This is a genomic window from Pseudomonas sp. UBA5706, from assembly GCF_002419965.1.
Lineage (GTDB): Bacteria > Pseudomonadota > Gammaproteobacteria > Pseudomonadales > Pseudomonadaceae > Aquipseudomonas.
The window spans coordinates 524-198763 of record NZ_DIHC01000046.1 but is presented as its reverse complement, the minus strand read 5'-3'; the positions used below and the strand labels follow the sequence as shown (position 1 = coordinate 198763).

Sequence of the window (198240 nt, the reverse complement as noted above, 5' to 3'; positions counted from 1 at the left end):
ACAAAAGCCACCAGGAAGGCCGGCAAAACCAGAAATATTCCTTTCATTACTCACTCCTTGATCAATCGCGCATTCACGCGCCGCCTGATTGCCAACGCAAACTTCCTATGAACCATAGCCTGCCGGTATACGGCGGGCAGAGGTATTTCTATGTCCCAAGGATTGAATACGTTCCGCGAATCAGCCATTGAGGCGATCTCTGAGATGGCGCAGCACTTGCCGCTCGGTTGCGAACTACTGACCGTGGCGTGTCGACCCGGTAAAAACGACTTTGATCTGGTGCTGCCGTCGCCTGAGTCGAACCTGAACAATGCACTTGATGCACTCCGCCGCCACGGCCTGAGTATCGATGGCGACAACGCCTACAAGCGCGATCTGTGCGACAGCATCACTGGCGCCATAGCGCTCGGGTACCAGAACACGAATCCACCGCCCGAGGGGCATTGGGCAAAGCAGTTTTGGGACATCGGCCGGGCCGAGGGTGAAGCGCGCGAAGAGCTGACCGCGGCGCTGAAGCTGACCCGCGAGAACCTCCGCGCATGCCAGGCCACCATCCATTACGCCGGCGGCTTCGATCCGGCTTACGTGAACGATGCACAGGCCGCGATGAAAATTGCCGACGAAGCTCTTACGAAATACCCACCCCTCAACCCCGCATAGACCCACCGTTGCCACGAATACGGCCAGGAGAATTTCATGAGCATCGAATTTCTGAGCCATGAGGACGTATGCCAACTGACAGGCGCGCGTTCAAAGGCGGCACAAATAATGAACCTAAAGCGCAACGGGATTCGACACACCGTCAAGGTCAATGGCTGGCCAAGCGTCACTACCATGGCTGTTACAGCTTCTGGACCGGCGAGTGAGCCGACAGCTTGGCAACCTAAGAAGGCGGGATAGAATGGGTAGACACCCAAGCAAGCCGGGGTCGATCGCCCGTCTTCGGGAGAGGAAGAAGGCGAGCGGCACAACTTACTACTATTACGATGCAGGGGGCCATCCTCGAAAAGAAATCCCCCTGGGCAGTGATTACGGCTTGGCAATTATGAAATACGCTGAGTTCGAACGGGACCGCGCCTCTTCAGCACTGGTCACCGCAACAATCACCTTCAGGTACGTCGCTGAAAAATACTTCGTAGATGTCGTCCCTACGAAAGCCCCACGCACCAGACTGGACAACAAAACCGAGTTGAAGAACCTGTTGGCCTTTTTTGACGACCCTCCCGCGCCCTTGGATTCAATACTGCCCCAGCATGTTCGGCAATATCTTAACTGGCGAAAGTCCGCGCCCATCAGAGCGAACCGGGAAAAGGCATTGCTGAGCGCGATCTGGAATTACGCAAGGGACACGGGCTATACGTCACTTGCAAACCCGTGCTCGGGAATCAAAGGAAACAAGGAAACGGGCCGTAGCGTCTACATTGAGGATTCGATGTACCGCATGGTGTACGAGCACGCCGAGATCGGTTTGAAGGATGCCATGGACCTTGCCTACCTCACTGGCCAGCGTGTCAGCGACACCTTGCGCATGGATGAAAGTGATGTTCGGGATGAGCAGATTTGGGTGGTCCAAGGCAAAACCAGCGCCAAAAGACGGATTGAGGTCATCGGCGAGTTGAAATCACTTGTCACTCGGATTATGGCTCGCAAGGCTGGCTACAAAGTGAGCGCCACCAAACTGATCATTTCGCAGGATGGCCATCCGATGACTTACAGCATGTTGCGGAAGAGATTCGATGACGCTCGCGAACGGGCTGGAGTAAACAAAGCTGCCTTCCAGTTTCGCGATCTGCGCGCCAAAGCGGGCACAGACAAAGCAGAATCCAGTGGAGATATCGTTCAGGCGAGGGATCAGCTTGGGCATACCACCGTCGTTATGACGGAGAAATATGTGCGTGACAGGAAGGGGAAAAAAGTTACACCGACAAGGTGATTGCGGACCGTTAGCTTTTTTGCGGACCGCTCTCGTAAAGAAAGAACAAGGATCACAAGGCTGTAACCCTTGGTTTTGAATGGTGCCCCGAGCCGGAGTCGAACCGGCACATCCTTTCGGACGACGGATTTTAAGTCCGGTGTGTCTACCAATTTCACCATCAGGGCGATGATATCCGTGAGTTGCCAGTACCGAGACAAGAGCTGGGGAATATATACATCCCTACCCGGTGAAGCAAGTGCGATGCGCTCCGAACCAGCCCCAAAATGTAACTTTAGCCTGAATAAAAAAGCTCTATGGATCAACGATCTACAGAGTTCATTTATAGTGGAGGCCGAAGTTGGAATCTAACCGGCATAGGCGAATTTTCATTCCGCCCATCAAAACTAGCAATTTCAATAGCTTACAGATATTTTCCTTCCGCAACCAGTGATTTCCATGCTGGCCCGAAAACCGCGTGCTCCCTGGATCGATTTTTCGATTGCTGAATTGATTTTTCGCGCCCTTCCCTTCGGCCTCTGGTTCAGCAGTTACCGCTTCGCTAGCGGCAAAATGCGACATGTAGGCAGAGACTAGGGGGATACGCTCTCGAGTGTTCGGGCTACCCAGTCCACCCCCCTAAACGAGGATCATAAAAATGGCTGACAATCTCTCCCAGCCGCGCGAGCCGACCACTGGGACATTCGAAAGAGAAAGCCACCAAGGATATCTATCGACGTGTGGGAGAGTTTGTAAGGCCCCCAAAATGACACGCTGACGCGATTGAGAGCTTTTGAGCGCTCCCCCTACAAGATCAAAGAAGCCCGCGCTTGCGGGCATCCAGGTTCTACTGTCTAAGCGAAAGCATCATTGTCATCGGAGAAAGGTCGGGGCACGGGATAAACCCCGCGTGCTTAGCATAATAAGCCGCAAGCCTTTCGTTCAGGGGGTGCACGATAACGGCCGCAGATCCGATGATTTCTGATGCGATGATGCAGCGCTCGATTGCGTCAGCTAGCAAGCCAAGCGACAAGCCCCGCCCGCTGGCCTTAGCGGTGACCCCCATTCGCCCTAGAACGGTCACTGGCAACGGGTCGGGGGCATTGCGCCTGAGCTCTGCGGTCGCGCCGTGCCGTCGATCTACTGCACTGTTGGATAACGTGTAGTAGCCCGCGATGATGTTCGTGTCCTTGAAGCAAACTACATACACCATCGCGTGCTTCGCCTGCTGTGCCTTCAAAGCCTTATTGCGTATGTAGTCGTCGATTGAATCTTCACCGGACTCAAACTGATCTGCTACATGGCTCTCTTCCAGCTTTTCCGGGGGACTCAGCTCCAGGGTTTCGGCCTTGCAAGCAATTTCTTGACGCATTCGTTGTTCCCTAATGAATTGTCGTTGAGCGCCTGCTCAAATCGGTCAAATGCTTCATCACTCAGCAAGAACAGCCTGCGATCCAGAAGCACTTCTTCAGCACGTTTACACGCGGCCTCAAGAATGAAGCTGGTCCGGTCTGTGCCAAGTATTTCGACTGCGGCGTCAATCAGGCTGCGCTTTTTGGTATCGACCCGCATGTTGATAGGGACGGGTTTATCGCGCTCTAAGAGTTGGTTCATGTCACGGTACCTAGATGATAAGTGCTGAGCCTTGCCCGTCAGGTGGGTCGATGGCCCGAAAATATTGCGTAGCTGTCACGAAAATAGTGCCTCCAGTCCGTTGTTTTCGTAGGCAGTGGGCGGACCCAGTCCACGTGAAAAAGCTTATCAGTCCGTATAGCTAACGTATAGTCGTATATCTAAAAGACTTACAGAAATTAGATACACATGCTCGCAGCCCGCGTCGTCCTGACGTAAGTGGAACGCTAATAAATGAGTAAGGATTGCCAGCGTTCCAAGCGCGGCTCGTGTACCACACGGGCCCAGGTTGCGGAAACGATCTTGAAAGTTGCGGAAGGCTTTGACATTTCTAAAGGCACAAAAAAACCCGTAAGACGTTGATCTTACGGGTTTTATATGTGGAGGCCGAGGTCGGAATCGAACCGGCGTAAGCGGATTTGCAATCCGCGGCATAACCATTTTGCTACTCGGCCCCAAACGTATAATGCCTATGCAACCAGCACTAAACGCGTACAAACTCAAGCGAAAAACGAAACGCTTATCTAATCTCTAACCGTTTGATTATCAAAGGTTTTTCCGCTTTCCTGTCTCAGGAATGGACGCAATTCTGGACTTGTTAGGCAGGGCTGTCAACAGCCGGATGAAAAAATATGCCTGGCTGGCTGGCCGACGATTAGCCAGTCAACGTGACACACGTCTGCTGTCGAGAGCGATATTCGACGTTCGGCTGGGAGCGTGGAACACGCTTGAACCCGGGCGCACGCTTAGATATGGCAATACTCCTCACCGCGAGTGGCGTGACCGGTTATCGCTTGGCCAGTGCCTGCAGCAACGCCTCCAACATTCGCGGCCTGTCGGTGTGGGCTAATGTCACCAGGACGATTTCGCGATCGTAGCCCTCCCCGACCGGCGTGATATGAAAATCCTGCGCCAGTCGCTCCAGGCCCGACCACAGCGGAACCAGGCTCGCTCCAACACCGTCGGCGACCAGCATCGCAATGGCCTCAAGACCGTCCAGGCTGAACAGCGGCGTCAGTGTCAGACCGTTATCGCTCAAGTAGCGCTCGGCGTGCCGCCCACCCCACGAGCTGGGTTCATAGCAAATGTAAGGATGGGAGCGCAGGACCTCGCCGATGCCCTTTGTCGGCGGCGCTTTAGAGGCAAGCACCAACTTTTCCATGTGCAGCGGCGCCATCCGGAACATCTTGGGTAACTCGAACGGCGGCGCCACGATTACCGCGGCATCGAGTTCACCATTCTGCAGCGCTTGGTATAAGGAACGAGAGGTGCCAGGCAGGATAGAGGTTTTTATGCCGGGTGCCATGCGACTCAGCTCCAGCAAGGCGCTGGGCAACAGGCCGGTCAGCATGGTGGAAATCGCACCGATGCGCAGCGAGCCGGTCAATCCGCTCAAGTCGGCATCCCCGGCCAGCAATGAGGCCTCCCTGACGATGTGCCGTGCCCGCGGAAGCAGAGCCAGACAGGCTTCCGTGGCCTTGGCCGAGTGACCCACACGCGACAGCAGCGCAAACCCCAACAAGCGTTCCAGCACCTGAATGCGCTGACTGACAGCCGCCGCCGTTATACCTTCGACGCGGGCGGCATCAGCAATGGAGCCACAATCGATCACCGCCAACAGGCTCTTGAGGTAGCGAATATCCATAAGGATTGCTTTCGATTGAAAAAAGAAAAACATGCTATCTCTATCGATAGGAAAGCGACAGTCTTAAGCAACAGCCACGTTTCGACGATCCGTACCCGATAGAGCCCCCTTTCGATGACACTCACGCTGGTCAGCCATTCACCCTGCTCTCCAGCGCTTTACGGGGCCCTGGCTGCATGCGTCGCGCAGGCCGAGGACGCACTACTGATGCACTTGGCTGCCGCGTTTCATCCTGCCCGAGGCGCGGACCAGGTGCAGATGGTTGCCGCCCAAGGTGCGTTGGTCGCCAGCGGTTTGGTCTGGTACGAGAGGGCCACCGGGCGCACCATCCTTCCGGCGAGCAACGTCAAGACAATCATTGACACAGCCAGACAGCGTGCAGTCGTTTTGCCGTGGGACGCGACACTTCAATCCGATGTGCTACGTCAGACGCTGCTCGCGCACGCCGACGCTGCAGGGTTATCGGTGCGCCACCTGATGGTACTCAGTCAGAATGGCGCCTGGCATGTGGAAGACCACGACGGCATACCGACCGCCCATGGCCGCTGGCGCCAGGATGCGTTCGGACGCTGGGTCAATCATGAACCCGACGCACCGCACGACGCCTATGCAAGAACCCTGTGCATCGCCCTGTTGGGGAGCGAGGCCGATCAGCGGGACGTGTACCCCGCCACGCTGGCCGCCCTTGGCGATGCCGCCGACGTTGCGCAGGTGGATCTGGACATCCGTTTCATCGCGCCTGCGCAGCTTGATGTGTCGCAGCTCGATTGGGTTGACGGCATCGTTCTGCCAGGGGGTTCCGACATGACTAACGTGCCGGGCCAGATACGCGCGGCGCGGCATGCGCTGGCCTCAGGTATTCCCGTCATGGGCCTGTGCCTGGGCATGCAATCGATGACCACCGCCCTGGCGCAGACCCTTGCCGGGCTTGAACAGGCAAATATGGCGGAAGCGGCGCCGGACGCAGCAATCAAAAGCTTTGTACCGATGGCTGGCATCCCCGGATTGGAGGTACACCGCCTAGGCGAGCGACGTTTGCAATTCAGGGACGCGGCACTGGAATACCGGTTTCAACATCATCTGACAATACGCTGCAACCATCGCTTCATGCTTAATCCCGATCTTATACAGCCGCTGTTGACGGCAGGCTTGGTGATCACCGCCACCGACGTCAGTGGCCAGATTGCCGATATGATCGATTGGCCGGCTCACCCCTTTTACCAAGGCATGCAGGGGCACCCGGAACTCGGCTCCAGGGCTGGGGCTCCGCATCCTCTGATCATGGACTTCTTGCTCGCTGCACAGGCATCCGCAAACGCTGGCGCCACATTGCCGAGGTGAACACTGACGCATTGCATGTAGCACATAATTAAAAAGATGGAACGCATATTGCTCCATAACTTAGGAACCCACTTGGGCTTCACCCCTCCTGCTTAATACGCCGAAAGTCAAAACCGCTGCACCATCTCAGAGCGGCACGCCCTCGAAAGGCTCATTACAACTTTTGGTTTATTTGCACTAATTGATACAAGTAGTGCAATGAATTTTCAGTCTTGGAGATTGACATGACGACATCACTGCGCCCGAGCTTGCGCTCCCTCACGCTGGTATCCACGCTATTGGCAGCACCCTGGGTCAATGCGGCGACCGACGCCGCGCTGCCATTGGTTACACCCGGCCAACTCACTTACGGCACTGCGGCGACCTTCGCGCCCTTCGAATTCCAGGCCGATGGCAAGCTGACCGGCTTCGACATCGACATGATCGAGGCCATTGGCAAAAAGCTCGCCCTCAAGCCCGCGGCCATGAACATGGAGTTTCAGGGGCTGATCCCGGGCCTGCAGGGCAAACGCCTGGACCTGATCAATTCGGCTATGTACATGAATGAAGCGCGGGCCGCGCAGGTCGATTTCGTGCCCTACCTGCGGATCGGCAATCAGGTCGTTGTCACGCAGGACAACCCGGCACAGGTCACGGGCCGGGACAACTCATTGTGCGGCAAAACCCTCGCGGTGACGTTGGGCGGCATTGAAGAAACCTACGCGCGTCAGGACGACCAGCGCTGTCGCAGCACCGGCCTGAAGGCGGTGAGCGTGCAAACCCTGCCGACCGCTCAGGCAACCGCGTTGAGCCTGCGCCAGGGCCGTGCCGACGCCATTTTCGAATCGACGCCAGGCGTTGTGCAGTTATTGCGCGAAGTGCCTGACGTCTACAAAACCGTAGGTCCGGAGTTCGAATCGGACACACGCATCGGCATGGCCGTGACCAAGGGCGACACCGCCATGAGCGCCGCCTTGCAAGGCGCGCTCAAAGCGATGGTCGCGGACGGCACCTACAAACAGATCATCGAAAAATGGAAGTTTCCCGAGACCGTATCGCTGTTCGACTGACGCCAATCACCCCAAGCCCAGGCGCCGAACGTACTCGGCGCAAGGCTGAGTTCATTGAGGAGGCATCATGTCATTTGAACTGGTCCTGCAATACCTGATATCCCCGGCGTTCTTTCATGGGGCCCTGACCACCTTGCTGATCACGCTCTACTCGCTGGTGTTCGGCGTCGCTGTAGGCGTGATCGTTGCCTTGCTTCAGGACAGCAACACCCGGATGGGCCGCACCCTGGCGTGGGCTTATTTGTGGCTGTTCAGAGGCACACCGGTGCTGTTTCAGATCATCTTCATCTACAACGTCCTGCCCACCTTTGGCATTCGTCTGTCAGCAATGGTCAGTGCGGTATTGGCGCTGTCGCTGAACGAGGGTGCCTACATGGCTGAGATCATTCGTTCGGGCCTTCAGGCCGTGAAAAAAGGCCAGCGTACCGCGGCCCTGGCGCTGGGCATGAAGCCCTTCGCCGTGATGCGCCACGTGGTCATCCCGCAGGCGGCCCGAATGATCCTGCCACCCATCGGCAACCAGATGGTCGGCATGCTCAAGCTCAGCGCGCTGGTCTCGGTGGTGGCCGTTGAGGAGTTGATGCTGGTGGCCAACCAGACCGCCAGCTCGAACTTCCGTTATTTCGAAGCGCTCACCGCAGCGGGCATCTATTACCTGGCCCTGACCACGCTGTTCATGGGCGTACAGGCGCTGATCGAACGCAGGCTTGATCCCAAACAGCGCCGCAAAGGGCCACGCACCAGCCTGACCGAACGCATGCTGGGCACATCGCGCGGCGCAACCGTCCGCTAGGAGAAACCGATCATGCAAAAATCTCTCTGGGCTTCAGCCAAGGACAAGCCACTGCTGGAGCTCATCGGCATCGACAAAAGCTACGGCCCTTTCAAGGTCCTCAAGAACTGTTCGTTGAACGTCAACAGCGGTGAGACCGTGGTGATCATCGGCCCTTCGGGATCGGGCAAGTCCACCCTGCTGCGCTGCGTCAATCAATTGGAACCGGCCGACGGCGGCGACCTGTTTTTCGAGGGTCGGCGTATCGATTACGACCGACGCAATGTGCATCTGCTGCGGCGCGATATCGGCATGGTGTTTCAGAATTTCGAGCTCTTCTCCCATCTGTCCGTGGTGGAAAACATCATGCTCGCGCCGATGAACGTGCTCGGCATGAGCCGCGCCGATGCGCATGACATTGCCATCGGGTTATTGGGCAAGGTGCGCATTCCGGAAAAGGCCGACGCCTATCCGGACGAGATTTCCGGCGGCCAACAGCAACGCGTGGCCATCGCTCGTTCGCTGGCCATGAAACCCAAGGTCATGCTCTACGACGAGCCGACCTCGGCCCTGGACCCGGAGATGATCCGTGAGGTCGTCGATGTCATGGCCGAACTGTCCAGCGACGGCATGACCAGCCTGGTCGTGACCCATGAGATGGGGTTCGCCCGCAGAGCGGCAGATCGCATCGTCTTCATGGAAAGCGGCGAGATCATCGAAAACACCAGCAAAGACGATTTTTTCGGCGGCGCGGTCAACCCGCGTACCCGTCATTTCCTCGATCAGATCCTGCACTGAGATCCCAGCAAATGAATCAGCAACCCGACTTCCCCCGCATGAAACTCGACCTCGCCGCGCTGGTGGCGATCAATACCGAAAACCCGCCGGGTCACGAACTCGAAGCCGCCCGCCATTTGCAGGTGCTGCTGGCGGCGGAAGGTTTTGACCTGTCGTTGTCAGAATACAAACCGGGCCGCGTCAACGTCATCGCGACTTACGCCAATGGCCCTGGCCCAACCTTCGCCTTTAATACCCACATCGACACGGTACCGGCCGGTGAAGGCTGGCGAACTGACCCGTTTGTGCTGCACGAGGCCGATGGCAAGTTGTATGGTCGCGGCAGTTGTGATGCCAAAGGGCCGATGGTCGCCATGATCGAAGCCGCGCGCATGCTGATCGCCTGCCGCGAGCAGTGGTCCGGCACGCTGATGGCCGTGTTCACCGCCGATGAGGAAATCGCCAGCGAAGGCGCCAAGCATTATGTCGCCCATCAACCGCCGCACATCGACTTCGCCGTGATTGGCGAGCCCACCTCCAACGCCGCGTTCACCGCACACAAGGGCAGCCTGCGCCCGCTGGTCCGCGTTCACGGCGTCACCGCACATTCCGGCACGCCCCATTTGGGAGAGAACGCCATTTACCGAGCCGGCCAGTTATTGGGGCTGATCGAGCAACATCACGAACACTCGGTGAAATGCCACTCTCATGCTCTGGTGGGCCAAGCCAGCCTGACCGTTACTCGCATCAATGGTGGGCACGCCGATAACGTGCTGCCCGGCGCTTGCGATCTGCTGCTGGACCGGCGCATGGTGCCCGGTGAAAGCGAAGAGGAAGTCAAAGCGGAAATCGATCAGTTGCTGGCGTTGGCCAAGGAGCGTTTCGGCGTCCGTGCCGAGGTCCTGAAATATATCCCCACCACCGGTGGCGCCACAGAAACAGCATTGGCCGAGCCCATTGTTCAGGCCAGCCTGGCGGCCTGTCGCGAGCACAACAAAGGCAACGCCGGCCCGTTCGGTTTCCAGGGGGGGTGTGACCTGGTGCATTTCCGCAGCCTGGGAACCACCGGGACTGTCATTGGCCCAGGAACCCTGGCCGTGGCGCACAAGCCTGATGAATTCGTACCGATCGACGAATTCATCGCGGCCGCCTTGATCTATCGGGACATCGCCCTGCGGATGCTGCCGCTGGAATCGGCATGACACTCAAGGCCTCCCTGCGTCGGGCCGATTTGCACTACGGCAATGGCGTGCATTTGCACACTGCGGCGTCCGGCAGTGTCGGCGAACTGCAAGCGTTGTATTTGTGCCTGGACGACGGCCAGCATCAGGCCGTCGGAGAAGTGCGGATCAACATCGCCTATCTCAACGGGTACGCTGCTGAGCAGGTGGTCGCTCAGGCGTTACAAGCGCTCGCCATGCTGCCATGGAGCAGTAACCCCTCTGATTTGCTGAGGCAGATGCCGGAGTGGGCAGCCAGCCTGAGCATGCCGGTGCGCAACCTGATCGATTGCGCGCTTCATGACTTGCTCGCCCGCCGCGCCGGCCTGCCGCTGGCGCAGTGGCTGGGCGCCCCTGTCTCGGACATTCGTTACGCCAGCAACCAGACGCTTTTCTGGTCGCCGTTCGATGTTTTCCTCGCGCAGGCGGATGCCTATGTAAAACGAGGCTTTCGCGACCTGAAGGTGCGCATTGCCGTCGGGACCCTCGAGGAGGACCTCGTGCGCCTGCAGGCCCTGCGAGACCGTTTTGGCGACAAAGTGAAAATAGCCGTCGATGTCAACGGTCAGTGGCCAGAGCAGCACGCGCTGAAACACCTCCAAGCGCTGGCCCGGTTCAACCTGGCCTACGTCGAACAACCGATTGCCGCAGGGAGCTGGGATGCACTGGAGCAGCTTGCGCAGCATAGCCCGCTGCCGCTGATGGTCGATGAAAGCCTGGCGAGCGGCGAGGACGTGGACCGCCTCTGCGAGTTGGGCGGCAAGCTGTGGGCACACCTCAAGCTGGTGAAAATCGGCGGTATCGCCCCTTGCCTTTCGGCCGCCCGACAACTGGCCAATGCCTCGGTCCCGTACATGATCGGACAAATGAATGAAGGCGCCGCAGCCACCGCGGCGGCACTGCACGTGGCCTGCGCAAGCACCCCGCGTTTCGCCGAACTGTATGGCGCCGATGGCCTGTGCGACGACCCGGCAGCCCCCCTGCTCTATCGCGACGGTGACGCCCGATTGCCCACGGCACCCGGATTGGGCATCACCCTCAACCTCGAAAAAACTGAACTGATTCGGAGTTTCTGATGAACCAAGCGCGCCCCATCAACGTACGTCAAGGCAGCGAATCGGCTTTCGCTGCCAGCGAATATGCCGAGCGCGTTCGCCGCGCCAAAGCCAATCTGGTGCAGGCGGACATCGACGTGATGATCGTGACCGGACCGGAGAATATTTTCTATCTCACCGGCCAGCAGACACCGGGCTACTACACCTTTCAGGCACTCGTGCTGCCGGTCGACGGCGAGCCGATGTTCGTGATTCGCCAGCTCGAATATTTCAATTTCATCGCCAACACCTTTATCAGTGACGCCTCTGTGTACCTGGACGGCGATGACCCTGTGAGCTTTCTGGTCGCGGCCATCGAACAAAAAGGCTGGAGCAATCGCCGTATTGCCATCGACAAGCGAGGATGGTTCCTGCCTATCGCGGTCTATGAGGCTCTGCAAGGCAAGCTGGGCACTGTGCATGACGCCGCCGGGGTGATTGAAAAACTGCGCGCGGTGAAATCCTCCGCCGAAGTGGAAAAACTCGAATTTGCCGCCCGTTATGTCGATGCCGGCATGCGCGCAGGCATGGATGCGGTGAAAGCCGGTGCCAGTGAAAACGACCTGGTGGCTGCGATGCTGCAGGCCTCGATTGCCGCTGGTTCCGAATACATGGGCATGGAACCGTTGGTGTCGAGCGGCCCGCGCACCGGCATCCCGCATGGCACCTGGCGTCGACGCGTTCTGCAAGCGGGAGAGCCGGCCTTTCTCGAAATGGCGGCCAGCCATGACCGCTATCATGCCGCGTTGATGCGCTGCGCCTGGCTCGGCAAGCCGCCCGCCATCGCCATTGAAATGGAAAAAGTCTGCCAGCAAGCGCTGCAAGCGGCGCTGGACACCCTGCGCCCCGGCGAGCCTTGCGAGGCTTCACACATCGCTTGCCAGGCGGTCATCGATCGTGCCGGATTCACCGATGCCTTCAAGAAGCGTACGGGTTATTCGGTGGGTATTTCGTTTGCGCCCGACTGGGGCGAAGGGTCGATTCTGAGCCTGTACAGCGGCGTGAAGACCGAGCTTGAGCCCGGCATGAGCTTTCACATTCCGCCCGCCCTGCGCATCTACGGCGAATTTACCGTGGGCGTGAGCGAGACGGTGGTCATTACCGAAACCGGCTATCGCGTGCTGGGCAGCCTTGAGCGGCCATTGCGGCAAATCTGATCGTCCCCTATCGACAGTCCGGTGGCTGGATAACCACCGGAATGTCAAATGTTCACTTCAACTGCGCACAGGCTTGCTCAAGCCGCTGACAGGCGTCACCTAGCACTTGGTCATCCACCGCATAAGCAATGCGCAAATAACCCGGCGCACCGAATGCCGAGCCATGCACGGTCCCGACGTTCGCCGCGTCCAGCAAATAACTGGCGAAGTCGAAGTCATCGGCAATGAGTTTGCCGCCGGGCGTCTTTTTGCCGTACATGCCCTGACAATTCACGAACAGATAGAACGCCCCTTCCGGCATGGCACATTCCAGGCCTGCAATCCGCGCGAGACTGTCCAGCACTCGGTCACGCCGTTCGGCAAGTCGATCGATCCAGCCCTCGATGAACGTTGTACCACCGTCAAGCGCGGCTATCGCAGCCGCCTGAGAGATCGAACTGGGGTTGGAAGTGCTTTGCGACTGCAGGACCTGCAGCGCATCGATCAGCCATTTCGGGCCACCGGCGTAGCCAATGCGCCAACCCGTCATCGAAAACGCTTTGGAAAGCCCGTTGACCGTCAGCGTGCGTGGTCGCAGCAGCGGCTCGACCTGCGCGGGGGTGAAAAATGGCCGACCGAAACGGGTGTGTTCGTAGATGTCGTCGGCCAGGACCAGGACATGCTCGTGCCGTAGCAACACATCGGTCAGTGCCTTGATTTCATCCTGGCTGTATACCGCGCCGGTTGGATTATTGGGCGAGTTAAGCAACACCCATCGGGTCCGCGGCGTGATAGCGGCCTCAAGGGCCTCGGGCTGTAACTTCCAGCCATCGGATTCGTGGCACTGCACGATCCGGGTCTCGCCCTCGGCCAATGAAACCATGTCGGGGTAGGAAACCCAGTAAGGCGCCGGGACAATGACCTCGTCGCCGGCATTCAGGGTAGCCATCAGGGCGTTAAAGATCAGTTGCTTGGCGCCTGCTCCGGCAATCACTTCGCCAGCGTTATAGACCAGCCCGTTCTCGCGACTGAATTTGTCGATAATCGACTGCTTCAGGCGCGCGCTGCCGGGGACCGCCGTGTATTTGGTTTCCCCGGCATTGATCGCATCGATTCCTGCCTGAGCGATGTGCGCGGGTGTGGGAAAATCCAGTTCCCCCTCGCCCAGATTGATCACCGAATGGCCCGCCGCCGTTAAAGCGCGCACCTTGTCGGAGATTTCTGCTGTCGGAGAAGGACGTACGCGGCGCATTCGCTGCGCCAGAACCGCTTGGAACATTTCAGTCACCTTTGGTTTTTGCACATGTTGATACATTTAAAACAACAGGTGGCATGGAAAAAGCTCGACTGCCCAGTCAGCGGAGGATGAGTCAGGATCCAGTGGGTTTAAATGCTGCGAATCAGGCCGCCATCGACCCGCAAAGAAGTACCGGTGATGTAGCTCGCTCGGGCGCTGGCCAGGAAGATAACCGCGTCGGCAAACTCGGACGGCTCGCCATAGCGGCCGACCGCGATGGTGCTGCGCGAGGCCGTGGCGATGGCCTCGGTGGTGGAGCCGGCGCGCTTGGCAGCCGCCTGGTCCAGCTCGCCGACGCGGGCGGTGGCAATGCGTCCGGGAATCACCGAGTTGACGGTGACGCCCTCGGCGGCCACTTCATTGGCCAGGGTTTTAGACCAGCCCATGATGCTGGCGCGCAAGGTGTTGGAGATCCCCAGATTGGGAATCGGTTGCACCACCCCGGAAGACACGACATTGATGATGCGCCCCCAGCCCCGTTCGCGCATGCCAGGCAAAATGCTGGCAGTGACTTCAAACAGCGCGCAGACCATGCTGTCGAACGCAGCCTGCCACTGGCGGGTTTCAACAGCGCACACGGCACCCGGTGCAGGACCGCCACCGTTATTGATCAGAATGTCGTAACCGCGCCCGTCGGCTAACAGTCGATCCAACGCGCCACGACGCTGTTCGGGATCGGCCAGGTCCAGCACCAGATAGTCCGCATGGGCACCTGAATCGCTCAGTTTGCGCGCCTCTTCGGCCAGCACGTCATGACCACGACCACACAACGTAACGGCAACCCCCTCAGCGGTAAGACCCTGCGCAATCGCCAAACCCAGACCACGGCTTGAGCCCAGCACCAGCGCACGTTTACCTCGCAAACCTAATTCCATGAAGCCCTCTCTCAACGTAAGGACCAGCGCCTGGCAGGCGCTAGCCGGAAATGGGAACATCCGCCACCTGACGGGGTGGGCGGAGGTCGGCCGAGGCTTTGCGCGTCGGCTTTTTGCCGGGTTGCGCCGCAGTGTCAGCGTGGGTCAGGTGTTTGCGCATCAGCTCGCTGGCATCGGCGTAGCGACCGCTGGCGACTGCATCGATAATTGCCAGATGCTCGGCGCACCAGTCGCGCACTCGGCGCCGGTTGGCATAGCCTGCAAACTCGAGCAACTTGCGCAGCCGGTTCTGTTGCTGAATGGCCTGAATCACAAAGGTATTGCCGCCGAACTCGGCGAACATTTCGTGAAACCGCGCGTCGGTTTCGAACAACTGGGCATTGCTGACCGTCGCCGAGTCCGAATGACTGGCCAGATACAGATGCTGCAATCGTGAACGCTCAAGCGCCGCGGCATCAGCCCTGAACTGCGGTTGCAGGAAGTTCGCCGGCTCCACCATCAGGCGGAACTGGTAGCCGCTGCGTAATGCCGCTTCATCCAGTGTCGGCAAGAAGCTCCAGCCGTGTCCTTTGTTGCGAATCAGCAACCCGTCTTCCGCCATGCGCGTCAGGGTTTTCATTAGCGTGACCCGGTCGACGTCGTAGCGTGTGGCGATTTCCGTCTGCGTTACCGAATGAGCGATCGCGCCGCTAAGCCGATCATTGACCAGACGTTCATACAGCGATTCCTCGACGCTGGAGGACACGCTCAACTCCACTCGCTGCAGCGCATCGAACGCCTTGAGCAGGAAAAACCCCTGATGCCGGCGAGTTTCGACGATGCCCTCCTCGACCAGAAGCTTCAAGGCGTTACGGGTAGGCGTGCGGGAAACGCCGAGCAAATCGGCAATCTGTTGCTCGCGCAAATGATGGCCAGGCTCGAAGCGCGCCTTACGCACGAAATCAAGAATCTGGTTAGCCAGACGACGGCTGTTCTGGCCCGGTAACGACGCCATGGAAGGTGAACCTCGACAATAAAGAGTGCGCACATCCTACCAAGGACGCCCACAGGTCTGCTTAGAAGCAAATGAACGACCGAGCGTCATCGTCGGCAGAAATTCATTGTACATATGAGCACAGATAATACAATATCTGCTCACCCCGATGTCCAGCCTCCAAAGGATCCACGCATGCAAACCATTCAAGAATGTCGCGAACGCCTTCACGGGATCTTTAACATCACCGTCACCCCCTTCACTGCAAATGGCGATTTCGATTACGCGGCGATGGCCGAAAATATCGAGCGCGTCATCGAGCTGGGTTATGACGGCTTGCTGATCGGCGGAACGTACGGCGAGTTTCCGGTCATGACCTGTGAAGAACGCGCCGATCTGTTCCGCAAGGTGATGGCGATCGTGGGCGACCGCGTGCCGGTAATGCTCTGCACCGCGGGTTCAGACAGTCGTGTCGTGCGCGAATTGACACAGCTGGCGGGCGAGCTTGGCGGTTTGCCGATGGTCACTCCTCCCTTTGTATCGGAGATTACCGATGACCAGATCGTTAGCTTCTTCAAAGACATGGCACCGCTGTCCAGGACCGGCATCCTGATCTACAACGCGCCAGGGATCGGTATCACCCTTTCGGTTTCGGTCATTGAGCAACTGGCCAGAATCGAAGGCGTGGTGGGCTTGAAACAAGGGGATCTGACGCCTACGGTAATCGACTGCATTGCCAATAAACTGAGCGGCAAGGTTCGCCTGTTCTGTGCCTCGGACCTGGTCTTCAGCGGCCCCATGATGGCCGGCTTCGACGGCATCAGCTCGACCAACAGTGGTGCCTTGCCGGAACTGATCCTGGCGACGTTCCGTGCGTTGCAGACAGGCGATGCTACAAAAGCCATCGAATTGCATCGTCTCTGGTTCCCGTTACGCGAGCTGGCACGCAAACACGGTCAGCCGCAAACCACCAAGGCGATCATGAACCTGCGCGGATTCAAGGGTGGGTCGGTTCGTCACCCGTTGAGGGACCTGCAAGGCGCGGCGCTCGAAGAAGTAGCGCTGGCCCTGCGTGCCCTGGCCAGCGATCCGCGTTCGGCAATCGTATTACCTAAATAAGGTCTCTCTGGCAGCTGCCGAAGGAGTCGGTTCATCATCGGCAGCTGATTCAGCTTACCTTCATCCCTCTCCCATGGCGTTCCGTACGGCGTGTTGTGCACTGGTGCGATCCATGAAGCGAGGCACATGGAAATTGCCGAACAGACCGACAGCAGTGAAATCCGACCTTCTCACGATGAGCAAAGATAAACCCCTGCGGCGATCCCAAATCCTGTCTTGTCCTCGGGACGGGGGCAGCCATCAGGCTGACCCAGCGAGATAGCCTTGCACTTGCTTGACTACTTATCGAGCGGTACGGGCCACAATCAATGTAGCGCAGGCGAGCCCCGTCCAATCCCCGTAACCCACCAGCCACAGATTGTGGTACATCAACGCTGCGCTTGGGGCAGCAGGTCGAGGACTGCTTCCGAAGGACGACACAAGCGTGTCCCCAACGCGGTCTCGACGACGGGCGATTGATCAAGATGGGGTGAGCGATCATCGCATCGATGAGTTGCTCATCGGTCAGTGATGTATCGCCCAACCCCAACTCCTGGTACGGAGTGCCTTTGACGCGAAGCAAGGCTCGCACCTCGATACCCATCTCCCCGACCAGCCTGACAAGCGTAACGCGGTCAGGCGGCGTCTTTAGGTGCTCGATAACAGTCGGCTGTACTGCGCTGTTGCGGATCAGCGCCAAAGTGTTTCGAGAGGAGCCACATTGCGGGTTGTGATAGACCGTGACCTGGCTCGTGCAGTTTCCTCGCGGTGGCGTTAAATGGCGCGCTGATTGACGCGCCTGGACAGTTCTTTGGCGGATTCTTTACGCTCGCGGTATCGATCAACCAGGTAGTCCAGGCGATCGCGCAATAGCAGGGTGAACTTCATGAGCTCTTGCATCACATCCACCAGGCGTCGTCGTGTGAAGACGGTTTCATCCGCCCTGGCTCGTCGAACTCTATAAACGCCTTGGCCACCGAAGATTGGTTTGGGATGGTGAACATCCGCATCCACCGGCTAGACTCCTACAGGGGCGCCAGGCAGGCACAGGCTCGATGGTTTTTCAAAGCGAGCCCAAGCTCAGGCGCGCCGCCAGGGCGGACAAGGTGGCGACGAGGATGGGCAGGGTCAGCAGGATGCCGGTCCTGAAGTAGTAGCCCCAACTGATCTTGATGTCCTTGCTGGCGAGTACATGCAGCCATAACAGCGTGGCCAGGCTCCCAATGGGCGTGATCTTCGGACCCAGGTCACAGCCGATGAGGTTGGCGTACACCATCGCTTGCTGAACGACGCCATCCACTTCGGCGGCATGAATGGACAACGCACCCACCAGGACGGTGGGCATGTTGTTCATGATCGAAGACAGCAACGCTGTCAGTAACCCCGTACCCAGGGATGCGCCCCATACGCCGTAACCTGCGAACACGTTTAGGATCTGCGCAATGAGGTCAGTCAAGCCAGCGTTCTTCAGGCCGTAGACAACCAGATACATTCCCAGGGAAAAAATCACCACTTGCCATGGCGCCCCTTTGAGCACCTTGCCGGTGTCGATCGCATCGCCACGAGCAGCGATGACATAGAGGACAAACGCACAAGACGCCGCGATAGCGCTGATCGGCACACCCAATGGCTCGATGACGAAGAAGCCGATCAAGAGCAGCGCTAATACCCACCACCGGGCTACGAAGGTGGCACGGTCGTGAATGGCCTCGGCCGGACTGTCCAGATGATCGAGGTCATAGGTGCTGGGCAGGTCTTTGCGAAAAAACCATAGCAGCATGCTTAATGTCACTACCACGCTGACGATGTTTACGGGGACCATGATCCAGGCATATTCGTTGAAGCCAATGTGGAAGTAGTCGGCAGAAACGATATTGACCAGGTTGGAGACCACTAACGGCAAGCTCGCCGTATCGGCGATAAAACTGGCTGCCATGACAAAAGCCAGCGTTGCCGCGGGAGAAAAACGCAATGCCAGCAACATCGCGATCACGATAGGCGTGAGAATCAGCGCCGCTCCGTCATTGGCGAACAGCGCCGACACCACCGCACCCAGCAATACGAAAAATGCGAAGAGCTTACGTGTGCTTCCCGCCCCCCACCGAGCGACATGCAACGCAGCCCACTTGAAGAATCCGGCTTCATCAAGCAGTAGACTGATGATGATCACCGCGATGAAAGTCCCGGTGGCATTCCAGACGATGCGCCAGACCTGTGGTATATCTGCAAGCGTAACGACGCCTGCCAACAACGCCACGATCGCACCCAGCATTGCACTCCACCCTACCCCGAGCCCCCTGGGTTGCCAGATGACCAGCGCGATGGTGGCGATAAAGATCAGTACGGCAGTCAGCATTTCAATAACCCGGTTTGGACGTGATTCGGTTGCAGTCGTGCCTTTATACAGAGCTCGATGCAATGGCGAATGAGCCATCAACATATGGGACATCGAATATACGCAGTTTTGAATATATGGAAAATCGAATATTAACCCCGTTCCGCAGCGTGGCTCGGGAACACATAGGCATACGGGCGTTTAGAGTTGAAGCAGCCAGCGAGAGACGGCGACCCACGTGAGAAAGGGACAGTCAACGCCTGGCCAATCGGTAGCCCATCGCTGAGGGGTGAAAGCACAGGAGCGAGCGCACTTATCGCTCCCTCGCATGATCACCACGCAGCGTCATCACGGCGCTTTCAATGCTGGCCACCAATTTGCCGCCCTCGCGCTGGATATCGCACCGATAATGGTTGATTGTCTGTCCGCGGCGCGCCGTCCAGGCATGCGCGCGCAACCGGTATTGCCAGACCGGACGCAGAAATGTCGCCTTCAAGTCGATACTGGTGAAGCTCTCGTCTTGTTGTATCAGCGTGGAATGCGCTGTGCCGATGGCGGCATCTGCCAATTCGCAAAGCAGCCCGCCGTGAACGGTGCCCTGCTGGTTGCCATGGCGCACAGCGTCTGCGTCCAGTTCAAGAACAGCCATGGCTTAAGCGATAGCAACAATGCGCAACCCCAGCAATTGCGAAATCGCCATTGGATAGCGCTATGCACAGCTCAAATCCCAAGGGCTGGTCGTCGGTGAAGCCGGGCACAGTACCTTCGTGCGCGAACGACCACAGCAGCGCGAGTGTGACTGCGGCGACGAAGCTCGTTTGAGCGCTGGCGCTGTGGACTTGTCTTTTGACCACCCAACCTGGCCAGCGCAGGCCGATATGCTGCGCGACCTGGCGGGGGCCGGCGATCTGCCCGCACTCATGCACCAACCGCCTCCTGGAGGACGCCGTCATGAGCGGCAGATCGTTGCGGATTTCCTGGCAAAGGAACGGGGCATCCAGGCGCAAGCACAGCGCATCTTCCTGGTCGGCGGAGCCCAGCAAGGTTGGGAATTGCCACACGTACGCTGCTACGGCCGCATGACATAGTCGCCACTGATGCCCTGACTTATCCAGGCTTCAAGATGCTTGCACACGTCCAGGCGTTGACCCTGAAAGCCATTCCTGTTTTATCCAATGGCCCCGATCTGGATGCGCTTGATGCGTTGTGCCGTGGCCACCGGATTCGTGCGATCTATACCATGCCGACGCTGCATAACCCCTTGGGTTGGGTGCTGACGGCCACCCAGAGAGAGCAACTGGTAGATATCGCAAGATGCCACGATTATCTGCTCATCGAAGACGCCGCGTACGCGTTCCTGGCTGGCGAGACGCCGCCAGCACTGGTGGCCCTGGCCCCCCCGAGCGCACGGTTTACGTCGCTAGCGTGTCCAAGAGTCTGGCCAGCGGCCTGCGTTTCGGCTAAGTGGTGGCCCCGGAAGCCTTTGCAGTTCGCATCAAGGCCCAGATCCGAGCGAGCTTCTGGAGCCCCCGACGTTACGAGCTGAAACATGTCAGGGATTGCCATATTTGAAAGCCCACGTTGGCTACGAGATCTGCTCCGCTTCTTGCCGCTGAAGAGCCAATTCGTCCTGTCAGGTAACATCCGCGACCTGCAGGCCAGTGAAGCGGGGCCCGGTACGGTGACTGCGCAGAGCATCAACAAAACCTCTGTAATGCCCTGCTCGATGCTGGCTACACCCAAGCCATCGCCTGGGATCCCGTGTCCGGTTTCCGCGCAATCGACAAACCCGGCTCCTCCCCTGAAGCCGGTCAGACGTTGCTTCTGGAACCGGGCCTGATTCCGGTAAATGGCGCAGCACCCGCAGGTATCGATCTGCTGGGCGCCACCCTGCCACGGCTGGCGGGTCGTGCTGACGATCCTATCGCGCTGATCATCGATTTCGCCTCACGCCTGGTGGTTCGCAACGGATCCCTAAGCGCTGATGCTCATCTCGTTGCGCAAACTGCTCCAGCAACAAACCGATCCAGTCCGCTTGAGGGTTCTGGACTCAATCCTTGACTTGAACGCACCGAATAATGCTGGATTTCAGTGGTTCCCGTGAGAACGAAAAAAGGACCCGAAGGTCCTGATTTCATTCGCTTATAGAATTCATTAGAACTCTACAGCGCAATATTTGGAGCGGGAAACGAGACTCGAACTCGCGACCCCGACCTTGGCAAGGTCGTGCTCTACCAACTGAGCTATTCCCGCTTGGTGTGGGCGCCATTCTATAGATTCAAATGATGCCGTCAAGCCCTTGATTTAAAAAACTTATTTTTCTTCGGTGGTGGTACGCAAGTGCGGCCAGGCCGCTCTGAGGTATTGCACCATGGACCACAGCGTCAGCCCCGCCGCCACCATCAGCAGAACATAGCCCAGCACAACCCAGAAAGTGAACGCTGGCGGGTTGCCAAGCAAAATCACAAGCGCGAGCATCTGCGCTGCCGTTTTCCATTTGCCCAGGTTCGACACCGCCACCTGAGCGCGTGCGCCCAGTTCGGCCATCCATTCACGCAATGCCGAAATCACGATCTCACGACCGATGATGACCGCAGCTGGCAAGGTGAGCCAGAAATTGGCGTGGGCCTGCACCAGCAGCACCAGAGCGACGGCGACCATCAATTTATCGGCAACCGGATCGAGAAACGCACCAAACGGCGTGCTTTGCTCAAGGCGGCGGGCTAGATAACCGTCCAACCAGTCGGTAGCAGCCGCGAGGGCAAATACCGAACTGGCAGCCATGTAGCTCCAGTAATACGGCAAATAAAACAACAGGATGAAGATCGGAATCAGCAGGACACGTAATACGGTGATCAAATTAGGGATATTCATCGGCACAACTGGCTACGAGGTGAACAGGCATTCTACTCGCTGTGCAGGCTCGCATAAATCGACTCTGCGAGCTTTTTACTGATTCCGGGTGCCTTGGCTATTTCTTCGATGCTCGCGCGGGACAATTCCTGCAGTCCACCGAAGTGTTTGAGCAGGTCCCGGCGCCGTGTCGGCCCAACGCCAGCCACGCCTTCCAGGGTCGATGTGCGCCGTGTTTTGCCTCGGCGTGCACGGTGGCCGGTAATGGCGAAACGGTGAGCTTCGTCGCGAATCTGCTGGATCAGATGCAGCGCGGGCGAGTCGCCGCGCAGCGTGAACTCATGAGCGGCGTCATTAAGGTACAACGTCTCGAAACCGGCCTTGCGCGTGGTGCCTTTGGCAACGCCCAGCAGGATCAGGTCCGGCACGGCCAGCTCATTCATGACATCCCGAGCCATGTTCAACTGCCCCTTGCCACCATCGACCAGCAGGATGTCCGGCAGCTTGCCCTCGCCGTCCTTGATTTTACTGAAGCGTCGGGTCAACGCCTGGTGCATCGCGGCGTAGTCGTCTCCCGCCGTCACCCCCTCAATGTTGTAGCGCCGGTAATCGGATTTGATCGGGCCTTCAGGGCCGAATACCACGCAGGACGCCACCGTCGCTTCGCCGCTGGAATGGCTGATGTCGTAACATTCCAGCCGCTGCGGTGGCTCATCCAGTTTCAGTACCTCGGCCAGCGCCTCGAATCGCGCGGCAACGTGCTGTCGGTTAGCCAGGCGCGCGGCCAACGCCTGCTCGGCGTTGGTCACTGCCAGTTGCTGCCAACGGGCCCGGGTTCCGCGTACCCGATGGCTGATGGTCATTTCCTTGCCCCGGGAGGCATCGATGGCCTCGATCAGCGCAGGGAAGTCTTCATTGACCACGTTGACGATCACTTCGCTGGGTAACTCGCGCTCGCCACCGCCCAGAAAATACTGCGCCAGAAACGCCGACATGACTTCGCCAACCTCTTCCTCGATACCCACTTGAGGAAAGAAATTTTTGCTGCCCAGCACCCGCCCGCCCCGCACGCTGATCAAATGCACGCACGCACCGCCCGGGTTGACGAAGGCTGCGACGACATCGACGTCGCCACTGCCGCTTTCCATGCTTTGCTGATCCTGAACCCGACGCAATAAGCCAATCTGGTCACGCAACTCGGCAGCCTGTTCGAAATTGAGGGTCATGGCTGCCTTCTCCATGAGCATGTTCAACTCATCGGTGAGGGCATTGCTGCGCCCCTCCAGAAACATCACCGAGTGACGCACATCTTCGGCATAGACCTGTGGTTCGACAAAACCGACACAGGGCGCCTTGCAGCGCTTGATCTGATATTGCAGGCACGGCCGCGTCCGGTTCTTATAGAAACTGTCTTCACACTGACGCACGTGGAAGGTTTTTTGCAGAATGCTCAAACTTTCACGTATCGCCCCCGCGCTCGGGTATGGTCCGAAGTAACGGCCCTTGGCCTTCTTGGCGCCGCGGTGGATGCTCAGCCGTGGAAATTCGCCATCGGACAAGTGCACATAGGGATAGGATTTGTCGTCGCGCAGCAGGATGTTGTAAGGCGGGCGTGATTCCTTGATCAACGTCTGTTCCAGCAACAACGCTTCGGTTTCGTTGGCGGTAATGGTGGTTTCAATCTGAGAGATACGCGCCACCAGTGCGCCCGTTTTCGGCGCATGACCGGTTTTGCGGAAATAGCTGGCGAGGCGCTTTTTCAGGTTCTTGGCCTTGCCCACGTATAGAAGCCGGCCCTCGGTATCGAACATGCGATAGACACCGGGGCGGCCGCTGCAGGTGGCAAGAAAGGCGCTAGGATCGAACGGTTGGGTCATTTCAGGCGCTGGCATCGACCATGCCGTGACGTACGGCCAGCAAAGCAAGCTCCACGTCACTGCCGATCGAAAGCTTCTCGAAGATACGGTAGCGGTAGGTATTCACGGTTTTCGGGGAAAGGCAGAGCTTGTCAGAGATGGTTTGCACCTTTTGGCAACCCACGATCATCAGCGCGATCTGGATTTCCCGCTCCGACAAAAGATCGAATGGGGAATTGCTGGTTTGCGGCTGGAAGGACTTGAGTGCGAGCTGCTGGGCGATTTGCGGGCTGATGTAACGCTGGCCGGCGAACACCAAGCGAATGGCCTGAACCATTTCGGTCAGGCCCGCGCCCTTGGTCAGGTAGCCTGCGGCGCCGGCCTGCAGTAGCCGGGTAGGAAACGGATCCTCTTCACACACCGTAACCGCAACCACCTTCATATCCGGATGGCTGCGTATCAGTTTACGCGTGGCCTCAAGGCCGCCGATGCCAGGCATCTTGACGTCCATGAGCACCACATCGGGCTTGAGCTCGCGGGCCTTCTTCAATGCCTCCTCGCCCGACTCGGCCTGTCCGACTACCTGCAGACCATCGATGTCGGCAAGCATGCGTGTGATACCTGTCCGAACCAGATCATGGTCATCGACAACCAGCACCCTAATCAAGCAGACACCTCACGGAGCAATTCATGACGACTGCTCGTCACCATAACAAAAGAAAATACACGACCTAGCACGAAGCAATGTTCGATTGGCCATGACAAAAGACCTGTAACGATACCGACAAACTATCATCATCGACCATGAGACTTGCAAAAAATCTTCACTCGTATGAGCTGCAGCCGCCAGTGAAAAATCACTCTGCCCCCGAGCCAAACTTCTTCTCCACCGCACACGAAGCCTTATATTCCGCCAGCGTGGTTGTCAGCCGAAGAATGGCGTCCTGGTCTTCCTTTACCAGTGTCCTATAGCTTCCAAGTACCCATTCTTCTACCTCACTGAGGTTCTCGAGAGGCGCCGGAGTATGCGAACCGGTCAAGACGTACAACACATCCACACCCTTGTCTGCAACAGCCGCAAGATAGTCGGCTTTGGGGGTGCGATCACCGCTTTCGTACTTGCCTTGCGCATTGGGCTCAACACCACCGATTTCTCCAAACGCGCGCTGCGACAAACCCAAGCGCTCACGTTCTTGCCTTAGTCGGGCACCAATTCCACTCATTTGAATGCGTAACCTTATTGACTCCATCCTTACGAATGGTAGAATCCTGATTAATTGAACAAACTTGAACGGTTTTGAACTATGCCCGGAATACGCACCGCAGCACAAGCCAAGGCCTGGCTGGAACAGCAGGGCAAATCTGTTCAAGAGTTTGCTCGGGAGAACAGCGTAGACGCGGCCACGACGTATCAGATTCTTTCCGGTCGAAAAAAAGGGCGCCGCGGCGAATCACATAAAGTGGCGGTGCTGCTGGGCATGAAAATAGGCGTGATACCGACACCCTCGGCGCCGGAACCCGATGACTTGACCGATTCGCGCGAGTGAGCAGGCAAGTTAATAGGCGAACATCGACACGTTGACTAGCCAGGCATCTACTGGCATACCGGCTTTTGCGGTAAACGACAATGACTCGGCCGTTACTGTCACTGGTCTACGGCACGCTCCATCCAGAACAACGCAGGTTCTTCCCGCACCTTAAGATAGCCAAGCCTGAGATACAGCTGAGCGGCCGGGTTGCTCTTGAATACCTTCAGCCGCACGCTTGCACAACCCCTGTTGCTGGCCATCTCTGCAACGCAGGTCATGATCCATCGCCCCACGCCTGCGCCCCGGTACGCTTCAATCAGTTGCACATCCCGTACATACAAATAACTGCCTTCGATGGTCAACCCGAGAAAGCCGATTACCGTGCCTGCCCGCTCCACCCGATAACTTTCACGCTTGGGCCACTCGGCGTCGAAGGCTTCGGGTTGCCACACAAAACCGTAACGAAGGTAATAGTCGCGCATGTTGACGCGGGTCAACTCCCGGGCAAAGGCCAAGTCCTCATTGGTCGCCGGCAGCAGTCGGAGGATGTTGTCTTGCATGTCGCCTGGCGATGCCATTCAGATTTCGACCTCAAGAGTGGTTGCCTTCCAGCCATCGCCGGCACGTTGCGCGAAGAGCAATCCTTCCTCGGCGCCGGGAATTTCGGCAACCCGCTCGCCGTTTTCGTTCCAAAGCGCACTGCGCCCGCCAGATGTCCAGCCTCCGGTGATACCTGCGTGGTTGGCCATCAGCACGGCCATACGGTGCGCTCGCGCATGACCGCTGAGCAGAGCGGCGTCATGCACATAGCCGCCGCACGAGATCAGCACGCTTGCGGCGTAAATCGTCGCGCCCGCCTCGGCGGCGTTTCGTGCATGGGCGGCTTGAGTGAAATCGGCACAGATCGCCAGCCCTAGGCGTTCGCTCGAGAGATCGATCGGCGCGCCCCCGTCTCCCGCGCTAAACACTGTGTTTTCACCGTTGTGCAAGTGCTGCTTGTAATACAGCGCGAGTTCGCCCCCGGCCTGGAACACGAGCGAGGCAATCAAGACCTCGCCCGCTATTGCCGAACGGACTGGCGCGCCCACCAACGTGACCAACTTCAGCTCGCGCGCCAGATCCCGCATGGGCTGCAGCCGAGGGTCATCCGTCCGAAGCGCCAGTTCACGTGCCAGGGCGGGCTCATAGCCGGTCAATGACAGTTCTGGAAACATCAGCAAGTCTGCCCCCTGGGACGACGCCAGTTCCATGAAGCGCAGATGACGCTGTATGTTAGTTTCAATGTCCCCTGCCACCGAGCCGGATTGGGCAACGGCAAACACCGCCGCATCCGGTTTTTCGCTAACGTGCATTGCAGATCCTCCTGATCACCCGTGCCCTCGCGCATTTATTCATACCAAACTTAGCGCAATATCTACCGCTGTGCCGAAGGTTACCAGCCTGCCAGCGGGGCCGTCTGCGGATGTCTACGAAAGGGCTACCGGTCACAGTGATTGAAATTTCCAATTGAATAACCGGCCAGCGCTGAAGTATGCTCACCGACATTCAACGGAGCCCATCATGCTGCCTTCCCGCCCTCAACAGCTTCAGCGCACCGCCGACGCCTCGCTTCAGGTGACGGGCATGGCTGCGCGAGATACAGCATGCATTTCGTCTCCGGCATCTTATTTTTATGGGTATTGGTTTAGCCACTGGCGCGCCTGATACCCCACCGGCGCCCATCAATCACGGGACGCCAACCAGAGATAACTCTACCCCCGGTCGGCTCCCCGACCGGGGGTTTTGTTTTTTGGGCTGCTTAAAACCGACTAACGCTTCGAATCGAGGAAACACGACATGAACTACTGCACTGGCTACCGCAACGACATCGACTTTGCATGGCGATTTAGCAACCTCCGCTCGGGACAGCCTGCCGCCTCCGATCGGTCACTGACAGGTGGCAAACCCACGCGCAAAGCCCTTGCGACACATTGTCGAACACCCCAGTAGGTCCGAGCGGGAATCGCCCGCCGACCAGGAAGCCCTGATCATGAATTCGTCCGTCGTTGCAAAAAACCTGTCCGACCTGCCGTCCACCCGTGTAACCCTGCTGGAAAGCCACCCTGCCCCGCAACGCTTGCCGAGCACACTGACGCTGAAAAACCAGATGCCGCTCGACGCCGCGCTCATCGCGCAAGTGGCAGCCCATCGCCAATCGGTGCGCGCCATTCTTAACGGTGAAGACTCCCGCCTGCTGGTCATCGTCGGTCCCTGCTCCATCCATGATCCGCAATCTGCGCTTGAATACGCCGCGCGCCTGGCCCGTCTCGCCAATGAAGTCAGCGACCAGATGCTGCTGGTAATGCGCGCTTACGTGGAAAAACCTCGCACCACGGTGGGCTGGAAAGGCCTGGCGTACGATCCCCAGTTGAACGGCAGCGACGACATGGCTGCGGGCTTGAGCCTTTCGCGGCACCTGATGCGCGAAATGATTACCCTCGGGCTGCCGATTGCAACCGAGTTGTTGCAGCCAATGGCGGCCGGTTATTTCGACGACCTGTTGAGCTGGGTCGCCATTGGCGCGCGGACCACCGAGTCGCAAATCCACCGGGAAATGGCCAGTGGTTTGCAGATGCCAGTCGGCTTCAAGAACGGCACCGACGGCGGCATATCGGTGGCTTGCGATGCGATTCGATCGGCCGCCCACCCTCATCGGCACTTCGGACTTGATAGACATGGTCATCCTTCTATCATGCAAACCCAAGGCAACCCGGACACCCATATCGTGCTACGCGGCGGACAAAGCGGACCCAACCACGACCGAAACAGCGTGGCCAAAGTCAACGCCAGCCTGGACAAAAACCGCATTGCCGCGCGCATCATGGTTGACTGCAGTCACGCCAACAGTGGCAAAGACCCGTTGCGCCAGCCCCACGTGTTCAATGATGTGCTGCAGCAGCGTCTGGCCGGCGACAAGACCTTGATCGGCATGATGCTGGAAAGCCATCTATTCGAAGGCTGTCAGCCCTTGAGCGATTCCCTGCGCTACGGGGTTTCAGTCACCGATGGCTGCCTGAGCTGGGACGCAACCGAGCGCCTGCTGCGTGAGGCGGTTGACAACCTGCGCTACAGATAAGCACGCGATGGGAAGCGGCTCGTGCTCGTGCAGCCCGCTTCCCAAGCCCTTGTCGCTGATGACAGCGCGCCCTTCTTGACTTGCAGATTAAAGCCGTAGGACATCAAGCAACTGCCCCTCAGATCCGTCGCCAACTTTGTCCTGCTCAACGGCCAGCCCCTGAAAACCGAGCACTGGCTCGATATCGACGCTTTGTAACAGATGCCCTGCCGCCCCATTAACCGCGCCCTCCCTTCCCGGAATGACCTCATCACATTGGGTAATCTCGCCCGCTCAGATCAAGCGAGGGATTGCTATGAAAGAAGACGCGCATGTCACCACCAAATATCCGATCCTGCTGGTGCACGGCCTTTTGGGTTTTGATCGTATCGGCACGTTCGCCATGTTTCACGGGATCGTCCAAGCGCTGGAGAAAGCCGGGTGCCGCGTCCACGTGCCGCTGCTATCGGGGGTGCACGACAACGAGACTCGCGGCGAGCAACTGCTGGAGCAGATCAAGCGCTTTCTAAAGCGCCCTGGCTACCTCAAGGTTAACCTCATCGGGCACAGCCAAGGGGCGCTGAGCTCACGATACGCTGCGGCTGTTCGCCCGGACCGGGTTGCTTCCGTGACGTCGGTCAGCGGTCCGAACCATGGGTCCGAGGTGGCCGATCGGGTCAGAGAAGCTTTCACGCCGGGTGCAATGCCCGAAAGATACGCAGCAAGAATCGTTAGCGGCTTTGCACGGTTCATGGCCCTGCTCGGCGGCCACCCTGAATTACCACGAGACCCGCTGCGCGCACTGGACGCGCTGACGACCGCAGGCGTCGCTCGATTCAATCGCAGCTATCCTCAAGCCCTGCCCGAAAAGTGGGGCGGCGAAGGGCCGGAGCGGGTGGACGGTGTGCACTATTACTCCTGGAGCGGCTGCATCCAGGGTTCGCTGTGCAGCGAAAGGCAGAATGCGCTGGACTCTCTACACTTGGCTCTGCGCGGGTACGCGCGGCTTTTCACGCGGGAAGCCGCTCAGAATGATGGTCTTGTCGGACGTTACAGCTCACACCTGGGTAAAGTCATTCGCTCCGATTACCCTCTGGATCACGTCGATGCGGTGAATCAAACGGCTGGCGTGGTACGCAACGACATAGATCCGGTAAAGCTTTACGTCGAGCATGCAGGCCTGTTGTCCAGAAAAGGCCTGTAGTGACCGACGGACCAGACCAATTAGCCCGCGCGCCGGAACTTTTCCCGACAAAAGCGTCCCTTATTCCGTTAGGCTCTTTCTTTTTTTTCACAGGAGTACTCCAAAATGGCTAAAGCCACCGCGCGCCACATCCTTGTCAGCAGCGAAGAGAAATGCAACGAACTCAAAGCTCAGATTGAAGGCGGCGCTGATTTTGCCGAAGTCGCAAAGTCCAATTCCAGTTGCCCTTCCAGCCGCCAGGGCGGCGATCTTGGCTCGTTTGGCCCAGGACAGATGGTCAAGGAATTCGATACCGTGGTGTTCAGCGCCCCGGTAAATGTCGTTCAAGGCCCGGTGAAAACCCAGTTCGGTTATCACCTGCTGGAAGTGACCAGCCGTCAGGACTGATCCCGCCCAATACTTGGCTCAAACGGCCCGCCCTTAAAAAGCGGGCCGTTTGCATGTGCAGTGCAGCACATCGCCGTGCAATCGATTGCGGCAGAGAAATTGCTTGGTCCCGTCAGGCTCCAGGGGCTAGCCGGTACTTGAACACCTGCCCTCATCAGGATCAATGCAAGAAGCCATTTACCACAGGCGCGGTGTGGTTACAAAGTCACGGCGTTACGGTACCTTGCCACCGGAGGTAACGAATAATAAACAGACAGGACCGGCCGCCATTGCCCGTTCATGACCTTCAACCCTGATGTTGCGCTACAACGTCAGTCAGGATTCGTGTAATGCGTTTTGTTTTTTCATCGCTGATCATTGCAACACTGGTCCTTGTCTCAGGTTTTCAATCCCTGTCCGCTGCCCCTCAATACGCCTTGACCGTCTATGGCGAAGCGCCCCGCTATCCGGAAAATTTCAAGCACTTCGATTACGTCAATCCAGACGCCCCAAAGGGCGGCAGCATGCGTCGTTCCGCACAGGAAATCGGTCAGTACGACCACATCATGCCGTACCTGGACAAGGGCACCGGTGTGTCCCAAGTCAACGGCCTGCTTTACTCGCCGCTGGCAGTCAAGTCACTGGATGAGCCCTACACCGTATACGGCCTGATTGCCGAAAAGATGGAACGCAGCGCCGACGGTCTGTCACTGCGCTTCTTTCTCGATCCCAAGGCGCGGTTCTCCGACGATACCCCGATCACTGCCCAGGACGTGCGTTTCACCTATAACCTGTTGATGACCCAGGGCAGCCTGTCGTATCGCACGGCGTTCGCGGACGTACAAAGCGTTGAAGTCGAGTCACCGACGCAAATCCGTTTCGATTTCAAAAGCAGCGAAAGCCGCACATTGCCGCTGGACCTGGCCTCTTTACCGGTGTTTCCCGAGCACTATTGGAAAGACAAGGACTTCGCCAACGGCGGCGGGTTCGAGATTCCCGTGGGCAGCGGCCCTTATCGCATCAGCAAGGTCGATCCGGGGCGCAGCATCACGTTCGAGCGTGACCCGCACTGGTGGGCCAGGGACTTGCCAGTGAACCGGGGTTTTTACAACTTCGATCACTTCAGCGTGGAATACTTTGGCGATATCGACGTCGCCCGCCAGGTGCTGCGCGGCGGCGGTTATGACTACAACCGCGAATACTCGGCCACCGGTTATTCCATTGGCTATGACAGCCCGGCGCTGAACGAAGGCCGCTTGCAGCGCGCGCACCTGGCCAAGGGCGCCGTGCAAAGCTCCCAAGGTTTCATCTTTAACCTCGACCGGCCCAAATTCCAGGATCGCCGCGTGCGCCAGGCGCTGGCCATGCTCTGGGATTTCGAGTGGACCAACAAACAGATGATGCGCAACGTCTACGTTCGCCAGAACAGCTACTTCTCCAACAGCGAGCTGGCCGCTACGCAACTGCCAACCGCCTCCGAGCTCAAGGTGCTGGAGCCGTTGCGTGGCCAGGTTCCGCCTGAAGTGTTCACCACGGTGTTCCAGACACCGAGGACCGACGCTAGCGGCTTCATTCGCGATAAACAGTTGCAAGCCCTGGCGCTGCTCGAAGAGGCCGGGTGGATGCCCAAGGAGGACAGACTGGTCAATGCCGCCGGCGAACCACTGAGTTTTACCTTCCTCAACGGTCAGAGCGGGTTCGAGAAGATCCTGCTGCCATACAAACGCAATCTGGCGCAAATCGGCATCGACTTCGAAATCCGTCGCATCGACTCGGCTCAGTATTTGAACCGGGTCATGGCCCGTGACTACGACATGATCGTCACCGGCTACGGCGTCTCGACCTCGCCGGGGCTGGAGCTGTACAACAACTTCGGTTCAAAAGTGGCCGCCGACTCGGGTTCGAGCAACTACATGGTGCTGCGTGACCCTGCGGTCGATAGCCTGATCGACGGCTTGGCCAAGGCCGACAGCAAACCCGCCATGATCGACTACGCCCACGCCCTGGACCGCGTGCTGCAATGGGGCTTCTACTGGATTCCCAACTATTACCCGCCTGGCTCCTCGACGGTCTGGTGGAATCGCTTCGGCATCCCCAAGGTACAGGCCAGTAACAGTGAAGCGATCGATACCTGGTGGGAGATCAGCCCACAGGCATTGACCACTGAACAATTCGCCCAGCAAAGAGGCGCCTCAGCCATTGCTGCGGAGGTGCACTAATGCTCGGTTACCTGTCCAGGCGTCTGCTGCTGATCATCCCCACGCTGCTGTGCATTCTGTTGGTGAACTTCTTCATCGTGCAGGCAGCGCCTGGGGGCCCGGTCGAACAGGCCATCGCCAAACTGCAAGGGGTCGCCGGCGGCACAATCGGCGCCGGTCACACTGAAACCATGAATACTGGCCAGTCCCGCGCCAGTCGCGGACTGGACCCCAAACTAATCAAGGAAATCGAGCATCAGTACGGATTCGACAAGCCACTGCACGAACGCCTGTGGCTGATGCTCAAGAATTACGCCAGCCTGGATTTCGGCAACAGCTTCTTCCGCGGCGCCAAGGTCACCGACCTGATTATGCAGAAGATGCCGGTGTCCATCTCCCTTGGCCTGTGGGCAACGCTGATCACCTATCTGGTATCGATCCCGTTGGGTATTCGCAAGGCGGTCAAACATGGCAGCCATTTCGATATCTGGAGCAGCACGGCAATCATCATTGGCTATGCCATGCCGGCCTTCCTGTTTGCCATGCTGTTGGTGGTGCTGTTCGCCGGAGGCACTTCGCTAAGTTGGTTCCCCGTGCGCGGGCTGGTCTCGGAAAACTTCGACCAGATGACCACACTGGGCAAGATCGCCGACTATTTCTGGCACCTGGTCCTGCCAGTCGCGTCCTTGGTGATCGGAGGCTTTGCGACGCTCACCATCCTCACCAAGAACTCCTTTCTCAACGAGGTTACCCGCCAGTACGTAGTCACGGCCCGCGCTAAAGGCCTGAGCGAGCGCCGCGTGCTTTACGGTCACGTTTTCCGCAACGCAATGCTGCTGGTGGTGGCCGGCATTCCCCAGGCATTCATCAGCGTGTTCTTCGCCGGCTCGCTGATGATCGAAGTCATCTTCTCCCTCGATGGCCTGGGGCGCATGAGTTATGAAGCGGCGGTATCACGTGATTATCCGGTGGTGTTTGGTTCGCTGTTCATCTTCACCCTGTTCGGGCTGCTGATAAAACTGGTCGGGGACATCTGCTACACCCTCGTCGATCCCCGAATCGACTTCAGCGCGAGGAATGCCTGATGCGCAGACTGTCTCCGGTGGCGCGCCGCCGTTTCGAGCGCTTTCGCAACAACCGCCGCGGCTGGTGGTCGCTTTGGCTGTTCTGCGCGCTGTTCGCCATCAGCCTGTGCGGTGAACTGATCGCCAACGACAAGCCGCTGGTGCTCAGCTATCAGCACCAGTTGTACTTTCCCGCCTTCATACGGCACACCGAGCAGGAATTTGGCGGCCAGTTGCCGTTCCAGCCCGATTACCGCAGCGATTATGTGCGCCAACTGATCAGCAAAGGTGACGGCTGGATGCTGTTCCCGCCGATCCCCTTCAGCGACGACACCCCCAACTACGATTTAAACAAGCCTGCACCAAGCCCGCCCTCGGCGACCAACTGGCTGGGCACCGACGATCAGGCCCGCGACGTGCTGGCGCGGGTAATCTTCGGCGCGCGGGTATCGATCCTGTTCGCCCTGGCCTTGACGCTGCTCAGCGCCCTGATCGGCATCGCTGCCGGTGCCTTGCAGGGCTATTACGGCGGCTGGGTCGACCTGATCGGGCAACGCCTGCTGGAGGTTTGGTCAGGGCTGCCGGTGCTGTACCTGTTGATCATTCTCTCGGGGTTCGTCGAGCCCAACTTCTGGTGGCTGCTGGGCATCATGGCGCTGTTCTCATGGCTGGCCCTGGTGGATGTGGTGCGGGCCGAGTTTCTGCGCGGACGCAATCTGGAGTACGTCAAGGCCGCGCGGGCATTGGGCCTGGATGATCGCAAGGTGATCCTGCGCCATATCCTGCCCAACGCGATGAATGCAACCTTGAGCTACCTGCCATTCATCCTCACCGGTGCCATCTCCACTCTCACCGCGCTGGATTTCCTGGGCTTCGGCATGCCCGCTGGCAGCGCGTCGCTGGGCGAACTGATTGGCCAGGGCAAGCAGAATCTGCAAGCGCCCTGGCTGGGTTTCACGGCGTTCTTCACCCTGGCGCTGATTCTCTCGCTACTGGTGTTCATTGGCGAGGCGTTGCGTGACGCCTTCGACCCGAGGTCCTGACATGTCCGAAAATCTGATTGAAATCCGTGACCTGTCGGTGGCGTTCAGCGGCCAAACCGTGGTCAGGCACGTCAGCCTGGATATTCCGGCCGGTGAATGCCTGGCGCTGGTGGGTGAGTCAGGGTCCGGCAAATCGGTGACGGCGCACTCGATCCTGCAACTGCTGCCGCAGGCCGATACGCTGAGTACCGGCAGCATTCGCTATCGCGGACAGGAACTGTTGGGAGCCGCCGGCAAGCGGATGCAGCGCATTCGTGGCAACCAGATTGGGATGATCTTTCAAGAGCCGATGACCTCGCTTAACCCGCTGCATACCGTATCCCGGCAGATCGGTGAAACCTTGTTGCTGCACAAGGGATTGGGTGGCAAGGCTGCACAGGCACGCATTGTCGAACTGCTGGAACTGGTCGGTATCCAGCACCCGGCAAAGCGCTTGAAGGCTTACCCCCATGAACTCTCCGGCGGCCAGCGTCAGCGAGTGATGATCGCCATGGCGCTGGCCTGCGAGCCGGAGCTGCTGATCGCCGACGAACCGACCACCGCGCTCGACGTCACGGTGCAGCGCAAGATCCTGTTTCTGCTCAAGGAACTGCAGCAGCGTTTGAACATGTCACTGTTGCTAATCAGCCATGACCTTAACCTGGTGCACAGCATTGCGCAGAAGGTCTGTGTGATGCGCGCCGGGGAGATCGTCGAGCAGTCCGATTGCCAGACCCTGTTCAGACAACCGCAACACCCTTACAGCCGCCTGCTGCTGGATGCTGAACCGGCTGGCGAGCCCTTGCCCCGAGACACCCGTGAGAAGGTTCTTGAGGTTGAGGATTTGCGCGTATGGTTCTCGCTGGGCGGCGGCATTTTCAATCGCCATCAGGAGTACCTCAAGGCCGTCGATGACATCAGCCTAAGCATCGAGCGCGGCAAGACACTGGGCATCGTCGGCGAGTCCGGCTCGGGAAAATCGACACTGGGTCAGGCCATCCTGCGTTTGCTGGACTCGCGTGGCAGTATCCGCTTCAAGGGCCAGGCCATCGACAGCCTGAATCAGAAGCAGATGCGGCCCTGGCGCAAGCAGATGCAGGTGGTGTTTCAGGACCCCTACGGCAGCCTCAGCCCGCGCATGTCGGTGGCACAGATCATCAGCGAGGGGCTGGAAGTGCACAGCGACCTGGACAAGGTGCGCTGCGAAATCGAAGTGATTCGCGTACTGGAGGAAGTGGGCATCGATCCGTCGAGCCGGCATCGCTATCCCCATGAGTTTTCCGGCGGGCAACGGCAGCGCATCGCCATCGCTCGCGCCCTGGTGCTCAAACCGGCCTTGATGCTGCTCGACGAACCCACCTCCGCACTGGACCGAACCGTACAAAAACAGGTAGTGGCGCTGTTGCGTCAGTTGCAGGAGAAGCACGGGCTGACGTATCTGTTCATCAGTCATGACCTGGCAGTGGTCAGGGCTCTCGCCCATGACCTGATCGTGGTCAAGGACGGCAAGGTCGTCGAGCGCGGGGCGAGCCACGATGTGTTCGACTCGCCCCAGCATCCCTACACGCGGGAATTGCTGGCGGCGGCGCACCCGGATTTCAACCAGAAACAGCGCTAGGCGTGCGCTCCAACCGCCCATCCAGCGGGTTTACCGAAGGTGACCCACGCACAGACGCACAGTTAATCAAGCGCCCGGCTCGTCCCGTTCATCCACCAGCCCCCAGTCCTTGACATCCACCTGTGCGGCCGGCTGTGGCGCGGCAGGTGGCGTGCTGATTGCGGCAAGGCCGCCCTCATCATGCAGCTTCAGGCGCAGGCGCACGTTGTTCGCCGAGTCGGCATTCTTCAGCGCCTCTTCCTCGGTGATCGCCCCCTCCACCGCCAGGTCGTAAAGCGCGTTGTCGAAGGTCTGCATGCCCAGGTTGGTGGACTTCTCCATAATCCCCTTGAGTTCGGTCAGCTCATTGCGGTGGATCAAATCACGAATGGTTGGCGTACCCAGCATCACTTCCACCGCCGCCCGGCGCTTGCCGTCGGTGGTTTTCACCAGGCGCTGGGACACGAACGCCTTGAGGTTGTTGCCAAGATCATGCAGCAGCTGTGCACGACGCTCCTCGGGGAAGAAATTGATGATGCGATCCAGTGCCTGGTTGGCGTTGTTGGCGTGCAGGGTCGAGATGGCCAGGTGCCCGGTATCGGCGAAGGCCAAGGCATGTTCCATGGTTTCGCGATCGCGGATTTCTCCGATCAGGATCACGTCCGGGGCCTGGCGCAGGGTGTTTTTCAACGCCGCGTGAAAGCTGCGGGTATCGACCCCGACCTCACGCTGGTTAATGATCGATTTTTTGTGTTTGTGGATGAACTCTACCGGGTCTTCAATGGTGATGATGTGCCCGCTGGCGTGGCGGTTGCGGTGGTCGATCAAGGCCGCCAGCGAGGTGGACTTGCCTGAACCGGTGGCGCCGACGAACAGCACCAGACCGTGTTTTTCCATGATTACGTCAAGCAGCACCGGCGGCAGGTGCAGGTCCTCGAACCTTGGGATATCGAGCTTGATGTTACGTGCCACGATGGACACTTCGTTGCGCTGCTTGAAGATGTTGATTCGGAACCGGCCAATGCCCGACAGGGAAAGCGCCAGGTTCATTTCCAGCTCGCGCTCGAAGTCCTGACGCTGCTCGGCGTCCATGATGCCCTGGGCGATCAGCGCGACATCGCCGGGCTTGAACGCTTCGGTACCGAGCGGCTTGAGCACACCGTTGAACTTGGCGCAAGGCGGCGCACCGGTGGAAAGGTAGAGGTCCGATCCGTCCTGGGTGGCCAGAACCTTCAACAACGCCGGGAAATCCATAATTCACACCGCACATAAAGGTTTAAGAAGACTGCAGGTCACCACTGTGTGCGACCTTCACGCATTAGCAACGTTCGGCGCAAGGCTAGGCAGCAGCGCTACGCTCGTCCGACCAAGGTGAAGGAAATTACCTGAAATCGCCGGGCAAGGGCATAATGCGCGGCTTTTTTATCGAGGCGATTTTCATCATGAAAGCTCAAGCCCGCCATATTCTGGTCAAGACCCTTGATGAGGCCGAACAGCTCAAGCAGCGCATCGCCAAGGGTGAAGCCTTCGATGTGCTGGCCAGGAAGTACTCCACCTGCCCGTCCGGCAAGCGCGGCGGCGATCTGGGCGAAGTCCGTCCGGGACAGATGGTCGGCGCGATTGACCAGATCATTTTCAAAAAGCCCCTGCGCACGGTGCATGGGCCGGTGAAGAGCAAGTTCGGCTATCACCTGGTGCAGGTGTTCTATCGGGATTGATGCCATCGCGCCCATCATTCTCGCAAAGAGCAAATAACGGGCCTGTACCTCAAGCCGGCATCACACTGCGCGGGATCAACGCGCCTGGATGCTGAATCACCAGGCTCGCCAGTCGGTGCCCGGACGCCGCCGCATCTTCGGGGCTGCCGCCACGCAAGCGCCACGCCAGATACGCCGCGCTGAACGAGTCCCCCGCCGCCGTGGTATCGATGACGTTTTGAACGGGCTGCGCGGCCACTTCATAACGTTGATTGCCCGCACAAACCAGGCAACTTTGCGCACCGCGCTTGATCACCACTTCGGCAATGCCAAGGTCCCGATAGGCCGTGATGATCTGCTCAGCGTCGGCGTAGCCGAACAAGGCCTGCTCATCGTCTTCAGTGAGCAGTACCACATCCACTTCATGCATCACCGCTCGATAAGCCTGTCGGGCCTGCTCGACGCTGCGCCAGAGTCGTGGCCGATAGTTATTGTCGAACACTACTCGCGCGCCACGATCGCGTGCATCCCCAAGGCTTGATAACAGCCGCGCGCGCCCCACTTCGCCAAGCACCGCCAAGGTAATGCCGCTGAAATACAACACGTCATAGTCCGGCAGAGCCGCCAGAATTGGCTCGGCGGACGGCGTGGTGAAACACTCACGCACCGCCGCTTCATTGCGCCAATACAGGAAGCGCCGCTCGCCGTTGGCGTCGGTCTGAATGCAATACAAGCCTGGCAAACGCCCCGGCAGGCGCTGCACACGACTCAGGCCAATCCCCTCGCTGGCCCAGATCGCGCACATCGCGTCACTGAAACTGTCGTCGCCCAACGCCGTGACGTAATCCACCTGGGACGCCGAGCCGAGCAGGCGCGACAGGTACACCGCTGTGTTCAGCGTGTCGCCGCCGAAACTTTGCTTGAGCGCGCCGTTGGCGTGCTGCTGCAACTCGATCATGCATTCGCCGATCAAGGCAACCCGGGGATGACTGTGACTGACCAGCTCACTCATCACAGACTCCAGTCAGAAGAATGTCGCAAAGGATTCAATAACACTCAGATCATCACCGACCAGACAGCCCGTGCGCCATTTGTCGAAGGTCAGGCAAGGGTGCGACGTGCCAAAGGAGATGATGTCGCCGACTTTCAATTCGCAGCCCGGCGCCACGCTCATGAACGCATGCTGGTCCATCACCGCCGTGACCTTGCAGGCACTGACATCGTCGCCTTGAGCCGGTACCACCCCGGCCTTGTAGCGCTTGATCGGGTTCGGCATGCCGGCATCGAACGCCACGTCGCGCTTGCCCAGGGCGATGACCGCAAAACCCGGTTCCGGCATTGATTGCACATGGGCCCAGACTTCCATGGCCGGTTGCAGGCCGTCGCTGAGGTCATGGCGGCGATCCAGCACGCAGCATTGCGCGTCCTTGTAGATCCCGTGATCGTGCACCACGTAGCTGCCAGGGCGCAGCACGCTCAGAAACCGCTCACGGACCTGTTGCTTGTCGAACTCTTCGGCAATCAGGTCATACCAGGCAGAACCGGATGCCGTCACGATCGGGCGCTTCAGTGCGAATGCGCCCTTATCTTGCAGCGTCACCGCCAGACGCACCAGAGAGGCCGCGAACTGACGAATGCCACTGACCGCCTGATCGCCATGGATCACGCCTTCATAGCCTTCGATACCGGTCAGCTTCAGCGCTGGCTGCGCAGCGATGGCGTCAGCCAGGGCCATGACTTCAGCCTCGGTGCGGCAACCGCAGCGGCCGCCGACCACGCCGTATTCGATCATCACGTTCAGGTGCAGGCCACGGACAGCGAAAAACTCGCCCAACGCCTGGACGTTGTCCGGGTGATCGACCATGCAGTGGAAGTCGAACATTGAGTCGCCGAGCATGTCAGCGATGATCGCCATGTTCGGCGCGCCGACCAGTTGGTTGGCCATCAGTACCCGGCGCACGCCATGAGCGTAAGCGGCGCGGGTCTGGGTGGCGGTTGCCAGGGTCATGCCCCAGGCGCCCTGCTGCAGCTGACGCTGAAACAATGCCGGAACCATGCTCGTTTTGCCGTGGGGCGCCAGTTCCGCGCCGCTGTCGCTGACGAACGTCTGCATCCAGCGCAGATTGTGTCTTAGCGCCTTGTCATGAATCACCAGCGCCGGCAGGCTGACATCCCTTACCAATTGATCGCCGGGGTTGGCGGCGCCCTTTTCAACTGTGACCGTGGTCATGTCCGTTCTCCAGAATGCTTGTTGTCTTGTGTTTGATACGTGTTCGGCGGCGGATGACAAACCGCTTAATCGTTGACCCGCCGCGCAAGGCCATTGGCACTGTCGATCAACACGCGCCGGTAGTCGTCGTAGTGCGCGGTGGCGTCGGCCCGGGGCGCAACGATGCACAAGGTGGCAATGCACACGCCTTGCCTGTCCTTCACAGGCGCTGCGAAGCAATGGGTGAAGGTATCGGCGATGCTGTTGAAAGAGAAGAAGCCTTCTTCGTGGGCCTTGCGGATTTCGCTTAGGAAGGTCTCAAGCGGCAGGTGTGTGCCATCCGGGAGAATGAAGTCTTCAGGGTCGATCAGGTCGATGATCTGCTGATCGCTGAGATGCCCCAGCAGCAGGCGACCGGACGCCGTCCACGGGATGGGCGCGTCCTCGCCGATGTCCGAAGAGATGCGGAAATGCCGAGCCCCTTCCTTCATCAACGCGACCGTGTATTTACGGCCGTTGAGCAGGCACATCTGCGCGGTCTCGCGAGTTTGCTCGACGATCTGGACCAAGCTCACTTCGGCTTCACGGGTGAAGTCGAAGTGACGCAGATGGGCCTGCCCGAGGAAGTACAGCTGACGCCCCAGATAGACATGACCGTCCTTGCCGACGGCTTCAAGAATGCGCCGCTCCAACAACGAACTTACCAATTCATACACCGTCGATTTCGGACTGCCGATGCCACTGGCGATTTCGTTCGGGCGCAACGGCGTACCCTTTTCCTTGAGGAAATCGAGAATATCGAACGCCCGGTCCAGACCTCGGGCACGGCGTTTGATGGTGTCTTCGGTCATAGGATCTGTTCCGAGATAAGCGGCGCGGGTGCATAACGCACCCCTGGCCTTGAAAGAAGCGCCAGTTTCCAGCTGCAAGTACCGAGCTGCAAGCGCCGTATCAACACGCTCAGCCCGCAGCTTGAAAGTGTGTCGCGGCTTACTTCTGCTTGTAGGCGATGCAATCGATCTCGACCTTGCAATCGACCATCATGCTTGCCTGCACACAGGCCCGCGCCGGGGCATGCTCGGGCTTGAAGTACTCGCCGAACACCTTGTTGAAGCTCCAGAAGTCACGCGGATCTTCCAGCCAGACACCCACCCGGATGACATCCTCCAGGCCGTAACCGGCCTCGGTCAGAATGGCGACCAGGTTTTGCAGGGTCTTGTGGGTCTGCTCGACGATACCGCCATTGATAATTTCACCGTTTTCCGCCGGTACCTGGCCGGACACATGCAGCCAGCCATCGGCCTCTACAGCGCGGGCGAAAGGACGTGGCTGACCGCCACCTGCGGTGCTACCTGCGCCGTAACGAGTAATGCTCATAAAAATCTCCTTGGATTGAGCGGTTAGAAACGAATGTTCTTCAGGAATTCTGCCAGCCGAGCCGACTTCGGTTGCTCGAACAGCATCTTGGGTGGGCCTTGCTCTTCGATGCGCCCCTGGTCCATGAATACGATCTGATCGGACACTTCATAAGCAAAGCGCATTTCGTGCGTGACCAGCAGCATGGTCATGCCCTCTTCGGCCAGCCCCTTGATCACGCTGAGCACTTCGCCCACCAGTTCCGGGTCCAGTGCCGAGGTGACTTCGTCGAACAGCATCAGGCTCGGGGTCATGGCAATGGCGCGGGCGATCGCCACCCGCTGTTGCTGACCACCGGAAAGCTGGCCAGGGTAATGATTACGGCGTTCCAGCAGACCGACCCGCTCCAGCCACTTCTCGGCCAGGGCGACCGCTTGATCCTTGGGCAGCTTTTTGACCTTGAGCAGGCCCAGCGTGACGTTCTGCAGTGCCGTCAGATGGGGAAACAGGTTAAATTGCTGGAACGCCATGCCGGTCATGGCCCGGTGCTGAGCGATGACTTTCTCTGGATGGCGTACCCGCTTGCCATTGATCTCGCTGTAGCCGATGCCCTGACCTTCCAGCCGAATGCGCCCGCCCTGAAACTCTTCCAGCAGATTCACACAGCGTAGCAATGTGGTCTTGCCCGAGCCGCTGGACCCGATCAACGTCACTACGTTGCCCTTGTTCATTGCAAGGTCCACGCCCTTGAGCACTTCTACAGGGCCGTAGGATTTATGCAGCCCTTCGATGCTCAGCAGGGCCGGAGCGGCGGTCGCGGTTTGAGTCTGTGTCATGGCAAGGCCACCCGTTTTTCGATTTGCCGTCCAAGAAGCTCAATGGCGTAGTTGATGACGAAGAAAAGAAACCCGGCGAACAGGTAAAACTGCAGGGTCATGAAATTGCGCGCGATCACCTGCTGGGTGCTAAGCAGCAACTCGGCCACGCCGATGACCGAGAGCAAGGTCGAGGCCTTGACGATTTCGGTGGACGAATTGACCCAGGTTGGCAGGATCTGGCGCAACGCCTGGGGCAGCAGCACGTAGCTCAGTGTCTGGTTGAACGTCAGGCCGATGGCTTTGCCCGCCTCAAGCTGACCTCGCGCAATCGCCTGCAAGGCGCCCCTGACGATTTCCGCGACGTGGGACCCGCAGAACAGTGTCAGCCCCAACGCGCCGGCATTGAATGCGCTGATCTGCCAGCCCAGGGCCGGGGCCATATAAAAGCAGGCCAGCACCAGCACGAAGACCGGCGTGCCGCGGATCAGGTCGACATAACAGCGAAACGGCAGGCGCGTCCACAGCTTGCCGTAGGTCAGGATCAACCCGGCAAACACGCCAATCACAGTGCCGAAGAGGATTGCCAGCCCTGCGCACTGCACGCTGGTCAGAAAGCCGTTCCAGAGCGCTTCGCGGGCGATCCACACTTCGTGCAGCCAAGTAGGTTGTTCATACATATCCGGGTCTCCTAGCGGCGAATCGCCAAGCGCTGTTCGAGATAGCGCAAGAGCATGGCGATGAGGTAACAGGCCGCGACATACAACGCTGTGGTCACCAGCCAGGTTTCGATCACCCGATAGCTTTCGACGTTGATTTTGCGCGCGTAGTACGTCAGTTCCGGCACGGCGATGACGGCGGCCAACGAGGTGTCCTTGAACAACGAGATGAAGTTGTTCGACAGCGCCGGCAGCACATTGCGCAGCATCACCGGCACGATGATGTAGGCCCGCACCTGCCACTCGCCCAGCCCGATGGCCAGCCCCGCTTCACGCTGGCCCTTGTGAATGCCCAGCAAACCGGCGCGGAACACTTCGGTCAGGTACGCCCCTGCATACAGCGACAGGGTAACGATGAAGGAAGCGATCTTGTCCAGGCGAATGCCCAAGCCTGGCAAGGCGAAGTAGATCAGCAGGATCAACACCAGAATCGGCGTATTGCGGATCACCGTGACATAAATCGAAGACACCACACGCAATCCGCGGTAGCGGGACAGCATGGCAAACGCCGCCATCAGACCGATCACGCAGCCGATGGCGATGGAGATCAGGGCCAGTTCGAGGCCCAATCCCAGCCCCGCCAGCAAACTGGGAAAGTCCCGCCAGACCGCTGCAAAGTTCAACTGATAATTCATGGTCAGTAACACCTGGGACAGCAAGCCAACACGCACTTCCCTGCCCTTTCAATGGCCGGACGTATCACTTGTATTCCATGGGGAAACCGATTTGCGGCGTGGGTAGATCGACGCCGAACCACTTCTTGAACGACTCGGCATAGGCCGGGAATTCAACGCCGGTCATGGCCTCATGCAGCGCGGTATTGACGAAGTTCAGCCAGTCTTGATCGCCCCGCTTCACCGCACAGGCGTAGGTCTGCGGGCTCCAGGCGAAGGCCGGGGAACGGTAACGGCCAGGATTCTGCACCAGCAGGTATTTGACCGATGACTGATCGGTGGCCGCGGTGTCGGCGCGGCCAGAGTTGATCGCCTGGTACATCAGGTCGACGCTGTCGTATTGATCGACCTTGGCCTTGGGCAGCGCCTGATGCACCAGTTCCTCGGCGTAGACGTTCTGCAGCACGGCCACGGTAATGCCATCGCCCGCCGCTTTCAGGTCATCGATTTCCTTGTACTTGCTGTTGGCAGGCAGCAGCAGCGCCACGCCTTCGCGGTAGTACGGCAGCGTGAAAGCGACCTGTTGCGCGCGACTGGCGGTCACGGTGATGAACTGACAGCTCATATCGACTTTGTCGGTCAGCAGATTGGGAATCCGCGCATCGGAGGACTGAACCACGAACTCGACCTTGTTCGGGTCATTGAACAGACCCTTGGCGACAATGCGCGCAATGTCGATATCGAAGCCCTGCAATTTGCCATCTGCTCCCTGAAAGTGCCACGGGGCATTGGTGCTGCCGGTGCCGACGACCAGGTGGCCCCGCTGCAATACGCTGTCGAGCTTGCTGTCAGCTGCCTGCGCAGTCGTAATCAGAGCCAGCGTCGTTGTTGCCGCCAGAACGAACGCACAGGTTTTCAGAAATGAAGGTCCACGATGCATGTGATGAACTCCGCCGATAAAGTTTATTCCGCTATAACGGAATCTAGTTTGTAACAACGGAATAAACAGCAGAAAGTGTGCCACAGGCCGGAAGAAAAAACACAACATCTGAAAAACGCGGAATATCTAGGGCTCCCGTCATCGGTCCCGCCGCATATTCGCAATATGAAGGTGCAAGGCCCGCTACCTACAACTGCATGGCCGTGTAGCAACGCCCCACTGTTGTGCGCAATGCGCCACAAACGGGCGGACGGCAGGTTTCTTCGATGAGTCCCGTGCCAAGCGCATGCAGTGCAACGCGTCCATTCAATAAACCGATACGTTATTGCAGCGCTCATCCCCTCGGCATTGACTACGCTGCAATGCATTAAGGAAGAGCCAGCACCTGCCGACATCAAGGTAGGGGAACATTGGCACCGTTAGTGCTTCAAAGCCTTATATGAAGCTTTTGTGACATCCGCGTGACGAAGCGTGAGCGCTGCGCATCTCACACGTTGTACGGTGGAGGAACACCCGATGAAAGAACGCGCCACAGTCATTTGCCGGCGGGACAACCAGATCCTGTATGTGCGCAAACCCAACGCCCGTTGGACGCTGCCCGGCGGCAAGGTCGAACCCAACGAATCCCCTGCCCAGGCCGCGACTCGCGAACTGCGCGAAGAAACCGGACTGATTCTTGAAGAACTGGCCTACGTCACCCGTTTCGAGGGCAACAGCGTACTGCACCACGTATTCGAAGTATCAGTGACGTTCATGGCCACGCCGCAGCCGAAAAACGAAATTGCGGACTGCAGGTGGTTCACCGCCAAGCAGCTCAATGAGCTCAAGGTCAACCCTTCGGTGAAGTCCATCGTCAAGGCATTCTTGAACGACGCGATCGTCTAACCCTCGCAATCTGCTGCATAGGGATCAGGCAAAGTGATTGCCGGTCCCGCCTGCGCTTCCGGGCGATCAGTGCAAGCCGACTCCCCAACCCTTTCGATTCTTCGCCCCCTGAAGGTTAACCACACTGCATAGCGCGCAATGACCTGCTCGCCCCCTGCGGTTGTCAGCCGACTTTTTACGGGGCGAGCATTAAACAGGCGTGTTCCAGCGACGATGTGCCGGACGCGGCAAGCCAAGATGCTCACGCAGGGTAGTCCCGCTGTACTGGTGACGAAACACGCCGCGCTGACGCAGGATCGGCAGCACCCCGCTGATGAACAGCTCAAGGCCCTCCGGAAAATGCGAGGGCATGAGGTTGAAACCGTCGGCGGCCTCGCCCTCGAACCAGGCGATCATCTGCTCGGCGACCTGCGCCGGGGTACCGACGATGATCTTGTGCCCCCGCGCGCCGGCGACCAGATGGCAAATCTGGCGCAAGGTCAGCCCATCACGCTGGCTCATGTCGAGCAGCAATCTGGCGCGGCTTTTCATGTTTTCCGGCAGCGGCATGTCAGGCAGCGGTTGATCCAGATCCAGGCCCCTTACGTCCTGGCCCAGTCGCTCGCCTACCAGGTTCAATGCGTTGTCGATATTCGTCCACTGCTGCAGACGCTCGAAGTTGGCTTGAGCCTGCGCGGCAGTGGCCCCCAGGATCGGCATGATCCCGGGCATGACCAGGCAATGTTGCGGATTTCGTCCGTGGGCCACGACCTGACGCTTGAGGTCGCGGTAAAACCGTTGGGCGGTCTCGATGTCCTGCTGGGCCGTGAAGACCACCTCGGCGATCCGCGCGGCGAGCGCCATGCCCGGTCCGCTGGAGCCCGCCTGAATCAGTACCGGATGCCCTTGCGGACTGCGGGTCAGGTTCAACGGGCCATCAATGCTGAAATGCTTCCCGCGATGGTTCAGCCGATGCATCTTGTCGGCGTTCAGATAGACACCTGACTCGGCATCACGCACATAGGCATCGTCATCGAAGCTGTCCCACAAGCCCCTCACCACATCGACGAATTCCTCGGCCACTTCGTAGCGCAGATCGTGATTGGGGTGAGTCGCGCGGGAGAAATTCGCGGCACTGTCGTAACCGGTGGTCACCACGTTCCACGCGGCACGGCCGCAGGAGATATGGTCCAGGGTGCCGAACTGGCGAGCGACGCTGTAAGGCTCGCCGTAGGTGGTGGATGCCGTCGCCGCCAGCCCGATCTTCTCGGTGATCGAGGCCAGCGAACCGAGTAAGGTCAACGGTTCAAAACGCACGATCATCGATGGATGTTCCTGCGCGCTGGTCACCAGTTTGTCGCCAAGGAACACCATGTCCAAGCACGCTTGCTCGGCGGCCAGCGTCAGCTTTTTGATCAGCGCGAAATTCTCGCTGCCGCTCTGGGCACCAGGATAACGCCAGCCACTGGCGTGATGCCCGGCAGCTTGAATGAACAGCCCCAGGCGCATGTGTTGGAGAGTTTGGCTCATGCAGGTCTCGAATCGCTGAGAGGTCGGTGCGTCGCCAGTCCATATCCCGCATGGGTCAGGACCAAGGGACGCGGCAATATAACGTTAGATCATATGGTTATAAAGAATTATGCCTTGACAGAAAATTATAATAAGTAATTTTCAGCTCGAACGTCCAGTGAACGCCAGGCGCAACTTGGGCACCCTGAGCCGCGCCCCTAGACAGCGCTCCACGCTTGGGGTGTCGTCAGCCCAGTCGCAAGCCCAACGCTAACGACCGCGACGAAGAGCACCCTGACTTGACTGACGACCCCGCCACTTCTTGCGTTGCCGTCGCGGCATCCGCCGCGTCAGCAGACAAACGTGTGCAAACCCTCTGGGAAGTGCCAAACTGGATATTCGACCCACTTTCCTCCGAATGCCCCGCCGAGAATTTTCCATGCACGATGACGCTTGCCGTGATCACTGATAAGCCAGGGTCCAGGCCGTCGATTGACCTACGTCTGCCCGGTGCAATGTATTCGCCTGCAGCGCGAATCGCGCTTGAGCGGCGGGTACTCGGCCAGATCGCTGCTGGCCTGCCGCTGGTCGATGCGCTCGGCGAACTGCTCCTGACAGTTGAAGCACACAGCCCGCCGATGATTGGCTCTTTCCTGCTGCTCGGCGAAGACGGCAAGTCCATGCTGCATAGCATCGCACCCAGCCTGCCAACTGCCTACACCGAAGCGATCCAGGGCATCGCCATCGACGAACGCGTCGGTACCTGCCCGGCGTGTGCAACGCTTGGTACGCCTGTTTACGTCAATGATATTGCCCTCTGCCCTCGCTGGGAGGGGTATGCCGCGCTTGCCGATTCTCATGGCTTGCGCGCGTGCTGGTCTACACCTATCAAGGCAGCGGACGACCGAGTACTGGGCACCTTTGCGGTTTATTACAGCGAGCCCCGCTCGCCGACGCCGAGCGATATCGAGGGGCTTGCGGTCATCGCCCAGACCGCCGCGCTGGCGATAGAGCGACACCGGGGCGATCAGAAGTTGCGCCTGTGCCAGGACGAGTTGCGTGAGCTGAATGCCAAGCTGGAAAGCAAAGTCAACGAGCGCGCCACGGAGCGCAGTCGGACATGGTTGCTCAGCCCGGATCTGCTCTCGGTGATCAACGCCCAAGGCATGATCGAAGCGGCAAACCCTGCATGGACCATCGCGCTCGGATGGTCGCCGGGAGAGCTGCATACCACTTTCCTTTCGTTCGTCCACCCCGATGATGTGGCGGCAAGCCGGGCCGTGTTCACCAAGGCAGTAGAAGGCCGACCCGTATCGCGGTTTCAGAACCGTTACCGGCACCGCGACGGAAGCTACCGATGGCTGGCTTGGGTCGCGGTCCTGGAAGATGGAAAAATCTATTGCAGCGGCCGTGACATTACCGGGGAAAAGGAACAGGCGGCGAGCCTTGAGATGCGTACTCGCGAACGTGATCGTGCCTGGGGGCTGTCGCAGGAGTTGCTGGTCATTGCATCACCGAACGGCACGCTGGACGCGGTCAATGCACGCTGGACCGAACAGCTGGGATGGACCGAACGCGAACTGATCGGCACGACGTTCTCGGACTACACCCACCCCGACGATCTGCGCTCGTCGCTCGCGGCGTTCTCGGGAATTTTCGAGACGCCACTGATCGAGCCTTACGAATACCGGTTGCGGCATAAGGACGGTTCGTACAAATGGTTCAGTTGGACGGGGGCCTTCCAGGACGGGCGCGTCTACGCTGCCGGTCGCCATGTGACGACCGAAAAAGAACAGGCCGAAGCCTTGCGCCAGTCACAGAAAATGGAAGCGGTGGGCCAACTCACCGGTGGCGTGGCCCACGACTTCAATAACCTGCTGACGGTCATCCGCTCCTCGACCGATCTGCTCATGCGGCCGGGACTTTCCGAAGAGCGGCGACTGCGCTACGTCACCGCTATTTCCGAAACCGTCAATCGCGCCGCCACGCTGACCGGGCAATTATTAGCGTTTGCTCGCAGGCAAGCGCTGCAGCCGGAGGTGTTCAGCGTCTGCGATAACATCCGCGCAATCAGCGGCATGACCGCGACCTTGACCGGCTCGCGCATCGAGATCGAAGCCGAACTGTCCAGCGCCCCCTGCTTCGTGAACGCCGATCCGAGCCAGTTCGACACCGCGCTGGTGAACATCGTGGCGAACGCCAGAGACGCGATGATGGGCGAAGGCCGGCTCACCATCACGGCGCGGCCCGTCGAATCGATGCCGATGATCCGTCTGCATCAGGCGGTCAAGGCACCGTTCGTTGCCATCTCCATCACCGACACCGGTGCGGGCATTGCCGACGCTCATCTGGAGCAGATCTTCGAGCCGTTCTACACCACCAAAAACGTGGGAGAAGGCACTGGACTGGGGCTCAGCCAGGTATTCGGCTTCGCCAAGCAATCGGGCGGAGAAATCGCGGTCGAAAGTGAAATCGATAAAGGCACCACGTTCACGCTCTATTTACCGCGAGTGGTCGCAGCAAGCCGCATCGCGCAACCCGATCATCTGCCGCCGCCCCTTGAGGACGGGCATGGGACACGCGTGCTGATCGTTGAAGACAATGTGGATGTAGGTGAATTCGCCACGCAGGCGCTGGCCGAGCTGGGATACCTGACCGTTTTGGCGCCATCGGCCGGGGATGCCCTGGGGGAACTTCAGGAACATGCCGATCAATTCGATGTGGTGTTTTCAGACGTTGTCATGCCCGGCATGAGCGGAATCGAACTCGCCAACGAAATCCGCCAACGCTACCCTACACTGCCGGTGATCCTGACCTCCGGCTACAGTGATGTCCTGGCGCAAAGCGGCACGAACGGCTTCGATTTGCTGCACAAGCCCTACTCCATCGATCAACTGTCGCGGATGCTCGGCAGGGTGGCGGCTCGCCGTTGAACGAGGGCGATCCTTCGCCCTGCACGATCGACCTTCGCTGCCGTCGTAACCTCCAGCGTGTGTGACGGGGTTGTGCCGAGCCGGGTAAACCGGTACCAAAGGCGGGAATCAAAAGCGCCAGACGTCCCATGGCCTGTTGCACGAAAGGCCAAGCGGCTTCTAAGCGGCTTCTAATAGTTGAAACAGCTGATTCTGCGCACCCTGCCCTTATATTTATTCGATTATGGTATTTTGCCGACTCGCCGATGGATCGCGCTCATGCGCTGCATACGCACTCGCTGCAGCCCCCTTTTCCAGTCAAGGTACCTGATGCACGTCGCTTCTTTTACACCATGGACGGCAACACTGGCGATCGCCACCTGCGTGGTTCTCGCAGGCTGCCAACCGCCTGACTCAGCAGCACCGCCTGCCCTGCCGATGGTGGAAGTCGCCATTGCCATGCCCTCGACCCAAGCCCGGACCTTACACCTGACCGGACGCCTGACCGCCTATCGCAGTGCTCAGGTGCGCGCGCGGGTGCAGGGCATCGTGAATAAGCGCGCCTACACCGAGGGGCAGGATGTGAAGGCCGGGCAGTTGCTGTTTCGTATCGATCCTGCGCAGTTGGACGTCGAGCTGGCCTCGGCCGAAGCCGAACATGCCCAGGCCGCGGCGGCGGCCGAGGCGGCAACGGACATCGCTCATCGATCCAAGCAACTGGTGGAAGACCATTCCGTCAGCATGCAGCAGTACCGCAAGGATTTCTTTGCCGAGAAACAGGCACGGGCGATGGAACAGCTGACGCTGGCGAAAGTACGCTCCGCACGGTTGCAACTGGAGTACGCCACCGTCACCGCCCCTATTGCCGGGCGAGCGCGCAAGGCACTGGTCAGCGAAGGAGCAATGGTCGGACAGGATGAAGGCACGGTGTTGACCACCGTCGAGCAGATCGACCCGATCTACGTGGAATTCGCCCAGCCGGGTTCGGATTACCTGGCCCTGCGCAAAGCGCACATGGCCCACCCCGACGACGCCAACGTGCAGACCGTAAGCCTTGAGTTGAGCGATGGCTCGCGCTATGGCCTGGCGGGGACGCTCGACTTTTCCGACTCGGCGCTGGACCCGCAAACCGATACCGTGGCCTTGCGTGCGGTGTTCGCCAACCCCGATCACCTTCTACTGCCGGGCATGTACGTGCAGGTCGAACTCGAGCGCGCGAACCCGGGCAAGGCGGTGCTGATACCGCAGCAGGCATTGGCCCGTGCCGATAACGGTGCGTATGTGATGGTTGAGCGAGACGGCATCGCGCATCAAGTCTACGTCCAGGCCGATCGCCTTGAGGCCAGGCAGTGGCGCGTGGAGTCAGGTCTTTCAGGCGGCGAGCGGGTCATTCTTGGGGGCAGCGCATTACGCGACGGGCAGCCTGTTCGATTAAAGGAAGCAGCGCAACCTGCGGCTATCAGCCAACGATAAGGACACCATGTCAGCTTTTTTCATCGATCGCCCGGTCATGGCCTGGGTATTGGCCATTCTGTTGTTTCTCGGCGGTGTGTTCGCGATTACGGAGCTGGCGGTCGAACGCTACCCCAATGTGTCGCCGCCACGTATCGGCATCGAAGCCTTTTACCCCGGTGCCTCGCCACAGGTTGTCGAGCGTACCGTCACCTCCGTCATCGAGCGTGAGCTTAGTGGCATTCCCGGCTTGCTGTCGTTCAACTCCAGCAGCATCGAGGGGCATGTCGAAATCGATGTGCTGCTGATACCGGGCACCAACAGCAAGCTGGCGGCCGTCGAGGTGCAGAACCGTATCAAGCGCGTGGAAGAACGCCTGCCGGAAAGCGTACGTCGCCAGGGCATACAGGTCGAACAGAGCAGCCAGAGCCCGTTGCTCTACGTCACGTTAAGCGCCGATAACCCCGATGTGAGCCACATTCAGCTCGGCGAGCTTGCCAGCAGCCTGGTGCGCCCGGCGCTGCTACGGGTCACAGGTGTCGGCTCGGTCAACCTGTGGAGCCCCGAATACGCCATGCGGATCTGGCCCGACGTGCACAAGCTGACTGCTCTGGGCATCACATCCACCGAACTGGTCGCCGCCATCAGCCAGCGCAACGAGCGCATTCCGCTGGGTTCGTTCGGTGCCGCGCCGAGCTCGCCGGATACCACCCTCACCGCGCCGCTGTCCGTGGAAGAGAACCTCGACACCGCCCAGGCCTTCGGTGACATCGCCCTGCGCGTCAACGGCGACGGTTCGGCACTGCGGGTGGCGGATGTGGCGCGGGTCGAACTGGGGGCGAGCGACTACTCTTACCCGGCCTTTCTAGAAGGCAAACCGACAGCGGCGATGTCGGTCAGGCTGGCGCCCGGGGCCAACGCGCTGGCCACCACCGACGGCCTGAAGGCCACGCTCAAAACGCTGTCGGCCCAACTGCCTGCGGGCATGCATCTGCAGACCTCGTTCGATAACTCTGCGTTCGTCAAACTGTCGATTCGCAAGGTCGGCTACACCTTGGTCGAGGCCATGGTGCTGGTCTTTCTGGTGATGTGGGCGTTTCTGCGCAGCCTGCGGGCGACATTGATCCCGACCCTGGTGGTGCCCATCGCGCTCAGTGGTACGTGCGCGGTGATGTGGGCGCTGGGATTTTCGATCAACGTACTGACCCTGTTCGGCATGGTGCTGGCGATTGGCATTCTGGTGGATGACGCCATCGTGGTGGTGGAAAACGTCGAACGCATCATGCAGCAAGAGCAACTGCCGCCGCGGCAAGCCACGCTTAAGGCGATGAGCCAGATCAGCGGCGCGATCGTGGCCATCACCGTGGTGCTGACAGCGGTGTTTTTGCCGATGGCGTTCCTCAATGGCGCGGTCGGGGCGATCTATCGGCAGTTCACCGTGGCCCTGGCGGTGCCGATGGCGCTATCGGCCTGGCTGGCGCTGACGCTCACCCCCGCCTTGTGCGCCAGCCTGCTCAAACCGCACCAGAAACCCGTCGCACAGGCTAAGGCTGATAGCGTGAGTCAGCGCTGTTATGCGGGCTATGGACGCGCCTTGCAGCGCATCCTCAATCGCCCCCTGCGCTACATGGGCCTGTACGGCGCGCTCCTCGCCGGGGTGGCGTTGCTGTTCATGCAGTTGCCCGGCGGCTTCCTGCCCAACGAGGACGAGGGCCGTTTTTCCGCGGTGATCCTGCTGCCGACCGGCTCGACTCAAGGCGCGACCCGAGCGGTCGTTGAAGAGGTTGAGCAGTATATGCGCCATGACGCCACTATCAGCAGTCTCTTCGCGGTGCAGGGATTCAGCTATTTTGGCGACGGCGAAAATTCGGCGATGGTGTGGCCAACGCTGATTCCCTGGTCCCAGCGTACCCGGCCCGACCAGCAGATGGAGGCGATCCTGGAACGCTTCAACGCCCATTTCAAGCACGGCACTTCCAGCGAGCCCGAGGCGTTGATCAAGGGACTGCGACCGCCGCCGATCAACAGCCTGGGCATGTCCGCCGGTGTCGAGATGCAGTTGCAGGACCGCGCGGGCCTGGGCCATGCGGCGCTGATGGCCGCCAAAAACCGCTTGCTGGAATGGGCCAGCAAAGATCCGGCGCTGGCCAGTGTCGAGTTCTCGGGGCAGGATGACGCGCCGCAACTGCGTGTCAGCATTGACCGGCTCAAGGCGCAGAGCATGGGTGTCGAGGTCACGCAGATCAACCAGACCCTGGAAACCCTCTACGGCTCTCAATACCTGGGCGATTTCATTCTCGACAACCAGGTGCGGCGGATTCTGGTTCAGGCGCGCAGCGATGACCGCCAGCTACCGGACAGCCTGCTGGAGGCGCGGGTGCGTAACCAGCGCGGCGACATGGTGCCGTTAAGCTCATTCGTCAGCATGAAATGGACCCGGGGCGCATTGAGCGTCGATCACTACGACGGATTCCCTTCGCTGGCGATCAGTGGCACTCCTGCTCCCGGTTACAGCACGACCCAGGCCATGGACAGGCTTGCGCAGCTGGCCGCGCAGCTGCCTACGGGCATTGGCTACGAATGGTCCGGGCAGTCCTGGCAAGAGCACACGTCCGGGCAGCAAGTGCCTCTGCTGTTCGGTCTGTCGATCCTGATCGTATTTCTCTGTCTGGCGGCGCTCTATGAAAGTTGGTCGGTGCCGCTGACGGTGGTACTGGCCATACCCTTGGGCGTGCTCGGTACGTTGCTGGCCAGCACGTTGCGCGGGTTACCCAATGACCTGTATTTCAAGGTCGGGGTGATCACCACGATCGGCCTGTGCGCCAAGAACGCGATCCTCATCGTCGAGGTGGCGCAGACACTGATGAGCGAGGGTCGCACCACGCGTCAAGCGATCCTGGATGCCGCAAGGATGCGGCTACGGCCTATCGTCATGACCTCGCTGGCATTCATGTTCGGCGTACTGCCGCTGGTGCTGGCAAGCGGGCCGGGATCGGCCAGCCAGCGAGCCATCGGCACCGCGGTGTTCGGCGGCACGCTCAGCGCCACGCTGCTGATCCTGTTCTTTGTCCCGCTGTTGCACAGCCTGATCGCGCCCTGGCGAAAGACAACCGCCAGGCCCGTCACCCAGCCAGGTGAGCATGCGCCCGGTGCAGCCCCTTCAAAGACAGAACCAGGCCTTTGACGGACGAACGTCCGGCGCTGGTGGGTGGAGGCGCCATCGACAGCCAACGCATTCAGAGGGCACCGGCGCTCGCAGCGTTATTCAGCGCGGGGATGGAACCGCCAGTTTCTCGGCATTTTTAAGGAAACGATTCCCAGCGCGACAGTCACCAACCCGCTGACCAGCATGGCTTCAAGGTTCATGAGGTCCGCCAGGATGCCCCCGGCAATACCGCCAGCGAGCATTCCGCACCACGGTATCAACTGGACTCGCCAACCGCTACGCCGCTCGCCTGTCAGCCAGCGGCCAAGCCCTCTTCCAAACCGCGACAACGCCCCTGTCACGTAAGTGAGTCCAATCGGTAGGCCGTTTACCTCCTCGACCACGGCATTGATCATGCCCATCGCAATAACCGCCAGCAGCACCATCGCGGGGTTTGCCCCCCAATACCCGCAAGCCATGAGCAGACTGCCAATGCTCAACAGCAGCGGCCAGGGCCTGCGGTCGAAGCATTTTGCCGCGAGCACGCCAATGACGTTGCCGAGGATGAACACCAGCACCAACAGCGCGATGTGCGCCGAGCGCGTAAGGCTGTCCTGATACAAAGCCACGGCAAGTCGCGTGGTATTGCCACTCATGAATGACACAAAATCGCCCGTGGCCATAAACCCGATGGCGTCTGTCATGCCAGCGATGAAAGAAAGAGCGGCAACGAAGCCAAGACCGATGAGGCCCTGAAATCTCGCCTGGCGTTGCGCTTGGGCATCGGGATCAGCGATTTGCGGAAGCACCTTTACCTCGTCCGGTTCAGTTGCAAGGGATGCCGCGAATGAGGACCGGGTAGCGGGTGCGGCCGTCTGATTGCGCTGTCACCCCACAGCCAGCGACCCTGTTCAGCCAGGGGTACGAGCCGATCGTGCGTGCCGGCCGTTATCAATCTGCCTGCAAGTATGCCTCAAAGCCGGCATCATAACTGATGAGTGAATCGCTCTACGGCCCCGACGACCTGCCGCGCACCGTCCTGAATTTCCAGAATCACGCTGCCGGCCTGGTTCGCCAGCGACAGTCCGTGTTCGGCCTGCGCCCGACTATTGCTCATGTCTCGAACCGCATCGTCCACAAGCTTCTGGTTCTGTTGCACCACTGCCACGATTTCCTCGGTCGCAGAGCTGGTTCTGCCTGCCAGCTGACGAACTTCATCGGCCACCACCGCGAATCCACGACCTTGCTCGCCTGCTCGCGCGGCCTCGATGGCAGCGTTCAAGGCCAGCAGATTGGTTTGCTGCGCAATGGCGCCGATGGTTTGGACAATCGTGCTGATCAGCAGCGATTGCTTGCCCAAGGCCTCCATACCGTCCGATGCCGACAGCATCTGATCGGCAATCTGGGTCATCGTCTGTACGGTGTCCTTGATCACCACCGCGCCACGCTGCGCAGAAATGTCCGTGTGTTGGGAAATCTCGTAGGCAGTGCCCGCAGCAACGTTGATTTCTGCCTCACGGTGTACCTGGTCGGTCACCACGGTCGCGAACTTCACGACCTTATACAAATCCCCTTGAGTGTCGTGAACCGGGTTATAGCTGGCCTCCAGCCAGACTTCGCGACCTTTGCTGTCCACACGCTTGAACCGATCAGCGACATACTCCCCGGCGTTCAGCGTCTTCCAGAATGATGAATATTCAGGGGACGCAGCATACCCGGGCTCACAAAACAGACTATGGTGCTTGCCTTTGATCTGATCGAGTGTGTAGCCCATTACTTGCAAGAACGCGTCGTTGGCATTGATGATCTTGCCATCCAGCCCCAGTTCTATGACGGCGGTGGAGCGCAGAAGCGCGTTGATAAGGGCTTCGTTCTCCCGGGCCTTGTTGATGGACGTGGTCACGTCTGTGGCCAGGCATTTCATATACTGCACGTTCCCCGCATCATCCTTGATGGGCGACCAGGTGGCATGTAACCAGATCAATGATCCGTTTTTATGGATGTACCGGTAGTCGTCCGTCACCGCCGTGCCCGCAGACACGGCCGACTTCAAATTTCTGAAACAAGGGAGTGTGGAAACGTAACCGGGCAGAAATTCAGCCATGGGCTTGCCCAACAGCTCAGCGCGATCGTAGCCAATCGCCCTGCAAAACTTGCCGTTCACATCGGCGAGCCGGAATTCGGAGTCGAAAGTAAGGGAAAGCATCTCTGACGCAAATGCCTCCTGCAGACGACGTAGCGAAACGAGCTCTGCTTCCATAGCGCTCAGACGGGCTTTTTGTTTTCTACCGAACATGTTTCACACCTCCCTGTAATAGGAACCGCTAATTTTGTGTCGGCGTGCGGTGCAGGAAGTTTAGGCGTTCTCCGGTGTCTTAGCGTAATACACGCAGCAGGCTGACAATATGCCCTAAGCAATGTCAAAGCGATATCATGCCTTCCTGGATGGATCCATGCCTGATGATTCGCCACTATTGGAAGGGTTTCGTATGGTCGCTGCGGCATTTCAAGGTTCGACTGAGCAGAAAATTCTGACCCGTTTTCTCGCAGCTGCATTCAATACCACCGGTTGTTCCGGAGGCGTCTTGCTGTTTCCGGGCTCCGGGCAGTGGGGCGTAGTTGCAACGGCGGGCAAGACCACGCCGGCTTTGCTGGACAAGGCGACACAAGAGTGGGTGGAGGGCTTGCTCGGCATGGGCGACGTCGTTGACATTCCGCAAACTATGCGACAGCACATGCCTGCTTCGTTCAACCTGGGTATTTCGGCGAACGATTCCCTGGTATTGGTCATCATCAGAAACGGCGCCAACACCCTGCTGGCCTGTGTATTGCTGACGGTCCCCGCCCCTCACCTGCGGTTGAGTGCCGCGCAGATCTGCTGCCTGCAGGCCTATGCCGCCGATGCCCGCAGTACCCTGCTCGATCACGAGCTGACAGCGTCCAGCGGCCTCGCTGCGATCGAGCGCCTGAGGCTGCTAGAGTCGGTCGTCGTCAACGCGAAGGATTCGATCCTGATTACCGAGGCCCAACCCATTGCCTATCCCGGACCCCGGATCGTGTATTGCAATCCGGCCTTCCTCAAATCCACCGGGTTCAGCCTTGACGAAGTCCTGGGGGCCACGCCGCGGATCCTGCAGTGCGAAGAAACCAGCCGGGAGGCACTCGATCAAATCCGCACGGCGCTCTCGCGCTGCAAGCCGATCGAGATCGAGTTGATCAACGCTCGGCGCGACGGTTCACGGTTCTGGGTGCAGATGAGCATCGTTCCTGTGGCCAATGAAAAGGGCTGGCTGACCCATTGGGTGTCCGTGCAGCGGGATGTGACGGGGCGCAAAGAGGCCGAGCAAGCGTTCAGACAACTGCAAATTGACCGTGAAGAAAAAGTCGCGCTCGAATCGCGCTTGTTCGAACGCGAGCGCATTGAGGCAGAACTGACCCACGCCGCCTTTCACGATGAGCTCACGCAGCTAAAGAACCGCGCGTATTTCATGGCGCGTTTGCAAGCGGCGTTCGCTGTGCAGGATAGCGGCGCGACACGAACGGCCAGCGTGCTGTACCTGGATCTGGACAGATTCAAATACATTAATGACGGGATGGGCCATGCCGCGGGCGACACCTTGCTCAAGGTGGTGGCGGCACGGCTTAAGTCATGCCTGAGCCGGAATGCACTCTTGGCCCGGATAGGGGGCGATGAGTTCGCGATTCAACTGTCCGGCAAGGACCATCAACACCGAGCCGTTGAAACCGCTGCGCGTATCGTGCAAACCCTTGGCAATGAAATCGAGATCGATGGGCAGTCGATCTTTACCTCCTGCAGCATCGGCATCGCGGTACTGAGCGCCGAGCACAGGCACGCGGAAGACCTGATCCGAGATGCGGATGTGGCCATGTACGCCGCCAAGAAGCAAGGGCGTGGACGCTGGGTGGTCTTTGACCTGTCCATGCGTGAAGCCTCTATCCATACGCTACTGATGCAAAACGCCTTGAAGCAGGCCATCGCCAATAAAGAGTTTCACCTGGTCTATCAACCGATATTTTCGGTGACCACGGGAGAAATAGAAGGCGTCGAAGCGCTGATTCGCTGGGACAGTCCGCTGCTGGGGAACATCTCGCCCGATGTCTTCATCTCCGTTGCTGAAGACGTCGGCATCATCTATCCGCTCGGGCAGTGGGTGATGCTGGATGCCTGCAGCCAGGTGCAAAGCTGGTCCGAAGCCGTTCCGTCGATGAGAATAAAGTTGAATGTCAACGTCTCGGGTGCCGAGTTGAACCGCAAGAACTTTGCTACGCAGATCTCCAGCATTCTCAAGACTACAGGCTTCAATGCCCACGATTTGCAGATCGAGATTACCGAGTCCGTATTTCTGCGCGACCCCGAGACAGTCGCCAAGACGCTGTTGGAGCTTCGAAGGCTGGGCATCCGAATCGCGCTGGACGATTTCGGTACAGGTTATAGCTCGCTGGGCTATATCGACAGGTACCCCATCGACGCGATAAAAATCGATCGCTCGTTCGTGTCGCGGATGATGATCCATCAGCGAAGCGTGGCCATCGTGAAAAGTATTCTGTCGCTGGGCCGTGCGCTGGATCTTGCGATAGTCGCCGAAGGCGTTGAGACCGAAAGCCAGCTGGACCAGCTGACGACGCTCGGATGCCCCTATGTCCAGGGATTTCTCCTAAGCCCTCCCCTGCTTGCCGAGGAAGCCAAGGCCCTCTTCCAGCGTCGAAGCTCGGCTGACCCCGGCTAATCCATTGAAGTTTTGCAACAACCGGCTGCCCGGTTCAACGCCGGCCGCGCAGCTGCGGTCGGTCATCAAAAGCGTTTCATGGCGCCGGGCTTATGCAAGCGCCTCGGCCTCGGCCTCGGCCTGCGGCAGAGCCTGTGTCAGGTTTGCATAGAAGACGCAGCCTACCAGCCGGGCGAATAAACCGAGCGCCTCACGCAGGTCTTCATCTTCGAACGTTACCGGGTCAGAATCGAGCACGCAAAGTGCTCCGTAAAGACGACCATCAGGGAGAAATACCGGTATTCCAGCATAGCTCTCAAGATCGAAGCGCTTTACCACGGGCCGAACGGAGTAGCGATCGCTTTGGCTGATCTGCGAGATGAAAAGCGCTTCCGGGTTGGTGCAGAACTCGCTGCAAATGGTGGTTTCCAGATCGAATGCGATACCCGCCTCGATGCCGAGGTTGCAGGGGTCATACACCGAGCAGGTAATCCACTGCGTTTCGGTGAACTTTGCAATCGCGGCAAAGCGCATTCCGGTGAGTCGGGTAACGAGCTTCAATACATTGGTGGTCGCCTCAATCTCCGCAATTGCACAGCGCTCCTCCACCGTGAGCAATCGATGCGCAGAATTCAGTTCAGCAAGCATGCACGTTCTCCAGTCAGTGTGGCGCCTAGCGTAATCGAGCAACGATGCCCTGTGGAAGCGAAAGCCGACAGGACAAGATCGTTTGAGACTATAGCGGCCAGCGATGTGCATTCTTGACCGCCCGCCAGGCGCTCATTCCCTTATCGACTCATGATGCCTCAACCCGAAAAATCGCGACGCGCTGGGTGAGTCGGTCAGCCAGTGCGGTGAGTTCCTGACTCGCCGATGCGATTTGAAGAGAGCCTGTCGCGGAGTGAACGGTCGAGTCGTGGATGCGATTGACGTTTTGCGCGACATCTTCGGCCACGGTTTTTTGCTGCACGGCGGCACTGGCAATCTGCGCGTTCATCTGGTTGATCTCGGACACCACATGGCTGATTTTCGACAATGAAGACTGTGCGCTGCGCGTCTGTTCGACGGCGGCGCTCGCCAGACCGCAGCTGCCTCGCATCGTCTGCGCGGCCGCCTCGGTACCAGCCTGCAACGTGGTGATCATTTCACGGATCTCCTCGGTCGATTGCTGAGTGCGGGTTGCCAACGAGCGCACTTCATCGGCCACGACGGCGAAGCCTCGACCATATTCCCCGGCACGTGCGGCTTCAATCGCCGCATTGAGCGCCAGCAGGTTGGTCTGGGCGGCGATGCCATTGATGACCCCGACCACCTTATCGATCTGTTCGCTGTGCCTGGCCACCTGCTCCACCGTAGACGTAGTGTCTGCCAGCGTCTCGGCCAACGCCTCGATGGCCTGGGCAGTCTGCGCAACCAGGAGATTGCCGCTGCTGACCTCCTCATGGGCTTGACGCGTGGCTTGAGCCGCCTCTGACGCATAGCCCGAGACTTCTGCCACCGTGGCTGCCATCTGCGTTATGGCCGTGGAGATCTGTTCGGCCTCGTATGACTGCGCGTTGATGCGCTCGTTGTTTGCACCCGAAATCCTCGATAACTCACCCGAGGAAAGATTGACTTCCTGCGCTGCGAAACGCACTTGAGTGACGGTTTGGCTCAATTGATCGAGTGCGGTTTTCAGCACGCCCATGACGCTTGCCGGGTAGCGAGTGACGATAGACTGGTGCAAATTGCCTGCCGCCAGCTGCTCGATCGACCTTGCGACCTCGGCCGGCTCGGCACCGAGCGTGGATTTGACAAAGCGGATGGTGAACACCGACAACGCCACGCTCAGCAATAACGCGATAGCAGTGGCGGCAAGCATCAGCCCGCTGAAATGGCTGGCGGTCTTCTGCACGTAGCCAAGCTGGGTTCTGATGGAGCCTTCCTCGTAGTCAATCAGCGCATTGATGCGCTTGAGCCACTCGCTGTATCGCTCCGAGGTCTGGTTAAGCAACAGTGCTTGAGCCTGGGCAATGGCGCCGCTGCGGCGCAGTTCGATCACCTGTTGCGTAGAAGCCAGCGTTTCCCGCTCTATATCCTTGATGGCCTGAAGCATTTGCTGCTCATCAGCAGTCGTATTCGCCCCTTGCATGATCTGGTCCATGGGCGCGGCGGAGTCGATATACAGCTGCTCCAGGTGTTTGATCTCGGCCAAATGTCGATCCAGGTCGGCATCACTGGCGACAAGCACCGCGTCACGAATGGAAATCGCACGGTTGTGCACACTGCCGCGAAAATTGATCGCGTAGCGCTGTATCTTCGCCGCATTGTCGCTAACGCTTGTAAGGGTCGAGTCGATCAGGCCAACCCGCTGGATGCCCACAGCGGTAATGAGCATCAACAGCGACACCACCAGGGCGTAGCCGAGACCGATACGCGCGGCAAGGGATATTGGTTTTTTCATGACAAAATCTCACAAGGTTCGGACGGATTATATCACTAGGCCATCATTTGGGCGCGAAGATACGCGTCGTGACGGGTCGAGCCCAATCGATATTTGCGCCCCTGGCGATAGAAACGACCAATGGAATGAGCTGAGGGCTGCCAGGTCTGGGCGTTATCCTGCTCTGAGCACGGGCGCGGTGGTGGTGCACGAGCATAGCTTCATTCACGGGCTGGAAAGCAGCAAGCGTGCTCATCGCCTTCCGTCGGCAGCCCTCGGAATAACCCGAACGCAATGCATCCGCGCCGGGTCGAGTATGTAGCTGGCGGCATGTGCGGCCAGCGTTGACCTCCTTCACGCGTCACAGAGCGAGATAATCACTATGGCCAGAACAACCGTAAAAGACCTGTTTATCCACGAACTCTCCGACGTATACAGCGCAGAAAAACAGATCACCAAAGCGCTACCCAAGCTGGCACGCAGTTCAACTAACCCCAAACTTGCCGAGGCGTTCGAATCGCATTTGGAAGAAACCCGGGGCCAGATCGAGCGTATTGATGAAATCGTTGAATTGACCGGTTTTAAGCTCAAGCGAATGAAATGTGCCGCGATGGAAGGTCTTGTCGAGGAGAGCAAAGAGCTGCTGGAGGAAATCGAAAAAGGTGAAGTGCTCGACGCAGCCCTTATTGGCGCCTGCCAGAAAGTCGAGCATTACGAGATTGCTTCCTACGGCACCTTGATTGCGATGGCCAAGCACCTGGGCCTGAACGACGCCGCCGAGCTCCTCGCGGCTACCCTCGCCGAAGAAAAAGCAGCTGATGAAAAACTCTCCGCCATCGCCGAGCAAGGCGGCAATCAAGCTGCAACACTTCCAAAAAAGAAGGCCTGACGGGATCAACGCGGCCCATTAATCACGGGTGCTGCTTCTCTCGATAGCCCGTGCACTGCGCGGGCTGTTTTTTTGAGCGAGACGCCGCGCGGAGCGGCTATCAGGGAGCGACACATGATCTCATCGGAGCATCAGCCAGGCACTGCGTTAAAGCGGGCGGTAAGCGGCCCCATGCTGTTGCTGTTCATCCTGGGAGACGTATTGGGCGCCGGAGTGTACGCACTGGCGGGCACCATCGCCGGCCAGGTGGGAGGCGCGGTCTGGGTTCCGCTGCTGATTGCGTTGTGTTTTGCCCTTTTGACCGCTGGTTCCTATGCAGAACTGGTGACCAAATATCCACATGCCGGCGCGTCCGCCGTATTCGCTGCCAAGGCCTTCAACTCTCCGCTTATCTCGTTTCTGATCGGCTTCTGCATGCTTGCGGCAGGCGTAACCAGTGCGGCAGGACTCTCGTTGGCGTTCGCCGGCGATTACCTGGCGCCGTTCATCGAAGTTTCGCCCAACATCGCGGCATTGGTCTTTCTGCTGGTCATCGCGCTGCTCAATGCGCGAGGCATCAAGGAATCGCTGACGGCAAATCTTGTCATGACCGTTATAGAGGTCTCGGGCCTGTTGCTTGTCGTGCTCGCCGGCGCATGGTTCTTTCACGCAGGGCATGCCGATATCGGTCGGGCGCTGGCGTTCAAGGCAGGCGTCAACCCTGCCCTGGCGGTACTGGGCGCTGCGCTACTGGCCTTCTACTCTTACGTGGGATTCGAGACGTCGGCCAACCTGGCTGAAGAGATCCGGGACGTACGCCGCACTTACCCCCGTGCCCTATTCGGGGCATTGCTTATCGCTGGCGCGATCTACATGGCCGTGGGCATCGCCGCCGCGTCGGTGATGCCAGTGGAACAATTGGCGACCTCCTCGGCGCCGCTGCTGGAGGTCGTGAAAGCCTCGGGCCTTGGGATCCCGCCGCTGTTGTTCGCTTTCATTGCGTTGGTCGCCGTGGCCAACGGCGCCTTGCTGACGATGATCATGTCCAGCAGACTGGCCTACGGCATGGCGCGACAGGGGCTGCTGCCAAAAGCCTTGTCGAGGGTTCTGCCGCAACGCCGCACGCCTTGGGTCGCCATTCTGGTAACCAGTGCCGTGGCGGTGGTGCTCACACTGACAGGCTCGTTGGCGACGCTGGCCCAAACGGTTGTGCTGCTCCTGCTGTTCGTGTTCATCAGTACCAACCTGGCGGTGCTGGTGTTGCGCCGCGATGTCGTCCAAGCCAGGCACTTTCGGGTGCCTACCTGGGTCCCGGTTCTTGCAATCGCCTCATGCCTTCTGCTGCTGACCCAACAGAGCCTGGATACCTGGCTGCGTGCAGGGGCCATGCTGGTTGTCGGAGTGCTCATGTACACACTGACCCGCGCTGCAGGCCTGCGTGCAATTGAGGTCGAAGACTTTCAGGCACCGGGTGAAACGGAAGGATAAGCACGCATCGCGTGAGTAGCCAAAGACCCAGGGGCGCCGCCCAGCGCTCCCATGTTGATCAACCCGCAGGCGTATCGCGCCGATGAGCGCTCCCCTACTCGAAAGGAAAACATCATGAAAATTGCGTGTCTTGGGTGGGGATCACTGATTTGGAAGCCCGGGGTGCTTGCGGTCGCATCCGACTGGTTCAATGACGGCCCGGAACTGCCGATCGAATTTTCCCGGGTGGGGGATGGGGGCGAGCTGGCCACGACCCTCTGCCTTAACGCGCCCCCGTGCCGAGTGCTCTGGGCGGTGCTCGCTACCGAGTCACTGGACGAGGCCGTGCGAGCGTTGCGTGTTCGCGAGCAAATCCCGGCCGAACGGTCGGACGGCATCGGCATCTTCACGATCAACATTTCGACCGTCGGTGTGCTCGGACAATGGGCCGCGGACCGGCAGCTCGATGCTGTGATCTGGACAGCGCTGCCTCCGCGGTTTAAAGACGTCGAGGGGTTTATTCCGTCACTGGATGATGTATTGGGCTATCTCATTTCGCTCGATGGTGACACGCTGGCGCACGCCAAGTCGTACATAGAGCAGGTGCCGGATCAGATCGACACACCCTACCGGCGTGAAATCAAAAAGCTTGGATGGGATTGATGAACGAAGGTCAGGCTTGTGAATGATGGTTAACGCATTGGTGTTTTTCGTAACATTTCTGGGCATGGAAGGCTTTGCCTGGTTTGCCCATAAATATGTGATGCACGGGTGGGGCTGGGGCTGGCATCGGTCCCACCACGAGCCGGGTACCGGCTGGTTCGAGAAAAATGACTTGTACGCTGTGGTGTTTGCCCTGTTTGCGATCCTGCTGATCGCGCTCGGTACTCAGGGCATGCATCCACTGGAATGGATTGGCGCGGGCATGACGGCCTATGGTTTGGTGTACTTCCTGGTTCACGACGGGCTGGTGCACAGGCGCTGGCCGCTCGGGTTCGTGCCCAGACACGGCTACCTCAAGCGGCTCTATCAAGCCCATCGGATGCATCATGCCGTTGCCGGCAAGCATCGCTGCGTGTCTTTCGGCTTTCTCTACGCCCCGTCTATCGCTCGGCTTCGGGGGCAACTGCGCGCACTGCACGGCGGGCCGCTGAAAAAGCATGACGCAGATATCGCCATCGCTGAGCGCAGTGACCAGACGCTCGACACTCGCGCGTCGTAACGGCAGGCGCCCTGGCGCTTAGCCGACCTGTCTTTGTGCAACGTCCAGCGGTCTCGATCCCCTTTTTCCGCTCGTCCTGTGCCTAGCGTGATGAGTCGGAACGTCCATCGAACACAACAGTCACAACGCAAGCCGGGTCACTACGTGCTGCCCATATATCCTTTTGACTCACCACTCATCCCCGTTTGCGAGCACAGCGCCCCCATGAATACTCTTTCGGCCGATTTTGCGCGTCCCTGTGATGTCGCCAGTGACCTCAAGGACGTTGGCCGGTTGGACGCGTTTTCGGCAATCCTCGATGTGGTCTGCACGACGACTGGCCTGGGTTTCGCCACGATCGCCCGTGCGATGGATGAACGATGGATCGCCTGCTCGATTCGCGACGTCATCGGTCTAGGCATTCAACCGAGCGATGAATTAAAGCTCGATTCGATCATCAAGCATCGAACCCGACATTCCCGCTCTGCAGTCGTCATCGACGATGCCGATGCGCGGCAGACGTGCAGGGATGGCCTGCCGGCTGTTCCCTATGGTTTGCGAAGCGGTATTTGCATGCCGATCGTGCTCGCCAACGGCACGTTCTGGGGCGCGCTGTACGCCGGCGGTTTGCAGCCCGCTGAGCTGAATACACCGCAAATTCAGGGCATGGCCAAGGGTTTCACCGACCTGATTGCATGGCAGCTGGACGCAACGAATCGAACGCCGGCGAGCGTCGCGGCACATCAGCAACAGAATTTCCAGATGAGTCTTGAGCGGTTGCTACAGGGAGAGTCGGACCCGGTGGCAATCATCGAGATCGCCACCGCAGCGCTGGGTCGGCAGCTAGGCGCAGACCAGGTCGGTTTTGCAGAAATCGATGAATCGCAGACCTGGCTTACGGTCGAGCGGGAATGGAATGCCGGGCGGACAGGCTCTGTCGTCGGAACCTGGCGTCTGGATGACTTTAGCTCCGCCTTCAGCGCCAGGATGAAAGCGGGAATGACCACCGCGCTCAGCGATGTGCAACAGGACCCCATGACCTCGCAGCCGCCAGTGGTTGCAGCCTACAGCGCAATCTCAACCCGTGCGATTCTCGATGTCCCGCTCATCCGCGCCGGCCGGATGGTTGCGATGCTGTTCATACATTGTGCTGAACCTCGCTCATGGAGCGATGAGCATATCGCATTGGTCGAGCGCACCTGCATGCGCCTGTGGACAGCCGTCGAAAACGCCCGCGCTGAATCGAAACTGCGCAAGAGCGAAGAAAGGTTGCGGGCCATTTTTGCCAATGCGTCAGTCGGTTTGTCGGAGGTGACCCTTCAAGGGCGCTTCCTGCGAGTGAACACCGAACTGTGCCGCATGCTGGGCCGTAGCGAAGACGAGCTGCTGTCGCTCGGCACGGTCGAGGTCACGCACCCTGATGACCTGCACGCCAGCCTTGCAGTCATTGCACAGGCACTCAAAACAGGCATCAGCGTCTCCATCGACAAGCGTTACACGCGCCCGGATGGCACCCTGATCTGGGCTAACAGCAATGTTCAGCGACTCGACGATAACGGGCAACAGGCCAGCAGCCTGCTGGTCGCCACCGTTGACCTGACCCGACGCAAGGACGCTGAAGAGGCACTGCGTGCCAGTGAAGAATTCAATCGGCGAATCCTGGCCAGCTCGGCCGACTGCATCAAGGTGCTGGACCTCGATGCCCGGCTTGAATTCATGAGCGAGGGCGGCATGTGCGTCATGGAGGTCGACGACTTCAGTGCGATTCAGGGCGCTTGCTGGCCCGATCTCTGGCGCGGCGACGAGCATGCCAAGGCCAAGCACGCGGTCGAAGAAGCAAAACAGGGGCGGTTCGGGCGGTTTCAAGGCTTTGCGACGACCATGAAAGGCAACGCTCGGTGGTGGGACGTGATCGTCACGCCCATCACCGGACCGCACGGGCTGCCGGAGAAGTTGCTGTCCATCTCACGGGATGTCACCTCGAGCAAACAGGCCGAGGTACGGCTTCAAGAGCTTAACGAGACGCTGGAAGAACGCGTGCTGGAGCGCACCGCCGACCTTCTCCAGGCCCAGGAGGCTCTGCGCCAGGCCCAGAAAATGGAGGCCGTCGGACAGCTGACCGGCGGCTTGGCGCATGACTTCAATAACCTGCTGGCCGGCATATCGGGCAGTCTGGAGATGATGCAGGCGCGCTTGAATCAAGGGCGGCTCAACGACGTGAACCGCTACCTGGGCACCGCGCAAGGCGCTGCAACGCGAGCCGCGGCGCTGACGCATCGACTGTTGGCGTTCTCCCGTCGGCAGACGCTGGATCCCAAGCCAACCAACGTCAATCGCCTGATCGCCGGCATGGAAGAGATGATCCGCCGTACCGTCGGACCGTCGATACACATCGATGTCGTGGGCGCCCGTGATCTGTGGTCCGCTCTAGTTGACCCGCCCCAGCTTGAAAATGCGCTCTTGAACCTGTGCATCAATGCCCGTGATGCGATGCCCGATGGCGGCAGAATCACGATAACGACCACCAATCAATACCTAGACGGCGACGCGGCGCGCAGGCACGACACCCCGCAGGGGCACTACCTGTCCCTATCGGTCACGGACACAGGGGTCGGTATGCCGCCGCAGGTCATGGCGCGGGTATTCGAGCCTTTTTTCACCACCAAACCCCTCGGCGCAGGCACGGGACTAGGCCTGTCGATGATTTATGGTTTTGCCCATCAATCGGGAGGCCGGGTCCAGGTGGAGTCTGAGGTGGGCAACGGTGCAACCGTCAGCATCTACCTGCCCCGCCACCACGCAAGCGGCGATGACTCCCCAGGGCCCATCAAGCCGGAAAAAGTCATGCCTTCCGAACAGGGCGAGACGGTGCTGGTCGTCGATGATGAGCCCAGTGTGCGAATGCTGGTGACCGACATCCTCGCCGACCTCGGTTACACCGCCATCGAAGCCGCAGACAGTATCGAGGGCCTTGCGATATTGCGGTCCGATGTGCGAATTGATCTATTGGTGACTGACGTCGGCTTGCCTGGCGGCATGAACGGGCGACAAATGGCCGAAGCGGGCAGGCAGACGCGAGCAGGTTTGAAGGTGTTGTTCATCACCGGTTATGCGGAAAACTCGGTACTGGGGAGCGGTCGTCTGGCCAATGGAATGTCAGTGCTTACCAAGCCCTTTGCGGTCGACGCGATGGCGGTGAAGATCCGCAAGATCCTAGCGTCCTGACTTCCTTGAAACCCTGATCGCCATGGCCGCCCCATCCGGGTTGAGCACGCATCCCCTCCATGGGTTGGGCCTGGCGCGTTCAAACCCTGCCACCCGAGTGTAGACCGCCTACCCAGCGCCTTCGATGAAACGCTGCCGCGTGCGTTGCGACAAATCTTTCTAGCAACCTTGGCGCCTGCCATGACGGACGCGGTCAGGCCGCAAGCCTGCGGCGCGAACCTGACCACTTCGCCGATCAGTCACATCATGGCATCACGCTTGGCGCCACTGGACATCGGTGACGCCGTGCTTCTCAGCCTGAGGCCTGCTGAGCTTGGGCGTCGGGTCACTGCGGTACTTGGGCAGCTGGCCCATGCCCGCATCGACGGTAGCCCAATGCCAAGCCTCGGCGTTATCCATCCTTGAAGCCCGGATATAGAACGTTTTGTACGCGCCGTTAAGTAAATAATCGATTCTGTAGTGGTGTTCCTGTGGCATTGCGAACTCCTTGGCGACGTGGATACCCAAACCAAAGATCACGCCTGCCTGAAAAAATTCCTTATTTAAAACAGTCGATTACGACATCCATTCAGGTGAGTTGTGTCCCGCCCGTCAACTCTTCGAATTGGCAACATCTTTGCAGTGTCGGCCCATCTCAGTGCTTAGCCTCTCAATGGCCGGCACATCCGTGCCCAGGGAACTAAACTGACGTCACCTGGGACTGCCAGCGGCGTCCAGACAATCCCGCGATGAACAAAAAATGGAGACGCCATGACCAAGGCTTGCGAGCGACACATTATCGGAATCGCCGCCATGCTGCGCTCACTGCGTAAAGCGGTGGATGAGCTTGAGCAACTGGAACTCAAGCAGGTGGAACCGTTGCGGGGAGAGCAGACGGTGGACTCAACACAGTCACTGTCACAATGCTTTTCCAGCCTCCAGACCTCTATCCTGGAGATGGAAGATCTGCTGGCAACCATTGCCGAGGCGACGGGTGAGATCGACAAGCTGTAGCGACAGCGCCCTTGTCCGGCAGGGGCGACGGGCGTGAAACCCGGTGCGCTTGATCGCTATCGCCGCGGCGCTACTGAACCTGTTCGCAATGTTTAGGAGAAAACCTCGCCGGCGGTGGCCGGAATGCGTTTCCTGACTCAGTTGCTAATAAGCGAATCTCGCCGCTACGTTCATTCAAGGCACACATAATCTGCCTAAACCTCCCGATCGCCGGACCCCGCCTTTCGACCTGCGTGATCTCGTCCTTTTATTCCTCTGCTCACGCGAGCGACGCCTTTAATAGACGCCATTCGACGACGATGGTCGGGCGCCGTCGACCAGCCTTTTCAATACGTGACGACCTGCGCTCGGGCAGCGAAAAGCCGAGGTCCGGCGCAGGCCCTGTGACGAAGCCCTTTAACGCGATGATGACTGCGACAGCATCGCCCGAAAGCGCCCGTTGATTGACCAAGCCAATGGTCAACAGCGCTGTTGCCAGAGCAGGCTTGACCCCATTGCGCGGCGATCCGGCCCTTCTTCGAATCCAGACTCTTGACCCAGTTAGCCGCCCCCCCCCAGGAAGAAGCGCGGCCGTCCAGCGAACTCACTGAACCGCCGAGCTTCGCCTCCTGTCCACCGATGTAGACAAAAGGAGATGCCAATGGACATGGAAACAAAGACACAGCCTCGCGATGTAATCGTTATCGGCGGTTCCCAAGGTGCTTTCGATGTATTACGACAGATGCTGGTTGAACTACCGTCTGATTTCCCTGCGGCGGTCCTGATCGTCATCCACTCCGTGCCGTCCACCCCCGGTCATTTGGCGTCGATTCTCGATCGGTATTCGGTGTTGCCCGTCGGTTATGGTCAGGACGGTGAAGCGGTTCGTCCCGGGCGCGTTTACCTGGCGCCTCCAGACAGGCATTTGGAAATCGCGCCTACCGGTCTCATCCACTTGAGCGATGGCCCCAAGGTGCGATATGCCCGTCCTGCCGCCGACCGCTTGTTCGAGACGGCGGCGCAGGTATTCGGCAGCCGGGTGATCAGCGTGATCCTTTCCGGCGGGGACTGCGACGGCACCTACGGCGCCAATGTGGTAAGCGTGGCCGGTGGCCTGAGCCTGGTGCAAGAGCCGCGGGATGCTTTAGTGCCCAGCATGCCCTTGCACGCGATTCAAAATGATCACCCTGCGGCGGTGGTGAACTCGACAGCGATTGCAAAGGTACTGATGCAGGCTGTCGCGGGGCTGCCTGTCTGATTCCAGCAGCAACAGCGCAGTCCGCGCCCTGATGCGTTTGACAGCCACAGGGCGCGCCGATTTTTTGTGAGCTGCGTAATGACCCATACAGCGCTTCATTCACCCATGACCACTCGTTGTGAGCGACGGCGTCATTGTTGTGCGCAACGGCCTGGCCGGTTGGCAAATCCTTGAGTGTGAACTTCAATGGTCAGCCCTGAATTCAAGAAGCTGAGTATGCTGATTTATCACACGTGGGCTGCCGCCCTGGGCATGGTGCTGGTCGTCACGGCGCCTGCGGCACGTGCTGCTGGGTTTGAGCGATGCGGTGCTGAGCCACGCGATCGCTCATCCATTCGATACCCACCCGCCCACTGCTTTGCGTCTGCAACAACTGGGCGTGGTCCTGGACGACCCATTGCTGTCCCGGGCAACGCGTGCACCCACTGACTACGATCGCCAGTGGTTCAGCCAACTCACCAGCGTTGCGCGGTCCACTGCACAGACTTGCAAAAACGGCATTTCGGGATGAACCGTCCTGACCACCCGCCTGGCAGTCTGCCGCAGTCGCGAACGCAAGCACTCGTTAGCCACGGTGCCGAAGTTACCGAGCTTGCCTACACCCGTAAGGAGAATGATCAATGACCACTGCGCAGTCACCGGATCCGTTATCGGACCTTGCCAGTTCCCTGAGCCTTGACTACACCCAATCGCGCGTGGCCCAGCTTGAACGAGCGATGGCAGAACTCGAGCAGCTTATCCAGCGAGTGCCCGAGCAGCGCGAATTCACCAACTCGCGCCGCTACAAGGTGCGCGGCCCTATCTTCACGCTGATTTGCCTGGGCTTTCTTGGAGGAGCGATACATCAGGCTGCGACCGGCTGGGCAGCGTGCTTGGCGGGTATGATACTGCTTTTCGCGTTGATCACCTGGCAGCACCGCGACGCCGGTCAACACCCCTTCATGTGCCTGACTCGCACGCAGCTATTTGCTGACACCCTGAGCGCGCCGATCAATCTGGTCGACATCACTGACATGTCTGTCAGTGAGGAAGGAATGCTGACGGTGCAGAAATTTACCTTGCGACCCAATGTCCCTCTCCCTGCTCACCGCGCAGTGCGAACGCTGTTCGGCAACCAGGCTTTGGCCCTGACGAAGCCCCAGCCACACATCCGCATCCTTTCCGCAGGGCTGATGAGTAATGGCCGCAACCTAAGTTGCGACCACGTCGCTGCCATGCTCTACGCACATTGGCAGGCTGCGCAGGCGCAGCAGCAGCTCGACGCCTTGCGGCAAGATGCATAAGACAGGCAAGACAACCTGATCGTCGCGGTGCTCGGCGTGACCCTCTCTTGGTCTCTGCATGCCGCCTGGCTTTCGCTCTGTGCACAGCGCAGCATGCCCGTCAGGCTGTTCCACGTCGAAACGCTTTTGGACTCCGATGCGCACGGTAGAGAATTTTTATGTGGTTCATGAAGAAAAAACTCACTGAACAACAGGCAGCCGAAGTCAATGAATTGGGCTGGACGGCTTTACGCGAGCAGGACCTGGATACCGCGCTCAGACACTTTAAGACCCTAGGCAAGGCGCTACCCGATGATGCGCGGTGGATCAATGGCATCGGCGCAGTGTGCCTTGCTCGCGACGAAGAGGACGAGGCCCGCCTGCATTTTCAAATGGCGGCCGACCGTGATCTGCCCGCAGGCCATTACAATCTGGCCCTGATGGCTTACCGGGCAGACGATCATCCGACCGCTGTGGAACACCTGCAGCGAGCAATCCGGCACGATTTCCCACTGGCGCTAGGCCTGTTGGGCGAAATTCATCTGCAAGCCGAACGCTACGAAGAGGCCGAGCAGGCTTACCGTCACGCGGCCCGATTGGGCCACATCGACTCCTATAACAATCTCGGGCTGATGTTCCTGGAGAGAGAGGACTACGCTCAGGCCAAGCAGGCGTTGTTGCAGGGCCTGCAGTCGGAGCATGTCTACGCCGAGCACAATCTGGCGGTCGCCTGCCACCGTCTCGGCGAGCTGGAAGCGGCCGAGCGCTGGTACCACATCTCATTCGCCAATTATGGCAATCTGCAATCGCTGGAAAATCTTGGATATGTTTATTGCCAAAGCGGCCGACAAGCGGAAGGCGAGGCGCTGGTTGAGGCAAGCGACAAGCTCTATGAAGACACACCGCTGAATGACTACGAGCAGTCGTTGGTCGACCGCCTGCTGGCCTGATCGCGGATGACTCTACGCAACGCCTGCGCCGGCTTGGGCGCTGCTTATCTCGCGGTCGAGCGCCTGCCCCACACACCGGGTTGAACGCACCGTGGATCACGCTGCAGGGTAGCGCCGAATCTCCTTGGGCTGGTTTGCATATCGATGTCCCGCAGTGCACCTGCTCATTGGCGCCAATGGCCGCATGAAACTCATGGTCGATGACGCCCGCTGTTTTGGGCGACCTCCGAAAGCCACTACTACGGCGCCTGGGTGCTGCGAAATCGTAGCCCTGAGGCGTCTGGATCAGCGCACTGCCCTGCTTTCGGCTCAGCCTATGTGCAGCGTTTCGAAAAACTGGGGTTCGCTGACCGACTTACGGGATGGTGTCGTTTCTTTGCATTGTCTGACCAGCGAAGGGAATGCAAACCGAGCGTCTTCGGGCTATCTATTCTTCGTGATCAGCTTGTTGCAAGGGAACCTGTCGATGAGATCGACCCATGCGGCTTTCATGATGCGTGCCTCCAAATCGATCGATTATGAGACAGCGGATTGAGGGGTGAAAAATACTGAGAATGTATCTTCGGAGAAGTCGAGTGGTTTGCAGGCCCTATAACCCAGCTGAATAATCATCGGGCTGATAAACATTCTGCGAAACGGGTGCTCGACCCTTAAGAAATTTGGCTCCACGACCTGGACTCGAACCAGGGACCCAGTGATTAACAGTCACTTGCTCTACCAACTGAGCTATCGCGGAATGCGGGCTATCTTACTGATTGAAAAAGAGAAGTCAAGCAACCGAACAAAAATTCTTCTGCTGACTGAGCGGCTCGATGGACGCTCAAAGTTCACGATGCATGGTCGCCTTGCCGCGAAGTGAACCAACCTCGCTTGCGCCCGGTCCATCCTCCACACCCAATGTTCAGGACACCGCCATGCTCAGCGACTGGGAAATGTGTATCCGCCTCTTGCTCGCCGCCCTGCTTGGCAGCTTGATCGGGCTTGAGCGCGAACGGCTGCTGTGGGCCGCCGGGCTGCGAACTCATATGCTGGTGTGCGTGGGCTCGTGTCTGCTGATGATCGTTTCCGCATTCGGCTTCCACGATGCGCTGCAAATGCCACACACCGAACTCGACCCTTCGCGGGTGGCGGCACAGGTCGTCTCAGGTATCGGTTTTCTGGGTGCAGGTTCGATTCTGCTGCGCGGCGAGGTGATCCGCGGCCTCACCACCGCAGCGAGCCTGTGGACCGTGGCAGCGATCGGTCTGGCTGTAGGCGGCGGTCTGTATGCAGTTGGCACCGCCGCGACGTTCATCATTCTGGTGATCCTGATTGCAATCAAACCCCTTGAACGGGCGTACCGCAACCGGATCAAGGTGCATGTGCTCAAACTGGTGGCGCCGTCGCACCTGCTGACCATGGGCAAGCTCAACGAAGTGATGGGTAACCGCTCGAGCAAGGTCAAGCAGTTCATCGTTGAGAAAGGCAGCGGCGAAGGCACCGACAACATCACCATCGAACTGGTGCGCACCTCAGGCGCGCAGGCGAGCGAGATTCTGGCGCAGTTGCTGACTATCGAAGGCGTGCACGAGGATCAGGCGGGGCAGTGATCATTCGTCGTACGGCTCGGGTTGCGCGTCGAGCGAGCCGTCGAGCAGCGCGACGATCCATTCAACCTGGCGCAAGAGTCCCTGCACCTTCTCTTCGGGCACAGCGTGGCGGGCGCGGGCGAACTGGCTCAAAGCGCGTCTCTTGAGCCCCAGCAGGCGCTGCCATTTGAGCAGGAACGCCGGGCTGCGGGTCTGCATCTGCAGCGGACCGAAATACAGTTGCACTTCACTGTAGTGCGCCGGCCCCGTTCGCTCAGCGACGATGATCTCGTAATCGAAGCGGTTTTCCCGCAGCACTTCCTCGCAGAGGATGCGGTAACCATTGACCATCAACCATTGGCGTAGCGGCTGTTCGCCCCCGTTGGGCTGCAGGATCAAACGTTCCTGGCCGCTCAGGCGCGCCTTGCGGCGGTCAAGAATGTCGCGAATCGTCTCCCCGCCCATGCCGCAGAGGCTGATTGCGGTGATCCGGTCGTGCGGCTCGATCGCTGCCAGGCCGTCGGCGAGCCGCACGGCAATATGTTGCCCGAGGCCATTGTCACGCACCGTACGCACGGCTGCCTGGTAGGGCGTGGCTGCCACCTCCCCGGCCACCGCTGCGGTGATGACGCCCCGCAGTAGCAGCGCAACCGGGAGATAGGCGTGATCGGACCCGATATCGGCCAGTCGCGCATCCGTTGGCACGTGGCTCGCCACGCGCTCTAGACGCATCGACAATATCTTTTCATTCAACTGCTGCGCCGCTCCACTTCACACTGGCGACAGAGTGCCGCCAGACCGGGACGCGATTCTGTGGGGTAACGGGATGCATTTCAAATGGCGGCGCATCGCGGGCCGTGACGCGCGACGTCAAGCGGATTGATCGACGACCCTGATTTGCGTCAGGCCGTCGCGCTGGGCCTGCTCCAGGATTTCTGCTGGCGACGCTTGGCCATTGGGCATCATCAGGCTGTTTTCGGCGTCGCCGAAATGCAGCTGCAGCAAATGCATGGCTGCCTCGTGCACAGGCAATTGCGCCTGCTTGAGGTCCAGTGAATGGGTTCTCGGTTGGTCGTTGAACAGGTACTCAAGGGTGTAGGTGCGCATGATGATTCCTGGGTCTGGTAGTGGTTTGGACAGGCGAGCAAGCTCAACATTATAGCTCGCTCGCCTCCCAACACTCAGGCCTTCAGCGCCTCATCAATGGCCGCTGTCAAGCGCGGGTCGTCTGCAGCCACGTCCGGTGCAAAACGGCCGATGACCTTGCCATCGCGGCCGACCAAAAACTTTTCGAAATTCCACAGCACTTCCTGCGGGTTGCCGCTCTCGATGCCGTATCCCTTCAGGCGCTCGCGGAACGGGCCATCACCGGTGGCGGAAGGCTGGGCGGCGGTCAGCTCGCTGTACAGTGGATGCTTGTCAGCACCAGCAACCGAGATTTTCGAGAACAACGGGAAGTGCACATCGTAGGTGGTGGAGCAGAACGACTGGATTTCGCTGTCGCTGCCAGGTTCCTGTTCCTTGAAATTGTTCGCTGGAAAGCCCAGCACTTCCAGGCCCTCGCCGTGCTTGCTCTGGTACAGCTTTTCCAGCCCTTCGTATTGCGGGGTCAGACCGCATTTGGAGGCCACATTGACCAGCAACAGGACCTTGCCTTTGTACTGACCCAGATTACTGGACGTGCCGTCGATTTGTTTCAGCGGGATGTCATACAGGGAAGTGCTCATCTTTGTCTCCTTGAATGGTTCGTGCCTTGACCGGTGGTCATGCCAGGACACACCTTAAAGCGTCCGACCGATAATTTCTTTCATAATTTCCGAGGTGCCGCCGTAAATCCGCGCGACCCGGGCATCAACCCAGGCCCGGCTGATTTTGTACTCGCTCATGAAGCCGTACCCGCCGTGCAGCTGCAAAAACTCGTCGAGCAATTTGCCTTGCATCTCCGAACCCAGCAGTTTTGCCATGGCGGCGATGTCCGGCGTCAATTCACCACGCATGACCTTGTCAAGGCAATCGTCGACGAACACCCGCAGCATGGTTGCCTGAGCCTTGGCCTCGGCCAGCTTGAAGCGGGTGTTCTGGAAATCCAGCACCGGTTTGCCAAACACCTTGCGCTCACGGGTGTACTCGATGGTTTCCTCCAGCAGGGTGTCGATCGACTGTGCGGCACGAATGGCGATGATCAGGCGTTCCCACGCCAACTGATGGGTGAGGTATTTGAAACCCATGCCCTCCTCGCCCAGGCGATTGCCGACCGGCACCCGCACCTGATCGAAAAACAACTCCGAAGTGTCCTGGCCTTTCAGACCGATCTTCTCCAGCAAGCGGCCCTTGGAGAACCCCGGACGGTCTTCTTCGACGCACACCAGCGTCAGTTCTTTGGCGATAGGGTCGAGCTTGGTCGCGGTGACCACCAAGCCAGCGTTGCCACCGTTAGTGATGAAGGTTTTCTGGCCGTTGACGATGTATTCGTCGTCCTCGCGACGCAAGGAGGTGCGCATCGAGCGCAGGTCGCTGCCGATGCCCGGTTCGCTCATGGCAATCACGCCGATCAACTCACCGCTGACCATGCGCGGCAGCCATTTCTGTTTCTGCTCCTCGCTGCCATAGGCAACGATGTACGGCGTGACGATCTCCGAGTGAGTGGTGAAGCCCACGGCCGTGGCATTGGCCCGGGCCAGTTCCTCGATCATTACCGCCGAATGCCCGAAGTCGCCGCCCGATCCGCCATATTCCTCAGGGACGGTCGAGCAGAGCAAGCCCGTTTCGCCTGCCTTGAGCCACAACTCCTTGGGCACGATGCCGTTTTTTTCCCACTCATGCAGATGCGGTACGATTTCCCGCTCGACGAAACGGCGGGCCTGATCACGGAACATGTTGTGATCTTCACGAAAGACGCGGCGCATGACGGTTCTCCCCTTACCTTCTTATTGTTGTGCAGTTACTTGTCCTGATAGCTGGGCGCGCGCTTCTCGACGAAAGCGGCCACGGCTTCTTCATGGTCGGCGGTGTGATGCGCGATGGACTGATAGGCGGCCGACAGTTCAAGCAGCGAATCCAGGCGCATGTGCTGACCTTCACGCAGCAGCCGTTTGCACAGGCGCAGGGCATGCCCCGGGTTGCTGGCGATGCGTCTGGCCAGCGCCTGGGCTTCGGACTGCAGGGTTTCATGGGTGCAGACCTGTTCCACCAGGCCCCAATCCAGCGCCTTGGCGGCATCGATGGGGTCGCCGGTAAAGGCCATCAGACTCGCCTTCGGAATGCCGATGATGCGCGGCAACAGCCAGGCGCCGCCGTCACCGGGGACGATGCCCAGACGCACGAAACTCTCGGCGAACAGTGCGCTAGGCGATGCCAGGCGGATGTCGCACATGCAGGCCAGGTCCAGTCCGGCACCGATGGCCGGCCCATTAACGGCGGCAATGATCGGAATGTCCAGCTCGTACAACGCCAGCGGGATGCGCTGGATGCCGTCACGGTAGGTATCGCGCAACTCATAAGGCTGACCGGCGAAAATGCCGCTGCGCTCGCGCATATCCTTGACGTTGCCGCCAGCGCAGAACGCACTGCCATTGCCAGTCAGCACCATCACCCGCGCCGTACGGTCACGGCGCAGGTTCGCGCACAGTTGCACGAACTCTTCTATTTGCTCCGGAGAAGTCAGTGCGTTGCGAGTGTCCGGATGATTCATGCGCACGGTCACGACAGGGCCGTCACGCTCGATGTGCAGAAACGCGGTCATGCCGATGCTCCACAGCTTGAGTTGTCAGTCATCAATAGCCAGAAACCCTCGGCGCCCACCGCGCATACCTGTTTGCCTATCATCTGGCTCCAGTGCGTGACCGAGCCGAACTCGCCGCGCCAGGCCCACAATCTGCGGGTGTACAGCTGCAAGGCATATTCCTGGGTGAAGCCAATGGCGCCGTGGACGGCGTGGGCGATATTGGCGCCCTGGGTCGCCGCCTCTGCCGTGGTGACCTTGGCCACGGCGACCGAAAACCCGTTCAATGCCCGATCAGATTCAGCAAACGCCGTTTCTGCAGCGCTGTTGGCGGCGGCGGCCTGTTCGGCAAACAGCGCCAGTTGCTGCTGGATCGCCTGAAATGCACCGATGGGTTTGCCAAACTGATTGCGTTGACCGGCGTACTCCCCGGTCATGTCCAGTAACGTGCTCAAGGCGCCCGCGATCTGTGCGCTGCGCATCAGTGCCCCGCCCGTCTGCAGCACCTGGCTGTTCAGACCGCTGGGCAACGGCGCGCGATCCAGCACCGTGGCTTCGCTGAAAAACAGTGCATCGCGTGGCTCGCCGGCAATGTTCAGGCTTTGTTCAATGCTCTGCGCGTGCGCGCGTGCCAGCACCACCAGCGTGGGGCCGTCAACATCGCTGTCGGCAATGGCGACGATCGAATCAACATGCCGTCCCCACGGGACATCAGGCAACACCCCGCTCGCCCGCTCGTCATTGAGCACCAGTCGAGGCTTGGCGCAGATGCTCAGGCTCCCCGTTCGTGGCTCAAGCCCGCAGCAACCGAGCAACCAGTTGGCCAACAGCGCCTCGGTCAACGGCACCGGAGCGACAAACCGACCCGCCGCACGCGCAATGACGTAAAGGTCGGCCCAGCCAGCGTCGGCCCCACCCAGGGATTCAGGCGCGGCGGCCAGGGTAAAGCCTGAGTCTTCGATGGCGTCCCATAACGCCGCTGGCCATACGCCGCCTTCGCTGGCGTTGACCGTTTCGCTGTCCGAGCCATCGGCCAGCAAGCGCTTGATGGTGGATTCAAATAGTTCGCGCATGATTATCGCAACCCCAGGCCACGGGCGATGATCCCGCGAAGAATCTCGCGAGTGCCGCCACGCAATGAGAAAGAAGGCGCCATCTGCGTCAGATAGGCCAGAACCTGTGCGTGATCGCTTCCGCCGCGCTGCCGGGGCTCGATGTCCAGCAAGCGCTGCGCAAGCTCGGGAATGTCCTGCTCGAAGGTATTGCCCAGATCCTTGACGCAGGACGCGGCCCACGCCGGGTGTTCGCCCTTGGCCAGTTGCGCCGTGACCGCCAGCGACATATTGCGCAGTGTTGCAAGCCTTGCCGTGAGGCGACCGACTTCAGACGCCTGCAGCGCGTCGGGCTGGCTGCCGATGGCATCGATCATGGTTTTGATCAGCGCCATGGAACTGAGAAAACGCTCCGGGCCACTGCGTTCGAACGCCAGCTCGGCCGTGACCTGCTCCCAACCCTTGCCTTCATTGCCGATCAACGCATCGTCGGCCAGCAGGACGTTATCGAAAAATACCTCGTTGAAATGCTCGCCGCCCGCCAGATCGCGGATCGGCCGCACGGTGATGCCGGGCAATCGCAGGTCGACGATGAATTGCGACATGCCTTCATGCCGCCCGTTCTGCTTATCGCCGGTGCGCAGCAAGGCAATCATGTAGTGGGAGTGGTGAGCGTTGGTGGTCCAGACTTTCTGACCGTTGACTCGCCAGCCCTCGCCGTCGTGGACTGCGGTGGAGCGGATGGAGGCCAGATCCGAGCCGGAGCCGGGTTCACTCATGCCGATGCAGAAATAGCTCTCGCCGCGACAGATCGCCGGCAAATAGCGGTCTCGCTGCGCATGGGTGCCGAATTTGTTGATCAGCGGCCCGCTCTGCCGGTCGGCGATCCAGTGCGCCGACACCGGGGCGCCTGCAGCGAGCAGTTCTTCACTGACGACGTAGCGCGCAAAAAAACCGGCCTGACTGCCTCCGTATTCCTTGGGCAGCGCCATGCCGAGCCAGCCTTTGGCGCCCAGCGCCTTGCTGAAGCTGGCGTCGAAGCCCATCCAGGATTGTGCTCGCAGTGCAGGCGGATAGTCGGCCAGGGTGTCAGCGAGAAAGCGCCGCACCTCGGCGCGCAACGCTTCGGCCTCAGCCGGAATCCGACTGTAGGAAAATTGATTGATGGCCATGAATGCTCTCGAAAACTGGGCATGCAAAAGGCGGAAAAGACATCCGCAGGACGCGCTTGACCGTGTCGTTGATCCCCGACCTGTGCGTGGCAGGTCGGGAACGAACGCCGCGGTACTTACAGCGCGGTTTGCGCGTCGGCTTTTTCGAACATCGCGTTGATGTCGCCGGAGGTCACCGGTTTGCCGTCTTCACGACCATGGTCGGCACCGCCCAGGCCCAGGGCCGGTTCGACCTTAACGTGGGTGGCCTGCGCGCGCAGGGCGCCAACGGTGCAGTTTTCACGCCCCAGGATGGAGAACGGGTCGTACGAGAACTCGCGCATCGCGTTGAGGTGGGTCAGCTTGTCGATGGTCTGGTCGGGCAGATGCTTAAGGCCCTCCCACGCAGTTTCCGGCGACTCCGGCCAGGTGCAGTCGGAGTGCGGGTAATCGCTCTCCCAGGTGACCATGTCCTCGTTCATGAAGCTCAGGTTCTGCAAGCCGAACTTGTCTTCAATGAAGCAGGTGATGATGTGCTTGTGGAAGATATCGCTGGGCATTTGCCCGCCGAAGTTGGAATTGGTCCAGGCCTTGTGATGGCGATGGGTGAAGTCGGCACGTTCGAGCAGGTATGGCACCCAGCCGATGCTGCCTTCGGAGAGCGCCATGCGCAGGTCTGGGAATTTCTTCCACATGGGCGCCCAGATCCAGTCCGCCGCGGAGTTGGCGATGGAAATCGGCATGGAGGTGATCCACGCGTCGATGGGCGACAGGTCCGAAGCGTGGTTGGCCTTGACGCCGGTGCCGATATGGCAGCAGATCACCACCTTGTTGTCGGAACAGGCTTTCCACAGCGGATCCCAGTAGTCGCTGTGAATCGACGGGTAGCCGTGGATGGCCGGGTTATCGGACAACGACAGTGCGTGCACGCCCTGCTTGGCCATGCGGTTTACTTCGGCGGCGGCGGCCTGCATGTCCCACCACGGCACCAGCATCAGCGGGATGAAACGGCCCGGCGCGGCATTGCACCAGTCGTGCAGGTGCCAATCGTTGTAGGCCTGGATCGCTGCGAACGACACATCCCGGTCGTTGTGCACCTGGAAGCGTTGCCCGGCAAAGCCAGGGAAGGTCGGGAAGCACAGCGAACCCAACACACCGTTGGCGCTCATGTCATCCACGCGATCCTTGATGTTCCAGGTGCCACGACGCATCTGGTCGTAACCCAGGGGCTCCATGCCATATTCTTCTTTCGGACGGCCGACCACCGAGTTCAGGCCCATGTATCCGGTCGCCTGTTCCTCGAAGACCCAGACATCCCGGTCACCGGTTTTCACCACATGCGGCTCGCGCCCCTTGAAGCGTGCAGGCATGTGGCGGGCGAAGGCGTCTGGCGGTTCGATGGCGTGGTCGTCGACGCTGACGAGAATCAGATCATCAATTTTCATTGTTCTTCCCTTCTCAACGGGTGGTTTGTTGTTGTGCCTGAATCATAGATCACCACCGGGTTAAATTAAACACTTTATTTGATTGTGTTCATATAAATTCGGATGAAACGCAGTGTTTTGACCGCGCGCGCACAAAAAACCCGCGCCTGGGAGGGCGCGGGTTTGGCGGATCGACAGCGGTTGGGCCGTGGCTCAATCCCAGATCACATGAACCTCATGAGGGCCACGCAGCTGCGCGCCGACGATCTGCGGCGCGGGTTTGTCAGGGTCCAGGCGGATATTCGGCATCAGGTCGAGAATCGCGTTGATGGCGCAGTTGATCTCGGTCTTGGCGACGAACTGGCCAATGCACATGTGTGGGCCAAAGCCGAACCCGAATGAAGGTCTTGGCTTGCGATCGATATCGAAGCGGTCCGCGTTTTCGAACGCATCCTCGTCACGGTTTGCCGACGACACGATGCATTGCACCATCGCCCCTTTAGGGATCTTCACACCACGGATTTCAGTGTCCTGCGCGGTCTGACGCACTTTGAAGGTCGCCACGGGCTCGAACCGCACCGCCTCGTCGATGGCCTTGTTTACCAGGCTGCGGTCGTTACGTACCCGCTCCAGCGTTTGCGGGTTCTGCAGCAGCAAGGTGATCAAGGTGCCGAAGGTGCGCGTCGTGGTTTCGCTGGCCGCTGGCAGCAATGACCGGACGAAGGTGGCGATTTCATGGTCGTCCAGTGAACGGCCCTGGTACTCGGCGCTGATCAAGCGGCTGATCAGGTCGTCGCCGTCTGCACCGCGTGCGCGGCGCTCGGCCACCACCACCTTGACCACGTCATACAGCGCCTGGGCGGCATGCATGGCGGCGCCGCGCGCAGCGGCGGCCTTTTCAGGGTCGACCTGCGGGCCCGCGAGAATCGCCAGTGCCCAAGCGGCGTACTGCTCGATTTCTTCGGGCTTGTCTTCAGGGAAACCGATGAGGGCATAAATCACCCGGATCGGGAAATACAGGCCGAAATCCATCAGGTCGGCAGACTTGGCCGCCACCATCGGCTTGATGTATTCGTCGCGAATCACCCGGTCGATCTTGGTTTCCTTCCAGCGGTTGACGGTCTCTGGCATGAACACCGGCTGCAGCAGATTGCGGATGTTCTTGTGCGCATCGCCGTCCATCGCCGTGAGAATCAGCCCGTCGAAGAATGCCCCCAACCCTTCGGCGATAAACCCGCTGGTGAAGTTCTTCGCGTCGCGCATCACCGCCATCACGTCGTCATATTTGAACAGCGTAAAGGTCGGACGATTCGGGTCCAGGCCGGCAATCGATGGCACGCCAAGGCTGGCCATGAAGTTGCCTTCAAGGATCGGTTGGGTCTTGCGCATCTCGGCGTAGACCGCTTGCAAGTCAACATCGCTGCCACGGTAATTGCTGGCGACGTTGGCGAACTCCCTGTTCAGATTGCTTTGCGCCTGAACGGACATGATCATCTCCTCTCTTGTTGTTTATTATGGGTCGATACGCCCGGTAGCAAGACCAGGTTCAGCCAATACTAGGCGAAATGCTGAACGCAATGGCCGAATCTGACTCGATAATCCGCTATTGGGGCCGAATCAGCCGGCCAGGCATTCAATCCAGTCACTCAATCCAGTCGCTCGATGATGGTCGCGGTGCCCATGCCGCCAGCGCAGCAAATGGCCTGCAGGCCATAGCGGGCGCCTCGTCGCTCCAACTCATGAAGCAAAGTGGTCATCAACCGTGCACCGCTGGCACCCAACGGATGGCCCAGCGCGATGGCACCACCATTGACGTTGAGGCGGTCATGCGCCACGCCGGTTTCCTGCATCCATGCCAGCGGCACCGGGGCGAATGCCTCGTTGACCTCGAACAGATCAATGTCATTGATGTGCAGTCCGGCTTTCTTCAGCACTTTGGCCGTGGCGGCGATGGGCCCGGTGAGCATCAGGGTCGGGTCAGCCCCGACCGTGGTAAATGCAACGATCCGCGCCCGTGGCCTCAGGCCCTGACGTCGAGCCGCGTCGGCATCCATCAGCAACAGGGCCGCTGCGCCGTCGGATATCTGCGACGAGTTGCCCGCAGTGACTTTACCGTTGTCCGGGCGGAAGCTGGTTTTGAGGGTGGACAGTTTCTCGCGTGAGGTGTCGCGGCGTATGGTTTCGTCCGACAACAGGTCCGCCACCTCCTGCGTCACGTTTTTTTCGCGCAGCGCGTGGACAGGCACCGGCAGCAGTTGGCTGTCGAAATAGCCAGCGTCACTGGCCTGCGCAGCGCGCTGATGGCTGGTGATGGCGTAGTCGTCAAGATCGTCGCGGCTCAGGTTCCAACGCTCAGCGATGCGCTCGGCCGCCTCACCCTGGCTGGTCAGCTCATAACGCTCGCTGGCCATCCAGCCGAACGCCTCGCCGTGCAGGTCGCGATTGCTGCCCATGGGCACGCGGCTCATGTTTTCCGCCCCCCCGGCCACGATGATGTCGGCCATCCCGGCAGCGATGAAGCCTGCGCCGACATGCACTGCCGCCTCGCCCGATCCGCATTTGCGGTCCAGGGTCAGGCCCGGCACGCTTTCCGGCCAGCCGGCACCGAGCAACGCCGTGCGCGCGATGTTGGCCGACTGCTCACCGATCTGGGTCACGCAACCGAAGATCACGTCATCCACCGTCCCCGGCGAAAGGTCATTACGCTCGACCAGCGCATTGATCAACAATGACCCCAGGTGATCGGCGCGCACACCGGCGAGGCTGCCGCGGAACCGGCCCACGGGCGTGCGCAAGGCGTCGATGATCACGACCTCTTTCATAACACGCTCCCTTTCAGGCCGCTGCCAGGCACTGCCTTGTTGTCTTCGTAGCGATAGACCCCATGCCCGGTCTTGCGACCCAGACGCCCCGCCGCCACCATCTTGATGATCAACGGGCATGGCCTGAACTTCTCACCCAGGGTTTGATGCAGATAACGCAGCACTGACAAACGGGTGTCCCAACCGGTCAGGTCGCCCAACTCCAGCGGCCCCATGGGATGGTTGAAACCCATGCGCAGCGCAGTGTCGATGTCCTCGGCCGTGGCGATGCCTTCCTGCAGCATGTACATCGCTTCGTTGCCGAGCATCGCCGACATTCGGCTGGTGGTCAGCCCCGGCGACTCGTTGACGATGATCGATGTCTTGCCCATGGCATCGCACAAATCCCGCGTGCGGGCCACGGTTTCGTCGCTGGTGGCCAGACCACGCACCAACTCGACCAGCTTCATCTTGTGCACCGGGTTGAAGAAGTGCATGCCGATGACGCGGTCGGCACTGTCTATCGACGCCGCGATCTCGGTAACGCTCAACGCCGAAGTGTTGGTCGCGATGATCGCATCGGCCGCCAGCAACGGCGCCGCTTGGGCGACGATGGCCTTTTTGATCGCCAGTTGCTCGGAAACCGTCTCCACCAGCCAGTTCGCACCGCTGGCCGCCTCGCTCAGGTCGCTTGCTGTGCTTAGCCTGGCCAGCGCAGCCTCGGCCTGCACGGTGCTGATTTTGCCCAAAGACACGCCACTGTTCAGAATCGCTTCGATGGCACCGCGCGCCTTGGTCAATGACTGGGCATTGGTATCGACCAGTACCGTTTGCAGCCCCGCGCTGACGAAGCCGTGAGCGATCCCGGTGCCCATCAGTCCCGCTCCAACGACGACCACTTTGTTGTTTTTATCGATACTCATGCCGAGACCTTTGATTGGACCAATGACTTTTCGCCCACGACATTGCGCAAGGTGCCGATCCCCTCAACGCTGGCTTCAACCACGTCCCCCGGGTTGAGGAAGATGCCGGTACCCATGCCAACCCCGGCCGGAGAGCCGGTGAAGAGCACGTCGCCACAGGCGAAACTCGAGCGCTGCTGGACGAAGGCAATCAGCTCACCCACATCCCAGGTCATGTCGGCAGTGTTGCCGTCCTGACGGATCTGCCCGTTAACCTTCAACAGCAAGCGCAACTTGGGCGAACCGGCGGGAAGTTCGTCCTTGGTTAGAATCCACGGTCCCAGGCCGGTGGTTTTGTCCTGGCTTTTGGCCGCGAACAGGTCCATGCCGATACCCTTGGGACCACTGCGCTGAAGGTCGCGGGCGCTGACGTCGTTGCCGACGGTGTAGCCCAAGACGCAGGCCAGCGGATCGTCGAGGTCGACCTGATCGGTACCGATCACCGCCACCAGCTCCACCTCATGGTCGAGTTCGGCGGTCAGCGGCGGAAAACGGATCGGGTCGTGGGCGCCGATCAGCGCCCCGTAAGCCTTGAGAAACGCCACCGGTTGTGATGGCGCACTCAGGCCGAACTCGACCAGGTGCTTGGCGTAATTGGCGCCCGCCACTACCACGCGATTGACAGGCTCCACCGGCGGCAACAGCGTGACCCGGGACAGCGGCAACGGCGGACCGGAAAAACGCAACGCGCTGATACCGGCGCCCTGCGCAACTTTCGGTGCCCACTCGCGAAAATCACCCGCAATCGGCGTCACCATGTCCTGCTGCGCATCGACTACCGCCCAGAACACGCCGCTCTCGAAATAGGAACAGCGGGCCAGTTTCATCAGACTGCTTCCTTGGCAGGCGTAACCCGGCCTACGCGAGCCGGATCCAGATGCAGCAACTTGCACGCATTCTGCCAGCGGATTTTCTGCAGGTCGGCGTCGCTGAGCTTCAGGCCTTCGGTCAGGTCGTGGCGCACGGCATCGCTGCCACCGAAGTTGCTGCCGTAGACCATCTGGTCGGCACCGATCACTTCAATCAGCGCCTGGCGCATCGGCAGCTCATGCAGCTCGACATCGAAGTAGAAATTCTTCATGTAATCGAGCACAGGGCGTTTGTTGTGCACCACGTCCAGGTTCTTGTTGGTCTGCGCCAGGCGGCCCAACTGGTACGGGACATAGCCGCCACCGTGGGTGATGTACACCTTCAGGTCCGGGAAGCGATCGAGCACGCCACCGCAGATCAGGTTCCAGAAGCAGCGGGTTTCGTCGTACTGCATGCCGACGATCGCCGTGGTTTCGTAACGGTCTTCGTTGGCGCGATCACCCCAGGTCACCGACTGGTTATAGCCGTGGATGAACATCGGCAGGTCGAGATCGCAGAGGGTCTTCCAGACCACATCCAGTTCCGGCGAGTCGAATTCCAGCCCGCCGAAATTCGCACCGCCGGCAGAAAGCCCCTTGGCGCCCAGTTCGGTGCAGGCACGGCGCAGTTCAACAGCGGCGGCTTCTGGCGCGTTGAGCGGCGCGTGCGCCCAGAACATCAAGCGATCCGCGGCGGCCGAGCAGTATTCGGCGAAGGTGTCATTGACCGTGCGCGCATACGGGACGGCGTATTCGGCCTCGGTCCAGTACATGTAGCAGTGCGACGGAACCGACACCACTTGCAGGTTCTGACCAGCGGCGTCCATGCCCGCCAGGCGGACTTTCGGATCGGCCCACTTGGCCATGTATTCCTCGAGTTTGAGCCCCTTGCCGGCACGCACGGCGGCCTTGCGCTCCGGCGAGCCCAGGGTCAATTGCCATTTGCCGACGCGCAGGCGGATATCGCCGTCATCGCATTGTTCGAAAAACGGACCCCAATGTGGGTGCTGGTTGTAATAGCCAGGGAGCGGCGCGTGGGCGTGAAGATCGATAAGCATAATCCGGGACCTCTACGTGGAAACCTTCTGGTTTTTGTGATTGTTCTGGGTATTGCGCATCCCAAAGCACGGCACCTGGAACCCTGGACGGGCAGCCCGGCAAGTCAGCTCAATCGGCTTCGGTCTGCTCGAAGCATAAATTTAATTTGGTCATAAATCAAAATAGTGTTCAGATTAATTTCATAAATCGACGTTGAAGGCCGTGCCAGAGCGTTCAGCACCCTCCTCTCCCGTCGAGCTTTGTACGGATTGGCCCGACAACACGGCACCTATCGCAAATCGAAGACGAAAAAAAACCGACTCCGGTGGTCCCAGGGGTCGGTTTGCTGTTCTATAAAAGTGTCTAAATAAGCGCGTCAGCGTCGGGTACGAGAAGTCGACCCCATGGTCATGGCGGCGGCCAGTTTCTTCACTCGCACCGGCAACAGCCGACGGCTGGCGCTTTCCGGGACCAGAATCTCGCTCAACACATAGCGGATGATCATCTCGCATAACAGCTCTCGGTCCAGACGCACGCCGAGTTTCTCGTCCCAATCGTCGAAAACGATGTTCAGCACGTCCTGAAAACGCACGATCGAGTCATGAAAAATACGCCTGAAGAAGCCCAGTGCGTAATCCGGCGCGACTACCAGCAAGCGGCGTGCGCGGCTCTGTTCGAGGTAATTGTCCAGGTACACGAACAAGGCATTGAGCCGCGCCTCGGGGTCTTCTATCTGCCCGAGCGCCGCGGTCAGCGAGACGTGGAAGCTGTCGCGCTTGTGCCGCGAAAACGTATCGAGCAGGTCTTCCTGGGAAGAGAAATAGCGATAGAACGTGCCACGCGACACGCCTGCAACCTTGCATACATCAAGAATCGAGATGCGGTCAGCGCCCGATTGCAGCACCACTTCTTCGGTGGCAACCAGGATATTGGCAATGGTTTCTTCCGACCGGCGATTGGGTTTGACCTTGCCCGGCACTGCGGCACCTTTGCTGCCAGCACTTTTCGAAGCAGGCACCTTGGCGGCTGTACGCGCGATCTTTGCGGGAGCGGGTGGGGTCTTCTTCGCGACACTGACGGCCTTTGGCCCGACGGGTTTGGCCTGTTGTTTTGGAGGTCTTGGCATGGATAAGCAGACTCGTGGACATTTCGATGGGCCACGGTAGCATACGAATTAAGCATTTCGCGCGGAATTTGTTCAACTTCCGGCTAGAGACTTTTCCAAAATCTTTCCATAGAATCCAGTTCTCTCATCAAAACAAGATTCGGGCGCCTCTTCATTGGGCGCCTCACAAAAGGAGAATATTCATGAGTGGCACCGGGAACCCCGAAGCCTGGACAGTAGGTGAACGAGACACGGTCATTTCTGCGCTGGAGCGAGCGGTAGCAAGGGCTCCAGATAAGGTTTTACTGGATTTCAGCGGAACCTTGTACACATACCGGGAAGTTGACCAGCTTTCCAACAGGATGGCCCATGCATTGGCCGATCTGGGGGTCACCGCCGGTGCCACGGTACTGACCATGCTCGACAACAACATCGACGCGGTCATCACCTGGCTGGCCATCAACAAGCTGTGCGCCGTCAGCGTACCGATCAACACAGCGCTTAAGGGTGAATTCCTGCGTCATCAGATTGCCGACACCGGCACGCACCTGGTGATCTGTGAAGCCGACTACCTGCCACGCGTGGTAGCCATCGCCGATCAACTCTGTGATGTGAAGCGCGTACTGTTCCGCACCGCGCCTGGCCAGCAGAGCGGTGATTTACCGACCTGTGCGTTCCCCATCGAAGCTCTGGACGCCCATCGTGGCGAGGATGATTCGGCATTCGAGCGCAAGCCCCAGCCATCGGACCTCGCCTGCCTGATCTACACCTCGGGCACCACCGGCCCATCGAAGGGCTGCATGATCAGCTACAACTTCATGTGCAACCTGGCGCGACTGCAATTGCGCGCCGGACCTGCGAGCGAGGATGACGTCACGATCACACCGCTGCCGCTGTTTCATATGAACGCCCTCTGCGTGAGCATCATCGCCAGCATCCTGGTCGGTGCCCGCGCCGCAATCCTGCCGCGTTTCTCCGTGTCCAATTTCTGGCCGGAAGTCGAGCGTTCGGGCGCAACCATCGCCTCGATCCTCGGCGGCATGGGTGGCCTGCTCGCTCAAGCTCCCGACAACGACGCCATGCTGCGCTGCCGCGGGCAGATTCATACCGCACGCGGCAACCCCTACACCGAAGAGACCAAGAAAATCTGGCGCGAGCGCTTCGGCACCAAGCTGGTGGGCGGCAACGGCTATGGGCTGACCGAGGCCTGCGTGGTGACCTCGCTGGCGGCGGGCGAATATGCGGCGCCGGGGTCGTCAGGCAAGCGCATTGCCGATTTCGACGTGCGGATCATCGACGAACAGGACAACGAAGTACCCGCCGGCACACCGGGCGAGATCGTGGTCAGGCCGCAGCGCCCGGACATCATGTTCCAGGGTTACTGGCGTCGCCCGGAGGACACTCACAAGCTGATGCGCAACATGTGGTTCCACACTGGCGATGTCGGCAAGTTCGATGATGAAGGCTTCTTCTACTTCGTCGACCGCAAGAAGGATTACCTGCGACGCCGTGGCGAGAACATCTCCAGTTTCGAGATGGAAGCAGCGTTCGCTACCCACCCGGCGCTGTCCGAAGTAGCCGTGCATGCAGTGCCTTCGGACAAAGGCGAGGACGACGTCAAGGTAACTGCAGTGTTGCATGACAATACCCAGCTCGCACCCGAAGCACTGTTCCACTGGGCGGCGGATACCGTGCCGTACTATGCGCTGCCCCGCTACATCGAGTTTCGCACCAGCCTGCCGAAGAACCCGCAGGGCCGGGTGCTCAAGTACCTGCTGCGTGATGAAGGCAAGACCGCAACGACCTGGGACCTTGACGACACTGACATCAAGGTGGCTAAACGCTGAAAAGCGATGCGGCGTGCCCGGCACGCCGCATGCCTGCGGTCGATCAGTACTCGCGCGCGGGGATGTGCGCGGGGCGCGAGTTGTAGCCTGGCAGGTGCAAACCGCCGTCCACGTGCAGGGTCTCCCCGGTGACGAAGCGAGACATCTCTGAGGCCAGAAATACCACCACCGGGCCGATGTCGTCTTCTGGCTCGCCACAACGCCCCAGAGGGCGCAGGCCGGCGGACCTTTCGGCGAACCCCGGATTCTCTTCCGCCAGCTTGTGAAACGTCGCACCCATCGCGGTCGGCGCAATCGCATTGACCCGAATATTGAAGCGTCCCCATTCCGAAGCGGCACTGCGCGTCAGCCCCACCACCGCTGATTTGGCCGTGTTGTAGTCGCCGTGCAGCCACGCACCGACTTCGGTATCGATTGAGTAAAAGTTGATGATCTTGCCGCCACCGCGCGCCTGCATGGGCGCAAACGCGGCTTTCATCGACCACCAGGCCGCCCACACCGTGGAGTTCAGCGTGCGCTCGAGCATATCGTCGGTCTTTTCTTCGAGAAGCACGTTGGGGGTCGGCGCAAAGGCGTTGTTGACCAGGATGTCCAGGCCGCCGAAGTGCTCGACCGCTGCATCCACCGCTGCCTGAATGTCCGCCTTGCAACTGACGTCGGTCTTGATGAACAAGGCTTGCGCGCCTAACGCCTTGAGCTCCTGCGCCACCGCCGCGCCACTGATCTCATCGAGTTCCGCCACTACCACGGCGGCACCCTGCCTGGCGAAGCTCAACGCCACGCCCCGCCCGATCCCCCCACCGGCGCCGGTGATCAGCGCCACTTGTTGCTGCAGCAGGCCCATAGCCGCTCCTTTTTGTTGTTGTTGGAAAGGCATTTCATCACTGTATATGTGAACATTATCCGATATAGTGTCCAAATAAAACCGATAAAAATACACGCTCAGCCAGATAAGAAGGATAAGCCGGATGAGTACGTTTCGCCGCCGCGTCGAGATCGTTTCCAGTGGCCATGCAGACGGTGGCGAAGTTCGCGCCGCCCTTGAAGACGATTTTCATCACTTCCGCGTCAGTCTGCTTCACTGGCACGGTGTGCTGACGCACATCACCGGTCAAGCCGTGAGATATCCCTACACCGCCTGTCCCGAAGCCATCGAGCCCTTACACACGCTGGTGGGCATGGCGCTGTCGCCCATCGCCCATTCGGTGACGCGCCAGACCGACGCCCGGCATCAATGCACCCACTTGCTGGATCTGGCCGGCCTGGCGCTGGCGGCGACGCTGCGGCCCGCGCAATCCAGGCGCTACGATATCCAGGTACCGCTGCGCCTGGAGGGCCGAACACGACCCATGCTGCAGTTGAATGGCGAGCCGCTGCTGGAATGGCAGGTTCAGGGCGCAATCATCGAGGGCCCGGCGCCGTTCACTGCGGTAAACATTCGCGAAGGCATGGCGCGCTGGGCACTCAATACCCTGGACCCTGAGCTTGCAGAAGCGGCGCTGCTGTTGCGGCGCTGCACTATGATCTCCGTTGGCAAGACCCACCCTCTGGATGAGCAGATTCACGCTTCCAGCACTGATCGATGCTACAGCCAGCAATCGCTGCGCGCGCCGCAGGCCTTGCGCATGAAAGGATCGACTTGGGATATCGCCAGCAACGAGGCGCTGTGCGCCACTGATCAGGTCTGGTTGAAGGAGCGCAGTCCTGCATCCTCGCAACTCTCGTGACTTGTAACTGCGGGCCTTGCTTGAACACACGCGTAAAAAAGCCCGCTGACCAAAGTCTGCGGGCTAAAGGTGCGACACAATGAACGTTTTCAGCAACCTGGACGTTTAGAGGAACACCGCCAGGTTGGGGGTGCCCAATACCGCTTGGTCAAGAATGACCTCGCGTCGGGCCAGTTTGAAACTGTCACCTTCTGCGCGCAGCAGGTCGCGACGTTCGCCACTGATGATGTCGACGTGATGGTCCTTGAAGCGGCTGCGGGTCAGCAGCAGGTAACTGGTGACGATGAACTCAGCGGCCTTGGCGGTTTTCTCGACAAATACGTTGGTCACCAGCCGCCGAGTACGCGACGGCGGATCTTCAGCCCAAGCGCTCTTGCCAGAGAGCCGCAAGATGCGACCCATGATAGAGCGGTAGTCATCGTGGTAATGCTGAACGCTGCGCACGATGGTCGTGGACAGCTCTGCGGCGGTGCGGGTGTGGCGCAACGGCACGGTGTAGATGAGGTCGGTCGCCAGGCGCGAGGCCCACTCCTGCAAGCGGATCTGATCCAGCAACGTAGCCTCTTCGTAAAGGAAGGTGACCACTTGGTTGTAGACCGGCGAGCCGACCGGCACACGCTCGATGCCCAGCGGTGAACCGGGCTGCACGTGCTCGGTGCCGCGCTGCTGTACGTCGACCGACGGTCGCTGCGCCAATTGAGTGTCAGACATGGATGTATCCCCGAATCTTATTGTTGTTGAGTGCCGGTGCGTTTACTGCGGCTCATCCACGGGCGCGGTCATCAGCTCGTGCCAGTACAGCCACCAATGCCACTGGGTGTCGTCCTTGGTGAAGCCCTCGTTGACAATGCCCGGCCCAGGCCAGCCTTGCGGCGCGCCGGTTTCGAACACGGCCTGGTACTTGAGCGTACTCTTGCGACCCATCGCGCCTTTGGCGGCAAGTGTCATGTGTGGCCAGGTGTCGGAGTCGTCCTGCTCGACCATGCCGGAGGTACCGAACAACTGAATCGTCTGCCTGAGCATTTTTTCTCGCAGTTCGGGCGGCGCGTCTTTTTCGGCGAAGATCCAGTTCACGAACTCCAGCTTGTCGGGTCCCTGTGGCACATAGGCGTGCAGGGTCATCGAACCGACCACGGTGCCGTCTGGCTGCGGGATATAAACAAAGCCAAAGAGAATGTTGGGGAACATGCCGCCGACCTGCGGAGGCATGCTGGTCAGGACCTTGAGCTGGTCCTCACTGAGATTACGCGCCAGCTGTTCGACCATTCCTGCGGTCATCCCGGCGGGCGGCAGCGCCTGAAGCTTCTGCTCGACCGTCAGCGATTCCGGGTCCAGCCCGGTCAGACGCTTGATCTTGCGCGCCAGGTCAATGCAACGCAGCGCGTGCCCATGAGGCGAGCTGATCTCGACCCCGTACATTTCAGGGCTCAGATCAGCGCTCTGGCCGTTCTCGTCCTTCTTCGCGTAGTTGCCGACCTCGCCCAGCCAGCGGTGCAGCGTCAGGGTATGGAAGCCATCGGCAGCGGATTGCTCACCGGCAGTCTTCCAGTTGGCGTTGACGATGAAGCGTTGCGGCGGACCGAGCACTTCCATGCCTTTGTCGGAACGCAGGAACAGCATGTCGTAATACCACTTGGCGTCGCCGAGAAACTCGTCGAAAGAAGGCCCGTCAACGTTCCAGGTGGCAAACACCAGCCCGCCGTACAGCGTGACCCTGGCTTTTTTCAGACCCAGCTGCTCCTTGGGCAGCATCTTGCCGTGCATGCACTCACGATCCACCGGCGAGCCGATGAAGTCACCATTGGGACGGAACGCCCAGCCGTGATAGATGCATTTATGGATCTGCGTGTTCCCGCAATCGGCAGTGCTGATGCGCATGCCGCGGTGAGGGCAGACATTGAGGGTCACATGCACCTCGCCTTCCTTGTCGCGGGCGATGATGACCGAGTCAGAGCCCAAATCACGGACCATGAAATCGCCGGAATTCGGAATCTCGGATTCATGCCCCAGCAGGACCCAGATCTTGCCGAAGATCTTTTCCATCTCGATTTCGTAGATTTCACGGTCCGACAGCACGCGCATCTGCACTTCGCGTGTAGAGGGATAGATCAGGTCAGCGACCTTGGTTCCATCAGACAGTACGGGGCTTGTTCTTGTTAGCATATTGGCCTCCAGTTCAGGGTGTCACGGCTACTACCAGCCGGTTGAATATAAGACAGAATCAAAAAGAATGTATAGGAAGTCGTTTGTCTTGCCGGCAAATGGTTCAGCGCCCGACAAAATGCTCAATGCGGGCTGCCCACTTGAGTGCGCAACACTCCGATACCCTCGACTTCCAGCTCCACCCGATCGCCGGGTTTCAAGTAACGCAACTGCTCCAGGCCACAGCCGTTACCGACGGTGCCCGAGCCCAGAAACTCGCCTGGGTACAGGGTTTCGGAGCGGGAGACATGGGCGATGACATCTTCGAACCGCCAGCGCATGTCTCCGGTGTTGCCCCGGCCCCACTCTTCGCCGTTGACCCTGGCGACCATGTTCAGGTCATAGGGATCGCCCAGCTCGTCAGCGGTGACCAGGCACGGCCCCATGATGTTGGCGGTGTCGAAGTCCTTGCTTTTGGCAGGGCCGAGCATGCCGGGCATCTCGGCGGCCTGGGCATCGCGGGCGCTCATGTCGTTGAAAATCGTGAAACCGACGATGTGCTCGCGGGCAGCGTCCCTGGAGATATCCTTGCCTTTCTTGCCGATGTAGCAGCCGAATTCCAGCTCGAAATCCAGAGCTTTGCTGAAGGAAGGCCAGAGAAATTCATCGTCGGCACCAATCACCGCAAAACGGTTGCACTTGTAATAGATGGGCTGGCGATTGAAGGTATCGATCACGCGGTCATCGGCGCGGGTGTTCATGGCCTTCAAGGCCGCTTCCGGATCATCGGTGCGCAGCGCCCGAGCGCGGCGTGCCGCCGCGAACGCCTGGCGCAGGTGCAGCTCGAAACACGAAAAGTCGCGCATCTGCGGTGGCGGCTGAATCGGCGCACGGAGCTTGACCTCATTGCGCGGAATGACACTGGCGCCTGGCGATCTGCCAAGCAGGGTGCGCGCCAGCTCCAGAGCCTGCTCGCCGCCTTCCACCAGCTTCAACACGCTGCTTAGCGCTGCGCTTTCACCGCCCTGAACGTGGCGGTGGGCCGCCTGCAGGTCGAGGACCAGGTGATCGTTATCGAACAAGGCGCCGGCGCGCTCGACGCCATCGGCGTGAGTAAAGGTGACCAGTCTCATACGCGACCACTCACGGGTAGACAGGCGCCGGTCACCGCGCTGGCCTCCTCGGACAGCAGAAAAGCGATGACCGACGCCAGCTGCGCAGGGCTCACCCAGCGGCTGAAGTCGGCGTCAGGCATGTCGCTACGATTGGTTGGCGTGTCGATGATGCTCGGCAAGACCGCATTGACCGTGATGTTGCGGTCCTTGACCTCCTCGGCCAGCGCTTCGGTCAAGCGCGCAACGCCAGCCTTGGAAGCGGCGTATGCGCCCATGCCCTGCCCTGCCTTGAGGCTCGCCTGGGCACTGACGTTGACGATGCGTCCGCTCTGCGCCGCAGATAGATGCGCAAGGACTGCCTGCGAGGCCACGACGGCGGTGCGCAGGTTCATCTGATAGAGACGGTCCCAGGTCGACAGACTACCGGCTTCGAGGGTTTCCCAGGCAAAGCCACCGGCGACATTGACCAAGCCATCGATACGCGAGAAATGCTCGGCCACCTGCGCGAAGGCCGCAGTGGCCGACTCGACCGAGGTCAGGTCGACGCCCCCCAATGACAGCACATGCCCGCTGTCGTCGACGGTGGCCTGGGTCGCTTCCGCCCGGTCCAGCAGCGCAACCCTGGCGCCACGGGAACGCAGGTGCTGACCGAGTGCCCGGCCAAGGACACCGAAGCCGCCGGTAACGACTATCACTTTTGCGTGCAACGGGGCGTCTTCAAGCACTGCGGCCTGATCAGAACTGGACATCGCTGATTCCTCTTATTGTTGTTGGCGCTGCCCTCTGCGGGGAAGCGAGGCGTGGCGATAATATAAGACACTTTTTTAAAATGTGTACAGATGATACTGTGCTCTCGTTGACTGGAATCAATAAAAACCATCCGGATCTCGACGCCAATGCCCAGAAAACTGCCTGCCCTGACTGCCGACAACCGTGCCTTCTGGCAAGGTGGCGAGCACGGTCAGTTGCTCATTCATCATTGCGACGCCTGCGCGCGCTTCTTTCATCCGCCCTCGCCCATCTGCCCGCGCTGCGCCAGTTTCGACGTCAAGCCCAAGGCCGTGTCCGGCAAAGGCTCGGTGGCCAGCTTCACGGTGAACTACCAGCAGTGGACGCCCGACCTGGACACCCCGTTCGTCGTGGCCATCATCGAGCTGCCTGAACAGGCCGACCTGCGCTTTCTCAGTAACATCATTGGCTGCGACCCGACGGCGGTCAGTATCGGCATGCCAGTGCAGGTCGCATTCGAAAACATCGAGGATGTCTGGCTTCCCCTGTTCGAGAAGGATCAATGATGTTCGATCATCGCTATGAGAAAGACGTCGCCATTACCGGCATCGGGCAGTCCGAGGTGGGCCGACCCTCCAGCAAATCGGCCATGCGCCTGACGCTGGACGCGTGCCTTGAAGCCATCGCCGACGCGGGGCTGACCCGCGAAGACATCGACGGAGTGGCCTGCTGGCCGGGGGACAACAACAATGGCGACCCGTTTTCTCCGGTCGGTCCAAGCGCGTTGAAGAGTGTGCTGGGCCTGAACGTCAACTGGTTCGGCGCCGGCTACGAAGGCCCCGGACCGCTGGCTGGGGTGATTAACGGTGCGATGGCCATCGCGGCGGGCCTGTGCAGGCATGTATTGGTGTTCCGCACCATCACCGAAGCCTCGGCCAGGGTGCACAACAAACAGGCCGGGGCCTTGAGTGCCAAGACGCAGGGCCGCGACAGCAGTCACGCCTGGCAGTGGTTCACGCCGTTCAATGTGCACTCGGGTATCAACTTGATGGCGCTGTACGCGCAGCGCCATTTCCACGAGTACGGCACCCGACCTGAACAACTGGCGCAGATTGCCATGACCTGCCGTGCCAATGCGCAGCGCAATCCCAAGGCCATTTATCGCTCGCCCATGAGCCTGGACGACTACCTGGCCTCAAGAATGATTTCCTCACCGCTGCGCATGTTCGATTGTGATGTGCACTGTGATGCTTCCACCGCCATCGTGTTATCTCGCCGCGATGTCGCCAAAGACACGCGCCAGCAACCGATTCGCATCGAGGCGATGGGCGCGGCGCTGGATCAGCCCTGGTCGTGGGACCAGATTTCCCTGACGCAGATGGCGGCGTTCGATGTCGCCCGAATGATGTGGGCGCGCACTGACTACACGCCTTCCGATGTCGGCTCGGCACAGCTGTATGACGGCTTTTCGATTCTGACCATGATCTGGATGGAGGCGCTCGGCCTGTGTCCGGAGGGAGAAAGCGGCGCATTCGTCGAAGGCGGTCAGCGCATTGCGCTGAGCGGGCAGCTGCCGATCAATACCAATGGCGGGCAGTTATCCGGCGGGCGCACGCATGGCCTGGGCTATGTGCATGAAGCCTGTCTGCAGTTATGGGGCCGCGCCGAAGGTCGTCAGACCCGGCCGCATACGGTCACGGCGGTCGCGGCCGGGGGCGGTCCACTGGGCGGCAGCCTGCTGCTCGTCAAGGACTGACACGCCCGTATCACCGCGCTGGGCAATGTGCTTAAAACAGCACCTTGCTCAGCTCGGCGCAGAACGCTACCAGCGCAGCGCCGATCTCTTCGATCCCTTCCTCATCGCGCTGCCCCCTGAACAACACGGCGGACACGGTGAAATCGATGTTGCCTGACAGCGAGTAAACCGGTGCGGCGATGGCCAGGATGCCCACCGAAAAGTAGCCGTCATCCACTGCCCAACCGCGTTCGACGGCCTGCGCCACCTCATCCCGATAGACCTCGAACGGCAACGGTCGAGCCCAGCGAATGGTCTCGAAATCTTCCTTGACCTGGGCGTCCTGCATGTCCAGTTGCGTGGCAAACAGCCGCCCGCTAGCCCCCATCAGAATGGGCAGACGCTGCCCTTCAGCCATGTCGATGCGCACGTCGGTGGGGCTGGCCGCAGAACTGACGATCACGATACGGTCTGCCCCCATGCGTCGCCACAAGGTCACGGTCACCCGCAAGCGCGCGGCCAGATCCTGCAACAGCGGCTTGGCGAAGGCCACGCGCTGGCCCTGGGTCACCAGTTGCTCGACCAGCCTGGCCAGCCCAAGCCCTGCCGAATAGCGCTTGGACAGCGGATTGAAATCGACAACGTCTTCCATGACCAACGTGCGCAGGATATTGAAACAGGTGCTGGGGTTGATCCCCAGAATGCGCGCCAGGTCCACGGAACGCTCGGGGGTTCCGGCCTGACTGAGGTGGCGTAGGATGCGGATGGCATTTGAGACCGGTTTGACACTGACCGCGCCCTTTTGATTTTCGGGCGCTTCAGGGGACTGTGGAGCGGTGCTGTCGGTGTTGGCGCGAGGCATCGGGAATACCGGTGAGGCGAGCGATGCGGCATTCTAACCTGAGAACGGCAGTCTGTTTGAAGTTTAATATGGAAACCGAAACTTTGTTTTCGCCGGCAGTCAAGGTGGCTGGTGAATGTAACGTCGCTGAGGCCTGGCACCGCAGCGATAGAGGCTCAAACTGGCCTCCAGGGCGTGATCGGCCTGGGTGATGCGCGACTCCTGACGCAAATAATCCAGCCAGGACTCGACGATGAAGCGCTCGACGAAGTGATCGTGTTCATCCAGGTCGTGATAGAGCCGCCAGTTCTTCGCCCCGTTGCGACGCCGGGACTGGCCCACCGCATAGGCAATTTCGATGAAATGCGCGCGGTCGGCTGGAACGACCCGGTAGGCCAGTTCAATGGAAACGGGCCCGGCTCCGGGGATCGACTCTTGCGGGAGCAACAGCCGGTCAGTGGGCTGGATCACCATGGCGTAGTCGGCTTCCTGCCCCAGCGCCAGCTTGCCGTTGCGCGTCAACAGCAGCCCGAGCACCAGCGTCAACGCCGCCAGCATCAAGCTGTGTTGCAAGCCGAAGTATTGTGCCAAAGCACCCCAGATGGCGCCGCCAATGGCCATCGCACCCATGAGCATCAGCAGGTACATCGAAGCGACCCGGGCCCGAACCCAGTTCGCCGCACAGGTCTGGACCACTGTCGAAATGGTCGCATTGACCGCCATCCAGGACATCCCCGCGATCATCAACGTGGCGCACACCGCCACGCGGCTGTGGGAGAGTGCCGCCGTCAGTGTCGCCAGGGCGAAACCCAGCGTGCCCGCGGTGATCAGCACGCGCAATGTGAAACGCCGATAAAGCTTGGTGAGGTTGAACGCGCCGATCACCGCTCCAGCGCCGAGAAACCCCATCAACAGCCCGTACCCGCCCGCCTCCATACCCAGCTCATGCTTGGCCACCAACGGCATCAGTGCCCACAACGCGCTGGCACTAAAGGTAAAAACGAAGACCTCCTTCAAGGCGCTGACCAGTACCGAGGAATGGCGGATGTAGCGCACGCCGCTGCGCAGCCCTGTGGCGAAGTTCTCCGAGGGCAGCCCCTGCGGGACGTGGCGTGGCGTGAAAATCGCCACCAGCGCGATGACCAGCGCCAGGCTGATGGTGATGGTCATGAACACCGACGCGGCATTCCAGTAGGCGATCAATCCTCCGGCGATGGCGGGGCCCAGTGCCCGCGCAGCGTTGGTGGAAATGCCGTTGAGAGACACCGCCGCCGGAACCTGATCACGGGACAGCACCGAGACGATGGTTACCATCCACGCCGACATGCTGAGCGCGCTGCCGGTGCCCAATAGAAAGGTAAATAACAGCAGCGACCAGTCGGTCAGCAAGTTGGCATAAGACAAACCGCTCAGAGACACGGCGGCGATGAGCATGATGCCCTGAGTCAGCATCAACCATTTGCGCCGGTCAACCAGGTCAGCAATGACTCCTCCGGGCAAACCGAACAGGAAGGCGGGTAACGAAATCGCCGTCTGTACCAGTGACACCATCAGCGGCGAGGTGGACAGCAGCGTCATGATCCAGGCCGCACTCACCGTCTGCATCCAGATGGCCAGATTGACCATCGCACCGGCGCACCAAAGCCAGCGAAAGCTGCGATTGGCCAGCGGCGACCAGGCAGAGGTCGGCTGAGCATTGCCAGCCATTCGCCTGACCTCGGGCTTCTCGGACACCTCGCTCATGGCAGCACGGGCCAGCCTAGCCTGCCTGCGGAACGGGCAGTCGGCAGAATGCGCGGCTCGCTCACGCGATTGCTCAGGCGACCGATGCCTTCGATACAGGCGTCGACCTGGTCGCCCGGTTGCAGAAAGCGCCCGTCTTCCAGGCCCACGCCGTGGGTAGAGCCGGTGAACAGCAGGTCACCCGGTTGCAGGGTGATTCTGGCGTCGACAAAATCGAGCAACTCGTCGACGGGAAACAGCATTTGCCGGGTGTTATCGAACTGGCGCCGTTCGTCGTTGACCTTAAGCTCGATGTCCAGCTGCGGTTGTCCGCCAGCGAACTCGTCGAGAGTGACGATCCACGGCCCGACCGGCGTGGTGCGGTCCATCGCCTTCTGGGTCAGCAGATCCAGGCGGGCAATACGCTTGCCGGCATCGCGTGCGCTGATGTCATTGCCACAGGTGTAGCCCAGCAGGCAGGCGCTGGCGTGGGGCTCATCGCCCAGCGCTCTGGCGACGACGGCGACCAGTTCGACTTCATAGTCCAGCTGCGCGGTCAACGCCGGATACTGGATGTCATCGTTGGCACCTACCAACGCCGAGGCCGGCTTGATGTAGCCCAGCGGGTGCTCCGGCGCGTCGCTGCCCAGGCGCTGCAGATGACTGAGGTAATTGAGCCCTACGCCAAAGACCCGCGCGCCGGGCTCAAGCGGCGCCAGGATGCGGCACTGCTCCAGCATAATGCCGACCTTGTCCAGACTCAGAGCTTCAATGCCCTGGGTCGCTAGCGTGGGCGCCCACTGCGCGAACGGCGCACGAATGCGCTGCAGGCAGGTCGCTTCCAAATCGAGCAAGCCCCAGAAGCTTTCGTTGCGGTGCTCGACCCGGATCAGCCGCATCTTAGCGCTTGCTCGCCAGGTATTCCGGGTCCAGCACCTCTTCAGGGGTCTTGACGCTCGGCCCCAGGATCGGACCTACCATCTCATGCCCCCACAGGCTCAGGCACTCGGGATTGAGCTCGAACGGATCGCCTTGCCAGGGTTCGATCTCGGCAATGGTTTCAATTGCAAAACCGGACGGGGTGAAGTGATAGAACGACAGGTGCGGATCCTGTGTGTGCTGACCCAGGGTCATCATCATTGGCAATTGACGCTTTTTCACGATGTCGTAGGTTTCACCGACGTCACGAATGCTGTTAACGAACAAACCAACGTGCTGCACACCCATGCGTCCGGCGCCGTGACCGTAGGCAATGTCATGGCTGGTGTGATGATTGAGTTTGGAGCGGAAAAAGCCGGTACGCCCCTTGCCGGCGCCGGCACCGTACCAGTGGAAGCCCATGACCCGGGTCAGGAAATCCTCCAGCTCATCGGTGTACTCGGGGGTGATGACCACCACGTGGCCGGCACCGCGTTCGTCGGCATGAAAGCCGCCGTGGGGGCGACCTGGCAGGAATGAACGCGGGGTCCACTTCTGGCCGTAAAACAACTCGTGCTGATAGCCGACCGGGTCGCGGAAACGAATCAATTCGCGCACGCCGCGTTGCTCGCACAGGGCCGCATCGCCGCGGGTGACCTCTACGTTGTTGGCTTCGAAGGTTTTGATCGCGGCGTCGAACGCCTGCCGGCCCATCGCCTCCCAGCCGATGTAGGCCAGGCGGTCGACCGGGCCGGGGTGAAAGGCGAAGCGATGGCGGCGGTCGTCGATCTTGAAATACAGCGACTGACTGTCGCTGGCGGGTGAAGGCGCAATGCCAAAACCCATGACCTGCGGCCCGTATTCGCGCCAGGCGTCCAGGCTTGGGGTTTCGAAACCCAGGTAACCAATACCGATGATGTCCATGTGAGTGCACCTATTGTTCTTGTTGGGTGGGCATTGCTCAGACAGCCAACAGGCCGCCGTCGATGACGATGTCCGAACCGGTGATGAAGGAAGCCTCGGCGGAAGCGACGAACAACGCCATGGCCACCACCTCCTCCGGCTCTCCCGGTCGGTCCATCAGCACGCCGTCGAGCAGCGCTGCGCGCACCTTGGGGTTTTCCATGAACGCTGCAGTGCCTGGCGTTGCGATGAAACCGGGGCTGATGCTGACCGCGCGGATGCCCACCGGCGCGCCTTCCACGGCCAGTTGACGGGTAAAGGCAATGACTGCGCCCTTGGCCGCAGCGTGGGCGCTGATGCCTGCGACCTTGGACCCGCCCCAGCCGGCCGTGGACGAGATATTGATGATCACCCCACGCTGTTCGGCCAAGTGATCCCAGGCGTACTTGGTGGTGTAGAACAGCAGATCGATTTCATTGCGCATCGTGAACTGCCAGTCCTCGATGGACAGCGTGTTCACCGGACCGAATTTCGCAGCCGAGGCGTTGTTGTACAGCACGTCGATACGGCCATGCTCGGCCACTGCGGCGTCTATCCAGGCTTTGGCTTGAGCAGGATCACCCAGATCGACCGGTGCGGATCCCGACAACTGCAAGCCTTCACCGGCCAGCAACGCGGCTGTTTCTTCGTGAGCATTGGCGTTGGTGTCGCAGCCCACGACGATGGCGCCTTCGCGGGCAAATCGCAGTGCCGCGACACGGCCCTGCCCACCACCGGTGCCGGTGATCAGCACCACTTTGTTCTGCAAACGACCTGTCATCCTGTGATTCTCCCGAAATGTGCGCAAAACGGTTGTGAAACTGCCGTTGCCAATGGCGACGGCAGGCTAGCTTTCAGGCAGCGTTTTCGGGAGTATCGAGGGGTTCCAGCCAGATGGCCTCGGCTGGACAGGCAGCGGCGCCTTCGCGCGCCTCCTCTTCAAGCTCGGGGGGCACCCGATCATCGTCCAGGTAGACCAGACCATCGTCATCAAGCTTGTAAAGGCTGGGGCACACGGCTGCGCACAGGCCATAGCCGCAGCAACGCGAACGGTCGGCGACCACTTTGAATTGCGCTTTGTCTGAACTCATTTCTTGTCTCCCTTGTAGGTTCAGTTCGGCCAATAATGAACACTTTCTATCCATGTGTAAATATTTCATCGCAGACGCCAGACTCCTGGCGAGAAAGCGCCTGTGAGAGCCCGAGTTTGACTGCGCGTGCCTCATTTCCCTACTGCTCCGCATTTCTACAGATGCGACTGACAACACCTGACTTCCTTATATTTGTGAACATATATTCGATTTATGTCTATTATTTCGTCGACCAGACGCGTCGGCCGGCTGGACAGCCCCCGCGACCTGCCATATTCTCGTTTGCGTATTTGATTCTTGCTTGAGAACGCCTACAACGTTCTTCGAATTGACACCGCTACACCGTTTGGCTCAACAAAACCTATAAGGAAGCCAATTCATGACCCCTTCGAAAAACGAAGCGGCAATCGATTTCACCGAATTTCGAAGTGCCTGGAGAATCCTCATTTTGTCGCTGGCCGGCGTCGCGGTCAGCATCAACGCCGCGTTGCTCTATGGCTTCGGTACGCTTGTGGTGCCGCTGAATCAGGCATTCGGCTGGACCAAGCCGGAATTGCAGGCGTGCATCACCTTTCTGTTCGGCGGCGCGGTCATTTCCTTGCAACTGGTCGGCTGGTTCAACCTGCGTTATGGCATCAAGCGGGTGACCGTGGTCTCGCTGCTGTTGCTGGTGCTCGGTTATTTGGCGACCACCCAATTGACTCCCTCGATCTGGTCGATGTACCTGGCATTCGCGTTGTTGCCGATCGTGGGCATGGGCACGCTGGCGGTGACCTGGACGCAGCTGTTGAGCCTCTGGTACGAGCGCAACCGTGGCCTGGCGCTGGCCATCGGCCTCTCAGGCACTGGTCTGACCGCGGCCATCGTTCCCCGCTTGATGACCTGGGGCATTGAACAGTGGGACTGGCGTGCGGCGTTCATCATCCTTGCTGTTCTTAATATGGTGGTGCTGCTGCCGCTGACCCTGCTGTGGTTCCGTCTGCCCGAGGTCGTCGGCAGCACTGCGACCCGCAGCGATCGCACCGGGGATGATCTGCTTCTGGCCCTGCCGGGCATGAATTTTCGCCAAGGCATGCGCTCGGGCAAGTTCTGGATCTGCAACCTGGCGCTGTCGCTGGTGGTGTCGTCGGTGGTCGGGATGGTCACCAGTACCATTCCGCTGCTGCAGTCCAAAGGCCTCAGCGCGGCTGATGCCGGGTTGATCTTCAGCGGTTTCGGCATCTCCCTTATCGTCGGCCGGATGCTGATCGGCTACCTGCTCGACCGCCTCTGGCCACCCGCTGTGGCCGCCGCCAGCCTGATGATGCCCGCTGTGGGCTGCATGATTTACCTGGGTGGAACCACCGATTTCCAGATGCTGCTGATGGCTGCGATGCTGGTAGGCTTCGGCGCGGGTGCCGAGTTCGACATCGCGGCGTTCCTGGTGGCGCGCTATTTCGGTCTGCGTGAGTACGGCCGTCTGTTTGGCGTGCATCAGGGCCTCAATACCGTGGCCTCGGCCCTGGCCCCGCTGCTGTTCGCCTTCATGCTTAGTCGCAGCGGCGATTATTCGGCGATGCTGGTCTATTGCATGGTCTGCTGTCTGATCGGCCCATTGCTGTTGCTCATGCTGGGCCGCGCACCGCGCTTCCACGGCGCATCCGTGGCAGCCTCCACCTGAGCGCCTGGCGCGGTGCACCCGCGGCAACGCCTTACCCACAACAAAAACAAGAGGAAATCCCTATGCCAGTTCTGACCCTGATCGAATTCAACGGCACCGAGCATCGCGTCAATGCAAACGTTGGCCAGTCGGTGATGCAGGCCGCCAATTTCGCCAGCGTGCCCGGCCTGCAGGCCGATTGCGGCGGCGCGTGCAGCTGTGCCACCTGCCACGCCTTCGTCGACGACGCCTGGCTGGCACGCGTGCCGGCCGCCGAAGAGGCCGAATCGGACATGCTCGAATACGCCTGTGGCCGCAGCGACAACAGCCGCCTGACCTGTCAGTTGATCGTCAGCGACGCGCTGGACGGTCTGGTCCTGCGTTTGCCGCAATCCCAGTACTGAGCCTGACGCTCATCGGACCCAGTCGAAGGAGTTTTCATGTCACTGTCCTCAATCGTGATCGTCGGCGCAGGTCAGGCGGGTTATCAGGTCGCCGCGTCGCTGCGCCAGGAAGGCCATACCGGGCGTATTGTCCTGATCGGCGACGAGCCCGGCCTGCCCTACCAGCGTCCGCCGTTGTCCAAGGCCTACCTGCTCGGCAAGATTGCCGAAACTGCGCTGCTGTTCCGCCCGGCAGATTATTTCGCCACCCAGAACATCGAGTTGCTGCATGACCAGGCGAGCGCCATCGACAGGCTCAACCGGCGGGTGCTCTTGGCCTCCGGCGACGTCGTGAACTACGACCATCTGGTGCTGGCCACCGGCGCGCACAACCGTCCGCTGGCGGTACCGGGGGCGCAGTTGGAAGGTGTGTTCGGCATCAAGACCAAGCTGCACGCCGATACCCTCGCGCCTCTGGTGCATCAGGCGCGCAATGTCGTGGTGGTCGGCGCCGGCTTCATTGGCCTGGAGTTCGCCGCGGTCGCTGCCGCCCTGGGAGCGAACGTGCACGTGCTTGAGTTGGGCGATCGTCCAATGGCGCGTGCGGTATCGCGGGAAATGTCCGAGGTGTTTCGCAAGGCCCATGAGGGCTGGGGCGTGCATTTCGATTTTCGCCAGGGCCTGGCCGCCATCGAAGGCGATAACGACAGGGTCTGCGCCGTGACCACCAGCGACGGTAAGCGGCTGCCGGCGGACCTGGTGGTGTTCGGCATCGGCGTGATCGCCAACGTGCAAATCGCTACCGAGGCCGGGCTGGACATCGAGAACGGCATCAAGGTCGACGCCCACCTGCTGACCAGCGACCCGCAGATTTCCGCCCTGGGCGACGTGGCCTGCTTCCCGTGCCTGCATAACGATCAGCAGCCGATTCGGCTGGAGTCGGTGCAGAACGCTATCGATCAGGCGCGCTGCATCGCCGCGCGGCTGATGGGCAAGCCCGCTGCGTACGAGGCCCTGCCGTGGTTCTGGACCGATCAGGGCCCGCTCAAGTTACAAATCGCCGGGCTGTCTACTGGCTATGACAGCAGCGTTATCGTTGGCTCGCCGGAAACCTCGCAGCTGTCGGTACTGTGTTTCCGCGATGATCAATTGATCGCCGTGGAGTCCTGCAATCGGCCGGGCGATCACATGGCGGCGCGCAAGATCCTGGCTCGCGCCCCCCAGCTGACGGCGGCACAAGCGGCAGAACCGGGGTTTGAACTCAAGGCATGGGAAGCGGCCAATCGACCATGAATAAAGTCTGGATGATAACCGGGGCTTCAAGGGGATTAGGCGCGCACATCGCTCAGGCGGCGTTATCGGCGGGCGACCGGATCGTGGTCACTGCGCGCAACCTGCGTGCCCTGGACAACCTGTTTACCGACGACCCCGACCGGGTGCTCAAACAGGCGCTGGACGTCACCGACCAAGCCCAGGCCAGTGCGGTGGTGGACGCGGCCCTGACCCGCTTCGGCGCGATTGACGTACTGGTCAACAACGCTGGCTACGGTCAGCTCGGCCCTTTTGAAACCAACACCCAGGCTGACGTCGAGCGGCAGTTCCAGACCAACGTCTTCGGCGTCTTCAACCTGTGCCGGGCGGTGCTGCCGCTGATGCGTACCCAGCGTCGCGGTCATGTGTTCAACCTGTCTTCGGTGGGCGGACTGATCGGCATGGGCGGCGCTTCCTTATACAGCGCCTCAAAGTTCGCGGTTGAAGGCTTCAGTGAAGCATTGGCTCAGGAAGTCGCCGGTTACGGTATTCGCGTCACGCTGGTGGAGCCCGGGGTATTCCGCACTGATTTCCTCGACAGCAGCTCGCTGGCGTTCGGCAGTGTGCAGGTCGCCGACTACGCGGCGCTGGTAGATAAACTTCAGGCCTCTTGCGCCGCTGGCAATCACCAGCAAGCGGGAGACCCGGCGAAACTGGGCCACGCCCTGGTGACGCTGGCCAACAGCGAAGCACCGCCTTTGCGTTTTCTGGCCGGCAGTGACGCCTACACTCAGGTCAGCGCAAAGCTGGCGCGCATGGGCACTGAAATCGAACGCTGGCAGACACTGTCCTGCTCGACCGACGGTGACTGGACCACCGGCACCGAGAACTGAGTCCGGCCAACGCGATCACCGCTGGCGCATCATCGCGGTCGCCAGCGCACACCCCGCCAATGCCAGGCAGGCCAGGTAAAACGCATCGCTGTACGCCAACAAATACGCTTCGCGCCTGATGGTTATGGCCAGTGCGCCGAGGGCTTGCTGTTGCGCGGGCAGCCAGGTATGCACCACCTGGCCCAGGCGCTCCTGCACGCCAGGGGAAAAGACGTTGACATGCTCGCTCAGACGCTCGGAATGAAAGCGCTCGCGCATCGCCACGATCTGGGTCAGCGCTGCCGTACCGACAGCCCCGCCCAGATTACGCAGCATGGAGAACAACGCCGAAGCCGCCCCTGCCTCGCTTTTTTCCAGCCCGGCGACCGCCAGAACCGACAGCGCCACCATGATCAAGGGCTGTCCCATGCCGCGCACCACGGTGGAGGGAATGATCACGTTGGCTGCGCTGTCAGCGTTCAGGTGCGCGCCCAGCCAGCACCCCAGGGCCATGATCGCGAAACCGCTGGCCACCATTATCTTGGGGCTGGTCCAGCGCATCAGGCGCGGCATCAGAGGCGCCAACAACAACTGCACCATGCCGTAGGCGATCAGCGTGATGCCGATCTCGCCTGCGTTGTAGTGCTGCAGAAACGACAAATAGTTGGGCACCAGAAACACCAGCCCGTACGTAGCGGCGCCGAAGGTGAACATGGCCATACTGGCGACGCCAAAATTGTAGCGCCGCAGCAGTCGCAGGTTGATAAAGGCACGCGAGCCATACAACTGCGCCAGCACGAACGCGCTCAGCGCGACGCCAGCGACGATCGACATGCCAAGGATGTAGCTGGAGCCGAACCAGTCCTTGCGTCCGCCCTCTTCGAGCACGATCTGCAGACTGCCCAGGCCGATGACCATGGCGCTGATACCGAACCAGTCGGCGCGCTGCAACAGTTCGAGTTTCATCGGCTTGGCGTCGATGGACCAGGCGATGGCCATGAGCAGCGCGATCCCCGGAATCAACTGCAGGTAAAAGATCCAGCGCCAGGAATAGGTGTCGGTCAGCCAACCACCAATCGAGGGCCCCGCCGCCTGCGCGACACTGTTGGCCAGGCTGAACAGCGCCATGCCCAGCGCCATTTTCGCGGGCGGCAACTCGGTAATGATCAGTTGGAAAGACAGCGGGATGAGCACCGCGCCGGCGGCTCCCTGGATCACCCGCATGACGATCATCGCTTGCAGGTTCGGTGCCCAGGAACAGGCGACAGAGGCCAGCAAAAAAATGAACGAGCCGAGCCACATCACGCGCCGCATCGAAAACACTTCGACCAGCCAGGCGGTCAGCGGGATCATCACGATTTCGGCCACCAGGTACGCGGTGGATATCCACGAACCTTCCTCGAACGTGGCCCCTAGCGACCCCTCGATTTCCGGGAGCGCGGCACTGGTGACGTGCACGTTCATGCCCGCCATGAAACAGCCGAACAGGCCACCGATCACCGCGACCCAGGCACGCTTGGTGACGGCGAACTCATTGCTCATCGGTGCCTGCCTCCCGGCGGGTGTCGACCGTGGTGGTGACGGACATGCCCGGCAGCACCCGCACCGCCTGCGGCTCGTCCAGGACGATCCGCACGGCGAAGCGCTGGACGATCTTGGTGAAGTTGCCAGTGGCGTTGTCCGAGGGCAGCAAGGCAAACACATTGCCTGAGCCCGGGGAGAAACTGGCCACGTGGCCATGCAGCGGCTGGTCAGGGAAACTGTCGACATCAATGGTCGCGGGCTGACCGGGCAGCATGTGCGTCAACTGGGTTTCCTTGTAGTTGGCCACCACATAGGTCTGGTGCACCGGCACCACCGCCAGCATCGGCTGGCCGGGGACTACGTATTGACCGCTGCGCACCTGCCGCTGGCCGATTACCCCATCGACCGGAGCGCGAATGACGGTGTCTTGCCGATTCTGCTGCGCCAGCGTGCGCCGAGCCAAAGCGCTGGCCTGGGCAGCCGCCCGCGCTTTGATCTGTATGTCAGCCAATCGAGACTGCGCTTGCGTCACTGCCAGCAGCGCCTGTTGCTCGCGCAACCGCGCCTGGGCGCCCTGCAGCGCCGCGTGTGCCTGCTGCGCCTGGGCATCGGCGGTTTCCAGGCGCTGTTGGGTGGCGGCATTGTCCCGTATCAGACCCCGGTAGCGCTGCACATCCAATTGGCTGCGACGGTCTTCGGCGCTCGCACTTTGCACGGCAGCCAGGGCCTGGGCGATAGCCTCGCGTTGTTGGTCGACACGCTCGGCGGCCACTTGCTGGCGGGCTTGCGCAGCCAGCAGCGCACCCTCGGCCTCAGCGACCACAGCCTGGGCCTGTTCATAGAATGCCTGGTAGTCGCGGCTTTCCAGACGTACCAGTACATCGCCCGCCTTGACGGGCTGATCGTCGGTCACCTCTACCTGTGCGACATAGCCGCTGACCCGCGCACTGACCGCCACCCAGTCGGCGCGCACATACGCATCGTCGGTGGTCTGCAAATACTGCCCACTGACGAACCAATAAAAACCCCACGCCACGATGCCCAGAACGGCCAGGCAAGCGCTGCCTAGCATCCACCAGCGCTGGCGGCTCGGGCGGGGATCGGAGCGCGGCGCAGTGCCCGGGCCGACGGCAGGATCTTTTTCCACAGCAATGTTCATGGCGGGTTCCCGGCGACGTGAATGAGAGACGCAGGCGACGCCGCGTCCAGTCGGGCGTCGCTCTGCCAGCTGCCGCCCAAGGCTTTGAACAGGTTGATCTCGCTAAGGGCAAGACGCCCCTGCGCATCGATTGTGCGAGCGCGGACGGCAATCAGATCGCGCTCGCTGTCGAGCAGTGCGAGGCCATCCACGCTCCCGGCGCGCAGGCCATCCTCGGCAAGTTCGTAGCTGCGCTGGCTTTGCTGCAAGGCCAGGCTTAACGCCTGCTGGCGCTGGCGCTCGCCGTCATACAGTGCCAATGCCTGACGCACGTCTTTCAAGGCAGCCAGCACCACGCTGTGGAAGGTCGCCTGTTGGCTCACTGCCAGCGCCTGAGCCTTGCCGACCCGGGCACGATTGGCGTGCAGATTGGGGAATTGCCAGCTGATCAAAGGCCCAATGCCGAACATCACTGCATGGCTGTCCCCCAACCCGTTGAGCCGATGGCTGGACGAGGTCAGCGAAGCGCCGAAGCTGACCTTCGGATAAAGGTCGGCCTTGACGATATCGACTTCCAGAAGGCTCGCCGACAGTTCGCGCTCGGCCTGGCGCACATCGGGGCGCTGCTGCAGCAGGTGCCAACCGTCACCGCCGGGCAGTGGCCTGTTAAGCGTGGGGATGGTCTGACAGGCTGCGGAGTCGGCGTCCGAGGGCGCATCGGACTGGCCGCTGAGCATCGTCAGTTCGTACCGCGCCATGCGCTGATGTGCTTGGAGCAGGGGTAATTCGGCGCTGACCTGCTCACGCAGGCTTCGCAGGCGCGCGCTGTCGAGCTCAGTGGCAATCCCGGCTTGCCGCTGGCGCTCGCTCAACGCCACGCTGCGGTCCAGGGTCTGCAAGGAGCGTCGGGTCACTTCGAGGCGCGCCCCCATCGTGCATTGCTCGATATACGCGCGGCTGGTTTGGCTTGCCACGTTGATGCGCAGCAGGTCATAGGCTTCGCTGGCTGCCTCGGCCTGCATCTGGGCACGCGTTATCGCATTGCGCACCTGCCCCCAGACGTCCAGCTGGTACGCCAGCTCCGCACCGGGATTGAATTCCCACTGCGCAGGCGCCTGCCGATCGCGGGCCTGGGCCAGTGTCTGGTCATCGGCGGTCCTGCCGTACACCGCTGCCACGCCCAGCGAGGTCGCCGGCCAGCGCTGGCTTTCGAATTCGCCAATGCCGGCGAGCATGGCCTGCACGTTGGCCTGAGCGGCGGCCAGGTCCTGGTTGTGCGCCAAGGCTTGCTGGACCCAGTGATTCAGTGTCGGGTCCTCATACAATTGCCACCAGCGGACCGGCAGCGGCTGATGGCTGACGCCCTCCGGCAGCGACAGCAACGGATTGACCATCGCATCGCCAACGGACACCGCAGGTACGGTGTGCGTGGCGCAGGCGCCCAGGCTCAGCGCCAGCGCCACAGCAGCGGGCAGCCAGGCCTTGCGCGAGTAAGGTTGAGGTTCGGGCATTGCGGGCAGTCACCTGGATGATGGACAGCCAGACTAGCGAGCAAGCTTGCCCTGTTCTGCATGAAACCGGACAAGCATGCGCGTGATCAAGACAACCTGTTCAGCCCGGCTGGGCTCGGCAAGCGACCGGTATGGTCCTGCGGGCGTGCGAGGTCAATGCAGCGAGGCGGCTTCGGGCGCTTCACGCCTGCCTGCGCGACAGTCACGGGGCGTATAGCCCAGCACCCGCTTGAACACGGCGGCAAATGCGCTGGCGCTCTGATAACCATGTTCGAGCGCGACATGGAGGATCGGCACACCGTCCGCCAGGCGCTGCTGACTGAGGAGCATGCGGGCGTGGGTCCGCCATTCGGCGAAGGTCATGCCAAGCTCGCGCTGGAACAGTCGGGCCACCGTGCGTGAGCTCATGTTCAGCCGAACGCCGCACTCGTCCAGCGATAACTCCTGTGCCGGATCGTCGAGAAAGCGCTCGCACAGTCGCAGCAAGCGTGGCTGACGCGGCATGGGAATGTGCGAGACCACGCGCCTGGCGTTGAGCAGTTCGTGCAGCACCAGCGCGCGAAGATGCCCGGCCAATGCCGTGGTATCGGGGATGAGCAGCCGCTGCGCCGCAAGAATCAGTTCGCGCAACAAGGGTGATACTTCGATGACCTGGCAGGGGCGCTCCTGCGCGGGCAACAGCAACGTGCGCATGCACACGTCACCGCTCATGCGGATTTCATGGCCCACGCCAGCAGGCACCCACAGCGCATGCCCGCTCGGAATGATCCAGTTGCCCCGGTCGGTGCGCACCTGCATCACCCCTTGGGTGGCGTGGATCAACTGATCCTCGGCATGGCAATGGCGCCCGATCCACTCGCCGTGCCTGTAATCCATCCCCAGAGCTTCCATGAACTGCATATCCCTCGATCAACCACCCATGATGCCGAACAGTCTAACAACGCCAAAAGAGCAGCACCGGTCCAAAAGGCATCCTGAACACGGAGGTTCAGCAATAAACACCTGAAAGCACCGCCGAACCGGCATTTAGCTTTCGACACTGCGCCCAGACCGCGTGCAAGGCATTGGCCTTCATGCTCCAAATGCCCCTCGACGCACAGTCGTTCAACCGGCAATGAAATAGCGCACTGACAATAAGCCGTCCTCGAAGCGATAGACCTCAATGGTTTCGATACCGCCCTCGGCACCGATGAACGCATTGCGGTGGTGACACGCCGCTTCTGACCCATTGATCACCGTCAGCTTCACTTCGATGCGGATCCGCGATTGCTGTTGCGCCCACATCCCTTCCAGCACCTGCCAGGCGTCCCGTTCGGGCTGGCCGACGTACTCGATGCTCAAGCCCTTGCTGGCGACCCGGCGGTAATGCGCGAAGAAACCTTCCTTGTCGCCTGCGTTCCAGCACGCCACCTGCCCATGAAGGAAATGCTCGATGCTCTGTTGATCGGGAATACTCATGATTAACCTCGAAAAAGACTCAGACCGAAACCTTGCGATACAGTGGCGCGGACCCGAGGGTCAGCATCACCAGCGGTGCGACGACGGCGCAGCCCAGGCAGTAGAGCAGCACCGGATTGTAGTTGCCGAACAGGGTAAACAAGTGCCCGAACATCGCCGGTGCCAAACCGGAAATGATCGTCACCAGGCCCAGGTGCAAGCCAAAGATCCGTGCGTAGTCCCGTAGCCCGAAATAGCGCGCGATGAGAAACGCCGCGATGTCGAACTCGGCCCCGGCACTAAAGCCAATGCACACCGTTGCCAGCACCAACACCCCGATAGCCTGCGGCCCGCTGAACATGAACAGCAGGCAACCCAGGGCGGGAACGCAGAGGCTGGCCGCAGCAATCAGGTGCGGCGGGAAGCGATCCAGCAGATACCCCACCAGCAGGCGCCCGACAATGATTGAAATGCCGAAGCTGCTGAAGATCTGACTGGCAGTCAGGCTCGGCACACCCTTGTCCTGCAGATACGGCACGATGGTGGTGACCATGCCGACGATCAGCGAGACCGACAGGATCAGCGCCAGGTTGCAGCCCCAGAACACCCGTGTGCGCACCGCAGTGGCGAACCGCACACCCTCGACCACCGGTTCGGTCGTGGAGGACTCTGCGGCAGTCAACCGTTGTGCCGGGAACTTCAGCCAGGCCACGGCCATGGGCAAGGTCAGCAACAGCGGCATGGCCGCCAGCAGCAGGAACGCCCAGCGCCAGCCGCCATGCGCGATGGACCAGGCCAGCAGCGGCGGCATGACCATCGCGGCCAGGCCCGAGCCACTGAGGATGATGGCCAAGGCCACGCCCCGATTACGCTCGAACCACAGGCTCACCAGTTGCGTCCAGGTGATGGCGATGGTGCCGACGGCCAGCAGCGGCATGAGGAAGAACGCCAGGTATAGCCAGTAGATGCTGCCGCTGAGCAAGGTCAGCGACGCATAACACAGTACCTGCAGCACCAGGCTGACCAGCGCCACCCGCCGCAAGCCGTAGCGGGCATACAGTCCGCCCAGCAGTTGCGAGCCGATGGCGACGCCAGCGAACAGAAAAGTGATCGAAGTCTGCAGTTCGCCGCGGCTCCAGCCGAAGGCGTCCTGCAAGGGAATCACCAGGGTGCCGAAGCCATACAGCAAGGCAGCGCTCATGCTGGTCAGCACGCCTGCCAAGCCCAGCAGGACGATGCGCCAGCCCCGAGGAAACTCGCCCGTGACGGTGTGATCCGCCAATGAATCCTGTAGAACGATCATGCTCGTGCTCCGGCGCCGGACCCCGACCGCTGCCCGACGCCTCGAAAGTTAATGGGCGTTTTTCAGCGACGCATCGATTTTCGGCAGTGCGACCATGGTTGCCCCGCCGTCTACCAACAGCGAAGTGCCGGTGATATAGGACGCCTCGCTGGACGCCAGGAACATCACGGCCGAGGCGATCTCTTCCGGCCTGCCGACCCGCGGTACGGGGAAATTCGACGCCAAGGTGTCAGGTAGCTGGTGACCCAGGGTTTCGTGCATGTGATCGGTGCCGATCAGGCCGGGCTCGACCACGTTGACCAGCACGTTCAGTGCGCCAAGCTCTACCGCAAGGCCTCGGGCGAATGCGTTCATGAACGCCTTGGTCGACCCGTACGGGATCAGGCGCGGGGTGTATTTGCGATTGGCCTCTCCCGACGAGATATAGATCAGCCGCCCTTTGTCAGCGGACTTGCCCAGGTGCGGCGTGGCGTCCTTGGCCAGCCAGAACAACGCCTGCACGTTACTGCGCACGATGTGGTCGAAGGTCTCGTCGGCCATCTCGACGATCAGGCCGCTGGTGGTGTCCGCGGCGCAATGCACCAGGATGTCGAGGCCGCCGAAGACTTCGACCCCGCCTTCGATCATGCCTTTGACCGCAGCCCGGTCGGCAACGTCGCCCCCTACCAGGCAAGCGACGCCACCGCTCGCTTCGATCAATGCCACGGTTTGCTGCCCACGGCTTTCAGTTCGCGCGCTGACCACCACTTTCGCGCCTTCACGAGCAAAGGCCAGCGCGATCGCCCGTCCCATGCCTCGTCCTGCGCCTGTCACCAGCACCACTTTGTCGTTGAACCTCATGCACGCACCTCATTGTTATTGTTGTTGTGCTGCGGGCAATGGGCATTGCCCGCAGGATCAAGGTTTTACGCTTAAAAGCCGGTTTCAGATGTCCGAACCCTGGACGTTGCGCGACGGCCCATTGCGGCGGTCGGACTCACCCCAGGCCAGCCAGTGATCCGGCTCGCGGGTATCGCCCACACGACGCCAGCGACCTTCCTGCTGCGCGGTGACCGGGAAGCCGCCGACGAAATCGATCATTTCGCCCTTGGGGTCCGGCAGGAATTCCCACTCTTCGTCGCCGTCCAGGACAATCCGCGCGCTGTCGAGGAAGTAGCTGCCCGGCTTGTGCACAGTGCTGCCTTCGATGTCATTGGTGACCCGCACTTCGCCCTTTTCATTGGAGAAAATTGCGTAGCCCAGATGATCGTGACCGACCATGAACGAGCCGGTATCCCAGGTACCGTCCTTGTACACCGTGGCAAAGGTCCACCAGATCACGTGCTTGTTGTTGTTGACCACCAGGTCTTTCTTGAAGTGGATGGCACCGCCTTCGGCCATGTAGAACTGGTCCAGGGCCATGGCACCTTTCACAGGTTTACCGTTGCACACGCCGTGGATGTCCCAGACCTGGGAAACATAGAAAGTCCCCCACTCCACCCCTGGCAAATACCACTGCAGTCCCGGTGCCAGCAGACGGCCTTCGAGTTCGAACAAGCCCTCTTCCTTGTAGGTGATGCGCTCGCTGGAGGCGGTCATCTCCCAGCCATTGCCGGGCTCGTCCGGCTGGCTGCTCCAGCGCACCGTGTCGCCATCGAGCACCTGCACCGGGTTGGGCGTCAGGGCCTGTTTAGCAATACGTTCCTGATCCATGCGCAGGTGCTTGCCGTCCACCAGCGTGGTCATGAAGAAAAACTTGGTCGGGTTAGGCGTGCCGGTCGGCGCCATGATCGATCGCACGAACGAATAGATATTGCCCTGCTCGTCACGCACCGAGCCGAACGGCGCACTCTTGCTCAACTGCAGGCCAAAGAAGCCGCGTTCGCCGGCCAGGGCCGGGCCTGTGACCTTGTGCGGGCCCACCAGTTGCTGGAAGCCGAAATCGCCGCGCTCGGGGATGGTCTTGAAAGTTTTCATGGGTATTGGCTCTCTCTCTTGTTTTTGTCTGAATTCACGTACGGGGCCGGATGTCAGTCCCAGATCACCGGCAGGCTCGACGCTCCGCGCAACTGCGCGCCAGTGATGACCGGCTGCGGCACGGAAGGGTCGAAGCGGACATTGGGAAACAGATCGAGGATGGCGTTGATCGCGCAGTTGAGTTCGACCTTGGCGACGAACTGGCCGATGCACATGTGCGGGCCGAATCCAAAGCCAAACGAGGGTTTGGGCTTGCGGTCGATGTCGAATTGATCGGGGTTGTCGAACGCATCCTCGTCGCGGTTGGCAGACACCACCATGCATTGCACGAAGGCGCCCTTAGGGATCTTCACGCCGTCGATTTCCACGTCGCGTGCCGCCTCACGCACCTTGAACGTGGCCACCGGCTCATAGCGCACCGATTCATCGATCAGCCTGCCGATCAAGCCACGGTCGGCACGAACACGCTCCAGCAAACCCGGCGTGCTTAGCAGCAGGACCAACGCCGAGCTGAAGGTGCGCGTGGTGGTTTCCCCCGCCGCCGGCAACAGCGAACGGACAAAGGTGGTGACCTCATGGTCATCGAGCTGGCGGCCTTCATGCTCGGCCCGCAGCAAGCGCCCGATCAGGTCGTCGCCAGCGCTGCCGTCGGCACGACGCTGGATCACCACCTTGAGGATTTCGTCGTACAGCGCTTTCACCGCAATACCCGCCAGACGCCGGGCTTCGGGCGCCTTGGCCGGGTCAATCTGGTTACCGCCGACCATCGCCAAGGCCCAAGCCGCGTATTGACGGTAGGTTTGCGGATCGTCTTCGGGGAAACCCATCAAGGCGTACATTTCACGAATCGGGAAGTTCAGCCCGAAATCCATCAGGTCGGCGCGCTTGTCGGCCACCATCGGCAGCAGGAAATGCTCGCGAATCACCCGATCGATCTTGTCCCGCCATTTGTTCACGGTTTCCGGCATGAAGGCCGGCTGCAACAGCGCCCGCACCTTGCGGTGCTGCTCGCCGTCCATGGCAAGAATGATCAGGCCGTCAAAAAACGCACCCAGCCCTTCAGCGATAAAGCCGCTGGTGAAACTTGCGCCATCACGCAGCACCGCCATCACATCCTTGTACTTGAACAAGGCGAAGGTCGGCCGGGTGCCGGCTTGCATGCCAGCGTTGGTCGGTACACCGAACTGGGCAATGAAGTCGCCCTCGTAGACCGGCGAGCGATGCCGCATCTCTCGGCACAAGGCGTGAATGTCGAGGTCGGCGCCCTTGTACATGTCCGAGACGGCGGAGTACGCGGATTCCAGGTTCAGGGCGGTGCTGTCGCTGCTCATGCTTGCTACCTTTTTTTGTTGTCGTTGTTAGGGGCGTGATCGATCAATGACGTGCTGGCGGATGGTATCCACAAGGCCCTCCAGCGCGTGTTCAATTCGTTGGACGCCACGTCAAACGAAACGCCGCAGGCAATAACTGCACCCGCCCATTGCGTGTTGGCCCCATCGGCGGCAGTGTGTCGGGACCGTGGCAAGGGCCTGCCATGGCATAACAAGAACAGCCAACGGAGAGACCTGGTGAAAAGCCCTGAACAACCCGAAGCCGGCAAGCTCAACACGCTCAAGCGCATTCTGGCCGCCGCCCGGCAAGCCTTTTCCGAACATGGGCTGGCGGGTGCACGCATCGAAGACATCGCCCAGGACGCGGGCGTAACCAAACAGTTGATTCATCATTATTACGGCACCAAGGAGGGCTTGTTCGTCGCCGTGCTCGACGAAGCCTCGGATCAGATCATGTCCGAACTGGTGGCTCTAGACGTGGACAGCCTCAGTCCCACCCAGGCCATGCGTCAGGTGCTCAATCATTTTTTCGATCAATACCGCGACGACCCGTTGATGGGCTCTCTGGCGCTGGAAGGGATCCGCTATCACGACGCCCACCAGACCCCGCGCAATCACTTTCTGGAACTGGCTCCGCGGCTGATCGACAAGCTCGACGCCTTGCTCAAGCGCGGCGCCGAGACCGGCGAGTTCAAGCACGGACTCGATGCCCGACTGTTCCTCGCCACCGCCGCCCTTGTGACCACCGGTTGGTTCACCAACCGCTACTCGACGTCTGCTCTCACCGGCCTTGCGACCTATTCCGAGGAAGGCCTGCGCGTGTGGCGCGAGCACTCCGCCGATTTCGTGCTGGCGAGCGTCGCCGCAGCCTCGCCTCCTTAAGTGCGGGCGTCGCGGCAGCCCTGACTTCAGCCCAAAAAGCGCTTCACCCGCCCGGCCGCTATTTTGCCGGGCATGCCGGTCACGCCGCCGCCGGGATGAATCCCCGCGCCGCCGAAAAACAGCCCGGCAATCGGCAAGGTGTCGCCGCCCAGTCCGGCAGCCGGGCGCATGGTGCTGGAACGGAAGATCGAGGTGTCGATGTGCAGCACGCAGCCGTTATGCGCATTCAAGCGTTTGGCCAGTTCCGGCGCAGTTTCGACCCGGCGACCGATTTCCAGGCTGGCAATCTCGGGCACGTATTGGCTGGCGAATTCGATGGTCTGACGCACCGCCTGCTCGCGAATGACCTCCCAGCCCTCCTTCGGATTGACCGGCATGGCGGGTGGATACAAATAGACGATGTCCTGCCCCTGCGGAGTCTGTGAGGCGTCGATGGCACTGGGCGTGGCGATCCACATCCACGGCAGCTTCGGCACCTCGCCACGTGCCGCCGATTCGAAGTTTTCGATAACCGCCTCGGCCGTCCCCACCAGCAACACCGGCCCACGCAGGTTCAAACCATCGCTGCGTTTGGACTGATGCAACGGCACGCTGATCTGCCCACTCAGGGCAATGTCCACTTTTAAAGGCGAGCCGCCGTGGGCGTTGGCAGGGGCCATGGCAATCCGCGTCAGCCATTTGCGCTCAAGCTCACCGGCGGTGACCATGTCCAGTGCCACTTTTGGGTGACAACTGGCAACCACGGCCCGCGCCTTGATCACCTCCCCGCTTTGCAGGCGCACGCCGTTGGTCTTGCCCTTGACGCTGATGATTTCCGCCACTGGCGCCTGCGTGCGCACCTCACCACCCAACTCCTTGAAACGCGCCAGCATGGCGTTGGGAATGGTCTGCATGCCACCGATGGGCCGGCCAATGCCGAAACGATGCAGGAACCCCAACACCGCGAAATACAGCCCGCTGCCGTCAGCCTTGACCGGGCCGGCCGCCCCGGTCAGGCAGGTCAGCGCGGAAATGGTTACCGGATGCACGAAACGCTCGACGGCGGCGCCGTAAGCCGAGCCGCTGGCCAGGGCGATGATGTCCGGTTTGATTGCCTTGTGCCTGCGCAGTGTGCGGAAGGCCTTGAACTTGACCCCCAGGTTCTTCTGCGCGGGGTCCACGCGCATCATCGGATGCACCACGTCGAGCAAGGCATAAATCACCTCGACGAACTTGACGTAGGCATCGGCATCTTCAGGACAGAACTTGCGGATCTCATCGGCGGTTTTCTGCGGGTCGCGCCAGAACACCAGCGAGGTGCCGTCCGGGTGCAGGTAGACGTAGGCAGGTTTCAGCTCGACCTGTTTGAAGCCATGACGTTCCAGTTCCAGCTCCTGAACCACCGAGTGCGCGCGCAGCGACAGCAAATCGGCGGCACAAGGATGCACCAGGTGGTTCGGCGCTTCGGGGATCAGGTAACCGGACGACGCCATGCCGCCTACCTTGTCCAGCGCTTCGAGCACCAGCACCGATTTGCCCTGGCCTGCCAAGTAACACCCGGCCGACAGGCCGTTGTGGCCGCCGCCGACAATCACCACATCGTATTCGGACTTCTGCGCAGCAGTATTCATGTCAAATCCCTTCAGCATCAGTAGGTCGCAAGCCAGCGCCGTCACAGGTCAAACCGTCACGCGGGCATCAAAGCCGGATCTTGGGGGCGAGCCGTTACATGCTCGAACGGCCCATCTTCTCGAACAGTGCACGCATCGCTACCAGCGACGGCGTATGGCTGCTGAACCCGCCGTCGGCCACCAGGGTGGTGCCGGTCACGAACGACGCTTCGTCCGAGGCGAGGAACGCCACCACATCGGCGATCTGCCGTGGGGTGCCGAGTTCGGGCGTCAGGTGGTTATCGCGGATGATTTCCAGCAGTTCGGCCGGCATCGAGCCATGGGCGTTCTCGGCCGGTGCCAGGCCGATCTGCACGGCGTTGGCGCGGATGCCCTGCTTGCCGTATTGGGCAGCGATGGTTCTGGGCAGCATCATCAGCGCGGCCTTGGAGCAGGCATAACCGGTCAGCGACAGGTCGCCCTGCATGCCCAGACCGGAGGTGGCAAAAATCAGCGCTCCGGACTTGCGCTCCAGCATCACCGGAATCACGTATTTGCTGCACAGCACTGCACCGCGCAGGTTGACCGCGATGGCACGGTCCCAGGCCTGCATGTCGAGGTTGCAGATGTCTCGGTCACGCTGGCGTTGATCGACGCTGAGCACCGCTGCGTTGTTGTGCAGCACATCGATGCGACCAAAACGCGCCTTGACCTGCGCCACCATGTCCTTGACTTCGTCCTCCGAAGACACGTCGCAACGGATCGCCATCGACTGCACGCCGCGTTTGCTGACTTCGTCGGCAACCCGACTGGCGGCCTCGCCATCGATGTCCAGCACCACCACGTGAGCGCCATGTCCGGCCAGTACCCGAGCGCACTCGGCACCCAATCCATTGCCGCCACCGGTGACGATGGCAACCCGTTCTGCAAGCTTTGCTGTGCTCATGATCTTCTCTTCTTGTTATGGGTCAGCTGTTCACTCGCCGGTAAAACGCGGCTCGCGCCGCTCGGCGAAGGCTTGGGCCGCTTCCTTGGCGTCCTTGCTCGGCGCCAGCAGCGCGAACAGGTCAAGTTCCAGGTCCAGCCCGCTCTTGAGGTCCAGTTCCAGCGCCGCCCGGGCCGCTCGTTTAACCGACGCCGAGGCCGCAGGCGGCTTGGCGGCAATGCGCTGGGCGAAGGCCAGGACTTCGCTCAAAAGGGCTGTCGCGTCACTGGCCAGGCGACTGACCAGGCCGATGTTGCGCGCCTCTTGCGCGTTCATGCGATCGCCCGTAAGCAGCATGTCCAGCGCGCGTCCCGGCGCGACCACCCGCGACAGACGCTGGGTGCCGCCGCCACCGGGGATAAGGCCCAGACCGGTTTCCGGCAGTGCGAAGATGGCATCGGGCGCGGCAAAGCGAATATCGCATGCCAGCGCCAGTTCCAGGCCGCCGCCCATGCAATAACCGTGAATCGCCGCGATGACTGGCTTCTCGATGCTGTCCAGGCTGCTGATCCAGCGTGAGCCCTGTATCCGCTGGCGCACCTGCAGCGCGGTCTCTTCGCCACGGCGCTCCTTGATATCGGCACCGGCACAGAACCCGCGCTCACCTTGGCCGCGAATCACGATGACCCGGATGTCGGGGTCGGCGTCCAGCAGGCGCAAGGCTTGCGGGACACCGTGACGAATCTGGTCGTTAATGGCATTGATCTGTCCGGGGCGGGTCAGCACCAGCCACCCCACGGCGCCGTCGCGTTCGATGGTCACGGCGTCGTTGATCAGCGTCGTTCGTTGCGGCTGCAAAGGCTCGTCACTCATCTCAGCACTCCTCGAACTCAAACAACTGGCCGTCCAGTTCCCGGGGATCGATACGGATCAGCGGCTTGCCACCCACGGCTTCGCTGGCTTCGATCCATTTGAACGCCGTACCCCGCGCGCGCAGGTCCTCGGCCTTGGCTTCAAGGCCGTGCACGCCGATGCGGATGTAGTACGGGCCGGGGCCCCAGCTGTTCAGATACACGCCGGCCTCGCTGTCCCAGCGCGTGGCTTCGATGATGTCCAGCGTCGCGCTGTTGGCCAGGGTGAAGCCCATGCGGGCGCGGCGGTAACCCTCCTCCTGCAGGGTTTGCACAGCACCGCTGGGCTCCCAGTCCAGGTTCGCTGCACAGCGACGCAGGGTCTGGTCCAGATCACGCACCAGAAACCCGCGGGCGGTCACGCGAACCATGTCGCCGGGCTTCGGATCGCGAGGCTGTACCGGCGGTTGGGCGAAGGTGTCCGCCGGCATCTGCAACGGCTCCATGGGCATGATTTCAATGCACAGGCCACCGTCCACCGAAGGCTCGTAAATGGGATTTTCCGGGGTCACGCCCAACCACAGGCGATCGAAGGGCATCTCCTCGGTACGCTGGGCCATGCGGAACGGCAGGCGCCGCTCCATGAGTTTTTGCACCAGTGCGTTGAACTTGTCGCCGTGGATCGCCAGCACGATGGAATGGGTGATCATCGGTCGGTGGCGGCCCTGAAACGCCTTGAGGCTTTCCAGAAAGTCATGGAACAACGGGTCACCCGGGTTCGGTCGGTCCAGGTGCCACTGAGGTTCGACGCGGGTCGGCGAGACGGCCAACGACTTATGCACCCGCAAAAAGTGCGCGATGTACGGATGGTTATCGAATGCCTGACGCCAGCGTTCATGCTTGTGGATGCCGAGCTTATCGACCAGTTTTTCGGTCATGGCATCCGGGTCCGGCACCATCATGTCGGCACTCATCAACAAATCGAACATACCCTTTCCCCTTGTGCTTTTTCGCTTGTCCCGCTGGCCTGGCAGCGGTTGTTGTTATTGGCTGGCTGCGCTGAGCCGTGTCATCGCAAGCCTGCGTCAGTGGGCGACGATGGCCGCCGAGTGCGTTTTCGGGCGATCCTTGGGCAGCACGGTATCGCTGGAACCTGGCGCATTCACTTCGTCCAATTCGGTGTCGTTGCGCGCCTTGGGGTTGAGCAGGTAATGCGACAGCGCAGGAATCAGCACCAGCGCACCGAGCATGTTCCACAGGAACATGAACGTCAGCAGGATGCCCATGTCGGCCTGGAACTTGATCGGCGACCAGGCCCAGGTGATCACACCTGCGGCCATGGTCAGGCCAATCAACGCGACCACCCGGCCGGTGAAGTCCAGCGAACGGCGATAGGCCGTGGCCAGCGAACCGCCGCGTGCCTGCACCGCCAATTGCACACTCAGCAAGTACAGGGCGTAGTCCACGCCGACCCCGACCCCAACGGCGATCACCGGCAACGTTGCGACCTTCAGACCGATGCCCAGCCAGACCATCAACGCCTTGCAGATGATCGTGGTCATGACCAGCGGAATCAGCGCGACCAGCGTCGCGCGCCAGCTGCGGAAGGTCAGCAGGCACAGCAGCGCCGTGGCGCCGTACACCGCAAAGTACATGGTGATGATGCCTTTCTCGACCTCGATATTGGTCGCCGCTTCGATCCCCGCGTTACCTGCCGCCAACAGAAACTGCGGCTGATCGGCGACGCCGGACGCCTTGCTTTGATCCGCGAAATCCTGGGCGACGGTCAACACCCGATTGAGCGTGTCAGCCTTGTGATCGGCCAGGTAGGCCACCAGCGGCGTCACCGAGCATTTCTGATTGGTGATGCCGGGTTGGGAGATCATCGCAGCGTCCACCGAGGCATTGGTGATGGCCTGGTCTCGGCTGATGGTCAGCCACTTGCCGCTGCCTTCGGCCATACCCGAGGTAATGAACCTGACGGCCTCGGGCAAGGAGTTGGTGGTTTGTACACCGGGCGTCTGGCGCAGGCGCCAGGCCAGGCGATCCATGGCCTGCAACGCCGGGTACAGGCGGCAGCTGTCTTCGGGGGTGGTCATGATCACCACGAACTGATCACTGGACAGCCCATAGTTTTTCGAGATGAAGGCGCTGTCCAGGTTGTAGCGCGAATCCGGCCGTAACTCCGGCGCCCCCGGGTCGAGGTCACCCACCTTCAGGTGCATCATCACCGCGCTGCCGCCAGCGGTCACCAGCAGCGAGGCGACGATCACCAACGTGGCCCAGCGGCGCTCGGTGAAACGGTCCAGGCCGCGCCAGATGCGGCCCAGCAAGCCTTTGTTGGCTTCCCCGGCGCGGTCTTTCTCGATGGCGATGCGTGCCGCTTTCTTGCTCACGCCCAGGTAGGACAGCGCCACCGGAATCAGCAGCAGCTTGGTGAAGATCAATACCGCGACGCCAATGCTGGTGGTCAGCGCGAGGTCACGGATTACCGGGATGTCGATGATCACCAGCACCGCGAAGCCCACGATATTGGTCAGCAGCGCCGTCAGCCCGGTGAGGAACAGGCGGCGAAAGGTGTAACGCGCCGCGATGTATTTGTGCGTGCCGCGACCGATGTCCTGCAGGATGCCGTTCATCTTCTGCGTGCCATGGGACAGGCCGATCGCAAAGATCAGAAACGGCACCAGGATCGAATATGGATCCAGCGAATAACCCAGTAATTCCATCAGGCCCAGAAGCCAGATCACCCCGGCAATCGCCACCCCTACCAGCAGCAGCGTACTGCGCAGGCAGCGGGTGTAGAGATAGACGAACAGCGCAGCGATGACCACCGAGATGCCAAAGAACATCATCACCGCGTACAGGCCGTCGATCAGATCACCGACCAGCTTGCTGAATCCGACGATGTGAATGCCGACCTTGCCGCTTTGCAGCACGCGGATCTGGCTTTCCAGTTGCCTGGAAAATTCGCCGTAATCGAGCGCCTGTCCGGTTTGCGGATTGGTTTCCAGCAGCGGCGCGACGATCATGCTCGACTGGCTGTTATTGGCGACCAGATTGCCCATGATGTTGGCGCGGGCAATGTTCTGCCGCAGCTTGTCGATCGACGCCGCGCTGGCGTTGTAATCGGCGGGCATCACGGCGCCGCCCTCGATACCTTCTTCGGTCACTTCTTTCCAGCGTACGATCGGCATCCACAGCGACTTCATCCACGAGCGATCGACGCCGGGGATCAGATACAGCGTGTCGTTGACCTTCTGCAAGGTTTGCAGGTACTCGGGGTCGTAGATGTCGCCGGTCTTGTTCTCGACCACGATGCGGATGGTATTGCCCAGTCCCGGCAGCTCGCTTTTGTACGTCAGGTAATTCTTGATATAGGGGCTGGCGCTGGGAATCATTTTCTCGAAGCTGGCGTTGACCTGAAGGCGGGTCGCGAAAAACCCGAGAATCAGGGTCGCCAACAAGCAGCCGATGATCACCGGAATGCGGTTGTTGAAGATCACGCGCTCCAGCAGGCCGCCGGAGTTCATGTCGAAGTCCTTGAGGTCTGGAATCACCGGCATTCCGCTGTTGTACTTTTGCTCTACCATCGCTGCATTCCCGTTGAAGATGCGTGCCAGCCATAGCGGCCGTTGCAGTTGCAGTGCATTGCCGAGATCATTCGGCGGTGGCGATATTCACGACCTTGGCGCCTGAGAAGCGCGACACCAGCAGTTCGCCCGGTTTGCCGCTGTCGCTGGCGCCATAGACCTCGCCGCCCGGTACCCGAGGCAAGGTGTTCACTTCCAGGGTCCGGCGGTCGAGCCCGGCCAGTTCACCGCCCTGCCCGACCACCAGCCAGCGGTTCCCCTGACTGATGATATTCACCAGGCTGGAGGCAATACCGGTGTCGATCTTCTGCCACTGCTGACCCTCATCGCGGCTGGCGTAGAGGTTGCCGCGCAGCCCGTGGACCAGCAGCACATCGTTCAGCGCCGCGACGCCAAACAGCGTTCCGGCATAGGGCAATTCGATATGGGTGAAGCGCTCGCCGGCGACGTCCTGTTTGAGCAGCAGGCCCTGTTCGCCGCTGATATAGAACACGCCGTCCCGTTGCGCCAGGCCGTACAAATGCATGCGCCGTTCGTTGTCACTGCGTTCGACCCATGGCTGCCAGTGCGCGCCGTTGTCGGTGCTGTGCAGCAGCATGCCAAAGGCACCGGCGACGAAGCCATTGCCGTGCCCATCGAACAGCACATCCAGAAACGGCGCGGCGAGCACGCCAGGGGTGGCCGTGCTGCCGCTGGCCGTGGCGACTTCGTTAAGCACCTGCGCCGCTGCGTCGTCGCCCTTGTCGGCCAACGGTTGGTAATAATCATGCAACAGCGTGAGCAGACTGCGACCGTCGAGCTGCACCTGCCAGCTTTTCCCTGCATCGCTGCTGTGCATCACCAGGGAGTCATGGCCGACGATCCATCCGTTTCGATCATCGATGAAGCGCACTTGAACCAGGTCGCTGGACACCGGGCTTGTGACCTGCTGCCAGTTCTGTCCCGCATCGACCGAGCGCTGGATGACGCCGTGCGGGCCTACGCCGATCAGCGCCTCGCCGGCCCTGGCCACCGACAACACCGGGACCGGCAAGCGTTCGTCAACGGTCTGCGCGGGGGTCTCCAGCACCTCACCGACGGGAGCGGCGTGCACCGGGTGTATCGCGCTCATCAAGCAGGCAGCGAGCACGCAGGCACGAAAGGTGGCAGGCCAGGCGCGCGCCGGCTTTAACGGGGCCTGTGCCGCCTGGCAAGCGGCATGGGGTTCAGGGCTAATCATTATTTTTATCCTCATGCGGGCGGCCTGAAACGGTCACCCGATGGTATTGCTTCACGCCCAAGGCAACGGCATCCGTTATGACGCGATGCCGTTACCGATCCTTGCATCAAGCTGCACGTATCAGCGCTGGGTAACCCGTGCAACGATCGCTTCCATGTTCATGTCGCGTTCGGCCAGCGGCTTATCGACGAATTTGTAACCGCCTTTGAGGCCGTCGTTGAGCAGCGCATACATGCCTTTGTTGAAGTCGTAGACCACGTTTTTCACGTTGTAGGGAATGGTCTTGTCGTATAGCTGCACGCCGCTGAGGAAGATCGAGCGATACAGCGCCCCGCTCTTGTCCCAGGCGTCATACAGACCCACGCCGTAGGTGTCTTCGTCGAGGTAGTAAGTGCGCTTGCCATACACGTGGCGCATGCCCGGCTTGAGCGTGGCTTCGACCACCCACACCCGATGCAGCTCCCAGCGCTCGTTCTCCGGATTGGCAAAGTGCGGCTTGAATTGCTCATCCTGTTTCGCGCTGAAATAGAACTTGTAGGCGTTGTACGGGATGTACATCTCCTTGCGCCCGACCAGCTTGTAATCGAAGCGGTCCTGACTGCCGGAAAACATCTGCAGTTCGTCGAACAAGGTCACGCCGCCCTGGCTGGCCACCGGCGTGTCGAAGGCGAATTCTGGCGCCAGTTTCACCCGGCGCTGGCCCGGCGAATAGCTGTAGGAGCGGCGCGCCTTGGCTTGCGGATCCAGGTAGTCGTTGAGCAGCACCACTTCGCCCGAACGGCGCGCCGGGTAGTCGTTGCGGGAGAATACCCGCGCGTACATCATCGGATCGCGGTCCTGCTGAGTGACCTGGTAGTACGGGGTTTCTTCGAAGGTGGCCTGTTCGGCGGTCTTGGTGATCGAACCGTTGGAGTCGACGACCCAGCTGTTGGACGAAGACGTGGTCGAGTAACCGGTGCCGATCTTGTAGCGCACCTGCTGGTTCCACATCACCTCATTGCCGGTCTTGGGAATCGGGAACGGCAGACCGCCGCGGCAAGCGGTGTCGACCGCCAGGCCGTCCTTCTGGATCTGGCAGCTGGTGGCATTGCGTGCGGTCGCATCCAGCACGGCCTTGGGGTAGGCGGTGGTGCGATGAGACGGATAGATGTCCAGGTAGTAATCGGGGTATTTCTTCAGCAGGGTTTTCTGCCCCTCGCTGAGTTTATCGGCATATTTGTCGACGTTTTTCGAGTCGATGCGAAACAACGGTTTCTCGTCCTTGAACGGATCGACCCAGAAACCGCTTTCCGGCTTGAAACCCGCCGGAGCGGTGGTCAGACCGCCGGTGTAGGCGGGAATGCTGCCGTCAGCATTACCAGCCAGCAAGGCACCGAACGGCGTCAGGGTCTTGCCGATTTCCGCAGCTTCGTTGGCTGGCACCGCAGCCAGGCTGCAGGTAGCAAAGCCTGTCAGCACAAGGGATAAGGCAAGTTGTCGTTTCATACAGGCTTACTCCACTTCTTATTAGATTTGTCAGAATGAGGTTTTGAAGGTGAACGCCAGCCATCCGCGATCCGTGCCGCCGACGTTACCGTTGCCGGCGATCGTCCCGTTGGTCAGGTTTTTGGAGCGCGCTTCAGTGTCGGCGTAACGCAGACCGAACTCATACAGCTGGGCGTAGGTGAATTTGACGCCAACCGAATAGGACAGCGCGCCTTCGTTACCGCCGCCCGCGGTGGGGGCGTTACCGTGCAGGCCGTAGTTGACGGTCAGCGGGACATCCAGGTCCCATGATGGGAAGATCGAGATGTACTGCGGGGTGTAGTTGACCGCCATCGCGTAGTAGTTTTTCGAAGAGCAGCCGTCCGACTCACTGCCGGAACCGGCGATGGTGGGCGTGCGGGCGTTGGTACAGGCGGCAGTCCCGGCACCTTTGTACAACTCGTCATGTTCAGTGACACGCAGCAGGTGGCTGTAGGCGAATTCGCCGACCAGCGTGGCGTTTTCCGAAATGAAGTTACGGGGTACGCCGTACACCGCGTTGGCCACGAAGTGCAAGGTATCGCCGCGCGGACCCTCGTTGTCGACGGTGCTGACCCCGGTGGCGTTCAGGGCGCCGTTCATGCGATAGGACACCTCGCTGCCGACGGCGACGGTGTTGATCACTCGCGCAAAACTCAAGCCCGCCAATTTCACGCCTCGTGGATAGACCACCCGGTACAACCCGGAAGAGGCCTTGATCTGCGGCGCAAGCCAGGGCTGGTAGTCATCGAACTCGCGGTAGTAGGCCCCGAAGGTCGACTCCAGTGCTTCCACGTTGAGTTTGGCCATGACGCCCCAGTTCTTGCCGTCACGGCCAAAGCGCGAATTCTGGCGCTGGAATACCGAGCCATTGGCCGCGAGCGGCAGGCGGTCAGGCCCCTCGAACAATGGGTCTGCCCCGCCGAAATAGGTACCGCCGTAGGGAATCCGCGTAGGTTCCCACTCATAGAAGTACTGACCGGCGACCGACAGGTTGTCGGTGACCTGTGCCTTGGCCGACACCTGTCCGACCGGCAGGAACACTTCCTTGGTTTCGATACCGGGGCTGGTGGCCGCCTTCACACCGTCGCTGGGCGCCTGGGAATAGGAAACCGAGTGCGCGCCGAACAACAGGCCCTCACCCCAGTAGTTGGTGTGCCGGCCAGCCTTGACGTTGACGGGCGTGTCGCCGATGACGAAGTTGCGCCACAAAAACGCGTCGAGAATCTCGCCCGACGGGCCCTGCACGTAGCGTTTCACCTCGCCGCTGTAATGATCGTTCTGATAGCTGGTGGCATAGCCGGGCACGTTACTTTTGACGTTATCGTCATGGTAAGCCTGGTCATACCAGCCGGCGGCGCTTAGACGCGCGCCCCAATCGTTGAGGTAGGAGAAGTCGATTTCGGTTAACACATCCAGCCGATTTGTAACAATATCGCCCCGATCGAACTTGCCGTCCGACTCGTCATAGTTGGGGGTGTTCATGATGCGACTGTTCTGGCCGTCGGTGCGCATACCCAAGTTGTAGCGCACGGTATTGTCCCAGCGCAGACGGTAATCAGGGTTAGGCAGATCGAACGATGCGGCAATGGCGCCTTGCCCGCATCCAAGCATCAACAGGGTGATTGCACCGTGGGTCAACGCTACGCGACCCGGGTTGGTCATCTCTCTCATACAAACTACCTTTTATTTTTATTTTCAGTCGTTTATGTGCATCCGGGCTCTGCTGGTTCGCGCTCTGCTCCTGGAAAGATCGCGTTGCGATTCCAGCCCGGACGATGGGCTCCTGAGGTTCTTCCTACCTCGGTTTAAGGCCACCTCGTCAGCTGAATCTCAAGGTAATGGATCTCTTCCTATAATTCCACATAAAGATTCACGTTCTATATACAGAATTACGAGTGGCGTTCAGTCCGGTTGCCCGGCGACCTTGCGCACGCTGGCCGACAGGGCAATACTGCACACATTATTTATTAATGTTCAATTAAAGATTCCATTACCCATGCCGACGCCTGTCAGCCGTTGCATACTCAAACGCTGCGGCCAGGCGGGCTCCGGTGGGCCAAGGCCCCGCCAGCTGCGGCTCGAACGCCTCACATAACGACAAAAAGAGGAAAACTGATGAACATCGACCTGAGCGCCAAACGCGTCATCATCACGGGAGGCTCAAGGGGTATCGGCCTCGCGATTGCCAAGGCTTTTGCCAACGAGGGCGCGCGCGTCGCCATTTGCGCACGCAGCGAGCATGCCGTCCGCGAGGCGGGACAGGTTCTGGCAGAGCGGGCGCAGGCGGTCATTGCTCGGGCGGTGGATGTCACGGACAGCGCAGCCGTGCAAGGCTTCGTCTCGGAAGTTGCACAGGCCTGGGGCGGCGTCGATGTGCTGGTGAATAACGCCGGCCAAGGACGCGGCGGTAATCTGGACACCCTCACCCCGGAAGCCATCCTTGAACACGCCAATGTCTTGCAGATGGGCCACTTTCGCTTCGTTCAGGCGGTGGTGCCGTACATGCGTGAACAGCGCTGGGGACGGATCATCGAAATTAACGCCCTGGCAGGCGCGATCCCCACGCCCGATGGCATCCCGTCGGTCATCAACCGGGCCTCATGCATCGCCCTGTCCAAAACCCTGGGCATGTCGCTGCCCAAGGACAACATTCTGGTTAACAGCCTGAACATGGGCTGGATCGACACCGGCCAGTGGGACCGTCATTACAAAGAGATGGGGCCTGGCGTGAGCCGCGAGGAATTCGACGCGATGGTCATGAAGGTCGTGCCGATCGGGCGTTACGGCAAGCCGGAGGACGTGGCCGGGATGGCGCTGTTCCTGGCCAGCGAATACGCGAATTTCATCAGCGCCGCCTCCATCGACATCGCCGGTGGCATGGGCGGCCAAATCGCTTATTTCCCTCAGCTCAAGCGCGATTTCGCAGCCATGGTCAAGGCGCGTAACGCGCAACAGGCCTGACACCAGGCCTATCGCGAGCCGGCGGTAACGCGGCTCGCGATAGCGCGTGCAGTCCTCAGACCACCGGCGTGGGCACGCTGAGCTTGAGCAACTCGATCGCGTTTTTGCTGCGTATACGCTCACGGTCGGCGTCGCTCAGTCCAAGTCCTTGGGTCAGATCACCGTGATCGTAGGCGCCGCCGAAATTGGTCCCATAGAGCAGCCGATGACTGCCCACCACTTCCGCAACCCCGCGCCGCAATCCCGGGGCGTGCACGTCGAGATCGAAGTAGAAATTGTCCATGTATTCCATCAACGGCTTTTTGTTGCGTGAATCCGGGGCCATGGCTCGATTCAGCTCGCTCAGACGCCCTAGTTGAAACACCGCCATGCCACCGGCGTGGGTGATGTAGGTCTTCAGATTGGGGAACACGTCCAGCGCCCCGCCGTTGATCAGGTACCAGAAAAACAGCGTCTCATCGACGCAGTCGCCGACGATGGAGGTGGTCTCGAAGCGGTCTTCGGTGTGCCGCTCGCCCAGCCATATCGACTGGTTGTAGCCGTGCACCATGATCGGCACGTCCAGTTCCGAGAGTTTTTCCCAGACCGGGAACAGCCGCTCATCGTGGGCTTCCAGGCCATTGAAGTTGGCCCCGCCTACACACACGCCCTTGGCACCGAGCACCCTTACCGCCCGATCGATTTCGCGCACGGCCGCCTGCGGATCGGCCAGGTTGGCGTGGCACCAGAAATCGAAGTGATCGGGATCGACGCGGCAAAACGCGGCGATTTCGTCGTTGCAGATTTTCGCGTATTCCGTACCGAACTCCGCCGCCCAGTACATGAAAGCGTGTGACGGCGTCGACAGCACGAGCTTGTCGACACCCCGCTCGGCCATCAACGCACGTCGGCTGGCGTGGGTCATGCGGCTGAGCAAATTGGCCTGGGCTTCTTCGTCGGTCGCCGCTTTAGCGGGCTGTTTGGTACCCAATGAAAAATGCCCCACCGTCAGGCCACCGGTTTTCATGAACGGGCCCCAGAACTCATGCTGGTTGAGCATGCCTTTGGTAAGCAGGTGTGCGTGGACATCGATGAGCATGGTGTTCTCCTTGTTGTTTTTAGGGGTGCAGCGTCACGGTCGTGCCATGCAGCGCAGGCGCGAAACGGTCATTGGGTGATGCGCGTGTCAACTGGCACAGGCCATGAGCAGGAACTGCCGAAACGCTTGCGCGGCTGCGCTCAGGCAGGCTTGCGGGTGCCAGATCAGGCCCAGTTCCATGGGCGGCACCGGATCGGCCAGCGGGCGAATGTCGATCTTCTTGCCCTCCAGCGACCAGGCGCGATAGAGCATGTCCGACAGAATGGTCACTCCGAACCCATGAGCGACCAAACCGCGCAGCGCCTCCATCGATGAGGTGCGCAATGCCACCTGCGGCGACAGGCCCTTTTGCTGCCAGTAACGGGCGGTCGACACCTCGCCCTCATCCACCGTGGCCAGGATGTAGGCGTGCTCGGCCACATCCTCAAGGCGAATCGTTGCGCTTGCGGCCAAGGGATGTTGACTCGACAACCACAAGCGCCTGGGTGAACGGATCAGCACCTGGTGTTCAAATAAATGCATGTTTTGCGTGTTCGAGATGATGACCAACCCAAGGTCCAGGCTGCCCTGGGCAACGGCGCTCTCGATGTTTATGCGGTCAAGGTCCTGCAGGTCGATATCGACTTGCGGATAGCTGCGTTTGAAGCGTGCCAGCAGCGACGGAAGAAAGTAGCCGAGTACCGTGTACGACGCGCCGACGCGCACGCTGCCCGACACGGTGCGACTGTGGAACAGCGGCTCGCTCAGGGCGTCCTGCAGCGTTTCGAGAATGTGCCGCGCGTACTGTTCGAACTTGTGCCCTTCTGCGGTCAGCGTGACGCCGTAAGGCAGGCGGTCGAACAGGCTGGCGCCCAGCACTTCTTCGAGCTGCAACACCGCGGCGGTGACGGCCGACTGCGAAACATGCACCCGCAAAGCGGCCTGCGAGAACTGCCCGGCATCGGCCGCCGCCACGAAATAGCGCAACTGGCGCAATGAAATGTCGTTGCCTTTGGCCATTGGTTTTTCCAATACCTGAGTCTTGTTTTTATGAATTACCGGATCGGTTTCACTGGATACACTCCACCGGCGACAGGTTTTGCAAGCATCGACCTCATTCAGCACCCACAATAAAAACCGCTGAGGGTAGAACATGAACGCCATTGACTACATCGAATGCGATAACACCCTGCGTGGTGACTTCAGCACCGAGGCTTCACTGGTCCAGAAAGACTTCGACATCCGCCTGGAACGGGCGACCTGGCCCACTGACGGCATGGCCCTGATCGAAACCCACGGCAGTTGCCTGATCCGCCTGCTGCTCACTGACGAGCCACAGCGCCCGCGTCCGGTGGGCAACCGCGGCAGCTTCGGTGGGCGCAATGGCGAACACTTCAAACCGCTCGGTTCGCTGCTGTTCATTCCCCCTGATACCTCCTTTCACCTGGCCCATGACGCGCGCCGGCAAAAGGCCCTGATCTGCCTGTTTAACCCTGCCACCCTCGGCCCGCTGGCGGCCTGGCGCTGGGACTGGGATGCCTGCCTGCACGACAGCATGCTCAACGTGCAGAACGTCTTCCTGCGAGCCTCCTTGCAGCGCCTTGCTCAAGAGGTGTCCGCACCAGGCTTTGCCAGCGAATTGCACAGCGAGTACCTGCTCACCGGCATCGCGCTGGACCTGCGCCGCGAATACCTGGGGCGTCAGGTGGCAGCACGTTGCGACGGCAAACTGTCGCCGGTGCAACTGCGACGTATCACCGAAGTGCTCAACGCTGCGGTCCAGCAACAGCCCTCGCTGCACGACATGGCGCAGCTCTGCGAGTTGTCGGTGCGGCGGCTTTCGCAATGTTTCAAAAACACCACCGGGCTGACCCTGCGCCGCTATGCCGCCCAAGCGCGTATCAACAGGGCCAAAGCCCTGCTCAGCGATCCGCGCTGGCTGGTAAAACAAGTGGCTTATCAAAGCGGTTTTCAGAATGCCGCTGCGTTCACGGCGGCGTTTCGCAAGGAAACCGGTCTGACCCCGGAGCAATTTCGTCTGTTGCGCTGAGCGTGCGGCTCAGCGCGCGATCTTCGCCACGATCTTGGCGTGCGGCCCGGCGACTTGCGCCGCCCAGGCGTCCGCTGCCTGATCGAGGCTGTAATCGGCGTAATCCACCTGAATCTGCTGTTCGCGCGCTATGCGCAGCAGGCGCAACCAGATCTGCTCACGGTCGGCAGGCGGACGCTGGCCTGTGCCGATGCACGAGAGATTGCGGAATAACAGATCGGCAATGTCCAGGTCGATCTTGCGCCCGGCACCGGTGCCGATGGTCATGATCCGCGCGCCCCAGTTGGTCGCCTTCAGCGAAGACAACAACGGCTGGCCACAGACCAGATCCAGCACCACGTCGAATCCACCGTCGGCGGCGTCCTTGAGCGCTGCCGTATCATCTTCGCCACCCAGCGCCACCACTTCATCGGCCAAGCCACGGGACTTGAGTCCGGCCAGTGCCTGCGCGGAACGCGCTGCACCCACCACCCGGCCGGCACCCAGCGAGCGTGCCAACTGCAGGGCAATCAGCCCCAAGGTGCCGGTGGCGCCGAGGATCAAGACCTTTTCACCCTTTTGAATCTTCGCCAGTTCCAACGGCACTACGGCCCCCGTGGCGGCTATGCCCATGCTGATGGCCGTGCGATCGTCGACGTCGTCGGGGACTTCCCACACCTCTTCGCGAGGCACCAGGGTGCGCTCGGCCCAGGCGCCGAAGGGCTGCACCGAGCGTTCGCCGAAATACACCCGACGCCCTTCTGCCGTGTGCCCTACCCCTTCGCCGCGAATCACGCAGGGATAACTGACGCCCAGCCGGTAAGCCCCGAGCACATCCCAGCCGCCCAGACCCGCAGTGTCGACGTTGATCAGCACCGAGCCCTCAAGGGGTTGGGGTTCGCGAAATTCTTCAACGACGGGTGGGGCGTTGCGTTCGTGAATAACAGCGGCACGCATGGCGGACTCCTTGTAATTATTGTGGTCAGCAAACGAATGAGCGGAATAATAGAACAGATATTGGAAATCTGTTCCACTTTTATTGCGCAGGATGACTGTGCAGATTCGAACTGTCGGCAAAGGTCGGGTAGCCACCCAGGCTCAGAAGCAGCAGCGGGCCCACGACAAAACAGGCGCAGCACGCCATTAGCATCAATTGATAACTGCCCGTGGATTTGAGCAATGCGCCAAACAGCAAGGGTGAGATGGCCGCGCCAGCGGTGATCAGGCCCAGATGCGCGCCGAACAGACGACCGTAATCACGCATGCCGAAATAACGGGCGATCAGGAACGCGGCGATGTCGAACTCGGCCCCTGCACCGACGCCCACCAACAGCGTGGCGAGGATGTACCAGCGCGGGTCTGGCGCTACGACGGCGAAAATCACACAGGCGAACGCTGGCATCAGCAACGCCAGCGCGGCCACTCCCGGGGCCCACAGGCGGTCGATCAAGTAACCCACCAGCAATCGACCCAGAATCAGGGAAATACCAAAGGTGCTGAACACCTGCCCTGCGGCCATGGCACTCAGGCCACGGTCCTGCAACAAGGGCACGATGTTGGTGACCAGACCGACCACGCACGACACCACCAGGGTCATCGACAGGTTGCACACCCAGAACCGCCAGGAACGCAACGCTTGTGCCAGCAACAGACCCGAGCGGTGGGTGGTGCGCTCGGGCGGCAACGCCACTGCCGGCGCCGTGTGTTGCGGCATCAGCCAGCGCAGTGCCAGCGGCAAGGCCAGCAGCACAGGCAAGGCCGCCAGCGCGATGAAGCCGGTCTGCCAGTTCCAGCGCGTCACCGCCCAGGTGGTCAGCAACGGCAGCCCGATGGCCGCCAGGCCCGAGCCACTGAGGATGACGGCCAGAGCCAGGCCGCGATTTTCTTCGAACCACAGGTTGACCAGATGCGACCAGGTGATTTGTAACGTACCCAGACCGGCCAGCGGCACCAGAAAAAACCCCAGGTACAGCCACCAGATCGACTCGCCAAGACGGGTCAGCGTCAGCAGGCTCAGCGTCAGGGCAATAAGCGAGCACACTGTTACCCGTCGCAGGCCGTAGCGCAGGTTCAACCAACCGGCCAGTTGCGAGGCCACGATGGTGCCCAGCGACAAGGCGGTGATGGCCGCCTGCAGCTCGCTGCGCGGCCAGCCCAGGCTCTGTTCCAGCGGCACTACCATGGAGCTGAAGCTGTACAGCAACAGCGAGCTTGAGCTGGTGGCAACCCCCACCAATGCCAGCAGCAGAATGCGCCAGCCCTGTTTGAACTCGGTGGAATCGAAGGTCTTCATAACGGCTACTCGGGCAATGAAAAGGGCTCAATCGGTACCGATGAACACCGCGGCTTCAGCGGTTTTTTCCAGCACATGCGCACGCCGCGCCTGCCCGGCCTGTGCGCCGTCGCGGGTGTCTTCGGGGTGTATGAATGTCGGGCCGTGGGGTAGCTGGCGCAAGGCGTCGACCACGATGTCTTCGGCGCTGGGCAAGGTCATCGTCAACGCATCGGCAACGCCCAGCCGGACCATAGCCTCGCGCATGGTCGGCGTGTCCACGGTGCCGATCAGCACGTTGAGCACGTGCACGCCGAGATCCTTCCATTCGGCCCATAACGCTTCGCCCAGATTGAGCATGAACGCCTTGGTTGCGCAGTACATGGCCAGCTTGCGGATGCCACCGAGTGCCGCCTGTGAACCCACCAGGATCACGCCGCCGCGCTGGCGTTCGAGCATGGGCTGGCCGAACAGGTGGCAACTTTCCATGACTGTCTGGCTGTTGAGCCGCAGCAGCGACGACCAGTCCTCTATCGAGCTGGCGAGAAAACGCGTGAGGTAGGGATCGCCCCCCGCGTTGTAGATCAGCAGGCCGATTTCGCGCTCGGCGATACGCGCCTGGATGTGCTCGACGACGCCTGCCTGGCTGAGGTCTGCGGCGATCACCAGCACCTCCACCGCGTAGGTATCGACCAGCTCCTGACGCAGCGCCTGCAAGGCAGGTTCGCGCCGGGCAACCAGCACGCAGTTAAGGCCCTGGCGGGCCAAGGCACGGGCGAAGGCTGCGCCGACACCGTGGGACGCTCCGGCGATCAGGGCCCATGGCCCGTATTGCCGGTTGAAAGGGGTTTGCTCAGGCATGCAAAAAGCTCCTGTTGGCAGCGCAAGGTTCAGAGAGGAGGAAGGTCGATGTGACTGGCCGAGCCACCAATGGCGGTCTTACCAAATACCTGCACCCGGCGCTCGATCTGCGACATGAACAGCGTCAGCAGCGCCCGGTCGTGTTCGGGTCCGGCCTGGGCGACGAATGTCTCCAATGCGGCGTCGAGGGACTGCCCGTGTGCAAGGTCATGGCCGAGCAAGGTCTGGGCCTCTTGCCGATCCTGCGCTTGCAGGGTCAGGGTCATGGCGTCGGCGCAGCTCAGGTATTCCACCAGTTTGTTGACCGACGTCAGCCTGGATTGCTGAAACGGATCGTCGATCCAGACCTGCGCCAGTGCATCGCTGAGCATGGTCAATAACCCATGGTTGGGCCCTTGGGCCTGCAGGGTCTGCTGCGCTGCAATGATCGGCACCCCCATGGCTTCGGCCAGCGCGTGTACCACCACCCTGCGCAAGGCCAGATCGAACTCCAGATAGGTGTCGTGCGGATCACCGGGCTGCGGCGTGGCCACTGTCGAGGAAAACTGCAAGGTGCTGACCGTGGCGAACAGCACGGTGTGATAGCGCACCACGTCGGGCTCCGCCGGCTCGCCGGTCAACTGTTGATAATAGCGATACAACTCGCTGAAGGACTCGCCCAACGGCTCATAGTTGTCGCGCATCCGGGCCGAGGCCAGGTCCGCCAGAGGGTCGCCGATCAGCGCGAATTCGAAATCGTACAGCGCGTTGACCTGACCCGCTTCGAACAGGTATTGGCCCGAATCGTATTGCACGAAGGCCGCGCGGGTGCGGTGCTGCGGTACATTGCGGCGCAGCCAGCCGAGGGCGAACTCGGCCAGCGGTTCAGGTTGCGTCTTGTTGCGCTGGTACAGCGGGTAATAGGCCTCAAGCCCTGCCAGGGCAATCTCGTCAGCGCTGGACTGGTTCTTGATGCCCATCTGCACGAACGGCGGCAGCGGCAATTGGTGCATCGCGGCCATGGCTCGCACCCATTGCCGGGCCACCGAGCTGCGTTCTTGGTCATCGGTGGCCGCCTTGACATCGCGGGTGCCGGGTACCAGCTCCATGATGATGGCCTGCGGGTCTTCACAAAACCCGTAGATGCGCGGCATCGGGATGCCCTGTTCATGCAGCAGGGTGAGGATCTGTGCTTCTCGTCGCAGGTCGGGAAACGGGCTGACGTCGCCGCCACGCTCGCCGCGAATGTGCACACCCATGACCTTGCCGTCGCGCAGCACCTCGACATTCCACGCCGGGCGCCAGCGAATCAATCGCTGCATGGCGGTGACCTGACCGCCCACGGCCTGCTCGACGCAGCGTCGCAGCTTGCTCTCCAGTAGCTGATCGGCATTGCCCGGTGTCTGTGATGTTTCCATGTCCGGCGTTTCCATGTGCTTTCCTCCAGTGTCCAGTCGGTGCTCAGGCCAGCGCAGGTCCGCCGACGTGCTCCAGCGGCACGCCTTTCTTTTGTGCAAGGTCTGCGGTGTCGAGGTATTCGCGCCAGGCGCAGATCAAACCTTGCGCATCGAGTTCGAACACCGCGACCATCGAGTGCGGCATCGGCCTGCCGCCTGACACCGCATAGTCATCACGCTCGGTCATGACGATGCTGTCGGAGGAGACAATGTGTTTGATCGTACACAGGTTGTGGGTCACGTAACTCATCTGCCTCAGGATCTCCTGACGCAGCGCTTCGCGACCGCGAATCACCGGACCGCCCGGCACCCACAACTGCCAGACCGCGTCCTCGCTGAGCATCGCAAGAATTTGCTCCACCGCAGGCCGTGAGCCCGCCGTACCGTCGCCCCACGCCTGACAGAATTCGCGGACGCGCTGTTCCTGTTTCAATCCCATGATCGAAGCCCTCTTAATGAAGTCGTGTTGAATGAATGCTTATCCGCTGCTCACAGCAGCGCGCGCACCACCGGTACCATCGGCGTGGCGCAGCTCATGCCACCGTCCACCCGCATCAGCGCACCGTTGATGTAGGTTGACTCGTCGCTGGCGAGAAACAGCGCCATCTGTGCGATGTCGTCCGGCTCGCCCAGGCGCGGGACGTTCTGAATGTCGAGAAAGGCCTGGGTCATGGCCTCATTGGCCCAGCCCTGCAGCGCAGGCGTGCGGATCACCCCCGGCAAAATGCCGTTGCAGCGAATGCCGCGTTTACCGAAGGTGGCGGCGATGGTCTGCACGTACCAGTTCACCGCCGCCTTGGAGGCGCCGTAGCTGAACTGCGCCACCTCACCGGCAATGGAACTGGTGGACGAGGTGAAGATGATCGAGCCGCTGCCCTGCTCCAGCATGAACGGCAATGCCCACTTGCAGGCCAGCACCCCACCGAGCACATTGACCCGCATGTTGGTGTGGAACAGCGCCTCGTTGAAGTCGATGAAATCCACATCGCGGGCGGTTTGCGGGTTCTTGCTTACGGCGTTGTTGTACAGCACGTCCAGGCGCCCGAAGTGCTCGATTGCGGCGTCGACCATCGCCTTGAGCTGGCATTCCTCACCCACATCCACCTGCAGCCAGTGCGCCTGGCCACCGGCCTCGTTGATCGATTGCGCCACGGCTTGGGCGCTATGGGAAAACAGGTCTGTCACCAGCACCCGTGCGCCCTGCGCCGCGAACAATTGCGCAGAGGCCTTGCCGATGCCGCTGCCAGCGCCGGTGATCACTGCGACCTTTCCTTGAAGACGATTCATGCTCTGACTCCTCTGTCCGTTCAACGGGTCGCACCGCCTGCGATGGTTTGCGGATTGGCCTCGCGCTCGGCCACCGGTTCCTGGCGATAGTGGGTCGGGCCGTTGCCGAACATGCCGTACTGATCACGCGTAAAGTCGTACAGCGAATACGAATCCTCCTGTGGAGCGTTGGGGATGCCGTAGGCCTGAATGTTGTATTGCGACCCTGTGCGGAACAGCTCGCCGCTGTCATCCCAGGCGTCGTAGAGCGCCGCACCGAAGGTGTCTTCGTCGATGTAGTAGCGGCGTTTCTTCTGCGCATGGCGCACGCCGTCCTTGCGCGTGGCCTCGACCACCCAGACGCGATGCAACTCCCAGCGCTCGCAGGCCGGATTGATGTGTTTGGGCATCAGTTTGGTGTCCATGTCGCATTTCCACTTCAGGTCGTAGTTACTGTAGGGAATGAACATTTCCTTGGTGCCCAGCAGTTTCCAGTCGAAGCGATCCATCTTTCCGGAAAACAGGAAGATCTCGTCATAGAACGCCACCCCGCCAAACGCCGAGTTGGGCGTGTCGTAGGCAAACTCGGGGGCCTTGCGCACCCGACGCTGGCCTGTGGAATAGCTCCAGGCGTAGCGGTCTTCGGCCACCGGATCGAGGTAGTCCCAATAGCCGGATGCCTGCCCTGCGTTGCGCGCCGGAGCGATGGTCCGCGACCAGATACGCGTGCCGATCTTGGGATCCCGCGCCGGAACGTCGACTTGATAAAAGGGTTTTTCGCCCGTGGAGCGGTTGGTATTGGTCAGGGTCGGCCGGCCCTGATTCACCACCCAGGCACTGTGATTCCAGTCCCAGCCGTTGACGCCCTGATAATTGAGCAGGTAATTCCACATCACCTGCATGCCGTCCTTGGGCAACGGAAACGGCAGACCGCCACGGCAGGCCTCGGCCATCGACAGGCCGCCGTTCAACGTCTTGCATTCAGGGTTACTAGCGTTGCGCTGGGTCGCGGCGAGGAAGTTTTCCGGGTAGGCCGCAGTGCGGTGGGTCGGGTAAACCTCCAGGTAGTAAGTGGACGGGTTGCGTTTGAGCAACTGCATCTGCCCGGCGCCGAGCTGGTCGGCGTACTGATCGGCGTTAGCGGCGGTGATGCGCAACCTGGGCTTTTCATTGGCAAAGGGATTGGGCCAGTTGCCGTCGCCGGGCACCATGCCCGCCGGTACTTTGAGGCCGCCGTCGTAGGCCGGGATGGTGCCTGCCGCATTGCCTGCGGCGGTCGCGCCAAAGCGGGTCAACCGATGGCCGAGGTCGGATGCAGTACTGGAGGGGTCGGCGAAACAGGGGGCGATAAGCAGAGGTGTCAGTACCCCCGCCAGCAAGCCGTTGCGGATCGACATCATGGAAATCTCCCGTGAGTGTTTTGACAGAGGGAACAAGGGTCAGAAAGCGGTGCTCAGGGTCAGCGATACCCAGTCGCGGTCGGTCAGCCCGACATCGCCACGGCCCCCGACCACCGTATTGCCGACACCGGGAACATTGCGTTTGATGGTGTCGCTGCCGTAGCCGATGTAGGCCAGGGTGACTTCGTAGCGCTCATCCAGCACGCCCTTGATCCCGACCTTGTAGCTGTATTTGCCCTGCGCCCCGCCGCCGGTAGCGGCATTGCCGGAGAGGCCGTAGTCCACACTGATCGGCGCCGAGAGGTTCCAGCCGGGAAACACCCCCAGCCACTGCGGCGTGAAGTTGACGGCCATGCCGACGTAGTTGCGTGTCGCACAGCCCCAGTTCTTGTTCTGGCCGACGCAGCCGCCGTAGCCTTCACCGCGAAACTGGTCGGCGTTCTTGGTGACCTGCTGCAAGTGGCTGTAGGCGACTTCCGTAATCAGATTCCCGGTGTCGAAAAACCGCGTCTGCGGCAACAGCCACAGACTGTTGGCGACCACGTGCCAGGTGTCGCCACGGGCGCCCTGATCATCGTCCAGGCCGAAGCGGCTGGACAGCAGTGCGGCGTTCTGCCGGTACGACACGTCCACGCCCACCGACGCCCCGCCCATCACCGGGCCCGCCGACCAACCCAGGCTGTATTGCCGTACGTTCTCGGCGTACACGTAGCGAGCGAAATTGGAACCGACCTGCAGGCCCCACGGGTTGTAATCATCGAACTGGCGGTAAGCCAGCGACAGGTCCGAGTGCATGAAGTCCAGGCTGTAGGTGGCCATCACCCCCCAGTTACCGGCGTTTTTCGGGGTCTTGGGGTCAACGATGGGATAGGCATAACCGGGGGCGACCGGCAGTTGGTTCGGCCCCTGCAGCGCCACGTCGGCCGCCGCCAGGTAGGTGCCACCTTCCGGCGCCCGGGTGGTGTCCCACTCCAGGAAATACTGCGCCGCCAACGACAGCTTGTCGGTGACCTGCGCCTGAGCCGAGACCTGGGTCAGCGGCAGGAAAATTTCCCGGGTTTCGGTGCCGGGATTGGCCAGGGCCTTGCGACCGTCGATGGGCGCCTGTGAGTAGGACATGGCGTGACCGGCGATCAGCAGGCCGTTGCCCCAATACACGGTGTGACGACCGGCGCGCAGGCTGACCGGTATTTCACCCAGTTCGAAACGGGTAAAGGCGAAAGCGTCCAGCAACTCACCGCTGAAACCCCGGTGATAACGCCGGGTCTGGCTGGAGTAATGACCATCGCGATAGCTCGGCGTACTGGGGCCGGCGGGTGCGCCAGCATAGTAGACGTTGCCGCTGGCGGTTTCGTCGTCGGTGTCGGCGTAGGCCTGGTCGTACCAGGCCGAACCGCTGATGCGAAAGCCCTGGTACTGCTTGTAGGTCAGCTCCAGCTCGCTCATCAGGTCCACGCGATTGGTCACCACATCGCCACGGTCGAACTTGGAGTCGGATTCGTCATAGGTGGCATTGCGGGCCAGCGCATGGTCCTGATCCTTGGCCCGTACGCCAATGTTGTAACGCAAGGTGTTGTCCCAGCGCAGGTTGTAGTCCGGGTTGCCCAAGTCGTACTCGGCGGCCTGGGACTCACCTGCGATGATCAACAGGGTCGCCAGGCACAGCGCCTCGTTGAACTTCTCCCTCGTGGACTCTCGCATCGTGCGACCTCCGTCATGCCGATTGTTTTTATTGTGTGCCGACTGCCAGCTCAAGCGCTCATGGCGCTGGATGACGCTATGCAGTAGACGGCACATCCCAAGGGCTGACAACGCATGAGGCTATCGCTCAACTACCGGGTGCTATCGATGAAATACCGACGCTTGCCGACCGCCACGGCCAGGTATCTGTTTTGCCAATACCACCCTGCGTAATTTGTGATTTTACGATGCGCAGGTGCCTCCCTAGACTCGGCGGCATAACAGCAGCGCCGGGTGTCATCGCTCAGGCGCGCATACAACACGCCTGGAGAACCCGCCATGTCCGCCACCCCGTCGCTGGAAGACAAATATGTCCAGCTCACCGGTAAAGTCTTGCTCACTGGCGTGCAGGCGCTGGTTCGTCTGCCCTTGATGCAGCGCCAGCGCGACCTCGCCAACGGCCTGAATACCGCTGGGTTCATCTCCGGTTATCGAGGCTCGCCGCTGGGCGGTTTCGACCAAGCGTTGTGGAAAGCGCGTGACCACCTCAAGGCGCATCACACGGTCTTCAATCCCGGCGTCAACGAAGACCTGGCCGCGACCTCGGTCTGGGGCACGCAACAGGTCAGCATGTTCGAAGGCGCGACCTACGATGGCGTGTTCGGCATGTGGTACGGCAAGGGGCCAGGCGTTGACCGCTGCGGCGATGTGTTCCGCCACGCCAACGCCGCCGGCACGTCCCGATTCGGCGGGGTCCTGGTGGTGGCCGGTGACGACCACGGCGCACGCAGCTCCTCACTGCCGCACCAGACCGAGCATATTTTCAAGGCGGTGATGATTCCGGTGCTGGCGCCGTCGGGGGTGCAGGAATACCTCGACTACGGCCTGCACGGCTGGGCCATGTCGCGCTACTCCGGCTGCTGGGTCGCAATGAAGGCCGTGGCCGATACCGTGGAAAGCGCGGCCATCGTCGATCTCGATCCGCAGCGCGCGCTGCCGGTGATCCCCGACATTCCATTGCCTGAAGGCGGCCTCAATATTCGCTGGCCGGACCCGCCGCTGGCCCAGGAAAAACGCCTCATCGAGCACAAGCTGTATGCCGCCCTGGCCTACGCCCGGGCGAACAAGCTCGACCGGGTGGTACAGGACTCGGCTCGCGCCCGAATCGGCATCATCACCTCGGGCAAGTCGTATCTGGACGTCTGCCAGGCGTTGAAGATGCTCGGGATTGACGACGAACTGGCGCAGCAGATCGGCCTGCGGGTCTACAAGGTGGGCATGATCTGGCCGCTGGACGCCGAAGGTGTTCGGCAGTTCGCCGAAGGGCTGGAAGAGATCATCGTGGTCGAAGAGAAACGCCACCTGCTGGAGTACCAGCTCAAGGAAGAGCTGTACAACTGGCGCGAAGACGTGCGCCCGCGCATCGTCGGCAAGTTCGATGACAAAGGCGAATGGAGCCTGCCGCACACCGGTTGGTTGCTGCCGGCCGTGGGCGAGCTGACCCCGGCGCAGATCGCCCGCGCGCTGGCCCGGCGCATTCTACGTGTGCATCAGAGCGGCCCGCTGCAGGTGCGCCTGGCCGTGCTCGACGCGCAGCTGGGAGCCTGCGCGGCGCCGGCCAACCTGATGGAGCGGGTACCGCATTACTGCTCCGGCTGCCCGCACAACACCTCGACCAAGGTCCCCGAAGGCAGCCGCGCGTTGGCCGGCATCGGCTGTCATTACATGGCCGCCTGGATCTATCCGCAAACCCAGACGTTCAGCCAGATGGGCGGCGAAGGCGTGGCGTGGATCGGTCAGGCGCCCTTCACTCAGACCCGACACGTGTTCGCCAACCTGGGCGACGGCACCTACTTCCACTCCGGGTTGCTGGCCATTCGCGCCTCCGTCGCGGCGAAGGTCGCGATCACCTACAAGATTCTCTACAACGACGCCGTGGCGATGACCGGAGGCCAGCCGGTCGATGGCACGCTGAGCGTGGCGCAGATCAGCCGTCAGCTGGCCGCCGAAGGGGTGAAGCGCATTGTCGTGGTCACCGACGAGCCGGAGCGCTATGAAGCCATCACCGACCTGGCGCCGGACGTACCGGTCTATCACCGCGAACACATGGAAGAGGTGCAGCAACAGCTGCGCGAATACGCCGATGTGTCGGCGCTGATCTATGACCAGACCTGTGCCGCGGAAAAACGTCGTCGGCGCAAGCGCGGCAAGTTCGCCGACCCGGCTCGCCGGGTGGTCATCAACGAATCGGTGTGCGAAGGCTGTGGCGATTGCAGCAGCCAGTCCAACTGCATGTCGGTGGTGCCGGTAGAGACCGAGTTCGGTCGCAAGCGGGAAATCGACCAATCGTCCTGCAACAAGGACTTCACCTGCCTGTCAGGCTTCTGCCCAAGTTTCGTCACCGTGGAAGGCGGCAAACCTCGCAAGCCGGCGGCGTTGGCCGATAACGCCGAAGACCACTGGGATTTGCCTGAGCCGCAGCCCCTGGCGCTGGACCAGCCCTACAGCATTCTGGTCACCGGGGTGGGCGGCACCGGCGTGGTGACCATCGGTGCCTTGCTGGGCATGGCGGCGTTCATCGAAGGCAAAGGCGTGCTGAACCTGGACATGGCCGGCATGGCGCAAAAAGGCGGTGCAGTGTGGTCGCACATTCGTATTGCCGAGCGTCAGGAACAGCTGTATGCGCCGCGCATTGCCGAGGGCGAAGTCGACCTGTTGCTCGGTTGCGATCTGGTGGTCAGTGCCAACGCCGAAACACTGGTCAAGCTGCGCCAGGGTGTGACCCACGCGGTGATCAACTCCGAACAAAGCATTACCAGCGCCTTCGTGCGCAGCTTCGCCAGGCAGGCAGAAAGTGGCGATTTGCTCAGCCATCCCGACCCGGTATTCCGCACGGGGGGAATGTCACAGCAGATCAGTGACGCTGTGGGGCCCGAACAGGCGCTGTTCATCGATGCCAGCCAGATGGCCACGGCCTTGATGGGCGACTCCATCGCCACCAACACCTTCATGCTCGGCTTCGCCTTTCAGAAAGGCTGGTTGCCGGTGGGTGAACAGGCGCTGATGCAGGCCATCGAACTCAACGGCACGGCAGTGGCATTCAACCGCACGGCATTTCTCTGGGGCCGTCGGGCGGCGGTGGATAAACCGCGCATGGAAGCCCGGCTCAAGGCACTCAAGGTTCAAGGCACGGATCGCCAATTGGCCGAGACGCTGGAGCAGCGCATCGCCCGACGTGTGGTGTACCTGAACGACTATCAGAATGCCGCTTACGCGAAGCGCTATCTTGAGCGGGTCGAGCGTTTCATGAAGGCCGAAACCGCCCTCGCAGGCCAACCCGGAGCATTGACCGAAGCCGTTGCCCGCTATTATTTCAAGGTTCTGGCGATCAAGGACGAATACGAGGTAGCGCGCCTGTACAGCAACGGCGATTTCCTGAAAAAGGTCGAGGCCGGATTCGAAGGCGAGTACAGCCTGCGCTTTCACCTGGCCCCACCGCTTCTGCACAAGGCTGTCGCCGGGGTGGCACCGCGCAAGAGCAGCTACGGGCCGTGGATGCTGAAGGGGTTCAAGGTGCTCGCTGGTCTTAAGGTCCTGCGCAACACCTGGCTCGACCCGTTCGGTCGTACTCATGAGCGCAAGGTCGATCTGCAGTGGCTGGCCGACTACGAATCCTTGCTGGACGAAGTCTTGGGCCGACTGAGCGTCGACAACCTGGCACTGGCCGTTTCATTGGCCCAATTGCCCGATGCCGTTCGCGGGTATGGCCACGTACGGGAGCGCTACCTGAGCCACGCACGGCAGCGTCTTGCCGGGTTGCTGGAGCAATGGCATGGCAAAGTCGCGCCCCAAGAGGTCAGCGGTGCGATCCAGGTGCAACCGGCGCGGATTCGTGTAACGCAGTTGTAAGGCATGTCGCGCCAGGCAGCCTATGACACAGGCTGCCTGGCGCGACCATTTCCGGCTCTCTATTCGAGGTGAACCCATGCAGGCTCTCGCAGCGCTCGACGTCGTGCAAACCGATGCGCCACCTTCACCCCATGAACAGATCCGCGCCACCGCCCTGCAGCTGTTCGTCGACCAGGGTTTTCATTCGGTGAGCCTCCGTCAACTGGCGGCGGCTGTCGGCATGCAAGCCGGCTCGCTGTACAACCACATCGAGAGCAAGGATGCGCTGCTGTTCGAGTTAATCGAGCACTACGAAAACGCGTTGCTGCTGGCACTGCCGGGCAAGCGCCTGGTGGTGAGTGATCCACTCAAGGCCCTGAGTGCGTTCATCCGAAACCATGTCACCTTCACCTCCGAACACCGGCAACGCTGGCTGCTGGCGCGTCTTGAATTTCGTTGCCTGACGGCCGATCAACAGCGTCACATCCAGGCGCTGCGAGACCAGATCGCCAGCCGACTCGCTGCGATCCTGCAAGCAGGCATCGAGCAGGAGCGCTTCGTCCGCGTGCCGGTCAGCACGATGGTGCCGTGCATGCTGGCGATGCTCAACGAAATCAGCAGCTGGCACAGCCCCGGCCATAACCCGTCGCTGGCCGCGACGGTCGGGCTGCACACCAAGATGATCCACGGCGTGCTGCTGCCCTCCTCCTTTGGGCAGGGCGGGACTTCGGCTGAACGGTGAGGCTATGAAGAAAGGCGAACAGGTCAGGCCTGCGCATGAGCGCGGACACTGTGCTTGACTACCCCCCAGATCATCAGGTCATCACTGTCCAGCACACGGCGTGGCGGAAACTTGGGGTTCTCCGATTTCAGAATGACATCTGGCCCACGCATGTGCAGACGCTTGCACACCGATTCGTCATTGAGCGAGGCGACTACGATATCGTCATGCTCGGCATACAGGCTGCGGTCAACGATCACCAGGTCGCCACAAAAAATGCCTGCTCCCTGCATGCTGTCGTCCCCGACCCTGATCAGGTAGACATGAGGCGTGTCGATGTTGAAAAGCTCACCCAGCGAAACATGCTTTTGGATGTGATCGTCCGAAAGAGAGCAAGGCCCTGCTGCTTTGCGCAAGGAATAAAACGGCAGTTTTTGGCCGCCCGGCAGCAAAGGGCCAAGAATGGTGAGACTCATGATACGCGCCTTTTTTGGAGTTAACTGTATGTATGTACAGTTAACTCCGTGACTCACTTGCGGTCAATCTCACAGATCGGGATTTCGACGAGTGACAGCCTAAGAGCCCCTGCCGCGCCAGACCACTCACGAAGAAGCGCTGAGGGTGACTCGAAGCCGTGTTGCCGGGGGATTTACACCCCTGACGTCGTTGGTGGGATGGCAGCTCTACCAGCGCACCGTTGGCGTACTTGGCCTCCTCTGGATTGAACATTCCACTGCGAATGCTGACCCCGGTCTTTCCGGCACAGCGAATGCTGCGCGCTGAGCTTTTCTGCAGCGCGCTGGGTTTAAGACTGGCCAAGCTTCTTGAAGGCCAACACTGTAATCAGCAGCATGAGCCGGCGGGGAAACTGCCATAACAGTGCCGTAGCCGAAAGCTTTTTCCTGCTTTTGAAGCAGGAGCGATCCGACGAAATATCTACACAACGCGTGAAGAAGTCCGAAGCGATATTTTCGATTACATCGAAATATTCTATATCCCCAAACGCCGACACAGCAGTGCCATGCAGCTGTCTCCAGTAGAGTATGAAAAACGCTATTTCCTGAGCTTGGAGAGTGTCTAGGAAACCAGGGGCGATTCAAAATCAAGGAACGCACCAAAACCAAGACCGATCGTGTCGTTTTGCTCAACGAACGGGCTCTGCATGCGCTGGAGTTTGCTAAGGCCTACCACAAGAGTCGGTTGGCAGGCCAGGGAACACTCGATGCCCTTCCCTACGTTTTTCCTCCTTCGGAAGGTAGCGATCACATCAGACAGACATTGGACATGCATAAACAGTGGGGGCCGACCCTTGAGCCGCTGGTGTTCGCTATCGCCCACCATACAACTGTCGTCATACCTATGCGACAATATGCAAAATGTCTGGCATGAACCCCGCATTCATTTCTCAGCAGCTCGGCCATAGCGTGCAGATGCTGTTGTCGACGTATGCCTGCTGGATCAACTCAAGCTCCGACTGGAGCGAACTAGAAAAACTCAAAATTGGTATCAAATCGGTATCAGAGCTTTCTAGCAACAGCTAAGTAATTGATAGGTAAAGCACTTGATTTCCACAGCTAACATCACGATGCAGTTTGGCGCCAAGCCGCTGTTCGAGAACGTCTCGGTCAAATTCAACAACGGCAATCGCTACGGCCTCATCGGCGCCAACGGCTGTGGCAAATCCACCTTCATGAAGATTCTGGGCGGTGACCTCGAACCGTCCGGCGGTCAGGTCATGCTCGAGCCGAACGTGCGCCTGGGCAAGCTGCGCCAGGATCAGTTCGCTTATGAGCAATTCAGCGTCATCGACACGGTGATCATGGGTCACGAAGAGCTGTGGAAGGTCAAGGCCGAGCGCGACCGCATCTATTCGCTGCCGGAAATGAGCGAAGACGACGGCATGGCCGTTGCCGAACTGGAAACCGAGTTCGCCGAGATGGACGGCTACACCGCAGAATCCCGCGCTGGCGAGTTGCTGCTGGGTCTGGGCATTCCGCTGGAACAGCACTTCGGACCGATGACCGAAGTTGCGCCGGGCTGGAAATTGCGTGTGTTGCTGGCGCAGGCGCTGTTTTCCGATCCGGAAGTGCTGTTGCTCGACGAGCCGACCAACCACCTGGATATCAATACCATTCGCTGGCTGGAAACTATTCTCACGGCGCGTAACAGCACCATGATCATCATTTCCCACGACCGGCACTTCCTCAATAGCGTCTGCACTCACATGGCCGACCTGGACTACGGCGAGCTGCGCCTGTTCCCGGGCAACTACGATGAGTACATGACCGCGGCGACCCAGTCCCGTGAGCAGTTGTTGTCGGATAACGCCAAGAAGAAGGCACAGATCGCCGAGCTCCAGACCTTCGTCAGCCGCTTCTCGGCCAACGCGTCGAAAGCCAAGCAGGCCACTTCCCGCGCCAAGCAGATCGACAAGATCCAGTTGGCCGAAGTCAAGCCATCGAGTCGCGTCAGTCCGTTCATCCGTTTCGAGCAGACCAAAAAGCTGCACCGCCAGGCCGTGACCATCGAGCAGATGTCCAAAGCCTTCGATGGCAAGACGCTGTTCAAGAACTTCAGCTTCACCGTCGAAGCCGGGGAGCGCGTGGCGATCATCGGCCCGAACGGTATCGGCAAGACCACCTTGCTGCGCACGCTGATGGGCGAATTGACGCCTGACGCCGGATCTGTGAAGTGGACTGAAAGTGCGGAACTGGGCTACTACGCGCAAGACCACGCCCACGACTTCGAAGACGATGTCAGCCTGTTCGACTGGATGGGACAGTGGACTCAGGGTGAGCAGATCATCCGTGGCACGCTGGGCCGCATGCTGTTCTCCAACGACGAAATTCTCAAGTCGGTCAAGGTCATTTCCGGTGGTGAACAAGGCCGCATGCTGTTTGGCAAGCTGATCCTGCAGAAGCCCAACGTGCTGGTGATGGATGAACCGACGAACCACCTGGATATGGAATCGATCGAAGCGCTCAACCTGGCGCTGGAGAACTATCCAGGAACGCTGATTTTTGTCAGTCACGATCGCGAGTTTGTATCGTCCCTGGCCACTCGTATCATCGAGCTGAGTGCTAACGGCGTTACCGACTTCAGCGGTACTTATGACGACTACCTGCGTAGCCAGGGTGTGGTGTTCTAAGCCGTACCGTGTCATACCCAAAGCCCCGTCCACAGGACGGGGCTTTTTTTATTCGGCGACCGGCTGCGTATTCAGACCGTTGCCTTGGGCTACACAGTCAGCCTGACGGCTTTAATATTGCGCGAGCTGCCACCTCGTCGCCCCCTCCATCGCAGCACGGCATCGATCCGGCAAAAAACACAAAAATGATGACAAGAATTTCATTCCGGTGCACTCAAGCCGTTTGACACTCGACCATCACTCCCCGAAGCTGCTGGCTACGCAACAATGGAAATGGGTATGTCTAACGCGTCTCCACAGCACCCCACAGCGCAACTGAAGGCTCGCCGCCGCTGGAAGGTTGCGATCGCAGCCATCGTGGTGCTGGCGTTGATCGCACTGGGGCTGCTGGTCAGGGGCTGGCATGCGCCGCCCGCCACGCCAGCCGTCAACCACAGTTACGCCGAAGCCTTGGAGCAGGCCCACAACGGCAAGCCAGGTGCTGCGCGAGTGCTCTATCAGCAATTCACCCGCACCGACCTTTCCGACATTCGCCGCGCCGGATTACTGGCCGAACTGACCAACTACCCCAGTGCCCAGGCGCTGAAGATCCTCGACGGCGACCTCAAGCGCCCTGCTCCCCTGGTACAACAAGCGGCGATCGACACTGTCGTCGCTATCGTCCCGCAAGCGCAACGCAGCCTGTTGATCGGCCCCCTGCTCGATGATCCCGATCAAGGCGTGCGCTTTAGCGCTGTACGCGCATTACTGGGCTTGTCGCCCGACGACGTCGGGTTGTACTACGGGGCGCTTCAGGACGCCGCTGCGCAATACGAAAGCACCCTGGCCTCGCAGCCCCCCAGTGGTCAAAGCCAATTACAGCTGGCAAAACTGTTCGTCAATGGCGGCGACAACCGCAAGGCGGCCGATGCACTGGAGCTGGCCTTGAAACTGGAACCCGACAACATTCAGGCTGGAGTCGCTCAGGTCCAACTGCTAGACCAGCAGGGGCAGACCGATCGTTCGCGTCAACAGCTCGCTCAGTTACAGGACAAACATCCGCAGTCTTCATTGCTGCAACACGCGCTGGGCATGTGGCTGCTGCGTCACCAGCAAAATGAGTACGCGTTACTGGCCCTGGCGAAGGCCGTGGAGCTGGAGCCGGAAAATATTGCTTATCGTTATGATCTGGCCGTCGCGTTGCACGACCTCCAGCAGATTGAACCCGCGCAGCGCCAACTGGAAGATATCCTGCAACGACAGCCCGCCAATCGCAGCGCCCGCATCCTGCTGATCAGTTATTGGAAGCAAGCCGGACAACTGCAAAAAGTGCAGGTTTTGCTGGCCGAGCTTGAGCAATTGAACCCTGATGACCCGGCTTTGCAACAAGGGCAATAGCCGTCCTAAACAGCATCGCCAGCGCAGAGCAATAGTTTCCATCACCCGCCTAGTTCGAGAAATTACTTACAAAGACTCGTCCTCCGATAAGGTAATTTTTTGTCGGCGCCGGTTATCTAGCAGGCAAGTTTCATTTAACAAATGCGCCTGCCCTATTTTCCCCCCCGCAAAAAACGTGCATTATTTGCCCGTAGCGAATGATAACTACCCCGCTATCGACATGAAGCTGACAGCACAGCGTTAGTTTGCTGGCCAACGGCGATGTCAAGCGCTAAGGGGTAGTGACAGAATGAGCACAGGGCCCTTTATTTGCGTCTTTGTTGCTTGCGTTGGGCTGACAACAGCCATTCACCGCCGGAGTACTATATTTGTCCAGACTTGCCGAATTTCGTGCAGCAGAAAAAGCCCTTCAGGAACAGCTGGCCCAGCTGGAAAATCTGAAGAATGATGCCGGACTGAAAAAGGAGATCGAATTCGAACAGAAGCTCCAGGCCCTGATGAGCACCTACGACAAGAGTCTGCGTGATGTCATCGCCATCCTCGACCCTAACCCGTCGAACACCACTGCAGCGCCCGCCGGCCCGAAACGTCGGCGTGCGCGGGTGGTCAAGGTCTACCACAACCCGCACACCGGCGAGTTGATCGAGACCAAAGGCGGCAACCATCGCGGCCTGAAATCGTGGAAAGAGCAATACGGTGCCGAGACCGTGGACTCTTGGCTGCGCGGCTGACCACTCGCCGGACACTATCAGCGTCTTATAAAAAAGCCCCTGATGCAGGGGCTTTTTTATAAGCCTGATAAGTGCAGTCATTATCCGTGCAACGCGGATGGCAGAAAGTGCTTTAGACACGCCCGGCTCAACAGCCAAAGCGCCAAGTTCGAAATCACTCTGAGCCGCGATATCCGTCTTCCGATTGTACAACTACATACAGGCGGCGATCTCGGGTTCCATACGAAAGCAGTAATGAGTGGGTGTTATTAGTCCGATCCATAGTGCGGCGAGAACTAAGGATGCCGGGGATTGCGCCGACGAACAACTGGTGAAATTTTTCGTCGCTGCGTGCATTAAAGAAGTTCTTCACATTTTTTTCACACTCACTTCTACAGGATGGAGGCTGCTAAAGGATTAGCACCCCATGCCCGCTTCGGCGGGCTTCTTTATGCCCGGCGCGGACTGTACAACTGGTCGGTCAGTCCTCACGGTGTCACGTTCAGACGCAGGCTATCCCTGATACGCACCACTTCATCCCTGTTGGCGGCATATCCATCGGCCGAGCCCGCATAGGACAGCGACCAAGCCATCTCCTTGTTCGCAGCTGCTACCAGCGTCTGAGTTAGCACGTGGGTGCCGTTCTGAGTGACGGTGCAGGTGGTTTCCATGGCGGCAACCTCGCCCAGCGTGCTCTCTTTCATCTTCGTACACACGCTCTGATAACCGCTGTGGACAAAATTGATCTGCACTGCCTTGCGCATTTCCAGCAGCACGCCTTGAACGTTGACTTCGTGACCAGGCTGCAAGCGCGTTTGAGTCAGCTCCACCACCATGACCGGGTCTCCCCTGTCATCGTTTTTGACGGCGCGCTGACGTGTTTGCACTGAAGGACGCCGCGCCTCGGGTGACGGCTCTGATTGCGGCAGTGTCTGGACCTCCCAGTCACTGGGCCAGACGATCACCGTGTCTGCTGCCTGTGTGTGACTGACGCCGAAGGCCAGGCAAGCACCTACAAGCGATGATGTACGTAATGAGAAACGCATTTGCGGTACCTGAACGTCGAGCCACAAAGTCTGAGCCACCCAGCCCACGCTCACAAGCGCTGCGAGGCAAGTCATGCACTTTCGGGTTTGGCTCGGGCGCCGTGTCCCGTATCATGGTGCAACATTTATAGAATGACCCGGAGTCACCATGAGTCTGCACGAACTGAACACTTTTCCTGGCGTCACTGCCCAGCCAGAGGCCGCTACTGCCCAATTCGTGTTCAACCACACCATGCTGCGCGTCAAGGACATCACCGCCTCGCTGGATTTCTACACCCGCGTGCTCGGTTTCAGCCTGGTGGAAAAGCGCGATTTCCCTGAAGCCGAATTCAGCCTGTACTTCCTGGCGCTGGTCGATAAGGCGCAGATTCCGGCCGATGATGCCGCACGCACGGTATGGATGAAGGGCATTCCCGGTATCCTCGAGCTGACCCACAACCACGGCACCGAGAAAGACCCGGCATTGGCCTACCACAATGGTAACGCCGACCCTCGCGGCTTTGGTCACATCTGTGTGTCGGTACCGGATATACAGGTCGCATGCGCACGGTTTGAAGCGCTGGGCGTGGACTTTCAGAAGCGCCTGACCGACGGCCGCATGAAGAGCCTGGCCTTCATCAAGGACCCGGACGGCTACTGGGTCGAGATCATTCAGCCGACCCCGGTTTGAGCTGATCAACCGTTTGTATCCGCGCGGCTTGTCGGCAGTGGCGTTTTCGAGAACGCCACTTGCGCCAAGGCAGACCGCTACGCCATGGCGAATATAAAAAAAACCTCATGATTGCTCATGAGGTTTTTTGTTTTTACCCATTCTCAGCCAGGTTTCAAGCCGGGGCGCTGGTGCGGATCAGATGATCGAAAGCACTCAGGGATGCCTTGGCACCCTCGCCCACTGCAATCACGATCTGCTTGTACGGCACCGTGGTGACGTCTCCGGCCGCGAAAATGCCAGGAATCGAGGTTTCGCCACGGTTGTCGACAACGATCTCGCCGCGTGGGGACAGCTCAATGGTGCCTTTTAACCATTCGGTGTTCGGCAACAACCCGATCTGCACAAATATCCCTTCGAGCTCGACGTTGATCTCTTCGCCAGTGATACGGTTCTTGTAGCGCAGGCCGTTGACCTTCTGGCCGTCGCCGGTCACTTCACTGGTCAGGGCACTGGTCAGCACCGTCACGTTGGGCAGACTGTGCAGCTTACGCTGCAGAACCGCGTCCGCGCGCAGCGAGCTGTCGAATTCCAGCAAGGTCACGTGAGACACGATGCCGGCCAGGTCGATCGCCGCTTCCACACCCGAGTTACCGCCACCGATCACAGCAACGCGCTTGCCTTTGAACAGCGGGCCGTCGCAGTGCGGGCAGTACGCCACGCCCTTGTTGCGGTACTGCTGCTCGCCCGGCACGTTCATTTCGCGCCAGCGGGCACCTGTCGCCAGAATCACGGTTTTGGACTTCAACACGCCGCCGCTGGCGAACCTGACCTGATGCAGGGCGCCATCCTTGCCAGGTATCAACTGGTCGCCCCGTTGCAGGTTCATGATGTCGACTTCGTATTCCTTAACGTGCTCTTCAAGGGCCACGGCCAGTTTCGGGCCTTCGGTGTGTTGTACCGAAATGAAGTTTTCAATAGCCATGGTATCCAGCACCTGACCGCCGAAGCGCTCCGCCGCGACACCCGTACGGATGCCCTTGCGTGCGGCATAGATCGCGGCAGCAGAGCCTGCAGGGCCGCCGCCGACCACCAGCACATCGAACGCCTCCTTGGCGTTGAGTTTCTCTGCCTGGCGATCGCCGGCGCTGGTGTCGATCTTCGCCAGGATTTCCTCCAGGTTCATGCGGCCCTGGGCGAACAGTTCGCCATTGAGGTAGATGCTAGGCACCGACATGATCTGACGGTCGGTGACTTCCTGCTGGAACAGGCCGCCTTCGATAGCAACGTGCTGCACGCTGGGGTTCAGCACGGCCAGCAGGTTCAACGCCTGGACCACATCAGGGCAATTCTGGCAGGTCAGGGAGAAATAGGTTTCGAATTTGAACGTACCGGTCAGGGAACGCGCCTGCTCGATAGTTTCCTCAGTGGCTTTGGACGGGTAGCCGCCGACTTGCAGCAGCGCCAGTACCAGCGAGGTGAATTCGTGACCCATCGGCAGACCGGCGAAACGCAGCTTGATGTCCTGGCCCGGGCTGTTCAGGGCGAAAGATGGCGTGCGTGCGTCGGAGCCGTTGGTGTCGAGGGTAATCTGATTGGAGCTGCTGACGATGTCGTTAAGCAGCGCCAGCATTTCCTGGGATTTCGCGCCGTCATCGAGGGACGCGACGATCTCGATCGGGCGAGTGATCCGCTCCAGATACGATTTCAATTGGGCTTTAAGATTGGCGTCCAACATGAGGGCATTCCTTTCTTCATTTTCAGGGTCTGAAAAAACAACGCCCGGGCGATAACCGCCCGGGCGTTTTTTGGGGGCGATGCGGCTTGCTGTCTTACGGGCTGTACGCCCCCGGTCCTCTCATAAGGACTTAGATCTTGCCGACCAGGTCCAAAGATGGCGCCAGTGTGGCTTCGCCTTCTTTCCACTTGGCTGGGCAGACTTCGCCCGGATGAGCAGCAACGTACTGAGCAGCCTTGATCTTGCGCAGCAGTTCGGTCGCATCACGGCCAACACCACCGTCGTTCAGCTCGACGATTTTGATTTCGCCTTCCGGATTGATCACGAACGTACCGCGGTCAGCCAGGCCAGCTTCTTCGATCAGTACGTCGAAGTTACGGGAGATGGTCAGGGTAGGGTCGCCGATCATGGTGTACTGGATTTTGCCGATGGCTGGCGAAGTGTTGTGCCAGGCAGCGTGGGCAAAGTGTGTATCGGTCGATACGGAGTAGATTTCAACGCCCAGCTTCTGGAAGGCGTCGTAGTTGTCGGCCAGGTCTTCGAGTTCGGTTGGGCAGACGAAGGTGAAGTCGGCTGGGTAGAAGAACACCACAGACCATTTGCCTTTGAGGTCAGCATCGGAAACTTCAACGAAAGAACCGTTTTTGAAAGCGGTCGCCTTGAACGGTTTTACCTGGCTGTTAATGATAGGCATCGGTTGGATCTCCTTAGGGTTTGTGAAAAACGGTTGCGAACAACAGGTGTAGAAAATGCGGTGTGAAATCGATAGGAAGGATCTTACGCACAATCGCCGGCAGCGGCTCATTGGCAAAGCTGATGCCGGTGATTGGTTTTCGCTATACGGGAACTCTATAGATAGCAGAATTCAGTAACGCCCTGACGCCGTGCAAGACAGGGCCTCTAGACCCGTCCCATCAGGTCCGCCCGATAGCGTACTCACATCGTCCCTTGATGTTCAACCCGTAGCAGACATCGGCTGAAAAATCCCGCACCATAGGCGTTTTGGCAGTACGTAATCCATGATACGTAACGAGGACATGATTCAGGAGTCGGCATGGCACGTAGTGGCATAAACAGGTCTGACGTCCAGGCTGCGCGCCTGGCACTGCTGGCCAAGGGGGAGAATCCCAGTATCGATGCGATACGTATCCAAATGGGTAACACGGGTTCCAAGAGCACCATTCACCGTCTGATGCGCGAGTTGGACGCAAACGAAGGTGACGTTACCGGGCCGCAGATCGACGCCGAAATCAGTGATCTGGTAGCGCGGCTGGCAGCGCGATTGAAAGCGCAGGCGCAGGAGAGTATCGACGAAGGCCAAGCCCGGCTCGATGCCGAAAAGCAAACGCTGCAGTCCACCCTGGCCAGCGTTGAGCGCCGACTTGCCGACCTCGTCGAACGCCATGCCAGGCAGACGACCAGCCTGGGCACGCAAACCGCCACTCTACTCAGCACCCAGCACGCCTTGCAGACGGAGCAGAAGGATACCGTCCGCCTGGCCCAGGTCGCTGAAGACATGGCCACACGGCTACAGGACAAGGAACGGCAGATCCAGGCGCTCAAGAATGAGCATCTGCAAGCCCATACGCAATGCGCGCTGTTGCAGGAGCGTTTGCAGAACGCCCAGAGCGAAAACGACAGGTTGCAGGAGCGCCTGACCGAACGCGACCAGCAGAATCGCGTACTGGAGCTGATTCTGATCAAGACCGAGGTAGCGCTGGAAAACCTGCGGGCGGGACAACCTGCCGCTGACACAAGGTGAGTTGCGAAAGGTCCCTACCCTAAGGCGCTTCGATCAGCCGACGAACCCGCTGGGCCAGGTCATCGACGCTGAATGGCTTGGTCAACATGTCCATGCCCTTCTCCAGAAAATCACCTCGAACCTCAGCATTACGGGCATAACCGGTCATGAACAATACACGCAGTTGCGGGCGTTGCAGGCGGGCGATCTCGGCCAACTGCCGGCCATTCATCCCCGGCAGCCCAACGTCAGTGACCAGCAGATCGATGCGGCCGGCGTCTTGCAGCAATGGCAAGGCAGCAGCGCCATCGGCCGCCACCTCCACCATGTAACCCAACTCGCGCAGCACATCGACAACCAGCATCCGCACATCGGGCTCATCCTCAACGACCAGCACGCGCTCGCCCTGCGCAGCCCTGGGGGCCGCGTCATCGGCGCGGGTCGGCTGCTGCTGCCGGGTGGATTCGATGTGGCATGGCAAATAAAGATCGATGCGTGTGCCCCGACCCTGGGCACTGTCGATCTGCACGTGCCCGCCTGTCTGATTGATAAAGCCGTACACCATCGACAGCCCCAGCCCTGTGCCCTGCCCGATCGGCTTGGTGGTAAAGAAGGGGTCGAATGCCCTGGCGATCACTTCGGCCGACATTCCGCTGCCGGTGTCCTGCACGCTGAGCCGCACGTAATCGCCAGGCGACAGCACCTCATGCTGCGCCGCGACGTGAACGACGTCGGTCTGAATCAGCAGCCGCCCACCGTCGGGCATGGCGTCCCGCGCGTTTATTACCAGATTCAGTAACGCGTTTTCCAGTTGGTGCTCATCGGTACTGGTCAGGCGCAGCGCCTTGTTCAGATCGATTTCCAGCTCGATGCTTTCGCCGATGGTGCGACGCACCAGTTCCTCCATGGACATCACCATCTGGTTGACGTCCACCGGCCGCGGGTCCAGCGACTGCCGTCGAGCAAAAGCCAGCAGGCGGTGCGTCAGCGACGCCGCCCGATTGGCCGAACTCATCGCCGCTTCGATGTAGCGATCGATCTCCGAAACCCGCCCAGCCGCCACTCGCCTCTGGATCAGGTCCAGCGCGCCGAGGACGCCGGTCAGCATATTGTTGAAGTCGTGGGCGATGCCGCCGGTCAACTGGCCGATTGCATCCATTTTCTGCGCGTGACGCAGTGCATCCTCAGCCTGAGCCCGTTCGCTGATTTCCACCTGCAGACGTTGGTTAATCTCGGCCAATTCACGGGTGCGCTCGGCCACCCGCCGCTCGAGACTTTCATTCAGCTCGCGCAAGGCATCTTCAGCGCTGACCTGCGCGGTAATGTCGGTGCTGGTGCCCAACCAGTAGGTAATGCTCCCCTGCTCGTCACGAATGGGCAGCGCGCGGCAGAGGAACCAGCGATAAAGTCCGTCCTTGCCACGCAGCGGGAAGGTGTCTTCCCAGATCGAACCGGTGGCGAAGCAGCGCCTCATGCGTGAATCCACGCGCTCCAGATGATCGGGATGGTGCAGAGAGCGCCAGCCCAGCGCCATCATCGCTTCGTGGGACGTGCCGGTGTAGCTGTACCAGCGAGCGTTGTACCAATAGATCGTTCCGGCAGGATCGGCGATCCAGGCCAACTGGCTCATGTTGTCGGCCAGGGTGCGGAACTGACGTTCGCTTTCATGCAGGGCGTCGGCGCTGGAGGCCCCCTGGTCGTTAGCTTCCCGATCTTCAGGTGCAGTGGGATTCAGGGGCATGGCGGCCGGAAAACTCTTGCTGGTCAAAAGCGGTTCCATCCTTATAACGATTGCAGGCCCGACACTCATCCATGAGCCCAGGATCTTTACCTCAACGCGCTGCGGTACGCATGGTGACGAACTCTTCTGCCGCCGTGGGGTGCACACCGATGGTGTCATCAAACGTCTGCTTGGTCGCTCCGGCCTTTACCGCAATAGCCAGGCTCTGGATGATCTCACCGGCATCCGGGCCCACCATGTGACAGCCCAGTACGCGATCGGTCCTGGCATCGACCACCAGTTTCATCAACGTGCGCTCCTGATTGTCGGTCAGCGACAGCTTCATCGGCCGGAAGCGGCTTTCGAAAATCTGTACGTCGTGCCCCGCCTTCTGCGCCTGCTCCTCGGTCAATCCCACGGTGCCGATGTTCGGCAAGCTGAATACGGCGGTAGGAATGTGATTGTAGTCCACCGCACGATATTGCTCCGGTTTGAACAAACGTCGCGCCACCGCCATGCCTTCGGCCAGCGCCACCGGCGTCAGCTGCACTCGACCGATCACATCGCCCACCGCGATGATCGAGGGTTCGCTGGACTGGTAATGCTCGTCGACCTTGATAAAGCCCTTCTCATCCAGCGCGACGTTGACTGTCTCCAGTCCCAGGTCATCCAGCATCGGGCGACGCCCGGTGGCGTAGAACACCAGGTCGGTATTGAATGTGCTGCCATCGTTGAGCCTCAGGTCGAGGGTGCCGTCGGCGCACTTTTCAATGCTGGCGATTTCGGTCTTGAAGCGAATGTTCATGCCGCGCTTGTGCAGCTCTTCATGCAGGTGTTCACGCACTCCATGATCGAAACCTCGAAGGAACAGCTCACCGCGATACATCAAGGTGACGTCCGCGCCCAGGCCATCGAAGATCGAGGCGAATTCGACGGCGATGTACCCGCCACCGACGATCACCACACGCTTGGGCATTTGCTCGAGGAAAAATACCTCGTTGGAGGTGATGGCGTGTTCGCGACCCGGGATATCCGGTATCTGTGGCCAGCCACCGGTGGCGATCATGATGTGTTCGGCAGTGTGCACTTGGCCGTTGATTTCAACTTCATGGGGACCCCGCAGGCGGGCGTGACCTTCCATCAAGGTCACACCGCTGTTGGCCAGCAGATTGCGGTAGACGCCGTTGAGGCGGCTGATCTCGCGGTTCTTGTTGGCGATCAAGGTCGGCCAGTCGAAGCTGGGCTCGCCCCTGTTCCAGCCGTACCCTTTGGCCTGTTCGAAGTCTTCGGAAAAATGCGCCCCGTATACCATGAGTTTTTTCGGCACGCAGCCGACGTTGACGCATGTCCCGCCCAGATAGCGGCTCTCGGCGACCGCCACGCGCGCGCCGAAACCGGCAGAAAATCGCGCGGCACGGACGCCGCCGGAACCGGCGCCGATGACGAAAAGGTCGAAGTCGTAAGTCATGTTTTTCTCCTGGGCAAGGGGGCTAGCATAACCGCTTCAGCGCCTCGGGCAAGGGCTCCAGGACAGAAACGACAAAGCCACCCGAAGGTGGCTTTGTGCTGCAATACAGTGACCGGCGAATTACCGGTACACAGGCATCATTGCGTAGATTTACCGGTTTTGTAGAAGTGCTCGAAGCAGAAGTTGGTCGCCTCGACGTAGCCTTCGGCGCCGCCACAGTCGAAACGCTGTCCCTGGAACTTGTAGGCCAGGACGTTACCTTCGGCTGCTTGCTTCATCAGGGCGTCGGTGATCTGGATTTCGCCGCCTTTGCCTGGCTCGGTCTGTTCGATTTTCTCGAAGATGTCCGGGGTCAGAATGTAACGGCCAATGATCGCCAGGTTCGACGGTGCGTCTTCCGGCTTTGGCTTTTCAACCATGTCGGTCACGCGGAACAGGCCAGGCTTGATTTCTTCCCCTGCGATCACGCCGTATTTGTTGGTTTCACTCTCAGGTACTTCCTGAATCGCAACGATGGAGCAGCCATAGTGCTTATGCAGCTTGACCATTTGCGCCAGGACACCATCGCCTTCCAGGTTTACACACAAGTCATCGGCGAGCACTACAGCAAATGCTTCATTGCCGATCAAAGGACGACCGCTAAGAATCGCGTGACCCAAGCCCTTCATCTCGGTCTGACGGGTGTAAGAGAAGCTGCACTCGTCGATCAGGCGACGGATGCCGACCAGGTATTTCTCTTTGTCAGTGCCCTTGATCTGGTGTTCCAGCTCATAGCTGATGTCGAAGTGGTCTTCCAGCGCGCGCTTGCCGCGCCCGGTCACGATGGAGATTTCCTTCAACCCGGCTTCAAGTGCTTCTTCCACGCCGTACTGGATCAGCGGCTTGTTGACAACTGCCAGCATCTCTTTGGGCATGGCTTTGGTCGCTGGCAAGAAGCGAGTGCCGTAACCGGCTGCAGGGAACAAGCATTTCTTGATCATATGAGTCCTTGATGGGGCTGGGGGTGTTGCGGCGCAGTCTAATCAGGAGGCGATCACCTTACAATGCCCCGCCACTGGCCGATTCGATGTGTTGGTAGATGAGCAGACGCGCAGATAGTTCCACCCGTCTTACGGCAAGTTCTGCGCATGCATGCGCAAGTAGCAGTGCGCGATCCGATGCAACGACGCCTAATCGCCATGGGCAGCGATCGGTGTGCAGGCAAACCTTCCATCAGCCGCCTGGCAAAATGTCTGCAGCACTGCCGCAAAAGGGCGTCTGCCCCGTGCATCCACCTCGCAATGACTGAAGCAAGCGTAGCCGCTGCCTGCTGGTTTACGTAGGAAAATAATGCCAATCGGCCTTATTATGCGCGCCTGAATCACTTATCGAGACGGATCGATGTCGGAAGTCAAAAGCGTAAACGGTTACCAGATAAAGAAGCTGAACGATGGCCAATGGTGGCTGGTCGGCCACGATGAAGAAGCGGTCGCGGGTCCGTTCGACAGTGAGAGCAGCGCCATCGAGGTCGCTGCCGTGTTTCAAGACACCCCTGCTCCGCGCCGCCGCGCTGACAAGAAAGCCTGAGCGATGCCCCATTGTTCGGGCCCGCCAACGCGAGGCCTGAACCGTTCAAGCCTGAGCACGATTGACCAAAAAATGTTTTGATGATGCCGGAACGATGGCACCGAAGGTCAGTCTCAAGGAGGCTGATTATTCAACCTCGGCCCTCATCGTGAAGCATTCGAAATGATCAAGATTCTGTCCATCATTGTAGTACTGGGCCTGACCGGCTGCGCGACCGCGCAAAACACCTACCTGAAAAACGGCAAGCAAGCGTTGAGCATCGACTGCTCAGGCGAAGCCATGTCGTGGGCGGCATGCTACGAGAAAGCCGACGCCTCCTGCCCTGGCACCGGCTATAACATCGTCAGCACCAACGGCACGCCGCAACCCAAGGAAGATGACAAGACCCTAGGCGTCGATGTCGGCAACTTCAAGACTCGCAACGTGCTGGTCATGTGCAAGTAAGCGCACGCATTCTTCAAGGTTCTTTGAACCGGCCCCATCAGCCCGAAATGCAGGCATTAACGGCGTGCTGAATGTCCTTGGGCCGCAGGGGGTTGTTACCACCGTCTTCAAACAGCTTGATCGAGCTGCCCCCTGAGCGTTTTTCGATATCGACGATGGCCGTTGGCATGCCGCTGGAAAACTTCTGCGGAACGATGACCCTCAGGCCTTCCTTATGCGGCTCGATCTGCGGTGGCTTGCGACTGTCACTGATTCTGGCAACGAAGCACTCGGCGTATTCCTGCGGGTTCTTTCCTGACATCACACTCATGGTGGCGGGGGTGTGCTCGATGTCAGTCACGCTGGCGCAACCCGTCATCGCCAGAGCCAAAACTACAACAGCCAGTTTCATACAATCCCTCCAATAAAGGCTCTACGACACACCAGGTGCTGATTAAATCCCTGGTGGTCGGATTTTTTCGCCGCGCGCGCGGTAATAAAAATATCAACGGTCATCAACCCAGGTACTTGCCGTGCTATCGTTTCAGGTTTTCGAGAATGCCTGTCTTCGGAGACACCCATGAAATTCGTACACCAGCGCGAGCACCTCAACGAAGACGACGTCGTCGTCATCGAGTGCTCCCAGCTCTGCAACATACGCCTGATGAGCGACGCGAATTTCCGCAGCTTCAAAAATGGCGGTCGCCATACCTACCACGGCGGCGCATTCGACCGGTTTCCGGCAAAAATTGCAGTGCCCAGCACTGGCTTCTGGAACATCACTATCGACACCGCCGGGCGCAAGCTGGATACCCATGGTGGCCGAAAGACTACGTTCACCCATTCGATCAAGATCGTAAGACGCACTTCTTCGCGCCTGAGCTGATCACACCAGTCAACCACGACTCGCGTGAAATCTTTGTGGTTTGACGCCTGCATCCACTCTTTTTCGAGGAATCGATCGTGAGTACGCCCGCCCCCGTCGTCAAATATGCCATCAGCTATAAACTCAACGGCGAACGCCGCTTCGAGTTCGCCCTGCTGCAATCCCCCAGCGCTGAAGAAGCGCTGGCCGCCCTGCAGAAAATGCACAGCGGCAGTGAAGACGTGATCAGCGACGTCAAGGTCAGCAAGGCGCTTTAACCGGAGCCGCCGCGATGATGCAACGCAAGGGCACAACCCCCGCCACCCTCGACCTGTTTGCCGACGACGCGCCGCAGTCGCCGGCCACCCAACGCATTGGCCCTCGGTCATTGGTCTTTCGCGGCTTTGCATTACCCAGGGTTGAGCACTTGCTGCCAGCCCTTGAAGCTATTCTCGTTCAGTCGCCTTTTCGCAACATGGTCACTCCCGGCGGTCACACCATGTCGGTTGCGTTGAGCAGCTGCGGCGAGTTCGGCTGGACCACCGATCGTCAGGGTTATAAATACTCGCGCATCGATCCTCAGAGCGGGCAGCCGTGGCCGGCAATGCCTGAAATATTCCTGGAGCTTGCGCAGGATGCAGCCGACGCAGCCGGGTTTGCGGGTTTCATGCCTGATGCCTGCCTGATCAACCGTTATATTCCCGGGGCAAAAATGTCCCTGCATCAGGACAAGGATGAGCGCGGCCTTCAATGGCCGGTGGTCTCGGTGTCGTTGGGCATTGGGGCGATGTTCCTTTTCGGTGGTCACGCCCGTGGCGACGCCGCCGAGCGCGTACCGCTCTTTCATGGCGATGTAGTGGTTTGGGGTGGCGAAGACCGACTGCGTTTCCACGGCGTAATGCCGATCAAACAGGCCGAGCACCCGCTGCTGGGCGAGCAGCGGATCAATTTCACGTTTCGCAAGGCGCGTTGAGTCGCCGGACTTATTTCACATCGCCCAGCCTGATTTGGCAGACGTACAAGGCCTGCGGATGTATTGGGTGCGCGGTGAGCGCTACAGCGGCAGCCTCGCCGGCAGGATGATCGAAAACGACGTCGTACACGGCCTTTTGCACAGGCTGGCAGTGCCGCGTGAGGGCCTAGTGCCAAACCTTCGACGTGATCGGCTGGCACCGCGCTGCACCCGTTAAGGGAGAGGCGAGCAAAGCAGTCCGGGGACGGTCAACCACTCCCTCCGTTCAACACTCAGGCGCGCTCAGCGCGACAGGCTCGTTCGCCGCCCGCCGCTTTCACCCAATGTCGCTGAAAGCTGCGTCAAGCGCTTGTTCGAGCTGCATTAACTCGATCTGCGGCCCGCCGTTCCACCGAGCAGTGAGACGTACACAATCCACAAGCACATGCACGCCTTGGCCGGTTCTGCTTCCCGGGTATTTGCGCAGCAGCAGTTCTACCACCGTGCTCGTCAACCAGACGGATCGGTCCGAAGACCATGATGTGTCCTCGAACGCAAAAAGCAGATCACCTTCTCGAGCATTGACGATCTGCGGGGAACAGACCCACAAGGAATGGCGCGGCTCCCAAAGCCGTACCTCTATGCGGTACATACCGTCGGGCGAAACGGACTGACATTCGATCGGGTACATGCTAGCTGCCACTGCGCTATAGCCTAAACGTTTAAGACACCGGTCATCGCCATAAAGCATTGCCGCTTGACTGCACAGGGGCGCGGCGTCTCGCCCCCGCCATGCGCAATATCAAGTGCGTTGACCCACTCCTGAATCAGGCCAACCACGGCGCCCTAAGCTGACGCCCGAGTTTTCACTGGACATACAACGCGATGCAGGTTCAACGCAGTGTTGATGATGCCGATATGACTGAACGCTTGGGGGAAGTTCCCGAGCATGCGCCCTGCCCGCGGGTCATATTGCTCGGCGAGCAAGCCAACGTCATTGCATAATCCGCAGAGTCGCTCGAACAGGTCGCTGGCCTCCTGCTCCCGTCCCTGCAAGACGTAGACGTCGGCCAGCCAGAATGAACAGACGAGGAAAGTGCCTTCGCTGCCGGACACGCCATCAGCACTGCGCTCGCCGTCATAGCGCAACAGCAGACCGTCTTGCATCAGCGCCTTCTCGATCTGCGTCACCGTGCCTGTGACACGCGGGTCGTCCACCGGCAGGAACCCGGTCAGTGCAATCTGCAGCAGACTGGCGTCCAGCTCACTGCCGCCGTAGGTCTGCACGAAGCTACCCAGGTCGGCGTTGTAGCCGTTGGTGCACACATCGGCATGGATTTCGTCGGCGATAAGCCGGTAATGCCGACCACGCTCGCGATCCTGCGCGTCATCACTTTGCGTCAGCACGGCAGCATTTCGATCGAACGATACCCAGGCCATGACCTTCGAGTGCGTGAAGTGCCGAGGCTCGGAGCGGATCTCCCAGATGCCTGCATCCGGCAGATGCCATACCTGTTCCAGGAACGGCATGATCACTTTCTGGATCTGCGTGCTGCGCGGCAACCGGGGCAGACCGCTTTTGAAGGCCTGCGTCATGGCATCAGCCACCTCGCCATAGACATCCAGTTGGGTCTGGGTCGCGGCACCATTGCCGATGCGGACCGGACGGGAGTTCTCGTAGCCGCTGAGCCAGGGCAGTTGATATTCTGGCAGGCGCCGCTCACCGCCCAAGCCATACATGATCTGGATCTGCTCGGGGTTGCCGGCCACCGAACGCAATAACCAATTGCGCCAGGCCGTCGCTTCTTCGTAGTACCCCAGGTTCATGAACGCCAACAGTGTCATGGTCGCGTCACGCAACCAGCAGAAGCGGTAGTCCCAATTGCGTTCGCCCCCTAACTGCTCGGGCAACGATGTGGTTACTGCCGCCACGATGCCTCCCGTGGGCGCATAGGTCATGGCCTTGAGGGTAATCAACGAGCGCTTGACCTGAGCCGTCCACGGCCCGACATCGGGGCAGCGACCGGAAAACTCCAGCCAGAAACCCTCGGTTTGTGCCAGCGCTGCTGCAATGTCGAAGGCCTGGCGGACCGGCTCGTGAGACGCTTGCCAACTCAATGCGAAGCCCAGCCGCTGTCCGGCCTCGACCGTAAACTCGCTTTCGGTGTGATGATCCAGTGGATGCAATTCGGAAGGGGTGCGCAGCACCAACATGTCCGGGCCCGCCACGGCAGTCAGGGTATGTGGCTCGCGCTTCTCGACCCAAGGCACGGTGCTGCCGTAGTCGAAGCGAATCGCCAGATCCATGGCGAAATCGACGCGCCCTTCCAGTCCGATTACCGCCCGCACCACGCTACTGTCTTCTGCCATGGGCATGAAATCCACCAGCATGGCGGAACCGGAGTCGGTGTTGAACAGCGTCTCCAGAATCAGCGTGCCGTCGCGATAACTGCGCCGGGATTGGCATTTGCCATCGGTGGGGGCGATTTTCCAGCGACCGTTATCACTGTCGCCCAGCAGCGCGGAGAAGCAGGCAGGTGCGTCAAAACGCGGGAAACATAACCAGTCCAGCGACCCATCGCGGGCCACCAGCGCCGCAGTACGGCAATTGCCAAGCAGCGCGTAATCTTCGATCAATACAGCCATGGGGCAGTGTTCCCTCTTGGTGTACAACACAATCGCCTGCGCAAGCCCGGCTGACCAAGCCGCGCAGAAGGCGCCGCGCATTCAACGCGGCAGAATGTAACGTTCGATGGCTTTCGCCACCCCGTCCTCCTCATTGCTGTCAGTCACGTAATGGGCGTGAGTCTTGACCCCGGTCTCCGCCTGGCCCATCGCGATCGACAAACCCGCACGCAGGAACATCGCCACGTCGTTGCCAGCGTCGCCGATGGCTGCCGTTTGAGCCAGCGGCACGCCCAACGTTTCAGCCAGGGTTTGCAGTGCTGTGCCCTTGTTGGCATCCAGGGCCGTGACGTCCAGGTAGTAAGATTGCGAACGGGCCGCCAGCGCGGTCTCGGCAATCAACGGATTGAGCTGGGTTTCCAGTCGCTTGAGCAATTCGAAATCCTTGCTCGCGGCAACGATCTTGTCGATCCGATCAATGTAGTCGTCGAAATGATCGACCTGAACGAAGTCGTAACCCAGCGTGTTGCGCTCGTGCTCGACGTAATCCCCTTGCGGGTCGAGCAGCAGCCACTGATCGTCGGCGAACACCCACACCGCCACCTTCTGGCCAGCGAATAGCTCAAGGCTGGTGCGCGCCGCCGCGGCCGCGATCCGGTGAGCCTTGAGCAAGCTGCCATCCGGATTGATGATGTTGGCGCCATTGAACGCCACCGTCGGCACATCGATACCCAGCGCCGCGATCTGCTGACGCATGGCACGCGGTGGTCGACTGCTGGCGACCGAGAAATGAATCCCGGCCTCATGCAACCTGCGCACGGCATCAATATTGGCTTGGCTCAAGCTGTGATCGGAGTGCAACAACGTGCCATCGATATCGGACAACATGAAACGGATGAGAGGCTGCGCAGAGTCGCTCATCCCAGGGGTTGCCAGCTATGGCCGTCGCGGACCAGCAGTTCGTCGGCGGCCGCAGGCCCGTCCTCGCCCGCCTGGTAGGTTTCCACGTGAGGATCCTTGGCCCAGGCATCGATGAACGGCTGCACCGCACGCCAGCCGTTTTCGATGTTATCGGCGCGCTGAAACAAGGTCTGGTCCCCGATAAGGCAATCATAAATCAGGGTTTCATACCCGGTCGAAGGCTGCATTTCGAAGAAATCCTTGTAGGCAAAACCCATCTCGATGGTTTGCATGTCCAGCGTTGGCCCGGGCTTTTTGGCTTGCAGGTCAAACCACATGCCCTCGTCCGGCTGAATCTGGATCTTGAGGAAGTTAGGCTTAACCCGGTCGACCTCGGTATCACGGAACTGCGCATAGGGCGCAGGCTTGAAGCAGATTGCGATCTCGGTGTCACGCACGCTCATGCGTTTGCCGGTGCGCAGATAAAACGGAACACCGACCCAACGCCAGTTATCGACCATGACCTTGAGCGCGACGTAGGTCTCTGTCGTGCTGTCCGGCGCGACCCGATCCTCTTGACGATAACCCGGCACGCTTTTGCCACCGATGTTGCTTTCGGTGTACTGGCCGCGCACCGAATTGGCCAGGGCCTCCATCTCCGACCAGGGCCGAATGGCACCGATGACCTTGGCCTTTTCACCGCGCACCGCGTCGGCACCGAAGGCTGCGGGAGGTTCCATGGCAACCATCGCCAGCAACTGGAACAGATGATTAGGCACCATGTCACGCAATGCGCCGGTGGTCTCATAGAAGCTGCCGCGGGTTTCGACGCCCACGGTTTCCGAAGCAGTGATCTGCACGTGATCGATGTAGTGATTGTTCCAGAACGACTCGAACAAGCCGTTGGAGAAACGGCTGACCAGAATGTTCTGCACCGTTTCCTTGCCCAGATAATGGTCAATCCGGTAGATCTGCTTTTCGGACATGACCTTCAGCAAGCAGCTGTTCAGCTCGACCGCACTGGGCAAGTCATGGCCAAAGGGCTTTTCGATCACCACGCGGCGGAAATGATCGTCGCCTTCACCCATCAGGCCCGACGAACCCAGACGCTGAGTCACTTCACTGAAGAAGCGCGGCGCGGTCGCCAGGTAGAACACGGCGTTTTTAGTGCCGGTGCTCTTGATCTTCTCATCGATGGCCGTGTAAGTGCCATCATCGAGAAAGTCACCCGTGATGTAGGTGATGCGCTTGGCCAGGCTGCTCCACAACGCCGGGTCCAGAGGCTCCTTGCCGCCTTCGGTGACCTTGCTGGCCGCCTCCTGGCGAATGAAATCCTCGAGTTTACCGGCGAAGTCGGCATCGCTGACGGTGTTGTGATCGACGCCAACGATGTGCAGGTCCTCACCCACCAGTCCGTCACGGAACAGGTTGTAGAGGGCCGGCATCAACAGCCGCTTGACCAGATCGCCGTGAGCGCCGAACAGGAACAGCGTGGTCGCCGGAGCGACCGGGGCCTTTTGCTTGCTTTGGGTCAAACCCATTATTTTGGTTCCTTATGACCACCAAATCCGAAACGCATGGCGGAGAGCATCTTGTCGCCGTACGTGCTTTGTTGACGCGAGCGGAAGCGGGCAAACAGAGAAGTCGACAGCACCGGCACCGGCACTGCCTGCTCCATGGCGGCTTCGATGGTCCAGCGGCCTTCACCGCTGTCGGCCACGGAGCCGGAGTAGGCGTGAAGTTGCGGGTCGGTTGCCAGGGCGTCTGCGGTCAGATCCAGCAGCCAGGAGGACACCACGCTGCCACGACGCCAGACTTCGGCGATATCGCCCAGGTTCAGATCGAAACGCTGATCGGCGGGCAGGTTCTCCGAGTTCTTGGTCTTGAGGATGTCGAAGCCTTCGGCAAACGCCTGCATCATTCCGTATTCGATGCCATTGTGGATCATCTTGACGAAGTGACCAGCACCGGGCGGGCCGGCATGGATGTAGCCTTGCTCGGCGCGCGGGTCGGCATCCTTGGCGCGGTCCTTGGTCCGCGGAATGTTGCCGATGCCAGGGGCCAGGGTCTTGAACAACGGATCGAGACGGTTCACGACCTCGGACTCCCCGCCGATCATCATGCAATAACCGCGCTCCAGCCCCCAGACGCCGCCGGAGGTACCGACATCAACGTAGTGCAAGCCCTTTTCCTTGAGCGCGCGGGAGCGACGCACGTCATCCTTGTAGAAGGTGTTGCCTCCATCGATGATCACGTCGTCGGCATCGAGCAAGTCAGCCAGGACATTGATCGTGTCCTCGGTCGGCGCGCCAGCAGGCAACATCACCCAGACCGCTCGAGGTTTCTCCAGCGCGGCGACCAGAGACTTGAGGTCGTCGGCCGGTGTCGAACCTTCGTTGGCGAGCACGGTGCGAGACTGCTCATCGCGATCATAGACCACGGTCGTGTGGCCATTGAGCATCAGTCGACGTGCGATGTTGCCGCCCATGCGGCCTAGTCCAACAATCCCGAGTTGCATGTAGAGGTGCTCCTTAATTCTTAAACAGGGGTGCCCCATTTTATAGCCCAGTGCCGCCTGTAGGGTTAGTCCGGGGAGGCAAACGAAGGTTTCCCGGTGAAAATAGTTTCATGTGGGGACGCCAAAGCCGTTGTAGGACGCCTGGATTCGCGATCAAGAAACGTTCGCGACAATAAAAAATAAAAAAGTTCCTTTTTTACGCAAAAGAAATCAGAATCCGCGCCGATAAAGGTAGGAGCACGGACAAGTCGGGTCGCGATGATGTCATTGCTTGAACCTTACTAAGTTGAATCCGCCATTTGCGAGGTGAGCAATGGGCACTGTACTACCGGCAAGCGTTCCACAGACTCTGTACGTTACCGTTCGTCGCGATGAGCTGCGTCAGCTTAGGGAAGAAAGGGATCAGCTGCAGAAAAAAGTCGCGCAGATGACCTCCATGCTACAGCGCGTTCAGTACGCCAGCAGCGGTGCCGCTCTTCACGCCTGAACCTTCTCGCGCTTTGCTGACTTGAGGCAAGCCCGACGGCGGCTTGCCCTTGTGAACCCTTTCCTGAACTACACCTTTCTTTTACATCCCCCGCTTTGACGGTCTTCTGTCCGACCAGACACATCCACCAATGTTCCGCTCGCCCGCGAATCCCGATCCTGAGCTTTCGACGTTCTGCTAACGCCCCTCTCACGTTTTTTTCACTTGCCCGACTCCATACTCGTGAACGTATACGGAACGACTGTCGGCCTGCTGCTGTCCGCACACCCCTTCCACCGCACCCCTCGCGGCCACCGGGCCGCCCGTGAGATCCATAGCTGGAGCGCCTGATGGCAATAACGAAACAGAGCACCTCGACTCCGAAAGGGTTCGATTGGGCCGGCGTGGCCTGGCTTTTCCTGTTCTTCTGGTACTTTTCCGGCATCACACAACTATTGATTCAACTGACCGGCATCACCGGCTTTTCCGGCTTTCGACAAGCCTTCGTGATGAGCGGTATCTGGCTGGCGCCGATGCTGATTTTCCCCAATCGGACCCGCGTCATGGCGGCGGTGATCGGGGTGCTTTTGTGGGCCTGCTCGATGGCCAGCCTGGGCTATTTCTTCATCTATCAGCAGGAATTCTCGCAAAGCGTCATCTTCATCATGTTCGAATCGAACATCTCTGAAGCCGGCGAGTACATGACTCAATACTTTGCCTGGTGGATCGTACTGGCGTTCATCGCCCACTCAGCATTCGCGATCTTTCTCTGGACGCGCCTGCGCCCGGTGTACATGCCCCGTGGTCGCGCCTGGATCGTCGCCACCGCCTTACTGGTCGGTATCATCGGCTACCCACTGGCCAAGCAAATATCGCGTAACGACACGCTTGCCGCAGGCCTGGAGGGCTTTGAATCACGCATCGAACCTGCCGTGCCCTGGCAGATGCTGGTGGCCTACCATCGTTACACCCAGCAGTTGGACGGCATGCAGGACATGCTCACCACCAGCAGCAGCATCCCGCCACTAAAAAACCTCAAGGATCAGCAGGCAGGCCTGCCGACAACGCTGGTGCTGGTCATTGGCGAGTCGACCAATCGGGGGCGCATGCATCTTTATGGCTATCCGCGCCAGACCACCCCAAACCTGGACGCCATGAAGGACCAGCTGCAGGTATTCAATAATGTCATCACCCCTCGCCCGTACACCATTGAAGCGCTGCAGCAGGTCCTGACGTTTGCTGATGAAGAAAACCCGGACCTGTACCTGAAGACCCCGTCCATTGTCAGCGTGATGAAGCAGGCCGGTTATAAAACCTTCTGGATTACCAACCAGCAGACCATGACCAAGCGCAACACCATGCTGACCACGTTTTCCGAACAAGCCGATGAGCAGATCTACCTGAACAACAATCGAAACCAGAATGCCCGCCAATATGACGGCGATGTGCTGGAACCGTTTGCCAAGGCGCTGAACGATGCTGCTCCGCGCAAGCTGATCGTCGTGCATCTGCTGGGCACGCATATGGCGTATCAGTATCGGTATCCGGAGCAGTACCAGAAATTTACCGGGCGCGAGGGCGTGCCACCGGCGATCGGTGACAGCAAGCTGGAAATGTACAACAGCTACGACAATGCCGTGCTTTATAACGATTTCGTGATATCGAGCCTGATCAAGACCTACAGCAAGGCCGACCCTAACGGGTTCCTGTTGTACCTCTCGGATCATGGGGAAGATGTGTACGACTCGCCCGGCCATGAGACCCTGGGCCGCAATGAGGCCAAGCCGACGGTCCCGATGTACACGGTGCCGTTCATTGCCTATGCCTCGCCGAAATGGCGCGAGACCCATGACTGGAACTTCGAGAGCATTCACAACCGGCCATACAGCAGCTCGAACCTGATCCATACATGGGCGCAACTGGCCGGCCTGAGCTTTGATGAGATGGACACGACAAGAAGCCTCGTCAGCCTCGATTTCAAGGCGCGCCCACGGATGATTGGCGATCCTTACGCACAGAAAGGGCTCAGTGATTATGCGGTGATGGAGAAGTTCGCCAAACAACCTGACCGGGTGCCCGAGGTGGCCAGGCGATAGGACACTGCGATCACCGCGCACACGAAAAAGGCCTGCATGATGCAGGCCTTTTCACGAAAGTGTGCAACCGTATTGTGTGGGAGCCGTCGGTGGCATGAATACCGATCGATGGACTCACTCATCGCCCCTCAGAGCCATAACAGCATCGGAGGCAGTGAAGCCCGTGGAACCGCTGTCGCTGGCGAGCCAGGGCGCTACAGGAGCGGCTCTGCGGTTAAAGCGCTTTTTGCCAGAATAATGCCCGGCCCATCTGCGGATCGAGCTGATAGTCGCTAAAGCCGAGCTTGCGGTAAGCGCCCTGGGCGATGACGTTACCTTCCAGCACCTCAAGCGTTATCTTACAGCAGCCGCGCTGGCGGGCGATTTCCTCGACCTTGGCCAGCATTTTTTGGCTGATGCCCTGCCCCCTGGCACTAGCGACGACCGCGACGTCATGGACATTCACCAGTGGGCGACAGGCAAAGGTGGAGAAGCCCTCGAAACAGTTGACCAGCCCTACCGGTTCACCGGCGATGAACGCCAGCACGCTGAAGGCATGGGGCCGCTTGGCGAGTTCGGCCGCCAATTGCTGACGGGTGTCCAGGGATAGCGGTACGCCGCCGCCCATAACATCCATGGCGTATTGATCAAGCAGGAAACCGATGGCTTCAGCGTGGACCGGGTTGCTATAGCTGGCTTGCAGGACCAGCACCTCAGGGGCTTGCATTGATTTCCTCTACAACTAGGGGAGGTGACAGGCAGCGGGACAACAGCCCCGCCTACCGCGTGCCAGGATTCTACCGTGGGACGCGCTAAAATTTCTCGATACAAAAGTAGGATTTTTCTCATTGCGCACAAGATTCGAGCCATCGCGCCGTGAGAAAGGTGCTGAATGAAAGATGAGGGAGGCGTGATGCCCACGATCCCGAAAGTCCGGATTTGCGAAACCGGGAAAATATTGTCTAACAATCCGACCAGCGGTCACTGCCGTCCACGGCGAGCCAACACTGCCCCAGAACGGCGCGTTCTGCGGTCAGCTATTTTTTGTAGCGCATTGGACACATTCCTACAAATGCTCCGGACGCCGCACGCCAGACATTTCCGATAAAAAAGTCGAAACTTCTACAAACGGCCTGGGTCAGCTGTTTAGAGCGCCTATGCTGTTGAATAACGCCCGAGCAGAGGCCGCTTTCACCCTGCCCTTCATCATGCAATCGGTAAATGGGTACCGATCTTGCGTAGGTCTTGCGTGCCTGGCCATAGGAAATGGCTGATTGGAAATCAAGTGCTGTACCAACACTGCGTATCGAATTGGAGAAAACGATGATTAGTGCCGCTGTCAAAACCCAGAAGGGAGAGAGTTTTAATCAGCCGGCCAGCGAGCTGACCCGTCTGCAGGTCTTCGCAACGACGAGCGCACCACTGCTGCAACTGCCCCCTGTTCAACCGGGCATTTCCCTGGCGAACCGGAAAAAAATCCTGTTCGTCACCTCGGAATTGGCCGATCTGGTGAAAACCGGCGGTCTGGGTGATGTGTCTGCTGCACTGCCGCGCGCCATGCGCCACCTTCACGATGTACGCGTGCTGATTCCCGGCTATCCACAGGTCATCAATAGCGGTAACCCGATTCACATCATCAGCGAGCTGAGCGGGCATGCCGCCCTGCCGCCCTGCAAGATCGGTCGGATGGACATGAAAGACGGATTGGTCATCTATGTGCTGATCTGTCCGGAACTGTATGAGCGCGAAGGCACGCCGTATGGCGATAACCAGGGCCGTGACTGGTCCGACAATCACATCCGTTTTGCACGATTGGGGCTGGCAGCGGCTGATTTCGCCGCCGGGGCCGTGAAAACCCAGTGGTGCCCGGAACTGGTACACGCCCATGACTGGCCAGCGGGTCTGGCACCTGCCTATATGAAATGGCGTGGTCAGAGCACGCCAAGTGTGTTCACCATTCACAACCTTGCCTACCAAGGCTTCGTCAGCACCGCTTCGAGCCGTGAGCTGGGTATCCCCGACTCCGCGTTGACCCCGGACGGTATGGAGTTTTACGGCAAGTTGTCGTTCATTAAGGCGGGCATGGCTTACGCCAGCCACATCACCACTGTCAGCGCGACCTACGCCAAGGAAATCACCACCGCGGATTTTGGCTGCGGTCTGGAAGGTTTCCTGCAAAGCAAGGCTGACATCGGCAAGCTCAGTGGCATTCCCAACGGCATCGACGAAAGTTGGGATGCTGCCACGGACGACCACTTGATTTGCCGTTTCGCGCCCAATGAATGGACGCGCAAGGAAATCAACGCCGACTATGTGCGCGAGCTGTTCGAGCTCCAGCCCTCGACGGGTCCATTGTTCGCGGTGGTGTCACGCCTGGTCTATCAAAAGGGTCTGGACCTGACCATCGGCGTTGCCGAATACATCGTCAGCAAAGGCGGCCAGATCGCAATCATTGGCCGCGGCGAGCCCGAGGAAGAAGACGCGATGCGCGAGTTGGCGGCACGCTTTCCCGGCCAGGTCAGCGTACGCGTAGGCTTCAACGAAACCGACGCCCGGCGCATGTTCGCTGGCAGTGACTTCCTGCTGATGCCGTCGCGTTATGAACCCTGTGGCTTGAGCCAGATGTATGCGCAGCGTTTTGGATCGCTTCCGGTTGCACGCAAAACCGGTGGCTTGGCTGACACCATCGAAGACGGTTGCACCGGATTTCTGTTCGACGAGTCCACCATTGAGAGCTACACCGAAGCGCTGGCCCGCGCGTTCAACGTCTTTGCCAACCCGACACTGCTCAATGCCATGCGCTGCCGCGCCATGGCCGCTCCGTTCGACTGGCACAAAGCGGTTGAACCCTATGCCGACCTGTATCAGGAACTGCTGAAAAAGAACGCGGGCGCTGCACTGCATTACTGATCGATGAACTAAAAAGGGGTAACGGATGCCTTTGTGCACGGATGATCATTGGTGCCACGGCGCCGTTCTGCTGAATACCGAGCGCACCCGGTTTGCCCTTTGGGCGCCGGACGCCAACACCGTAAGTGTCGAGATTGAGGATGGGCCGCCGCAGGCCCTGACCCCGCAGAAAGAGGGCTGGTTTGTCCTCGAAACGCATTGCCCGGCCGGTTCGCGCTATCGCTACACAATCAATGACGAACTCCATGTACCTGACCCGGCCTCCCGGGCTCAGGCCGGCGACGTGCACGGTCATAGCGTGGTGGTTGACCCCCAAGCGTACGCCTGGAAGCACGATGCATGGCAGGGCCGTCCATGGGCTGAGGCGGTGATCTACGAGTTGCACGTCGGCGCACTGGGTGGCTTTGCCGGCGTCGAGCTGCACCTGCAGCACTTGGTCGATACCGGCGTAACCGCTATCGAACTGATGCCCATCGCGCAATTTCCCGGAAGCCGCAATTGGGGCTATGACGGCGTACTGCCCTACGCTGCGCAATCGTCCTACGGAACACCCGAGCAACTCCAGCACCTTATCGACACGGCGCACGGCCTGGGATTGGCGGTGATTCTGGACGTGGTCTACAACCATTTCGGCCCGGACGGTAATTACCTGGGTGCTTACGCCAAGCACTTTTTCCGCAGCGACAAGAAAACTCCATGGGGAGACGCGATCGATTTCCGACGTTGCGAAGTGCGCGACTTCTTCATCGAAAACACCTTGATGTGGTTGCACCAGTACCGTTTTGACGGCCTGCGCTTCGACGCGGTGCACGCCATCGAAGACCCGACCTTCCTTAAGGAACTGGCTGAACGGGTTCGCCAATCCACGCCAGCGGGACGTCATATCTGGCTTATGCTGGAAAACGAGTTCAACGAAGCTCACCGTCTGGAAAAACACTACGACGCGCAGTGGAACGACGACGGTCACAATACCTTGCACGTGTTGTTAACCGGCGAAACCGACGCTTATTACACCGATTTCGCACAGCAGCCGACGCACAAACTGGCACGCCTGCTGGGTGAAGGTTTCGTCTATCAAGGCGAACCCACCCGCCATGGACACACCCGTGGCGAGCCGAGCGCGCACTTGCAGCCGACGTCATTCGTGCTGTTTTTGCAGAACCACGACCAGATCGGCAACCGTGCATTGGGTGAGCGCCTCGCCCAGTTGAGCCCGCCTCAGGCGCTGCGTGCTGCCACCGCGCTGCTGCTTCTTTCGCCGATGATTCCGCTGATGTTCATGGGTGACGAATGGGGGGCCAGTGAACCGTTCCTGTTCTTCACAGATTTCCACGACGAACTGGCAGACGCAGTGCGTGAAGGGCGCCGGGGCGAGTTTGCCGATTTCGCCGCGTTTGCCGACCCGGCCAAGCGCGAACGGATTCCCGACCCCAATGCGCTGCAAACCTTCGAATCATCACGGCCAGCGTTCGACGCACTGATGCTGGAAACCGACAAGGGGCAGGATCATCGCAGCTGGCTGGCGCTTTACCGCGAGCTGCTGCAGATCCGCCACGCGCAAATCGTACCCCGGCTGCAAGGCGCCGAAGCCCTCGGTGCGCAGGTGTTGGCCGACAAGGCGGTCAGCGCACGCTGGCAGATGGCGGATGGTTGCATCCTGCGCATCGACCTTAACCTGAGTGAGCATGCCGTGCAGATCGTGCCGTACAGTGTCCAGCGGGTTCTTCACCAGTCCCATCCCAAATCGGCAGAACTTTCCCAACAGGGCAACCTCCATCCATACACGGCCATTGTCAGCCTGATATCAAGTGACGTTGTGGAGGAACAGGATGAGCAATGAGCAACTGGAGATGCTGGCCGCCGAAGCCGGATTATCCGTGGATTGGAAGGACGCCAACGCAAGACCGCAACGCGTCAGCCCCGACGTGTTGCGCAAAGTGCTTGCCGGTCTTGGCTACCCAGCTGAGGATGACGAGCAGATCGCCGAAAGCCTCTCGCAGTTGCAGGATCAAAGCCTGTCTGCCACGCCTCCCCCGCTGCTGACGGTCGATCATGGCAGCAATCTCGACCTTTCCATTTGGTTCAAGCCGGAAACACCATTCGTGCTGGAGCTGGAAGACGGCTCGCGGCTGGAGTCCAGACTGAACGCCAGGGGCGAACTCCCAGCGCTGGCCACCGTGGGTTATCAGCAACTGGCAATCGATGGGCAGCACCTGACCATCGCTGTAGCACCGAAAACCGCTTACACCGTGGCCATGGCCACCGATGTCAATGTACCGCGCACGTGGGGCTTGACCTTGCAGCTGTATTACCTGCGTCGCGAAGGCGATGGTGGGTTCGGCGACACTCAAGCGCTGGAAACCTTTGCCCGTTCGGCCGGCGAACGCGGCGCGGCTGCAATCGCCATCAGCCCCGTGCACGCGATGTTTTCCAACGACAGCGAGCAATTCAGCCCGTACTCGCCGTCCAGTCGCTTGTTCCTCAACGCGCTATACGCAGCGCCCGGAGCGATTTTGGGTGAACAAGCCGTGCGTGCGGCCATTGAGCAAACCGGTCTGGCGAACGAGCTCAAACGCCTGCAAGCCCTCCCTTTGATCGACTGGCCGGCGGCGGCTGCTGCAAAGTGGAAGCTCTATCGCGCGCTATACGCCAGTTTCATCGGCGCCAGTCATCCACTGCACGAGGACTTCAACAGCTTCCGTCATGCCGGCGGTGAGGCGTTGGAGAACCATTGTCGCTTCGAAGCCCTGCGCGACGAGAGTCAGGCGCTGGGCATCGGCGGCAACTGGCATGAGTGGCCGCAACAGTTCAAGAATCCCCGCAGCGATGCCATCGATGAGTTCGCTGCCAAACACAGCGAGCAGATTGGCTTTCATGCGTTCGCTCAGTGGTTAATCGCCCGGGGCCTGGAACGCGCGCAGACGGCAGCACGTACCAGCGGCATGAGCATTGGCCTGATTGGTGACCTGGCGGTGGGGGCCGACGGCTCAGGCAGCCAAGCCTGGAGCCGTCAGGATGAACTGCTGTCGGCACTGACCGTCGGTGCACCACCGGATATTCTCAATCGCTCCGGGCAGAGCTGGGGCATTTCCGCGTTCTCGCCCACGGGCCTCAAACGTAATGGATTTCGCGCCTTCATCGAAATGCTGCGGGCGAACTTTGCCCACGCTGGAGGGTTGCGCATCGATCACGTGATGGGGCTGCAACGTCTGTGGGTGGTGCCGTTGGGCTCACCGGCCAGCGAAGGTGCGTACCTGAATTACCCACTGGACGACATGCTGCGCCTGCTGTGCCTGGAATCCTGGCGTCACCAGGCCGTGGTGTTGGGTGAAGATTTGGGTACGGTGCCCGACGGCCTGCACGAGAAGCTTTCCAGCCGTGGCATTCTTGGCATGCGCGTGCTGTTGTTCGAACAGGACAACGCCCGCTTCAAACCGATCATCAAGTGGTCCGACGACGCTTTGGCGACCACCAGCACCCATGATCTGCCGACCCTCACCGGCTGGCTTACCGAGCTGGACATCGACTGGAACAAGACCCTCGGCCATATCGACGACGATACTGAACGCAATTGGCGCCAAAACCGCGAGCGCGAGCGCCAGGGCTTGCTTACCGCGTTGCGGGAAAACTACGCGCTGCAGAATGACGATGCCAGCGCGATCATCGATGCCAGCGTGCGCTACCTGGGGCATACCCGAGCGCCGCTGGTGCTGTTGCCTATCGAAGACGCACTGGGGATCGAAGAACAAGCCAATTTTCCGGGTACCGTCGACAGCCACCCCAACTGGCGTCGGCGACTTCCCGGCGATACGGCCGCCTTGTTGGACGACGCTAACGCGGCGCGTCGTCTGGAAATCCTGGCCGCAGCACGTCAACAAGCCGCGGAGCGTGATCAATGAGTCAACCAGTGAACCCACCCCTAAAATCGTTACGCGCGACGCAGCGTCTGCAATTCCATAAAGACTTCACCCTGGACCACGCTACGGCCCTGGTGCCCTATTTCGCTCAACTGGGCATCAGCCACATCTACGCCTCTCCGTTGCTCAAGGCGCGGGCCGGTTCGATGCATGGCTATGACGTGGTTGATCCACGGATCATCAATCCTGAGCTGGGCGGCGAACCCGCGCTGCGGCGTCTGGTGGCCGAATTGCGCAAGCATGGCATGGGGCTGATCCTGGACATCGTGTCCAATCACATGGCCGTCGGCGGCGCCGATAATCCCTGGTGGCTGGATCTGCTGGAGTGGGGTCAACGCAGCCCCTACGCGAAGTTTTTCGACATCCAGTGGAATTCTCCGGACCCGCTGCTCAAAGGCCAGTTGCTGCTGCCGTTCCTGAGCACCGATTACGGTACGGTCTTGCAGAACAACGAAGTGCCGCTGCGCTTCGACTCAGACAAGGCAAGCTTGCGCGTCGAGCATTATCAGCATCATTTCCCGATCAATCCAGGCACTTACGGGCCCGTGCTCAGGGCCGCGAAACGCCCTGAACTGGATGCGCTGGCCGAGCGCTTCGATCAGTTGGATGCCAACCCCCAGGCTTACGCAGATGCCCAACAAAGCAAAGACGCGCTGGCAGCGCTGATCAAGTCAAAGCCGGAGCTGATCCACGCGATCGAAAGCGGTCTGGAGCAGTTCGATTCGAGCAAGCCCGAAGGCTTCGAGCGACTGCATACGTTGCTGGAACGCCAGGATTATCGTCTGGCCAGTTGGCGTACCGCAGGTGATGACATTAACTGGCGACGCTTCTTCGACATCAACGAGCTGGGCGGCCTCAAGGTGGAGCGCTCCCAAGTCTTCGAAGCCACCCACGGCAAGATTTTCGAAATGATCGCTGAGGGCCTGGTGGACGGCCTGCGCATCGACCATATCGACGGTCTGGCGGACCCACGCGGCTACTGCCGCAAGCTGCACCGGCGCGTCGAAAGCCTGCTCGGCCAGCGTCCGCAGGGCACGGAGCTGAGCCATGTGCCGATCTTCGTCGAGAAGATCCTCGGATCCGATGAACAGGTGCGCAAGGACTGGAACGTCGACGGCACCACCGGCTATGAGTTCATGAACCAAGTGTCGCTGCTGCAGCATGATCCTAAAGGTGCAGAGGTACTGGGCGAGCTGTGGAGCCGGGTCAGCGGGCGCACCGCCGACTTCAATCAGGAAGTCCTCGAAGCCCGCGATCTGGTGCTGCACGGCACCCTTGCCGGGGATTTCGAAAACCTCGCCCAGGCGTTGCTGCAAGTAGCCCGCAGCGACGTCATGAGTCGCGACCTGACGCTGGGCGCCATTCGCCGCGCGCTGCTGGCGCTGGTGGGTAATTTTCCGGTCTACCGCACTTACATCACCGCCTGTGGGCGCTCTGCCGAAGACGAACGCTTCTTCCAGCAGGCCATGAACGGCGCACGCGAAATGCTCAGCGAAGGCGACTGGCCGGTGCTCGACAATCTGGCGCGCTGGCTGGGCGGTGAAAGCCTGCGCGACTTCCCCAGTGGCCCGCAACGCGAGATGCGCCGCAAGGCCTGCAACCGCTTTCAGCAACTGACCTCCCCCGTGGCAGCGAAATCGGTGGAAGACACCTCGTTCTATCGTTCCGCCGTGCTCCTTTCGCGCAACGATGTAGGGTTCCACCCGCAACACTTCAGTGCACCGGCGCAGGCGTTTCACGACATCTGTGTGGAGCGCGGTGCACACTTTCCCGACAACCTGCTGACCACTGCCACCCACGATCACAAGCGTGGCGAGGATACGCGTACCCGTCTGGCGGTGATCAGTGAAAACGCGCCTTGGTACGCGGAGCAGGTCGAGCGCTGGCTACAGCTGTCTGCGCCGCTCAAGCAGGGTGAGCACCCGATCAGTCCGGGCGACGAGCTGATGTTGTACCAGGCGATTCTGGGCAGCTGGCCGCTGGGGCTGGAGGGTCAGGAGGCGTTCGAGGATTACGCCAAACGCCTCACTCAGTGGCAGGAAAAAGCCCTGCGCGAAGCTAAGTTGCAAAGCAGCTGGAGCGCGCCTAACGAGCCTTATGAGACGGCCTGTCGCGACTTTCTGCAGCACGTGTTGTTGAGCCCGGATGGACTGGCACTGCGCCAATCCATCGGGGCCACCGCCAACCGCATCGCCCCCGCTGGCGCCTTAAACAGCCTGGCGCAAACCTTGCTGCGAATGACCGTACCCGGTGTGCCTGATCTGTATCAGGGCACCGAATTCTGGGATCTCAGCTTGGTCGACCCGGACAACCGTCGGCCAGTGGATTACCCCGCTCGTCAGCGCGCGCTGGATGATTGCGCAGCGCCCACACAGTTGCTTGCCCAGTGGCAGGACGGCCGCATCAAACAAGCGCTGATCGCACAGGTGCTCGTGCTGCGCAATCAATACCCGACACTGTTCAGTGAGGGTCGTTATCAGGCGCTTGAGGTGGTCGGCGAACACGCCGCACACGTTCTGGCATTTGCCCGGATAACTGAAGATATGCGAGCTATTGTTGTGGTTCCACGTTTGCCGGCTGAACTATTGGGCACCGCGCAAACTCCATTGATCAATGCAGCAAATTGGGGCGATACACGAATCCTGCTGCCGTTCGCTGATGCAAATCCAAACTGGAAGGGACTTTTTGCGCAGGCTACAGTCACACAGAGCAAGGAATTGTCGCTCAGCGAAGCGCTCAAGGAATTTTCCGTAAATCTGCTTATTCAAACCTTGTAATACCCGGGAGTGTCGAGATGAGTGCCGACGAGAAAAGAATTAAAGAGATAGCCCACCAGATCTGGGAGTCCGAAGGCAAACCGCACGGCAAGGACGCCGAGCATTGGGAAAAGGCCAAAAAGCAGTTCCAAGCCGAAACCAAATCAGCCAAAAAGCCTGCAGCTTCCAAAGCCGCCAAGCCTAAGGCTGACGGCAAAGCGCAGTCCAGGACCGCAGCGGCAAAACCTGCAGCCAGGCCAAAGGCAGCCCCGGCCAAGCCCGCAGCCAAGGCAGCCGAGAAGCCTGCAGACAAAACTGCGGCCAAGCCAGCGTCTAAGCCGGCAGCAAATAAGCCGGCAGCAAAACCCGCTGCGAAACCAAAGGCGGCCGCGACCAGCAGTGCCGAGCCTGCAGCAAAACCAGCGGCAAAACCTGCTGCAAAACCATCCGCCAAGAAAGCAACACCGGCAACCAAGCCTCCCGCGCCTTGAGCCTTCGTTTTCAACGAAGACGCAGCGTGTAGCAGACCCCTACCGCAGGGATCGCCTTAAAACGAGTATCGCCCTGCGGTTACCCCTTTGCCCATTTCTACAGTAATGGCGCAGCTTCAGCCTGCGACAGAGGTTTTGTTCGCCTTCTGGAAATCATTCGACCGTCAGGAATCCCCATGAGTAAGCAAGACAAGAACACCGCAGCAAAGAATGAATCCCAAAAGGCCGACAGCCCGGAAGTCACCGCGTCGCGCATTCGAGAGGGTCTGCCCTTCCCGCTCGGCGCGAACTGGGACGGCCTGGGGGTTAACTTCGCGATCTTCTCGGCCAACGCGACCAAGGTTGAGCTATGCCTGTTCGACTCCACCGGCGAGACCGAACTGGAGCGCATTGAGCTCCCTGAATACACCGATGAGATCTTTCACGGCTACCTGCCTGATGCTCACCCCGGGCTGGTGTATGGCTACCGAGTCTACGGCCCGTACGACCCGAAGAACGGCCATCGCTTCAACCACAACAAACTGCTGATCGACCCGTATGCCAAACAGTTGGTCGGTGAGCTGAAATGGTCCGAAGCGCTGTTCGGCTACACCATCGGCCACCCTGATGATGATATGAGCTTCGACGAGCGTGACAGTGCGCCCTTCGTGCCCAAGTGCAAGGTCATCGACCCTGCCTACACCTGGGGCCGCGATCAACGGGTTAATGTGCCGTGGGAAAAGACCATTTTCTACGAGACCCACACCCGCGGTTTCACTATGCGTCACCCCGCCGTTCCCGATGAACTGAAGGGCACGTTCTCCGGCCTTAAGGTGGGAGAAGTCATCCAGCACATCAAGGGTCTGGGTGTGACGTCGGTTGAACTGCTGCCGATCCATGCCTTCGTCAACGACCAGCATTTGCTGGAAAAAGGCATGACCAACTACTGGGGCTACAACACCATCGCCTTCTTCGCCCCGGATCCACGTTTCCTGGCCCACGGCAAGATCGCCGAATTCAAGGAAATGGTTGCGCACATGCACCAGGCAGGGCTGGAGGTGATACTGGACGTGGTCTACAACCACACCGCCGAAGGCAACGAACGCGGCCCGACCCTGTCGATGCGCGGTATCGATAATGCCTCGTACTATCGGCTGATGCCCGACGACAAGCGTTTCTACATCAACGATTCGGGCACCGGCAACACGCTGGATCTGAGCCATCCTTGCGTGCTGCAGATGGTGACCGACTCGCTGCGCTATTGGGCCTCTGAAATGCACGTCGACGGCTTCCGTTTCGACCTGGCGACCATTCTCGGCCGTTACCGTGACGGCTTCGACGAACGTCACAGCTTCCTTGTGGCCTGCCGTCAGGATCCGGTATTGCGCCAGGTCAAGCTGATCGCCGAACCGTGGGACTGCGGCCCTGGCGGCTATCAGGTCGGTCATTTTGCGCCGGGTTGGGCCGAATGGAACGACAAATTCCGTGACACCGTGCGCGCCTTCTGGAAAGGCGACGAAGGTCAACTGGCCGACCTCGCCAGCCGCCTGACCGCCTCGGGCAACTTGTTCAACCAGCGCGGCCGCAGGCCTTACGCGTCGGTGAACTTTGTCACCGCTCATGATGGTTTCACGTTGCACGACCTGGTGTCGTACAACGATAAGCACAACGAAGACAATGACGAGAACAACCAGGACGGCAGCAACGACAACCGGTCCTGGAACCACGGCGTGGAAGGTCCGACCGACGATCCGCAAATCAATGCACTGCGCCTGCGCCAGATGCGCAATTTCTTCGCCACGCTGCTGTTGTCCCAAGGCACGCCAATGATGGTGGCCGGTGACGAATTCGCGCGTACGCAGCATGGCAACAACAATGCCTACTGCCAGGACAGCGAAATCGGCTGGGTGGACTGGGAGTGGGATGAAGATGGCAAGGCTTTGCACAGCTTCGTGCAGCGCTTGATCAAGTTACGTCTCAAATACCCGATCCTGCGTCGTGGGCGGTTCCTGGTAGGCGATTACAACGAGGAGCTGGGCGTCAAGGATGTGACCTGGCTGTCGCCAAGCGGCGAAGAGATGACCATCGAACAATGGGAAGATGCGAACGGGCGTTGCCTTGGCATGCTGGTTGACGGTCGCGCGCAGGAAACCGGGATTCGCCGACGCGGCTCGGAAGCGACCATGCTGCTGATCGTCAACTCACACCACGAAGGCGTCAACTTCACCCTGCCGGAAGTGCCGGAAGGGGTTCATTGGGTGAGCCTGATCGATACCAACCAGCCTGAAATCCGTGGCAAGGATAAGTTCGAGTTCGGGGTCGAGTACACCGTCACGCAACGCTCGTTGCTGCTGTTCGAATTGCATAAGGAAGACCAGGCGTAAATGCCCTTCTACCCTTCAGGACGGATAAAGCCGTCCTGAAGGCCTCCCAACAGGTTAAGCGGCAGCACGGCTTGCCGACAGTAGCGGTCTTGAGGACGCCACTGTCGGCAGGCCGTGTTGCTTTAGCAGACCGCTCCCCGCATAACAACCTATTGTGTATACGCAAGTCTCCTGTCGGAAACGTTAGCAGATCGATCATCCTTGCGGCGGCACCCGCTTTACACCAACGCCTGTTACCCACAGAACCACCAAAGGAGAAAGTCATGCTCAAACGTCCCTTGGGCAGTACTGGCCTGAACATCGCCCCGCTGGTGTTCGGCGGCAACGTCTTCGGCTGGACCATCGACGAGAAAACCAGCTTTGCCGTACTCGATGCCTTCGTCGATCAGGGTTTTAACGCCATCGACACCGCCGATGTCTATTCGGCATGGGTACCCGGTAACAGCGGCGGAGAATCGGAGGCCATCATCGGCCGCTGGTTCAAACAGCGCCCTGGTATGCGAGACAAGGTGGCAATCTTCACCAAGGTCGGCTCGCAAATGGGTTCGCCGCAGAACAAAGGCCTGTCCAGACGCTGGATCCTGCAAGCTGTCGAAGACTCGCTACGCCGATTGGGTACCGATCATGTCGACCTGTATTTCTCCCACTGGCCAGACCCGCAAACACCCCACGAAGAAACCCTGGGCACCTACGCTGCGCTGCGCAAGGCAGGGAAAATCAACGCTCTGGGCGCTTCCAATTACGATGCCACGTTGCTGTGCGCCGCATTGAAGGCAGCGCACGACAATGACCTGCCTGCATATCAGGTGATCCAGCCGGAGTACAACCTTTACGACCGCTCAGGTTTTGAGGGCCAATTGCAAAAATTGTGCATAACCGAAAACATCGGTGTGGTGACCTATTTCAGTCTCGCTTCGGGTTTTCTTTCCGGTAAATACCGCTCCAGGGCTGACCTGGGCAGCAGCAAGCGCGGTGACCGGCTAGAGAAATACCTGGATGAACAGGGTCTGAAACTGCTGACGGCGCTGGATGCGGTAGCAGCCGATCATGGCGCCAAGCAAGCGGAAGTTGCGCTGGCCTGGCTCATAAACAGTCCCGGCGTTACCGCGCCAATCGCCAGTGCCACCAGCGTCGAACAGGTGGCAAGCTTCGCCAAGGCCACGCGCCTGACACTCACGGATGAGCAGTTCAGAACGTTGAACGAAGCGCTCTAAGCCCAAGCAGGACTTGGACACATACCCACGGACAGAACCACGGCTTGCTAAAGGGAGCGGTTGCAATGACGCTGCCCACGCAAGCCGATGTTGTTCAGTAACGCCAGGGCGTCAGTCACAGTGTCCGACCTTCTCCCCTGCATGCCTGCACTGCTGCACTGCCCCTTCTCGCTTCCGCGCATTCTGAAGTTACCCCGGCCTCCAAAGCCCCGGATTTACTGACTTTGTAGTCACGGACAGACCTTCGTGTATCGGAACTACAAAAAATGTAGTGCTCAAAAAAAATCACTACAAAATGATTGACGAAGCTGTTTTGCAACTGCATGATTCATGCGTCTCCCTGATCGGGAGAGCTGGCAAAGGTATCCTGGGCCCGTTCGTCAAAGCCGTCGAACACCCTCTGGATGTGTGCTGCCCACAAGGCAGATTGATGAAGCTGAACCGGCATGATCGCCCCATAGGCCGAGCGCTGGCGAAACGTCCTCATGACACTTGTGGTCGACCGCGAAAAGTCGCCAGTGTCCTCTCGACGTCCGTCTTCTCTCCCCCTGCATTTCGATCATCGCGTAGCAGTCATTCATCGACACTACATCCTGCCGCTAGGTGCCGGCTCTGTTGGCACCTGCATTGGCAAGCATGTTTTGGAAGGACCGCGGATCGATGGACGATCTGCATTGGATCTGAACTAACCAGATAGATTAACAAATGGGCAAAAAGGGGTATCCAATCATGAATCTGAACAATCAACCTACCATTGACCAGTTGGCTCGACTGTTCGCGGCGCAGAAGGACTCCCTCGATAGCCACATTCTCTGGGTATGTGAGAAAGGTGATGTGCACATGGACGGCCTGGGTGCCTGCACCGAGGAACAAGAGTTCGATGAGCAACATCCGCACATGCGTGCGCGATTGAAGATGTACCGCAAAGGCCACGGCTACGTCGGCAAGAAAGCAGCTGCCGACAAGCAGTTCCTGGGGCAGGTGCTTGATACCCTGAGCAGTGAGTGGGGTAACGCGCGGCACCAGGAAGGCGTGCGCGTAATCGATCGGCTTTGCTAGGCAAACCTCACGCGGCTGAGTGCGGGATCGTATCGAGCACTCAGCCGCGTTTCATTCCTGCCGTGACTTTGCACAGCATGTGACCCCTACATTGCGCCCTCAATCCCGGGCGGCCAGTGCCAAACGGCACGCCAATCCCACAAACACCATCCCAAGCATTTTCTGCAGCCATCGCGCCGCCCGTTCACTGGCGCCCAAGCGCGAGCCAACGCGGCTGGCCATGATGATGACAGCACCGTTGGCAATCAGGCCCACGACATTAAGCACGGTTGCCAGCAACAGCATCTGCAAAACGATGGAACCCGTATTCGGGTCAATGAACTGTGGAAACAGCGCCAACACAAACAATGCCATTTTTGGGTTGAGCACATTGGTCAGCAGGCCCTGAAAGAACATCTGCGTGCGCGAGTAGCGTGGCAAGGTCGTGCTGGCCGAGAGCGCCATGCTGGAGGAGCGAAACGTCTTGAATGCCAAATACAGCAGGTACGCCGCGCCGATGAATCGCACGACGTCATAGGCGATGGGCAGCGTGACAAACAATTGCGACAACCCCAGCGCAGCGGCCAGTGCATGGCAATAAGTGCCCAACTGGATGCCCGCCAATGAAGCAAAACCCGCCACTTTGCCCTGACTGGCACTGCGTGAAGCAATCAGCAGCATGTCTGGCCCGGGAGTAATCGCCAGCGCCAGGCAGGCACCGGAAAATAACGCGAGTGTAGAGAGTGCGATCATTAAGAGGAGCCTCTAATGGGGTCAATGCTCGCTCAGTTTAGGCGGGATCCGGGCATTTACGAGTAGCTTGGCTTATGGTTTATGCGACGTGGCGCCGAGCGACGCGCCGCTCAAAACGCCAGTTTGTAACCGATCGCAATCAGCATCACGGCCAGACAGGGACGAAGCACGGCATCGGGAATACGCCCGGTCAACTGGCTACCCATGTAGATGCCCGGCAGCGAACCCATCAATAGAAAACCGAGCATCGCCCAATTCATATTGCCCATGCTGGCATGGCCCAGGCCGGCGATCAGGGTCAGCGGCACGGCATGCGCGATCTCGGTGCCCACCAGACGCCGGGTATCAAGAAACGGATAGAGCAGGAACAGCGCCACCGTGCCCAGAGCGCCGGCGCCGATGGAGGTCAAGGCGACCATCACGCCAAGCACTACCCCGGTGATCACAGTCAGGCTATTGAGGGTCTTGCCGCTGAGGCGAATGCGATCCCCGGCATGGCGCTGGGCAAAAATCAGCAGTCGCTGCTTGAAAAAAATAGCGATTGCCGTGAGCAGCAGGACGAATCCCAGCCCCTGTTTAATTACAGCGTTCATCGCACCGGGCGCGGTGTGCAGGCTACTGAGAAACCACAGGGTCAATCCCGCTGCCGGCACACTGCCCAACGTCAGCCAACCGGTAATGCCCCAGTCGATGTTGTCATTCTTGCGATGCACCAGCACGCCACCGCTTTTGGTGATGGCGGCATATAGCAGGTCGGTGCCTACTGCGGTCGCTGGATTGATGCCAAACCACAGCAGGATCGGCGTCATCAGCGATCCACCCCCTACGCCGGTCATGCCAACGATGAAACCGACCACCAAGCCGGCGACGACGAAACCCACGTTGCCAAATTCCATTGCTCTGCCCGATACACCCTCAAAACTGGCGCGCAGGATAACGTTTTTCGTCTAACGACCTCGATTTTTCTTATATAGCCTGTAGACCAAATGGATCTATGGTTATAACCAATTCCTACTTGACCTTGGTGATTGCGCGTACCGCAATCGATCACCCGCTTACACACACAAACACAAGGTCAGCGCATCGCGACAATGAAGATCCGAGGAAACGGCAGCAGTACCGAACCGTCTGCCAATACCGGGTACGCCTGGCTGATCGCTTTCAGGTAGGCGTCGAGGAACGCGCCCTGCTCAGTCTCGTCCAAGCGCTGCAGATAGGGTCGCAATGCCGAACCCTTGAACCATTCCAGGACGGCCGGATGCCCGCCAGACAACGGATGATGGTAGGTCGTGCGCCAGACATCGACTTCAGCGCAATGAGGTCGCAGCAGCTCAAAGTAATAGAGCGCCGGATGACGGTCCGGATGTTTTACCGATGCGATTTTATCTGCCCACGGCCCGCTGGCGGCGATTTCTCGTGCCAAACGATGCGCGGGTTCTTCCAGGTTGTCCGGCGTTTGCACGGCCAGCGTACCGCCCGGATTGAGCAGGCTTACCAGACGCGGATACAGCTCGGCATGGTCAGGCACCCATTGCAACGAGGCGTTGGCCAGGATCACATCGAAGGTTCGTGCAGGCTTCCATGTGCCGATGTCTGCCCACTCGAACTGCAGACCCGGCAAGCGTTGACGGGCATCGCCGAGCATGTCTTCGGAACTGTCGATGCCGGTGATCAGCGCATCGGGAAAGCGGCCAGCCAGAACCTCGGTAGAGTTGCCCGGACCGCAACCCAGATCGATCGCCGTGTTTACCGTCAGTGTGGGAATGGCCGCAACCAAGTCGCGAACCGGGCGCGTGCGTTGCTGTTCGAACATCGAATACTGCCTGGCCGACCAACTCATCGAACTTTCCTTTTATGCAGTGAAAAGGCTTACCGCCGAGGTTAAAACGTGCGCAACGAATGTACTCATGAAAGGCCGCGCTGCGAGTCGTGAATGTCGGGGCGGCTGGTAACTGCATACGCCTCAGGCGCGCCCGATCCCTGTGAACGCCACATCCGCCATCAGTCTCGGATCGAGACTGCGAATCCGCTGTTCAATGTGATACGCCCCGGCTTCGGCATAACGCAAAAAGACGCGGCTGCAGGATATGCACTCGCAGACTCGACAGCGGTTGTAGGGGAAAAACTGCGGAGCAATCGGCGCATCGTTAGACCAATAGGAAGTGCCCGCAGAGTGATATTCGTCCAGGGTCAGGTCTTCTTCCTCGGCAGCGATGAGCGAGCCGATTTCGCGCAGTTGGCTTTCTTTAAGCGAGACCGGCATGCCCTCCCACCCGGCGAAGGATTTGGCGATGCACGGGCAGGGTTGAGTGATGGCAGCTGAATGATCGGCAAGACGCTGGAGGTCGCAGAACGCGAGGGGCTTGAACATAAGCGGCAGACTCTTGGCAGGGTGAGGTCTTTTATGTCGGGCATTGTGCTGCGCCGATGTCCATTTGCCAACTGCGCACGCCTCGCCCGCCCGCTCGTTGTTCAGAGAGTTACCCGTCGCGTCAAGTGTCCGCCGGGGATCGGGTACGACACGTACAACCCCGATTCGACCTGCGCCCTGCGCCCCTGGGCCATGCCGCGGACCTTCTACGCCGCCCGCAACAGTTGCTGCTGATCCAGCTGCCCGCTGTGTACTGCGTCTACGAGCGACTGTGCAATGTCGTCCAGCCCCGATGCGCTGGAAACCAGCAGCAGATGCGCACCCGCCTTGAGCGCTGCCACTGCGGCGTCGGTAATGCGCTTGTCGCGCAGGATCGACACCGCATCCAAATCGTCAGAGATGATCAACCCATCGAATTCCAGGGCATCGCGCAACACGCCGATGATTCTTTTCCGAGGTACTGGCCGACTGCCGCATCGAGTGCTGGAAACATCGCTGGCCCGGGCATGATGGCCTTAACCCCTGCGGCGATCACTTCACGGAACACCGCCAGGCCCTGATGCAGATCCCCCACGCTACCCGCAACGCTGGCTCGCCCCACCGCAGGATCCTGCTCGGTCTGGTAATGACTCAGGACATGCTTGGCCGTTGCCATCACCCCTGCCCGCTGCACCCCGCGGATGAATGCACAGGCGATGCGCGTCACCTCGGTAGGGTCTGGCCCCAGGTTGCGGTTATGCAGCCACGGATTGCGACCGGTCACGACATCAACGATCGGCGCCAGAAACAGATTGACCCCCATCACCCGTGCCGAGCTGGCCATTTCATAACTGCGACTATCGATGTCCTCGCTGCTCAGGATCTGCAGTTCGGCAGCCGACGGGAGGCCAGGCACCAGACGATGCAGGCGCTGGATGCCGCCCAGCTTCTGATCCACGGGCACCAGCACCGGTGCATCGGCACAGGTATTTGCCGCCTCGACGACCTCAGCGAAGCGCGCATGGCTCTCGCAACGGCAACGTTCGAAGCTCATGCTGCGCGCCAGGTATTCACCGCAGGTTTCCCCTAACAGGATGGATACGCCGCCCAAGTGCAAATATCGACGCCCCTGGTCATCAAGCCCCAGCCCTGAAAACGCCGACAAAAGAACTGCGTACGCAGCTGGTTGCAGCTCGGTAGACATGTATACCCTCGCACCGCGACTGGCTTATGCTCGCTTATGCACACTTTGGCGAGACACATCGTATTATCAATGCCATAACGATCATCATCGATCACAAAACGAACAAAGCAGCGTCAATACCGCGTTATTTGGCCAAAGCTTATGCGGTCGCGCAGTCCGCCTCACTGCACGGGAGTGCAGTACACAGCGTTGCCGGAAAATTTAGCAGCCGACTCTTTTATTTTGCGCATTAGCTCGGCAACATACGCGCCAACTCATAAGCAAGGTGGAAATCACCGATGAGCATGGTATTCCCGCCGCTCTCGCCTGCTGTTACCACTCGATAAACCAAGACTTACGAAGCAGACGTCAATCCGTCGACCGTCGGATATCGCCGGCTACAAAGGCGAGTGGCAGCGGCCCGTAAAGTGATTCCACCCTTTGGTTTCAGGATGAAATAGATGCGTATTTTTCTGCTTACCGGTGTGCTGGCTGCGTTGTTGGCTGGCTGCAGTTCCACGCCGAACAATCCATCAGTCGATCTGGAGACACCCAAACCCGCAGGCGAGTACGCGCAGTGCGTCTTTGAGAAATGGCAGCAAATCAAGCCGGATGCCACCCTCACCGAGAGCAAGGGACACTACAAATTACTGGTCTCCGGCAAAGTGGCGCAGGACAACATTCTTGAAGTGTTCAAAGGTAATCCTCACACCCGCGCGTTTTTGTATCAGCGCGCTCCGCTCGCTTCGGCCTTTGGCCACAGTGCGCTGGAGAAAGCCGCACGCGAATGTTTATAGCTGACCGAAATGCACGCACCGCTGGCAGCCGGTAATGGAATCAGGCTGAACTTTCGCTTTTGCGATTCCCTCTGAGAACCGATACCGCTCGATTATCGAGCGCGGATTTTCATTAGCAGGAGTCATTACCATGAGTACGTTAAACGGCAAGCGTGTCCTGATCATCACGTCCAATACCGGTATCGAGCGCGATGAGCTGCTCAGCCCACTGGAAGCACTCCAGCAAATGGGTGCGACCGTCACCCATGCCACCATTAAAGGCGGCGATGCCCAGACCTTTGTGCAGGACACGGAAAAAGACGTCAGCGTCAAATCCGTTTTTGCGCTGGCCAAATTGTCTGCCACTGATTACGACGCGCTGGTGGTTCCAGGTGGCACCGTGAACGCCGACACCTTGCGCCAGGACAAAGACGCCCAACGCCTGGTCAAAGAATTCGCCGATGCCGGCAAAGTCGTCGCCGCCATTTGCCATGGCCCATGGCTGCTCATTGACGCCGGGGTGATCGAAGGCAAGACCCTTACCTCCTACCCTAGCGTGCGCATCGACCTGGTCAACGCCAAGGCCGCTGGCTGGGTTGACGCGCAAGTCAAACAGTGCGGCGCCAATGGCTGGACGCTGATCACCTCGCGCACCCCGAAAGACCTGCCAGCCTTTAACAACGCCATCGCCGAGGCGCTGCAAGGGGCATAACCCTGCGCTGGAATCGGTAAACAAAAAAAGCATCGACGCCGCTGATCAGCGGCGTCGATGCGTTTGGGAAATATGGGAAATAATTAACCCTGGCGGTAGACAGCGACGTACAGACCGCCAGGGGAGTCTCGCACTCCCCTTTTCTGAACGACGCCAGCGCGACTAATTCAATTTTTTCTGACTTTTTCCTTCGTTTGCAGGTGTTCGAGCAGCCAATCCGCACAAACGAAAATACTTGCAACCAATTTTTTGCATCAAGGGTCGATATCGCAAGGCCTACGCGATCAACGCAGGCGCCGAGACGAGACCCATAGATGATCGGAATCATTGTCCCCGCGCACAACGAAGAACACTTCCTGGACGATTGCATCAAGTCGCTCGTCGCCGCCGCTAGCCACGAGGAGCTCAGAGGCGAGCCGGTGGAGATCCTGATCATGCTCGACGACTGCAGTGACAGGTCCGCGAACGTCGCTAAAGCCCACGGGGTCCACCTCCGCGCTTGCGATTATCGGAATGTCGGCATGACCCGTGCTGCTGGCGCGCAGTTGATGATCGAACGCGGTGCTCGCTGGCTTGCTTTCACCGATGCCGACAGCGTGGTGCCCTACGCATGGCTCGCGGAACAGATTTCGACCAAGGCTGATGCGGTATGTGGAATCGTGCAAGTCGATGACTGGTCCGAGCATCCCGAACAGGTACGCCAGCGCTACGACGCCCTCTACCGGCCGGTCGATGACCATCGGCACGTTCATGGCGCCAATCTGGGTGTGTCATCCAGCGCATATTTGCGGGCTGGCGGCTTCAAGGCATTGGCCGCTCATGAAGATGTGCACTTGGTCGAAGACCTGCAGCGCGTCAATGCGCATATCGTATGGACGGCACGCAATGGGGTGACAACCAGTGCGCGCAAGCACTTTCGTTGCAAGGAAGGTTTCGGCGATTACCTGAACTCCCTGGCCACTCAAACGTTACTAGGCTGACCCTTACCACGCGCACAGCACTGAAGGTTTCACTCAACATTTCAGGCTGCACGTCAAGCAACCTTCAACTCGACGGGACGGCCACTGATGCAACCCGCTAAACACCGGGCCGATCCCGGCGACAACACCTTGGGCGGGGGCATGCCCAGTGCCAGTGTAGCCATGCCCAAGTCGGGCAATTGGTTCAAGCGTCTGCTGGCCTTTACCGGCCCTGGCTACATGGTTGCGGTGGGCTATATGGACCCCGGCAATTGGGCCACGGACCTGGCGGGAGGGTCGCAATTCGGTTATCTGCTGCTGTCAGTGATCCTGTTTTCGAACCTGATGGCGATCGTCTTGCAAGCCTTGTCGGCCAGACTCGGGATTGCCACCGGCTGGGACTTGGCCCGCGCCTGCCGCGAGCGCTATAGCCGCCCGGTGTGTATCGCGCTTTGGATCGCGTGCGAGGTTGCGATCATTGCCTGCGACCTGGCCGAGGTGATCGGCACCGCCATCGCCCTCAACCTTTTGTTCGGCATCCCCTTGGTGTGGGGTGCCGTGCTCTCGGCGGTCGATGTGTTTCTGATTTTCCTGCTGATGGGCAGAGGCTTCCGGGCACTGGAAGCGTTCGTCATTGCGTTGCTGCTGATCATTTTCAGCTGCTTCGCGATTCAAATGGTACTGGCGCGGCCCGACATGGCCGAGCTGTTCGCGGGTTTCATTCCTAGGGCGGAAATCGTCACCAACCCGGCCGCCTTGTATCTGGCCATCGGCATCATCGGCGCCACCGTCATGCCCCATAATCTGTATCTACACTCCTCCATCGTCCAGACCCGTGCCTACCCGCGCACCGACGAAGGCAAGCGCATCGGGCTACGCTGGTCCGTGACCGACAGCACCATCGCCCTGACCTTGGCGCTGTTCGTTAACGCAGCCATTCTGATTACAGCCGCCACGGTGTTTCACAAAGCGGGCAAGACCGACGTGGTGGAAATCGAGCAGGCCTATCATTTGCTGTCGCCGATGCTAGGGGTCGGCATTGCCTCGGCACTGTTCGCCATCGCGCTGTTGGCCTCCGGCATCAACTCCACCGTCACCGCGACCCTCGCCGGACAGATCGTCATGGAAGGCTTCCTCAAGATGAAGCTGCCCGGCTGGGTACGCCGCCTGCTGACACGGGGGTTGGCGATCATCCCGGTGATTGTGGTGACCAGTATTTATGGTGCGCAAGGCACGGCAAAACTGCTGGTATTGAGCCAGGTGATCCTGTCGATGCAATTGCCCTTCGCCATCGTGCCACTGGTACGTTTTGTCTCTGACCGCAAACTGATGGGCAACCTGGTCACCGGGCCGGTGTTGACCTCGCTGGCTTGGGCGATAGCGCTGCTGATCGTGGGGTTGAATCTGGTGTTGCTGGTCGGGATGTTTGGCGATTGGTGAAGGCTGTTTTCAGCGACCGCGGTGTCATCGCGGGCACCCTCCCTCCCCGGCTGGGTGCCCAAAGCGTCTCAGTGACTGGCGCCGTGGTCATGCCCCATGTCCATGCTGTCCTTCATCGACCGCGCAGGCGCATTGACCTGCACCGTCTCACGTACGCCCTGGTCGGTTTCGATGGTCAGCGTCAGCGGCACCTGATCTCCCTCCTTGAGCTGCCCGACCAGCCCCATGAGCATCACGTGGTAGCCCTCCGGATCCAGCGACACCGGCTTGCCAGCAGGCAGCGGCACGTAGTTGACCGGCCCCATTCGCATCACATCCTGGGTCATGCTCATTTCGTGGATCTGCACATCCTTGGCAGCGGGCGAAGCGACACTTAGCAGCTTGCTGTCGACCTCAGCGGTAATGCGCATGAATGCGCCGGACGAAGGTTGTCCCGGCACCGTGGTGCGTACCCAGGCGTCGTCGACCCGGGGCTGAGCGACGGCCGACAAGCTGATACACCCCAGCAAGCAAGCGGCAAGGGTCCGGCACAGCGCCGCACGGGTGATGGGAGTTGAAAACAGCGTGGTCATCAGCAGACCTCCATGACGGTGAGCAAATCCTGCGCGCATTGCTTGGCGGACAGCGACGGTGACAGACCCAGACGCAGGTTGCCGCGAGAGTCAAAGACGAAGCTGGTGGCGGTGTGCGACATGGTGTAGGTGTCGCCAATCGGCTCTTTTTCATAGAACACGCCGAATTCCCTGGCAACGTGCTGCGTCTGTTCGAGCGTGCCTCTCAAGGCGACGAAGCTGGGGTCGAACTGCTTGACGTAAGCATCAAGGATTTGCGGCGTGTCGCGTTCGGGGTCGACGGTGATGAAAATCACCTGAAGGGTCTTGCCATCCTCGCCCATGATCTTCTTGATCTGGGCGGCACGCGCCAATGCCGTCGGGCACACCGAGGGGCACTGGGTAAACCCGAAGAACACCATCGGCATCAGGCCGCGATAACTGGAAAGGGTTTTCACCTCGCCCTGGGTATCGGTGAGCTTGAAGGTACGGCCCATGATCTTGTTGCTCAGATCCTTGCCGTATTTGAAATCCAGCGCGCTGGTCGAACCATCGCAGCCGGCGAGCAGGCCAAGGCCGAGGATGCCCATGCCGGCGAGCATCTGACGGCGGGTCAGTAAATCATTCATGTGACGAACTCTCTGAAGCGGCCAGCGTTGGCGCCGGCCTTAGAACGTCCCTGCTGCCTTGATATGCAGATGCAGGGACGACGCTGAACAGTACACCTTTACCTAAGCTTCAGGGCGCCTGGGGGGACAGTTCGGGGAAGGCGTCTCGGGGCGGTTTGCGCAGCAGATGGTCAGAACGAGGAATGCGCCTGCGCGGGTTGCGCCCTGCCCAGCCAAGCCCGATGAAGAACACCAGCGCCAGCGTGAGACTGCCGGCGAATGCGCAATCGGTCATGAAGAGCTTCATCAATGGCGCATGCCCACCCATCTGCGCCATGTCCGGTTGACCGGACGGGTCATGTTGCACGCTGCAATCGACGGCGGGATGGATCGGGTTGAACGCCCGCAGCATCTGACCATGGCTCAGGCTGCACACAAGCCCACTGAACAGGATGAAGCCATACAGCATCCAGGCGATGAGGGGTTGATGAGTTCGGACGAATTTCATAGGGCGTCATTCTACAGCCTTGCGCCCTGCGACATGATTCACGCCCGGACGGCGGGGTGCGACAAAACCGCGCAGTGCACACGCCCTCCGCCTCTGCCCGAAGTGCGCGCCCCCACGCTCTGCTTCCGCCCGAAGGCCGTAGGAGCGTGGCTCGCCCGCGATCTGGCGCGTAGCGGCAGTAAACCTCCGCACGCAGTCCGTCTGACACAACCAAGGTGAAGGGTCTTACTGCCGGTTCCCG

General features: G+C 60.0%; 177 protein-coding genes, 4 tRNA genes and 11 pseudogenes. 77 read left to right on the top strand and 115 right to left on the bottom strand.

Features of this window, described 5'->3' with window-relative positions; all coding sequences use genetic code 11:
- The first annotated feature begins 150 nt into the window (after positions 1-150).
- Genes B3I26_RS24145 through B3I26_RS24135 form a run of 3 tightly spaced genes read left to right on the top strand, consistent with a single transcriptional unit; the run spans position 151 to position 1933 of the window.
- Complete coding sequence (locus B3I26_RS24145; protein WP_296261406.1) at positions 151-660, top strand: hypothetical protein; 510 nt, start codon at positions 151-153, stop codon at positions 658-660.
- Positions 661-696: 36 nt separating this feature from the next.
- Positions 697-900 carry a DUF4224 domain-containing protein gene (locus tag B3I26_RS24140; protein WP_296261405.1) on the top strand — a complete coding sequence of 68 codons (204 nt, stop codon included), beginning with the start codon at positions 697-699 and terminating at the stop codon, positions 898-900.
- Between the two features lies 1 nt (position 901).
- Complete coding sequence (locus B3I26_RS24135) at positions 902-1933, top strand: tyrosine-type recombinase/integrase (RefSeq protein ID WP_296261404.1); 1032 nt, start codon at positions 902-904, stop codon at positions 1931-1933.
- Between the two features lie 80 nt (positions 1934-2013).
- Here the strand turns inward: B3I26_RS24135 and B3I26_RS24130 are convergent.
- The 5 genes from B3I26_RS24130 to B3I26_RS24110 form a co-directional block, all read right to left on the bottom strand.
- Positions 2014-2100, bottom strand: a tRNA-Leu gene (locus tag B3I26_RS24130).
- 659 nt (positions 2101-2759) lie between these two features.
- Positions 2760-3284, bottom strand: coding sequence for a hypothetical protein (locus B3I26_RS24125; protein ID WP_296261402.1), 525 nt, complete (start codon positions 3282-3284; stop codon positions 2760-2762).
- Positions 3242-3526, bottom strand: a complete 285-nt coding sequence (locus B3I26_RS24120) for a DUF1778 domain-containing protein (protein WP_296261401.1) — start codon at positions 3524-3526, stop codon at positions 3242-3244. Before B3I26_RS24120 ends, B3I26_RS24125 begins: the two co-directional genes overlap by 43 nt.
- A gap of 399 nt (positions 3527-3925) precedes the next feature.
- A tRNA-Cys gene (locus tag B3I26_RS24115) sits at positions 3926-3999 on the bottom strand.
- A gap of 332 nt (positions 4000-4331) precedes the next feature.
- Complete coding sequence (locus tag B3I26_RS24110) at positions 4332-5189, bottom strand: LysR substrate-binding domain-containing protein (RefSeq protein WP_296261400.1); 858 nt, start codon at positions 5187-5189, stop codon at positions 4332-4334.
- 114 nt (positions 5190-5303) lie between these two features.
- Between B3I26_RS24110 and B3I26_RS24105 the strand changes: the two genes are divergently transcribed.
- The 7 genes from B3I26_RS24105 to B3I26_RS24075 all read left to right on the top strand — a co-directional run bounded on the left by B3I26_RS24105 (position 5304) and on the right by B3I26_RS24075 (position 12599).
- Complete coding sequence (locus B3I26_RS24105) at positions 5304-6530, top strand: glutamine amidotransferase-related protein (RefSeq protein ID WP_296261398.1); 1227 nt, start codon at positions 5304-5306, stop codon at positions 6528-6530.
- Positions 6531-6754: 224 nt separating this feature from the next.
- Positions 6755-7579: an ABC transporter substrate-binding protein gene (locus tag B3I26_RS24100; protein ID WP_296261397.1), complete on the top strand. Its 825-nt coding sequence runs from the start codon at positions 6755-6757 to the stop codon at positions 7577-7579.
- Positions 7580-7646: 67 nt separating this feature from the next.
- On the top strand, positions 7647-8372 hold the full coding sequence (locus tag B3I26_RS24095; RefSeq protein WP_296261395.1) for an amino acid ABC transporter permease: 726 nt from the start codon (positions 7647-7649) through the stop codon (positions 8370-8372).
- Positions 8373-8384: 12 nt separating this feature from the next.
- Complete coding sequence (locus tag B3I26_RS24090; protein ID WP_296261394.1) at positions 8385-9149, top strand: amino acid ABC transporter ATP-binding protein; 765 nt, start codon at positions 8385-8387, stop codon at positions 9147-9149.
- Positions 9150-9160: 11 nt separating this feature from the next.
- Positions 9161-10330 (top strand): M20 family metallopeptidase, encoded by a 1170-nt coding sequence (locus B3I26_RS24085; RefSeq protein ID WP_296261393.1) that lies wholly within the window; start codon positions 9161-9163, stop codon positions 10328-10330.
- On the top strand, positions 10327-11424 hold the full coding sequence (locus B3I26_RS24080) for a mandelate racemase/muconate lactonizing enzyme family protein (RefSeq protein ID WP_296261391.1): 1098 nt from the start codon (positions 10327-10329) through the stop codon (positions 11422-11424). Before B3I26_RS24085 ends, B3I26_RS24080 begins: the two co-directional genes overlap by 4 nt.
- Positions 11424-12599 (top strand): M24 family metallopeptidase, encoded by a 1176-nt coding sequence (locus B3I26_RS24075; protein WP_296261390.1) that lies wholly within the window; start codon positions 11424-11426, stop codon positions 12597-12599. The genes B3I26_RS24080 and B3I26_RS24075 overlap by 1 nt, the downstream gene beginning before the upstream one ends.
- A 52-nt stretch (positions 12600-12651) precedes the next feature.
- Here the strand turns inward: B3I26_RS24075 and B3I26_RS24070 are convergent, their stop codons facing one another.
- The 3 genes from B3I26_RS24070 to B3I26_RS24060 all read right to left on the bottom strand — a co-directional run bounded on the left by B3I26_RS24070 (position 12652) and on the right by B3I26_RS24060 (position 15744).
- Positions 12652-13857, bottom strand: coding sequence for a pyridoxal phosphate-dependent aminotransferase (locus tag B3I26_RS24070; protein ID WP_296261388.1), 1206 nt, complete (start codon positions 13855-13857; stop codon positions 12652-12654).
- Between the two features lie 107 nt (positions 13858-13964).
- Positions 13965-14750: an SDR family oxidoreductase gene (locus B3I26_RS24065; protein WP_296261385.1), complete on the bottom strand. Its 786-nt coding sequence runs from the start codon at positions 14748-14750 to the stop codon at positions 13965-13967.
- Positions 14751-14790: 40 nt separating this feature from the next.
- Positions 14791-15744: a GntR family transcriptional regulator gene (locus B3I26_RS24060; RefSeq protein WP_296261383.1), complete on the bottom strand. Its 954-nt coding sequence runs from the start codon at positions 15742-15744 to the stop codon at positions 14791-14793.
- A 174-nt stretch (positions 15745-15918) separates the two neighbouring features.
- On the opposite strand from B3I26_RS24060, the gene B3I26_RS24055 reads away from it, so the two are divergent.
- Positions 15919-16842 (top strand): dihydrodipicolinate synthase family protein, encoded by a 924-nt coding sequence (locus tag B3I26_RS24055; protein WP_296261382.1) that lies wholly within the window; start codon positions 15919-15921, stop codon positions 16840-16842.
- A 368-nt stretch (positions 16843-17210) separates the two neighbouring features.
- Here B3I26_RS24055 and B3I26_RS24050 read toward each other — a convergent pair.
- The 5 genes and pseudogenes from B3I26_RS24050 to B3I26_RS24030 form a co-directional block, all read right to left on the bottom strand.
- Positions 17211-17521 (bottom strand): annotated as a pseudogene (locus B3I26_RS24050) (ArsC/Spx/MgsR family protein).
- Between the two features lie 74 nt (positions 17522-17595).
- Positions 17596-17837: pseudogene (locus B3I26_RS24045) on the bottom strand (arsenical resistance protein ArsH); the annotation flags it as partial.
- A gap of 47 nt (positions 17838-17884) precedes the next feature.
- Positions 17885-19177: an arsenic transporter gene (locus tag B3I26_RS24040; RefSeq protein ID WP_296261381.1), complete on the bottom strand. Its 1293-nt coding sequence runs from the start codon at positions 19175-19177 to the stop codon at positions 17885-17887.
- Positions 19178-19469: 292 nt separating this feature from the next.
- Positions 19470-19775: a PaaI family thioesterase gene (locus B3I26_RS24035; RefSeq protein WP_296261380.1), complete on the bottom strand. Its 306-nt coding sequence runs from the start codon at positions 19773-19775 to the stop codon at positions 19470-19472.
- 16 nt (positions 19776-19791) lie between these two features.
- A complete protein-coding gene (locus B3I26_RS24030; RefSeq protein WP_296261378.1) occupies positions 19792-20199 on the bottom strand; it encodes a hypothetical protein in 408 nt (135 codons plus the stop codon).
- Positions 20200-20201: 2 nt separating this feature from the next.
- On the opposite strand from B3I26_RS24030, the gene B3I26_RS29005 reads away from it, so the two are divergent.
- Complete coding sequence (locus B3I26_RS29005) at positions 20202-20702, top strand: aminotransferase class I/II-fold pyridoxal phosphate-dependent enzyme (RefSeq protein WP_409522025.1); 501 nt, start codon at positions 20202-20204, stop codon at positions 20700-20702.
- Between the two features lie 3 nt (positions 20703-20705).
- A pseudogene (locus B3I26_RS24025) lies at positions 20706-21190 on the top strand (ATP-dependent Clp protease ATP-binding subunit); the annotation flags it as partial.
- A 143-nt stretch (positions 21191-21333) separates the two neighbouring features.
- On the opposite strand, the gene B3I26_RS24020 reads toward B3I26_RS24025, so the two are convergent.
- The 5 genes from B3I26_RS24020 to B3I26_RS24000 all read right to left on the bottom strand — a co-directional run bounded on the left by B3I26_RS24020 (position 21334) and on the right by B3I26_RS24000 (position 25088).
- A tRNA-Gly gene (locus B3I26_RS24020) sits at positions 21334-21409 on the bottom strand.
- A gap of 60 nt (positions 21410-21469) precedes the next feature.
- On the bottom strand, positions 21470-22030 hold the full coding sequence (gene pgsA / locus B3I26_RS24015; protein WP_296261377.1) for a CDP-diacylglycerol--glycerol-3-phosphate 3-phosphatidyltransferase: 561 nt from the start codon (positions 22028-22030) through the stop codon (positions 21470-21472).
- Between the two features lie 32 nt (positions 22031-22062).
- Positions 22063-23886 carry an excinuclease ABC subunit UvrC gene (gene uvrC / locus B3I26_RS24010; RefSeq protein ID WP_296261411.1) on the bottom strand — a complete coding sequence of 608 codons (1824 nt, stop codon included), beginning with the start codon at positions 23884-23886 and terminating at the stop codon, positions 22063-22065.
- A 1-nt stretch (position 23887) separates the two neighbouring features.
- Positions 23888-24532 (bottom strand): response regulator transcription factor GacA, encoded by a 645-nt coding sequence (gene gacA / locus B3I26_RS24005; RefSeq protein WP_296261376.1) that lies wholly within the window; start codon positions 24530-24532, stop codon positions 23888-23890.
- Between the two features lie 190 nt (positions 24533-24722).
- The gene (locus tag B3I26_RS24000; protein WP_296261374.1) at positions 24723-25088 is read right to left on the bottom strand and encodes a helix-turn-helix domain-containing protein; all 366 of its coding nucleotides are present in this window, start codon (positions 25086-25088) and stop codon (positions 24723-24725) included.
- Between the two features lie 81 nt (positions 25089-25169).
- Between B3I26_RS24000 and B3I26_RS23995 the strand changes: the two genes are divergently transcribed.
- Complete coding sequence (locus B3I26_RS23995) at positions 25170-25412, top strand: DNA-binding protein (RefSeq protein WP_296261372.1); 243 nt, start codon at positions 25170-25172, stop codon at positions 25410-25412.
- Positions 25413-25510: 98 nt separating this feature from the next.
- Here B3I26_RS23995 and B3I26_RS23990 read toward each other — a convergent pair whose 3' ends face one another.
- Positions 25511-25972, bottom strand: a complete 462-nt coding sequence (locus tag B3I26_RS23990) for a GNAT family N-acetyltransferase (protein WP_296261371.1) — start codon at positions 25970-25972, stop codon at positions 25511-25513.
- Entirely contained in the window at positions 25973-26746 is a 774-nt protein-coding gene (locus tag B3I26_RS23985; protein WP_296261370.1) for a carbon-nitrogen hydrolase family protein, read from the bottom strand.
- Between the two features lie 677 nt (positions 26747-27423).
- On the opposite strand from B3I26_RS23985, the gene B3I26_RS23980 reads away from it, so the two are divergent.
- From B3I26_RS23980 to B3I26_RS23950, 7 genes are all read left to right on the top strand, one after another.
- Entirely contained in the window at positions 27424-28509 is a 1086-nt protein-coding gene (locus tag B3I26_RS23980; protein ID WP_296261369.1) for a 3-deoxy-7-phosphoheptulonate synthase, read from the top strand.
- Positions 28510-28804: 295 nt separating this feature from the next.
- The gene (locus B3I26_RS23975; RefSeq protein WP_296261367.1) at positions 28805-29692 is read left to right on the top strand and encodes an esterase/lipase family protein; all 888 of its coding nucleotides are present in this window, start codon (positions 28805-28807) and stop codon (positions 29690-29692) included.
- Between the two features lie 105 nt (positions 29693-29797).
- Entirely contained in the window at positions 29798-30079 is a 282-nt protein-coding gene (locus B3I26_RS23970) for a peptidylprolyl isomerase (protein WP_027898593.1), read from the top strand.
- A 329-nt stretch (positions 30080-30408) separates the two neighbouring features.
- Positions 30409-32277, top strand: a complete 1869-nt coding sequence (locus B3I26_RS23965; protein ID WP_296261358.1) for an extracellular solute-binding protein — start codon at positions 30409-30411, stop codon at positions 32275-32277.
- Positions 32277-33341 (top strand): microcin C ABC transporter permease YejB, encoded by a 1065-nt coding sequence (locus B3I26_RS23960; RefSeq protein WP_296261356.1) that lies wholly within the window; start codon positions 32277-32279, stop codon positions 33339-33341. The genes B3I26_RS23965 and B3I26_RS23960 overlap by 1 nt, the downstream gene beginning before the upstream one ends.
- Entirely contained in the window at positions 33341-34363 is a 1023-nt protein-coding gene (locus B3I26_RS23955) for an ABC transporter permease (RefSeq protein WP_296261355.1), read from the top strand. Before B3I26_RS23960 ends, B3I26_RS23955 begins: the two co-directional genes overlap by 1 nt.
- 1 nt (position 34364) lies before the next feature.
- Positions 34365-35960 carry an ABC transporter ATP-binding protein gene (locus B3I26_RS23950; RefSeq protein WP_296261353.1) on the top strand — a complete coding sequence of 532 codons (1596 nt, stop codon included), beginning with the start codon at positions 34365-34367 and terminating at the stop codon, positions 35958-35960.
- 66 nt (positions 35961-36026) lie between these two features.
- On the opposite strand, the gene B3I26_RS23945 is transcribed toward B3I26_RS23950, so the two are convergent.
- Positions 36027-37193 (bottom strand): PilT/PilU family type 4a pilus ATPase, encoded by a 1167-nt coding sequence (locus tag B3I26_RS23945; protein ID WP_296261352.1) that lies wholly within the window; start codon positions 37191-37193, stop codon positions 36027-36029.
- Positions 37194-37381: 188 nt separating this feature from the next.
- Here B3I26_RS23945 and B3I26_RS23940 point away from each other — a divergent pair, with 188 nt between their 5' ends.
- Complete coding sequence (locus B3I26_RS23940; RefSeq protein WP_296261350.1) at positions 37382-37657, top strand: peptidylprolyl isomerase; 276 nt, start codon at positions 37382-37384, stop codon at positions 37655-37657.
- 49 nt (positions 37658-37706) lie between these two features.
- On the opposite strand, the gene B3I26_RS23935 is transcribed toward B3I26_RS23940, so the two are convergent.
- The 8 genes from B3I26_RS23935 to B3I26_RS23900 form a co-directional block, all read right to left on the bottom strand.
- Positions 37707-38648 carry a sugar kinase gene (locus B3I26_RS23935; RefSeq protein ID WP_296261348.1) on the bottom strand — a complete coding sequence of 314 codons (942 nt, stop codon included), beginning with the start codon at positions 38646-38648 and terminating at the stop codon, positions 37707-37709.
- Between the two features lie 12 nt (positions 38649-38660).
- Positions 38661-39866, bottom strand: a complete 1206-nt coding sequence (locus B3I26_RS23930) for an amino acid deaminase (protein ID WP_296261347.1) — start codon at positions 39864-39866, stop codon at positions 38661-38663.
- Positions 39867-39931: 65 nt separating this feature from the next.
- Positions 39932-40696 carry an IclR family transcriptional regulator gene (locus B3I26_RS23925; protein ID WP_296261346.1) on the bottom strand — a complete coding sequence of 255 codons (765 nt, stop codon included), beginning with the start codon at positions 40694-40696 and terminating at the stop codon, positions 39932-39934.
- Between the two features lie 139 nt (positions 40697-40835).
- Positions 40836-41222, bottom strand: coding sequence for a RidA family protein (locus B3I26_RS23920; protein WP_296261344.1), 387 nt, complete (start codon positions 41220-41222; stop codon positions 40836-40838).
- A gap of 23 nt (positions 41223-41245) precedes the next feature.
- Positions 41246-42037, bottom strand: a complete 792-nt coding sequence (locus tag B3I26_RS23915; RefSeq protein ID WP_296261342.1) for an amino acid ABC transporter ATP-binding protein — start codon at positions 42035-42037, stop codon at positions 41246-41248.
- The gene (locus B3I26_RS23910; RefSeq protein ID WP_296261340.1) at positions 42034-42696 is read right to left on the bottom strand and encodes an amino acid ABC transporter permease; all 663 of its coding nucleotides are present in this window, start codon (positions 42694-42696) and stop codon (positions 42034-42036) included. The genes B3I26_RS23915 and B3I26_RS23910 overlap by 4 nt, the downstream gene beginning before the upstream one ends.
- 11 nt (positions 42697-42707) lie before the next feature.
- Positions 42708-43370, bottom strand: coding sequence for an amino acid ABC transporter permease (locus B3I26_RS23905; protein ID WP_296261338.1), 663 nt, complete (start codon positions 43368-43370; stop codon positions 42708-42710).
- A gap of 64 nt (positions 43371-43434) precedes the next feature.
- Positions 43435-44289 carry a transporter substrate-binding domain-containing protein gene (locus tag B3I26_RS23900; protein WP_296261337.1) on the bottom strand — a complete coding sequence of 285 codons (855 nt, stop codon included), beginning with the start codon at positions 44287-44289 and terminating at the stop codon, positions 43435-43437.
- 516 nt (positions 44290-44805) lie between these two features.
- Here B3I26_RS23900 and B3I26_RS23895 point away from each other — a divergent pair.
- Positions 44806-45174, top strand: coding sequence for an NUDIX hydrolase (locus B3I26_RS23895; protein ID WP_296261336.1), 369 nt, complete (start codon positions 44806-44808; stop codon positions 45172-45174).
- Positions 45175-45363: 189 nt separating this feature from the next.
- On the opposite strand, the gene B3I26_RS23890 is transcribed toward B3I26_RS23895, so the two are convergent.
- On the bottom strand, positions 45364-46683 hold the full coding sequence (locus tag B3I26_RS23890; RefSeq protein WP_296261335.1) for an LLM class flavin-dependent oxidoreductase: 1320 nt from the start codon (positions 46681-46683) through the stop codon (positions 45364-45366).
- A 437-nt stretch (positions 46684-47120) separates the two neighbouring features.
- Between B3I26_RS23890 and B3I26_RS23885 the strand changes: the two genes are divergently transcribed.
- From B3I26_RS23885 to B3I26_RS23875, 3 genes are all read left to right on the top strand, one after another.
- Complete coding sequence (locus B3I26_RS23885) at positions 47121-49595, top strand: PAS domain-containing protein (protein WP_296261334.1); 2475 nt, start codon at positions 47121-47123, stop codon at positions 49593-49595.
- Positions 49596-49904: 309 nt separating this feature from the next.
- Entirely contained in the window at positions 49905-51047 is a 1143-nt protein-coding gene (locus B3I26_RS23880) for an efflux RND transporter periplasmic adaptor subunit (protein WP_296261333.1), read from the top strand.
- A gap of 7 nt (positions 51048-51054) precedes the next feature.
- Entirely contained in the window at positions 51055-54210 is a 3156-nt protein-coding gene (locus tag B3I26_RS23875; RefSeq protein WP_296261331.1) for a multidrug efflux RND transporter permease subunit, read from the top strand.
- Positions 54211-54287: 77 nt separating this feature from the next.
- On the opposite strand, the gene B3I26_RS23870 is transcribed toward B3I26_RS23875, so the two are convergent.
- The 3 genes and pseudogenes from B3I26_RS23870 to B3I26_RS28995 form a co-directional block, all read right to left on the bottom strand.
- Positions 54288-54980: a YoaK family protein gene (locus B3I26_RS23870; protein ID WP_296261330.1), complete on the bottom strand. Its 693-nt coding sequence runs from the start codon at positions 54978-54980 to the stop codon at positions 54288-54290.
- 176 nt (positions 54981-55156) lie between these two features.
- Positions 55157-55588, bottom strand: a pseudogene (locus tag B3I26_RS29000) (methyl-accepting chemotaxis protein); the annotation flags it as partial.
- 102 nt (positions 55589-55690) lie between these two features.
- A pseudogene (locus tag B3I26_RS28995) lies at positions 55691-56377 on the bottom strand (PAS domain-containing protein); the annotation flags it as partial.
- Positions 56378-56660: 283 nt separating this feature from the next.
- Between B3I26_RS28995 and B3I26_RS23860 the strand changes: the two are divergent.
- Positions 56661-58919, top strand: coding sequence for an EAL domain-containing protein (locus B3I26_RS23860; protein WP_409522029.1), 2259 nt, complete (start codon positions 56661-56663; stop codon positions 58917-58919).
- Between the two features lie 90 nt (positions 58920-59009).
- On the opposite strand, the gene B3I26_RS23855 is transcribed toward B3I26_RS23860, so the two are convergent.
- From B3I26_RS23855 to B3I26_RS28985, 3 genes and pseudogenes are all read right to left on the bottom strand, one after another.
- Entirely contained in the window at positions 59010-59546 is a 537-nt protein-coding gene (locus B3I26_RS23855) for a GAF domain-containing protein (protein ID WP_296261326.1), read from the bottom strand.
- 148 nt (positions 59547-59694) lie between these two features.
- Complete coding sequence (locus B3I26_RS28990) at positions 59695-60408, bottom strand: methyl-accepting chemotaxis protein (protein ID WP_414707666.1); 714 nt, start codon at positions 60406-60408, stop codon at positions 59695-59697.
- Between the two features lie 423 nt (positions 60409-60831).
- Positions 60832-61341: pseudogene (locus B3I26_RS28985) on the bottom strand (MCP four helix bundle domain-containing protein); the annotation flags it as partial.
- 361 nt (positions 61342-61702) lie between these two features.
- Between B3I26_RS28985 and B3I26_RS23845 the strand changes: the two are divergent.
- The 5 genes from B3I26_RS23845 to B3I26_RS23825 all read left to right on the top strand — a co-directional run bounded on the left by B3I26_RS23845 (position 61703) and on the right by B3I26_RS23825 (position 68081).
- A complete protein-coding gene (locus tag B3I26_RS23845) occupies positions 61703-62209 on the top strand; it encodes a ferritin-like domain-containing protein (protein ID WP_296261322.1) in 507 nt (168 codons plus the stop codon).
- Positions 62210-62323: 114 nt separating this feature from the next.
- The gene (locus tag B3I26_RS23840; protein WP_296261320.1) at positions 62324-63676 is read left to right on the top strand and encodes an APC family permease; all 1353 of its coding nucleotides are present in this window, start codon (positions 62324-62326) and stop codon (positions 63674-63676) included.
- A gap of 51 nt (positions 63677-63727) precedes the next feature.
- Positions 63728-64318, top strand: a complete 591-nt coding sequence (locus tag B3I26_RS23835; protein ID WP_296261318.1) for a hypothetical protein — start codon at positions 63728-63730, stop codon at positions 64316-64318.
- A 22-nt stretch (positions 64319-64340) separates the two neighbouring features.
- On the top strand, positions 64341-64877 hold the full coding sequence (locus B3I26_RS23830) for a sterol desaturase family protein (protein WP_296261316.1): 537 nt from the start codon (positions 64341-64343) through the stop codon (positions 64875-64877).
- A gap of 204 nt (positions 64878-65081) precedes the next feature.
- Entirely contained in the window at positions 65082-68081 is a 3000-nt protein-coding gene (locus B3I26_RS23825; RefSeq protein WP_296261314.1) for a PAS domain S-box protein, read from the top strand.
- A gap of 252 nt (positions 68082-68333) precedes the next feature.
- On the opposite strand, the gene B3I26_RS23820 is transcribed toward B3I26_RS23825, so the two are convergent.
- Complete coding sequence (locus B3I26_RS23820; protein WP_296261313.1) at positions 68334-68558, bottom strand: DUF6555 family protein; 225 nt, start codon at positions 68556-68558, stop codon at positions 68334-68336.
- Between the two features lie 273 nt (positions 68559-68831).
- Between B3I26_RS23820 and B3I26_RS23815 the strand changes: the two genes are divergently transcribed.
- On the top strand, positions 68832-69074 hold the full coding sequence (locus B3I26_RS23815) for a hypothetical protein (protein WP_296261312.1): 243 nt from the start codon (positions 68832-68834) through the stop codon (positions 69072-69074).
- Positions 69075-69333: 259 nt separating this feature from the next.
- On the opposite strand, the gene B3I26_RS23810 is transcribed toward B3I26_RS23815, so the two are convergent.
- Positions 69334-69537, bottom strand: coding sequence for a hypothetical protein (locus tag B3I26_RS23810; protein ID WP_296261311.1), 204 nt, complete (start codon positions 69535-69537; stop codon positions 69334-69336).
- A 177-nt stretch (positions 69538-69714) separates the two neighbouring features.
- Here B3I26_RS23810 and B3I26_RS23805 point away from each other — a divergent pair, with 177 nt between their 5' ends.
- The 4 genes from B3I26_RS23805 to B3I26_RS23790 all read left to right on the top strand — a co-directional run bounded on the left by B3I26_RS23805 (position 69715) and on the right by B3I26_RS23790 (position 72523).
- On the top strand, positions 69715-70311 hold the full coding sequence (locus B3I26_RS23805; RefSeq protein ID WP_296261309.1) for a chemotaxis protein CheB: 597 nt from the start codon (positions 69715-69717) through the stop codon (positions 70309-70311).
- A 283-nt stretch (positions 70312-70594) separates the two neighbouring features.
- Positions 70595-70822, top strand: a complete 228-nt coding sequence (locus B3I26_RS23800) for a hypothetical protein (protein ID WP_296261307.1) — start codon at positions 70595-70597, stop codon at positions 70820-70822.
- A gap of 109 nt (positions 70823-70931) precedes the next feature.
- The gene (locus B3I26_RS23795; RefSeq protein WP_296261305.1) at positions 70932-71594 is read left to right on the top strand and encodes a hypothetical protein; all 663 of its coding nucleotides are present in this window, start codon (positions 70932-70934) and stop codon (positions 71592-71594) included.
- Positions 71595-71761: 167 nt separating this feature from the next.
- Entirely contained in the window at positions 71762-72523 is a 762-nt protein-coding gene (locus tag B3I26_RS23790; protein ID WP_296261303.1) for a tetratricopeptide repeat protein, read from the top strand.
- A gap of 660 nt (positions 72524-73183) precedes the next feature.
- On the opposite strand, the gene B3I26_RS23785 is transcribed toward B3I26_RS23790, so the two are convergent.
- Positions 73184-73259: transfer RNA gene (locus B3I26_RS23785), tRNA-Asn, on the bottom strand.
- 178 nt (positions 73260-73437) lie between these two features.
- Here B3I26_RS23785 and B3I26_RS23780 point away from each other — a divergent pair.
- Positions 73438-74112: an MgtC/SapB family protein gene (locus B3I26_RS23780; protein WP_296261302.1), complete on the top strand. Its 675-nt coding sequence runs from the start codon at positions 73438-73440 to the stop codon at positions 74110-74112.
- Here the strand turns inward: B3I26_RS23780 and B3I26_RS23775 are convergent, their stop codons facing one another.
- From B3I26_RS23775 to B3I26_RS23710, 14 genes are all read right to left on the bottom strand, one after another.
- Entirely contained in the window at positions 74113-74844 is a 732-nt protein-coding gene (locus B3I26_RS23775) for a tRNA (adenine(22)-N(1))-methyltransferase (protein WP_296261301.1), read from the bottom strand.
- Positions 74845-74961: 117 nt separating this feature from the next.
- Positions 74962-75198, bottom strand: coding sequence for a hypothetical protein (locus tag B3I26_RS23770; protein WP_296261300.1), 237 nt, complete (start codon positions 75196-75198; stop codon positions 74962-74964).
- Between the two features lie 74 nt (positions 75199-75272).
- Complete coding sequence (locus tag B3I26_RS23765; RefSeq protein WP_296261299.1) at positions 75273-75818, bottom strand: glutathione peroxidase; 546 nt, start codon at positions 75816-75818, stop codon at positions 75273-75275.
- 54 nt (positions 75819-75872) lie between these two features.
- Positions 75873-76997, bottom strand: coding sequence for an acyl-CoA dehydrogenase family protein (locus B3I26_RS23760; RefSeq protein WP_296261297.1), 1125 nt, complete (start codon positions 76995-76997; stop codon positions 75873-75875).
- A 35-nt stretch (positions 76998-77032) separates the two neighbouring features.
- The gene (locus B3I26_RS23755) at positions 77033-77833 is read right to left on the bottom strand and encodes a crotonase/enoyl-CoA hydratase family protein (RefSeq protein ID WP_296261296.1); all 801 of its coding nucleotides are present in this window, start codon (positions 77831-77833) and stop codon (positions 77033-77035) included.
- Positions 77830-78885, bottom strand: coding sequence for an acyl-CoA dehydrogenase family protein (locus B3I26_RS23750; protein WP_296261294.1), 1056 nt, complete (start codon positions 78883-78885; stop codon positions 77830-77832). Before B3I26_RS23750 ends, B3I26_RS23755 begins: the two co-directional genes overlap by 4 nt.
- A 2-nt stretch (positions 78886-78887) precedes the next feature.
- Entirely contained in the window at positions 78888-80036 is a 1149-nt protein-coding gene (locus tag B3I26_RS23745; protein WP_296261292.1) for an acyl-CoA dehydrogenase family protein, read from the bottom strand.
- 116 nt (positions 80037-80152) lie between these two features.
- Positions 80153-81460 carry an amidohydrolase family protein gene (locus B3I26_RS23740; RefSeq protein ID WP_296261290.1) on the bottom strand — a complete coding sequence of 436 codons (1308 nt, stop codon included), beginning with the start codon at positions 81458-81460 and terminating at the stop codon, positions 80153-80155.
- A 192-nt stretch (positions 81461-81652) separates the two neighbouring features.
- Complete coding sequence (locus tag B3I26_RS23735) at positions 81653-82927, bottom strand: cytochrome P450 (protein ID WP_296261289.1); 1275 nt, start codon at positions 82925-82927, stop codon at positions 81653-81655.
- Positions 82928-83085: 158 nt separating this feature from the next.
- Positions 83086-84261, bottom strand: a complete 1176-nt coding sequence (locus B3I26_RS23730) for a thiolase family protein (protein WP_296261288.1) — start codon at positions 84259-84261, stop codon at positions 83086-83088.
- Entirely contained in the window at positions 84258-85163 is a 906-nt protein-coding gene (locus tag B3I26_RS23725) for a 3-hydroxyacyl-CoA dehydrogenase (protein ID WP_296261287.1), read from the bottom strand. The genes B3I26_RS23730 and B3I26_RS23725 overlap by 4 nt, the downstream gene beginning before the upstream one ends.
- Positions 85160-86029 carry a fumarylacetoacetate hydrolase family protein gene (locus tag B3I26_RS23720; protein ID WP_296261286.1) on the bottom strand — a complete coding sequence of 290 codons (870 nt, stop codon included), beginning with the start codon at positions 86027-86029 and terminating at the stop codon, positions 85160-85162. Before B3I26_RS23720 ends, B3I26_RS23725 begins: the two co-directional genes overlap by 4 nt.
- Entirely contained in the window at positions 86029-87108 is a 1080-nt protein-coding gene (locus B3I26_RS23715; protein WP_296261284.1) for an amidohydrolase family protein, read from the bottom strand. The genes B3I26_RS23720 and B3I26_RS23715 overlap by 1 nt, the downstream gene beginning before the upstream one ends.
- A 356-nt stretch (positions 87109-87464) precedes the next feature.
- A complete protein-coding gene (locus B3I26_RS23710; RefSeq protein ID WP_296261283.1) occupies positions 87465-88214 on the bottom strand; it encodes a TetR/AcrR family transcriptional regulator in 750 nt (249 codons plus the stop codon).
- A 182-nt stretch (positions 88215-88396) separates the two neighbouring features.
- Between B3I26_RS23710 and B3I26_RS23705 the strand changes: the two genes are divergently transcribed.
- Complete coding sequence (locus B3I26_RS23705) at positions 88397-90040, top strand: ATP-dependent acyl-CoA ligase (protein WP_296261281.1); 1644 nt, start codon at positions 88397-88399, stop codon at positions 90038-90040.
- Between the two features lie 43 nt (positions 90041-90083).
- Here the strand turns inward: B3I26_RS23705 and B3I26_RS23700 are convergent, their stop codons facing one another.
- On the bottom strand, positions 90084-90884 hold the full coding sequence (locus tag B3I26_RS23700) for an SDR family NAD(P)-dependent oxidoreductase (protein ID WP_296261280.1): 801 nt from the start codon (positions 90882-90884) through the stop codon (positions 90084-90086).
- Between the two features lie 124 nt (positions 90885-91008).
- Here B3I26_RS23700 and B3I26_RS23695 point away from each other — a divergent pair, with 124 nt between their 5' ends.
- Positions 91009-91767, top strand: coding sequence for a DUF2889 domain-containing protein (locus B3I26_RS23695; protein WP_296261279.1), 759 nt, complete (start codon positions 91009-91011; stop codon positions 91765-91767).
- Positions 91768-91872: 105 nt separating this feature from the next.
- On the opposite strand, the gene B3I26_RS23690 is transcribed toward B3I26_RS23695, so the two are convergent.
- The 4 genes from B3I26_RS23690 to B3I26_RS23675 form a co-directional block, all read right to left on the bottom strand.
- Positions 91873-92478: an aromatic-ring-hydroxylating dioxygenase subunit beta gene (locus B3I26_RS23690; protein ID WP_296261278.1), complete on the bottom strand. Its 606-nt coding sequence runs from the start codon at positions 92476-92478 to the stop codon at positions 91873-91875.
- A gap of 42 nt (positions 92479-92520) precedes the next feature.
- Positions 92521-93930 (bottom strand): Rieske 2Fe-2S domain-containing protein, encoded by a 1410-nt coding sequence (locus B3I26_RS23685; protein WP_296261277.1) that lies wholly within the window; start codon positions 93928-93930, stop codon positions 92521-92523.
- Positions 93931-94052: 122 nt separating this feature from the next.
- Positions 94053-95042, bottom strand: coding sequence for a fumarylacetoacetate hydrolase family protein (locus tag B3I26_RS23680; RefSeq protein ID WP_296261276.1), 990 nt, complete (start codon positions 95040-95042; stop codon positions 94053-94055).
- Positions 95039-95773 carry an SDR family NAD(P)-dependent oxidoreductase gene (locus B3I26_RS23675; RefSeq protein ID WP_296261274.1) on the bottom strand — a complete coding sequence of 245 codons (735 nt, stop codon included), beginning with the start codon at positions 95771-95773 and terminating at the stop codon, positions 95039-95041. Before B3I26_RS23675 ends, B3I26_RS23680 begins: the two co-directional genes overlap by 4 nt.
- A 147-nt stretch (positions 95774-95920) precedes the next feature.
- On the opposite strand from B3I26_RS23675, the gene B3I26_RS23670 reads away from it, so the two are divergent.
- Both B3I26_RS23670 and B3I26_RS23665 read left to right on the top strand, forming a co-directional pair.
- Entirely contained in the window at positions 95921-96319 is a 399-nt protein-coding gene (locus B3I26_RS23670; protein ID WP_296261272.1) for a Zn-ribbon domain-containing OB-fold protein, read from the top strand.
- Positions 96319-97509, top strand: coding sequence for a thiolase family protein (locus B3I26_RS23665; RefSeq protein WP_296261271.1), 1191 nt, complete (start codon positions 96319-96321; stop codon positions 97507-97509). The genes B3I26_RS23670 and B3I26_RS23665 overlap by 1 nt, the downstream gene beginning before the upstream one ends.
- Before the next feature lie 31 nt (positions 97510-97540).
- On the opposite strand, the gene B3I26_RS23660 is transcribed toward B3I26_RS23665, so the two are convergent.
- From B3I26_RS23660 to B3I26_RS23635, 6 genes are all read right to left on the bottom strand, one after another.
- Complete coding sequence (locus tag B3I26_RS23660; protein ID WP_296261270.1) at positions 97541-98350, bottom strand: IclR family transcriptional regulator; 810 nt, start codon at positions 98348-98350, stop codon at positions 97541-97543.
- Between the two features lie 99 nt (positions 98351-98449).
- A complete protein-coding gene (locus B3I26_RS23655) occupies positions 98450-100072 on the bottom strand; it encodes an MFS transporter (RefSeq protein ID WP_296261268.1) in 1623 nt (540 codons plus the stop codon).
- Entirely contained in the window at positions 100069-100950 is an 882-nt protein-coding gene (locus B3I26_RS23650; protein WP_296261266.1) for a fumarylacetoacetate hydrolase family protein, read from the bottom strand. The genes B3I26_RS23655 and B3I26_RS23650 overlap by 4 nt, the downstream gene beginning before the upstream one ends.
- A gap of 1 nt (position 100951) precedes the next feature.
- Positions 100952-101893, bottom strand: coding sequence for a VOC family protein (locus B3I26_RS23645; RefSeq protein ID WP_296261265.1), 942 nt, complete (start codon positions 101891-101893; stop codon positions 100952-100954).
- A gap of 37 nt (positions 101894-101930) precedes the next feature.
- Positions 101931-102692, bottom strand: a complete 762-nt coding sequence (locus tag B3I26_RS23640) for an SDR family NAD(P)-dependent oxidoreductase (RefSeq protein WP_296261263.1) — start codon at positions 102690-102692, stop codon at positions 101931-101933.
- Between the two features lie 73 nt (positions 102693-102765).
- Positions 102766-103002 (bottom strand): ferredoxin, encoded by a 237-nt coding sequence (locus B3I26_RS23635; protein ID WP_296261261.1) that lies wholly within the window; start codon positions 103000-103002, stop codon positions 102766-102768.
- Positions 103003-103381: 379 nt separating this feature from the next.
- On the opposite strand from B3I26_RS23635, the gene B3I26_RS23630 reads away from it, so the two are divergent.
- From B3I26_RS23630 to B3I26_RS23615, 4 genes are all read left to right on the top strand, one after another.
- Positions 103382-104662 carry an MFS transporter gene (locus B3I26_RS23630; RefSeq protein ID WP_296261260.1) on the top strand — a complete coding sequence of 427 codons (1281 nt, stop codon included), beginning with the start codon at positions 103382-103384 and terminating at the stop codon, positions 104660-104662.
- Positions 104663-104724: 62 nt separating this feature from the next.
- Complete coding sequence (locus B3I26_RS23625) at positions 104725-105045, top strand: 2Fe-2S iron-sulfur cluster-binding protein (protein ID WP_296261258.1); 321 nt, start codon at positions 104725-104727, stop codon at positions 105043-105045.
- A gap of 36 nt (positions 105046-105081) precedes the next feature.
- The gene (locus B3I26_RS23620) at positions 105082-106317 is read left to right on the top strand and encodes an NAD(P)/FAD-dependent oxidoreductase (RefSeq protein ID WP_296261256.1); all 1236 of its coding nucleotides are present in this window, start codon (positions 105082-105084) and stop codon (positions 106315-106317) included.
- On the top strand, positions 106314-107168 hold the full coding sequence (locus tag B3I26_RS23615; protein WP_296261254.1) for an oxidoreductase: 855 nt from the start codon (positions 106314-106316) through the stop codon (positions 107166-107168). The genes B3I26_RS23620 and B3I26_RS23615 overlap by 4 nt, the downstream gene beginning before the upstream one ends.
- Positions 107169-107183: 15 nt before the next feature.
- Here B3I26_RS23615 and B3I26_RS23610 read toward each other — a convergent pair whose 3' ends face one another.
- The 9 genes from B3I26_RS23610 to B3I26_RS23570 form a co-directional block, all read right to left on the bottom strand.
- Complete coding sequence (locus tag B3I26_RS23610) at positions 107184-108689, bottom strand: DHA2 family efflux MFS transporter permease subunit (protein ID WP_296261252.1); 1506 nt, start codon at positions 108687-108689, stop codon at positions 107184-107186.
- On the bottom strand, positions 108679-109743 hold the full coding sequence (locus B3I26_RS23605) for an HlyD family secretion protein (protein WP_414707665.1): 1065 nt from the start codon (positions 109741-109743) through the stop codon (positions 108679-108681). The genes B3I26_RS23610 and B3I26_RS23605 overlap by 11 nt, the downstream gene beginning before the upstream one ends.
- Positions 109744-109826: 83 nt before the next feature.
- The gene (locus B3I26_RS23600; protein ID WP_409522031.1) at positions 109827-111182 is read right to left on the bottom strand and encodes an efflux transporter outer membrane subunit; all 1356 of its coding nucleotides are present in this window, start codon (positions 111180-111182) and stop codon (positions 109827-109829) included.
- A 291-nt stretch (positions 111183-111473) separates the two neighbouring features.
- Positions 111474-112211 (bottom strand): AraC family transcriptional regulator, encoded by a 738-nt coding sequence (locus B3I26_RS23595; RefSeq protein WP_296261248.1) that lies wholly within the window; start codon positions 112209-112211, stop codon positions 111474-111476.
- Between the two features lie 213 nt (positions 112212-112424).
- On the bottom strand, positions 112425-112778 hold the full coding sequence (locus B3I26_RS23590) for a nuclear transport factor 2 family protein (RefSeq protein ID WP_296261246.1): 354 nt from the start codon (positions 112776-112778) through the stop codon (positions 112425-112427).
- A gap of 19 nt (positions 112779-112797) precedes the next feature.
- The gene (locus B3I26_RS23585) at positions 112798-114060 is read right to left on the bottom strand and encodes an MFS transporter (protein WP_296261244.1); all 1263 of its coding nucleotides are present in this window, start codon (positions 114058-114060) and stop codon (positions 112798-112800) included.
- Positions 114061-114108: 48 nt separating this feature from the next.
- Positions 114109-114900, bottom strand: a complete 792-nt coding sequence (locus B3I26_RS23580; RefSeq protein WP_296261243.1) for an SDR family NAD(P)-dependent oxidoreductase — start codon at positions 114898-114900, stop codon at positions 114109-114111.
- A gap of 84 nt (positions 114901-114984) precedes the next feature.
- A complete protein-coding gene (locus B3I26_RS23575) occupies positions 114985-116016 on the bottom strand; it encodes a hypothetical protein (RefSeq protein ID WP_296261242.1) in 1032 nt (343 codons plus the stop codon).
- A gap of 53 nt (positions 116017-116069) precedes the next feature.
- Positions 116070-117347 carry a cytochrome P450 gene (locus B3I26_RS23570; RefSeq protein ID WP_296261240.1) on the bottom strand — a complete coding sequence of 426 codons (1278 nt, stop codon included), beginning with the start codon at positions 117345-117347 and terminating at the stop codon, positions 116070-116072.
- 237 nt (positions 117348-117584) lie between these two features.
- On the opposite strand from B3I26_RS23570, the gene B3I26_RS23565 reads away from it, so the two are divergent.
- Positions 117585-118229, top strand: a complete 645-nt coding sequence (locus tag B3I26_RS23565) for a TetR/AcrR family transcriptional regulator (protein WP_296261238.1) — start codon at positions 117585-117587, stop codon at positions 118227-118229.
- Positions 118230-118255: 26 nt separating this feature from the next.
- On the opposite strand, the gene B3I26_RS23560 is transcribed toward B3I26_RS23565, so the two are convergent.
- The 8 genes from B3I26_RS23560 to B3I26_RS23525 all read right to left on the bottom strand — a co-directional run bounded on the left by B3I26_RS23560 (position 118256) and on the right by B3I26_RS23525 (position 129583).
- Positions 118256-119839, bottom strand: a complete 1584-nt coding sequence (locus B3I26_RS23560; protein ID WP_296261237.1) for a phytoene desaturase family protein — start codon at positions 119837-119839, stop codon at positions 118256-118258.
- Between the two features lie 94 nt (positions 119840-119933).
- Positions 119934-120764, bottom strand: a complete 831-nt coding sequence (locus tag B3I26_RS23555; RefSeq protein ID WP_296261235.1) for an SDR family NAD(P)-dependent oxidoreductase — start codon at positions 120762-120764, stop codon at positions 119934-119936.
- A 30-nt stretch (positions 120765-120794) separates the two neighbouring features.
- A complete protein-coding gene (locus B3I26_RS23550) occupies positions 120795-121616 on the bottom strand; it encodes an enoyl-CoA hydratase/isomerase family protein (protein WP_296261234.1) in 822 nt (273 codons plus the stop codon).
- Position 121617: 1 nt separating this feature from the next.
- On the bottom strand, positions 121618-122583 hold the full coding sequence (locus B3I26_RS23545; RefSeq protein ID WP_296261232.1) for a lactoylglutathione lyase: 966 nt from the start codon (positions 122581-122583) through the stop codon (positions 121618-121620).
- A gap of 96 nt (positions 122584-122679) precedes the next feature.
- The gene (locus B3I26_RS23540; RefSeq protein ID WP_296261231.1) at positions 122680-125187 is read right to left on the bottom strand and encodes an efflux RND transporter permease subunit; all 2508 of its coding nucleotides are present in this window, start codon (positions 125185-125187) and stop codon (positions 122680-122682) included.
- A 67-nt stretch (positions 125188-125254) separates the two neighbouring features.
- Positions 125255-126406, bottom strand: coding sequence for a WD40/YVTN/BNR-like repeat-containing protein (locus B3I26_RS23535; RefSeq protein WP_296261228.1), 1152 nt, complete (start codon positions 126404-126406; stop codon positions 125255-125257).
- A 120-nt stretch (positions 126407-126526) separates the two neighbouring features.
- Complete coding sequence (locus B3I26_RS23530; RefSeq protein ID WP_296261227.1) at positions 126527-127891, bottom strand: DUF1329 domain-containing protein; 1365 nt, start codon at positions 127889-127891, stop codon at positions 126527-126529.
- 30 nt (positions 127892-127921) lie between these two features.
- Positions 127922-129583 (bottom strand): DUF1302 domain-containing protein, encoded by a 1662-nt coding sequence (locus B3I26_RS23525; protein ID WP_296261225.1) that lies wholly within the window; start codon positions 129581-129583, stop codon positions 127922-127924.
- A gap of 444 nt (positions 129584-130027) precedes the next feature.
- Here B3I26_RS23525 and B3I26_RS23520 point away from each other — a divergent pair, with 444 nt between their 5' ends.
- Complete coding sequence (locus B3I26_RS23520) at positions 130028-130873, top strand: SDR family oxidoreductase (RefSeq protein WP_296261222.1); 846 nt, start codon at positions 130028-130030, stop codon at positions 130871-130873.
- A 55-nt stretch (positions 130874-130928) separates the two neighbouring features.
- Here B3I26_RS23520 and B3I26_RS23515 read toward each other — a convergent pair whose 3' ends face one another.
- On the bottom strand, positions 130929-131951 hold the full coding sequence (locus tag B3I26_RS23515) for an amidohydrolase family protein (protein WP_296261221.1): 1023 nt from the start codon (positions 131949-131951) through the stop codon (positions 130929-130931).
- A gap of 87 nt (positions 131952-132038) precedes the next feature.
- Complete coding sequence (locus B3I26_RS23510; RefSeq protein ID WP_296261220.1) at positions 132039-132950, bottom strand: LysR family transcriptional regulator; 912 nt, start codon at positions 132948-132950, stop codon at positions 132039-132041.
- Between the two features lie 133 nt (positions 132951-133083).
- Between B3I26_RS23510 and B3I26_RS23505 the strand changes: the two genes are divergently transcribed.
- On the top strand, positions 133084-133980 hold the full coding sequence (locus tag B3I26_RS23505) for a helix-turn-helix transcriptional regulator (protein WP_296261219.1): 897 nt from the start codon (positions 133084-133086) through the stop codon (positions 133978-133980).
- A gap of 9 nt (positions 133981-133989) precedes the next feature.
- On the opposite strand, the gene B3I26_RS23500 is transcribed toward B3I26_RS23505, so the two are convergent.
- The 8 genes from B3I26_RS23500 to B3I26_RS23465 form a co-directional block, all read right to left on the bottom strand.
- The gene (locus B3I26_RS23500; protein ID WP_296261218.1) at positions 133990-134916 is read right to left on the bottom strand and encodes a quinone oxidoreductase family protein; all 927 of its coding nucleotides are present in this window, start codon (positions 134914-134916) and stop codon (positions 133990-133992) included.
- Positions 134917-134995: 79 nt separating this feature from the next.
- A complete protein-coding gene (locus tag B3I26_RS23495; RefSeq protein WP_296261217.1) occupies positions 134996-136252 on the bottom strand; it encodes an MFS transporter in 1257 nt (418 codons plus the stop codon).
- A gap of 27 nt (positions 136253-136279) precedes the next feature.
- On the bottom strand, positions 136280-137092 hold the full coding sequence (locus B3I26_RS23490) for an SDR family NAD(P)-dependent oxidoreductase (RefSeq protein ID WP_296261215.1): 813 nt from the start codon (positions 137090-137092) through the stop codon (positions 136280-136282).
- Positions 137093-137121: 29 nt separating this feature from the next.
- Complete coding sequence (locus tag B3I26_RS23485; protein ID WP_296261213.1) at positions 137122-138489, bottom strand: phosphotransferase family protein; 1368 nt, start codon at positions 138487-138489, stop codon at positions 137122-137124.
- Positions 138490-138532: 43 nt separating this feature from the next.
- On the bottom strand, positions 138533-138967 hold the full coding sequence (locus B3I26_RS23480; protein WP_296261211.1) for a nuclear transport factor 2 family protein: 435 nt from the start codon (positions 138965-138967) through the stop codon (positions 138533-138535).
- 50 nt (positions 138968-139017) lie between these two features.
- On the bottom strand, positions 139018-139815 hold the full coding sequence (locus tag B3I26_RS23475; protein WP_296261208.1) for an SDR family NAD(P)-dependent oxidoreductase: 798 nt from the start codon (positions 139813-139815) through the stop codon (positions 139018-139020).
- Between the two features lie 20 nt (positions 139816-139835).
- Positions 139836-141194 (bottom strand): DUF1329 domain-containing protein, encoded by a 1359-nt coding sequence (locus B3I26_RS23470; RefSeq protein WP_296261207.1) that lies wholly within the window; start codon positions 141192-141194, stop codon positions 139836-139838.
- 39 nt (positions 141195-141233) lie between these two features.
- Complete coding sequence (locus tag B3I26_RS23465) at positions 141234-142895, bottom strand: DUF1302 domain-containing protein (protein WP_296261205.1); 1662 nt, start codon at positions 142893-142895, stop codon at positions 141234-141236.
- A gap of 318 nt (positions 142896-143213) precedes the next feature.
- Here B3I26_RS23465 and B3I26_RS23460 point away from each other — a divergent pair, with 318 nt between their 5' ends.
- Together B3I26_RS23460 and B3I26_RS23455 are read left to right on the top strand one after the other, a co-directional pair.
- Positions 143214-146783, top strand: a complete 3570-nt coding sequence (locus B3I26_RS23460; protein ID WP_296261204.1) for an indolepyruvate ferredoxin oxidoreductase family protein — start codon at positions 143214-143216, stop codon at positions 146781-146783.
- Between the two features lie 76 nt (positions 146784-146859).
- On the top strand, positions 146860-147504 hold the full coding sequence (locus B3I26_RS23455; protein ID WP_296261203.1) for a TetR/AcrR family transcriptional regulator: 645 nt from the start codon (positions 146860-146862) through the stop codon (positions 147502-147504).
- Positions 147505-147527: 23 nt separating this feature from the next.
- Here the strand turns inward: B3I26_RS23455 and B3I26_RS23450 are convergent, their stop codons facing one another.
- Both B3I26_RS23450 and B3I26_RS23445 read right to left on the bottom strand, forming a co-directional pair.
- Complete coding sequence (locus B3I26_RS23450; RefSeq protein ID WP_296261202.1) at positions 147528-147959, bottom strand: LexA family protein; 432 nt, start codon at positions 147957-147959, stop codon at positions 147528-147530.
- A 159-nt stretch (positions 147960-148118) separates the two neighbouring features.
- Positions 148119-148288: pseudogene (locus tag B3I26_RS23445) on the bottom strand (DNA polymerase V subunit UmuC); the annotation flags it as partial.
- A 4-nt stretch (positions 148289-148292) separates the two neighbouring features.
- Between B3I26_RS23445 and B3I26_RS23440 the strand changes: the two are divergent.
- From B3I26_RS23440 to B3I26_RS23420, 5 genes and pseudogenes are all read left to right on the top strand, one after another.
- A pseudogene (locus tag B3I26_RS23440) lies at positions 148293-148564 on the top strand (IS3 family transposase); the annotation flags it as partial.
- Positions 148565-148581: 17 nt separating this feature from the next.
- A pseudogene (locus B3I26_RS23435) lies at positions 148582-149024 on the top strand (site-specific integrase); the annotation flags it as partial.
- Between the two features lie 20 nt (positions 149025-149044).
- Positions 149045-150631, top strand: a complete 1587-nt coding sequence (locus B3I26_RS23430; protein WP_296261201.1) for an ABC-F family ATPase — start codon at positions 149045-149047, stop codon at positions 150629-150631.
- A 279-nt stretch (positions 150632-150910) separates the two neighbouring features.
- Positions 150911-152008, top strand: a complete 1098-nt coding sequence (locus B3I26_RS23425; RefSeq protein ID WP_296261200.1) for a tetratricopeptide repeat protein — start codon at positions 150911-150913, stop codon at positions 152006-152008.
- Between the two features lie 368 nt (positions 152009-152376).
- Complete coding sequence (locus tag B3I26_RS23420) at positions 152377-152739, top strand: histone-like nucleoid-structuring protein, MvaT/MvaU family (protein WP_296261199.1); 363 nt, start codon at positions 152377-152379, stop codon at positions 152737-152739.
- A 467-nt stretch (positions 152740-153206) separates the two neighbouring features.
- Here the strand turns inward: B3I26_RS23420 and B3I26_RS23415 are convergent.
- Positions 153207-153789 (bottom strand): annotated as a pseudogene (locus B3I26_RS23415) (DUF4946 domain-containing protein).
- A 123-nt stretch (positions 153790-153912) separates the two neighbouring features.
- On the opposite strand from B3I26_RS23415, the gene gloA reads away from it, so the two are divergent.
- Complete coding sequence (gene gloA / locus B3I26_RS23410; RefSeq protein ID WP_296261196.1) at positions 153913-154434, top strand: lactoylglutathione lyase; 522 nt, start codon at positions 153913-153915, stop codon at positions 154432-154434.
- 154 nt (positions 154435-154588) lie between these two features.
- On the opposite strand, the gene ahpF is transcribed toward gloA, so the two are convergent.
- Together ahpF and ahpC are read right to left on the bottom strand one after the other, a co-directional pair.
- Entirely contained in the window at positions 154589-156151 is a 1563-nt protein-coding gene (gene ahpF / locus B3I26_RS23405) for an alkyl hydroperoxide reductase subunit F (protein ID WP_296261194.1), read from the bottom strand.
- Positions 156152-156281: 130 nt separating this feature from the next.
- Positions 156282-156845, bottom strand: coding sequence for an alkyl hydroperoxide reductase subunit C (gene ahpC / locus B3I26_RS23400; protein ID WP_296261193.1), 564 nt, complete (start codon positions 156843-156845; stop codon positions 156282-156284).
- A 360-nt stretch (positions 156846-157205) separates the two neighbouring features.
- Between ahpC and B3I26_RS23395 the strand changes: the two genes are divergently transcribed.
- Positions 157206-157913: a DNA-binding protein gene (locus B3I26_RS23395; RefSeq protein ID WP_296261192.1), complete on the top strand. Its 708-nt coding sequence runs from the start codon at positions 157206-157208 to the stop codon at positions 157911-157913.
- A 19-nt stretch (positions 157914-157932) separates the two neighbouring features.
- On the opposite strand, the pseudogene B3I26_RS23390 reads toward B3I26_RS23395, so the two are convergent.
- From B3I26_RS23390 to galU, 3 genes and pseudogenes are all read right to left on the bottom strand, one after another.
- Positions 157933-159591: pseudogene (locus B3I26_RS23390) on the bottom strand (ATP-binding protein); the annotation flags it as partial.
- A 133-nt stretch (positions 159592-159724) separates the two neighbouring features.
- Positions 159725-161080 carry a glutathione-disulfide reductase gene (gene gorA / locus B3I26_RS23385; protein ID WP_296261191.1) on the bottom strand — a complete coding sequence of 452 codons (1356 nt, stop codon included), beginning with the start codon at positions 161078-161080 and terminating at the stop codon, positions 159725-159727.
- A gap of 137 nt (positions 161081-161217) precedes the next feature.
- Positions 161218-162060: a UTP--glucose-1-phosphate uridylyltransferase GalU gene (gene galU / locus B3I26_RS23380; protein ID WP_296261190.1), complete on the bottom strand. Its 843-nt coding sequence runs from the start codon at positions 162058-162060 to the stop codon at positions 161218-161220.
- A gap of 400 nt (positions 162061-162460) precedes the next feature.
- Between galU and B3I26_RS23375 the strand changes: the two genes are divergently transcribed.
- Together B3I26_RS23375 and B3I26_RS23370 are read left to right on the top strand one after the other, a co-directional pair.
- Entirely contained in the window at positions 162461-162646 is a 186-nt protein-coding gene (locus B3I26_RS23375) for a hypothetical protein (protein ID WP_296261189.1), read from the top strand.
- A gap of 162 nt (positions 162647-162808) precedes the next feature.
- Positions 162809-163090, top strand: coding sequence for a hypothetical protein (locus B3I26_RS23370; RefSeq protein ID WP_296261187.1), 282 nt, complete (start codon positions 162809-162811; stop codon positions 163088-163090).
- A gap of 37 nt (positions 163091-163127) precedes the next feature.
- Here the strand turns inward: B3I26_RS23370 and B3I26_RS23365 are convergent, their stop codons facing one another.
- Positions 163128-163481, bottom strand: coding sequence for a hypothetical protein (locus B3I26_RS23365; protein ID WP_296261185.1), 354 nt, complete (start codon positions 163479-163481; stop codon positions 163128-163130).
- Positions 163482-163649: 168 nt separating this feature from the next.
- Here B3I26_RS23365 and B3I26_RS23360 point away from each other — a divergent pair, with 168 nt between their 5' ends.
- The 3 genes from B3I26_RS23360 (at position 163650) to alkB (ending at position 164907) form a co-directional block, all read left to right on the top strand.
- Positions 163650-163955, top strand: coding sequence for a DUF1883 domain-containing protein (locus tag B3I26_RS23360; RefSeq protein WP_296261183.1), 306 nt, complete (start codon positions 163650-163652; stop codon positions 163953-163955).
- A 77-nt stretch (positions 163956-164032) separates the two neighbouring features.
- Positions 164033-164212: a hypothetical protein gene (locus tag B3I26_RS23355; RefSeq protein ID WP_296261182.1), complete on the top strand. Its 180-nt coding sequence runs from the start codon at positions 164033-164035 to the stop codon at positions 164210-164212.
- A 17-nt stretch (positions 164213-164229) separates the two neighbouring features.
- Positions 164230-164907, top strand: a complete 678-nt coding sequence (alkB, locus tag B3I26_RS23350; RefSeq protein WP_296261409.1) for a DNA oxidative demethylase AlkB — start codon at positions 164230-164232, stop codon at positions 164905-164907.
- Positions 164908-165223: 316 nt separating this feature from the next.
- Here alkB and B3I26_RS23345 read toward each other — a convergent pair whose 3' ends face one another.
- The 5 genes from B3I26_RS23345 to gnd form a co-directional block, all read right to left on the bottom strand.
- A complete protein-coding gene (locus B3I26_RS23345) occupies positions 165224-165577 on the bottom strand; it encodes a hypothetical protein (RefSeq protein ID WP_296261181.1) in 354 nt (117 codons plus the stop codon).
- A 155-nt stretch (positions 165578-165732) separates the two neighbouring features.
- Positions 165733-167532: a glycoside hydrolase family 15 protein gene (locus tag B3I26_RS23340; RefSeq protein ID WP_296261180.1), complete on the bottom strand. Its 1800-nt coding sequence runs from the start codon at positions 167530-167532 to the stop codon at positions 165733-165735.
- 81 nt (positions 167533-167613) lie between these two features.
- Positions 167614-168432 carry an HAD family hydrolase gene (locus B3I26_RS23335; protein WP_296261179.1) on the bottom strand — a complete coding sequence of 273 codons (819 nt, stop codon included), beginning with the start codon at positions 168430-168432 and terminating at the stop codon, positions 167614-167616.
- A complete protein-coding gene (gene zwf / locus B3I26_RS23330) occupies positions 168429-169952 on the bottom strand; it encodes a glucose-6-phosphate dehydrogenase (protein ID WP_296261178.1) in 1524 nt (507 codons plus the stop codon). The genes B3I26_RS23335 and zwf overlap by 4 nt, the downstream gene beginning before the upstream one ends.
- The gene (gnd, locus tag B3I26_RS23325) at positions 169952-170929 is read right to left on the bottom strand and encodes a phosphogluconate dehydrogenase (NAD(+)-dependent, decarboxylating) (RefSeq protein ID WP_296261176.1); all 978 of its coding nucleotides are present in this window, start codon (positions 170927-170929) and stop codon (positions 169952-169954) included. Before gnd ends, zwf begins: the two co-directional genes overlap by 1 nt.
- Before the next feature lie 313 nt (positions 170930-171242).
- On the opposite strand from gnd, the gene B3I26_RS23320 reads away from it, so the two are divergent.
- Positions 171243-171416 (top strand): DUF6026 family protein, encoded by a 174-nt coding sequence (locus B3I26_RS23320; protein WP_296261175.1) that lies wholly within the window; start codon positions 171243-171245, stop codon positions 171414-171416.
- 329 nt (positions 171417-171745) lie between these two features.
- Positions 171746-173491, top strand: a complete 1746-nt coding sequence (locus tag B3I26_RS23315) for a phosphoethanolamine transferase CptA (protein WP_296261173.1) — start codon at positions 171746-171748, stop codon at positions 173489-173491.
- A gap of 214 nt (positions 173492-173705) precedes the next feature.
- Here B3I26_RS23315 and B3I26_RS23310 read toward each other — a convergent pair whose 3' ends face one another.
- Positions 173706-174197, bottom strand: a complete 492-nt coding sequence (locus B3I26_RS23310; RefSeq protein ID WP_296261171.1) for a GNAT family N-acetyltransferase — start codon at positions 174195-174197, stop codon at positions 173706-173708.
- Positions 174198-174793: 596 nt separating this feature from the next.
- On the opposite strand from B3I26_RS23310, the gene glgA reads away from it, so the two are divergent.
- The 8 genes from glgA to B3I26_RS23265 all read left to right on the top strand — a co-directional run bounded on the left by glgA (position 174794) and on the right by B3I26_RS23265 (position 188180).
- Positions 174794-176380: a glycogen synthase GlgA gene (glgA, locus tag B3I26_RS23305; protein ID WP_296261170.1), complete on the top strand. Its 1587-nt coding sequence runs from the start codon at positions 174794-174796 to the stop codon at positions 176378-176380.
- Between the two features lie 25 nt (positions 176381-176405).
- On the top strand, positions 176406-178220 hold the full coding sequence (gene treZ / locus B3I26_RS23300; protein ID WP_296261169.1) for a malto-oligosyltrehalose trehalohydrolase: 1815 nt from the start codon (positions 176406-176408) through the stop codon (positions 178218-178220).
- Positions 178210-180279: a 4-alpha-glucanotransferase gene (malQ, locus tag B3I26_RS23295; RefSeq protein WP_296261168.1), complete on the top strand. Its 2070-nt coding sequence runs from the start codon at positions 178210-178212 to the stop codon at positions 180277-180279. Before treZ ends, malQ begins: the two co-directional genes overlap by 11 nt.
- 8 nt (positions 180280-180287) lie before the next feature.
- Positions 180288-183074 (top strand): malto-oligosyltrehalose synthase, encoded by a 2787-nt coding sequence (locus B3I26_RS23290; RefSeq protein ID WP_296261167.1) that lies wholly within the window; start codon positions 180288-180290, stop codon positions 183072-183074.
- Positions 183075-183091: 17 nt separating this feature from the next.
- Positions 183092-183544: a DUF2934 domain-containing protein gene (locus B3I26_RS23280; protein WP_409522026.1), complete on the top strand. Its 453-nt coding sequence runs from the start codon at positions 183092-183094 to the stop codon at positions 183542-183544.
- Between the two features lie 176 nt (positions 183545-183720).
- Positions 183721-185907 carry a glycogen debranching protein GlgX gene (gene glgX, locus B3I26_RS23275; RefSeq protein ID WP_296261166.1) on the top strand — a complete coding sequence of 729 codons (2187 nt, stop codon included), beginning with the start codon at positions 183721-183723 and terminating at the stop codon, positions 185905-185907.
- Between the two features lie 263 nt (positions 185908-186170).
- Positions 186171-187121 (top strand): aldo/keto reductase, encoded by a 951-nt coding sequence (locus B3I26_RS23270; RefSeq protein ID WP_296261165.1) that lies wholly within the window; start codon positions 186171-186173, stop codon positions 187119-187121.
- A 729-nt stretch (positions 187122-187850) separates the two neighbouring features.
- The gene (locus B3I26_RS23265) at positions 187851-188180 is read left to right on the top strand and encodes a hypothetical protein (protein ID WP_296261164.1); all 330 of its coding nucleotides are present in this window, start codon (positions 187851-187853) and stop codon (positions 188178-188180) included.
- A 99-nt stretch (positions 188181-188279) separates the two neighbouring features.
- Here B3I26_RS23265 and B3I26_RS23260 read toward each other — a convergent pair whose 3' ends face one another.
- The 6 genes from B3I26_RS23260 to B3I26_RS23235 form a co-directional block, all read right to left on the bottom strand.
- The gene (locus tag B3I26_RS23260; protein ID WP_296261163.1) at positions 188280-188912 is read right to left on the bottom strand and encodes a LysE family translocator; all 633 of its coding nucleotides are present in this window, start codon (positions 188910-188912) and stop codon (positions 188280-188282) included.
- Positions 188913-189022: 110 nt separating this feature from the next.
- Positions 189023-189808 carry a sulfite exporter TauE/SafE family protein gene (locus B3I26_RS23255; protein ID WP_296261162.1) on the bottom strand — a complete coding sequence of 262 codons (786 nt, stop codon included), beginning with the start codon at positions 189806-189808 and terminating at the stop codon, positions 189023-189025.
- Between the two features lie 179 nt (positions 189809-189987).
- A complete protein-coding gene (tam, locus tag B3I26_RS23250) occupies positions 189988-190752 on the bottom strand; it encodes a trans-aconitate 2-methyltransferase (RefSeq protein WP_296261161.1) in 765 nt (254 codons plus the stop codon).
- Positions 190753-190875: 123 nt separating this feature from the next.
- A complete protein-coding gene (locus tag B3I26_RS23245; RefSeq protein WP_296261160.1) occupies positions 190876-191283 on the bottom strand; it encodes a hypothetical protein in 408 nt (135 codons plus the stop codon).
- A 206-nt stretch (positions 191284-191489) separates the two neighbouring features.
- Positions 191490-191720, bottom strand: a complete 231-nt coding sequence (locus tag B3I26_RS23240; RefSeq protein ID WP_296261159.1) for a glycoside hydrolase family 3 N-terminal domain-containing protein — start codon at positions 191718-191720, stop codon at positions 191490-191492.
- Positions 191687-192466: a glycoside hydrolase family 3 N-terminal domain-containing protein gene (locus B3I26_RS23235; RefSeq protein ID WP_296261158.1), complete on the bottom strand. Its 780-nt coding sequence runs from the start codon at positions 192464-192466 to the stop codon at positions 191687-191689. The genes B3I26_RS23240 and B3I26_RS23235 overlap by 34 nt, the downstream gene beginning before the upstream one ends.
- A 440-nt stretch (positions 192467-192906) precedes the next feature.
- Between B3I26_RS23235 and B3I26_RS23230 the strand changes: the two genes are divergently transcribed.
- The 4 genes from B3I26_RS23230 to B3I26_RS23215 all read left to right on the top strand — a co-directional run bounded on the left by B3I26_RS23230 (position 192907) and on the right by B3I26_RS23215 (position 196332).
- The gene (locus tag B3I26_RS23230; protein WP_296261157.1) at positions 192907-193242 is read left to right on the top strand and encodes a hypothetical protein; all 336 of its coding nucleotides are present in this window, start codon (positions 192907-192909) and stop codon (positions 193240-193242) included.
- Positions 193243-193372: 130 nt separating this feature from the next.
- Entirely contained in the window at positions 193373-193933 is a 561-nt protein-coding gene (locus tag B3I26_RS23225; protein ID WP_296261155.1) for a type 1 glutamine amidotransferase domain-containing protein, read from the top strand.
- A 314-nt stretch (positions 193934-194247) separates the two neighbouring features.
- Positions 194248-194913 carry a glycosyltransferase gene (locus tag B3I26_RS23220; protein ID WP_296261153.1) on the top strand — a complete coding sequence of 222 codons (666 nt, stop codon included), beginning with the start codon at positions 194248-194250 and terminating at the stop codon, positions 194911-194913.
- Positions 194914-195000: 87 nt separating this feature from the next.
- On the top strand, positions 195001-196332 hold the full coding sequence (locus tag B3I26_RS23215; RefSeq protein ID WP_409522027.1) for an Nramp family divalent metal transporter: 1332 nt from the start codon (positions 195001-195003) through the stop codon (positions 196330-196332).
- Between the two features lie 68 nt (positions 196333-196400).
- Here the strand turns inward: B3I26_RS23215 and B3I26_RS23210 are convergent, their stop codons facing one another.
- From B3I26_RS23210 to B3I26_RS23200, 3 genes are all read right to left on the bottom strand, one after another.
- The gene (locus tag B3I26_RS23210) at positions 196401-196904 is read right to left on the bottom strand and encodes a copper chaperone PCu(A)C (protein ID WP_296261151.1); all 504 of its coding nucleotides are present in this window, start codon (positions 196902-196904) and stop codon (positions 196401-196403) included.
- Positions 196904-197512, bottom strand: a complete 609-nt coding sequence (locus tag B3I26_RS23205) for an SCO family protein (RefSeq protein ID WP_296261149.1) — start codon at positions 197510-197512, stop codon at positions 196904-196906. The genes B3I26_RS23210 and B3I26_RS23205 overlap by 1 nt, the downstream gene beginning before the upstream one ends.
- A gap of 109 nt (positions 197513-197621) precedes the next feature.
- Entirely contained in the window at positions 197622-197999 is a 378-nt protein-coding gene (locus B3I26_RS23200; protein ID WP_296261147.1) for a DUF2946 domain-containing protein, read from the bottom strand.
- Positions 198000-198240 lie beyond the last annotated feature (241 nt).

Bases quoted from the DNA above. Each gene is read 5' to 3' on its own strand.
- B3I26_RS23620 (WP_296261256.1), top strand. From the start codon at position 105,082: ATGTCACTGTCCTCAATCGTGATCGTCGGCGCAGGTCAGGCGGGTTAT.
- B3I26_RS24135 (WP_296261404.1), top strand. From the start codon at position 902: ATGGGTAGACACCCAAGCAAGCCGGGGTCGATCGCCCGTCTTCGGGAG.
- B3I26_RS23625 (WP_296261258.1), top strand. From the start codon at position 104,725: ATGCCAGTTCTGACCCTGATCGAATTCAACGGCACCGAGCATCGCGTC.
- B3I26_RS24125 (WP_296261402.1), bottom strand. From the start codon at position 3,284: ATGCGTCAAGAAATTGCTTGCAAGGCCGAAACCCTGGAGCTGAGTCCC.
- ahpC (WP_296261193.1), bottom strand. From the start codon at position 156,845: ATGCCTATCATTAACAGCCAGGTAAAACCGTTCAAGGCGACCGCTTTC.
- B3I26_RS23765 (WP_296261299.1), bottom strand. From the start codon at position 75,818: ATGAGCACTTCCCTGTATGACATCCCGCTGAAACAAATCGACGGCACG.
- B3I26_RS23500 (WP_296261218.1), bottom strand. From the start codon at position 134,916: ATGCGTGCCGCTGTTATTCACGAACGCAACGCCCCACCCGTCGTTGAA.
- B3I26_RS24100 (WP_296261397.1), top strand. From the start codon at position 6,755: ATGACGACATCACTGCGCCCGAGCTTGCGCTCCCTCACGCTGGTATCC.
- B3I26_RS23770 (WP_296261300.1), bottom strand. From the start codon at position 75,198: ATGCGCACCTACACCCTTGAGTACCTGTTCAACGACCAACCGAGAACC.
- B3I26_RS24105 (WP_296261398.1), top strand. From the start codon at position 5,304: ATGACACTCACGCTGGTCAGCCATTCACCCTGCTCTCCAGCGCTTTAC.
- B3I26_RS23965 (WP_296261358.1), top strand. From the start codon at position 30,409: ATGCGTTTTGTTTTTTCATCGCTGATCATTGCAACACTGGTCCTTGTC.
- B3I26_RS23455 (WP_296261203.1), top strand. From the start codon at position 146,860: ATGCAGGCTCTCGCAGCGCTCGACGTCGTGCAAACCGATGCGCCACCT.
- B3I26_RS24090 (WP_296261394.1), top strand. From the start codon at position 8,385: ATGCAAAAATCTCTCTGGGCTTCAGCCAAGGACAAGCCACTGCTGGAG.
- B3I26_RS23835 (WP_296261318.1), top strand. From the start codon at position 63,728: ATGTTGATCAACCCGCAGGCGTATCGCGCCGATGAGCGCTCCCCTACT.
- B3I26_RS23585 (WP_296261244.1), bottom strand. From the start codon at position 114,060: ATGATCGTTCTACAGGATTCATTGGCGGATCACACCGTCACGGGCGAG.
- B3I26_RS24110 (WP_296261400.1), bottom strand. From the start codon at position 5,189: ATGGATATTCGCTACCTCAAGAGCCTGTTGGCGGTGATCGATTGTGGC.
- B3I26_RS23945 (WP_296261352.1), bottom strand. From the start codon at position 37,193: ATGGATTTCCCGGCGTTGTTGAAGGTTCTGGCCACCCAGGACGGATCG.
- B3I26_RS23340 (WP_296261180.1), bottom strand. From the start codon at position 167,532: ATGGCTGTATTGATCGAAGATTACGCGCTGCTTGGCAATTGCCGTACT.
- gorA (WP_296261191.1), bottom strand. From the start codon at position 161,080: ATGACTTACGACTTCGACCTTTTCGTCATCGGCGCCGGTTCCGGCGGC.
- malQ (WP_296261168.1), top strand. From the start codon at position 178,210: ATGAGCAATGAGCAACTGGAGATGCTGGCCGCCGAAGCCGGATTATCC.
- B3I26_RS23490 (WP_296261215.1), bottom strand. From the start codon at position 137,092: ATGCCTGAGCAAACCCCTTTCAACCGGCAATACGGGCCATGGGCCCTG.
- B3I26_RS24140 (WP_296261405.1), top strand. From the start codon at position 697: ATGAGCATCGAATTTCTGAGCCATGAGGACGTATGCCAACTGACAGGC.
- B3I26_RS23820 (WP_296261313.1), bottom strand. From the start codon at position 68,558: ATGCCACAGGAACACCACTACAGAATCGATTATTTACTTAACGGCGCG.
- B3I26_RS23840 (WP_296261320.1), top strand. From the start codon at position 62,324: ATGATCTCATCGGAGCATCAGCCAGGCACTGCGTTAAAGCGGGCGGTA.
- B3I26_RS23370 (WP_296261187.1), top strand. From the start codon at position 162,809: ATGATCAAGATTCTGTCCATCATTGTAGTACTGGGCCTGACCGGCTGC.
- B3I26_RS23825 (WP_296261314.1), top strand. From the start codon at position 65,082: ATGAATACTCTTTCGGCCGATTTTGCGCGTCCCTGTGATGTCGCCAGT.
- B3I26_RS23320 (WP_296261175.1), top strand. From the start codon at position 171,243: ATGGGCACTGTACTACCGGCAAGCGTTCCACAGACTCTGTACGTTACC.
- B3I26_RS23665 (WP_296261271.1), top strand. From the start codon at position 96,319: ATGTTCGATCATCGCTATGAGAAAGACGTCGCCATTACCGGCATCGGG.
- B3I26_RS23495 (WP_296261217.1), bottom strand. From the start codon at position 136,252: ATGAAGACCTTCGATTCCACCGAGTTCAAACAGGGCTGGCGCATTCTG.
- B3I26_RS23910 (WP_296261340.1), bottom strand. From the start codon at position 42,696: ATGTATGAACAACCTACTTGGCTGCACGAAGTGTGGATCGCCCGCGAA.
- B3I26_RS23745 (WP_296261292.1), bottom strand. From the start codon at position 80,036: ATGGCCATCAATCAATTTTCCTACAGTCGGATTCCGGCTGAGGCCGAA.
- glgA (WP_296261170.1), top strand. From the start codon at position 174,794: ATGATTAGTGCCGCTGTCAAAACCCAGAAGGGAGAGAGTTTTAATCAG.
- B3I26_RS23505 (WP_296261219.1), top strand. From the start codon at position 133,084: ATGAACGCCATTGACTACATCGAATGCGATAACACCCTGCGTGGTGAC.
- B3I26_RS23660 (WP_296261270.1), bottom strand. From the start codon at position 98,350: ATGCCTCGCGCCAACACCGACAGCACCGCTCCACAGTCCCCTGAAGCG.
- B3I26_RS23360 (WP_296261183.1), top strand. From the start codon at position 163,650: ATGAAATTCGTACACCAGCGCGAGCACCTCAACGAAGACGACGTCGTC.
- B3I26_RS23780 (WP_296261302.1), top strand. From the start codon at position 73,438: ATGCTCAGCGACTGGGAAATGTGTATCCGCCTCTTGCTCGCCGCCCTG.
- B3I26_RS23480 (WP_296261211.1), bottom strand. From the start codon at position 138,967: ATGGGATTGAAACAGGAACAGCGCGTCCGCGAATTCTGTCAGGCGTGG.
- B3I26_RS23520 (WP_296261222.1), top strand. From the start codon at position 130,028: ATGAACATCGACCTGAGCGCCAAACGCGTCATCATCACGGGAGGCTCA.
- B3I26_RS23220 (WP_296261153.1), top strand. From the start codon at position 194,248: ATGATCGGAATCATTGTCCCCGCGCACAACGAAGAACACTTCCTGGAC.
- B3I26_RS23695 (WP_296261279.1), top strand. From the start codon at position 91,009: ATGAGTACGTTTCGCCGCCGCGTCGAGATCGTTTCCAGTGGCCATGCA.
- B3I26_RS23750 (WP_296261294.1), bottom strand. From the start codon at position 78,885: ATGCGCGAACTATTTGAATCCACCATCAAGCGCTTGCTGGCCGATGGC.
- B3I26_RS24000 (WP_296261374.1), bottom strand. From the start codon at position 25,088: ATGAGTGGAATTGGTGCCCGACTAAGGCAAGAACGTGAGCGCTTGGGT.
- B3I26_RS23935 (WP_296261348.1), bottom strand. From the start codon at position 38,648: ATGAGTGAGCTGGTCAGTCACAGTCATCCCCGGGTTGCCTTGATCGGC.
- B3I26_RS23365 (WP_296261185.1), bottom strand. From the start codon at position 163,481: ATGAAACTGGCTGTTGTAGTTTTGGCTCTGGCGATGACGGGTTGCGCC.
- B3I26_RS23575 (WP_296261242.1), bottom strand. From the start codon at position 116,016: ATGAAAACTTTCAAGACCATCCCCGAGCGCGGCGATTTCGGCTTCCAG.
- B3I26_RS23475 (WP_296261208.1), bottom strand. From the start codon at position 139,815: ATGAATCGTCTTCAAGGAAAGGTCGCAGTGATCACCGGCGCTGGCAGC.
- B3I26_RS23315 (WP_296261173.1), top strand. From the start codon at position 171,746: ATGGCAATAACGAAACAGAGCACCTCGACTCCGAAAGGGTTCGATTGG.
- B3I26_RS23855 (WP_296261326.1), bottom strand. From the start codon at position 59,546: ATGCTTGCTGAACTGAATTCTGCGCATCGATTGCTCACGGTGGAGGAG.
- B3I26_RS24060 (WP_296261383.1), bottom strand. From the start codon at position 15,744: ATGGCGTCGTTACCGGGCCAGAACAGCCGTCGTCTGGCTAACCAGATT.
- B3I26_RS23615 (WP_296261254.1), top strand. From the start codon at position 106,314: ATGAATAAAGTCTGGATGATAACCGGGGCTTCAAGGGGATTAGGCGCG.
- B3I26_RS23980 (WP_296261369.1), top strand. From the start codon at position 27,424: ATGAATTCGTCCGTCGTTGCAAAAAACCTGTCCGACCTGCCGTCCACC.
- B3I26_RS23570 (WP_296261240.1), bottom strand. From the start codon at position 117,347: ATGAGCAGCGACAGCACCGCCCTGAACCTGGAATCCGCGTACTCCGCC.
- B3I26_RS23595 (WP_296261248.1), bottom strand. From the start codon at position 112,211: ATGGAAGCTCTGGGGATGGATTACAGGCACGGCGAGTGGATCGGGCGC.
- B3I26_RS24095 (WP_296261395.1), top strand. From the start codon at position 7,647: ATGTCATTTGAACTGGTCCTGCAATACCTGATATCCCCGGCGTTCTTT.
- B3I26_RS23485 (WP_296261213.1), bottom strand. From the start codon at position 138,489: ATGGAAACATCACAGACACCGGGCAATGCCGATCAGCTACTGGAGAGC.
- B3I26_RS23760 (WP_296261297.1), bottom strand. From the start codon at position 76,997: ATGCGCCGCGTCTTTCGTGAAGATCACAACATGTTCCGTGATCAGGCC.
- B3I26_RS23735 (WP_296261289.1), bottom strand. From the start codon at position 82,927: ATGTCCGTTCAGGCGCAAAGCAATCTGAACAGGGAGTTCGCCAACGTC.
- B3I26_RS23635 (WP_296261261.1), bottom strand. From the start codon at position 103,002: ATGAGTTCAGACAAAGCGCAATTCAAAGTGGTCGCCGACCGTTCGCGT.
- B3I26_RS23655 (WP_296261268.1), bottom strand. From the start codon at position 100,072: ATGAGCGAGGTGTCCGAGAAGCCCGAGGTCAGGCGAATGGCTGGCAAT.
- B3I26_RS23970 (WP_027898593.1), top strand. From the start codon at position 29,798: ATGGCTAAAGCCACCGCGCGCCACATCCTTGTCAGCAGCGAAGAGAAA.
- B3I26_RS23925 (WP_296261346.1), bottom strand. From the start codon at position 40,696: ATGACCGAAGACACCATCAAACGCCGTGCCCGAGGTCTGGACCGGGCG.
- B3I26_RS23955 (WP_296261355.1), top strand. From the start codon at position 33,341: ATGCGCAGACTGTCTCCGGTGGCGCGCCGCCGTTTCGAGCGCTTTCGC.
- B3I26_RS23675 (WP_296261274.1), bottom strand. From the start codon at position 95,773: ATGTCCAGTTCTGATCAGGCCGCAGTGCTTGAAGACGCCCCGTTGCAC.
- B3I26_RS23960 (WP_296261356.1), top strand. From the start codon at position 32,277: ATGCTCGGTTACCTGTCCAGGCGTCTGCTGCTGATCATCCCCACGCTG.
- B3I26_RS23700 (WP_296261280.1), bottom strand. From the start codon at position 90,884: ATGGGCCTGCTGCAGCAACAAGTGGCGCTGATCACCGGCGCCGGTGGG.
- galU (WP_296261190.1), bottom strand. From the start codon at position 162,060: ATGATCAAGAAATGCTTGTTCCCTGCAGCCGGTTACGGCACTCGCTTC.
- B3I26_RS23515 (WP_296261221.1), bottom strand. From the start codon at position 131,951: ATGCTCATCGATGTCCACGCACACCTGCTTACCAAAGGCATGCTCAAC.
- B3I26_RS23905 (WP_296261338.1), bottom strand. From the start codon at position 43,370: ATGAATTATCAGTTGAACTTTGCAGCGGTCTGGCGGGACTTTCCCAGT.
- B3I26_RS23875 (WP_296261331.1), top strand. From the start codon at position 51,055: ATGTCAGCTTTTTTCATCGATCGCCCGGTCATGGCCTGGGTATTGGCC.
- B3I26_RS23725 (WP_296261287.1), bottom strand. From the start codon at position 85,163: ATGAGTATCGATAAAAACAACAAAGTGGTCGTCGTTGGAGCGGGACTG.
- B3I26_RS23605 (WP_414707665.1), bottom strand. From the start codon at position 109,743: ATGCTAGGCAGCGCTTGCCTGGCCGTTCTGGGCATCGTGGCGTGGGGT.
- B3I26_RS23930 (WP_296261347.1), bottom strand. From the start codon at position 39,866: ATGACCACGGTCACAGTTGAAAAGGGCGCCGCCAACCCCGGCGATCAA.
- B3I26_RS23555 (WP_296261235.1), bottom strand. From the start codon at position 120,764: ATGAGCACAGCAAAGCTTGCAGAACGGGTTGCCATCGTCACCGGTGGC.
- B3I26_RS24085 (WP_296261393.1), top strand. From the start codon at position 9,161: ATGAATCAGCAACCCGACTTCCCCCGCATGAAACTCGACCTCGCCGCG.
- gnd (WP_296261176.1), bottom strand. From the start codon at position 170,929: ATGCAACTCGGGATTGTTGGACTAGGCCGCATGGGCGGCAACATCGCA.
- B3I26_RS23450 (WP_296261202.1), bottom strand. From the start codon at position 147,959: ATGAGTCTCACCATTCTTGGCCCTTTGCTGCCGGGCGGCCAAAAACTG.
- B3I26_RS23200 (WP_296261147.1), bottom strand. From the start codon at position 197,999: ATGAAATTCGTCCGAACTCATCAACCCCTCATCGCCTGGATGCTGTAT.
- B3I26_RS23245 (WP_296261160.1), bottom strand. From the start codon at position 191,283: ATGTTCAAGCCCCTCGCGTTCTGCGACCTCCAGCGTCTTGCCGATCAT.
- B3I26_RS23995 (WP_296261372.1), top strand. From the start codon at position 25,170: ATGCCCGGAATACGCACCGCAGCACAAGCCAAGGCCTGGCTGGAACAG.
- B3I26_RS23715 (WP_296261284.1), bottom strand. From the start codon at position 87,108: ATGCTTATCGATCTTCACGCCCACGCGCCGCTCCCTGGCTATTACAAC.
- B3I26_RS23645 (WP_296261265.1), bottom strand. From the start codon at position 101,893: ATGGACATCATCGGTATTGGTTACCTGGGTTTCGAAACCCCAAGCCTG.
- B3I26_RS23395 (WP_296261192.1), top strand. From the start codon at position 157,206: ATGGCACGTAGTGGCATAAACAGGTCTGACGTCCAGGCTGCGCGCCTG.
- B3I26_RS23470 (WP_296261207.1), bottom strand. From the start codon at position 141,194: ATGATGTCGATCCGCAACGGCTTGCTGGCGGGGGTACTGACACCTCTG.
- glgX (WP_296261166.1), top strand. From the start codon at position 183,721: ATGAGTAAGCAAGACAAGAACACCGCAGCAAAGAATGAATCCCAAAAG.
- B3I26_RS23540 (WP_296261231.1), bottom strand. From the start codon at position 125,187: ATGGTAGAGCAAAAGTACAACAGCGGAATGCCGGTGATTCCAGACCTC.
- B3I26_RS23610 (WP_296261252.1), bottom strand. From the start codon at position 108,689: ATGAGCAATGAGTTCGCCGTCACCAAGCGTGCCTGGGTCGCGGTGATC.
- B3I26_RS23580 (WP_296261243.1), bottom strand. From the start codon at position 114,900: ATGAGGTTCAACGACAAAGTGGTGCTGGTGACAGGCGCAGGACGAGGC.
- B3I26_RS23710 (WP_296261283.1), bottom strand. From the start codon at position 88,214: ATGCCAAGACCTCCAAAACAACAGGCCAAACCCGTCGGGCCAAAGGCC.
- B3I26_RS23890 (WP_296261335.1), bottom strand. From the start codon at position 46,683: ATGAGCCAAACTCTCCAACACATGCGCCTGGGGCTGTTCATTCAAGCT.
- B3I26_RS23205 (WP_296261149.1), bottom strand. From the start codon at position 197,512: ATGAATGATTTACTGACCCGCCGTCAGATGCTCGCCGGCATGGGCATC.
- B3I26_RS23900 (WP_296261337.1), bottom strand. From the start codon at position 44,289: ATGCATCGTGGACCTTCATTTCTGAAAACCTGTGCGTTCGTTCTGGCG.
- B3I26_RS23805 (WP_296261309.1), top strand. From the start codon at position 69,715: ATGGACATGGAAACAAAGACACAGCCTCGCGATGTAATCGTTATCGGC.
- B3I26_RS23730 (WP_296261288.1), bottom strand. From the start codon at position 84,261: ATGAAAGAGGTCGTGATCATCGACGCCTTGCGCACGCCCGTGGGCCGG.
- B3I26_RS23920 (WP_296261344.1), bottom strand. From the start codon at position 41,222: ATGAGCATTACTCGTTACGGCGCAGGTAGCACCGCAGGTGGCGGTCAG.
- B3I26_RS23860 (WP_409522029.1), top strand. From the start codon at position 56,661: ATGGTCGCTGCGGCATTTCAAGGTTCGACTGAGCAGAAAATTCTGACC.
- B3I26_RS23830 (WP_296261316.1), top strand. From the start codon at position 64,341: ATGATGGTTAACGCATTGGTGTTTTTCGTAACATTTCTGGGCATGGAA.
- B3I26_RS24070 (WP_296261388.1), bottom strand. From the start codon at position 13,857: ATGTTCCAAGCGGTTCTGGCGCAGCGAATGCGCCGCGTACGTCCTTCT.
- tam (WP_296261161.1), bottom strand. From the start codon at position 190,752: ATGAGTTGGTCGGCCAGGCAGTATTCGATGTTCGAACAGCAACGCACG.
- B3I26_RS24040 (WP_296261381.1), bottom strand. From the start codon at position 19,177: ATGCTGACTGCCGTACTGATCTTTATCGCCACCATCGCGCTGGTCATC.
- B3I26_RS23280 (WP_409522026.1), top strand. From the start codon at position 183,092: ATGAGTGCCGACGAGAAAAGAATTAAAGAGATAGCCCACCAGATCTGG.
- B3I26_RS23215 (WP_409522027.1), top strand. From the start codon at position 195,001: ATGCAACCCGCTAAACACCGGGCCGATCCCGGCGACAACACCTTGGGC.
- B3I26_RS24120 (WP_296261401.1), bottom strand. From the start codon at position 3,526: ATGAACCAACTCTTAGAGCGCGATAAACCCGTCCCTATCAACATGCGG.
- B3I26_RS23975 (WP_296261367.1), top strand. From the start codon at position 28,805: ATGAAAGAAGACGCGCATGTCACCACCAAATATCCGATCCTGCTGGTG.
- B3I26_RS23630 (WP_296261260.1), top strand. From the start codon at position 103,382: ATGACCCCTTCGAAAAACGAAGCGGCAATCGATTTCACCGAATTTCGA.
- B3I26_RS23950 (WP_296261353.1), top strand. From the start codon at position 34,365: ATGTCCGAAAATCTGATTGAAATCCGTGACCTGTCGGTGGCGTTCAGC.
- B3I26_RS23795 (WP_296261305.1), top strand. From the start codon at position 70,932: ATGACCACTGCGCAGTCACCGGATCCGTTATCGGACCTTGCCAGTTCC.
- B3I26_RS23465 (WP_296261205.1), bottom strand. From the start codon at position 142,895: ATGCGAGAGTCCACGAGGGAGAAGTTCAACGAGGCGCTGTGCCTGGCG.
- B3I26_RS23690 (WP_296261278.1), bottom strand. From the start codon at position 92,478: ATGTCTGACACTCAATTGGCGCAGCGACCGTCGGTCGACGTACAGCAG.
- uvrC (WP_296261411.1), bottom strand. From the start codon at position 23,886: ATGACCCAACCGTTCGATCCTAGCGCCTTTCTTGCCACCTGCAGCGGC.
- B3I26_RS28990 (WP_414707666.1), bottom strand. From the start codon at position 60,408: ATGGCAGCCACGGTGGCAGAAGTCTCGGGCTATGCGTCAGAGGCGGCT.
- B3I26_RS23510 (WP_296261220.1), bottom strand. From the start codon at position 132,950: ATGGCCAAAGGCAACGACATTTCATTGCGCCAGTTGCGCTATTTCGTG.
- B3I26_RS23845 (WP_296261322.1), top strand. From the start codon at position 61,703: ATGGCCAGAACAACCGTAAAAGACCTGTTTATCCACGAACTCTCCGAC.
- B3I26_RS23460 (WP_296261204.1), top strand. From the start codon at position 143,214: ATGTCCGCCACCCCGTCGCTGGAAGACAAATATGTCCAGCTCACCGGT.
- B3I26_RS23640 (WP_296261263.1), bottom strand. From the start codon at position 102,692: ATGACAGGTCGTTTGCAGAACAAAGTGGTGCTGATCACCGGCACCGGT.
- B3I26_RS23685 (WP_296261277.1), bottom strand. From the start codon at position 93,930: ATGCTAACAAGAACAAGCCCCGTACTGTCTGATGGAACCAAGGTCGCT.
- B3I26_RS23425 (WP_296261200.1), top strand. From the start codon at position 150,911: ATGTCTAACGCGTCTCCACAGCACCCCACAGCGCAACTGAAGGCTCGC.
- B3I26_RS23225 (WP_296261155.1), top strand. From the start codon at position 193,373: ATGAGTACGTTAAACGGCAAGCGTGTCCTGATCATCACGTCCAATACC.
- B3I26_RS23535 (WP_296261228.1), bottom strand. From the start codon at position 126,406: ATGATTAGCCCTGAACCCCATGCCGCTTGCCAGGCGGCACAGGCCCCG.
- B3I26_RS23265 (WP_296261164.1), top strand. From the start codon at position 187,851: ATGAATCTGAACAATCAACCTACCATTGACCAGTTGGCTCGACTGTTC.
- B3I26_RS23375 (WP_296261189.1), top strand. From the start codon at position 162,461: ATGTCGGAAGTCAAAAGCGTAAACGGTTACCAGATAAAGAAGCTGAAC.
- B3I26_RS23755 (WP_296261296.1), bottom strand. From the start codon at position 77,833: ATGACCGCGTTTCTGCACATCGAGCGTGACGGCCCTGTCGTGACCGTG.
- B3I26_RS23815 (WP_296261312.1), top strand. From the start codon at position 68,832: ATGACCAAGGCTTGCGAGCGACACATTATCGGAATCGCCGCCATGCTG.
- B3I26_RS23530 (WP_296261227.1), bottom strand. From the start codon at position 127,891: ATGAAACGACAACTTGCCTTATCCCTTGTGCTGACAGGCTTTGCTACC.
- B3I26_RS23230 (WP_296261157.1), top strand. From the start codon at position 192,907: ATGCGTATTTTTCTGCTTACCGGTGTGCTGGCTGCGTTGTTGGCTGGC.
- ahpF (WP_296261194.1), bottom strand. From the start codon at position 156,151: ATGTTGGACGCCAATCTTAAAGCCCAATTGAAATCGTATCTGGAGCGG.
- pgsA (WP_296261377.1), bottom strand. From the start codon at position 22,030: ATGAATATCCCTAATTTGATCACCGTATTACGTGTCCTGCTGATTCCG.
- B3I26_RS24145 (WP_296261406.1), top strand. From the start codon at position 151: ATGTCCCAAGGATTGAATACGTTCCGCGAATCAGCCATTGAGGCGATC.
- B3I26_RS23210 (WP_296261151.1), bottom strand. From the start codon at position 196,904: ATGACCACGCTGTTTTCAACTCCCATCACCCGTGCGGCGCTGTGCCGG.
- B3I26_RS23895 (WP_296261336.1), top strand. From the start codon at position 44,806: ATGAAAGAACGCGCCACAGTCATTTGCCGGCGGGACAACCAGATCCTG.
- B3I26_RS23345 (WP_296261181.1), bottom strand. From the start codon at position 165,577: ATGTACCCGATCGAATGTCAGTCCGTTTCGCCCGACGGTATGTACCGC.
- gloA (WP_296261196.1), top strand. From the start codon at position 153,913: ATGAGTCTGCACGAACTGAACACTTTTCCTGGCGTCACTGCCCAGCCA.
- B3I26_RS24075 (WP_296261390.1), top strand. From the start codon at position 11,424: ATGAACCAAGCGCGCCCCATCAACGTACGTCAAGGCAGCGAATCGGCT.
- B3I26_RS23560 (WP_296261237.1), bottom strand. From the start codon at position 119,839: ATGAATACTGCTGCGCAGAAGTCCGAATACGATGTGGTGATTGTCGGC.
- B3I26_RS23235 (WP_296261158.1), bottom strand. From the start codon at position 192,466: ATGTCTACCGAGCTGCAACCAGCTGCGTACGCAGTTCTTTTGTCGGCG.
- alkB (WP_296261409.1), top strand. From the start codon at position 164,230: ATGCAACGCAAGGGCACAACCCCCGCCACCCTCGACCTGTTTGCCGAC.
- zwf (WP_296261178.1), bottom strand. From the start codon at position 169,952: ATGGGTTTGACCCAAAGCAAGCAAAAGGCCCCGGTCGCTCCGGCGACC.
- B3I26_RS23680 (WP_296261276.1), bottom strand. From the start codon at position 95,042: ATGAGACTGGTCACCTTTACTCACGCCGATGGCGTCGAGCGCGCCGGC.
- B3I26_RS23880 (WP_296261333.1), top strand. From the start codon at position 49,905: ATGCACGTCGCTTCTTTTACACCATGGACGGCAACACTGGCGATCGCC.
- B3I26_RS23550 (WP_296261234.1), bottom strand. From the start codon at position 121,616: ATGAGTGACGAGCCTTTGCAGCCGCAACGAACGACGCTGATCAACGAC.
- B3I26_RS23590 (WP_296261246.1), bottom strand. From the start codon at position 112,778: ATGAGTATTCCCGATCAACAGAGCATCGAGCATTTCCTTCATGGGCAG.
- B3I26_RS23670 (WP_296261272.1), top strand. From the start codon at position 95,921: ATGCCCAGAAAACTGCCTGCCCTGACTGCCGACAACCGTGCCTTCTGG.
- B3I26_RS23990 (WP_296261371.1), bottom strand. From the start codon at position 25,972: ATGGCATCGCCAGGCGACATGCAAGACAACATCCTCCGACTGCTGCCG.
- B3I26_RS23255 (WP_296261162.1), bottom strand. From the start codon at position 189,808: ATGGAATTTGGCAACGTGGGTTTCGTCGTCGCCGGCTTGGTGGTCGGT.
- B3I26_RS23545 (WP_296261232.1), bottom strand. From the start codon at position 122,583: ATGTTCGATTTGTTGATGAGTGCCGACATGATGGTGCCGGACCCGGAT.
- B3I26_RS24055 (WP_296261382.1), top strand. From the start codon at position 15,919: ATGCAAACCATTCAAGAATGTCGCGAACGCCTTCACGGGATCTTTAAC.
- B3I26_RS23525 (WP_296261225.1), bottom strand. From the start codon at position 129,583: ATGAGAGAGATGACCAACCCGGGTCGCGTAGCGTTGACCCACGGTGCA.
- B3I26_RS23650 (WP_296261266.1), bottom strand. From the start codon at position 100,950: ATGCGGCTGATCCGGGTCGAGCACCGCAACGAAAGCTTCTGGGGCTTG.
- B3I26_RS23940 (WP_296261350.1), top strand. From the start codon at position 37,382: ATGAAAGCTCAAGCCCGCCATATTCTGGTCAAGACCCTTGATGAGGCC.
- B3I26_RS23705 (WP_296261281.1), top strand. From the start codon at position 88,397: ATGAGTGGCACCGGGAACCCCGAAGCCTGGACAGTAGGTGAACGAGAC.
- B3I26_RS24080 (WP_296261391.1), top strand. From the start codon at position 10,327: ATGACACTCAAGGCCTCCCTGCGTCGGGCCGATTTGCACTACGGCAAT.
- B3I26_RS23985 (WP_296261370.1), bottom strand. From the start codon at position 26,746: ATGCACGTTAGCGAAAAACCGGATGCGGCGGTGTTTGCCGTTGCCCAA.
- B3I26_RS23740 (WP_296261290.1), bottom strand. From the start codon at position 81,460: ATGAAAATTGATGATCTGATTCTCGTCAGCGTCGACGACCACGCCATC.
- B3I26_RS23335 (WP_296261179.1), bottom strand. From the start codon at position 168,432: ATGAGCGACTCTGCGCAGCCTCTCATCCGTTTCATGTTGTCCGATATC.
- B3I26_RS23915 (WP_296261342.1), bottom strand. From the start codon at position 42,037: ATGACACAGACTCAAACCGCGACCGCCGCTCCGGCCCTGCTGAGCATC.
- B3I26_RS23270 (WP_296261165.1), top strand. From the start codon at position 186,171: ATGCTCAAACGTCCCTTGGGCAGTACTGGCCTGAACATCGCCCCGCTG.
- B3I26_RS23720 (WP_296261286.1), bottom strand. From the start codon at position 86,029: ATGAAACTGGCCCGCTGTTCCTATTTCGAGAGCGGCGTGTTCTGGGCG.
- B3I26_RS23260 (WP_296261163.1), bottom strand. From the start codon at position 188,912: ATGATCGCACTCTCTACACTCGCGTTATTTTCCGGTGCCTGCCTGGCG.
- treZ (WP_296261169.1), top strand. From the start codon at position 176,406: ATGCCTTTGTGCACGGATGATCATTGGTGCCACGGCGCCGTTCTGCTG.
- B3I26_RS24065 (WP_296261385.1), bottom strand. From the start codon at position 14,750: ATGGAATTAGGTTTGCGAGGTAAACGTGCGCTGGTGCTGGGCTCAAGC.
- B3I26_RS23790 (WP_296261303.1), top strand. From the start codon at position 71,762: ATGAAGAAAAAACTCACTGAACAACAGGCAGCCGAAGTCAATGAATTG.
- B3I26_RS23310 (WP_296261171.1), bottom strand. From the start codon at position 174,197: ATGCAAGCCCCTGAGGTGCTGGTCCTGCAAGCCAGCTATAGCAACCCG.